The sequence below is a fragment of the Mycobacterium sp. NPDC050551 genome (assembly GCF_040674075.1).
Classification (GTDB): Bacteria; Actinomycetota; Actinomycetes; order Mycobacteriales; family Mycobacteriaceae; genus Mycobacterium.
In genome coordinates this window covers 340,049-520,530 of sequence record NZ_JBFARC010000005.1, presented here as the reverse complement: position 1 = coordinate 520,530, position 180,482 = coordinate 340,049, and the positions used below count along the sequence as shown (strand labels likewise).

Below are 180,482 nucleotides of genomic sequence, written 5' to 3'. Positions count from 1 at the left end.
CGGTGGATGAAGGGTAACCCATGCCCGAAACCCCCATATGGGCTTGTGCCCGACGCGATATGCGATTGCGATGATCGCTTGATAAGTGCACGGCCTCACGCGGGCCGTGCGCAGCGGCGCAGTTCGGCGAGGTAGGCCGAGATCGCGTCGCGGTTACGGGTCAGGTGGTCGATCCGGTCGCCCATCCGGTCGCACTCGCGCTGCAGGACCGCGATGATCTCCGGCGACGCGTCGGCGAAGTGGATGTCGCGCGGTGTCTTCAGGCAGGGCAGCACCTGTCTGATCACCCGGGTCGGCAGGCCGCCGTCGAGCAGGCTGCGGATCTGGGCGATCTGGTCGACGAACTCCTCGCTGTAGTCCCGGTAGCCGTTGGCCGCGCGCTGCGGGATCATCAGGCCCTGCTCCTCGTAGTAGCGCAGCAGCCTGGTGGAGACCCCGCTGCGTTGCGCCAACTCGCCGATCCGCATGTGACACACCTCACTACGTCGCCGATTGACCTTCACATCGATGTCAGGGTTCGACGATACCGCCGTGGACACCCAACTCATCACCTACACACCGATCACCGAACGCCCGGCCATCCGGTGGCCGGACGGCGCCCGGGTGGCGTTCTACGTCGGGCTGAACGTCGAACACTTCGAGGTCGACCGTCCGTCGACCAGCATCCATCCCGACACCGCGGCGCTGACCCCCGATCCGCTGAACTACGGCTGGCGCGACTACGGGTTGCGGGTGGGGATCTGGCGCCTGATCGACATCTTCGACAGGCACGGCATCCGACCGAGTGTCCTGTTGAACTCCGATGTGGCGCAACGCTACCCGCAGGTGATCCGGGCCGGCCTCGACCGGGGGTGGGCATGGCTGGCGCACGGCAGGAACAACTCCACGCTGCAGACCGACCTCGGCGACGACGAGCGCGAGTACCTGCTCGATGTCCTCGACACGATCGAGAAGGCCACCGGCCGGCGCCCTTCCGGCTGGCTCGGACCCGCTCTGACCGAGACCTTCCGCACGCCGGAGCTGCTCGCCGAATTGGGCGTGCGCTACACGTTGGACTGGACGAACGACGACCAGCCTTACCCGTTGCGGATCCCCGGCTTGCATAGCGTGCCGTATTCCGTGGAGCTGAACGACATCCCGCTGTTCGTCGGGAAGAGCCTCCCCGGTGCCCAGTTCGTCCAGATCGTGAAGGATCAGCTCGAACAACTCCACGCCGACGCCGAACACAGCGGCAGGGTGATGGCGCTGGCGCTGCACCCGTTCGTGACGGGCCAGCCGTTCCGGGCCAGATATCTCGACGAGGCACTGCGTTACGTCGTCAACCATCCCGACGTGTGGGTCACCACATCCGATGAGATCTCCGCCCACTACCTGGCGGGCCGGAGTGACTGACATCTCGATTCGGCGACAATTCACCAGGTCGACACCCTGCGCTGGGGTGCGTCGGCGTGCCGAATCACCGGAGATGGGCACAATGGAGGCATGGAGCCACATTCCGCACGGAGCCGCGCTTCGGCGTGGCGTGATCCGTTGTCGGTCGGCTGGTCTGCGCACCGTCAACTGCTGATGCTGCGGTTGCGGTGGCACGAACGCCGGTACGCCACGCCGACCGCAGGCGGCCGCTGGGACATCTGAGCCAGCGGCTGCACACCAACCGACGCCCCTAGCGCGGCGCCATCCCGGCGGCGCGGTAGGCGTCGTCGACGTAGGTCATGTTCTCTACCGCGTCGGCGAGATCGATCGGAAGCGGCGCACCGGTTTCCACGTGCGCGGCGAAGGCCGCCAGCTGGTAGGTGTACGACGGCCGGGTACCCAGCCGTTCGACCGACACGCCCGTAGCGGTGCGCACCGTCACCCGGTCGTCGTCGTGCGGCTTGATGAAGTCGTGCACCATCACCTCGCCCGCGGTGCCCACGATCCGCAGGGTGAACGAATAGTCCTCGGCGACCATCGAATTCGTCGACAGGCCGGTGGCCCCGCCAGGGTAGACGACCTCGACGTCGCAGCGGGCGTCGACCCCCGCAACGCGCTGCTCGGCCCGGGCGCTCACGATCGTGGGGCGGCCGAGCCGGCGCAGCAGGTGCATCCCGTAGCAACCCAGGTCCATCAGCGCGCCGCCCGCCATCGCCTGCGACCAGCGCGGATCGTCGTCGGCGGGTGCGGGCATGGCCATCCGCACCTCGGCGCGGATCAATTCGCCCAGCGTCCCGTCGCCCGCCAGCTGCAGCGCCCGCTGGGTGGCCGGGTGGAAGAGATAGTGGAAGCCCTCCATCACCGTGATCCCTGCGGCGCGTGCGGCATCGGCCACCTGACGCGCCTCGTTGTGGTTGCGGGCGAACGGCTTCTCGGTCAGCACCGGCTTCCCGGCTTCGACGGCCGCCAGATTCCACGGCGCGTGCAGCGCGTTCGCCAGCGGGTTGTAGACGACGTCCACCTCGGGATCGGCGATCACGTCGGCGTACGTGCCTGCCACCCGCTCGATGCCGTGCTTGTCGGCGAACGCCCGCGCGCGATGCGGGTCGCGCGCGGCCACGGCCACCAGCCGGTGGCCCAACTCACGCGCCGGGTCGACGATGGCGAGCTCGGCGATGCGGGAGGCGCCGAGGACACCGATGCGCAGCGTCACACCGTGACCGCGCGGCAGACGTCCTTCAGGAAGTCCACGCTGGCGCGCACGTCGGCAACCGGTCCGGGCCCCGTCGGCTCGCCGTCGAGAATGGTGTCCTGCTCCATCACGAACCAGCCGTCGAAGCCGTTGGCGCGCAAGGTCGTCACGATTGTGGCGATGTCGACGTCGCCGGCGCCCAACGGGGTGTACATGCCCGTCCGCACCGCCTCGGTGTAGGTGAGCTCGCCGGACTGCACCTGCGCCGCGAGCGCGGCGTCGACGTCCTTGAGGTGGGTGTGCGCGATCCGGTCGGGGTGTTCGCGGGCCAGCTGCAGGGGGTCGGTGCCGCCGATCAGCAGGTGCCCGGTGTCCAGGCACAGCGGGATCGCCGAACCCGACAGCACCCGCTCGACATCGGCGCGGGTCTCGACCATCGTGCCGACGTGCGGATGCAGGACCGCGAGCAGCCCGCGCGCAGCCACCACGGCGGCCAGCCGGTCGAGATTGGTCAGCAGCGTGCGCCACTGGTCGTCGTCGAGGACGGGCCGCGAGTCGTAGCCGTCGGCGCCCGTGGCGGCGGCGAGCACCACGACACCGGCGTGCGCGTCCACCAGTGCCTCGAGCGGACCGGCGAGGTCGTGGATCGGGTCCTGATCGGCATCGTGGGCCACCACCGGGACGAAGCCGCCGACGCACTCGAGCGCGTGGTCGCGCAGGGTGGTCTGCAGCGCGGCGGGGTCGGTGGGCAGGAAGCCCTCCGGGCCGAGTTCCGTGGCAGTCAGCCCGACGTCCTGCATCTCGCCCAGCACCCGGTCGGGGTCCAGTTGATGCCCCCAGCCGGGCACCTCACAGACCCCCCACGAGATCGGGGCGCCGGCGATCTTGATCGGATTCGCGTTCATCGGTTGCGGACCTCCTCGATGCGCACCGGCGCGTTCTTGTGCAGGGACTCCGTGGCGGCCTCGGCGAGCCACGCCACCTCGACGGCATCGGCGACGGTCGCGCCCCGGATGGGGCCGCCCCTGGTGACGTCGACGAAGGCCGCCAGCTCGATGCGGAAGGCCTCGGTGAACCGGTCCATGAAGAAATGGTGGGGGGTGCCGTTGGGGAAATCGGTGTGCGGGTCGAGGTTTCGGACGGGCGCCCCGGGGTCCCAGCCGGCGACCACGGTGTCGTCGAAGCCGTGCACCTCCAGGCGGCAGTCGTAGCCGCGGGCGTTGTACCGCGCCGCCGAGACCAGACCCATGGCGCCGCCGTCGAAGGTCACCACCACCGCGGCGGTGTCGACGTCGCCGTATTCGGCGAACAGCGGGTCGCCCTGCCGGGTTCCGGTCGCGTAGACCTCGACCGCTTCCTGACCGGTGACCCAGCGCAGCACGTCGAAGTCGTGCACGGCGCAGTCGCGGAAGATGCCGCCCGAGCCCCTGATGTAGTCCATCGGCGGGGGAGCGGGGTCCATCGTCGTGCTGCGCACGGTGTGCAGGGTCCCGACCGAGCCGTCGTCGACCGCCCGCTTCACGGCGGCGAACGCGGCGTCGAACCGGCGCTGGTAGCCGACCTGCACCGGCACGCCGGAGCGGGCGATCAGCTCCGCGACCCGAGCGCTCTCCGCGGCGGTCGAAGCGATCGGCTTCTCGCAGAACGTGGGGATGCCCCGCTCGACGGCGGCGAGGGTGAGCTCGGCATGGGCGGGTGTGGCGGCGGCGACCACCACGCCGTCGACGCCGGAGGCGAGCAGTTCGGCGACGCTGTCCACGGCCTTGACGCCGTGCTCGGCGGCGACGGCCGCGGCCACGTCGGTGCGCTCGTCGGTGATCACCAGGGCGTCGATTCCCTCCAGCGCGGCGAGCGTTTCGGTGTGGAAGGCGCCGATCCGGCCGAGGCCGATCACTCCGATGGTGGTCATGGGGTTCTCCGTTCGTTGCGGGCATCGAGCACGGTGTCGAGTGCGGTGGCGGGCAGTCCGTCGGCCAGCGCGGCCAGCACGGCGTCGACCTGGCTGGGCGGCGCGAGGCTGCCGAGGGGTTGGTCCTGGTCGAGGTTGGTGGGGAAGGCGTAGCCCTCGGCGGTGGCGTTGACGACGTTGGTCAGCTCCCGCTCGGAGCGGCCCGCGGCCTTCATGGCGAGCAGCGCCGGGTAGACGGCGCGCACCATCGCGGTGCGGTCCAGCGACTCCATCGCACGACCGAACGGCGAGGAGATCTGGAGCAGGTTGGCCATCCTGCGGATGTCGGCCGACGTGTTGGATCCCGCGCCGTGGTACAGCGCCGGGTTGAAGAACACCGCGTCGCCCTTGCGCAGCGGCACCTGCACGTGGTGCGCCGCGAAGTAGTCGACGAACTCGGGCCGGTGGAACGCGACGTAGCCGCCGGCGAACCGCTGCGAGTGCGGCAGCAGCATGGTCGGCCCGCTCTCCAGCGGCATGTCGCAGTGCGCAACCGCACCCTGCAGCGTCAAGGCCGCTGACAGCCGGTGCAGGTGCGCCGGATAGCTGGTCAGTTGGTCGGCGTCGACGAAGCCGAGGTGGAAGTCGCGGTGCGGTACCTGCGCGGCGCCACCGGGATTGACGACGTTCACCTGCGAGGTGACCTGGTAGCGCGGCCCGAGCCAGGCCTGGGACACCAGCGCGAGCGCGTCGGTGGCGTAGTAGTCGGCGAACACCTCCGGCGCGAAGAGGGCCAGCTTCTGCGCGGCGTTCCAGATGCGGTCGTTGGCGCCCGCCTCGCCGAAGTGGTCACCCGCCGCGGCGCCCTCGCTGCGCTGCGCGTCGATCAGCGCGCTGAACGCGGCACTCGCGCGGTCGACCACGTCGGCGGCGAACGCGTCGGTGAACACCACCACGCCGGGCCCGTCGGCCAGGGCGCGGATGAGCTCGGTCTGCAGCGCGCGCCGGTCCGCGCGGGCCGGCGTGTCGGCCGAGTACACCGGCACCCCGGACCGCACGTCGCCGGCCAGCGGATAGTCCGCGGGGTCGGTGCCCCGCGACACCTGCGCGTGGAAGTCGTCGAGGCGACAGTCGGCGTCCTCGATCCAGGCACTGTCGGCGGTGGTCACTGGGGCGGTCATGCCGTTAGTCTTGCGGGGACGCATCCCGCAATCAACACCAGAAACCCCTCAAAAAGACCTCACTGATTTACGCGAGCAGACGCAAAGCGCCGCGCTCAACGGCGTGTCGCGGGCAACATGCGTCTGCTCGCCGGGAGAACGGGACCCAGAGACATGGCGCACCGGTACAAGGTCCGTGAGATCGCCCAGCAGGCCGGGCTGAGCGAAGCGACGGTCGACCGCGTGCTGAACAACCGTCCCGGCGTCAGGGAGAACACCCGCGCCGAGGTCGTGCAGGCGATCGCCGACCTCGACAAGCAGCGGGCGCAGCTGCGGCTCAACGGCAGGCGCTACCTGATCGACGTGGTGATGCAGACCCCCCGGCGGTTCTCCGACGCCTTCCGCACGGCCGTCGAGGCGGAACTGCCGGCCTTCGCGCCCGCGATGGTGCGGGCGCGCTTCCACCTGTGGGAGGCGGGGGAGACCGCCCAGATGGTCGACACCCTGGCCCGCATCCGCGGCAGCCACGGCGTGGTGCTCAAGGCGCAGGACGATCCCGAGGTCGCCGCGGCCGTCGACCGGCTGGTGGACTCGGGCGTTCCGGTGGTCACCTATGCCACCGACGTGCCCGCCAGTGCACGGTCGGGTTACGTGGGCATCGACAACCACGGTGCGGGGGTGACCGCGGCCTACCTGATGGACCAGTGGCTGGGGCCGTCCCGATCCGACGTGCTGATCACGCTGAGCCGCACGGTGTTCCGCGGGGAAGGGGAACGTGAGGTGGGCTTCCGGTCGGGTCTGCGCGGCTCGGGCCGCGGCATCGTCGAGGTCAGCGACAGCGACGGCATCGACGCCACGAACGAGCGGTTGGTGCTCGAGGCGCTCGACCGGAACCCCGCGATCGAAGCCGTGTACTCGGTCGGCGGCGGCAACACCGCCACGGTGGCGGCCTTCGAGAAGGTCGGCAGGCCCTGCCGGGTGTTCGTCGCGCACGACCTCGACGCCGACAACCTGCGGCTGCTGCGGGACGGCCGGATCTCGGTGGTGCTGCACAACGACCTGCGCGCCGACGCGCGGCTGGCGATCCGGTCGATCCTGGCGCAGCGGGGAGCGCTGCCCGCCGAATCCGTGCGACCCACGCCGATCCAGGTCGTCACCCCCTTCAACCTGCCGGTGTGACGATGGAGTCGTCGTCGGGAGGCAATCCCCGATAACATTTCGCGCCACGGCCCCAGATGGCCACACTGTGAACGGGGAGGGGCAGCGGTGCGACAGCTCGTCGGCGGGGTGACCGTGATGGGAAACCTGGCCGTCGACGTGATCAACGGCGCCCCACCGAGCCCGGGAGGCTGTGCGTCCTTTGCGGGCGTGGCACTCGAGGCGATGGCGGGTCCCGGACGGATCATCGGCATGGCCGCCGAGCGCGACCATGCGCTGTTCGATCCGCTGGTCGACCGGTTCGGGGCCGTTCTTCGCATCCTGCCCGGGCAGCGCACCAGCAGCTTCCGGCTCGACTACGTCGACGTCGACCACCGCACGATGACCGTCGAGGCGATCGGACCGGTGTGGGGCGGCGCGGAAGTCGCCGCCGCCGATCCGGACACCACATGGATCCACCTCGCGCCGCTGCTGCGGGGCGACTTCCCCGCCGAGACGCTCGCGCTCCTCGCCGATCGCGGACACCGGATCGTCTACGACGGGCAGGGGCTGGTGCGCGCGGACCGGCTGGGGCCGCTGACTCTGGACCGGCACTTCAGCAGGGAGATGCTGCCGCACCTCGCCGTGCTGAAGCTCGCCGAGGACGAGGCGGTGATCGTCGCGGACGGCGAATTCGACGCCTCGACCGCCGCACAACTGGGAGTGCCCGAGATCCTGGTGACCTTCGGGTCGGAGGGCTGCGACGTCTACACCGAGGGTTCGGTCGTCAGGGTGCCCGCGGCGTGGCAGGTGAGCGGCGTGCAGACCACGGGCGCCGGGGACATGTTCACCGCCTGCTACACCGCGAACCGGTCGGCGGGCGCGGAGCCTCGCGAGGCCGTGGCGCTGGCCAGTGAACTGGTGGCGCGCGAACTCGACAAGCGCAGGCGGAAAGAACCCGTCGGACGGCCCTGACGTGCTGCTGAGCGGCTGCTCAGCAGTGCTAGCCAGGTGCTACCGGTCGGTAACTTTCTCTTAGAAATGACGCCGCCGGAAAACGTGACGAACGACACAGATTGACGGGTGTCAACATGTCATTCACGTCACTGAGCAGCGGATACCGCGGACGTGGTCCGGCGACGCGCGGGCGTGTGTGGTAAAGCCTCGCCTAAGAGAAGTGCAATAATCGGTACTGACAGTGACATCAAACGGCGACGCGCCGCTGCGCGAAGCCGAGGCCTCCGTGGGTTCCGCCCGCCGGCGGGTAGTCATTGACCGCGACTCGATCACAGCACCACGACCCGGGAAAGGCAGGGGGATGGGCTCGAACGGCAACGGAGCTGGTCCGGCAGCCAGTCCAGCACAGCCACGGCAGAAGCTGGAGAAAGTCGTCATCCGATTCGCCGGTGACTCCGGCGACGGCATGCAGTTGACCGGTGACCGGTTCACCTCCGAGGCCGCGTTGTTCGGCAACGACCTTGCGACGCAGCCGAACTACCCCGCCGAGATCCGCGCGCCCCAGGGCACGCTGCCCGGCGTCTCGTCGTTCCAGATCCAGATCGCCGACTACGACATCCTCACCGCGGGTGACCGCCCCGACGTCCTGGTCGCGATGAATCCCGCGGCGCTCAAGGCCAACGTGGGCGACCTCCCGCGCGGTGGCCTGGTGATCGCCAACTCCGACGAGTTCACCAAACGGAACCTGGCCAAGGTCGGCTACGAGGCCAACCCGCTGGAGAACGACGAGCTGTCCGACTACGTCGTGCAGGCCGTCCCGATGACCACCCTGACGCTCGGCGCGGTGGAGGCGATCGGCGCGACCAAGAAGGACGGCCAGCGCGCGAAGAACATGTTCGCCCTCGGCCTGCTGTCCTGGATGTACGGCCGCGAACTGCACCAGAGCGAGGCGTTCATCCGGGAGAAGTTCGGCCGCAAGCCCGACGTCGCCGAGGCCAACGTGCTGGCGCTGAAGGCCGGCTGGAACTTCGGTGAGACCACCGAGGCTTTCGCCACCACCTACGAGGTCTCGCCCGCCAAGCTCAAGTCCGGCGACTACCGGCAGATCTCCGGCAACACCGCGCTCGCCTACGGCATCGTGGCGGCCGGGCAGCTGAGCAACCTGCAGGTGGTGCTCGGCACCTATCCGATCACCCCGGCCTCGGACATCCTGCACGAGCTTTCCAAGCACAAGAACTTCAATGTGCTGACGTTCCAGGCCGAGGACGAGATCGCAGGCATCGGCGCGGCCATCGGCGCCTCCTACGGCGGCGCGCTCGGCGTCACCAGCACCTCCGGCCCGGGCATCTCGCTCAAGTCGGAGGCGATGGGTCTGGCCGTGATGACCGAACTGCCGCTGATCGTGATCGACGTGCAGCGCGGCGGTCCGTCGACCGGTCTGCCGACCAAGACCGAACAGGCCGACCTGCTGCAGGTGCTCTACGGCCGCAACGGTGAGTCACCGGTCGCCGTGCTGGCACCACGCTCGCCGTCGGACTGCTTCGACGTCGCCGTCGAGGCCGTTCGCATCGCGATCGGCTACCACACACCCGTGGTCATCCTGTCCGACGGCGCGATCGCCAACGGCTCGGAGCCGTGGCGGATCCCGGACATCAGCACCTATCCGTCGATCGAGCACACCTTCGCCAAGACCGGTGAGCCGTTCCAGCCGTACGCCCGCGACCCGGAGACCCTGGCCCGCCAGTTCGCGATTCCCGGTACACCCGGTCTGGAGCACCGCATCGGCGGCCTGGAAGCCGCCAACGGTTCGGGCAACATCTCCTACGAACCGAAGAACCACGACCTGATGGTGCGGTTGCGCCAAGCCAAGGTCGACGGCATCGCGGTGCCCGATCTGCAGGTCGACGATCCCAGCGGCGAAGCCGAACTGCTGATGCTCGGATGGGGCAGCTCGTACGGCCCCATCGGCGAGGCGTGCCGGCGGGCGCGCCGCAAGGGCATCAATGTCGCCCAGGCACACATCCGGCACATGAACCCGTTCCCTCCCAATCTCGGTGAGGTGCTGTCTCGCTACCCCAAGGTGGTGCTGCCGGAGATGAACCTTGGCCAGCTCGCGATGCTGCTGCGCGCCAAGTTCCTCATCGACGTGCAGTCGGTGACCAAGGTGGAGGGCATGGCGTTCCTGGCCGACGAGGTCGAGGGCATCATCGACGCCGCCCTGGAGGGCACACTCGCGGAGAAGGAAATCGACAAGGCCAAGTTCGCACGACTGGCCGCGGCCACCATCGAGGGCCCCGGCCAGGACGACGCGGAAACCGATGTGACCGGTGTGGGAGTGAAAGCATGACCGACCTAGTCGGATCCGACCTGAACCTGACCCCGCTGTCCAAGACGGCCCACGTGCCGACGACGGACCAGCCGCAGAAGGGCAAGGACTTCACCAGCGACCAGGAGGTCCGCTGGTGCCCCGGCTGCGGTGACTACGTCATCCTCAACACCATCCGGAACTTCCTGCCCGAACTCGGACTGCGGCGCGAGAACATCGCCTTCGTCAGCGGCATCGGGTGCTCGAGCCGGTTCCCGTACTACCTGGAGACCTACGGCTTCCACTCCATCCACGGCCGGGCCCCGACCATCGCCACAGGCCTGGCGCTGGCCCGCGAGGACCTGTCGGTGTGGGTGGTGACCGGTGACGGCGATGCGCTGTCGATCGGCGGCAACCACCTGATCCACGCGCTGCGCCGCAACATCAACCTGACGATCCTGCTGTTCAACAACCGGATCTACGGTCTGACCAAGGGCCAGTACTCGCCGACCTCCGAGGTCGGCAAGATCACCAAGTCGACGCCGATGGGCTCGCTGGACTACCCGTTCAATCCGGTGTCGCTGGCACTGGGCGCCGAGGCCACGTTCGTCGGCCGGGCGCTCGACTCCGACCGCAAGGGCCTCTCGGAGGTTCTTCGCGGTGCCGCTGCACACCGGGGCGCCGCACTGGTCGAGATCATGCAGGACTGCCCGATTTTCAACGACGGGTCGTTCGACGCACTGCGCAAGGAGGGCGCCGAGGAGCGCCTGATCAACCTGACCCACGGCGAGCCGATCATCTTCGGCGCCGACGGCGAGTACTGCGTGGTCAAGTCCGGGTACGGCCTGGAGGTCGCCAAGACCGCCGACGTGTCCGCCGACGAGATCGTGGTGCACAACGCCCAGATCGACGATCCGGGGTACGCCTTCGCGCTGTCGCGGTTGAGTGAACAGAACCTCGAGCACATGGTGATGGGCATCTTCCGCCAGGTCAGCCGGCCCACGTACGACGACGCCGCGCGCGGGCAGGTCCGTGCGGCGCGCGAGGCGCGGCCGCACGACACGGCAGCACTGCAATCGCTGCTTCGCGGCAAGGACACCTGGACCGTCGACTAACGTCGCAGGGGTGACGTCCCCTGTGCCGCTCGCCGCAGTCGTGCTGGCCGGCGGAGCATCCCGACGGATGGGACGCGACAAGGCGACGCTGGTCGTCGACGGTCCTGCCGGTCCCGCCACCCTGGTCGAGACCGTGGTTGCCGCGGTGAGCGGGCGCTGTTCGCCCGTTCTGGTGATGGCGGCCCCCGGCCAGCGGTTGCCTGCCTTCGACACCGCACCCGAGCCGTCGGTGCTGCGCGACGAGGAACGCGGCATCGGACCGCTTCTGGCCACCGGCCGCGGCCTGCGCGCCGCCGCCGAGGCCGGGCTGGAGTGGGCCTTCGTCTGCGCGGTGGACATGCCGTATCTCTCCGTCGATCTCATCGACGCCCTGGTCGGGCCGGCCGCACGGCTGCGCCCTGACGTCGTGCTGCCCTGGGACGGCCGCGACCACTACCTTGCCGGTGTGTATCGCACCGCACTGCACGAGCGCATCTCCACACTCGTGGCGGCCGGGGAACGCAGCATGCGCGCGCTGATGGATGTCGTGGACACTCAGCGCATCGTCATGCCGGAACAGCGGGCGCTGACCAACGTCAACACCTCGTCCGATCTGGGCAGACTCAGCAGCCGGTGAACTCCAGCAAATTGTCACCGATCGCTTCTTTTCGTCATGCAAAGTCAGCTATTTCGCAGTTGGCGTGAAATGCGCTCAATTGAGCGGCGTTATTCGGTGGCAGCCATTTCATTGGTTCGGCCGTCGAATAACCGGTCCGTCGCGGGGCGGTGCGTCTGACATAGCTGCCCGCCAAGGGTTTTCGTGCGACCGGCGGCTGATGTCGTTGCCGGGAAACCGTTTCCCGATGCGCCTGAGGCGACGGGTGAAAGCGGCCGATGTCGTGACGCGTCGTCGAACCGGCGCTGACCGCTGACGACGGCGGAGCCGGCGCAGTGGACCGAGCGCGGCGCTCCCGAGTGAAGGGATCCGGGCAACGCCGAAAACCGTTGTCTGCCGCGGCTGCTCGGTGGGCCGCCGGCGCCGTGGACCACTGACGACAACGGGGTGGCGTCTCACTGGAGAGCTGACCGTTAGGCGGATATTCCGCTGCACAGCAACGTGTTTCGTGGCATCGAAACGTTCGATACGCGCAGCAGTCGTCAGCGAACCGGAGGCGCAAGGATCACGTGGGATCTGCTGCGCGAGGGCCGTTCCGTACCCGCTGATCTCCACGCACAAACGCCCACGGCCGCCGATTCTGGTGCGATTCGGGTAACCCAGCTCACATTTTGCGCGTGAACTGCCTCACGATCTTTCGCCAGCGTAACGATTTTTCCACGCGCGTCGATACCGCCGCTGACCTGCGCAGAGTTGCGGTGGATCGGCGTCGTGATCTGCCCGTGATCAAACCGGGATCGGCGTCAGCTCGATATGACTTCACCCGAATCGGTTTTGTACGGTTCGACCCGGCTTCGGAATTGGAGCAAATAATTTCAAAACCGAGAACCTGCGTGTGAGCGGGTCCGCGTACGGGTTGAGACACCCCGCGGCCGCCGGGGTCCACCCGGCGGGGCGAGATCGCCGCCCCTGGCGTGCCTGACCGAGACGGCACGCCCCGGCTTCCCAGCCTCTGACGAGGCGACGCGACCCCTGCGGGCCGTCGCCGGCGCGCGCTTGGCGAAAGGATCGAACTTGAAGAACATCCGCAAGACGTTTGGACTGGCCACCATCGCCGGGGCGCTTGCCGTGGCCCCGATGGCGCTGGCGACCGGTACCGCGAATGCGGACAGCGGCGTCAACTGGGACGCCGTTGCCTCCTGCGAGTCCGGCAACAACTGGTCGACGAACACCGGAAACGGCTACTACGGCGGCCTCCAGTTCACCCTGGGCACCTGGAAGGGCAACGGCGGGTCCGGCATGCCGCACCACGCCTCGCGCGAGGAGCAGATCCGCGTGGCCGAGAACGTGCTCAACAGCCAGGGCATCGGCGCATGGCCGGTGTGCGGCGGGCAGGGCTAGAACTTCGCAGCAGACGGTGGCGGTGTCGGGTGTACCCGGCGCCGCCACTTTCTTCTCTCCAGCACCTCTACTGCGTGTCCGCCCCGTAGAGAACTTCGGCCTCTCCTGTAACGCGTGACGCCGGTCACACGAAGGACCGGATAAGTCACGAGGTCGGGGAAGGACCGTTATGACCGTCAACTGCACCAACGGCATCATCGGCACACTGCGGAAGGCCCTGGTCCGGGCCGGCTGGCTCACCGCGATCGCCGCGGCGATCGCCATGGCGCCCACCCTGCTGTCCCCGGCGGCGGCGAACGCCGACTCGCTGAACTGGGACGCGGTCGCCGAGTGTGAGTCGGGGGGCAACTGGTCCACCAACACCGGGAACGGGCACTACGGCGGGCTGCAGTTCAAGCCGTCGACCTGGACCGCGCACGGCGGCAGGGGCAACCCGGCGACCGCTCCGCGCTCCGAGCAGATCCGGGTGGCCGAGCGGGTGCTGGCCAAACAGGGCATCGGCGCCTGGCCCAAGTGCGGTCCCCGTGGCGGTGCGCCGGCGATCTGGAACGTCGGGAGCCCTGCCCCCGCCCCCACCCCCGCCGCAGGCGGCTGCGACGCCATCCGCACCGGCAGTGTCTTCGGCCTGTTCGACCTGCGCCGGATGTGCTCGTCGGTGCTCAGCCCGCTGACGTCGCTGGGCGTGCCACGCTGACCTCGTTGCCCTGCGGGTCCACCAGCTGATCCGGGCCGTCCTCGATCGCACCGGCGGCGAGCAGGTGGCCGGCCCCGATGACCGTCGGCCGCCAGCGGTTCGGCACCACCCGCACGTCGTCCACCCGGACGAACTTCCAGATCAGACCCTCCCAGCCCGCGCAGCCCCGCAGCCAGCGCGGAGTACCGTCCGGCCCGTCGTCCACCCGGGCACCGACCAGCGGTGCCCACCATGCCGCCAGATCCTCGGGCCGGTCGCTGTCGGTGCACACCGCGAACGCCTTCGCGAGCCCGTCGGCGGGCAGCGCCGGATCGGGGAAGGCGCAGAACTCGTTGCCTTCGACGTCGGCGAGCGTGACCCAGTCGGGCGGATGAGCGGAGAGCAGCCTGGCGCCGAGCGCGATCAGACGGTCCGGATCGCCGACGCGGACATCGAGGTGCACCCGGTTCTTCACCGACTTCGGGCACTTCTGCGGGCGGACGTCGAGCAACCGCCGCTGTTCGTGGCCGCCGAGCACACCGACCCAGAACGCCCGCAGCGCGGCCGGGTCTGCTGCGTCGACCGCGAGCGGGCCGAGGACGACGCTCACCGCGGCGGATCGCCGGGCATCGCGAAGGCTTTGCGGGCCGCCACCGACGCCAGGTGCCGGGCCAGCACCGCTTCCGGCACGAACACCGAGGCCCGGCTGGCCGCGGCGCTGAGCAGCGCGGGCCGCAGGTTGACCACGCGACCGATCATGGCCGATTCGCGCACCAGCGCCCGAGTCCGTGGCCGCCGGAATCTCGCGAACTCGGCGAACGCCGTCGGCAGGTCCGTACACCGCTGCACCATCGCGGCCAGCACCGCCGCATCCTCCAGCCCCTGGCAGCCGCCCTGGCCCAGGTGTGGCCGCATCGGATGGGCGGCGTCGCCGACGAGCACCACCGGGCCGCGTGACCACTGCCGCGCGAAGTCCCGGTCGTAGAGGTCGTTGCGCAGCACGTCACCCTCGGCCGTCGCGGCCATCAACGCGGGAATCGGCTCCGCCCACGAGGCGAACCGTCGCCGCAGGTGCTCGAGTTCGCCGCCCGGCGCCGTGCCGCCCTCGGCCGCCCGCTCGGTGGCGAACCAGTAGGTGTGGTCCGGCCCGAGCGGCACATGGCCGACCTCGCGTCCCGCGCCCATCGTCTCGCCCGCGAGATCGGGATCGAGGGTGTGGGCGGCGATGGCCCGCCATGCCGTGTAGCCGGCGTACCGGTGATTCAGCTGCCCGTTCAGGTGGCGCGCCACCATCGATCCGACACCGTCCGCGCCGATCACGGCGTCCACCTCGCGCGCCGTCGCATCCGACAGGGTCACCCGGGCGCCTGCGCCGGTGAGGACCAGGTCGTCGGCCGTCAGCCCGCTCTCGACCGTGCCCGGGCGCAACGCCCCGGCCAGGATCTCGGTGAGCGCGTTGCGCCGGATCACCACAAGGGGCTCGCCCAGCGCCCGCACCATCCGCTCGGCGGTGGGCCGCCGCAGCCAGGACCCGTCCTGCCAGCGCATCGCGCCTGCGGTGACACGCCCGCCCGCGTCGCGGACCGCATCGCCGAGGCCGATCTCGTCGAGCGCCGCCAGCGCGTTGGGCCAGATGCTGATGCCGGCACCGGTGGCGGTGTCGGTCTTCGCCTCGATGATCGCGACGTCGTGTCCGTGCCGCTGCAGGGCCACCGCGGTGGCGAGACCGGCGATGCCGGCACCGACGATCAGTATCCGCTGGGCCATCGGTCGAACGTAGCGTGTGCTACCAACGGGGCATGACTGCCGCTGCCCACCCGACGCCCTTCGCCGACCTCGACGAGTACCTCGCGCTGCCCCGGGTGTCCGGTCTCGCGGTGTCCCCGGACGGCCGCCGGGTGGTCACCACCATCGCCGAACTCGACAAGAGCCGCACCGAGTTCGTCTCTGCCATTTGGGAACTCGATCCGGACGGTGAGCGGCCGGCGAGGCGGCTGACCCGCGGTGCCAAGGGTGAGTCCGCACCGGCGTTCACCGCCGACGGCGATCTGCTGTTCGTGGCTTCGCGTGCGACTCCCGGCGACGACAGCCCGCCTGCGCGCCTGTGGCGGTTGCCCGCGGCGGGCGGCGAGGCGATCGAAGTGCTCGCGCCGGCAGGCGGTGTCGGCGCGGTGCGCAGCGCTCGCGCGGCCGACACCACGATCATCACCGTGCCGCTGCTGGCCGCGGCCGCCGACATCGGCGACGACGCGCGACTGCGGACGCTCCGCAAGGACAACAAGGTGACGGCGGTGCTGCACACCGGCTACCCGGTGCGGCATTGGGATCGCGACCTGGGCCCCGATCACCCCCACCTGCTCGACACCGCCGGGGCCCGCGACCTCACCCCCGAACCCGGTGCGGCGCTGAACGACTCCACGTTCGACGTGAGTGCCGACGGCCGGTTGATCGTGACCACCTGGGACGTGCCGGGGCCCGGCGCAGCGGTGCGCCGCACACTGGTGCGCATCGACGTCGCGACGGGGGAGCGCACGCCGCTCGCCGAGGACGCCGGTGCCGACCTGGACCACCCGGTGATCGCACCCGACGGCTCCGCCGTGGCCTTCACTCGAGAGACCTACTCCACGCCGACGCAGGCCCCACGGATCACGCTGTGCCTGTTGCGATTCGGCGACACGGACTTCGTCGAGCTGACCGCGGACTGGGACCGGTGGCCCTCCTCGGTGACATGGACCGCGGACTCCGCGGCGCTGATCGTCACCGCCGACGACGCAGGCCGGGGACCGGTGTTCCGCGTCGATCCGGTGACCGGTGCCGTCGACCGGATCACCGGCGACGACCACACCTACACCGACGTGCGCACCGCGCCCGGCGGCATCATCTACGCGCTGCGCAGTTCCTACGCCGCGCCGCCGCATCCGGTGCGCATCTCCGCGGATGGCACAGTCACCGCCCTCGCCGCCGTCGACGCGCCCCCGCTGCCCGGCACGCTGACCGAGGTGACGGCCACTGCCGCCGACGGCGCGACCGTCCGGTCCTGGCTGACTCTGCCGGAGACCGCGACCGACGCGGCACCCGCGCCGATGGTGCTGTGGGTGCACGGCGGCCCGCTCGGCAGCTGGAACAGCTGGCACTGGCGGTGGAATCCGTGGCTGCTCGCCGCGCAGGGATACGCGGTGTTGCTGCCCGATCCCGCGCTCTCCACCGGCTACGGCCAGGACTTCGTCCAACGAGGCTGGGGGGCTTGGGGATCCGCTCCGTACACCGACCTGATGGCGGCGACCGACGCGGCGTGCGCCCATCCGCGCGTCGACGGCACCAGGACCGCGGCCATGGGCGGATCGTTCGGCGGCTACATGGCGAACTGGATCGCCGGCCACACCGACCGGTTCGCCGCCGTGGTGACGCACGCCAGCCTGTGGGCGCTCGACCAGTTCGGCCCCACCACCGACGGCGCCTACTGGTGGGCGAGGGAGATGACTGCAGAGATGGCCGCCGCCAACTCGCCGCATCACCACGTCGCCGGCATCCGCACGCCGATGCTGGTGATCCACGGCGACAAGGACTACCGCGTGCCGATCGGGGAGGCGTTGCGGCTGTGGTACGAGCTGCTCACCGAGTCGGCACTGCCGGCCGACGAGCACGGTCAGACGCCGCACCGGTTCCTCTACTTTCCCTCGGAGAACCACTGGGTGCTGCACCCCGCGCACGCCAAGCTCTGGTACCAGGCGGTGCTCGGATTCCTGGATCAGCACAGGCTCGGCCGGAACGTCGAGTGGCCGGAACTGCTCGGGTAGCGTCGGGCACATGAGCCAGGAGCAGCGTCAGTTCGACATCGTCCTGTACGGGGCCACCGGCTTCGCCGGCCGGCTGACCGCCGAGTACCTGGCCCGGGCCGGCGGGGATGCGCGCATCGCGCTGGCGGGTAGGTCGCAGGACAAACTGCTCGCGGTCCGCGACTCGCTCGGCCCGAATGCCGCGGACTGGCCGCTTATCAGCGCGGACGCCTCGCAGCCGTCGACCCTCAACGCGATGGCCGCGCAGACCCGGGTGGTGATCACCACGGTCGGCCCGTACACCCGCTACGGCCTGCCGTTGGTCGCCGCCTGTGCCGCGGCGGGAACCGACTACGCCGACCTGACCGGCGAGACGATGTTCATCCGCGACAGCATCGACCACTACCACAAGCAGGCCGCCGACACCGGTGCGCGCATCGTGCACTCCTGCGGATTCGACTCCGTGCCGTCGGATCTCACGGTCTATGCGTTGTACCGCAAGGCCGCCGAGGACGGTGCAGGCGATCTCGGCGACACCACGCTGGTGGTCCGCTCGTTCGCAGGCGGAGTGTCCGGTGGGACGCTCGCGTCGATGACCGAGGTGATGCGCACGGCGGCCTCCGACCCCGACGCCCGGCGGCAGATGAACGATCCCTACACGCTGACGCCGGACCGCGCCGCCGAACCGGAACTCGGCGCCCAACCCGACCTGCGGTGGCGGCGCGGCGCCGAGATCGCTCCCGAACTCGCAGGCTACTGGACCACGGCGTTCGTGATGGCGGCGGCCAACACCCGTATCGTGCGGCGCAGCAACGCCTTACTGGAATATCCGTACGGCCGCCGGTTCGAGTACGGCGAGGTGATGAGTGTGGGCCGGTCGGTCGCCGCTCCCGCCGCCGCGGCATTGGGTGCGGGCGTCAACGGCGCGGTCTTCGCCCTCGGCACGCGCTTCTTCGACAAGTTGCCGCGCAAGGCCGTCGAGCGTGTCCTGCCCAAGGCGGGCACCGGGCCGAGCGAGAAAGCCCGTGAACAGGGGCACTACACGGTGGAGACCTACACCACGACCACCAGCGGCGCCCGTTACGTGAGCCGGATGTCCCAGCAGGGCGACCCCGGCTACAAGGCGACGTCGGTGCTGCTCGGCGAGTGCGGGCTGGCGCTGGCGTTCGACCGGGACAAGCTGTCCGACCTGCGGGGTGTGCTCACCCCGGCCGCGGCGATGGGCGACGCGCTGCTGGCCAGGTTCCCGGTGGCCGAGGTGTCACTGGAGACCGCGCGGCTCGGCTGACGCGGTCCGGCCGAACGGCCGTCGGACAAGATCAGGTCAACTAGGGTGACCACCACTGGCGCTTCAGCGACGAAGGTGGAGAACATGGCAGGCCTCGACGAACTCTTCGCACAGATCCCGGTTCAGGACATCGCCAGGCAACTGGGTGCCGACCAGGCCGAGGTCGACAACGCGATCCGCACCCTGGTGCCCGCACTCGTCGGCGGTGTCCAGGAGAACGTGCAGGCGGACAGCATCGACTCGAGCGAGCTCGAATCTGCGGTTCACCAGCAGGCCGCCAGTGGACTGCTCGACGGCGGTGTCAGCGTCGACCAGGTCGACAAGAAGGACGGCGACAAGATCGTCGCCAACATCTTCGGCGGCAACGACAGCGGCGCGGTGGCCTCCGCGCTGGGGGGCAAGGGCGCCGGCGGCAGCGAACTGATCAAGCAACTGCTGCCGATCCTCGCCCCGATCGTGCTCGCCTACATCGGCAAGCAGCTCTCCCAGAAGCAGTCCGCCCCCGCGGAGGCGCCGCAGCAGCAGTCATCCGGCGGCGGGCTCGGCGACGTGCTGGGCAGCATCCTCGGCGGCTCCGGTGGCGGCGGCGACAACCCGCTGGGCAGCATCCTCGGCAGCGTGCTCGGCGGCAACCAGGGTGGCGGCAACCAGGGCAACGTCATCGGCGAGATCCTCGGCGGCATGCTGGGCGGCAGGAAATAGGCGGGCCACCGCCTCCTCCGAACTGGCCTCCGCCGCCTGACCAGTTCGGGCCGAACCCGTACGGCGCGCCACAGTATGCACCGCCGGCCGCGCAGCAGTCGATGGTCAGCCGCTTCCTGCGTCGGCCGCCTGGACTGTTGCTCGCCGCGGGCGCAGTGCTGGCCGCAGCCCTGATCTGCTGGTCGAACAGTTCGTTCGGCACCGCGTTCGGCACCGGCTTACTGGGTCTGGCCGTCGGCGCCGTCGTGGTCGCCTGCTGGCTCTTCCGTACCGTCGCCAGTGCGGTCACCGCCAGGCGCCTCTTCGTCCGGGCCCTCGTCGTGCCGTTGATCTTCGGCGCCACCGCGTTGCTCATCGCGGTGGACGCGCCCGCGCGGGTGCGCTTCGCCCAGGCGCGACCCGCCTTCGAACACGCCGTCACCTCGATCGAGGATGGCGCGGATCCGGCGCGGTTCGTGGGCCGGATCGGGACATACCGCATCAGTCAGGTCAGCAGCTACGGCCGTGACGTGTACTTCACCATCCCGGGTGGCTTCCTCGGCACCAACGGACTGGCGTATCTGCCCGAGGGGCCGTCCGAGCCCGAGCACCAGGGTGAGGTGAGCAGCATCGAGACGCAGTTCACAGGCCCGTGGTACAGGTTCAGCCGCACCTGGGACTGACCAGGACCCGCGGGGCCCCCTCGCACGTCGATCCCTAGAATTGTCCGGTGACCGCCACCCCTGACTCCCGAGCCGACGCCCTGCCCAAACAGTGGGACCCGGCTGCGGTGGAGGACGAGCTGTACCGGGGCTGGGTGGAAGCCGGCTACTTCCAGGCCGATCCGTCCAGTGGCAAGCCGCCGTACTCGATCGTGCTCCCTCCGCCGAACGTGACCGGCAGCCTGCACATGGGACACGCGCTGGACCACACGCTGATGGACGCGCTGACCCGGCGCAAGCGCATGCAGGGTCACGAGGTGCTGTGGCTGCCCGGCATGGACCACGCCGGGATCGCCACCCAGAGCGTGGTCGAGAAGCAGCTCGCCGTGGACGGCAAGACCAAAGAGGACTTCGGCCGCGAACTGTTCATCGACAAGGTCTGGGACTGGAAGCGCGAATCGGGCGGCACCATCGGCGGCCAGATGCGCCGCCTCGGTGACGGGGTGGACTGGAGTCGCGACCGTTTCACCATGGACGACGGCCTGTCGCGGGCGGTGCGCACCATCTTCAAGCGGCTCTACGACGCCGGGCTGATCTACCAGGCCGAGCGCCTGGTGAACTGGTCGCCGGTGCTGAAGACCGCCATCAGCGATCTCGAGGTGAAGTACGAGGACGTCGAGGGCGAGCTGGTGTCGTTCCGCTACGGCTCGATGAACGACGACGAACCGCACATCGTGGTGGCCACCACCCGGATGGAGACGATGCTCGGCGACACCGCGATCGCGGTGCACCCCGACGACGACCGGTACCGGCATCTGGTCGGCCAGACGCTGCCACACCCGTTCGTCGACCGGGAGCTGATCGTCGTCGCCGACGAGCACGTCGACCCCGAATTCGGCACCGGCGCAGTGAAGATCACCCCCGCGCACGATCCGAACGACTTCGAGATCGGACTGCGCCACCAGCTTCCGATGCCGACGATCATGGACACCGCGGGCCGGATCGCCGACACCGGAACAGAATTCGACGGCATGGATCGCTTCGAGGCGCGGGTGCGGGTGCGCGAGGTGCTCGCCGCGCAGGGCCGCGTCGTCGCCGAGAAGCGGCCGTACCTGCACAGCGTCGGCCACTCCGAGCGCAGCGGCGAACCGATCGAGCCGCGGTTGAGCCTGCAGTGGTGGGTGAAGGTCGAGTCGCTGGCCAAGGCCGCCGGTGACGCGGTGCGCAACGGCGACACCGTGATCCATCCGCCCAGCCTGGAACCGCGGTGGTTCGACTGGGTGGACAACATGCACGACTGGACCATCTCGCGGCAGCTGTGGTGGGGCCACCGGATCCCCATCTGGCACGGCCCCGACGGCCAGACGGTGTGCGTGGGCCCCGACGAGACCCCGCCGGCCGGCTGGGAACAGGATCCCGACGTCCTCGACACCTGGTTCTCCTCGGCGCTGTGGCCGTTCTCCACGCTCGGGTGGCCGGAGCGCACCGCCGAACTCGCCACCTTCTATCCGACCACCGTGCTGGTCACCGGTTACGACATCCTGTTCTTCTGGGTGGCCCGGATGATGATGTTCGGCACCTTCGTCGCCGACGACCCGGCGATCACCCTCGACGGGCAGCGACCTGCGCCGGTTCCGTTCCGGAATGTGTTCCTGCACGGCCTGATCCGTGACGAACACGGTCGCAAGATGAGCAAGTCCCGCGGCAACGGCATCGATCCGCTGGACTGGGTGGAGACGTTCGGCGCCGACGCGCTGCGCTTCACCCTTGCCCGTGGCGCCAGCCCCGGCGGTGACCTGTCCATCGGTGAGGACCACGCCAGGGCGTCACGCAACTTCGCCACCAAGCTGTTCAACGCGACCCGGTTCGCGCTGATGAACGGGGCCGCCCCGGCCCCGCTGCCCGACACCGCCGCACTGACCGACGCCGACCGCTGGATCCTCGGCCGCCTCGAAGAGGTCCGGGCAGAGGTCGATTCCGCGCTGGACGGCTACGAGTTCAGCAAGGCGTGTGAGTCGCTGTACCACTTCGCCTGGGACGAGTTCTGTGACTGGTACGTGGAGCTGGCGAAAGTGCAACTGGGCGAGGGTGCCTCGCACACCACGGCGGTGCTCGCGGCGGTACTCGACACCCTGCTCAAACTGCTGCACCCGGTGATGCCGTTCGTCACCGAGGTGCTGTGGAAGGCGCTCACGGACGGGGAGTCGCTGGTGATCGCTGACTGGCCGCAGCCGTCCGGCTTCGCCGGCGATGCCGTTGCGGCGCAACGCGTCACCGACATGCAGAAGCTCATCACCGAGGTGCGGCGGTTCCGCAGCGACCAGGGGCTCGGCGACCGGCAGCGGGTTCCCGCCAGGCTGTCCGGCGTGTCCGAAGCGGGCCTGGGCGCGCAGGTGCCCGCGGTGCGGTCGCTGGCGTGGCTGACCGACGCCGACGCCGGATTCGCCGCCTCGGCCGCCGTCGAGGTGCGGCTGTCCGGCGGCACGGTGATCGTCGAACTCGACACCTCGGGCACCGTCGACCTCGACGCCGAACGCAAGCGGCTGCAGAAGGACCTGGCGGCCGCGGAGAAGGAGCTGGCGCAGACCACGGGCAAGCTCGGCAACGACGCCTTCCTGGCCAAGGCGCCCGAAGCCGTGGTCGATAAGATCCGGTCCCGCCAGCAGCTGGCCCGCGAAGAGGTGGAGCGGATCTCGGGTCGTCTGGCTGCGCTGCGATGACGGTCGAGCCGACCCCCGACGAGATCGCCGCCCTGCTGCAGGTGGAGCACCTGCTCGACCAGCGCTGGCCGGAGACCAAGCTCGAGCCGAGCACGGTGCGGATCAACGCGCTGCTCGAACTGCTCGGCTCGCCGCAGCGTGGCTACCCCTCGATCCACATCGCGGGCACCAACGGCAAGACCTCGGTCGCCCGCATGGTCGACGCCCTGCTCACTGCCCTGCACCGGCGGACCGGACGCACCACCAGCCCGCACCTGCAGTCGGCCGTCGAGCGCATCTCGATCGACGGCGCGCCGATCACGCCGGCGCAGTACGTCGCGACCTATCGCGAGATCGAACCGTTCGTCGAGCTCGTCGACCAGCAGTCCGAGGCCGGCGGCGGCCCGAAGATGAGCAAGTTCGAGGTGCTCACCGCGATGGCGTTCGCGGCGTTCGCCGACGCGCCGATCGAGGTGGCCGTGGTGGAGGTCGGCATGGGCGGGCGCTGGGACGCCACCAACGTCGTCACCGCACCCGTCGCCGTCATCACCCCGATCGGCCTCGACCATGCCGATTATCTCGGCGAGACCGTCGCCGAGATCGCCGCCGAGAAGGCCGGCATCATCGTCCGGCAGGAGCAGGACGACCTGGTGCCGACCGACACGGTCGCGGTGATCGCCCGCCAGGCGCCCGAAGCCATGGAGGTGCTGCTGGAGCAGACCGTGCGCGCCGACGCCGCGGTGGCCCGGGAGGACTCCGAGTTCGCGGTGCTCAGCCGCCAGGTCGCCGTCGGCGGGCAGCTGCTGGAACTGCAGGGGCTTGGCGGCCGGTACACCGACATCTTCCTTCCACTGCACGGCGAGCACCAGGCGCACAACGCGGTGCTCGCGCTGGCCGCAGTCGAGGCGTTCTTCGGGGCGGGCGCGTCGCGCCAACTCGACGTCGACGCGGTGCGGGCCGGATTCGCCGCGGTGTCCAGTCCCGGCCGGCTGGAGCGCATGCGCAACGCGCCGACGGTGTTCATCGACGCCGCGCACAACCCGGCCGGTGCGGCGGCGCTGGCGTCGGCGCTGCGCGACGAGTTCGACTTCCGATTCCTGGTCGGCGTGGTGTCGGTGATGGCGGACAAGGCTGTCGACGGCATCCTCGCGGCACTGGAGCCGGCATTCGATCAGATCGTGGTGACGCACAACGGTTCTCCGCGCGCCCTCGAGGTCGACGCGCTGGCCCTGCTGGCGCAGGAGCGGTTCGGCCCGGACCGGGTGCTCACCGCCCCCACCCTGCCCGACGCGATCGAGGCGGCCACCGCACTCGTCGAGGAGGCCGGCCAGGACGCCGAGGGGCTGTCCGGCGCGGGAATGGTGATCACCGGTTCGGTGGTGACCGCGGGAGCGGCCCGCACCCTCTTCGGACGGGACCCGCAGTGAGCGAGCAACCCGTACCGCAGGGGCCCGACCCGTGGCGCAGTTTCCGCGGCGTGATGGCCGGCACGCTGATCCTCGAGGCGATCGTGGTGCTGCTCGCGCTGCCGGTGGTCGCGGTCGGCGAGCCGGGCCTGACGCCGCCGAGCATCGGATACCTCGTCGGCCTTGCGGTGCTGATGGTCCTGCTTGCGGGGCTGCAGGGACGGTCGTGGGCGATCTGGGCGAACCTGGGACTGCAGGTGCCGGTGATCGCCGGGGCGGTGCTGCACGGCGCGATCGGTTTCATCGGGGTGCTGTTCGTCGGGGTGTGGCTGCTGATCCTCTACCTGCGGACCGAGGTGAAGCGGCGGCAGGATCACGGCCTGTTGCCGGGCCAGCAGCCGCAGGCCGAAGAGCCGCAGGGACGCGACTCGGGGGAGGGCGTTCAGCAGTGACCGGTACGCTCTCATTCCGTGACTGAGCGGACCCTGGTACTCATCAAGCCCGACGGTGTGAAGCGTCGCCTGGTCGGAGAGATCCTGAGCAGGATCGAGCGCAAGGGGCTGACCATCGCGGCCCTCGAGCTGAAGAACGTGAGCGAGGAACTCGCCCGCAAGCACTATGCCGAGCACGAGGGCAAGCCGTTCTTCCCGTCGCTGCTGGAGTTCATCACCTCCGGACCGGTGCTTGCCGCCGTCGTCGAGGGACCGCGCGCCGTTGCCGCATTCCGTCAGATCGCCGGCGGAACCGACCCGGTGGAGAAGGCCGTGCCCGGCACGATCCGCGGCGACCTGGCCCTCGTCACCCAGGACAACCTGGTCCACGGCTCGGATTCGCCCGACTCCGCGGTGCGCGAGATCGAGCTCTGGTTCCCGGGCGGCTAGACCGGCCGAATCGCGAGTTTGCGGCGCTTGGTCGGTCGGGCGCCGATGGTGTGGGATACTGGTCTCGGGTGAGCGGCCTTCATCCGAGGCCGGCCCACCCGAATGAAGACTTCGACGAGCGCGACCATCGTCCCGAACGATGTGGCGCAGACCGTCCAGCCGTCATTCAGCCAGGCACCGAGTAGGTCCTGACCTGGGGCCGCCCGGAGCGAGACCACAACAAGTCCGGAGAAGTGACTGCCGGGCACAAGAGCGCAAGCCCTCGCGTGGCCGCGTCGATACGACGCGCCCGGGGGCTCGAGGAGAATACGTGGCCGACAGTGACAACTTTGCAGCCCACAACGAAGAGCTCGCAGCGGCGGAGCCCCCGCCGCCGGCCCAGCCGCAGGACGGCCTTCCCGACCGGTTGAGGGTCCATTCGCTGGCCAGGGTGCTCGGCACCACCAGCAAGCGGGTGCTCGACGCGCTGGCGCAGTTCGACGGACGCACCCGCAGCGCACACTCGACCATCGACAAGAGCGAGGCCGAACGGGTACGCGATGCCCTCGCATCGGCGGAAGCCGCCGGCCCCGCAGAAGTGGCCGCGCCCGAGCAGCCGGCGGATCAGCCCGCCGAGGAGCGGGCCGAACCGGCCACCGAGGAGCGGACCGAATCGGTCGCCGAGGAGCGGGCCGAACCGGCCACCGTCGAGGAACCCGAATCACGGCTGATGCTGGAGACGGCTCCCGCGCCCGCCGCCTACCTTCCGCTGTTCGTCGCGCCGCAGCCGGTCACGGCCGAGGCCCCGGACGACGATGACGACGACGAGGACGAGGACGACGAGCCCGAGACGGCGTCGGATTCCGATGACGACCAGGGCGACCGGCCCGCGGCACGCAGGCGCCGGCGCGGACGCCGTGGCCGTGGCCGCGGCCGGGGCGAGCAGAACGACGACGCCGGTGACTCCGAGGGCGACGATCAGCCGGACAATCAGGACGAATCCGCCGATCAGGACTCCGGGGACGACTCCGACGACGACAACGGCGACGACGACGGCCAGGACTCCGAAGGCGCCACCCGCCGCCGGCGCAGGCGTCGCCGCCGCAAGTCCGGTTCGGGCGACGACGGTGAGTCGGGCTCGCCGGACGACCCGCCGAACACCGTCGTGCACGAACGGCCCCCGCGCGAGAAGTCGTCGAAGAACGCCAAGGACCCCGACGAGATCCAGGGCATCAGTGGGTCGACTCGGCTGGAAGCCAAGCGGCAGCGCCGCCGCGACGGTCGGGACGCGGGCCGTCGCCGGCCGCCGATCCTGTCCGAGGCGGAATTCCTCGCCCGCCGCGAGGCCGTCGAACGCGTGATGGTGGTGCGCGACAGGGTCCGCACCGAACCTCCCCACGAGGGCGCCCGCTACACCCAGATCGCCGTGCTCGAGGACGGTGTCGTCGTCGAGCACTTCGTCACCTCGGCGGCCCAGTCGTCGCTGGTCGGAAACATCTACCTCGGCATCGTGCAGAACGTGCTGCCGTCCATGGAGGCGGCGTTCGTCGACATCGGCCGCGGCCGCAACGGCGTGCTCTACGCCGGTGAGGTGAACTGGGAGGCGGCCGGACTCGGCGGCGCCCAACGCAAGATCGAGCAGGCGCTCAAGCCGGGCGACTACGTCGTGGTCCAGGTCAGCAAGGACCCCGTCGGCCACAAGGGCGCACGGCTGACCACGCAGGTGTCCCTTGCAGGCCGCTACCTGGTGTACGTGCCGGGCGCGTCGTCCACCGGGATCAGCCGCAAGCTGCCCGACACCGAGCGTCAGCGGCTCAAGGAGATCCTGCGCGAGGTGGTGCCGTCGGACGCCGGCGTGATCATCCGCACCGCCTCCGAGGGCGTCAAGGAAGAGGACATCCGCTCCGACGTCAATCGGCTGCAGGAGCGCTGGAACCAGATCGAGGCCAAGTCCACCGAGGTCATCGGCAAGAAGGCGGGCGCCGCGATGGCGCTCTACGAAGAGCCCGACGTGCTGGTCAAGGTCATCCGCGACCTGTTCAACGAGGACTTCTCCAGCCTCATCGTGTCCGGTGACGAGGCCTGGAAGACGATCGACAGTTACGTCAGCGCCGTCGCCCCCGACCTGGTGCCGCGGCTGACCAAGTACGAGCCGGCCGGCTCCGCCGAGGGCGGGACTGCTCCCGACGTGTTCGCCGTGCACCGCATCGACGAACAGCTCGCCAAGGCGATGGACCGCAAGGTGTGGCTGCCCTCGGGCGGCACCCTGGTGATCGACCGCACCGAGGCGATGACCGTCGTCGACGTCAACACCGGCAAGTTCACCGGCTCCGGCGGCAACCTGGAGCAGACGGTCACCCGGAACAACCTCGAGGCCGCCGAGGAGATCGTGCGCCAGCTCCGGCTGCGCGACATCGGCGGCATCATCGTCATCGACTTCATCGACATGGTCCTGGAGAACAACCGCGACCTGGTGCTGCGCCGTCTGACCGAGGCGCTGGCCCGCGACCGCACCCGTCACCAGGTGTCGGAGGTGACTTCCCTCGGGCTGGTTCAGCTGACCCGCAAGAAGTTGGGCACCGGTCTCGTGGAGGCGTTCTCGACGGCGTGCCCGCACTGCGCCGGACGCGGCATCCTGCTGCACGGCGACCCCGTGGACTCCACGTCGTCGGGCGGCGGGCGCAAGTCCGACTCCGGCGGCGGCGGCGGTCAAGCCGGCGGTGGCGGCGGCGGCAGTCGGCGCGGCAAGCGCGGCAAGAAGGCCGCCAAGACCGAGGAGGTCCCGGTCGCCAAGGTGCCGAGCCATCCGGCCGGCGAGCATCCGATGTTCAAGGCGATGGCGGCGGCCAACGGCAAGCCCGAGGACGACGACTCCGACGGCGGCGAGGACGACGAGAACATCGCCGGCGGCGAGCGCTCGGACGACGAGAAGCTGCACGAGGCCGTCGGCGAGGAACTGGCCGACGAGGACTTCGAGGACTCGGATGACGAGGACTCGGACGACGAGGACGATTCGGACGAGGAGGACGAGGACTCGGACGAGGACGAGTCCGACGACGAGATGGAACTCGACGACGACGACGATGAGGACGAGGACGACGACATCGACGTCATCTCCGACGAGGACTCCGACGACGAGGACGATTCGGACGACGACTCCGACGACGACTCCGACGACGATGAGGACGACGACGACCTCGTCGAACCCGAGGTGATCGCCGCCCCGAGCCGGCGGCCACGGCGACGGGCCGCCGCCAGGCCCGCGGGCCCCCCGGCCGCCGACTGACCGGACCGTTGGCGGTTTGACCCTCTACCCGCTGGTCACGTACCCTTGACCAGTTGTCACCAGGCTGCATGTGATCCGGGCCGGTGGCAGCGGGAACAGGTGGTCAACCCACCTGAAGCCCGCACCCCAAGACCCGCGCTCGCGCCCACGGGTAGCGCGCGCCCGCGATACGAAGAGGTAGACCATCGATGGCGAGCTACGCAATCGTCAAGACCGGCGGCAAGCAGTACAAGGTCGCGGTCGGTGACATCGTGAAGGTCGAGAAGCTCGACGCCGACGCGGGTGCTTCGGTCTCGCTGCCCGTCGCGCTGTTCGTGGACGGTGCGAACGTCACCAGCGCTGCCAAGGAGCTGGAGAAGGTCGCCGTCACCGGCGAGGTGCTCGAGCACACCAAGGGTCCCAAGATCCGTATCCACAAGTTCAAGAACAAGACCGGCTACCACAAGCGCCAGGGGCACCGTCAGCAGCTGACCGTGCTCAAGGTCACCGGAATCAAGTAGTAGGGGAGCGAACGGACATGGCACACAAGAAGGGCGCTTCCAGCTCTCGCAACGGTCGCGACTCCAACGCCCAGCGACTGGGCGTGAAGCGGTTCGGCGGCCAGGTCGTCAAGGCCGGCGAGATCATCGTGCGTCAGCGCGGCACCCACTTCCATCCCGGCGTCAACGTCGGCCGTGGTGGTGACGACACGCTGTTCGCCACCGCTCCCGGCGCCGTCGAGTTCGGCACCCGGCGCGGCCGCAAGCTCGTCAACATCGTCCCGGTCGTCCGCCCGGAGGCTTAAGCTTCGCGACGGTGACGCTGCGGTGGACTCGCGAGCGCTTTTCCGCCCCAGCGTTACTTTCGGAGGAGTACTGCAATGCCCCGCTTCGTCGACCGCGTCGTGATCCACGCGACCGCGGGCAACGGCGGTCACGGCTGCGCCTCGGTGCACCGCGAGAAGTTCAAACCCCTCGGCGGTCCCGACGGCGGCAACGGTGGCCGCGGTGGCAGCATCGTGCTGGTCGTCGATCCGCAGGTGCACACGCTGCTGGACTTCCACTTCCATCCGCACGTCGTCGCGCCCTCCGGTAAGCAGGGCGCGGGCAGCAACCGTGACGGCGCCGCGGGCGCAGACCTCGAGGTGCGGGTGCCCGACGGCACCGTCGTGCTGGACGAGCAGGGCCGGGTGCTCGCCGATTTGGTCGGTGCCGGTTCACGATTCGAGGCGGCCGCCGGTGGACGCGGCGGGCTGGGCAACGCGGCGCTCGCATCACGGGCCCGCAAGGCGCCCGGTTTCGCGCTGCTCGGCGAGAAGGGGCAGGTCCGCGACCTCACCCTCGAACTCAAGTCCGTCGCCGACGTCGGGCTGGTGGGCTTCCCCTCTGCCGGCAAATCGTCTCTGGTGTCGGTGATCTCGGCGGCCAAGCCCAAGATCGCCGACTACCCGTTCACCACGCTGGTGCCCAACCTGGGCGTGGTGTCGGCGGGGGACCACACGTTCACGGTGGCCGACGTGCCCGGACTGATCCCCGGCGCGTCCGAGGGCCGTGGCCTCGGCCTGGAGTTCCTGCGCCACATCGAGCGGTGTGCCGTGCTCGTCCACGTCGTCGACTGCGCGACGCTGGAACCGGGCCGCGACCCGGTGTCCGACATCGAGGCGCTGGAGGCCGAACTGGCCGCCTACACCCCGACGCTGCAGGGTGACACCGCGCTGGGCGACCTCGCCGAACGGCCACGCGCGGTGGTGCTCAACAAGATCGACGTGCCGGACGCGCGCGAGCTCGCCGACTTCGTTCGCGACGAGGTCGTCCGCCGCTTCGGCTGGCCGGTATTCGAGATCTCCACCGTGAGCCGGGACGGCCTGCGCCCGCTGACGTTCGCGCTGTGGGAACTGGTCAGCGCCTACCGGCAGGCACAGCCTCCCGTGGTGCCGAGGCGCCCCGTCATCCGTCCCGTCCCGGTCAACGACAGCGGCTTCACCGTGGAGTCCGACGGCCGTGGGGGATTCGTGGTGCGCGGCGCGCGGCCCGAACGCTGGATCGGCCAGACCGACTTCGAGAACGCCGAGGCCGTCGGCTATCTCGGCGACCGGCTCAACCGGCTCGGGGTCGAGGACGAACTGATCAAGCTCGGCGCGAAGCCGGGTTGCGCCGTCACGATCGGCGACGTGACCTTCGACTGGGAGCCGCAGACCCCGGCCGGTATCGACATGCCCCTGTCGGGCCGCGGCACCGACATCCGCCTCGAGCAGACCGACCGCGTCCGGGCCGCCGAGCGCAAGGTCGCCAGGCGGGAGCGCCGCCGCTCCGGCGGTGACGAGTGACCTCCGACGGGGCCGGACACACGGGCTCCGCACACCGGGAGGCCGTCCGCACCGCCCGCAGCATCGTCGTCAAGATCGGCACCACTGCGCTGACCACTCCGGCCGGGGTGTTCGACGCAGGCAGGCTGGCCACGCTGGTCGAGGCGATCGAGGCCCGGATGAAGGCGGGCTCGGACGTGGTGATCGTCTCCTCCGGCGCGATCGCCGCCGGCATCGAACCGCTGCGGTTGTCCCGGCGGCCGGCCGATCTGGCGACCAAACAGGCCGCAGCCAGCGTCGGACAGGTCGCCCTGATCAACGCCTGGAGCACGGCGTTCGCCCGCTACCAGCGCACCGTCGGGCAGGTCCTGCTGACCGCGCACGACATCTCGATGCGGGTGCAGCACACCAACGCCCAGCGCACCCTCGACCGGTTGCGGGCGCTGCACGCGGTGGCGATCGTGAACGAGAACGACACCGTGGCCACCAACGAGATCCGGTTCGGCGACAACGACCGGCTCTCCGCGCTGGTGGCGCACCTGACCGGCGCCGACGCGCTGGTGCTGCTGTCGGACGTCGACGGCCTCTACGATTCTGATCCGCGAAAAGGCAACGCCCAGTTCATCTCCGAGGTGGCGCGTCCCGACGATCTGGACGGCGTGGTCGCCGGCCGTGGCAGTCATCTGGGCACCGGCGGCATGGCGTCGAAGCTGTCGTCGGCGTTGCTCGCCGCCGACGCAGGAGTACCGGTCCTGCTCGCCGCCGCCGCCGACGCGACCGCCGCGCTGGCCGACGCGTCGGTGGGCACCGTCTTCGCGCCACGCGCCGAACGCATGTCGGCACGGCGGTTCTGGGTCCGGTACGCCGCGGAGGCCGCGGGAGCGCTGACGCTGGACGACGGTGCGGTGCGTGCCGTTGTCGGACAACGACGTTCGCTGCTGTCCGCGGGCATCACCGCGGTGGCCGGCCGGTTCTACGGCGGCGACGTCGTCGAATTGCGGGCACAGGACGCCACCATGGTGGCCCGCGGGGTGGTGGCCTACGACCACTCCGAACTCGCCACGATGCTCGGCCGCTCCACCTCCGACCTGCCAGCCGAGATGCGCAGGCCCGCCGTGCACGCCGACGACCTGGTCGCCGTCTAGCGGTTCGCCAGCCGTCCCACGAACCGTTTGATCCGGGTCGCGCGCAGGGCGGCTTCCTCGAGGGGGTCGTCGTCGGACGGCCGGACCCGGATCCCCTTCGCCTCGGCGGTCGCGGTGAGCGACGACCGCACGGCGCCGTCGGCGAGCAGCAGCGTCGCCAGGATGCCCGGCGACAGGGTGCGACGCCGCACCAGCCCGCGATAGTTGATCTCGGCGGGGATCTTCACGTCCACCGAGCGCAGCGTGTCACCGGTCGCGGCGACGATCGCCGTCAGCGCGGCGTCCGAGGCGACGCCCACCACCAGGCTGCGCCCGGGGAAGCGCGGCAGCGGCAGCTTGTTCAGCTGCTTGTCGAGGGCGCCGGAGAACAGGTAGCCGAACAGGCTGACCGTCTCGATGTCGGCGACGTCGGACCACTCGACGTCGTCCCCGTCGAATTCGACGGACTCGGCACTGATGGCCACCCCACCGAAGTGGTTGAGCAGGCGCAGCGGCGCGGCGAGCACATCGGGGGGTCGCAGCACGGCGGTCAGGGTGTCGCCGACGCCGGCGGCCCATCTGCCGTGGACGGGGCCGGGATCGGGACGCCAGCGGTCCAGCACGGAAGTCACCCGGGCAGTCAAGCGGAGGCAGACAGCGCAGGCAACTCGTCGGCCAGCAGTGCCAGCATCGGTGAGCAGCCGTTGTCGAGCTTCACCGTCGCCAGGCCGTCGCCGCGGGTGGGTCCGCGGTTGAGGATCGCGACCGGCATGCCGCGCGCTGAGGCGTGCCGGACGAACCGGTACCCGGAGAACACGGTCAGCGACGATCCGGCCACCAGCAGCACGTCGGCCGCGTCGACCATGGCGTACGCCCGGTCCACCCGCTCCTTCGGCACGCTCTCGCCGAAGTACACGATGTCGGGCTTGAGCATGCCGCCGCAGCGCAGGCAGTCGACGATGCGGAACGACGACGTCTCACCGACGACGGCATCCGCATCCGGGGCGACGGCGATTCCGCCGACCGCCTCCGCCCGCTCCAGGAAGCCCGGATTGGCCGCCTCCAGCAGTTCGCCCAGTGCCGCACGGGACATGGTGTGCCCGCAGTCCAGGCAGACCACCTGCGCGTACGTGCCGTGCAGATCGATGACGTGCCTGCTGCCGGCCTTGGTGTGCAGCAGGTCGACGTTCTGCGTGATCAGTCCGCTGACCACGCCGGCGCGCTCCAGCGCGGCGAGCGCGCGGTGGCCGGCGTTGGGCAGGGTCGCGGCCATGTGCCGCCAGCCCACGTGATTGCGCGCCCAGTAGCGCTGCCGGAACACCGGGTCGCCGGTGAACTGGCGAATCGTCATGGGATTGCTCGGTGGCGAGTCCGGGCCGCGGTAGTCCGGAATGCCGGAGTCGGTCGACATCCCCGCGCCGGTTAGCACCGCGACTCGCCTGCCCCGCAGCAGGGCGACGAGTTCGGGTGATTCCACGTCCACCAGAATAGGCGGAGGCCGGACAACGGCCCCGCGACCGCAGCTCAGGGGCTGTTTCGGCCGGTCACCCCAGGCACTCGGCGGCCGGGATGATCTCGGCGCTCATGTTGTCCTTCATCATCGTCAGCGCCGCGTCGCTGAGTTCGGCGTCGATGTGGGCCACCGCGTCGGGCGGGACGACGACGGGGAAGTGCCGGACGTAGGCGTCGAGTGCGGTGTAGAGGATGCACTGCTCGGTGACCTGCCCGGTGAGGATCAGCCGCTCGGGTTCCAGCTGGTTCAGCAGGTATGCCAGCGAGGTGGCGTAGAAGGCGCTGTGGCGCACCTTCGTCATCACCCGGCAGCCCTGCTGCGGCACTATCGGCTTGACGAGGTCCGGGCGCTCGCCGTCGAGTGCGGACTGCACGATGTCGCTGAACTCCGCGCTGAAGTCGCCGTAGTTGTCGTTGACGTAGATGAGGTCGACGTCGTCGCGTCGGCGGGCCTCGGCGACGAGTGCGGCCAGCGGTTCGATGATCTCTTCGACGTTGGGCGCGAGCTTGTCGGCGTCGGGATGGTCGTAGGTGTTCATCATGTCGATGATCAGCACGGCGGTCTTGCTCATGGTTGCCTGCATACCCCGCCGTCTCAGCGGGCAACATGAGGGCATGGATTTCTTCTCGGCCTACCGGCACGGCTTCGTGCGCGTCGCCGCGTGCACCCACACCACCGCCCTCGCCGACCCTGCGGCCAACGCCGACTCGGTGATCGGGTTGGCGCGCGAGTGTCACGACGAGGGTGTCGGACTGGCGGTGTTCCCCGAGCTCACGCTGACGGGTTACTCCATCGAGGACGTCGTCCTGCAGGACGCGCTGCTCGAGGCGGTCGAGGCCGCACTGCTCGACATCGTGGCCAGGTCGGCGGATCTGCTGCCGGTGCTGGTCGTCGGGGCGCCGCTGCGTCACCGCAATCGGGTGTACAACACCGCGGCCGTCATCCACCGCGGACGAATCCTCGGCGTCGTCCCGAAGTCCTACATCCCCAACTACCGCGAGTTCTACGAGAAGCGTCAGCTCGCTCCCGGCGACGACGAGCGGGGGGAGATCCGCGTGGGCGGCGAGGAGGTGCCGTTCGGCCCGGACCTGCTCTTCGCGGCGGCCGACGTGCCCGCGTTCGTCTTACACGTCGAGATCTGCGAGGACATGTGGGTTCCGGTGCCGCCGAGTGCCGAGGCGGCGCTGGCCGGGGCGACGGTGCTGGCGAATCTGTCGGGCAGTCCCATCACGATCGGCCGCGCAGAGGACCGCAACCTGATGGCACGCTCGGCGTCGTCCCGGTGCCTGGCGGCCTACGTCTACGCGGCGGCCGGCGAGGGCGAGTCGACGACCGATCTGTCCTGGGACGGCCAGACGATGATCTGGGAGAACGGCGTCTGTCTCGCGCAGTCCGAACGGTTCCCCAAGGGGGAGCGCCGTTCGGTGGCCGACGTCGACGTCGAACTGCTCCGCAACGAGCGCGTGCGGATGGGCACGTTCGACGACAACCGCCGCCACCACGGCATCGACGAGGACGTGTTCCGGCGCGTCGAGTTCACCCTGGAGCCGCCGGCCGGCGACATCGGTCTGCGCCGCGAGCTCGAGCGGTTCCCGTTCGTGCCGGTAGACCCGGCCCGGTTGGAGCAGGACTGCTACGAGGCCTACAACATCCAGGTGGCCGGGCTCGAGCAGCGACTGCGGGCGCTGGACTTCCCGAAGATCGTCCTCGGGGTGTCCGGTGGCCTGGACTCCACCCACGCGCTCATCGTGGCGGCGAAGGCGATGGACCGGGAGAACCGTCCGCGCAGCGACATCCTGGCGTTCACCCTGCCCGGCTTCGCGACGGGCGAGCGCACCAAGAGCAACGCCACCCGGTTGGCCGAGGCGCTGGGCGTGACGTTCGAGACCATCGACATCACCTCGACCGCAGAGCTGATGCTGAAGAACATGGACCACCCCTTCTCGCGGGGGGAGAAGGTCTACGACGTCACGTTCGAGAACGTGCAGGCCGGCCTGCGCACCGACTACCTCTTCCGGTTGGCGAACCAGCGCCAAGGAATCGTGCTCGGCACCGGTGACCTCTCGGAACTCGCACTGGGCTGGTCGACCTACGGCGTCGGCGACCAGATGTCGCACTACAACGTCAACGGCGGCGTCCCGAAGACGCTCATCCAGCACCTGATCCGGTGGGTCGCCTCATCGAAGCAGTTCGACGAGGCGGTCAACGAGGTGCTCCTCGACGTGCTGGACACCGAGATCAGCCCGGAGCTGGTACCGGCCGGCGAGGACGAGGAGATCCAGAGCAGCGAGGGCAAGGTGGGACCCTATGTCCTGCAGGATTTCTCGCTCTTCCATGTATTGCGCTACGGGTTCCGTCCGTCGAAGGTCGGTTTCCTGGCCTGGCACGCGTGGCACGACGCCGAGTCCGGCGACTGGCCCTCGGGCTATCCGGACGACAAGCGGCCGGAGTACTCGCTGAAGGACATCCGGCACTGGCTGCAGGTGTTCGCCCAGCGGTTCTACTCGTTCAGCCAGTTCAAGCGGTCGGCCCTGCCGAACGGGCCGAAGGTGTCGGCGGGCGGATCGTTGTCGCCGCGCGGCGACTGGCGAGCTCCGTCGGACATGTCGGCGCGCATCTGGCTCGACGAGATCGAACGGGAGATCCCGGAGAGCTGACCGGCGTCAGAGGCGCCCGTCGATGCGCAGGTCCGGGTGCACCCACTCGGGGGAGCGCCGCTGCTTGAACGCCATGAAGCCCTCGATCGACTCGGGCGCACCGAGGCTGGCCTGCATCCCGATGCGGTCGTAGAGGCCGACATAGGCGTCGATGCTCGACTTGATCGCCGAGCGGGCGCCGGGCGCGGTCCGGCAGCACTGGGCGAGCACCTCACGAGCGGCGTCGTGCAGGTCGTCGTGGGCGACCACCCGGGCCACCATGCCCCAGTCCAGCGCCTCGGCGGCGGACAGCGTGCGGCCGGTGAACATCAGATCGCGGGTGCGGACGGGTCCGATCAGGCGGGCCAGCATGTGGCTGTAGTAGGTGTCGGCGATGCCGCGGTAGAGTTCGGGCACCCGGAACGTCGCCCGCTCGCTCACCACGGCGATGTCCGCGCACAGCGCGATCTGCAGCCCGCCGCCCTGACACAACCCGTTGACCGCGGCCACCACCGGCTTCACCGACTGCCGCAGCGTGTCGAACGGCAGCGCGTCCATGCCGAGCGCGGATCCGAAGGTCAGCCAGTTGTCCTCGCCGCCGCCGCCCATGTCACCGCCGGGGGCGAACACGTCACCGGCGCCGGTGATCAGCAGACCGGCCAGGTCCGGGTCGGCGTCGACGTGCTTGACGGCGTACTTGATGCCGAAGTACATCGCCGGGGTCATCGCGTTGCGCGCCTCGGGTCGGTCCAGCGTGCACACGCCGAACGGGCCCTCCCTGTCGAAGCGCAGGAACTTCGTTCCCAGCCAGTCACCGTCGGGTGGTCGCGGAGCGTCGGTCACGCTGTCTCCCTTGCTGTTCGTCGTCGATGGCATCTGAGCACGGCGCGCAGTCACCCGCACCGGGTACCAGGGTGGCCAGCGCACCTGCCACACACGCGCGGCGCAGCGCCGCCTCGTGACCGCCGAGCCAGTCCGCCGCCAGCACACCGGCGAAGACGTCGCCCGCCCCGGTGGTGTCGACCGCCCGGACGGCCGGCGCGGCGACGTCGAAACGCTCCCCGTCGCCCAGGTAGCTCGCGCCGCGCGCGCCCCGGGTGATCACCAGATGCGGCACCGGCCAGTGCCAGTCGGCCGCTTCCGCCTCGTTGACCACCACCACGTCCGCCAGTTCGGACAGGGCGAGCAGCTCGTGGGCCCTGGCGCCGGCGGGCGAGGCGTTGACGACGACGACCGCGCCGGCGTCGCGGCCCAGCCGCGCAGCGTGGACGGCCGTCGGGACGGGGATCTCCAACTGCAGCAACAGCACCTCACAGGCGGCGATCACGTCGCGCACCGCCGCGGAACCCACGTCGAGCCGGGCATTCGCGCCCGGCGCCACCACGATGCTGTTCTCCGCGGCCGCGTCGACCATGATCACCGCGGAGCCGCTGGGCCCCGGCACGGTGATCACCCCGTCGAGGCCGACTCCGTTGCCGCGCAGATGGCCCCGCAGCGACTGTGCGGCCGCGTCGTCACCGAGTGCGGCGACCAGCGCCACCTCCGCGCCGGCCCGCGCGGCGGCCACCGCCTGGTTGGCGCCCTTGCCGCCCGGCGCGCTCGACGTCGAGGTCGCCAGCACCGTCTGTCCGGGCCGCGGCAACGCGGAGACCCGGTACGTCACGTCGGCATTCACACTGCCGACCACGCAGACCCGCGTCGCCATAGTCTTCCCACGCTAGACCAGCGTCACCGACCGCGGTCCCTGACACGCGTCGAGCGCCGGGCGCAGGTCCGATACGCTGGGCTGATGAGTCTGCAAGCACCGCCGGTTGCCGACTTGCGCCAGCAGGTCCACGATGCCGCCCGACGCGCCAGGGTCGCGGCCCGCGTCCTGGCCACGCTGCCCACCGCGACCAAGGACCGGGCACTGCACGCCGCGGCCGACGCCGTGCTGGCCCGCGTGCACGACATCCTGGCGGCCAACACCGTCGACCTCGACACCGCACGCGCCGCAGGCACCCCGGCCGCGATGCTGGACCGGCTCGCCCTCAACCCTCAGCGGGTGGACGGCATCGCCGCCGGACTGCGTCAGGTGGCCGGTCTGCCCGATCCGGTGGGCGAGGTGCTGCGCGGCAGCACGCTGCCCAACGGCCTGCAGCTGCGTCAGCAGCGGGTGCCGCTCGGTGTCGTCGGCATGGTCTACGAGGGCAGGCCGAACGTCACGGTGGACGCTTTCGGGCTCACACTGAAATCCGGCAACGCCGTACTGCTGCGCGGCAGTTCGTCGGCGGTGCACTCGAACGAGGCACTGGTGGTCGCGCTGCGCGCCGCCCTGGCCGCCGAGGGGTTGCCCGTCGACGCCGTACAGCTGCTGCCGAGTCACGACCGGGCCAGCGTCACCCACCTCATCCAGGCCCGCGGCCTGGTGGACGTGGTGATCCCGCGCGGGGGAGCCGGCCTGATCGACGCGGTGGTGCGCGACGCCCAGGTGCCCACCATCGAGACCGGTGTCGGCAACTGCCACGTGTACGTCCACGAAGCAGCGGATCTCGACGTCGCCGAACGGATCGTGCTCAACGCCAAGACCCGTCGGCCCAGCGTGTGCAACGCCGCCGAGTCCCTGCTGGTCGACGCGTCGATCGCCGATCGGGCGGTGCCCCGCCTCGCCGGCGCGCTGCAGGCCGCCGGGGTGACCGTGCACGCCGACCCCACCGAGGACGAACTGCGGGCCGAATTCCTCTCGCTGGACATCGCCCTGTCGGTGGTCGACGGGCTCGACGCCGCCATCGCACACGTCAACGAATACGGCACCGGCCACACCGAGGCGATCGTCACCACGAATCTGGCTGCCGCGCAGCGCTTCACCGAACAGGTCGACGCGGCGGCCGTGATGGTCAACGCATCCACCTCGTTCACCGACGGTGAGCAGTTCGGGTTCGGCGCCGAGATCGGCATCTCGACCCAGAAGCTGCACGCCCGCGGGCCGATGGGACTGCCCGAACTGACCTCGACCAAATGGATCGTCTGGGGAGACGGTCAGACCCGCCCCGCCTGACTTCACCGTTCCTAGGAGACTCACCCGTGAGCGTTCCCGCACGCCCCGCGCCGCTGTTCGCCGACATCGACGATGTCGCCGCCAAGCTCGCCGAGACCGGCTACCTGCCCGACACCGCAACGGCCACGGCGGTTTTCCTCGCCGACCGGCTGGGCAAGCCGCTCCTGGTGGAAGGGCCCGCAGGCGTCGGCAAGACCGAACTGGCCCGCGCGGTGGCCCAGTGCACCGGCTCGGAACTGGTCCGGCTGCAGTGCTACGAGGGCGTCGACGAGGCCAGGGCGCTGTACGAGTGGAACCACGCCAAGCAGATCCTGCGCATCCAGGCGGGCAACGCGGCCGATGCCGGCGACTGGGACCAGACCAAGATGGACGTCTTCTCTGAGGAGTTCCTGCTGTCCCGGCCGCTGCTGACGGCGATCCGGCGCACCGACCCGACGGTGCTGCTCATCGACGAGACCGACAAGGCCGACATCGAGATCGAGGGTCTGCTGCTCGAGGTGCTCAGCGACTTCGCCGTCACAGTGCCCGAACTCGGGACGATCAAGGCAGAACGCGCACCCTTCGTGGTGCTCACCTCCAACGCCACCCGCGAACTGTCCGAAGCGCTCAAGCGGCGCTGCCTGTTCCTGCACATCGACTTCCCCGACCCGGACCTCGAGCGGCGCATCCTGCTCTCACGGGTGCCCGACCTGCCCGAGCACATCGCGTCGGAACTGGTGCGCATCATCGGGGTGCTGCGCGGCATGCAGCTCAAGAAGGTGCCGTCGGTGGCCGAGACCATCGACTGGGGCCGCACGGTGCTGGCGCTGGGCATGGACACCATCGACGACGCGATGATCGCCGCCACCCTCGGTGTGATCCTCAAACACCAGTCCGACCAGCAGCGCGCCGCAGGAGAGCTGAGGCTCAACTGATGCCGCCACGCCGCGTCCGGCCTCCGCAGCCGCTGGCCCCGCACGGCCTGCCGGGTCACCTGGTCGAGTTCGTCGAAGCGCTTCGCGGCCAAGGCATCTCCGTGGGCCCGTCGGAGACCGTGGACGCCGGCCGGGTGATGACGGTGCTCGGGCTCGGTGACCGGGAGGTGCTGCGTGAAGGCATCGCGTGCGCCGTGCTGCGCAGGCCCGATCACCGCGACACCTACGACGCGATGTTCGACCTGTTCTTCCCCGCCGCGCTCGGCGCGAAGACCGTGCTGGAGGACGAGGACGGCGAGAGCGACGACGAGCAGGGACTGCCGCCCGAGGACATCGAGGCGATGCGCGACGCGTTGGTGAAGATGCTGGCCGACAACCCCGACCTGGCCAACCTCGACGAGCGACTGATCGCGATGATCGCGCAGATCGTCGAGGCCTACGGCCGCTACAACTCCAGCCGCGGACCGTCCTACTCGTCCTACCAGGCGCTCAAGGCGATGAGTCTGGACGACCTGGAGGGCCGGCTGCTCGCCGGACTGCTCGCCCCGTACGGCGACGAGCCGTCACCCACCCAGGAGCAGATCGCCAAGGCGCTTGCCGCGCAGCGAATCTCGCAGCTACGCAAGATGGTGGAGTCGGAGACCAAACGCCGCACCGCCGAACAGCTCGGGCGTGAGCACGTGCAGATGTACGGCGTGCCGCAGCTCGCGGAGAACGTCGAATTCCTGCGCGCCTCCGGCGAACAGCTGCGCCAGATGCGCCGGGTGGTGGCCCCGCTGGCCCGCACCCTCGCGACGCGGCTCGCCGCGCGGCGGCGACGGTCACGCGCGGGTGAGATCGACATGCGCAAGACGCTGCGCAAGTCGATGTCGACCGGCGGGGTGCCGATCGACGTGGTGCTCAAGAAGCCGCACCCGGCCCGACCCGAACTCGTGGTGCTGTGCGACGTGTCGGGCTCGGTGGCCGGGTTCAGCCACTTCACCCTGATGCTGGTGCACGCGCTGCGCCAGCAGTTCTCCCGGGTGCGGGTGTTCGCCTTCATCGACACCACCGACGAGGTCACCACGCTGTTCGGGCCGGACGCCGACCTGGCGGTCGCGGTGCAGCGCATCACCCGCGAGGCCGGCGTCTACACCCGTGACGGCCACTCCGACTACGGCAACGCGTTCGCGTCGTTCCTGCACGGCTTCCCGAACGTGCTGAGCCCGCGCAGTTCGCTGCTCGTGCTCGGCGACGCCCGCAACAACTACCGCAACCCCGAGATCGACCTGCTCACCCAGATGGTGACCGCGAGCAGGCACGCGCACTGGCTCAACCCCGAACCGCGCCACCTGTGGGGCAGCGGCGACTCGGCGGTCCCGCGCTACGAAGAGGTCATCACCATGCACGAGTGCCGGTCGGCCAAACAGCTCGCCGGCGTGATCGACGCCCTGCTGCCCATCTGATCCGCTTCGCTCCTGCCCGCCGGTGACGCTCCCCGGGTCGCTTCGCTCCTGCCCGCCGGTGACGCTCCCGTAAGCTCGCTCTTCGTGGCACCTCGGCGCAGGCTTGGCGTGATGGGCGGGACATTCGATCCCATCCACAACGGCCACCTGATCGCCGGCAGCGAGGTCGCCGACCTGTTCGACCTCGACGAGGTGGTGTTCGTGCCGACCGGCCAGCCCTGGCAGAAGCACGACCGCCAGGTGACGGCCGCCGAGGACCGCTACCTGATGACGGTCATCGCCACCGCCTCGAATCCACGGTTCTCGGTGAGCCGCGTCGACATCGACCGCGGCGGCGCCACCTACACCAAGGACACCCTGCGCGACCTGCGCGCGCAGAACCCCGACGCCGACCTGTACTTCATCACCGGCGCCGACGCGCTGGCCTCCATCCTGTCGTGGCAGAACTGGGAGGAGATGTTCTCGATCGCCCGGTTCGTCGGCGTCAGCAGGCCCGGGTACGAGCTCGACGGCAAGCACATCGCCGCGGCGATGCGTGAGCTGCCCGCCGACGCGCTGACCCTGGTCGAGGTGCCCGCGCTGGCGATCTCTTCCAGTGACTGCCGGCTGCGGGCGCAGGAGGAACGACCGATCTGGTACCTGGTACCCGACGGTGTGGTGCAGTACGTGGCCAAGCGCGGCCTCTACACCGCGCCGGCCGACACAGAGGGAGACAACCGATGAGCGCAACCGACGAGGCGATCGAGATGGCCACCGTCGCGGCGCGGGCGGCCGCCGACAAACTCGCCGACGACGTGGTGGTCATCGACGTGTCGGGCCAGCTCGTCATCACCGACTGCTTCGTCATCGCGTCGGCGTCCAACGAACGCCAGGTCAACGCGATCGTCGACGAAGTCGAGGAGAAGATGCGGCTCGCCGGCCACAAACCGGCCCGGCGGGAAGGCACCCGGGAGGGCCGCTGGACGCTGCTGGACTACGTCGACATCGTCGTGCACATCCAGCACCAGGACGAGCGCAACTTCTACGCGCTCGACCGGCTGTGGCGGGACTGCCCGACGGTGCCGGTCGATCTGGACGGATCGCCGTGACCGTCCGGCGGCTGGTGATGCTGCGGCACGGCCAGACCGAGTACAACGCGGGCAGCCGGATGCAGGGCCAGCTCGACACCGACCTCACCGACCTCGGCCGCGATCAGGCCGTGGCCGCGGCCGAGGTGCTGGCCAAGCGGCAGCCGCTGCTGATCCTGTCCTCGGATCTGCGCCGCGCCCTGGACACCGCGACGGTGCTCGGCGAGCGTTCCGGGGTGCCGGTGGGCATCGATGCGCGGCTGCGCGAAACCCATCTGGGGGACTGGCAGGGCCTGACACACCTCGACGTGGACGCCGCGGCGCCGGGCGCCCGGCTGGCATGGCGCGACGACGCGCGGTGGGCGCCGCACGGCGGCGAGAGCCGCGTCGACGTGGCCGCACGCAGCATGCCGCTGGTCGACGAGATCATCGCCACGCAACCGGCCTGGGGTTCCGACCGCGACGGCGCGGACGCCGACCGGCCGGTGGTGCTGGTCGCGCACGGCGGTCTGATCGCCGCGCTCACCGCGGCGCTGCTGGCGCTGCCCGTCGACAACTGGCCGGTGCTCGGCGGCATGGGCAACGCCAGCTGGGTCCAGCTGTCGGGGCATTCCCGGCCCGACGCGGACGCCGTGCGGTGGCGGCTCGACGTGTGGAACGCCTCGGCGCAGGTGGCCAATGACGTCCTCTGAGCGCAGCGGTCCGCCGGACCGGACGCTGCTCGTGTTCGCCGACTCCCTGGCCTACTACGGTCCGACCGGCGGGTTGCCCGCCGACGACCCCAGGATCTGGCCCAATCTCGTTGCGTCGCAACTGGGTTGGGAGCTCGAGCTGATCGGCCGGATTGGCTGGACGTGTCGCGACGTCTGGTGGGCGGCCACCCAGGACCCGCGGTCGTGGGCGGCGCTGCCACGAGCCGGGGCGGTGATCTTCGCGACCTGCGGCATGGACTCGCTGCCCTCGCCGCTGCCCACGGCACTGCGCGAGCTGATCCGCTACGTCCGGCCGCCGTGGCTGCGGCGCTGGGTGCGTGACGGATACGGCTGGGTGCAGCCCCGGTTCTCCCCGGTGGCCCGCGCCGCGCTGCCCCCGCATCTGAGCGTCGAGTATCTCGAGATGACCCGCGGCGCCATCGACTTCAACCGTCCCGGCATCCCGGTGGTGGCATCGCTGCCGTCGGTGCACATCGCCGACTCCTACGGCCGAGCGCACCACGGCCGGGCAGGCACGGTGCGGGCACTCACCGAGTGGGCGGACGAGCACGATGTCCCGCTGGTCGACCTGAAGGCGGCGGTCGGCGACGAGGTGATGAGCGGTCGCGGCAACCCCGACGGCATCCACTGGAACTTCGAGGCACATCAGGCGGTCGCCGAGCTGATGCTCAAGGCACTGGCCGAAGCCGGTGCCGGCGAACCGGATCCGGCGGGCTGACGATGCCGGTCGTCGTGGTCACCGACTCGTCGTCGCGGCTGGCGCCCGACGACCTCAAGCAGCACGACATCCGGCAGGTGCCGCTGCACGTGCTCGTGGACGGCACCGATCTGCGCGACGGGATCGACCCGGTGCCCTACGACATCCACGACCACGCCCACGTGACGACGGCCGGCGCGACACCTGCCGAGCTGGTCGACACCTACCGGCAGGCCCTGCACGACAGCGGTGGCGACGGCGTTGTGGCCGTCCACATCTCGGCGGCGCTGTCGAGCACGGTCGGCTCCGCGGTGCAGGCGGCGCGGGAATTCGGTCCCGCCGTCCGGGTGGTGAACTCCCGGTCGGCGGCCATGGGCGTCGGGTTCGTCGCCCTCGCGGCGGCCCGGGCGGCGGCCACCGGTGCCGACCTGGACGCGGTCGAGGCGGCGGCCAGGGCGGCGATGCCGCGGGGGCACGCGTTCATCGTCGTGCACCGGCTGGACAACCTGCGGCGCAGCGGCCGGATCGGCACCACCGCATCGTGGCTGGGCACCGCGCTGGCGCTCAAACCACTGCTGTGCCTGGACGTCGACGGCCGCCTGGTGCTGTCCCAGCGGATCCGCACGGTGTCCAAGGCGCACGCGGCGATGGTCGACCAGATCGCCGAGCTGATCGGTGACCGGCGGGCGGCCGTCACCGTGCACCACGTCGACAACCACGACGCCGCGGACCAGATCGGGGCGGCGCTCACCAGTCGGCTGCCCCAGGTCGAGTCCCTGACGGTGACCGACATGGGCGCGGTGCTGTCGATCCACCTCGGCGGCGGCGCCGTCGGCGTGGTCGTCCAGATCAGCGAGTGACTCCCCGAGGAGTCAGAGCTGCGCGCGACCGGTGACCGGTGGTAGGTCCTTGAGCGTCACGATGCCGGGGCGCGCAGCCACCACCGCGGGCACCGCGTTCGTCACCGGCATCGCCGTGTAGATCATCCCCAGCCCCATGAAACCCGGCTCGGTCCAGTCCCTCGGCGGCAGGCAGTGCAGCACGGTGCGCATGTTGGGCAGCCCGAACACCTGGATGACGTGGCCGTGCTCGAGCGGCTTCGGCGGTGTCACATGGGAACCCATGGTCCAGTTGAAGCCGACGCTGACCACGTTGCGGTCGCCCACCCAGCCGCGGTGGTAGCCGTACACCCCGCCGACGGTGCCCGCCGGAATCTGCATGAAGCCCAGATCGCTGTCGCCGGTGGCGGCGGTGAACTCGACGTCGAACGTCATCCGGTCCACGGTCGCGCCGATCGCGTCGGCCATCATCGCCGCCGATTCGGCGAACACCTCGCTCTCGCGGCGCACGCTCTCGGCGAGGCCGGGGGTGCCGGGGTCCTGGCCGAATCCCATCGCGGACTGGGTGCCCGCGGACTCGTAGGTCGAGCAGTCGACGGACTCGGTGATGCGGATCTCGTCGACGCGTTCGCACGACCCGGACAGCACCATGCCGACCATGTTGGTCATGCCGGGGTGTGCGCCGCTGCCGAAGATGGTCGATCCGCCTGTCTCGCAGGCCTTCCGGATGCGGTCCAGATCTTCGGGTGTCTGCTTGCCGCCGGTGATCCACGCCGCGGTCGAGCAGACGTTCACGCCGGACTCGAGCAGCCGGACCAGTTCGTCGACGCTGGGCCACAGCGGGTTGTAACAACACGCGTCGGGCTTCAGCGCGATCAGCGCGTCGATGTCGTCGGTCGCCGTGACGCCGGTCGGCTCCGGCCACCCGGACAGCTCGGCCGCGTCGACACCGACCTTGTCCGCGCCGTGCGCGTACACCCCGACCAGCTCCATGTCGCTGCGTCCGATGATCGCGTGCAGGGAGCGCCGTCCGATGTTGCCCGTCGTCCACTGGATCACGCGCAGTGGCCGGTTCGCCGCCGGTGCGGTCATCTGGTGCCTCCTCGTCGAGTCATGTGTGGGTAGACACTATTCGCCCGGTGTGCACGGTCGGCAGGGAGTTGTCCACAGTCGTGCGTTCATCCCCAGCCACGGCCCGCACGTCGTCGTGGCGGCCGTCGCGGTCGGCTCGCGGACCTACGGTCGGCGCATGCGCACCGAACCGCAGTTCGACAGGTCGGCTCGCCGTCTCGGCACCGAGGTGGACGACGCCGCCTCCGTCGAGGCCGGCGGCGATGCCGACCCGGTAACCGCCGACCGGTCCGACACCGCGCTGTCGCGGTGGCTACCGGATGATCTGTCGGACAACGACTCCCGTGGCGCATCTGCGCGGGGGTGGCTGACGACGGTGCGCGCCGACCCCGGGCGGGCGGGCGTGGCGGCACTGGCTGTGGTTGGGGTGATCGCGGTGCTGGTGACCGTGTTCACCGTGATCCGCGACGAGCCGCCGCCGGTGGCCGCGGCGAAGCTGCCGCCGGTCGAGCCGCTGTCCTCCGCCAGACCGCAGGCACCACCCGTCGCCGACGGGCCGGTGGTGGTCAGCGTCGTCGGCCTCGTGCACAAGCCGGGCCTGGTCACGCTCGCGGCGGGCGCGCGCATCGCCGACGCCCTCGAGGGTGCGGGCGGCGCGATGGACGGCGCGGACCTCGTCGGGCTGAACCTCGCGCGCCGCGTCACCGACGGCGAGCAGATCATCGTCGGCATCGCCGCGCCGCCGGGCCGGCCGACCACGATGGGCAGTTCGGTGAGCGAGCAGACCGGTGCTGCGCCGCCGCCCGCGCCGCCCGGCGATCCGGGATCGGCCCCGACGGAGGCGGTGGACCTGAACACCGCGACGGCCGAACAGCTCGACGCGCTGCCCGGCGTCGGACCGGTGACGGCGGCGGCGATCCTCGCGTGGCGCGACGCCAACGGGAAGTTCACCAGCGTCGACCAGCTCGGCGACGTCGACGGCATCGGTCCGGCACGGCTGGACAAGCTGCGCGACCTGGTCCGGGTGTGACGGCGGGTGGACGGCGACCGCCGCCTCGACCTGCGGCTGGTGCCCGCCGCGGCGACCGGCTGGGCGGTGACCGCGGCCACCACGCTGTGGCACGCCGGGGCGGCGGTGCTGGTGACGCTGATCGCGATCGCCGTCACCGCCGCCGCGGGCTGGTGGGCAGGCGGTCGCGGCGACGTCGGCAGCGCACTGCGGGCGGCGGGCGCCGGTCTGGCGGCGGTGGCCGCGGTCGGGGCCGCGTTCACCGTCGCCGCGGCGGTGCGCACGCACCAGGTCGACAACCACCCCGTCGGTGCGCTGCACGGCCGCTCGGCCACCGTCACGGTCACCCCGTCAGAGAGCCCGCGCTCGCTGGGCGGCGGCCGGCTGATGTTCCGCGGGACGCTGCAGGCGGTCGACGGCCTGCCGTCGTCGGGCCGGGTCGTCGCGTTCGCCTCGGTGTCCGGTTTCGCCGAGCTGACCGCGGGCCGGCCGGCGACGTTCCGTGCGCGCGTCGGTGCACCCGACCGCCGTGACCTCACGGTGGCGGTGCTCTCGGCGACCGGGGAGCCGACGCTCGGCGAGGCCTCGGCCGTGCAGCGGGCCGCGCACGGTGTCCGGACCGGGTTCGCCGACCAGGCGCGGGCGGTGCTGCCGCCGGAGGAGGCGGCGATGCTGCCCGCGCTGGTGCTCGGCGACACCTCGGCGGTGACGGCGTCGACGACGGCGGACTTCCGGGCCGCCGGCCTGACCCATCTGACCGCTGTCTCCGGCGCCAACGTGACGATCGTCTGCGGGGCGGTGCTGTTCAGCGCGGGGGTCCTGGGTCCGCGGACGGCGGTGCTGCTCGCGGCGCTGGTGCTGCTGGCGTTCGTGGTGGTCGTGCAGCCGTCGGCCAGCGTGCTGCGTGCGGCGGTGATGGGGGCGATCACGCTGCTGGCCGTGGTGTCGCACCGGCGACGGCATGCCGTGCCCGCGTTGGCGGGCAGCGTCATCGCGCTCCTCATCGGCGCCCCCGAGCTGGCCGTCGACGTCGGCTTCGCGCTGTCGGTCTCGGCGACCGCCGCGCTCATCGTGCTGGCGCCGCTGTGGTCACGCCGTCTGGTCGCGCGCGGCTGGCCGAAACCGCTGGCCGACGCGACCAGTGTCGCGGTCGCCGCGCAGCTGGTGACCGCGCCCCTGGTGGCGGGCATCTCGGGGACGCTGAGTCTGGTCTCGATCGCTGCGAATCTCGCTGTCGCCGCGGTGATCCCGCCGATCACAGTGCTCGGTACCGCCGCGGCGGCACTGTGTCCGCTGTGGCCGGCGGGCGGGCAGCTGCTGATCCGCTTCACCGGCCCGGAACTGTGGTGGCTGCTGAACGTGGCGCGCTGCGCCGCGGGGGTTCCTGGCGCCGCCGTCACCGTGCCGTCGGGGCTGCCCGGTGTGGTCGCGGTGGCCCTGAGTGGTCTGGCGCTGGTGGTGTGCTGGCGCCTGCGGTGGGTGCGCGTCGCCTGCGCCGGCGCAGCCGTGTGCCTGCTCGCGTGGACGCTGGCGAGCCACGCCGCGGGCGATGTCCGGACGGCGTGAAACGATCGGGGGGTGAGCCAAGAAGTCGGTGGACTGCACCTGGTGCTCGGTGACGAGGAGCTGCTGGTCGAACGCGCGGTCGCGGGTGTGCTGCGGGATGCCCGCAAGCACGCGGGCACCGACGACGTCCCGGTCGACCGGCTGCGGGCGGGCGAGGTCAGCACCAGCGAACTGGCCGAACTGCTCAGCCCGTCGCTGTTCGCCGACACGCGGGTGGTGGTGCTCGAGGCCGCCGCGGAGGCCGGCAAGGAGGCGGTCGCGCTGATCGGCTCGGTGGCCGAGGACCTGCCGCCGGGCACCGTGCTGGTGGTGGTGCACTCAGGTGGCGGACGGGCCAAGGCGCTGGCCGATCAGCTCAAGAAGCTCGGCGCCGAGGTGTATCCGTGCGCCCGCATCACCAAGGCCGCCGAGCGCGCCGACTTCGTCCGCCACGAGTTCCGCACGCTCAAGATCAAGGTGGGCGACGACACGGTCACGGCGATGCTCGACGCGGTCGGCTCCGACATCCGTGAGCTGGCGGCGGCGTGTTCGCAGCTGGTGGCCGACACCGCCGGCGAGGTGGACGCCGTCGCGGTGCGCCGCTACCACTCGGGCAAGGCCGAGGTGAAGGGCTTCGACATCGCCGACAAGGCGGTCACCGGGGACGTCGCCGGGGCGGCCGAAGCGCTGCGGTGGGCGATGCTGCGCGGGGAGCCGCAGGTGGTGCTTGCCGACGCGCTGGCCGAGGCGGTGCATGCGATCGCCCGGGTGGGCCCGCTGACGGGGGACCCGTACCGGCTGGCGGGCGAGCTCGGTATGCCGCCGTGGCGGGTGCAGAAGGCGCAGAAACAGGCCCGGCGATGGTCGCGGGCGTCAGTGGCCGAGGCGATGCGCCTGGTGGCGACGCTCAACGCGGATGTGAAGGGTGCAGCCGCGGACCCCGAGTACGCGCTCGAATCGGCGGTGCGCCGGGTGGCCGAACTGGTGGCCGACTGACCGGAGGCCGGTCGGGCTCAGAGCTTGTTGAGCGCCAGGGCCAGCGCGGACTTCTTGTTGGCGGCCTGGTTCTTGTGGATGACGCCCTTGCTGGCGGCCTGGTCGAGCTTGCGGCTGGTGGTCTGCAGCAACTCGGCGGCCTTGTCCTTCTCGCCGGCGTCGATGGCCTCGCGCAAGCCGCGGACAGCCGTGCGCAGCGAGGACTTCACCGACTGGTTGCGCAGACGGCGGCGCTCGTTGGTGAGGATGCGCTTTTGCTGCGACTTGATGTTGGCCACGCGGTGATTCCTTCGTAAGTCTCGGGTGATTCAGAACAGTTCGACAGAAGTCTCGGCGCCGGCCCGCGTCGGCGGGCAGCGACTGCTCAGGGTACCAGCGGGCGGGTCGATCGACCAAAGTGAGCCGCACTGGCCTGCCGATACGGCCGGGATCATGCAACATGGCGGGGGTGAGCCTCCGCACCCTGCCCACCGAGTCCGCCCGTTCGTCTCGCAGCACCACGCGGGCGGCCAGACGGCACGAAGGAGTCTTCGAGGGTTACAACAAGCTGGGCGGCTACGACCGCGCCTTCGACGAGATGTTCGACAGCCAGGGCAACGTCCGCGGCCCCTACAAGGGCATCTTCGCCGAGTTGGCCCCGGCGGACGCCTCGGAACTCGAGGCCAGGGCCGAGGCCCTCGGGCGCGCGTTCATCGACCAGGGCGTCACCTTCTCCCTCTCGGGCCAGGAGCGGCCGTTCCCGCTCGACCCGGTGCCCCGGGTGATCTCCGCCGCCGAGTGGACGCGGCTCGAGCGCGGCATCACCCAGCGGGTGCGGGCGCTGGAGATGTACCTCGACGACATCTACGGCGAGCAGGAGATCCTGCGCGACGGCGTCATCCCGCGGCGCCTCGTGACGTCGTGCGAGCACTTCCACCGCGAGGCCGTCGGCATCCATCCGCCCAACGGGGTGCGCATCCACGTCGCAGGCATCGACCTGATCCGCGACGCCCAGGGCAATTTCCGCGTGCTCGAGGACAACCTGCGTTCCCCGTCCGGGGTGTCCTACGTGATGGAGAACCGCCGGACGATGGCACGGGTGTTCCCGAACCTGTTCGCCACCAACAGGGTTCGTGCCGTGGGCGACTATTCCGCGCACCTGCTGCGGGCCCTGCGCAACGCCGCGGCCAACAACGTCGCCGATCCGACGGTCGTGGTGCTGACCCCGGGTGTCTACAACTCCGCATACTTCGAACACTCGCTGCTGGCACGGCAGATGGGCGTCGAACTCGTCGAGGGCCGCGACCTGTTCTGCCGTGACAACACCGTCTACATGCGCACCACCGAGGGGGAGCGGCAGGTCGACGTGATCTACCGGCGCATCGACGACGCCTACCTGGATCCGATGCAGTTCCGGCCCGATTCGGTGCTCGGCGTCGCGGGGGTGCTCAACGCCGCGCGGGCGGGCAACGTGGTGATCTCCAGCGCCGTCGGCAACGGGGTGGGCGACGACAAGCTGGTCTACACCTATGTGCCGACGATCATCGAGTACTACCTCGGGGAGAAGCCGCTGCTGGCCAACGTCGACACGTTCCGCTGCTGGCTCGAGGAGGAGCGCGAGGAGGTCCTCGACCGGGTCGACGAACTGGTGATCAAGCCGGTGGAGGGTTCGGGCGGCTACGGCATCGTCTTCGGCCCCGACGCCTCGGAGAAGGAACGGGCCACGATCTGCAAGAAGATCCGCAGCGACCCGCGCGGGTGGATCGCCCAGCCGGTGATGCAGCTGTCGACGGTGCCGACGCAGATCGACAGCAAGCTCGCGCCGCGGCACGTCGACCTGCGGCCGTTCGCGGTCAACGACGGCGACGACGTGTGGGTGCTGCCCGGCGGGCTGACCCGGGTGGCGCTGCCGGAGGGGTCGCTGGTGGTGAACTCCAGCCAGGGCGGCGGCTCGAAGGACACCTGGGTGCTGGCGTCGCGCACGTCGGCCGCCGAGCGCGAACTCGCGGCGGCGGAAGTGGTGCGCTCGCTGCCCGCGGCGGCCAAGGGCCCGAAGACCGAACGCAGCGGCGACAGTCAGACACTCGACCAGCAGCAGCAACAGCAACAGTAGGGGGATAGCGCATGCTCGCGCGAAATGCGGAGTCGCTGTACTGGATCGGACGATACGTCGAGAGGGCCGACGACACCGCGCGCATTCTCGACGTGACCGTGCACCAATTGCTGGAGGACTCGAGCGTCGATCCGGACCGGGCGTCGCGGACCCTGCTGCGGGTGCTCGGCATCGAGGCCCCGAGCACCGCGCTCGACGTCTGGTCGCTCACCGATCTGGTGGCGTTCACCCGCGACACCCGTGGTGAGGGCACCTCCATCGTGGACTCGATCTCGGCGGCGCGGGAGAACGCGCGCGGCGCCCGGGAGGTGACGTCGAGCGAGATCTGGGAATGCCTGAACACCACCTACAACGCACTGCCCGAGCGGGAGCGGGCCGCCAAACGCCTTGGCCCCCATGAGTTCCTCTCGTACGTCGAGGGTCGCGCGGCGATGTTCGCCGGCCTGGCGGACTCGACCCTGTCCCGGGACGACGGGTACCGGTTCATGCTGATGGGCCGCGCGATCGAACGGGTGGACATGACCGTGCGGTTGCTGCTGTCCCGGGTCGGCGACAGTGCCTCGTCGCCGGCCTGGGTGACGTTGCTGCGGTCGGCGGGCGCGCACGACACCTACCTGCGCACCTATCGCGGCGCACTCGACGCGGGCCGTGTCGTCGAGTTCATGCTGCTCGATCGGCTGTTCCCGCGGTCGATCTACTACTCGCTGCGACTGGCCGAGCACAGCCTCGACGAACTGCTGCAGCGGCCGCAGAACCGCGTCGGAGCGACCGCCGAGGCGCAGCGCCTGCTTGGCCGCGCGCGCAGTGAATTGGAGTTCCTGGAGCCGGGCGTGCTGCTGGAGTCGCTCGAGACCCGGTTGGCCGACCTGCAGCAGACCTGCTTCGACGTCGGAGAGGCGTTGGCGCTGCAGTACTTCCATGCGGCACCGTGGGTGGCCTGGACCGACGCCGGCCGCAGCGGCGGCCTGGTGATCGAGGAAGGGGAGATCTGATGTGGCGCATGCGGGTGGTGCACTCGACCGGGTACGCCTACAAGTCGCCGGTGACGGCGTCGTTCAACGAGGCGCGCCTCACGCCACGGTCGGACTCGCGGCAGAACGTCATCCTCAACCGGGTCGAGACCGTGCCTGCCACCCGCCAGTACCGCTACGTCGACTACTGGGGCACCGCGGTGACGTCGTTCGATCTGCACGCCCCGCACACCGAACTGGAGGTCACCGCGTCGTCTGTGGTCGAGACCGACACCGGCGACCAACCCGCCGAGGAGGTGAGCTGGGAGGACCTCAAGACGATCGCGGTGATCGACCGCTTCGACGAGGTGCTCGGGCCCACCGACTACACGCCGGACAGCAGGCGCCTGGCGCGGGTGGGGCAGCGCATCGCGAAGTACCACGACCCGCACGACGCGGTGATCGCCGCGGCGAACTGGGTGCACAGCGAACTCGAGTACGTGCCGGGGACCACCGGGGTGCACTCGTCCGGCCTGGACGCGCATCGCGAAGGCAAGGGCGTGTGCCAGGATTTCGCGCATCTGTCGCTGATCCTGTTGCGCAGCATAGGTATTCCCGCCCGCTACGTGTCGGGCTACCTGCATCCGAACCGTGAGGCCGCGGTCGGCGACACCATCGAAGGGCAGAGTCACGCGTGGATCCAGGCGTGGACCGGCGGCTGGTGGCACTACGACCCGACCAACGACAAAGAGATCAACGAGCAGTACGTCAGCGTGGGTGTCGGCCGCGACTACGCCGACGTCACCCCGCTGAAGGGCATCTACTCCGGTGAGGGCTCCACCGACCTCGACGTCGTCGTGGAGATCACCCGGCTGGCCTGACGCACACGCCGGGGTGCACCTCGACGCGGTGCAGGTCGTCTCCGAGTTCGATCTGCCGGGGGAACACCGACGCGGCCAGCGCCCGCCACTCGTCCTCGGCGCCGGGCGCGATCGCCGGGACGTAGTGGGTGAGCACCAGGATGCCGACACCGGCCCTGGCAGCGGTCGCGGCGGCCTGCTCGACCGACGAGTGGTAGTCGCAGATGTCGCGGAATCGTTGCTGCGGAAGCGATTCGATCAGGTCTTGCCGAATGGCGGTGTGCACCAGCGCGCCTGCGCCTGCGGCAAGCGCGTCGAGGCTGTCGCACGGCACGGTGTCCCCGGCGAGGACCGCCGACGCACCGTGGTGCTCCACGCGGAACCCGATCGTCGGCGTCACCGGGCGGTGATCGGTGGGCGCGGCCACGACGCGCACGCCGTCGCGGTCCCAGACGACGCCGTCGGTGTGCTCGTGCACCTCGACGGCGGGGGGTGCGGTGAGATCCGCGTGGTGGGCGATCCGGTAGCCGATGTCGCGACCGAACGCCTTCAGCGTCAGGTCCACCACCTCGGCCGTCCCCGGCGGCCCGATGATCGTCAGCGGCGCCTGCTCGGTGAACGTGGTGACCCAGCGGGTGATCAGCAGGTCACCCAGGTCGGCGATGTGGTCGCTGTGCAGGTGGGTGAGCAGCAGGGCCGTCAGGCCGGCGGCGCCGACCCCGGCGGCCGCCATCCGCTGCTGCACACCGCGTCCGCAGTCGACGAGCAGTGTCTGGCCGCCGGCGCGCACCAGCGTCGACGGCCCGGCCCGGCGGGGGTCCGGTATCGGGCTGCCGGTTCCCAGCAGGGTGAGCTCGATCATGGCTCATACCTACCGCGTCGGCGGTGCGCCGGTGTGCGGTCTGACGGGATTCCCACCGCCCCGATCGGGGAGGGCGCTACTCGCGGCCCGCGGACACCCAGTTCGGATCGCCGGACCGCTGTCCCACCACCGAGGCTGCTGCGGCGTCGAGTGCCGCGAGCTGATCTGCGGTCAGCGTGACGCCGAGCGAATCGAGGTTCTCGGCGACCCGGGTGGCGCGCCGGGTGCCCGGGATCGGCACCGATGACACGCCGAGGGCCTCGGCGCGCTGGCGCAGCCACGCGAGGGCGACCTGTGCCGGGGTGGCGCCGACCTGGTCGGCCACGGTCGCGACGGTGTCCACCACGGCGAGGTTGGCCTCGAACGCGTCGGCGGCGAATCTCGGCAGACTGCGCCGGAACTCACCGGCCGCCTCGAGGTCGGCGCCCGACCGCACCGAGCCGGCCAGGAACCCCCGGCCCAGCGGCGAGTACGGCACGAATCCCACGCCGAGTTCCACGGCGGCCGGGACGACGTTGCGCTCGACGTCGCGGCTCCAGATCGACCATTCGCTCTGCACCGCTGCGATCGGGTGCACGGCGACCGCGGCGCGCAGCTCGTCGGCCGTCACCTCCGACAGGCCGAGGTGGCGGACCTTGCCTGCGGCGACCAAGTCCGCCATCGCCCCGACGGTGTCCTCGATGGGCACCGACACGTCGCGGCGATGCAGGTAGTACAGGTCGATGACGTCGGTCTGCAGCCGCCGCAGGCTGTCGTCGGCGCTCTGGCGCACGTAGGCGGCGTCGTTGCGGACACCCGGCCGTCCCGCCGACGGCTTCCCCGGTACGCCGGTGATGCCGAACTTGGTGGCCAGCGTGACCTCGTCGCGACGGTCGGCGAGAAGGCGCGCGATCAGGCGTTCGTTGTCCCCGCCGCCGTAGACGTCGGCGGTGTCGATGAACGTCACGCCGAGATCGAGGCAGCGGTGCAGGGTGTCCAGCGATTCGGCGTCGTTGACGGCGCCGTAGACCGGCGTCAGGGCCATCGCCCCGAAGCCCATCGCGCTGACGGTGAGCTGATCGCCCAGGTCGAGTGTCGGTACCGGTGAGGTCATGAAGGGGTCAAGGTGCGGCGCCCGCCGATTCATTCCCGGCCGCCGAAACCCTCCGCAGCGTGCGCCGCCCGCCTAGCCTGATATGACGTAGCTCACAAACGGAGGCTCGCCATGCGGATCGCGGACGTGTTGCGGACGAAAGGGGCGGCGGTCGCCACCATCACGCCGGAGACCTCGGTCAGCGGGCTGCTCACCGAACTGTCGATGCACAACATCGGTGCGATGGTGGTGGTCTCACCCGACGGGCTGGCGGGCATCGTGTCCGAGCGCGACGTCGTGCGCAAGCTGCACGAGATGGGCGCGGACCTGCTGTCGCGGCCGGTGTCGGAGATCATGACGACCGTGGTGGCGACCTGCGACCCCGAGGACACCCTGGACAGCCTCACCGTGCTGATGACCCGCAACCGGGTGCGGCACGTGCCGGTGGTGGTGGACGGACGGCTCGCCGGCATCGTCAGCATCGGTGACGTGGTCAAGACGCGGATGGAAGAATTGGAAGCCGAGCACGAGCAGTTGCAGGCCTACATCACCCAGGGATGACCACTGTGCCGACCGACATCGAGGTGCGGCCGCCGGTGCGCGCCGACATCCGTGCGCTGGCGCGCACGCTGGGCCGGGCGTTCTTCGACGACCCGGTGATGGCGTGGATGGTGCCCGACCCGGCGCGCCGCGCGAAGGGGCTGCCGACGATGTTCGCGGCCATGACCCGTCACCACTTCATGGCCGGTGGCGGCGTCGAGGTCGCCCGGCGTGGCGGGGACATCGGGGCCGCCGCGCTGTGGGATCCACCGGGACGCTGGCAGCACTCGCGCAGCGAGGAGTTCCGGATGATGCCCCGGTTCCTCTGGGCGGCACGCGGCCGCGTCGCCCGCGGGCAGCAGCTGACCGATCTGATGAAGGAGCAGCATCCCGAGGAGCCGCACTGGTACCTGGGGGTCATCGGCAGCGACCCGACGGTGCGCGGCGGCGGTTTCGGTCAGGCCCTGATGCGGTCCCGGCTGGACCGGGTGGACGCCGAACACGCGCCGGCCTACCTGGAGTCGAGCAATCCGGACAACGTGCCGTACTACCAGCGGTTCGGGTTCGACGTCACCGGCGAGATCATCCTCCCGGACGACGGCCCCAGCATGATCCCGATGTGGCGGCCGCCGCGGTAGTCAGCTCCAGGAGTACTCGGCGCGCAACCGCGTGGCGACGATCTCGAACCGGTCCCGGTCCAGCACCGCGCCTTCACGCCGGATGCCCTCCTCGGGCACGTCGAGCACGCGATCGAGCCGCACCCAGCTGGGCCGGCCGTGGTCGTCCCAGCCGCCGCTGCCGATGCCGACCCAGTCCGGGTCGTCGCGGTGGTGGTCCTGGCTGCTCAGCATGAGGCCGAGCAGCGTGCGCCGGTCGCGGCCCACCACCAGCACCGGCCGGTCCTTGCCCCGCGTCGGGTCGTCCTCGTAGACGACCCAGGTCCAGACGATCTCGCCCGGGTCGGCGCGGCCGTCCAGATCGGGGGCGTAGACCAGCTTGCGGGCCCGGTGCGCCGTCGGGACGCTGTTGTCGGTGACGGGCCTGCCGCTGGTGATCGCCGCGGTCGGCTGACCCGCGGCGGCCGCACCGGCCAGCGCGGACAGGCCGGCCTCCAGGCCGACCTTGAGACCCTGCTGGAGGCCCTGCTGCACCGTGCGCGGCTTGTTCTCGGACTGCTGGAGCTGGCGGATGAACTTCGGCGCCTCGTTGAACACGAAGTTCTTTGCGGCGGTCCCCGCGAACCGCTGGAACGACTTCCACTGCGGAGGCATGGAATCGAGCATAAGTGACCGCCGGGAGCTGCGATTGTGTCGCGGCCGCCCGTGGTCGATACCCTTGACGGGCGCACCACGCGTGTCCCACCCAGCCCCACCAGGAGATTCCCATCAGCAGCTTCGCCGACAAGACGTTCACTGCGCCGGCGCAGATTCGGAACTTCTGCATCATCGCCCACATCGACCACGGCAAGTCGACGCTGGCCGACCGGATGCTGGGCATCACCGGTGTGGTCGCCGACCGCGACATGCGCGCGCAGTACCTGGACCGGATGGACATCGAGCGCGAGCGCGGCATCACCATCAAGGCGCAGAACGTGCGGCTGCCGTGGACGGTCGGGGATGAACAGTTCGTATTGCACCTGATCGACACCCCTGGCCACGTCGACTTCACCTACGAGGTGTCCCGGGCGCTGGAGGCCTGCGAGGGCGCGGTGCTGCTGGTGGACGCCGCTCAGGGCATCGAGGCGCAGACGCTGGCGAACCTGTACCTGGCGCTCGACCGCGACCTCACGATCATCCCGGTGCTGAACAAGATCGACCTGCCCGCCGCGGACCCGGACCGCTACGCCGGGGAGATCGCCCACATCATCGGCTGCGAACCCGAGGACGTGCTGCGGGTGTCGGGCAAGACCGGCGTCGGGGTCCGCGAACTGCTCGACGAGGTGGTCCGGCTCATCCCGCCGCCGGTCGGCGACGCCGAGGCGCCCGCCAGGGCGATGATCTTCGACTCGGTCTACGACATCTACCGCGGCGTCGTCACCTACGTGCGTGTGGTGGACGGCAAGCTCAGCCCCCGCGAGAAGATCAAGATGATGTCCACCGGCACCATGCACGAGCTGCTCGAGGTCGGCATCGTCTCGCCGGAGCCGAAGGCCACCGAGGGCCTCGGGGTCGGCGAGGTCGGCTACCTGATCACCGGTGTGAAGGACGTCCGCCAGTCGAAGGTCGGCGACACGGTGACCACCGCGCGCAACGGCGCCACCGAGGCGCTCACCGGCTACCGCGAGCCCCGACCGATGGTGTACTCGGGGCTCTACCCGGTCGACGGCTCGGACTATCCGAACCTGCGCGACGCGCTGGAACGGCTGCAGCTCAACGACGCCGCCCTGGTGTGGGAGCCGGAGACGTCGGTGGCGCTGGGCTTCGGCTTCCGCTGCGGCTTCCTGGGACTGCTGCACATGGAGATCACCCGGGAGCGGCTGGAACGCGAATTCGACCTGGACCTGATTTCCACCTCGCCGAACGTGGTGTACCGCGTCGTCAAGGACGACGGCTCCGAACTCGTGGTGACGAACCCCTCGGACTGGCCGGACGGCAAGGTCGGCGCCGTCTTCGAACCCGTCGTGAAAACGACGATCATCGCCCCCAGCGAGTTCATCGGGACCATCATGGAGCTGTGCCAGTCGCGGCGCGGCGAGCTCGGCGGAATGGATTACCTGTCACCCGAGCGTGTCGAGTTGCGTTACACCATGCCGCTGGGAGAGATCATCTTCGACTTCTTCGACTCCCTGAAGTCGCGCACCCGCGGCTACGCGAGCCTGGACTACGAGGAGGCAGGCGAGCAGGAATCCGATCTGGTGAAGGTCGACATCCTGCTGCAGGGTGAGGCGGTCGACGCGTTCAGCGCCATTGTGCACAAGGACTCGGCGCCGGCATACGGCAACAAGATGACCACCAAGCTCAAGGAACTGATACCCCGTCAGCAGTTCGAGGTGCCGATCCAGGCGGCGATCGGCTCGAGGATCATCGCCCGCGAGAACATCCGGGCGATCCGCAAGGACGTGCTGAGCAAGTGCTACGGCGGCGACATCACCCGTAAGCGCAAGCTGCTGGAGAAGCAGAAGGAGGGCAAGAAGCGGATGAAGACGATCGGGCGGGTCGACGTCCCGCAGGAGGCCTTCGTGGCCGCGCTGTCCGCCGACGCCGCCAGCGACAAGCCGAAGAAGTAGCCGATGCGGGCGGCGGCGGTGGTGGCGGCGGTGACGCTGCTCGCCGGCTGTGCGTCGCCCACGCAGCCATCGGTTCCCGCATCCGCGCCGCCGGCACCACCGACCGCCGCACGCCCGCTCGGCGCGATGCTGCCCACGCAGGAGGAACTCGCTGCGGCGCTGGGCATTCCACCGGCCGGCTTCATGGGTCAGCTGGTCGAGGGCGGCGCCGACATGTTGTTGCGGGGCGTCGACCGGACCGAGGCGACACCGGTCGACTGTGTCAGCCCGACGTACCGGCTGCAGCAGATGGTCTACGCGGAGAGCCCGGTGCGGTCGGTGGCCACCCGGTCGTGGGCCGGCGGAAGCGTCGCCGGGCCGTCGATGTCGGCGTATCTCGGTGTGGTGCAGTTCGACACGGCCGACGAGGCGCAGCGGTTCTTCGCCGCCTCGGCGCAGAAGTGGCGGCACTGCGACGGCCAGACGCTGCTGTTGCAGCAGCCCAACCGGGGCGCCCGTGAGCAGAGCATGATCACCGACGTGGCGGTCGGGGACCGCGTGGTGTCGGCGGTGGTGCTGCACGACGCCGGCGACTCGGACTCGCTCACCCTGCAGCGCGCACTCGGCGTCGCCGGGGACTGTGTCGTCGACGTGGAGATCACCGACCTCGAGGACGCCAAAGCGGCAGGCGCCGACGGGGCGGTGCACGTCGCGGACCTGATGTTGGACAAGATCGCGCGCTGATCGGTCCGTCAGCCGCCGCGCGGGCGCCTTGTCGGTGACAATGTGTCGGTGACGAACGCCGGTGCGCTGCGAATCTGTCTTGTGGTCGCCGGGTTGGGCGTGGCGGCCATGCTCACCGCGTGTCAGGCCACCGTCGCCGGCACGGCGGTGCGGCCGGCGGGCGCCGCCGAACTGCAGGAGGCCGAACTCGACGCCGTGCTGCTGCCCATCGCCGAGCTCAACTCGACGGTCGGCGCCACGGACATGGAGGTCACCAGCGACTCCGAGGAGATGGGTGACCATGTCGACGACGTGTCCGACCCGGACTGCGTCGGGGCCATCTTCTCCGCCGAAGAATCCGTCTACGCCGATTCCGAGTGGACCGCAATGCGCGACCAGGTGGCCGCAGAACCCGGTGACGACAACGAACACTGGGTGCAGCAGACCGCGGTGCTGTTTCCCAGCGACATGCAGGCACAGGACTTCATCGACGAGTCGCGGTCGCTGTGGGACAGCTGCGCCGGTGACGCGATCGCCATCGGCGCCGGCGCCACCACTTACCTGTGGGAGCTACAGGAGGTCCGCGATGCGCAGGGCGTCCTCGCGCAGACCTCAAGTCAGGAGGACTCCGGCGGCTGGTCGTGTCAGCACGCGATCTCGGCGGTGAGCAACGTCGTCGTCGAGACGTGGGCGTGCGGGTACACGATCTCCGACCAGGCCGTCGACGTGGCCACCGCGCTGATGGCCAACGTCGGGGGCTGACCTCAGGCCGTCGACAGCGGCGTCAGCCGCGCGTTGGAGACGAGTTGGCCCCAGGCGTTGAACGCTTCGAGATGCGCTGAGGACTGGCCGGATTCGCCGGCGGACAGGTCGACCAACGCGCCGGCGATGCTGCCGATGCCGATCCCGGTGCGGTTCACCACACTCACCAGTTCGTCGAACGCCGTGCGATGCGAGCAGCCCCGCAGCCCCACCAGGACGCCGACTGCGACGTCGATGACCCGCCGCGACGAATCGGTGTGGATGTCGTATCCCATGTGCGCCTCCTGGTGTGTGAGCACCATGCTGTCCTGCGGTTGCGGTGCCGACAACCAATGGATACACCGTGATCCTGAACATCTGGTGTCCGTTGCACCCGCTCACGCTGCGCGTGTCGCGCTCGCCACGTTCACCTGCTGGTCAACCGCGCCGGGCGGTGGTGGTGCGGTGGAGTCATAGGTGGCGCCGGTGGGGGTGGTGAAGGCGGCGGTGTGGGTGCCGTCGATCTCGGTGGTGGTGACCTGCCAGCCGTCGGCTTCTTTGGTGTAGTTGCAGGCCGCGCATTCGCCGAGGCCGTTGAGTGCGCTGGTGGGTCCGCCGTGGTGGTGGGGCTGGGCGTGGTCGTGGTGGCGGATGGGGGCGTCGCAGTACGGGGTGCGGCAGGTCTGGTCGCGTAGGTCGATGAACGTCGCGAGTGCTTTGGGGAAGCAGCGGGATCGGGACTCCATCGCCACCAGAGCGCCGCTGCGGGGATGAGTGTAGAGCCGGCGCAGGGTGGCCTTGGACCGTTTGTCGGCGACGGCGTCGTGGACCATTCGGCGGGCGACGGGAGCGGGGATCGGTCCGTGGCCCTGCAAGTGCGCGGGTTCGGGGTCGCCGGCGAGCAGGGTCTGGTCGGTGATGACGAGATTGACCGCGACCGGCGCCGCGACGTCGGCGGGGGTGCCGGTGATGCGAGCGACGAGGGTGTCGGCCATGACCTGTCCGCGGGAGCGGTCGTCGAAGGTGGTGTCGGCGGCCCTCTTCAACGCGGCGTAGACGCCGACTCCCTGGGCGACGGGCAGTAGCGCGGTCACATAGGTCATGGTGTCGGGTGCGGGGCGGATGGTCACCGTTCGCTCGCCGACGGCTTTGGCGGCCCGGTCCACGACGGCCTGAGGGTCGAGGCGATAGGCGATCTTCTTGGCCTCGGCGGTGATCCGCTTGTCGCCCTTGCCGGCCAACTGCCGCACGTTCCCACACAGTTCGGCGTCGAGGGCGCCGCGGTCGGCGATGCTCAGGCATGCCGATTCCCGCACGATGAGGGTGGCCCGCCACTCCGAGAGCGCCCCGCACTCCAAAGCTGCGAAGGTGTGCGGCATTTCGTGGACCAGGGCGCGGGCGAATCCGAGGTGGCGGCCACCACGGTGGGGGGAGTCGCGGCGGGCCAGCGCGATCTCGGCGGCCAGCCCGCGGCCCCGCTTGGCGGCGGGCATTCCGGCGGCGGCCTCGGCGGCGCGACGCATCCGGTCCAGTTCGGCGGTGACCCGGGCCTGCTCGGCTGCAGCAGCAGATTTCGCCGTTTCCAGCTCACCGAGACGCGCCCACAACCGGCCCTCCTCGTCGGCCGAAGACGCTGTATCGAACATGTGTTCGACTGTACCGGCGGCCACCGACAAGGCCGGTGGAATGAGGCCCGCTCACATCGGGGCGTTGGCCGGGACGAACACCCCGGAGCTGTCCGCCTCCTCCTCGGCGCGGATGACGTGCACCACCGCGTTGATCAGCGCCAGGTGGGTGAACGCCTGCGGGAAGTTACCCAGGTGGCGGCCGGTCCGCGGCTCGATCTCCTCGGCGTACAGATGCAGCGGACTGGCGAAGGACAGCAGCCGCTCGCACAGGTGCTTGGCCCGGCTCACCTCGCCGATCTCGACCAGCGCCGACACCAGCCAGAACGAGCAGATGGTGAAGGTGCCCTCCTCGCCGGTGAGGCCGTCGTCGGTCTCCTCGACCCGGTACCGCAGCACCAGGCCCTCCTCGGTCAGCTCGTCGGCGATGGCGAGCACCGTCGCGCGCACCCGCGGATCGTCGGGCGGCAGGAACCGCACCAGCGGCGCGAGCAGCAGCGACGCGTCCAGCGCGACGTCGCCGTAGCGCTGGGTGAGCACGCCGCGGTCGTCGACGCCGTGCTTGAGGATGTCGGCCTTGATCTCCTCGGCGATTGTCCGCCACTGCTGGGCGTAGCTCTTCTCGCCCTGCAGTTCGGCCAGTTTGGACCCGCGGTCGAGCGCCACCCAGCACATGATCTTGCTGGAGGTGAAGTGCTGCGGCTCGCCGCGCACCTCCCAGATGCCGCGGTCGGGCTCGCGCCAGTGCTTGATGGCCTCCTCGACCTGATTCTTCAGCACCGGCCACAACGTCGGCGGGATCTGCTCGCGCGACTTGGCGTGCAGGTACACCGAATCGAGCATCGTGCCCCAGATGTCGTGCTGCATCTGGTTGTACGCGCCGTTGCCGATGCGCACCGGCCGCGCGTTGTCATAGCCCGAGAGGTGGTTGAGCTCCTCCTCGACCAGACTGCGCTCGCCGCCGACGGCATACATCACCTGTAGTGGATGGCGTTCACCGTTGTTGGCACCCGACACGTCGGCGATGAACGCGAAGAAGTCGTCGGCCTCGCGGTCCAGCCCCAGCGTGTAGAGCCCCCACAGGGCGAACGTCGAGTCGCGCACCCAGGCGTAGCGGTAATCCCAGTTGCGTTCGCCCTGAGGCGTTTCCGGCAGCGACGTGGTGCTGGCCGCCAGCAGTGCGCCCGTCGGCGAGTACGTCAGCCCCTTCAGGGTCAGCGCGCTGCGCTGCAGGTAGGCCCGCCACGGGTGGTCGGGGAAGTCGCCGATGTTGATCCACTGCCGCCAGGCCTCGCTGGTCTGCCACATCTTGTCGGCGGCTTCTTCGTAGGTCTGCGGCGCGGGGTGCTTCGACCAGCTCAGCGCCACGAAGACGTTGTCGCCCTCCTTGAGCCGTGTCCGGGCGCGGGCTTCGCGGCCCTCGAGGCCGATGCGCAGATTGGTGGTCAGTCGCAGCGTCGGGTGCGAGTCGGGGTTCTTGGTGGCGCGGGCGATCGCCTCGCCGTAGGCCTGCGCCGAATACTCCCAGCTGGCGTTGTTGCGGTGGTAGTCGAACGACGGCTCGCAGTTCATCACCAACTCGACGGTGCCGCTGACACATTTCACGGTGCGCAGCAGGATGTGCTCGGCGTCCCAGTCCATCGGCGTGCGGCGGTGGGTGCGCGACCGCGCATCGATGTCGTGCCACGGGCCCATCACCAGCGTGTCCCGCACGATCACCCAACCGGTGTGCGTCTGCCAGGTGGTCTCCAGGATGAGGCTGCCGGGCAGGTAGCGGCGCGCGGCGGGCACCGAGACGCCGTACGGACCGAGCCGGAAGTGTCCGGCGCCGCGGTCCAGGATCGAACCGAAGACGCTGGGCGAGTCGGGGCGTGGGACGCAGAGCCACTCCACCGAGCCCGCCGAGGAGATCAGGCAGGTGTTCTCGCAGTCGGACAGGAAGGCGTAGTCGGCGATCGGCGGGAACGGGTTCCGCAGCGACCCGCCGCCCGCGTACGGCACCGGCGCGGTCACCGTCAACGGCGACTGGGTGTCGTTTTTCGGCAGGGCCGGGGGCGCGTCGTCAGCCGGCTGGGTGTGCTGCAGAACCATTCGGACATCATCGACCGCCGGGGTGCCCGCCGTCTACTCGTGGCCACGTGAGGACGGCGTTTGCTGTCACCGGCGCCGTCAGCGCCGCGCCCAGGTCGGTGCGTTTTCGGGTAGCGGTCCGATCGCCACCCCGTAGGCGACGGCGCGGCGCAGCGCCGGAAGTCGGTTGGCCATCTTGACCGCCCGGGGTGCCGGGCCGGTCGCATCGCCTGCGACGAACGCCGCCGCGATCGCACGGTCCTGCACCAGTCGCTGCACCCGCTGAATCAACGCGGCAGGCAACCAGCGGCGGGTCTGGACGGCGGCCAGGTGGCGGCGGCGCACTGTGCCGTCGCGCAGAGGGCCGGCCAGGATGCGTGCCGCGGCGACGGCGTCGGCGACGGCCAGGTTGATGCCGACACCGCCGATCGGCGACATCGCGTGCGCTGCGTCACCGATCAGCAGCAGCCCGTCGGTGTACCAGCGTCGCAACCGGTTCAGTTGCACGTCAAGCAGTTTCACGTCGTCGAAGGACTCGACCGACGTCAGCCGGTCGCCGAGCCAGGGCAGCAGGCCGGTCACCTCGCGGCGGAACGCCTCGATCCCCTCGGCGCGCATCCGCTGATCGGCGCCCTTGGGGATGAGATAGGCGATCTGGAAGTAGTCGCCCCGGTCGATCAGCGCGCAGCCGTGGCCGGACCGGAAGATGCCGGTCAGTCCGTGCGGGTCGGTGTCGTAGCGCGGCAGCCGGAACCACCACACGTCCATGGGCGCGCCGAAACTGCGCGTCCGCAGTCCCGACGCGTCGCGCAGTATCGACGCCCGTCCGTCGCAGGCGACGGTGAGCTCGGCCCGCAGCTCACGCACCTCGCCGTCGGCGCCGCGGTACCGCACTCCGGTGACCCGGCCGGTCCCGTCGCGCAACGCGCCCAGCACCTCGCTGCTGCGCAACAGCCGGAACGTCGGTTCGGCAGCCGCGGCCCGGGCCAGCAGTTCGAGGAAGTCCCACTGCGGGACGAGCGCGATGTGCTGGTGCGCCCCGGGCAGACGGTCGAGGCCGACCTCGAGCACCGTGTCCTGGATGGTGACCGTCACCTTGTCGATCAACCGGTGCGGCACCCGGGCGAACTCGCCGGACAGGCCGAGCTCGTCGAGCAGCCGCAGCGTGCTGGCGTGCACCGTGTCGCCGCGGAAGTCGCGCAGGAAATCGGCGTGCTTCTCCAGCACGGTCACCGCGACGCCGCCGCGCGCGAGCAGCAGGCCGAGCATCATGCCGGCGGGCCCGCCGCCGGCGATGACGCACGCCGTGGACTCGACCGGGTCGGACATCGCCACATTGTCCGTCACCGGCGCCCGGGTGCCCAGCACCTGTCGCCTAGTGTTGGATCCATGGCCGCATTCCTGAGCTGGTGGGACGGCGTCGAGCTGTGGCTCTCCGGTCTCGGGTTCGTCTTCCAGACGGTGGTGGTGATGCCGGTGGTGCTGTTGGTGGCCTACGGGGTGGCCGTGGTTCTCGACGGCGGGCTCAATCACGGCACCCGCCTGATCCGCCGGATCCGGCACGAGGAAACGGACCACATGTGAGCGGGTTGCCGAGGTCGCGCGTGACGTTGGTGCTGGTCGTGTTGGTGCTGCTGGTCATCGTCACCTGGTGGTTGACCCGCTGAGCGAGGCGACCTCTCGAGTGGCGGGGGCGTCCCACTCTGTTATTCTTCGCGCCATGCAAGCTGCGTCCGGCACCATCGAGGGGCACATCGTGGCCCTCATTGCCGTGGGTTGCGCAGTTGCTGACATTTTCTGTTGTTGTCGCTGACCTCATTCCGTCCTGCGGTCTGGTGTCGGTAGTCGGCTGACGCCGTCTGGTGACGAGACAACGCCTTTCCGCTGTGGCGGGTACATCCCGTATCCCACCCCCGAAAGGCCATTCATCGTGAACACAGGTTCCCTCGTCAGACGCTGGCGGCAAGCGGCCGTCATCGGCGCCGCCGCGACGCTGCTGGCGGCCTGCGGTGGCGGCTCCAGCGACGTCGCAGGCGAGGGCGGCAGTGACGCCGACACGACGCTCACCCTGGTCGCCTTCGCGGTGCCCGAGCCGGGCTGGTCGAAGGTGGCGCCCGCCTTCGCCGCGACCGAACAGGGCAAGGGAGTCGCGGTCACCGGTTCCTACGGCGCGTCGGGTGATCAGTCCCGCGGCGTCGAGTCCGGCAAACCGGCCGACGTGGTGAACTTCTCCGTCGAGCCGGACATCACCCGCCTGGTCAAGGCCGGCAAGGTGGCCGAGGACTGGAACAGCAACGCGCTGAAGGGGATTCCGTTCGGATCCGTGGTGAGCCTCGCCGTTCGCGAGGGCAACCCGAAGGGCATCCGCGATTGGAACGACCTGCTCAAGCCGGGCGTCGAGGTCATCACGCCCAGCCCGTTGAGCTCCGGTTCGGCGAAGTGGAACCTGCTGGCGCCGTACGCATTCGCGAGCAACGGTGGGCAGAACCCGCAGGCCGGAATCGACTTCGTCGACAAGCTGGTCACCGAGCACGTCAAGTTGCGGCCGGCGTCCGGCCGCGAGGCCACCGACGTGTTCAAGCAGGGCAGCGGTGACGTCCTGCTGGCCTACGAGAACGAGGCGATCAACTTCGGCCTCGAGTACGTGAATCCGCCCCAGACCTTCAAGATCGAGAACCCGGTCGCCGTGGTGAACACCAGCCAGCACCTGGACAAGGCGCGGGACTTCGTGAACTTCCAGTTCACTCCCGAGGCGCAGAAGATCTGGGCCGAGGCCGGCTTCCGGCCCGCCGATCCGAAGGTGCTGGCGGAGTTCACCGAGAAGTTCCCCGCCCCGGCGAAGCTGTGGACGATCGAGAACCTCGGCGGCTGGAAGAAGATCGACTCCGAACTGTTCAACAAGGACAACGGCACCATCACGAAGATCTATCAGAAGGCCACTGGATGACCACCGGGCTCGATCGCAATCCTGAGGCGATCCGGCCCGAGATCTCCGGCGACGGGGATGCCGGTCGCCGCCGCCCCGTGATCGGCGGCTACGGCAGCACCGGCCTGCGGGTGGGCGCAGCGACGCTGTGGTTGTCGCTGATCGTGCTGCTGCCGCTCGGCGCGATCCTGTGGCAGTCCGTGGGTGGCGGTTGGGAGGCGTTCTGGTCGGCGGTCAGCTCGCCCGCCGCCATCGCGTCGTTCCGGGTGACGCTGACGATCTCGATCGGCGTCACCCTGGTCAACGCGGTGTTCGGGCTGCTGGTGGCCTGGGTGCTCACCCGTGACCAGTTTCCCGGCAAGCGGCTGGTCGACGCATTGATCGACCTGCCGTTCGCGTTGCCGACCATCGTCGCGAGTCTGGTGATGCTGGCGCTCTACGGGCCCGCCAGCCCGGTGGACCTGCACCTGCAGCACACCAAGTGGGGTGTCGGCGTCGCGCTGCTGTTCGTCACGCTGCCGTTCGTCGTGCGCTCTGTTCAGCCGGTGCTGCTCGAACTGGACCGCGAGGTGGAGGAGGCGGCCGCGTCGCTTGGCGCCAACAACTACACGATCCTGACCAAGATCATCCTGCCCGCGCTCCTGCCGTCGCTGCTGTCGGGCGCCGGGCTGGCGTTCTCCCGGGCGATCGGTGAGTTCGGATCGGTGGTCCTGATCGGCGGGGCGGTCCCGGGCGAGACGGAAGTGTCGTCGCAGTGGATCCGGACGCTGATCGAGAACGACGACCGCGTCGGCGCCGCGGCGATCTCGATCGTGTTGCTCGCCATCTCGTTCGTCGTGCTCTTCATCCTGCGGGCGATCGGGTCGCGCGCGGCCAAGCGGGAGGCGCTCGCACGATGACCCTGTCCCCATTCGTCACCCGCCTGCTGCGCTTCGTCGCACTGGCCTACCTCACCGTGCTGGTGATCGTCCCGGTCGGGCTGATCCTCTGGCGCACACTCGAACCGGGCATCGGCGAGTTCTTCAGCTCGATCAGCACGCCCGCCGCGGTCTCGGCGCTGCAGTTGTCACTGCTGGTCGTGGCGATCGTGGTCCCGCTCAACGTGCTGTTCGGCGTGCCCACCGCACTGGTGCTGGCGCGCAACAGGTTCCGTGGCAAGAGTGTTCTGCAGGCGATCATCGACCTGCCGTTCGCGGTGTCGCCGGTCGTCGTCGGCGTCGCGCTGATCCTGCTGTGGGGGTCGGCCGGACTGTTCGGATTCGTGGAGAACGACTTCGGGCTGAAGATCATCTTCAGCTTCCCCGGCATCGTGCTGGCGAGCATCTTCGTCACCGTGCCGTTCGTGATCCGTGAGGTGGAGCCGGTGCTGCACGAGATCGGCACCGACCAGGAGGAGGCGTCGGCCACCCTCGGCGCCCAGTGGTGGCAGACCTTCTGGCGCATCACGCTGCCCTCGATCCGGTGGGGCCTCACCTACGGCATCGTGCTGACCATCGCCAGGACGCTCGGCGAATACGGCGCGGTGATCATGGTGTCGTCCAACCTGCCCGGGCAGTCGCAGACCATGACCCTGCTCGTGTCCGACCGGTACTTCCGTAACAACGAGTACGGCGCCTACGCCATCTCGACCCTGTTGATGGGCGTGGCGGTGCTGGTGCTCGTCGCCCAGGTGATCCTCGACGCCCGGCGCGCGCGGGCCGCAAAATAGGTTTCAAGGAGAGCAGACACATGACCAATGCGATCACCATCACCGGAGCCAACAAGCGCTACGGGGACTTCGCCGCCCTGGACAACGTCGACTTCGTGGTGCCCGATGGATCGCTGACCGCGCTGCTCGGCCCGTCGGGGTCGGGCAAGTCGACCCTGCTGCGCGCGATCGCGGGCCTGGACCAGCCCGACTCCGGCACCATCACCATCAAGGGCCGCGACGTCACCAACGTGCCGCCGCAGCGGCGCGGGATCGGCTTCGTGTTCCAGCACTACGCGGCGTTCAAGCACCTCACGGTGCGCGACAACGTCGCATTCGGGCTGCGCATCCGCAAGCGGCCGAAGGCCGAGGTCAAGGAGAAGGTCGACAACCTGCTCGAGGTCGTCGGGCTCGCCGGTTTCCAGACCCGCTATCCCAACCAGCTCTCCGGCGGTCAGCGCCAGCGGATGGCCCTGGCCCGGGCGCTGGCGGTGGACCCTGAGGTGCTGCTGCTCGACGAACCGTTCGGCGCCCTGGACGCCAAGGTCCGCGAAGACCTGCGGGCGTGGCTGCGCCGGCTGCACGACGAGGTGCACGTCACCACGGTGCTCGTCACCCATGACCAGGCCGAGGCGCTCGACGTCGCCGACCGCATCGCTGTGCTCAACAAGGGCCGCATCGAGCAGGTCGGATCGCCGACCGAGGTGTACGACACCCCGGCCAACGCATTCGTGATGTCGTTCCTGGGGGCGGTCTCGTCGCTGAACGGCACCCTGGTCCGGCCGCATGACATCCGAGTGGGGCGCAATCCCGAGATGTCGATCGCCGAGAGCGACTCGGTGAAGTCGACCGGGGTGGTGAAGGCCTTCATCGACCGCGTTGTCGTCCTCGGCTTCGAGGTTCGCCTCGAGCTGACCAACGCGGCTACCAAGGCCCCGTTCACCGCGCAGATCACCCGCGGTGACGCCGAGGCGCTGGGCCTGCGCGAGGGGGACACGGTGTACGTCCGTGCCACCCGCGTGCCGGAGATCCCGGGTGGCGTGGAGCTACCCGAGACCGAAGAGGTGGAACTCGGCGCGACGACGAGCGCCTAGCAGCCCTACGCGGCCAGCGCCGACGAGGTCACCTCGTCGTAGCGGTCCAGCACCGTGGCCGCCACCAGGTTGTGCGACCCGAGCGGCTCGGCCATCGTCATCGACTCGCGCGCGGCGAAGGTCGCCACACGATCGGTGATCCGGCCGGGCGCCAGGAACCACGGCACGATCACCAGCCGGCCGGCTCCGCGCTGACGCAGCGCTGCGGCGGCCTGCGCCGGTGTGTGGTGCGGCACGGTGGCGAACGCCACCTCGGCCCCGGCCCAGCGGGTTCCGACGGACAGGGCCTGCGCCACGGTGGCCGTGCGGGCGTTGGCCGTGGCGCTCGAGGAACCCACCGCGACCACCATCACGCCGATCCGTTCGTCGTCGGGCGACACCCCCGCCTCGGACAGTCGTTGACGTGCCACGGCCAGTAGTGCGGGATCCTCGCCGAGGACGGCGGCCTGCCCGGCCCGGCATCCGGACTCGGCGATCATCGCCGGGATGTCGGTCCTGGCGTGGAACGCGTCGGCGAGCAGGAACGGTACGACGACGCCGTCGGCCGTCTGCCGCAGCACGTCGCCCAGCCGCGGACCGGTGTGGTCGAGGAACGCCGCGCGGATGTCCAGCGATGGCCGCAGGCGCCGGATCCTGCCTGCCACGGCATGGGTCACCTCCGCCGACCGCGGGTCGGCGCTGCCGTGGGCGGTCAGGACGAGAGTCGGCTCGGGCCGCGTCACGACGCGTGCAGCCCGCATTCCGTCTTGGACAGGCCCTGCCAGCGGCCGCTGCGCGGATCGGCGCCCTCGATCGGCTTGGCCGTGCACGGCGCGCATCCGATCGACGGGTAGCCCTCGTAGACGAGCGGATTGACCAGCACGCCGTTGGTGTCGATGTAGGCCTGCATGTCGTCGTCGCTCCAGGCGGCCAGCGGATTGATCTTGACCAACCCGAACGCCTTGTCCCAGCTGATCAGCGGAGCGTTGGCGCGGGTCGGGGCCTCGACCCGGCGGATGCCGGTGACCCACGCCGAGTAGCCGCGCAACGCCTTGCCCAGCGGCTCGACCTTGCGCATCCGGCAGCACTCGTTGGGCTCCCGCTCGAACAGATTCCTGCCGAACAGCTCGTCTTGGCGGGGCACCGAGTTCTCGGGCGTGACGTTGACGACGTTGACGTCGTAGACCGCCTCGACCGCGTCGCGGGTCCCGATCGTCTCGACGAAGTGGTAGCCGGTGTCGAGGAACAGCACGTCGACGCCGGGCCGCACCTTGGCGGCCAGATCGACCAGCACCGCGTCCTGCATGTTGGACGCCACGATGTAGCTGCCGCCGAAGTTCTCGTCGGTCCAGCGGAGCAGGTCGTCTGCGCTCGCGTGGGGTCCGAGTTCGGCCGCACCGCGTTCGGCCAGCGCCTGCAGGCCGGTCTCCGTCATCAGATCGCTCATCGATTTCCTCCGCTCGTCACGCGGGCAGTCACCGCAGATCGGCCTCGTCCGCGCGCAACGCCCACGTAGCGAAACGCTCGCCGTCCTCGCGTTGTTTCACGAAATTGCGCACGACCCGTTCGATGTAGTCGCCGAGCTCGGTCGAGAGCACCTTGTGCTGGCGCAATTTGCGGCCGAAACCGCTGTCCAGGCCCAGGCTGCCGCCGAGGTGCACCTGGAATCCCTCCTCGGGCCCGTTGCCGTCGTCGATCATCTGGCCCTTGAACCCGATGTCGGCGACCTGGATCCTGGCACACGAGTTCGGGCAGCCGTTGATGTTGATCGTCACCGGCACGTCGAGCTGTGCGTTGATGTCGTCCAGCCGCTTCTCCAGCTCGGGCACCAGCACCTGGGAACGGCTGCGGGTCTCGGCGAAGCTCAACTTGCAGTATTCGATGCCGGTGCACGCCATCAGGTTGCGCCGCCAGTGCGACGGTGTGGACGGCAGGCCGAGCGCGTCGAGGCCGGCACGCAACTCGTCCAGCTTGTCGTCCGGCACGTCCAGCACGATCAGCTTCTGGTAGGGCGTGAAGCGGATCCGGTCGCTGCCCACGGCCTCGGCCAGGTCGGCGACCTTGGTCAGGATGGTGCCGGACACGCGACCGGCGATCGGGGCGACGCCGACGGCGTTGAGCCCGTTCTTGAGTTTCTGCACGCCGACGTGGTCGATGGGGCGCGTCACCGGGTCAGGTGCCGGGCCGTCGATCATCTTGCGGCCGAGGTACTCGTCCTCGAGCACCTGGCGGAATTTCTCCACGCCCCAGTCCTTGATCAGGAACTTCAGCCGCGCCTTCGCCCGCAGCCGGCGGTAGCCGTAGTCGCGGAAGACGCTGACCACGCCCTCCCACACGTCGGGCACCTCGTCGAGCGGCACCCACGCGCCGACCCGCTGGCCGAGCATCGGGTTGGTCGACAGGCCGCCACCCACCCAGAGGTCGAACCCGGGACCGTGTTCGGGGTGGTTCACCCCGATGAACGCGACGTCGTTGACCTCGTGCACCACGTCCTGCAGGCCGGAGATCGCGGTCTTGAACTTGCGCGGCAGATTGGAGTACTCGGGCTTGCCGATGTAGCGCTTGACGATCTCGTTCACCGCAGGCGTGCCGTCGATGACCTCGTCCAGGGACTCACCGGCCAGCGGGGATCCCAGCACGACGCGCGGGCAGTCGCCGCACGCCTCGGTGGTCTGCAGGCCGACGGCGTCGAGTCGTCGCCAGATCTCCGGCATGTCCTTGACGTCGATCCAGTGGTACTGGATGTTCTGCCGGTCGGAGATGTCGGCGGTGTCGCGGGCGAACTCCGTCGAGATCGTGCCGAGTGTGCGCAGCGCCGCGGCGGTCAGCGCTCCGCCGTCGCTGCGGACCCGCAGCATGAAGAACTCGTCTTCGAGCATGTCGGTGTTCTCGTCGCCGGTCCAGGTGCCGTCGTAGCCGGGCTTGCGCTGGGTGTAGAGGCCCCACCAGCGGAAGCGGCCGCGGAGATCGCCCTTGTCGATGCTGTCGAAGCCGCCCTGGGCGTAGATGTTCTCGATGCGCGCACGCACGTTGAGCGGGTTGTCGTCCTTCTTGGCCTGCTCGTTGGCGTTGAGAGGTTCGCGGTAGCCGAGTTTCCACTGGCCTTCGCCGCGGGGGCGCTTGGGCGCACGAGCCTTCGGCGGGGTGGGGGTTTCGGTCACGGGCTGTGGCTCCTTCGGGGGAGCCGGCGTACGGAGCGCGCTGATCACCGGTGGCTGTCCGGCGGCGCAGATCCGGCGGCCAGCTGGAAGTTCAGGTGGGCAGGTCTACGGCACTAGGGCAGACAACAAGAGGTACAGACGCGCTTGAAGTCGACATGCCGACGAACCACCAGCGAAACGCGGGGGAACTGGACGGCGGTCACCCCCCGATTGTGCCACGAATGGCCCCGCCCGCCCTAACCGGGCCAGATTTGCGCTCACTGTGAGCAAAAGGGTCCACTACCACCATCTGGGAAAATGGTGCCATGACCGTCCACGCTGCGCCCGCCGGCCGGCCAGTGCTGGCCGCGACACCGGGCAGGCCGTTCGGCATCTACATCCACGTGCCGTTCTGTGCGACCCGCTGCGGGTACTGCGACTTCAACACCTACACACCGTCCGAGCTGGGCGGCGCCAACCCGGACGGCTGGCTGGCGGCGCTGCGGGTCGAGCTGGAGCTGGCGGCCGCCCAGTTGGGCGTCCCGCCCGCGGTGCAGACGGTGTTCGTCGGCGGCGGCACGCCCTCGCTGCTGGGCGGCGACGGCCTCGCGGAGGTGCTCGACGCGGTGCGTGACCGGTTCGACCTCGCGCCGGGGGCCGAGGTCACCACCGAAGCCAACCCGGAGTCGACCTCGCCACGCTTCTTCGACCAATTGCGCGCCGCCGGCTTCACCCGGGTGTCGCTGGGCATGCAGTCCGCGGCGAGGCACGTGCTCGCGGTGCTGGACCGGGTGCACTCGGCCGGCCGCGCGCCCGCGGCGGCGGCCGAGGCGCGAGCGGCGGGCTTCGAGCACGTCAGCATCGACCTCATCTACGGCACGCCGGGGGAGCGCGACGACGACCTGCGCCGGTCGGTGGACACCGCGCTCGAGGCGGGTATCGATCACCTGTCGGCCTACGCGCTGGTGGTGGAGGACGGCACCGCCCTGGCCCGACGGGTGCGCCGCGGTGAGGTCGCCGCTCCCGACGATGACGTGCTGGCCGATCGCTACACACTGCTCGACACGCAGCTGTCCGCGTCGGGGTTGGCCTGGTACGAGGTGTCCAACTGGAGCAGGCCGGGCGCCGAGTGCCGGCACAACCTCGGCTACTGGGACGGCGGCGAGTGGTGGGGCGCCGGGCCTGGCGCGCACGGCTACCTGGGCGCGACGCGGTGGTGGAATGTCAAGCACCCGAACGCCTATGCCGCGAAGCTCGCCGACAACACGCTGCCGGTCGCGGACTTCGAGCTGCTCGACACCGCCGACCGGCACGTCGAGGACGTGATGCTGCGGTTGCGCCTGCGCACCGGCCTGCCCCTGGATGTGCTCAGCGAGGTCGAACGGGAGCGGATGAGCGGGGCGGAGGCCGACGGGCTCGTCGTGCGCGTGGCGGACCGCGCGGTGCTCACCGACCGCGGCAGGCTGCTGGCCGACGCGGTGGTGCGCCACCTTCTCGACTGACGGCCCGGTGAGATCGGCGATGATCCCGAACCGTCACGAAGATGGTTGTCGCTGCAGTACTTTCGGCCTGGTGTCCGACCTGACGAACCGCCAGATCCTGCTGCGCCGCCGCCCGACCGGCCTGATCGGGCCCGCCGACACCGAATTGGTCAGCGCGCCGGCGCCCGAACCGGCCGACGGTGAGGCGCTGCTGCGCAACACCTACATCGGCATCGACGCCGCCGCCCGGACCTGGCTCAACGACCAGCCGGGGTACCTGCCGCCGGTCGGCATCGGCGAGGTGATCCGCGCCGCCGGGATCGGCGAGGTGGTGGCGTCGCGCTGCCCGGCCTATGCCGTCGGCGACGTCGTCACCACGCTGTCGGGGTTCCAGGAGTACGTGATCATCCGCGACGACCTGTTCAGCACGCCGATGCCGGGGGAGAACGACCAGCTGGCGATCATGTCGATCTACGGCCCGACGGGCGCGACGGCCTACTTCGGCATGACCGACATCGGCCGGCCGCAGGCCGGCGAGACGGTGGTGGTGTCGGCGGCGGCCGGCGCCACCGGGTCGGTGGCCGGGCAGATCGCCAGGATCGCCGGCGCCCGGGTGGTCGGCATCGCCGGTGGGCCGCACAAATGCCGGGCGGTGGTCGAGGAGTTCGGTTTCGACGCCTGCATCGACTACAAGAACAGCGACGTCGCCGCCGAACTCAAGGCGCACTGTCCCCGCGGCGTGGACGTCTACTTCGACAACGTGGGCGGGCCGATCCTGGACGCGGTGCTCGGCCGGCTGGCGTCGAGGGCACGCGTCGTGCTGTGCGGTGTCATCTCCAGCTACCTCACCGGCGAACACCCGGGGCCGGCGAACTACGTCAGCCTGCTGTCCAAGACCGCGCTGATGCAGGGGTTCAACGCGCTCGACCAGTGGGGCCGCTTCGACGAGGCCTTCGCGGCGCTGCGGCAGTGGGAGCGCGACGGCCTGCTGGTGCACCGTCAGACCATCTTCGAAGGCGTCGAGTCGTGTGTCGACGCGCTCAACGGGTTGTTCACCGGCGCGAACATCGGCAAGACACTGGTGAAGGTCAGTGAGCCGGCGCGCCAGGCGACGTGATCTGCGCAACACCCGCCGTGCGTTGCAATGGCGCGTGGGCGCCGTAACGCCCGGACAGGCTGGTCAACAGCAGGTGAGAGGGGTTCGGCGGGCTCTCAGGTAGGTGCCTGCCGGGAAATTTCGTGTGCCAATATGTGCGCATGGCTGGCGAGCACTTAGGCAAGGCTAAGCAGACTTCGTTGGTGCCGCGTGCCGAGTCGGGCCGGCACTGACGTGTCGACTGACGAACCCATCGCCGTCATCGGTCTGGGCTGCCGCGTGGCGGGCGACGTCGGCACGGCCGCCGACTTCTGGACTTTCCTGGTCGAGGGCCTCAGCGACGTCCGCGAGGTGCCCGAGCAGCGTTGGGAGCCCTACCTGCGGCGAGACCCGCGCAACGCCGCCGTGCTGCGGGAGACCACCCGGTGGGGCACGTTCCTCGACGACCTGGCCGGGTTCGACGCCGACTTCTTCGGAGTCTCGCCACGGGAGGCCGAGTTGATGGACCCCCAGCAGCGGCTCGCGCTCGAGGTCAGCTGGGAGGCGCTCGAGCACGCCGGGGTGTCGCCGCGGTCGCTCGCCGGCGGTGACACCGCCGTGCTGATGGGCGTCAACTCCGACGACTACGGCAAGCTGCTCATGGAGGACCTGCCCGGCATCGAGGCGTGGACCGGCATCGGCACGTCGCTGTGTGGAATCGCCAACCGGGTGTCACACCTGCTCGACCTGCGTGGGCCGAGCGTCGCGCTGGACGCGGCGTGCGCGGCCTCGCTGGTCGCGGTGCACCAGGCCTGCCAGATGCTCCGGGCGGGCGAGACCTCGCTCGCCCTCGCCGGCGGCGTCAGCGCCCTGATCGGCCCCGGCCTGACCCGGGTCCTCGACGAGGCGGGCGCCACCGCACCCGACGGACGTTGCAAGACCTTCGACGCCGCCGCCGACGGGTACGGCCGTGGCGAGGGCGCCGGGGTCGTGGTGCTCAAACGCCTCGCCGACGCCCGGCGCGACGGAGACCGCGTGCTGGCGGTGATCCGCGGCGGCGCGGTCGCCCAGGACGGCCGCACAGTCGGCATCATGTCGCCCAACGGCGAGGCGCAGGCCGACATGTTCGCCCGCGCCTGCCGGACGTCGGGCATCGCGCCGTCCAGCGTCGGATACGTCGAGGCGCACGGAACCGGCACGCCGACAGGCGATCCCACCGAGGTCGGCGCGCTGGCCACGGTGTACGGTGCAGACAGGCCCGCCGACGACCCGTGTCGCATCGGGTCGGTCAAACCCAACATCGGCCACCTCGAGGGCGGCGCCGGTGTACTCGGCCTGATCAAGACGGTGCTCGCGCTGCATCACGAGGTCATCCCGCCGACGGCCGGACTGCGCCGGCTCACCCCGGCGGTGGACTGGGCCACCAGCGGTCTTCGGGTGCCCACCGAGCCCGAGCCGTGGCCGCGCGGTGAGACGCCGCGCCGCGCCGCGGTGTGCAGCTACGGGTACGGCGGCACGATCGCGCACATCCTGCTCGAGGAGGCGCCGGCGACCGTGCCGGCAGTCGCCGACCAGACACCGGGTGGACCGGTCGTCGTGCCGCTGTCGGCCCGGTCCGGAGTGCGGCTCGAGCGCCAAGCCGAGGCACTCGCCGACCACCTCAGGAGTGTCGAACGACCGCTGCCCGAGGTGGCCGCCACGCTGTGGGCGCGCCGCGCGCACGAACCGGTCAGGGCCGCCGTGATCGCCGAGCAGCACCACGAACTGGTCGCCGGACTCGATGCGCTGGCCCGCGACGACGTCAGCCCCAATCTCGTCACCGGGGTCGTTCCGGCAGGCGAGCCCAGGGATGCGGTGTGGGTGTTCTCCGGGCACGGATCGCACTGGGCGGGCATGGGCCGCGAGCTGATCGCTGCCGACCCGGTGTTCGCCCGCGTCATCGACGAGGTCGACGAGGTGTTCGGCGCCGAGCTGGCCTTCTCGGCGCGGGAGGCGCTCAGTACCGGCGAACTCGGCGGCACCGACCGCGTCCAGGCTCTGACCTTCGCGATGCAGGTCGGTCTGGCGGCGGTGCTGCGCGAGCGGGGTGTCACCCCTGCGGCGGTGATCGGCCACTCGGTCGGCGAGGTCGCCGCGTGCGTGGTCGCGGGGGTGTTCGACCTGCGGCAGGGTGCCGCCGTGGCGTGTTACCGCGCCCGCGGCTTCCGGTCTGTGATGGGTGACGGAGCGATGTCCCTGGTCCGGCTGCCGTTCGGCGACGCCGCGCAGCGCCTCGCCGGGCGCGCCGACGTGGTGGCCGCGATCAGCGCCTCTGCGGAGTCGACGGTCATCTCCGGTGTCGTCGACGCCGTGGACGAGGTGAGCCGGGCGTGGGGCGACGAGGGTGTCGTCGTGCGCCGGGTGAACACCGACGTGGCGTTCCACAGTCCGGCGATGGACGGGCTGACCGGGGAACTCGCGCGGCTGGTCGCCACCTTGGCGCCCGCAGGCCGCGCGGCGCTTCCGCTGTACACCACGGCGCTCGCCGATCCCCGGTCGAGCGCCCCCCGCGACCCGGACTACTGGGTGGCCAATCTGCGCGGACAGGTCCGATTCGCCGAGGCCGTCACGGCTGCGGCCGAGGACGGCCACCGACTGTTCCTCGAGGTGTCCGCGCACCCGGTGGTCTCGCACTCGATCGTCGAGACGCTGCTGCACCTCGGCATCGACGAGCACGCCGTAGTCCCGGTGCTGCGCAGGCAGACCGCCGAGGTGCGGGCCGTCGTCACGGCGGTGGCCGCCCTGCACTGCCACGGCGCGCAGGTGTCGCACGGCGTCGGCGCCGACACCCCGTGGGCGGCCGATCTGCCCGGCACCCAGTGGCGGCACCGGCACTTCTGGCGGGTGCCCACCCCGCCACCCGGCGGCCGCGGCGTGCACGACCCCGCCACCCACACCCTTCTCGGCGGCCGGACCGACGTCGCGGGCGCCGTCGCGACGACGATGTGGCAGACCCGGCTCGACAGCGACAGCAGGCCGTACCCGGGCGACCACCCGGTGCAGGGCACCGAGATCGTGCCTGCGGCGGTGCTGCTCAACACCTTCCTGTCGGCGAGCGGGCACGCCGGTGCGGGCCTGACCGACGTTCGGCTGCGCACGCCGGTCGCGCCGGGCCGGGCCCGCGATCTGCAGGTGGTGCTGCAGGACCGGGCGCTGACCCTGTCCTCCCGGCTGGTGGACGCCGACGGCGGAGGCGGCGAGGCGCAGGACGGCGGCTGGCTCACCCACACCAGCGCCGTGCTGGCCGCCGACGACATCCGTTCTCCGCGGCCACATCTGGATCTGGCTGCCGCCCGGCGCCGTTGCGCAGAACTCCTGCCGCCCCGCCATGTCATCGACACCCTTGCCACGCTCGGCGTGGCCGCGATGGGCTTCGGCTGGGACGTGAAGAACCTGCGTCGCGGCGACGGCGAACTGGTGGCCGTGGTGTCCGCCGAGGCCGACGGTTCAGCGCCGACGTCGTGGGCATCGCTGATGGACGCCGCGACCTCGGCCGCCTCGACGATCTTCGACGGGCCGCCGCGACTGCGGATGCCCTCGCGCATCGAGAGTGTGCGGGTGTACGGCGACGCTCCATCGGCCGCCGCGCTGCTGGTGCGTCGGCGGCCCGGCACCACGACCACCGACGTCGCGATCGCCGACCCGTCGGGGGCGGTGCTGCTGTCCATCACCGGGATGGGGTTCGAGGAGCTCGAGACCTCGGGGTGCGGATGGTCCGGCGACGACGCCTCCCGGATGCTGCACCGGGTGACGTGGCACGAGATGGACTGGCAGCAGGACGATCTGCCCAGCGGCGTGGTCCTGGTCGGGGGAGATGTCGACGGCCTGGACGCCGCGGTGCGTGACCTCACCGCCGCGGGCGTGGCCTACCGCGCCTTCGAGGACCCGGCGGAGCTCGCGGCACTGTCCCCGAGCGCCGACTGGCCCGCGCTGTGGCGGGATCTCGGCCGCACCGCCGTGGTGCTGGTGCTGCCGCGGTCCGACGACGCGCCCGAGGCGTCGGTCGACCTGGTGACCCGGACGTTGACCACCCTGCTGGAGACCGGTGCGACGGCGCGGCTGTGGGTGCTGACCACCGGGGTGCACGAGGGCGGTGACCTCGCCCACGCACCGCTGTGGGGGCTCACCCGGGTGGCCGCGGCCGAACATCCGCAGCTGTGGGGCGGCGTGCTCGACGTCGCCGACGGCCGGTTGCCACTCGGCGCGTTCTCGTTGCCCGGACACGGTGTGGTGGTGGTGCGCGGCGGCTCCGCCCTGGTCGCCCGGCTGGGCCCCAGCGGCACGAGAACGGCTGCGCCGATGGAGTGTTCACCGGCGGGCAGCTACCTGATCACCGGCGGAACCGGCGCCCTGGGGCTGCGGGTGGCACACCGGCTGGCCGACCTGGGTGCCCGGCGGCTGGTGCTGTTGTCACGGTCGGGCCTGCCCGAGCGGTCGGCGTGGGACGACCATGCCGGTTCGGAGGCGGTGCGCGGGGTGCGGGCGCTGGAGGATCGCGGCGTCTCGGTCACCGTCGCCGCCCTCGACGTCGGCGCACCCGGCGCCGCCGACGGGTTGCGCGCCGTGCTGCGCGACCTGCCCCCGGTGCGCGGTGTGGTGCACGGGGCGGGCGTGGAAGCCGGTGCGCTGCTGGCCAACACCACTGCCGAGGACTTCGCGGCGGCGATGCACCCGAAGGTGCACGGCACACTCACCCTGCACGAGGTGTTCCCGCCAGGACAGCTGGACTGGATGGTGCTGTTCTCGTCGTGCGGCTACCTGGCCGGCTTCCCGGGACAGGGTGCCTACGCGTGCGCGAACTCTTTCCTCGACGTGATCGCCCGGCACCGCCGCGGTCTCGGCGACCGCACCACGAGTGTGGCGTGGACGGCGTGGCGTGGCCTCGGGATGGGTTCGGCGTCGGAGTTCGTCGCGGCCCAGCTCGACGCACTGGGTATGGGCACCGTCGGCGCCGACGACGCGATGCGGGCACTCGATCTGGCGATGCGCGACGACGACCCCAACGTCGTTGTGCTGCCCCTCCTTCCGAATGCCTCGGCGGTACCGATGCTGGCCGACGTGGCGCCGTCGGACGTGGCGGTCGACGACGGTCCGGCAGTGGAGCCGATGGCCGCGGGCGGGGTGGATCCCGCGGTGCTGGCACAACGGGTGCTGGCCGCCGTCGCCGCACAGCTCGGGCTGGCCGAGGCCGACGTGAATCCCGACCTGCCGCTGGTCGAGCTCGGCGTCGACTCGATCATGACCGTGCGGTTGCGGCGCCAGCTGGAGAAGCAGACCGGGCTGGTGCTGCCGCCGACGCTGCTGTGGGAGCATCCGACGGCCGCGGCCGTCACGGCCAGGATCGTCGAGATGCTCACCCCCGGCGAGAAGGTCGACGTCTAGCGATTTCGGCGCGGAAACGTTCGGCCCGCGATCGTGAGCGCGCCGAATCACCCGTGGAGGGCGGCGATCACCTTCTTCTTGTCCACCTTGCCGACGGATGTGGCGGGCAGCGACGGCATCGGGAAGAGCGTGTCGGGCCTGGCATGCGCCGACGCGCCGCGCTCGTCGAGGAAGGCGTTGAGTTCGGCGAGTGTCACCGGGGCGCCGGTGAAGACGACTGCAGCGCAGATTTTCTCGCCGAGGTACTCGTCGGGCAGCGCGACGGCCGCCGCCGCGTAGATCGCCGGGTGGGCGAGCAGGTGGTCCTCGAGGTCGGTGGCCGACACCGTCTCGCCGCCGCGGTGGATGACGTCCTTGATGCGGCCCGTCACCTCGATGTTGCCCGCGAGCGGACCATCGGCGAACAGGCGCACCCGGTCGCCGCTGCGGTAGAAGCCGTCCGGGCTGAACGAGCGCGCGTTGGCCTCCTCGGCGCGGTAGTAGCCGTTGATCGTGTACGGCCCGCGCACCAGCAGTTCGCCCTCCTCGCCGGGCGCGACCTCGACGCCGTTCTCGTCGACCACCCGCAGTTCGTCGTGCGGTGACATCGGCCTGCCCTGGGTCTGGGTCACCACGTCGAGGGCATCACCGGGACGGGTGAACTGCAACATGCCCTCGGCCATCCCGAAGATCTGCTGCAGGCCGTCGGTCAGGCCGTCGTAGATGAAGCGGGCCTCCTCCGGCGAGAGGCGGGAACCGCCGACCTGCACGAGGCGCAGCGACGTCGGCAGCACCGGTTCCCATTCGCAGGCCTGGGCCCACAGCTTGGCCAGCGCATTGACCAGTCCCGTGACGGTCACCTGATATCGGTCGATGAGGGCGAACGCCGACTCCGGACTCGGGTCGGCGGTGAACACCGTGGTCGCGCCGACCGTCATCGCGCCGAGCAGTCCTGGGCAGCCGAGCGGGAAGTTGTGGCCGGCGGGCAATGCCACGAGATAGACGTCCTCGGAGGTCATCTGGCACTCGCGGGCCATGCCCACCGCGTTGTAGACGTAGTCGTCGTGGGTCCGTGCGATCAGCTTGGGCAGCCCGGTGGTACCGCCCGAGACCAGCAGCAGCGCCGGTGCGTCCGGATCGAACGGCGCCGAAGATGCTGCGGCGCCGTTGAATCCAGTCAGTTCCGACCACGGCGTGAACGGTCCCGCATCGCCGTCGACCACGATGTGGCGCAGCGCCGGGTGCTGATCCTTCAGTCCGGCCGCGAGCTCGCGGTAGTCGAATCCCTTGACCTCGTCGGCGATCACGAGTGCGACCGCACCGCTGACCGAGGCGAAGTGGCCCATCTCGGCCGCCCGGTGCCCCGGCAGGCACATCACCGGCACGGCGCCGGCCCGCAGCGCCCCGAACAGCGTGACGGCGAACTGGCAGGAGTTGGGGAGTTGCACCAGGATCCGATCACCGGGGACGATCCCCAGCGCGCTCAGCCCGGCGGCCACCCGGTCGGCGACCGCGTCGAGTTCGGCGAAGGTGTAGCCGCCGTCGGCGTCGACGATGGCGAGCTTGTCCGGCCAGGCCGTTGCCGCGTCGCGCAGGATCGAGTCGAGCGGGCGCCCCGTCCACAGCCCGGCCTGCCGGTAGCGCTGCGTGCGCTCGGCCGGAAACGGCACGAAACCCTGCCGGACGTCATCGGTCACGCCGTCGTCGCCGGTGCGGGTGTCACGTGAAAAACCCGTGCTCATAGGTGGAATCCGCCCATCGGGGTAGGTGTGTTCGGTGCACCGAATATAAGGTAGCCTGCTGCGAGTTAGGGCAGCCTGTACTAAATCTCATAGCCACTGGGGAGGCATCACGTGGGTGACGCCGCGACGAGTTCCGCGACCGTTCGCGACGAGGTCGCCGAGCTCCTCGGCATCAGCCCGGACAGCCTCGACCCGCAGGCCGACCTGATCGCCTCCGGTCTGGACTCGATCCGGATGATGTCGCTGTCGGGACGCTGGCGCAAACAGGGCATCGACGTCGGGTTCGCCGCGCTGGCAGCCGATCCCACGGTGCAGGCGTGGTCGGAACTGGTGTCTCGCTTCCGTCCGCGGGCCCAGGCGCAGGCCCGGGTCCAGGCGCGGCGGCCGGCGCCGCCGGTGCAGCCCACCGACCCCGACGAGCCGTTCCCGCTCGCGCCGATCCAGCATGCGATGTGGGTGGGCCGCAACGACGACCAGGTGCTCGGTGGTGTCGCCGGCCACCTCTACGTCGAATTCGACGGGGCCGGAGTCGATCCCGGCCGCCTGCAGGAGGCGGCGAGCAGGCTGGCCCGGCGGCATCCCATGCTGCGCGTCGAGATCCTGCCCGACGGCACCCAGCGCATCAGCGACCGCGACCTGCCGGTCACCGTGCACGATCTGCGCGAGCACGCCGTCGATGCGGCGGAGGCCCGGCTGGAGGAGATCCGCGACGCGAAGTCCCACCAGCTGCTGTTCGGCGAGGTGCTCGAGATCGGCCTGTCGCTGCTGCCCGGCGGGCGCACCCGGCTGCACGTCGACATGGACATGCAGGCAGCCGATGCGGTGAGCTACCGCAATTTCATGGCCGACCTCGCCGCGTTCTACCTCGGCCGCGATCTGCCCGAGCTGCAGTACACCTACCGCGAGTACCGGGCAGCGCTGACGGCGTCGGCGCCTGGGCCCACCGACGAGGACCGCGACTGGTGGGCCGGGCGGATCCCCGATCTGCCCGAACCGCCGACGCTGCCGCTGGTGCCGCGGGCCGAGCAGCGCAACCCGCGGCGCAGCATCCGCAAGTGGCGCATCCTCGACGTCGCGGCGCGCGACGCGCTGTTCGCCGCCGCGCACCGCCGCGGCATCACGCCGGCGATGGCGGTGGGCGCGTCCTACGCCGGGGCGCTGGCGCGGTGGTCGGTCAATCAGCGCTTCCTGCTCAACCTGCCGATGTTCGGGCGCGAACCGTTCCACCCCGACGTCGACAAGCTGGTCGGCGACTTCACCTCGTCGCTCATGCTCGATCTCGACCTGTCCGATGCGGGTACCGCCGGCGCGCGCGCCCGGGTGGTGCAGGAGGCGCTGCACCGCGCCGCCGCCCATTCCAGCTACTCCGGCCTGTCGGTGATCCGCGACCTCACCCGTCACCGCGGCACCCAGACGCTGGTGCCGTTCGTCTACACCAGCGCGCTCGGCCTCGGTGACCTGTTCGCCGGCGACGTCACCGACCAGTTCGGCAGCCCGGTGTGGACGATCTCCCAGGGCCCGCAGGTCTACATCGACGCGCAGGCCACTCCTGTGGCCGAGGGGCTGATGATCAACTGGGACGTCCGGGCCGACGCGTTCCGGCCCGGCGTCGTCGACGCGATGTTCGACCACCACCTCGACGAACTGTGCCGGCTCGCCGCCGACGACGCGGCCTGGGAGGCCGCCGACCCGCCCGCCGTCGCCGCCGAGCAGGCTGCCGTGCGCGCCGCGGTCAACGCGACCACGGCCCCGGCCGGCGGAGACGCACTGCACGACGGCTTCTTCCGCACCGCCGCGGCCACCCCGGATGCGCCCGCGGTGTTCAGCAGTGCCGTCGACCTCACCTACGCGCAGCTGCGAAAACAGGTGCTGGCGGTCACCGCGACTCTTCGCGAGCACGGGGTGGGCGCAGGCGACGTGGTCGCGGTGACGGGACCCAAGACCTACGAGCAGATTCCGGCGCTGCTGGGCATCCACGCGGCGGGCGCGGCGTACCTGCCGATCGGCGCCGACCAGCCCGCCGACCGGGCGGTTCGCATCCTCGACACCGCGGGTGTGGCGCTCGCCCTGGTCTGCGGCACAGAGGCGTCCGAACTGCCGGTGCCCGCCCTGACCGTCGCCGAGGCCGTGCGCCGGGGTGCGGCGCGCGCCGCCGACACCGAACCGGCCCCGTCGGATCCGTCGGCGCTGGCCTACGTGCTGTTCACCTCCGGATCCACCGGAAAGCCGAAGGGCGTCGAGGTGACCCACGACGCCTCGATGAACACCGTCGAGTTCATCACCCGGCACTTCGGGATCGGCCCGGCGGACCGCTGCCTGGCGCTGTCCACACTGGAGTGCGACATCTCCGTGCTCGACGTCTTCGCCACCCTGCGGACCGGTGGCGCCATCGTCGTGGTCGACGAGCGGCACCGGCGCGACCCCGACACCTGGGTGCGGCTGATCGACGAGCACGGCGTCACTGTCCTGCACTTCATGCCCGGATGGCTGGAGATGCTGGTGGAGGTGGTCGCCGGACAGGGTGCGCGGCTGCCCACCGTGCGGGTGGTGCCCACCGGCGGTGACTGGGTGCGCACCGAGATGGTGCGAGCGCTGCGCGCCGCCGCGCCGGGGGTGCGCGTCGCCGGTCTCGGCGGCGCCACCGAGACCGCCACCCACAACACCATCTGCGAGGTCACCGGCGAGGTGCCTGCGCACTGGTCGTCGGTGCCGTTCGGTGTTCCGTTGCCCAACAACGTCGTACGCGTCGTCGACGGGCGGGGCCGGGACTGTCCGGACTGGGTGCCCGGAGAATTCTGGGTCTCCGGGCGTGGCATCGCCCGCGGCTACCGCGGCCGTGACGACCTGACCGCCGAGAAGTTCGTCGAACACGACGGCAGGACCTGGTACCGCACCGGTGACCTGGTGCGCTATCAGTCCGACGGCACGCTCGAGTTCGTCGGCCGTGCCGACCACCGCATCAAGATCAGCGGCTATCGGGTCGAACTCGGCGAGGTCGAGGCGGCGCTGCGGCGGGTGCCGGGGGTCGACGTCGCCGTGGTCACCCCCGTCGCCGCACCGGGCGGCCGCGACGTGCTGGCTGCGTTGGTGCGGGCCGATCACAGCGGGTTGACCGCCGAGGCCGTCACTGACGCGATGGCGGCGCTCGTCCCCGCCCACATGGTGCCGCAGGCGATCGTGATCGCCGACCGCATCCCCTTCACCGGCAACGGCAAGCTGGACCGGGCGGCGATCACCCGCATCCTCGAGAACGTCGACCTGTCCGCCGGGCGGGTTCACCGTCCACCGGCCACCGTCGTGGAGTCGGCGCTCGCCCACATCGTCGGGGTGCTGCTCAACCGCGCACAGGTCGGTGCCGACGACGACTTCTTCGCGCTCGGCGGGGACTCGGTGCTGGCCACCCAGCTGGTCGCCCGGGTGCGGGACTGGCTGGACACCCCGACCGTGATGGTCGCCGACGTCTTCGCCACCCGCACCGTCGCCGCGCTGGCAAAAGTGCTGGCGGCGCGGGAACCGGCAGGTGACCGGCTCGACCAGGTCGCTGAGCTCTACCTCGAGGTCGCCGGGATGGACGGGACCGACGTGGCGACCGCGCTGGATGCCGAGTCGGTGAGCTGACCGGACTGGGCTCGACGCCCCGGCGGCGGCCATAGCCGCAGGTCGGATGCGGTCACGCGGCGGGCTCGGGCGACCGGGGTACCTATTTTCGGGTGGCCGAACATAGGGTAGCCTCAGCAATTTAGGACAGCCTTTGCTAATCCATGGAGGCATTGTGGCTCACGGTATGACGATCACCCGTCCCGGCGATGTGACCGCTGCGGAGATGGCGTCGCTGCACGAACGCGTCCTCGTGGTCGCTGCCTCCGTGCCCGATCGCGAGGCGGTGACCGGCGCGACCGGCGGCACCACCTTCGGGCGACTCTCCGACGAGGTCCGCGCGATCGCCGCCGCACTGTCGGTCGCCGGCGTCGCACCCGGTGACGTGGTCGCGGTCGTCGGCACCGCCTGCGCGGAACAGATCCCGGCGGTGCTCGGAACGCTGGCCGCAGGCGCGATCTACCTGCCGGTGCCCGCCGGACTGCCCGCCGAGGCCGCACTGTCGGCGATGCGCCGCGGCGTGGCGCGGATGGCGCTGGTGTGCGGTGACCTGCCTCCTGCATTCATGCCCGCGCTGACGGTGCGGGAAGCACTGCGCATCGGCGCGGCCGAGGCCGGCTTCGCCGTCGTGTCGCCACGCCCGGCCGAACCCGCCGCGATCCTGCCGAACGCCACCTTCAGCCATGCCGCGCTGCTGCGTGCGATCGGCAGCGCTCCGGCCGATCCGCACGGCCGTCGGACGGTGTCGCCGGGACTGGACTGCGAGGAGTCGGTGCGCGAGGTGTTCGCCGCATTGCTCGCCGGAGTCGGTGTGACCGTCGCCGACCGGGCGGACGCCCGCGCCGCGGTCGATTACCCGCTGACTTTCCTGCCGCCGATCGACGCTTCGGCTCCATGACGGGCGTACGCCAGCAGCAGTTGACGTTCGAACCCTGGGTCAAAAGTTTCCCGGCGGACGGTTCACGAGGTACGACGGTGGTGTTCCCGCATGCGGGCGGAGCGGCAATCGCCTACCGCGGACTCGCCAAAGCGTTGTCGGAAAACGGAATCGACACCTATCTGGTGCAGTACCCGCAGCGCGCAGACCGCCTCACCCATCCGGCGGCGGAGACCATCACCGAGCTCGCGAGCGACCTGTTCCGGGCGGGGGAGTGGCATCGGCTCGGCCCGCTACGGCTGTTCGGCCACTGCATGGGCGCGGTGGTGGCGTTCGAGTTCGCCCGCATCGCCGAGCGCAACGGCGTCGACGTGCGCCAGCTGTGGGTGTCGGCCGGGCAGGCACCGTCGACCGTCGAAGCGTCCGGGCCGATGCCGACCACCGACGACGGCCTGCTGTCCGAACTGGCCGACCTCGGCGGCACCGATCCGCGCCTGCTCGACGACGAGGACTTCGTCGCGCTGCTGCTGCAGGCGATCCGGGCCGACTATCTGGCCTGGAACCGCTACCGCTGCGACGCGGGGGTGACGGTGCGGGCCGACATCAACGCCGTCGGCGGCCGCCGCGACCACCGGATCACCGAGGCCCAGCTGCGCGCCTGGGAGATCCACACCGAGAACTCGTTCACCCTCTCGCTGCTCGACGGCGGCCACTTCTATCTCAACGAGCACACCGATCTGCTCGCCGAACTGATGGGCGCCGATGACCTCTGACGGCGTGGACGGCGCGGACGATCCCGTCGTGATCGTCGGCATGGCGCTCGAGGCTCCCGGCGGCATCGACTCCGCCGACGCCTACTGGTCGCTGCTGTCCGAACAGCGCGAGGCACTCGGCCCGTTCCCGACCGACCGCGGCTGGGACTTGCCCGATCTCTTCGCACGGCGCGACGGCTACAAGGCGATCCATGATCTCGGCGGCTTCCTCACGGACGCAGCGTCATTCGACGCTGAATTCTTCGGGGTCTCGCCGCGGGAGGCCGTCGCGATGGATCCCCAGCAGCGGGTGGCGCTGCGGCTGGCCTGGCGGGCGCTGGAGAACAGCGGCATCAACCCCGACGACCTCGCGGGCCACGACGCCGGTTGCTTCGTCGGCGCATCGGTACTGGACTACGGACCGGACATGACCCGGTTCTCCGAGCACAGCGGCCATCTCATCACCGGCACCTCGCTCGGCGTGATCTCCGGCCGGATCGCCTACACCCTCGACCTCACCGGGCCGGCGCTCACTGTCGACACCTCGTGCTCGTCGGCGCTGGCGGCGTTCCACGTCGCCGTGCAGTCGCTTCGCGCGGGGGACTGCGACCTGGCACTGGCCGGTGGCGTCGCCGTGATGGGATCGCCGGGCTACTTCGTCGAGTTCTCCAAACAGCAAGCACTTTCCGACGACGGGCACTGCCGCCCCTACAGCGCGCACGCGAGCGGCACCGTATGGGCCGAGGGCGCAGCGATGTTCGTGTTGCAGCGCCGGTCGGCCGCCCGTCGTGGCGGTCGGCCGATCCTGGCCGAGGTCCTCGCCAGCTGCCTGAACCAGGACGGCCGCACCACCGGGCTGACGGCGCCGAGCGGTGCCGCGCAGGCACGGTTGTTCAGCCGCGCGCTGACGCACGCCGGCGTGCGCGCCGAGGACATCGGCCTGGTGGAGGGCCACGGCACCGGAACCCGACTCGGCGACCGCACCGAGCTGCGCTCGCTGGCGCGCACCTACGGCGCCACCGAACCCGGCCGGGGACCGCTGCTCGGCTCGGTCAAGTCCAACATCGGCCACGCGCAAGCCGCGGCAGGCGGCCTGGGGCTGGCCAAGGTGCTGCTCGCGGCCGAACGCGCCACCATCCCGCCCACGTTGCACGTCGACCAACCCAGTAGCGAGATCGACTGGGACACGCAGGGTATCCGGCTGGCCGACAAGCTCGGCCCCTGGGGGGCCGTCGACGGGCGGCGGCTGGCCGCGGTGTCGGCATTCGGGATGAGCGGCACCAACACCCACGTCGTCGTGGCGATGCCCGACGCAGGGGCCCGGGTGGCCTGATGCCCGTCATCACCTGGCCGGACGGCCGTGTCCCCGTGCTGCTCAGCGCACATGCGCCCGATCTCGTCGGCGTGGACGCCGCGGCCGTCGCGCGCTACCTGCGAACCCGGCCGGACACCTCGGTCGCCGACGTGGCGGGCCAGTTGCTGCGCACCCGCCGGCTGCGCCGTCACCGCGCGGTGCTGCGGGCCGCCGACCGTGAGGAGCTCCTCGACGGGCTGCACGCCCTCTCGGCCGGTGAGATCCATCCGCTGGTGGCCCGCTCCGCGGAGCACGCGACGCCGCGGCTGGCGTTCGTCTGTCCTGGCCAGGGCAGCCAGTGGCCGGCGATGGGCGCCGACGCCTACCACCGCCTGCCCGCCTACCGCGCCGAGGCCGACAGGTGCGCCGCCGCCTTCACCGCCGCCGGGCTGACCTCGCCGCTGCGCTACCTCACCACCGCCGGTGACCCGGATACGTTCGGCGAGATCGAGATCCAGGGCGCACAGTTCGTCCACGCAGTCGCGCTCGCCGCGGTGTGGCGGGCCTGCGGCGTCGCCGCCGACCTCACCGTCGGCCACAGCCTCGGCGAGATCGCCGCGGCGCACCTCGCCGGCGTCATCACCCTGCCCGAGTCCGTCGCGGTGGTCGGCGCCCGCGCGGCGGTGACCGACCGGATGCGCGGCAGATATGCGGTGGCCGCGCTCGGTCTCACGGCGGCGGTCGCCGAGGAGCTGATCGCGGAAACCCCTGGTTGGCTGGAACTCTCGGTGATCAATGCCGGCGCGTCGGTCGCCGTGTCGGGCGATCGCGACGCCGTCGCCGCCGCTGTCGGCACGGTCTCCGCGCGCGGCGGGTTCGCCCGCGAGATCACCGTCAACTTCCCGGTGCACACCAGCGTGCTCGAGCCGCTGCGCGAGGACTTCACGGCCGCACTGCCGCAGGCCCGGTTCGGCGACGGCCCGATGCAGTTCATCGGCGGAGCCACCGGTGACGTGGTGGCGGCGGGCACGGAATTCGGCGACTACTGGTACGGCAACCTGCGCAACATGGTGCGCTTCGACCGCGCGGTCGAGGCGGCGGTGCGATGTGGTGCGAAGGCATTCGTCGAGCTGTCGGCGCATCCGGCACTGCTGTTCGCGATCGGCGACACCCTCGACACCCTCGGCCTCGCGACGGGGCCCGCCGCCCTCGTCGGCTCCGGGCACCGCGACGCGGATCTGGTCGACCGACTCTCGGCCAACATCGCGGCCGCCGCGGTGACCGACGCCCGCTACCGCTGGGCCGATCTCGTCGGCGACGCCCGGCCGCTGCGCGACTTCCCGAACGCGCCGATGCGCACGACGCACATGTGGGTGGCGCCCGAACGCGCGGCGACCACGGCGGCCGCGACGACCGCGCCGGTGACGATCGCCGCCGAGTTCTGGCGCGAAACGGTCGGTCCCACAACATCGGCCACCGCCCCGCGGACCGTCGCGGTGCTGACACCCGAACCCGGCCACCCGCTGGCCGGCCCGTTGCGCGCGGCGATCGAGGGACACCCCGCGGTGACGGTGGGGCCTGCCGACCGCGCCGAGATGCTCGTCGTCGTCGCCCCCGTCTCCGAGCAGACCGACGCCGCGGCGGCGGCCGGGGAGCTGACCGGACGCGTCGCGGACGGCCTGCTGGACTACGCCGCCGCAGCCGGGCCGCAGTGCCGCGACGTCTGGCTGGTCACCGCGGGCGCCGAACGGGTCATCGCGGACGACCCTTCGCCGCTGCCCGCACCGGCGGCGCTGGCGGCCATGCACCGCAGCATCGGCTTCGAGCACCCCGACCAGACGTTCCGCCACCTCGACCTGCCCGCGGGCGACCTCGACGCCGCGACGGCCACGGCCGTGGCCGAGACGCTGTTCACCGAAGCACCCGAGGCCGCACTCCGGGGCGCCGTGCTGTACCGCCGCGAACTGCCCGCCACGACAACGCATCCGAAGGCATGGCCGCTGGACTCCGGCCTGCTCGACGACGTGGTGATCACCGGCGGCGCCGGCGCGGTCGGCCTGCACTTCGCGCGTTACTTCGCCGAACACGGAGCCCGGCGGATCGTGCTGCTCGGCCGCAGCGGAGCGGACACCGACGTGCTGGCCTCGGTGGCCGGCGACCACGGCACGCAGGTCATCGCGCCGCCCTGTGACATCACCGATCGCGATCAGCTGGCCGCGACCGCCGCCGAGTTCGCGGGCAGCGGAGCCTCGCTGCTGGTGCATGCCGCCGGAGCCGCCGGCTTCGCCACCCGCGACCACATCGACCGGACCGTTCTGGGGCAGGCCTTCGCCGCGAAGGTCTCCGGCATCGCGGCCGTCGGCGAGCTCTGGCCGCTACGACCGAACGCCCGGATCCTGCTGTGCTCGTCGGTGTCCGGGGTGTGGGGCGGGCGGGGACACGCCGCCTACTCCGCGGCCAACCGGATGCTGGACGCGATCGCCGCCCGGCTGCGCGCGTCGGGGCGGTCGTGCGTGTCGGTGCGGTGGGGGTTGTGGGCCGCGGACGGCACGAGTGTCGTCGACGCCGGCGAGACCGCCCGAATCGAGCGTTCCGGACTGCTGCCGATGGCCCCGCGTGCGGCGATCGAGGCGAGCCTGCGGGACCATCACGGCGACCCGCTGATCTACTCCGCCGACGCCGACCGGCTGCGGCTGTTCTTCGCGAGCCAACGTGCGGCTCAACACGTCTCGGGTGCTGACAGCGACGTCGGCGCCACCGATACCCGCGCCGCGGTGCGGGCGGAACTCGCGTCGGTGCTCAGCATGCCCGACGCCACGGCGCTCGACCTCGACGCGTCGTTGTTCGACCTCGGCGTCGACTCGCTGCTGGCCCTCGATCTGCGCAAGCGGATCAAGCACGCCACCGGCCGGTCGGTTCCGCTGGCCCGGTTGCTGGGCGGCATCACCGGCACCGAGCTGATCGCAGACCTCGACCGGGCCGGCGAGCCGGCCGACAGAGCAGAGAAAGTGAACGCTTCTCGTGACTGACACCACTGAGCACACCCGCGTGCCGAACAAGGCGGGCCTCGACGACAACCGGCTGGAACTGCTGCGGCGCAAGCTCGCCGAGCGGGGCCTGCGGTCGGTGCCGGAGGCAGCGACCGGGCCCGCCGACGAACTGTCGGACGGGCAGCGGCGGATGTGGTTCGTGCAGGAGCTGGACCCGGGCGGCGCACTGCTCAACATCTGCCTGTCCTACCGGCTGCGCGGCGACGTCGACCCGGCACGGCTGCACGACGCGATCGATGCCGTCGCCCGCCGCCACAGCGTGCTGCGCACCACCTACCGTGCAGGCGAGAACGGCGAACCCGCACTCGAGGTGCACGACGATTTGCGTCCCGGCTGGGCCGAGCATGACCTGTCGCAGATGTCCGAGCAGGGCAGGCGGCTGCGGCTGGAGGTGCTGGCGCAGCGTGAGTTCGCCGCGCCGTTCGACCTGACCAAGGACGCGCCGTTGCGGATCACGATGGCGCGCACCGGTGCCGACGAGTACGTGCTGCTCTTCGTGGCGCACCACATCGCCTGGGACGACGGCTGCTGGCGCGTCTTCTTCGCCGACCTGACCCGGGCGTACGACGGCGCCGAGCCGGCCGCGGAGCCACGGCCCGCGCGCACCGCGGGACCCGACACCACCGAGGCCGACCTGGCCTACTGGCGCACGGTGATGGCCGCGATGCCCGAACCGCTCGAGTTGCCGGGCCCGACCGGCTCGGTGGTGCCCACCAGCTGGCGCTCTCAGCGCAGCACGCGGCAGCTGTCCGGCGGCGTGGCGGGACGGGTCGCGGAGCTGGCCCGCGAGACCGGCTGCACGCCGTACATGGTGCTACTCGCGGTGTTCGGCGGGCTGATCCACCGCTACACCCATGCCGACGACTTCCTGGTCGCCGCCCCGGTGCTCAACCGTGACGGCGACGCCGACGAGGTGATCGGCTACCACGGCAACACGGTGGTGATGCGGCAGCGGCCGATGCCGGGCATGACGTTTCGCGAACTGCTGGCTCAGACCCGCGACACCGCGCTCGGCGCCTTCGCCCACCAGCGGGTGAATCTGGACCGCGTGGTGCGCGAGCTCAACCCCGACCGGCGATACGGGACGGAACGGATGACCCGGGTCAGCTTCGGATTCCGCGAGCCCGACGGCGGCGGCTTCGCCCCGGACGGCGTGCGCTGCGAGCGTGCCGAGCTGCGCAGCCAGGTGACCCAGCTGCCCCTCGGTTTCATGGTCGAGTTCGGCGCCGACGAGATCCTGGTCGAGGCCGAGCATCTGGTGGAGGTGCTCGACCAGCAGCTCGCCCGCCAGCTGCTCGATAACTTCGCGACGCTGCTCGACAGCGCACTTTCCGACCCCGACCGCCCACTCTCCGACCTCGACCTGCTCGACGCCGCGGGCGCCGGGTGGCTGCGCGAGGTGAGCTACGGCGAGGAGTTCTCGACTCCGCCCGCCACGCTGCCCGCCCTGGTTTCCGACCGGGTGCACCGCGCACCCGACGCGGTCGCGGTGATCTACGAGGGCCGCACCTACAGCTACGGCGAGATCAACACGTCGGCGAACAAGCTGGCGCACTGGCTGATCGAGCAGGGCATCGGCGCCGAGGACCGCGTCGCCGTGCTGCTCGACAAGTCGCCCGAACTGGTGATCACCGCGCTGGGCATCGTCAAGGCGGGTGCGGTGTACCTGCCCGTCGACCCGACCTACCCGCAGGACCGGCTCGACTTCATCCTCGAGGACTCCGAGCCGAGACTCGTGTTGCGCGAGCCGGTCACCGGACTGGAGCGCTACCGCGGCGACGACCCCACCGACGCCGACCGTGTCCGTCCGCTGCAGCCGGACAACACCGCCTACCTGATCTACACGTCGGGCACCACCGGCCGGCCCAAGGGCGTGCCGGTGCCGCACCGGCCGGTCGGCGAGTTCTTCGTCTGGTTCGGCGACGAATACGAGATCGACAATTCCGAGCGGCTGCTGCAGGTCGCCTCGCCGAGCTTCGACGTGTCGATCGGCGAGATCTTCGGCATGTTGATCTGCGGTGCGGGCCTGGTGATCCCGCGGCCGGACGGGCTGCGCGACATCGGCTACCTGACCGACCTGCTGCGCGACGAGGGCATCACCTCGATGCACTTCGTGCCGTCGCTGCTGGGGCTGTTCCTGTCGCTGCCCGGCGTCAACCAGTGGCGCACCCTGCGCCGGGTGCCGATCGGCGGCGAGGCGCTGCCCGGCGAGGTGGCCGACAAGTTCCACGCCACGTTCGACGCGCTGCTGCACAATTTCTACGGGCCCACCGAGACGGTCATCAACGCCACCCGCTACAAGGTGGAGGGCAAGCAGGGCACCCGCATCGTGCCGATCGGCAGGCCCAAGATCAACACGCAGATCCAGCTGCTCGACGACAACCTCAAGCCGGTGCCCGTCGGGGTGATCGGCGAGATCTACATCGGCGGAACGCATGTGGCGCACGGATACCACCGCCGCCCCGGCCTGACCGCCGAGCGGTTCGTCGCCGATCCGTTCACTCCTGGTGCGCGGCTGTACCGCTCCGGTGACCTGGCCCGCCGCAACGCCGACGGCGACGTCGAGTTCGTCGGCCGCGCCGACGAGCAGGTCAAGATCCGCGGATTCCGCATCGAACTCGGCGACGTGGCCGCCGCGATCTCGGTGGACCCGAGCGTCGGGCAGGCCGTCGTGGTGGTCAGCGACCTGCCCCGGCTCGGCAAGAGTCTGGTCGCCTACCTGACGCCCGCCGCGGAGACCGACGGCGTCGACGTCGACCGGGTGCGCGCCCGCGTCGCCGCGGCGCTGCCGGACTACATGACACCCGCGGGATACGTGGTGCTCGACGAGATCCCGATCACCGCGCACGGCAAGATCGACCGCGCCGCGCTGCCCGACCCGGAGATCGTCTCCGAGACCGACTACCGGGAGCCCGCCACCCCCACCGAGCAGCTGCTGGCAGGCCTGTTCGGCGAGCTGCTCGGCCGCGACCGCATCGGCGCCGACGACTCCTTCTTCGACCTCGGCGGGCATTCGCTGCTCGCCACCAAGCTGGTCGCCTCCGTGCGCTCGCAGTTCGGTGTCGAACTCGGGGTGCGGGAGGTTTTCGAACTCGGCAGCGTGGCCGGCCTGGCCGAGCACATCGACGGCATGGCGGGCGCCGCGGCCGACGACGGCAGGCCGCGCCTGGTGGCCACCGGACACGACGGACCGGCGCCGCTGTCGGCGTCGCAGCTGCGCACGTGGTTCACCTACCGTGTCGACGGGCCCAACCCGGTCAACAACATTCCGTTCGCGGCGCGGCTGTCCGGGCCGGTCGACGTCGACGCACTGGTGGCCGCCGTGCGCGACGTCGTCGACCGGCACGACATCCTGCGCACCACCTACCGCGAGATCGACGGCGTGCCGCATCAGGTGATCGACGCGGCGGGGGAGCTGCGGGTCCGCCGCGCCCGCGGTGACGACGACGCCTGGGTGCAGGCCGAACTGGACCGCGAACGCCGCCACATCTTCGACCTCGAGTACGAATGGCCGTTGCGCGCCGCGGTGCTCAGCGCGCCCGGCCAGCACGTGCTGTCGCTGATGGTCCACCACATCGCCGGCGACCACTGGTCGGCCGCGGTGCTGTTCGGCGACGTGGTGGCCGCCTACCTCGCGCGGCGCGGCGGACAGGCGCCGGACTGGGCGCCGCTACCGGTGCAGTACGCCGACTACGCCGCCTGGCAGGGCCAGATTCTGGCCGACGAGAACGGGTCGATGGCCGCACAGCGCGAGTACTGGGTGCGTCAGCTGGCGGGCACGCCCGCCGAATCCGGCCTGCGCCCGGACTTCCCGCGGCCGCGGGTGCTCGGCGGCGACGCCGGCGCGGTGGAGTTCGGCTTCGACGGCGCCACCCGGGACAAGCTGATCACGCTCGCCCGCGAACTCGGGGTCACCGAGTTCATGCTGTTGCAGGCGGCGGTCGCCGTGGCGCTGCACAAGGCGGGCGGCGGCGAGGACATCCCGATCGGCACGCCGGTGGCAGGCCGGTCCGAACCCGAACTCGACCGGCTCGTCGGGTTCTTCATCAACATCCTGGTGCTCCGCAACGACCTTCGCGGCAACCCGACGCTGCGCGATCTGCTGGTGCGCACCCGGGAGATGGCACTGTCGGCGTACGCGCACCAGGACCTGCCGTTCGACCAGGTGGTGAACGCGGTCAGCCCGGTCCGATCGGTGTCGCGCAACCCGCTGTTCGGGGTGGTGGTGCACGTCCGCGAGCAGCTGCCCGACGGGCAGGTCATCGACAGCGGGCCGGACGGTGACACCGCGTTCTCCGCGATCGAGCCCACGTTCGACGTGGCCCATGCCGACCTGTCGCTGAACTTCTTCGTCTCCGAGCAGGGGTGCCGCGGCCACGTCATCTACCGCACCGAGCTGTACGACCCGGCCACCGCGCGCAGGTTCGCATCGTGGCTCGGCCATGTCGTCGACGCGTTCGCCGACCGGCCGGACGAGCGCCTGCGCAGCCTGCAGATCACCGATGAGCAGGAGCGGCAACAACTCTCGCAGTGGGGCGGCGGGCAGCTGGTGGTGCTCGACGACGCGCTGAACCCGGCGCCGATCGGCGTGGTCGGCGACGTGTACCACCGCGGCGGTCCGGTCGCGGTGGGCCAGTGCGACGGCGTCGCGGTCACCGCCGCCCGGTTCGTGGCGGATCACACCGGCGCACAACCCGGTTCGCGGCTGTACCGGTCCGGTGAACGCGGTCGGTGGACCGGTGACGGGCGGCTGGAACTCCTCGGCCGCGCCGGCACCGTCGACGACGCCGTCCCGGCGCACACCGCCGCGGTGGCCGCCGAACCACCCCGCACCGACACTGAGAAGGCGCTCGCGTCGATCATGGCCGAGGTGCTTGGGGCCGACGAGATCCAGCGGGGCGACGACTATTTCGCGCTCGGTGGGGACAGCATCCTCGCGGTGCAGCTGGCGGCTCGGGCCCGCGACGCCGGCCTCGGGCTGACCGCACGCATGGTCTTCGAGTTCCCGACCGTGCACGAGCTCGCCGGCGCGCTCGACGCGGCGGGGGAGGACGTCGAGCGCGGCGACGTCCACCACGAGGCGATGAGCGCGTCGGGGCTGTCGGCCGACGAACTGGCCGACCTCACACTGTCGTGGTCGGCCACCGGGGACGACGCCCGGTGACCGCGACGCTCGAGGACGTCCTCGCGCTCAGCCCGCTGCAGCAGGGGCTGTACTCGCTGACGACGTTGAGCGACAGCGACGACGGCGACACCGGCGAGGGCACCGGGACTGCCGACCCGTACCTGATCGCGATGGCCGCCGACATCACCGGCGACCTCGACGCGACACTGCTGCGCGACTGCGCCACGGCGATGTTCGAACGCCATCCCAACCTGCGGGCGAGCTTCGTCCGCGCCGGCAGCACGTCCCGTGTGGTGCAGGTGGTCCCGAGCCGCGTCGACGTGCCGTGGCGGCATGTCACCGCGTCGCCCCACGAGGTTGAGGCTCTGGAGGCCGATGCCCGCAGGCGCCGGTTCGACCTCGGCCGCGGTCCGGCCATGCGCTTCCTGCTCGTCGAGATGCCCGGTCCGCGTTGGCGTCTGGTGATCGTCGCGCACCACATCGTGATCGACGGCTGGTCGCTGCCGCTGTTCGTCGGCGAGCTCATCGCGCTCTACCGGTCGGGCGGGGACGCCACGGCGCTGCCCGCGCCGCCGCGTCCGTACCGCGACTACATCGGCTGGCTCGCCGGACGCGATCAGGAAGGCAGCCGCCGGCTCTGGCGCGACCACCTCGCCGGGCTGCCCGGGCCGACGCTGCTCACCCCGGCACTCACTGACGGCGAGCCGCCCAGCGGCATGCCGCGGCGCACCGAGGTCCGGCTGGACGCCGCAGCCACCGCCGCGCTGGCCGAGGCCGCACGCACCCGCGGGGTCACCCTCAACACGCTGGTCCAGATGGCCTGGGCGAACATCGTCTCGACGTTCACCGACCGCAGCGACGTGGTGTTCGGGGTGACGGTGTCCGGCAGGCCGGGGGAACTCGCGGGTGTCGAGTCGATGGTGGGACTGTTCGTCAACACCGTTCCGCTGCGGGTGCGGCTCGACCCGGTGCAGCGCGTCGGCGCCCAGTGCGTCGCCCTGCAGCGGGAGGCCGCCGCCCTGCGCGACCACAGCTACCTGGCGCACGCCGAACTGCGGTCGATCGCGGGCATCGGCGAGATGTTCGACACCCTGCTGGTCTACGAGAACTTCCCGCCCGGCGGACTGGTCGGCAGCGGCGAGTTCGAGGCCGCAGGCGCGCGGTTCCGGCCCGCGGCGCTCGAGAGTCTCGCGCACTTCCCGGTCACCGTCGCCGCGCACCTCACCGACGGGGAACTCACCGTGCTCGTCGAAGTGATCGACGGGGCGCTCGGCGCGATGACTCCGGAGAGCCTCGGCAGGCGGGTGCTGGCCACCGCACAGCGGCTCGTCGTCTGCTGGGAGCGGCCGCTGCGCGACGTCGGCGTGCTGATCGAGGGCGAGGCCGCCGCCCAAACGACGCAGGTCGCGCCCGGCGGGGCGGGCGGCGTGCACGTCCGATTCGCCGAAGTCGCCGGGGCGCGGCCCGATTCGGTCGCGGTGACATGGACCGACGGCCGGCTGACCTACGGCGAACTCGACGAGGCCGCCGACCGGCTGGCCGCCGCGCTCGCCGCGCGGGGAGTGCGCACCGAGACACCGGTGGCGATCCTGTTGTCACGCGGACCGGATTACGTGATCGCGATGCTCGGCGTGCTCAAGGCGGGCGGGGTGATCGTGCCGCTCGACCCGGCGATGCCCGCAGGCCGCGTCGACGACATCGTCACCCAGAGCGGCGCCGCGCTCGTCCTCGACGCCGCGCTGCTCGCCGAGTGCACCGCCGAACCGTCCCCCGGTGTCCGGCCGGTGACCGCGCACCGCGGTCAGGCCGCCTACGTCGTGTTCACCTCCGGCACCACCGGGCGGCCCAAAGGCGTGGTCGGCACCCACGACGCGGTGCTCGCCTACACCGAGGACCACGCCCGCAGCGTGCTGCGGCCCGCGGCCGACAGGTTGGGCCGCACCCTCTCGGTGGCGCACGCCTGGTCGTTCACCTTCGACGCGGCCTGGCAGCCGCTGGCGGCCCTGCTCGACGGGCACAGCGTGCACATCGTCGACGACGACGTGCAGCGCGACGCCGAGGCGCTGGTCGCGACGATCGCTCGCTTCGGCATCGACCTGATCGACACCACGCCGTCGATGTTCGCCCAGTTTCGGGCCTTCGGCCTGTTGTCCGCGGTGCCGTTGGGCGTGCTCGCCCTCGGCGGCGAGGCGGTCGGCATCCCGGCGTGGAACCTGATCCGCGACGAGTGCGCCCGCACCGGCATGGCGGCCTTCAACTGCTACGGCCCCACCGAGACCACCGTGGAGGCCGTCGTCGCCGCGATCGCCGACCACGAGTCGCCCACGATCGGTCTGCCCACCGGGCCCACCCGCGCCTACGTGCTGGACTCCTGGCTTCGCCCGCTGCCCGACGGCGCCACCGGCGAGCTGTACCTCGCGGGTGGGCAACTCACCCGCGGTTACCTCGGCCGGATGGGCGAGACGTCGGGCCGGTTCATCGCCGACCCGTTCGTCGCCGGAGAACGGATGTACCGCACCGGTGACGTGGTGCGCCGCTCGACCGACGGGTCGCTGCAGTTCCTCGGCCGCTCCGACGCCCAGGTCAAGATCCGCGGGTTCCGCGTCGAACCCGCCGAGATCGCGGCGGTGCTGCACGGCCACCCCGCGGTGCGGCACGCCCACGTGGCGGTGCGACACCACCGCAGCGGGCCGCGGCTGACCGCGTACGTGTCCGCCTACCCGGAGCCCCCCGTCCCCGAACTGCGGGCGATGCTGACCAAACGTTTACCGCGCTACATGGTTCCGCACCGCATCGTGCTGATCGACGAGCTGCCGCTGACGCCACACGGCAAGGTCGACGAGCCCGCGCTGGCCGCTCTCGCACAGGAACCCGAGGACGAGGTCGCCACGCCCGAGACCGCGACGGAGATCGCGCTGGCCGAGGTGCTGGCCGACATCCTGCAGACCGGACGGCAGGTCGACGTCACCGCCGACCTGCTGCAGCTGGGCCTCGACAGCATCGTCGCGTTGTCGGTCGTGCAGGCCGCCCGGCGGCGCGGTGTCGCGTTGCGGGCGCGGCTGATGCTCGAATGCGGCACCATCCGCGAGCTCGCCGCCGCGGTGGACGGCGAATCGGCCGGCGCCGACCGGGGTGACGACGAGGGAGACGGCCCGATCCCGGCGCTGGCCAACGTGCACTGGCTCTACGAGCACGGCGACCCACGGCGGCTGGCGCAGACCGAGGCCATCCGGCTGCCCGACGGCATCACCGTCGACCATCTGCACACCCTGCTGCGCACCGTCGTCGACGGCCACGAGATGCTGCGCTGCCGGCTCGACCGCGACACCATGACCTTCGTGCCGGGCGCGGTCGAGGACTTCCTCACCGAGGTGTCGGTGAGCGGCCCGCTCGTCGACGCCGTCGCCGAACACACCCGCACCTCGGTCGAGCGGCTCGACCCGTCACGCGGCGCACTGCTGTCCGCGGTGTGGTTGCGCGACAATGCTTCTGCGGCCAGCGTGCTGGTGCTGTCGGCACATGTGCTGGCGATGGACCCGGCGTCGTGGCGCATAGTCGTCGGGGAACTGGACGCGGGCTGGCATGCGCTGTCCGAGGGCAGGCAACCGACGCCTGCGCTCGAGCACACCGGCTACCGGCGGTGGTCGCGACTGCTGCACGAGCGGGCACACCGGCTCGACACCTGCGACTTCTGGGAGGCGCAACTCGCCGGCGCGGACCCCGATCTCGGTGCGCGGCGGGTCGATCCGCGCACCGACCGCGCCCGCGACCTCACGGTGAGCGTCTGCGTCACCGACGCCCACGACACCACACGGCTGCTCTCGGCCGACCGGCCGATGGCCCACCTGCTGGCGGCCGCGGCGGCGGACACCGTGACCCGGTGGCGCCGTCACCGCGGGCAGGACACGCCGCCGCCGCTGTTGGCGCTGGAGTCCTTCGGCCGGGTCGACGCGGTCGTCGACGGCGGCGCGGGCGATGTGGACACCGGCGAGACGGTCGGGCTGATGTCGGCCATCTATCCCTTGCGGATCGGCGCCGACGTCGCGGCGGACCTGGCGGCCGTTCCCGGTGACGGCATCGACTACGCGCTGCTGCGTTACCTGCGGGCCGACACCGCACCGCGACTGCGGGCCCACCGCGAACCCCAGTTACTGCTGAACTACCTGGGCCGCGCGGAACTCGGAGCGGTGACCGGCGACATGCAACCCGACCGCACACTCACCGCCGGGGCGTCGCAGCTGCCGGAGCCCGACCTCGCCGTCCGGTACGAGCTGACACTCAACGCGGTGGTGTTCTCTGATGGCGCGGCCCCCGTGCTGGCAACGCAGTGGCGCACGCTGCCGGACATCTTGGACCCCGGCGATGTCGAAGTGCTGCAAGGGTTCTGGCAAGAGGCGCTGAGAAAGGTATGCGAGGAATGACCGCATGAGCCGCACACTGGCGGTGATCGGCGCGGGCGCCAAGGGCGTCGCGGTGGCCGCCAAGGCTGCCGAACTGCGCGACATGGGCGTCGACGTGCCGGGCGTGGTGGCGATCGAGCGCACCGCGGTGGCCGCCAACTGGCAGGCCAGCGGGGGATGGACCGACGGCCAGCATCGGCTGGGCACCAGCCCGGAGAAGGACGTCGGGTTCCCCTACCGGTCCTCGCTGGTGCCGCGCCGCAACGCCGAACTCGACGTCAGGATGATGCGCCACAGCTGGCAGTCCTACCTGGTGTCGACCGGTCAGTTCGCCGAGTGGATCGACCGCGGCCGGCCGGCGCCGACGCACCGCAGGTGGAGCCAGTACCTGCGCTGGGTGGCCGACAACGTCGGGATGAGCGTGGTCAACGGCGAGGTCACCGGTATCACCGTGGACGCGGGCGCCGACACCGCGCGGTGGGTGTTGGAGACCCGCGAGACGGCGGTGGAGGCCGACGCGCTGATGATCACCGGTCCCGGGCAGGCCGAGCGCTCGATCCTGCCGGGCAACCCGCGGGTGCTCTCGATCGCCCAGTTCTGGCACCGCGCCGCAGCACACGAGTTGATCGCGGCCGAACGCGTCGCCGTGATCGGTGGTGGCGAGACGGCCGCCACGATGCTCAACGAGCTCTTCCGGCACCGGGTTTCGACGATCACGGTGATCTCACCGCAGGTCACCCTGTTCACTCGGGGCGAGGGCTTCTTCGAGAACACGCTGTACTCCGACCCCACCCACTGGGCCGGACTGACGCTGGGTGAGCGCCGCGACGCGATGCTGCGCACCGACCGCGGCGTGTTCTCGGCGCGGGTGCAGGAGGCACTGCTCGCCGACGACCGCATTCGTCATCTGCGCGGCCGGGTGGCCCACGCGGTGGCCCGCGACGACCGGATCCGGCTGACCCTGCAGACCGACCGGGTCGGTGAGCGGCTCGAGACGGTGCACGGCTTCGACCTGGTGATCGACGGGTCGGGCGCCGATGCGCTGTGGTTCGTGCCGCTGTTCCGCCAGGAGGCGCTGGACCTGCTGGAGCTGGGGCTGGGCGGTCCACTCACCGGCGAGGCGCTGCAGGAGTCGATCGGTGACGACCTGTCGGTGGACCATCTCGCGCCCAAGTTGTTCCTGCCCGGCCTGGCCGGGCTGACCCAGGGACCGGGCTTCCCCAACCTCAGCTGCCTCGGGCTGTTGTCCGACCGCGTTCTGGGCGCCGGATTCGAACCGTCCACGCAACGATCGATCAGGAGAAGCGATGAGCACCAACCCCTTCGATGACGACAGCGGCCAGTTCTTCGTGCTGGTCAACGACGAGGACCAGCACAGTCTGTGGCCCGCGTTCGCCGGGGTGCCCGCGGGGTGGCGGGTGGTGTTCGGCGAGAGCACCCGCGCCGACTGCCTGGCCTACGTGGAGGAGAACTGGGCGGACCTGCGGCCGAGGAGCCTGCGCGAGGCGATGGCGGCCGCGGGCGGCTAGTCCGGCCTGCCGTCCCGCTGCATCCGGCGGGCGTATTCGGTTGGCGTGCAACCGGTGTGCCGGGCGAAGGCGGTGCTGAACGCGGTGGGGGACTGGTAGCCGACGCGCTGGGCGATCTGGGCCGTGGACAGCCGTCCGGACCGCAGCAGTTCCCTGGCCGTGGCCAGCCGCCACTGCAGCACGTACTGCATCGGCGGCATCCCCACGATGTCGGCGAATCGCTGCGCGAACACCGCGCGGGACACCGATGCGGCGCGCGCGAGGTGCTGCACCGTCCAGCCACGAGCGAGGTCGGCGTGCAGCTGCGTCAGAGCGGGCGCCAGTACGGAGTCGGACAGTCCCGCGATCAGCCCGCGCTGCTCCCCGTCGACGGGCGTCGGGGCGATCCGGATCGCCTCCATCAGCAGCACCTCGACGAGCCGCTGCAGAATCGTCTCGCGGCAGGGACTTTCGCCGTCGGCCTCCTCGGCGATCAGCTCGACGATCCGGCTGAGCCGCGCCGAGCCGGGTTCGTCGCGGCGCACCAGGACGGCAGGCGGCAACAGCGGCACCAGCAGTGGCCCGTTGGTGGGATCGACGCGGAAGTACCCGCCGAGCATGCGCATCGTCACCGGCTCCGATGCGCCGCCGTGGCGGGTGCGGCGGCCGTGATCGAGTGGAGTGGGGACGGGTTCGACGCCGCGGCTCGCGCTCAGGGTGAAGCCCGGCGTCTCCGGAAGCAGCAGGAAATCGCCGTCGTGCAGGTCGATGGCGTCGAGACCGTCGGCTTCCAGCACGCACGTTCCCTGCAGCATCACGCAGAACGCAGGGTCGCCGTAGCGGGGCTTGCGGACGCCCCAGCTGCCTGCGCCGTCGATGACCTTCGACAGCACTGCCTCCGGTCGGAGCAGGGCGAGCAGTTCCTCGACCGGTCCCGGGGCGGTGCCCGCGGTGTCGGGTGTGCCCACCCCCAGACGCTAAACCCCCGCGGTCGATTCGGCGAGCGCCACCGCGTCCGCGCCCGCCGGGTACCTGAGCCGCTCGGAGGTGTCGGTGGCGGCGAACAGTACGACCTCTGCGACGTCTTCCGGGGTGGTCGTGGCTTCTGCCGCGCCGAACGAGGCCATGATCGGTGCGGCGAACGGCTCGTAGGCCGGCGGGATGACCCCGTCCATCCGGTGCATGCCGTTGGCGGTGAAGCTGGTCGAGGGTCCGTAGCCCGGCTCGACCAGCTTGGCCCGCACGCCGAAGAACCCGAGTTCGAGCGCCAGCGATGCGGTGAACCCCTCGACGGCCATCTTGCTGGCGGTGTACACCGCGGCAAGCGGCATCGCGGCCAGTGTCACGCTGGAGGTGACGTTCACGATCGCGCCCGACCCCCGGGTGCGCATCTGTGGCACGACGGCCTGCGTCATCGCCATCACGCCGAAGGTGTTGGTCTCGAACAACTCCCGGGTGGTCTGCATCGGCGTGGCCTCGAACGCGCCGACGGCGCCGATGCCCGCGTTGTTGACCAGGACGTCGATCGGGCCGCTGCCGGCCACGGCGGCGGCGATGCTCTCCGCCGACGTCACGTCGAGCGCCGTCACCCGCAGCCGCTCCGATCGGGGCAGCACGTCGGTGCGCGGGGTGCGCATGGTGGCGATGACGTCGAAACCCTCGTCGAGGAACCGGCGGGCGGTCGCCAGACCGTAGCCGGAGGAGCAGCCGGTGATCAGCACTGTGGTCATGCACCGAAACGTAGGGTCGGCCGCGGTGCCGGACAAGGCGTCATCGTCCGGGATCGCTTCGCGTTCGTCTGGCCGGTGCGGCCGCGCCTAACCCTGCTGGGCGGCCAGCGGGACGTCCATGTCGAACAGGCGGGCATGCAGCACGATCCGGTTCCGCAGCGCCGCACGCACCGCGCGGTGCAGGCCGTCCTCCAGGTAGACGACCCCGCGCCAGCGGACGGCGTGCGGGAAGAGATCGCCGTAGAACGTCGAGTCCTCCGACAGCAGCCGGTCGAGCGCCAGCACGGTGGTGGTGGTCACCAGCTCGTCGAGGCGCAGTTGCCGCGGCGGGATGCGCGACCAGTCGCGGTAGCTCAACCCGTGGTCGGGATACGGCTTGCCCTCGCGGACACCCTTGAAGATCATCGGCGCGCCTTCGGCACTCGGTCCCCCGTGCTTTTCAACCCCGGTTCGCCAGGTTAGCCGAGCCTGACGCGACCCGTCGCGGGGCTGATCAGCCGCTCGCGCGGAGGTCGCGGCGCCGGTCACCGTAAAATGGTGTCAAACTCGAGTGGCAGGGGCAGGTGAACACATGGGAAGTGCCGACGATCGTCGGTTCGAGGTACTGCAGGCCATCGTCGCCGACTTCGTGACCACCAAGGAGCCGATCGGCTCCAAGACGCTCGTCGAGCGGCACAACCTGGGCGTGTCGAGCGCCACCGTGCGCAATGACATGGCTGTGCTCGAGGCCGAGGGGTACATCACCCAGCCGCACACCAGCTCGGGCCGGGTGCCCACCGAGAAGGGCTACCGCGAGTTCGTCGACCGGCTCGACGAGGTCAAGCCGCTGTCGTCCTCGGAACGGCGGGCCATCCTGACGTTCCTGGAGAACGGCGTCGACCTCGACGACGTGCTGCGCCGCGCGGTGCGGCTGCTGGCACAGCTCACCCGGCAGGTCGCGGTGGTGCAGTACCCGACGCTGACCACCTCCACGGTGCGCCACCTCGAGGTGGTGGCGCTGACCCCGGCGCGGCTGCTGCTGGTGGTGATCACCGACACCGGGCGGGTCGACCAGCGCATCGTCGAACTCGGCGACGCGATCGACGACCACCAGCTCTCCAAGCTGCGCGAACTGCTCGGCCAGGCGCTCGAGGGCAAGCCGCTCTCGGCGGCGACCGTGGCGGTCTCCGATCTGGCCGCGCACCTCGACGGTTCCGGGGGGCTGTCCGACGCGGTCGGCCGGTCCGCCACCGTGCTGGTGGAGACGCTGGTCGAGCACAGGGAGGAACGGCTGCTGCTCGGCGGTACCGCCAACCTCACCCGCAACACCGCCGACTTCGGCGGTTCGTTGCGCTCCGTGCTCGAGGCGCTCGAAGAGCAGGTGGTGGTGTTGCGGTTGCTGGCCGTGCAGCAGGAGGCAGGCAAGGTGACCGTGCGCATCGGCCACGAGACCGAGGCCGAGCAGATGGCGGGCACGTCGGTGGTCAGCACGGCGTACGGCAGTTCGGGCAAGGTGTACGGCGGCATGGGTGTGCTGGGGCCCACACGAATGGACTATCCGGGAACTATCGCTAATGTCGCTGCGGTTGCTCTCTACATCGGCGAAGTCTTAGGCAGCCGCTGAGCCCGGACGGGCCGGCGACAGGACAGAACAGGCGAAGCGTGGCACGCGATTATTACGGCTTGCTCGGAGTCAGCAAGGGCGCGAGTGAATCGGAGATCAAGCGCGCCTACCGCAGGCTCGCGCGCGAACTGCACCCCGATGTCAATCCCGACGAGGCCGCCCAGGCGCGGTTCAAGGAGATCAGCGTCGCCTACGAGGTGCTCTCCGATCCCGAGAAGCGGCGCATCGTGGACCTCGGCGGTGATCCGCTGGAGACCGCGGGCGGCGGCGCCAACGGCGGATTCGGCGGCGGGTTCGGCGGCCTCGGCGACGTGTTCGAGGCGTTCTTCGGCGGCGGCGGCGGATCGCGCGGCCCGGTCGGGCGGGTCCGGCCCGGATCGGATTCGCTGCTGCGGATGCGGCTCGACCTGACCGAGTGCGCCACCGGCGTGACCAAGCAGGTCACGGTCGACACCGCGGTGCTCTGCGACCTCTGCAAGGGCAAGGGCACGCACGGCAACTCCACCCCGGTGGCCTGTGACACCTGCGGCGGCCGCGGCGAGGTGCAGACCGTGCAGCGCTCGCTGCTCGGCCAGGTGATGACGTCCCGGCCGTGCCCGGTGTGCGCAGGCGTGGGTGAGGTCATCCCCGACCCGTGTCACCGCTGCGGCGGCGACGGCCGGGTACGCGCCCGCCGCGACATCAGCGTGAAGATCCCCGCGGGCGTCGGCGACGGCATGCGGGTGCGGCTGGCCGCCCAGGGCGAGGTCGGACCCGGCGGGGGGCCGGCCGGCGACCTCTACGTCGAGGTACACGAGAAGCCACACGACGTGTTCGTCCGCGACGGCGACGACCTGCGCTGCTTCGTCTCCGTGCCGATGATCGACGCCGCACTCGGCACCGCCGTGACCGTCGACGCCATTCTCGACGGCCCGACCGAGATCACGATCCCGGCAGGCACCCAGCCCGGGGCGGTGGTCACCCTGCGCGGCCACGGCATGCCCCATCTGCGCTCGGGAGTGCGTGGCGATCTGCACGCCCACATCGACGTGGTGGTGCCGACCCGGCTGGACACCCAGGACACCGAGCTGCTCCGCCAGCTCAAGGAGCACCGCGTCCGCGACGCCGCCGAGGTCCGCTCGACCCAGTCGCCTGCGGCATCGGGCGGGTTGTTCAGCCGCCTGCGCGAGACGTTCAGCGGCCGCTGAGCCGCCCATTCGCCCTCGATGACCGACGCGCTGTTCTACGTCGACGCGGTCCCCGCCGAGGGGCTGCCGGTGATTGTGGACGGCGACGAGGGCTTCCACGCCGCCAACGTGCGGCGGATCAGGGTCGGTGAGCGGCTCGACCTGGGCGACGGCGCGGGCGTCGTCGCGCACTGTGAGGTCACCGAGACCGGCAAGGGCCGCCTCACCGCGCGGGTGCTGCAGCGCCGCGCCGTGGCGCCCGCCGCACCGTCGGTCACCGTGGTGCAGGCCATTCCGAAGTCCGAGCGCTCGGAGCTGGCCGTCGAACTGGCCACCGAGGCCGGAGCGGACGCGGTGGTGGCCTGGCAGGCGGCGCGTTGCGTGGCGCGCTGGGAATCCGCGGCGAAGGTGGACAAGGGTCTGCGGCGCTGGGGAGCCGTGGCGCGGGCGGCCTCTCGACAGTCCCGCCGCGCGTTCATCCCGGCCGTCACCGGGGTGCTGTCGACGGCCGACCTGGTGAGCCGGCTGCGCGCCGATGCGGCGGTCACCGCACTGATACTGCATGAGTCGGCGAGCCGGCCGATCACCGAAGTCGCCGTGGCGCAGGCAGTTTCACTGATGCTGATCATCGGCCCGGAGGGCGGCATCACCGACGACGAGGTGAGCGCGCTCACCGGCGCGGGCGCGCAGGCCGTGCGGCTGGGCCCGTCGGTGCTGCGGACGTCAACGGCGGCCGCCGTCGCGCTCGGCGCCCTGGGTGCGCTCACGCAGCGCTGGCAGTAGTGCCGCCGCTGCGAGCAGCTGCCAGGCGATGATGGTGTACACGCTGACCCGCTCCCAGACCGGACCCGGCAGCCGGTCGGTGACCACCCACATCGCGGCGCAGACCAATCCGGTGACGCCGAGTCCCACCGACGCCCACCGGACGGCGGCGGGGCGCAGCATGCGGGCGGCGGCCAGAGCGGTCAGGTTGCCGCCGGCGATCGCCAGCACCGCTCCGACGACGTGCCAGGGTCCCGCGCCGCTGTGCACCGTCGCGACGAGCACGTTCCCCGCGGCGTTCGCCGCCGCACAGGCCAGCACCGGCGCGGGCCGGGGCGGTCGAACGGCCCGAACCGCCAGCACGGCGCCGAGCAGGAACATCGCCCCCTGCAGGCAGAACCCGGCATTCATCAGGACCGCCGAGGGGGACTGCGGTGTGCCGAGGTCGCTGATCGCGTCGTGCACGTAGCTGTAGCCGGGGTAGTGCACGGCGGCGATGGTCTCGGCGAGCAGATAGCCGACCGCGCCGGCAGTCCAGCAGGCGGCCGCGGCGGTACCCGTGCTTCGGTTATGCATTGGGGTCCGTCGGTACCCGGCGGTAGACTGGGCTGTCAAGAGCGCCCGTAGAGCAACCAGGAAGCAGGCAGAAAAACCCACGTGACGCCACGCGAGACGAACGCTGGCCCGGCACCGGCCGCACCGGTGCGCAGCAGCATCGATGTTCCGCACGACCTCGTCATGGGACTGCTCGGTTCCGCCGACGAGAACCTGCGCGCACTCGAAGAACTCCTCACCGCCGACATCCACGTCCGCGGCAACTCCCTCACCATGACCGGAGAGCCGGCCGACGTGGCCCTCGCCGAGCGGGTGGTCTCCGAACTGCTGGCCATCGCAGGCAGCGGTCAGCGGCTCACGCCCGACGCCATCCGGCACAGCGTGGCGATGCTCACCGGCACCGGCAACGAGTCACCGGCCGAGGTGCTGACGCTGGACATCCTGTCGCGGCGCGGCAAGACCATCCGGCCCAAGACGCTGAACCAGAAGCGCTATGTCGACGCCATCGACGCGCACACCATCGTCTTCGGCATCGGGCCGGCGGGCACCGGCAAGACCTACCTGGCGATGGCCAAGGCCGTCAACGCGCTGCAGTCCAAACAGGTCAGCCGGATCATCCTGACCCGCCCTGCGGTGGAGGCAGGTGAGCGTCTCGGCTTCCTGCCCGGCACGCTGAGCGAGAAGATCGACCCGTACCTGCGGCCGCTGTACGACGCGCTGCACGACATGATGGACCCCGAGCTGATCCCGAAGCTGATGAGTGCGGGCGTCATCGAGGTCGCGCCGCTGGCGTACATGCGTGGTAGAACGCTTAATAATGCATTCATCATCCTCGACGAGGCGCAGAACACCACGGCCGAGCAGATGAAGATGTTCCTGACCCGGCTGGGCTTCGGCGCCCAGATGGTGGTCACCGGCGACATCACCCAGATGGACCTGCCCGGCGGCGCCACATCCGGCCTGCAGGCAGCGGCCAGGATCCTGAACAACATCGACGACATCCACTTCGCGGAGCTCACCAGCGCCGACGTCGTGCGGCACCGGTTGGTCTCCGACATCGTCGACGCCTACGCCAGATCCGAGGAGTCCGCGTTGATGAACCGGGCGGAGCGGCGCGCATCCAGCGGCCGCTCCAGGCGGTAGCCGCCGTGAGTATCGAGGTGTCCAACGAGTCGGGCATCGACGTCGCCGAAGAGGAACTGATCAGCGTCGCGAAATTCGTCATCGGGGAGATGAAGGTGCACCCCGCTGCCGAGCTGTCGATGGTGTTGCTGGACACCTCGGCGATGGCCGACCTGCACATGCGCTGGATGGATCTGCCCGGCCCGACCGACGTGATGAGCTTCCCGATGGACGAGCTCGAACCGGGCGGCAGGCCCGACGCGCCCGATCCCGGCCCGGCCATGCTCGGCGACATCGTGCTGTGCCCCGAGTTCGCCGCCAAACAGGCTGAGGCTGCCGGACATTCGCTCGGTCACGAGTTGGCGCTGCTGACGGTGCACGGGGTCCTGCACCTGCTGGGGTACGACCACGCCGAACCGGACGAGGAGAAAGAGATGTTCGCCCTGCAGGGCCGACTGCTCGAGGGGTGGGTGGCCGATCAGGTCGAGGCGTACCACCAGGACCGGCAGACCCAGAAGGACCGTCGGTTGATCGACGAGTCCCGATATTTCGACCATCCCTGACGGCGGCGGACACCCATGACCGGTATACCCCAGCTGATCGGTGCCATCGTCCTGGTCGTCCTGGGCGGGGCCTTCGCGGCCATTGACGCGGCATTGAGCACGGTGTCGATGGCCCGTGTCGAAGAGCTGATGCGCGACGAGCGTCCGGGTTCGGTGCGGCTGGCCAAGGTGATGACCGAGCGGCCGCGCTACATCAACCTGATCGTGCTGCTGCGGATCGCCTGCGAGATCAGCGCGACCGTGCTGCTGGTCGCCTACCTCGACGGCCACCTCGGGGTGAGCTGGGGCCTGTTCGCCGCGGCGGCGATCATGGTCGTGGTCAGCTTCGTGGCCGTCGGCGTCGGCCCGCGCACGCTCGGCAGGCAGCACGCGTACCAGATCGCCCTGTTCAGCGCGATACCGATGCAGGCGCTGTCGATCCTGCTCACCCCGATCAGCCGGCTGCTGGTGCTGATCGGCAACGCCCTGACCCCCGGCCGCGGCTTCCGCAACGGCCCGTTCGCCTCGGAGATCGAGCTGCGCGAGGTCGTCGACCTTGCCCAGCAGAGCGGCGTCGTCGCCGACGACGAGCGCCGGATGATCCAGTCGGTCTTCGAACTCGGCGACACCGCGGCGCGCGAGGTGATGGTGCCGCGCACCGAGATGGTGTGGATCGAGCGTGACAAATCGGCCGGGCAGGCGACGTCGCTCGCAGTGCGCAGCGGGCATTCGCGGATCCCGGTGATCGGCGAGAACGTCGACGACATCATCGGCGTCGTCTACCTCAAAGACCTTGTGCAGCAGACCTACACGTCAGTCACCGGTGGCCGCGACACGTCGGTCACCGAGGTGATGCGCCCTGCGGTGTTCGTGCCGGACTCCAAGCCGCTCGACGAGTTGCTGCGGGAGATGCAGCGCGACCGCAACCACATGGCGCTGCTGGTCGACGAATACGGCGCGATCGCCGGACTGGTGACCATCGAGGACGTGCTCGAGGAGATCGTCGGCGAGATCGCCGACGAGTACGACACAGACGAGGTCGCACCCGTCGAAGAGCTGGGGGAGAGGCACTTCCGGGTGTCGGCCCGACTGCCGATCGAGGACCTCGGCGAGCTCTACGACATGCAGTTCGACGACGATCTCGACGTCGACACCGTCGGCGGTCTGGTGGCGTTCGAGCTCGGCCGGGTGCCGCTGCCCGGCGCCGAGGTCACCTGGGACGGCCTGCGACTGCGGGCCGAGGGGGGCCCGGACCACCGCGGCCGGGTGCGGGTCGGCACCGTGCTGGTGAGCCCCGAGCCCGCCGCCGACGAGGACGAGGAGAGCGAATGAGCGGTCTGGACGCCGAGGACGCCAAGCTGGTGGTGCTCGCCCGCGGGGCGATGGGTCGCGCGGAGGCGGCGAGCGGAGCCGCGGTGCGCGACGCCGACGGCCGCACCTACGCGGGCGCGCCGGTCGGTCTGACCGCGCTGCAGCTGACCGCCCTGCAGGCCGCGGTGGCGGCAGCGGTGTCCAGTGGTGCAACGGGTCTCGAGGCGGCCGTGCTCGTCGGCGGGGCGGCCGACGACGCAGGGGTCGCCGCGGTGCGCGAGTTGTCGCCGGGCGCCGCGGTCATCGTCACCGACCGGGCGGGATCGGTCACCGGGTGAGCGAATTCCATTCGGGCTTCGTGTGTTTCGTCGGAAGGCCGAACACCGGCAAGTCCACGTTGACGAATGCGCTGGTGGGCACGAAAGTGGCGATTACCTCGAATCGGCCGCAGACCACGCGGCACACCATCCGGGGCATCGTGCACCGCACCGACTTCCAGATCATCCTCGTCGACACCCCGGGCCTGCACCGGCCGCGCACGCTGCTGGGGCAGCGGCTCAACGAGCTGGTGAAGAATACGTACTCCGAGGTCGACGTGATCGGGCTGTGCATCCCCGCCGACGAGGCGATCGGGCCCGGTGACCGGTGGATTCTCGAGCAGATCAAGGCGGTGGCGCCGAGGACCACGCTGGTCGCGATCGTCACCAAGATCGACAAGGTGTCCAAGGAGAAGGTCGCCGCGCAGCTGATGGCGGTCAGCGAGCTGGTGGGTCCCGACACCGAGATCGTGCCGGTGTCGGCCACCGCCGACGAGCAGCTCGACGTGCTCATCGACGTGTTCGCCGCCAAGCTGCCGCCGGGCCCGGCGTTCTATCCCGACGGCGAGCTGACCGACGAGCCCGAGGAGACGCTGATGGCCGAGCTGATCCGCGAGGCCGCCCTCGAAGGGGTGCGCGACGAGCTACCGCACTCCCTGGCCGTGGTGATCGAGGAGATCAACCCGCGCGAGGATCGGGATGACCTCATCGACGTGCACGCGATCCTCTACGTCGAGCGTGACAGCCAGAAGGGCATCGTGATCGGCAAGGGCGGTGCCAGACTCCGCGAGGTCGGCACCGCTGCCCGCTTGCAGATCGAGAAGCTCCTCGGCACCAAGGTGTACCTGGAGCTGCGGGTCAAGATCGCCAAGAACTGGCAGCGCGATCCGAAACAATTGGGCCGCTTGGGTTTCTAGCGGATCACCGGGGCGCGTCCCACCACCGCGGCGGCTGCCGCCTGCCCCAACCGTTGATCGCCTCCAGTTCGGCGGCCAACGAGACCAACAGCGGTTCACTCGCTTCGGGACCCATGAGCTGAACGCCGATCGGCAGCCCTTCGGAGGTGAACCCGGCGGGCACGCTGATTGACGGCCACCCCAGCAGGTTCCACGGCCACGTCACCGGGCAGGCCTTGATCATCGTGCGGTCGGTCGACAGCCCGCCGCGCCGGTCGAAGTCGTGCACCGGCGGCGCAGGCAGGGCGGTGGTCGGCGCGAGTACCACGTCGGCGATGTTGAAGATCCACCCGATCCGCCGCCTCGCCGCGGCCTCCCGGGCCCGCGCCTTGCGCAGGACATGCTCCGACAAGAGCCGGCCGGTGCGCAGATTGGCCTTGGTGCGCTTGTCCAGTTCGACGCCGGGACCGAGCCGCTCGGCCCAGTCCAGAAGTCCGGAGGTGCTGCGCGACAGGAAGTTCCATGACATGCCGACGGTGTAGTCGGGGTCCGCGGCCTTCACGACGTGACCCAGCTGTTCGAGCTGGCCGGCCATGCGCTGCATCGCGTCTCGGATCTCCGGGTCCAGTTTGGCCCGGAACACCGTGAACGGGAACTTCGTCGACATCGCGATCCGCAGCGGGCCGGGAGCCCGTCCGACATAGTCCGACACCCGGACCGGTTCCGGTCGGTGCAGGTCGCCCGGCGCGTTGCCCGACGCCGCGTCGAGGACCAGTGCGGCATCGGTGACGGTGCGCGCGAGCACGCCGTTGACCGTGATTCCGTTGAACGCCTCGGGCAGCGGCCAGGTGGAGATCCGGCCCCGCTGCGGCTTGATGCCGACCAGGTGACACCACGCCGCCGGGATCCGCACGCTGCCCGCGCCGTCGGAACCGATCGCCGCGGTCACCAGTCCGGCGGCCACCGCGGCGGCGCTGCCGCCCGACGAGCCGCCGGGGGTGTGGTCGCGCGACCACGGATTGCGGGTGTGGCCGAAAGCCGGCCCGCTGGTGAAGGGCCACTGGCCGAGCTCGCAGGTGTTGGTCTTGCCGACGATGACCGCGCCGGCGGCCCGCAGTCTGCGCACCACCTCGGCATCCTCACGCGCCGGGCGCACGGTGCCGTCGGCGCCGAAGCGGGTGGGCACCCCGGCGATGTCCACGTCGTCCTTGACCGCGATCGGGATGCCGAGCAGCGGCTGCTGCGCGCCTGCGGCCCGCTGGCGGTCGGCCCGGACGGCGTCGGCGCGGGCCTGGTCGGCCAGCACCACCCGGAAGGCGTTGAGTGTCGGCTGGCTGGCCTCGATCGCGGCCAGCGAGCGGTCGACCAGCTCGACCGAGCTGACCGCACCGCTGGCCAGTTGGTAGAGCTGGTCGGTGAGGGTGGGGAAGGCGGTGCGGGGTGCGCGGGAGGATGGCGAGTCGAGCATCACCGCCGAGCCTATCGGCGTGCTTACCGGTCCTTGTCGTGGCGTGGTGGAAGACTGTTGCGATGCGGCTGTACCGGGACCGCGCTGTCGTGCTGCGCCAACACAAGCTGGGCGAAGCCGACCGCATCGTCACCTTGCTCACCCGCGACCACGGGCTGGTCCGCGCGGTGGCCAAGGGCGTGCGGCGTACCCGCAGCAAGTTCGGCGCCCGGCTGGAGCCGTTCGCGTACATCGACGTTCAACTCCACCCGGGCCGCAACCTCGACATCGTCACCCAGGTGCAGGCCATCGACGCGTTCGCCAGCGACATCGTCAGCGACTACGGCCGCTACACCTGCGCCTGCGCGGTGCTCGAGACCGCGCAGCGGCTGGCAGGCGAGGAACATGCACCGGTGCCCGCGCTGCACCGGCTGACCGTCGGGGCGCTGCGGGCAGTCGCCGAGGGCAGCCGCCCACGGGAGCTGGTGCTCGACGCCTACCTGCTGCGTGCCATGGGAATCGCCGGGTGGGCGCCGGCGCTCACCGAGTGTGCCCGGTGCGCAACCCCGGGTCCGCACCGGGCGTTCCACGTCGCCGCGGGCGGCAGCGTGTGCGTGCACTGCAGGCCGTCGGGGTCGGTGACGCCGCCGCAGGGGGTGGTGGACCTGATGGCCGCGCTGCACGACGGCGACTGGGATGCGGCCGAGGCGTCGACGTCGTCGCACCGCAGCCAGGCCAGTGGACTGGTCGCGGCACATCTGCAGTGGCACCTGGAGCGACAGTTGCAGACGTTGCCGCTGGTCGAGCGTTTCTATCGGATGGATCGCACGGTCGCCGACCACCGCATGGCGCGGTTGGGGCAGGATGTCCACCGTGGCGACGAACCAGGCGAACAGCTTGCCGCAGGCGGCTGAGCGCAAGAAGAGGGCGCGGAAAGGCGAATTCCCGCAACTCGGCCCGGCGCCTGAGGACTATCCCACGTTTCCCGACAAGTCGACGTGGCCGGTGGTGTTCCCCGAATTGCCGCCGAAGACCAACGGCCCGTTCTGCCGCCCGCCGCAGCACACCAGCAAGGCAGCCGCGCCGAAGATCCCCGCCGACCAGGTGCCCCAGCACGTCGCCGTGGTGATGGACGGCAACGGCCGCTGGGCCACGCAGCGCGGACTGCACCGCACCGAGGGCCACAAGATGGGCGAAGCGGTGCTGATCGACATCACCTGCGGGGCGATCGAGATCGGCGTCAAGCACCTGACGGTGTACGCCTTCTCCACCGAGAACTGGAAGCGCAGCACCGAGGAGGTGCGCTTCCTGATGGGGTTCAACCGCGAGGTGGTGCGCCGCCGCCGGGAGAACCTCAACGACATGGGCGTGCGGATGCGCTGGGTGGGGTCCCGCCCGCGCATGTGGCGCAGCGTGAGCAAGGAATTCGACATCGCGGAGGAGATGACGGTCGACAACGACGTCATCACGATCAACTACTGCGTGAACTACGGCGGTCGCACCGAGATCGTCGAGGCCGCGCGGCAGCTCGCGCAGGAGGCCGCTGACGGCAAGGTCAAGCCCGGCCGCATCACCGAGGCGGCGTTCGCGAAGCATCTGCACCGGCCCGACATCCCGGACGTGGACCTGTTCATCCGCACGTCGGGGGAGCAGCGTGCGAGCAACTTCCTGCTGTGGCAGTCCGCCTACGCGGAGTACGTCTTCCAGGACAAGCTCTGGCCGGACTACGACCGCCGCGACCTGTGGGCGGCGTGCGAGGAGTACGTCAGCCGCAACCGTCGCTTCGGCAGAGCGTGACCGCACCCGACCTGCCGCAGCGGCTGGCGTCGGCGCTCACCGAGGCACTGCCGGTGGTGCAGGAATCCGACGGCGCGATCACGGTGCACTACGACGAGACGTTCGCGTCGCTGCGGGTGGTCTCCGTCGCCGAGGGCTTGGACCTGGTGGCGCTGACCCAGATGCTGGTGTGGGACCAGCCGCTGGACGCGAAACTGCGGGCGAAGGTCGCCGAGCACGCACACGGCACGCTGCTGGGGACGGTGTCACTGGCGGCCAAGAGCGGCGAGGCCGCGGTGGCCGCGTCGGCGAAGCGGAATTCGAAGAAGACCGCGGACGTGCTGCTGCGCTACAACTTTCCGGGTAACGGGCTGTCCGACGAGGCGCTGCGCACGCTGATCATGATGGTGCTGGCTGCCGGCGCCGACGTGCGCCGCGCGCTACTCGGCTGACGAGGCGCAGGCGCCGCACACCCCGAAGATCTCGATGGTGTGGCTGACGTCGGAGAAGCCGTGCCTGCGGGCGATGTCCGCGGCCCACGTCTCCACCGACCGGCCCTGGATCTCGACGGTCGCCCCGCACGTCCGGCACACCAGATGGTGGTGGTGGTGTTCGGAGCAGCGCCGGTACACCGACTCGCCGGTGTCGGTGCGCAGGGTGTCCACGACGCCCGCGGCGGACATCGCCTGCAGTGTGCGGTAGACCGTCGTGAGGCCGATGCCCTCGCCGCGGCGGCGCAGCTCGTCGTGCAATTCCTGGGCTGACCGGAAGTCGTCGAGCTCGCCGAGCAGTTCGGTGATCGCCGCACGCTGCCGGGTGGCCCGCACGCCGGTGCCGGTCATCGCGGATCCTCGGCGGCGTGCGCGACGGCGTCGACCACGATGTGGGCGAGGTGGTGGTCGACGAGGCGGTACAGCACCTCGCGTCCGGACCGCTCGCTGGCCACCACGCCGGATTGCTTGAGGATCCGCAGGTGCTGGCTCACCAGTGGCTGCGGCACGCCGAGCGCGTCGACCAGCTCGTGCACGCAACGCTGGGACTGCTGCAGCTGCAGGACGATCGCGATACGGACCGGTGCGGCCAGCGCGCGCAACAGCTCGCCCGCGGTCTCGAGCACCTCACGTGCGGGCAGCTCGGGCATCGGTGCGATGCCGTGCTGGTGGCCGTGGTCGGCGAGTCCGCCGCCGTCGTCCGCGCCCCCGTCGGCAATAGTGGGAATGGTTTTCATTATGACCGGTAACAATACATGCAGGGATACGCATGTCAATCGGTCCGCCGGGTGTCGCTACGCTGATGCACCGTGGCATCCATCATCGACACCGTTGCGAACCTCGCGAAACGCCGTGGCCTGGTCTATCAGTCGGGTGAGATCTACGGCGGCACGAAGTCGGCGTGGGACTACGGGCCACTGGGAGTGGAGCTCAAGGAGAACATCAAGCGGCAGTGGTGGCGGTCGGTGGTCACCGGCCGCGATGACGTCGTCGGGCTGGACAGCGCGATCATCCTGCCCCGCGAGGTGTGGGTGGCCTCGGGCCACGTCGAGGTGTTCAACGATCCGCTCGTGGAGTGCATGAACTGCCACAAGCGGCACCGGCAGGACCACCTGCAGGAGGCGTACGCCCTGAAGAAGGGGCTCGACGACCCTGATGCCGTGCCGATGACCGAGATCGTCTGCCCGGACTGCGGCACCAAGGGTCAGTGGACCGAGCCGCGCGACTTCAACATGATGCTCAAGACCTACCTCGGCCCGATCGAGACCGAGGAGGGCATGCACTACCTGCGGCCCGAAACCGCCCAGGGCATCTTCGTGAACTTCGCCAACGTGGTGACCACGTCACGGCGCAAACCGCCGTTCGGCATCGGCCAGATCGGCAAGAGTTTCCGCAACGAGATCACCCCGGGCAACTTCATCTTCCGCACACGGGAGTTCGAGCAGATGGAGATGGAGTTCTTCGTCGAGCCGTCCACGGCGCCCGAGTGGCACCAGTATTGGATCGACACCCGGCTTCAGTGGTACGTCGACCTCGGCATCGACCGCGACAACCTGCGGCTCTACGAGCATCCCCAGGACAAGCTGTCGCACTACTCCGACCGCACGGTCGACATCGAGTACAAGTTCGGCTTCGCGGGCAACCCGTGGGGTGAGCTCGAGGGCGTGGCCAACCGCACCGACTTCGACTTGTCCACGCACGCCAAGCATTCCGGTGTCGACCTGTCGTATTACGACCAGGCCACCGAGACCCGCTACACGCCGTATGTCATCGAGCCCGCGGCCGGCCTGACCCGGTCGCTGATGGCGTTCCTGGTCGACGCCTACACCGAGGACGAGGCGCCCAACGCCAAGGGCGGCGTCGACAAGCGCACCGTGCTCAAGCTGGACCCGCGCCTGGCGCCGGTCAAGGCCGCGGTGCTGCCGCTGTCCCGGCATGCCGACCTGTCGCCGAAGGCCCGCGACCTGGCCGCCGAGCTGCGCAAGTCGTGGAACGTCGAGTTCGACGACGCCGGGGCGATCGGGCGCCGTTACCGCCGCCAGGACGAGATCGGCACGCCGTTCTGCGTCACGGTCGACTTCGATTCGCTCGAGGACCAGTCGGCGACCATCCGTGAGCGCGACGCGATGACGCAGGACCGCGTCGCGCTGTCGGAGGTCTCGGACTACCTGGCCGTCCGCCTCAAGGGCGCCTGACGTTCCCTCCCGCTCGCGCCAGGAACCGGGGCCTAGAAGCGGCCGCCGCCACCGCTGTAGCTGCGGCCCGACGACCGTGACGAGCCGCCGAACGACGTCGACCGCCCCATTCCGCGGCCGCCGCCGTACCCGCCGTTCCAGCCGCTCGTGCCGAAGCCTCCGCTGAACCCGCCGCGCAGCACGTTGCCGATGATGATGCCGCCGATCACCGCGCCGAGGTCGGACCCGCCGCCGGGATGGTGTGAGGTGAAGTTCTGCTGCGCGGCGTAGACGTCGTCGTTGGCCAGCGTCTGCGCCTGAGCGGCCAGCATCGACGCGCCGTTGGCGTGTGCGAGGGCCTCGTTCACGTCGGCGCCGCGTTTGGCCTGGGCGGCCTCGAGCTGGCGGTTCGCTTCGGCCAGGCGGGTGCGCGCCTCCGGGCCGATGCTGCCGCGGCGGGTATCGATGAAGTCCGACACCGCCCGGATCCGCGACTGCGCGGTCACCACTGCCTGGTCCAGCGCGCGGATCATCCGTTCCACGGCTTCGCGCTGCTCGTGCACGCTGGCCAGCAACTGGTCGAGTTCGGCGTCGGCCTTGGTCAGCGTCGTGAAGGTGCCCAGAGGATCCGTCGAGCCGCCGGCTTCGGCGGCCCGCACCGCGTCGTTGGCCTTCTTGAGCGCGGCGGTGAGTTCGGCGGCCTGCGGGGTGTCCGGCTTCTGCAGCAGGCTGCCGGCGTGTGCGATGCCGGCGCGCAGGTCGGTGATCGCCGCGGGCAGGCTAGCCACCGCCCGGTTGATGTCGCCCGAGGCGCTGTCGAGCGCGTCGAACAGCATCCGGGCCTGGGCCAGCGCCGACTCGGCCGCACGCACGGCGTCCACCAGGCCGATCTGGTCGCCTGCGGGCCGCGCCACCAGCGCCCGCGCCGAGGTGATGTGGCGATCGGCGAATGCGAGTCGCTCCTTGGCCGCGTCGATGTTCCCGGCGACCGAAGACAGTGCGGCGGGGTCGAACTGGGCACGCAGGCCGGCGAGGGTCTGCTCGGCGGGCGCGATCCGGGCGGTCAGGTCGACCATCTGCTGGGTCAGCGTGTCGAGCCGATCGGGCGCGTTGATCACCAGGTCACGCAGCTGCTCGAACGCCTCGCTCTGGGCGTCGAGTTCGCGATCGGCGGTGGCCGCGGACACGATCACCCGGGTCAGCAGGTCGCGACGCTGCAGTGGCGCTTCCGGAATCGCGTCGTCGAGCGTCTGTCGCACGGAGAAGGCCTGCGCCAGCGCTGCTTTGGCCGTCGCCACGGCACGTACGAATGGTTCGGTGCGCTGCGGGCCGAACTCCGCGACCGCCATCTCCAGTTCACCGTCGCTGGTGCGTACCGCGTTGTCCACGTCGACCACGATCGCCTTGGACAGGTCGTCGAGCGCGTCGATGGGCACGCCGGCCAGCGCTCGAGGATCGGTCGGGTCGACCCGCTTGGCGGCCTCGAATTCGGCGACGCGGCGTTTGCGACGGCGTCGGCGCGTCGACCACCACAGCAGCAGCCCCGCGACGGCGACCACCGCCAGCACGGCCACGATGCTCAGCGGCGACACGTGCAGCGGCTGCGGCGCGTCGACGTCGAGGCCCTCGGCAGCGGCGACAGCGGCGCCCGCCCAGTCCTGGCGGCGCAGCATCGGCTCGATCTCGTTGCGCTGCAGCCGATCGGCGTCGGACTGGCCGATCACGGTGGTCGGCACACGGAATGCGAAGGCGCGTTCGACGACCGCGATGGCCAGCAGCGCGTCGTGGTCGCCGAAATCGCTGACGCGTGTCGTCGTGTCGGCCCAGCCGACCGCATCCTGGCCGAACCGCTCGACGTAGACCACCCACAACCGGGTGCCGCGGGTGTCGTAGAGGCGGTCGACGGCCGCCTGCACCTCGGCGCGCTGAACCCTGTCGAGCGCGCCGGCGTTGTCGGTGATGTAGTCGGGGACCCGGAACGGTGGTTCGGCGGCGGCGTTCGGGACGATGAGGACGCCGACCGTGAGGACGGCGCACACCACGCTGAGCAGGCGGGCGAGACGCATGGTGGTCAATGTAGTGACTCGCCGGGCGAATCAGCGCCCACGCCGCGGAATGCCCGGATCGACCGACGCAATGACGATGGCGTGCGGTAACCGACCATTCCCGCGATCTGACTGGAACTCAGCGACGTGGTTCGACGCAAGTGCTCAGCGCGTTCCACTCGCAGCCTCTGGATCAGCGCGTACGGCGTGAGGCCGAGTTGGTCGTGGACGCGGCGTTCCAGGGTGCGTCGCGACGTGCCGATGGCGTGCGCCGCGTCGGGCACGCTGATGTCGCGGTCGAGGTTGGTCCTGATCCAGGCCTCGAAGTCGATGACCAGCTGATCGCTCGTCTCGAGATACGTGCGGGCGGTGTCGACGCTGCGGGCCGGCCGCTGATCGATCAGCAGCAGCGCCGCCGTCGCGTCGGCGAGCTGAGGGCTGGCCGACGCGACGATGTGCATCGCGAGATCGATGTGAGCGAACGCCGCGCCCGCAGTGGTGATCACGCCGTCGGCGACCACCATGCGCGTCATGTCGAGGGTGACCCGGGGGTAGCGCCGGGTGAACTCGTCGACCAGCCACCAACTGGTGGTCGCCAGTCTGGCGTCGAGTACGCCCGCGTCGGCCAGGACGAAGGTGCCGGTGCACGCGGCGGCCAGCCGCCGGCCCGCGCGTGTCCAGTCCAGCACGGTGCGCCGAACTGCCCGCACATCCTCGCGCAGGAGGGCGTCGACGATCCCGTTGGCCGAATTCACGGCCAGGGCGGGGACCACGAGGAGGTCGACGGAATCCAGCCGTGGATCGTCGAGGGTGATGTCGATCGGCACCGTCAAACCGCCCGCCGTCCGGACCGGTTCGTCGTCCACGCCGACGGTCGACACGGCTATCCGCGGAACGTCGCGGCCCAATTGGGCGGCGGCCGTGTTGGCGCCGCGCAGCACGTCCAGCAGCGTCACCAGTCCCGAGTCCCAACAGGCGGACACGGCCACGACCCCGACATGCATGTCGCAAATGGTATCCCTGCTGTCGCATTTGTGGTCATCGGCGGGCTTAGCGTCACCACATGACCAACGCATTGATCGGTACGCTCGACCGCCACTACGACCGACTGGGGCTGGTGCGCAACAGGATCGACCCATGGGAGGACGGTCTGCGAACCGCTGCCGCGGACGGCACCTTCGAGTGGTGGTACTTCGATGCGCACCTCGAGGACGGGTCGACGGTGACCGTGGAGTTCCACACCAAGCCGCCGTACGTGTCTCCCAAGGCGCCGCTGACCCCGTTCGTGTTGCTCACGCTGACCGACCCGCACGGCGTCAGGACCGACTGGACATACGTCGGCGAACCCGCGGACTTCACCGCGGCCGAGGACGACTGCAACGTCCGGATCGGGCGGAACGTATTCCGGCGCGACGCGGCGGGATACGTGATCCACGTGGAGATCGGCGACATGACCGCTGATTTCACGCTGTCACCGGAGGTGCCGCCATGGCGGCCCGAGACCGGTCACGTCTTCTTCGGCGAGCAGGAGCAGCACCACATCGCGTGGCTTCCGATGTGCGCCCGCGGTGCGGCCGATGCGGTCATCTCGATCGGCGGGCAGACACGTCGGGCCTCGGGGACCGGGTATCACGACCACAACTGGGGCAACGTCGCACCGCGCAAGGTGCTCGACCACTGGTACTGGGGCCGGGCGCGGGCCGGCGACTACACCGTCGTCACGCTGAACTTCGTCAGCCGCGACACCTACGACCACGCCCGGCTGCCTGCGGTCATGGTCGCCAAGGGCGGTGAGATCCTGGCCTCGGCCGTGGGTGCGGATCGCGTTGCGTTCTCGGGCACCGACACGGTCGAACACGAGACCGGAGTCCCGGTGGCCAGGCGACTCGAATACCGGCTCGCCGAAGGCGACGCGCGGTTCGGTGTGACGTTCGAACACCGCCGTGACGCCTTCACGCTCGATCTGGGTGCCGCGGGCGCCTACCTGCGTTTCACGGGCGACGTCACCGTGGAGCACGGCACCCCGACTCGATCGGCGACGGTACACGGTCAAACGCTCTGGGAGCTGCTCTATTTCGGCGAGCGCCGCCGTGCGGCGCCGCTGCCCAGTGTCGGTCGGCTGATCGGCCACCAGGCGTGACGGCATGTCCCGCCGGACGACCCTGGCACACTGAGCGTCGGTGGATGCATATCGGGAGACCTATGACTCGTTCGACCGCGAGCGGTTGGTGGTCGAGGACCCCAAGGGTGCCGGGTTGCCGGGCGCCGACACCGAACACCGCACCGACTTCGCCCGCGACCGCGCGCGGGTGCTGCACTGCGCAGCACTGCGCCGGCTCGCCGACAAGACCCAGGTGGTCGGACCGCGGGAGGGGGAGACGCCGCGCACCCGGTTGACCCACTCGCTGGAGGTGGCGCAGATCGGCCGCGGGATGGCCGTCGGGCTGGGCTGCGATCCCGACCTGGTCGACCTGGCGGGCCTCGCCCACGACATCGGCCATCCGCCCTACGGGCACAACGGCGAACGGGCGCTCGACGAGATCGTCACGGCCTTCGGCGGATTCGAGGGCAACGCCCAGAACTTCCGGATCCTGACCCGGCTCGAACCGAAAGTGCTTGACGCCCAGGGGCGCGGTGCAGGGCTGAACCTGACCAGGGCGGCGCTCGACGCGGTGACGAAGTACCCGTGGCAGCGCACCGGGGAACGGCGCAAGTTCGGGTTCTACGACGACGACCTCGCCGCAGCGCACTGGGTACGCAGCGGGGCGCCGGCCGACCGGCCGTGCCTGGAGGCGCAGCTGATGGATTGGGCCGACGACGTCGCCTACTCGGTGCACGATGTCGAGGACGGCGTGATCTCCGGACGCATCGACCTGCGGGTGCTGGCCGACGCCGACGCGGCGGCGGTACTGGCCCGGTTGGGCGCCGAGTCCTTCCCCACGCTGGCTACCGACGATCTGCTGGCCGCCGCCGATCGGCTCTCGCAGGTGCCCGTGGTGGCCGGCGTCGGCAAGTACGACGGCACCCTGGCCGCCTCGGTCGCACTCAAGCGCATGACCAGTGAACTCGTCGGCCGCTTCGCCAACGCCGCCATCACCGAGACCCGCGGTATGGCCGGGCCGGGCCCGCTGCGCCGGTTCGACACCGATCTGACGGTGCCGGTTCTGGTGCGCGCCGAGGTCGCGGTGCTCAAGATGCTGGCGTTGCACTTCATCATGTCCGACCACGGGCATCTGCGGATCCAGGCCGACCAGCGGACCCGCATCAGGGAGGTGGCGCTGACGCTGTGGGCGCAGGCCCCGGGCAGTCTCGATCCGCAGTTCGCCGCCGAGTTCGACGCGGCGTCCGACGACGGCGCCCGGCTGCGGGTGGTGGTCGACCAGATCGCCTCCTACACCGAGGGCCGGCTGGAACGAGTGCACGAAGCGCGCTCGCCCAGGCCGTTGTGACCGACCTCTAGACTGAATCGGTGGCCGGGCGGATACCAGATCGCGACATCGCGGCCATTCGTGAACGTGTGAGCATCGAGGATGTCGTCGGCGATTACGTGCAATTGCGCCGCGCCGGCGCCGACTCGCTCAAGGGCCTGTGCCCGTTCCACGACGAGAAGTCACCGTCGTTCCACGTCCGGCCCAATCACGGGCACTTCCACTGCTTCGGCTGCGGGGAGGGCGGCGACGTCTTCACGTTCCTGCAGAAGATCGAGCACGTCAGCTTCGTCGAGTCGGTCGAACTGCTGGCCGACCGCGTGGGCTACACCGTCACCTACACCGGCGGGTCCACCACGAACGTGCAGCGCGACCGGGGCAGCCGCAGCCGGCTGCTGGCCGCCAACGCCGCCGCCGCCGAGTTCTACGCCGAGGCGCTGCAGTCCGACGAGGCCGCCCCGGCGCGGCAATACCTGGTCGAGCGCAACTTCGACGCCGCGGCGGCCGCGCACTTCGGGTGCGGTTTCGCCCCGTCGGGCTGGGACAAGCTCACCAAACACCTGCTGCGCAAAGGATTCGAGTTCAAGGAACTCGAGGCGGCCGGGCTGTCCCGGGAGGGTAAGCGCGGGCCGATGGACCGCTTCCACCGCAGGCTGCTGTGGCCGATCCGGGCACCCGGCGGGGAGGTGATCGGGTTCGGCGCCCGCCGCATCTTCGCCGACGACCCGATGGAGGCCAAGTACGTCAACACCCCCGAGACCGTGCTGTACAAGAAGTCGGCGGTGCTGTTCGGGCTCGATCTCGCCAAGCGCGACATCGCCAAGTCGCACCGTGCGGTGGTGGTCGAGGGCTACACGGACGTGATGGCCATGCACCTGTCGCACGAGACCACCGCCGTGGCGTCGTGCGGCACCGCCTTCGGTGACGGGCACCTCGCGCTGCTGCGCCGGCTGATGATGGACGACAACTGGTACCGCGGTGAATTGATCTTCGTGTTCGACGGCGACGCCGCAGGCCAGGCCGCGGCCCTCAAGGCGTTCGACGGCGACCAGCAGGTGGCCGGAAAGTCGTTCGTGGCCATCGCTTCCGACGGAATGGACCCCTGCGACCTGCGGCTGAAGTACGGCGAGAACGCGCTGCGCGACCTGGTGGCCCGGCGCATCCCGATGTTCGAGTTCGCGGTCCGCAGCCTCATCCCGGACGGGGAGACGCTCGACAACGACCCGCAGGCGCAGGTGGACGCGCTGCGCCGGTGTGTGCCGCTGGTGGCCCGCATCCGCGACTACGCCCTGCGGGACGAGTACGCGCGCCGGCTGGCCGGCTGGACCGGGTGGAGCGACGAGGCGCAGGTGCTCAGCCGCGTCCGCGAGGAGGCGCAGAAGCGCGGCCTGCCCGACAAGGGCAGGCGGCGCGCCGCGGAGTCGGCGTCGGCGAGAGCCGCACGGCCCGCTCCCGACGCGCCTGCCCGCCCCGATCCGGCCGACCCGACGCTGTGGCCGCAGCGCGAGGCGCTCAAGTCGGCCATGCAGTACCCGGCGCTGGCCGGGCCGGTGTTCGACGCGTTGACCGTCGACAGCTTCACCCATCCCGGGTACGCGGCGGTCCGTGCGGCCATCGCCGCGGCAGGCGGCACCTCGGCCGGCCTGTCCGGCGCGCAGTGGATCGAGGCGGTGCGCGAGCAGACGGCGTCACCGGCCGCGGCCAACCTCGTCAACGAACTCGGGGCCGACGCCTTCAAGGTGGAGGACGAGGAGAAGCTGCCCCGCTACATCGGCGGAGTGCTGGCCCGCCTGCAGGAGGTGTGGGTCGGCAGGCAGATCGCCGAGGTGAAGTCGAAGCTGCAGCGGATGTCGCCGGTCGAGCACAGCGACGACTACCACGCACTGTTCGGGGATCTGGTGGCGATGGAGGCCTACCGCCGCAGCCTGCTCGAACAGGCCAGCGGTGACGACCTCACTGCGTGATCGCCGTCGGCAGGATATGGTGAACCCGCTGTTCGACCATGTCCGAGGAAGGCAAGCCGTGACCAGGATCTCCATGCAGGCCCGACGCTCGATCGCCGCCGGTGCCTTCGCCGTGGCCGCAGTCGCCGCACCGTTCGCCGCGTCGGCGCTGAGCGCGGCTCCGGCTCAGGATCTCGCCGGCCCGGCCTGCCTGGCCTGGTTCGGCAACAAGGAGGACGGCAACTGCCTGTCCTACGCCAACGGGAACGGCATCACGGTCGGCACGCCCGAGGTCGCGTTCGGCGAGAACGGGCTGGGAATCTCCACCGGACCGCTGCTGCCCGGCCGGACGATCTCCCAGGGCGTCAACTAGCGCGTTCTGCGCTGCTGCTCCGGCGATTGCGGCGTGAGCACATCTGTCTCCGAGTCGATCGGGGTCAACGTCACCATCTGTGGATCGGGAGACACCCGGTCGGCCACCTTGCGCCGTCCGGCGTCGATCACGGCCTTGGCGGCCGGGCTTGCGGTCACCGCACGATAGGTCCCGGAGATCTGCTCGTAGCGGCGACGGCCGGCCTTCGAACCCAACACGTAACCCACCGCCAGTACGGCGACATACCCGATCACTAAGCCCCTCCCACAAGACGGTTCGTTGGTTCCATCCTGCCTCAAGTCGCCCACTACGCGCTGACCCGGGAGCGCATTGGCGGCGTGCTCGGTGCGTACGCTAGAGTCATCCCTCGATCCGCGGACACCGATCGCGGACGGGCAGTCCCCTGTAGCTCAATTGGCAGAGCATTCGGCTGTTAACCGAAGGGTTGCTGGTTCGAGTCCAGCCGGGGGAGCCACATCTTCCACTGTCGCGCAGCTCAGATGCGACGGCTTCAGCCACACCGGCACATTGAAGGTCGCTGCGGCTGTGCTGGCAGACCCCTGTCATGGCGGGGCCCGCCAGCCCGGGCGTGCATAGGCTCTTTTCACACACATCAGTCGATGGGGCGTTACCGACCAAGGTCTTGCAACGGCGCCGATCCTGCGTCCACCGCTGAACTCATCGATGCTCGAGGAGAGGACGCGACATGCCGTTCAAGATCCGATTCACAGCCGCACTGGTGGGGGCGGCGGCGTTGTTGGGCGCCGTCGGTGTCGATGTCGCGCAGGCGGGCACGTACCCGAAGAACGGCTCGTATCACGTCGGCGGCGAGGGAGCCACGGTCGAACCGTCGGCCGACCCCACATCACTGGAGACCGCGTCGTTCGCACCCAATATGGACAGCGTGCCGCAGTTCTGCACCATCCCGTGGAGCACCGGCGGCTGCGGGTGACAGCCGACGGCGCCCCGGGGCGACACCTCAGGTACGGGCGGCGAGAAGCTTGTCCAGCTTGCCGAGTTGGGCCTTATAGCCCCACTTCATGCCGAAGGCCGCCATCTTGGCCTTGGGGCCGATCTGGGTGATCGTGACGTGCAGTCGCACGGTGGTCGTCCCGTCGTGCTCCTGCAGGGTGATGTCATTGGTGTGGTGGATCGTCGAGGTGTCCTCCTCGCCCTCGGTCCACGACCTGGCGTCGTAGGACAGCGCCGACGGCTCCTCGATGCGGGTGAACGTGCCCGTCATGGGCCAGCGGGTGCCCTGGTACTTACCCATCGCCTCGTTGGCCTCCATCACGACGTGGATGCGGCCGCCGATCCGCAGATCCATCTCGCACTCGGGTACGAAAGTCTTCTCGGGGCCCCACCACTGCCGCAGCATGTCCGGACGCGTCCATGCGTCCCACACCACGCCGATGGGCGCGCGGTAGTCGCGTTCGAGGTCGAGTTCCTTCGTCTTCTTCAACAGGCCGAACATCGTGATCCTTTCGTCAGTCCCCTTGCGGGTCGTCGTCGGTGAGGGATTCGAGAAACCGGCCCAACGAGTCGAGCCGGATGTTCCACAGGCGTTCGAACGACTCGACCCAGCGGCCGATCTCGGCGAACGGCTCCGCCTCGAGGCGGTAGATGCGTTGCCGGGCAAGCGATTCTCCGGCGACGATCCCCGATTCACCCAGTACCCGCAGGTGCTTGCTGACCTGAGGCTGACGGATGTCGAGCGTCTCGGCGATCTGACCGACCGACAGAGGGCCGGAACGCAACAACTCGACGATCCGCAGCCTGCTGGGTTCGGCAAGGGCCCCGAAGATCGTCGCCTGCACACGGCCAATGTAGGGCTTTGACATATTCCTGTCAAGGAATACGTCTATGCACGCCAGGGGAATCGGCGTGTGTGGCTCACAAGCGCGGAGCTAAGGGATTCCGGGGCCCGTCGGCTTCCTGCCCTGCTGCTGGCGCGCGGCCTGGGCCAGGGCGTTGACGAGCGGATTCGCCGCGAGTATCTGGCGGCGTTCCTCGTCGGACATCTCGTAGAACGCCCACACGCCCCACGCCGCGGGACGCACGTACAGCGTCACCGTCCTGCGCTGCGTCTGCTGGAACACCGCGGGCACCGGGACGACGCGATCCAGGACGGCGGCGCTGGCCATCTCCTCGGCGAGCTTGTCCCGGTCGGCCGACTCGTCGAGCTCGTAGATCAACGACTGGCCGCCGGCCTTGGGCGGGCCTTGCAGCGCGAGGAACCACGCCATCGGGTACTCCTTCTCGATCGAGGAAGTTCGTCAGACGCAGCGTAGGAGATCGAACTTCTAGGCGGGCCCGGCCGTCATCAGCTCCTCGGGATCCATCATCGCCGCGTAACGCAGTTGCTCGGGGATCCCGAAGCCGTCCACCAGCGTCTCGGCGTAGGGCCGCAGCGTGCGGCACCGTTCGTTGATCCCGCGGGTGACCGCCTTGGCGCGTTCGGTCGACAGGAAGCGGTGCTCGATGAACCACGCTTTGTCGTCCTCGATGACCGACAGCGCGTAGAGGTCGCAGACCATCCCCAGGATGCGGCGCGCCTCCTCGTCCTCGCACCCGTCGATGCCGGCGACGAACGCCTCAAGCACGATGCGGTCGATGTGGGCCTGGGCGGTGTGCAGCACATGGTCCTGCACCGAGTTGAACGCGTCGAACGCCGACATCTCCTTCGACTTCGACTGCAGCCTGCGGGCCACCGACGACAGCAGGTACTCCTCGCGGTCCTCGAACATCTGCACCTGGGTGCCGCGGTTGAACAGGCTGCCCTCTTCCTCGTTGTCCTGGCGGGTGTCGAGGATGGTCTGCATGATCGTCTCGGCCGCTGTCCGTTTCATCACGCGGGTGCCGACGGTGTTGGCGGCGAAGCGCACCCATCCGACCGGGCTCATGCTCTTCACGTCGTCGGCGTAGGCGGTCAGGAGTTCCTTGGCCACCAGCTGCGTCAGTACGTGGTTGTCACCCTCGAACGTGGTGAACACGTCGATGTCACCGCGCAACCCGATGAGCCGGTTCTCCGCGAGGTATCCGGCGCCGCCGCAGGCTTCCCGGGCCTCCTGGATGGCCCGGCTGGCGTGCCAGGTGTTCGATGCCTTCAGGCCGGCGGCCCGGGCCTCGAGCTCACGCTGCTCCTCGGCGTCGGGGTTGTCCGAGCTCTGCAGCTCGTGGCACTTGGCGACCAGCTCGTTCTGCGCGAACTGCAGCGCGTACGACCTCGCGATCAGCGGGAACAACCGGCGCTGGTGCACCAGGTAGTCCATGATGAGCACCTCGCTGTCGTCGCCCGGCGCCTCGAACTGCCTGCGCTGCAACGCGTACCGGGTCGCGATGTCGAGTGCCACCCGCGCGGCCGCGGCGCCGCTGCCACCCACCGTCACCCGCCCGCGGATCAGCGTGCCGAGCATCGTGAAGAAGCGCCGGTTGGGGTTGTCGATCGGCGACGTGTACGTGCCGTCCTCACTGACGTCGCCGTACTGGTTGAGCAGGTTCACCCGCGGCACGCGGACGTTGTCGAACACGATCCGGCCGTTGTCGACACCGGGCAGCCCGCCCTTGTAGTCGCAGTCCGACGTGGTCACTCCGGGCAGGTCGTTGCCGTCCTCGTCGCGGATCGGAACCAGCACGCAGTGCACGCCGTGGTTGACCGGCTCGCCGTTCTCGTGGGTGATCAGCTGAGCGAAAACCGCTGCCATCCGCGCGGTTTGAGCCGCACCGCCGATGTAGTCCTTGCGCGCCGTCGGGGTGGGGGAGTTGACCACGAACTCACCGGTGGCGGCGTCGTAGGTGGCGGTGGTCTCGAGTGACTGGACGTCGCTGCCGTGCCCGGTCTCGGTCATCGCGAAGCAGCCGAGCAGTTCGCAGGAGATGATCTTGGGCACGTACTCCTCGTGGTGCCGTTCGGTGCCGAGGTTCTCCACGGCGCCGCCGAACAGGCCCCACTGCACACCGGCCTTCACCATGAGTGACAGATCCGACATCGCCAGCATCTCGATCTGGGTGATGGCGGCGCCCACGTCACCGTTGCCGCCGTGCTCCTTCTTGAACCCGTCCTCGGCCGCGCCCTTCGCGGCCATGATCCGCAGCTGCTCGGCCACCTTGGTGCGAGCGATCACGGTGTTGGGCGTGTAGTGCGGTTTGAAGATCTCCGTGGAGAGCTCCTCGCGCATCTGGTTCTTGACGTCGCGCCAGCGGCCGTCGAGCGAGTTGCGTAAATGATCCGCAGTGGTGGTCATACCTGACGGTAACCCGTGGTCCGCGCGGGGAAACTGTGATGTGCGAAACCCAGGCTTACCTTGCTGGATACCGGCCACGGGCCGGGGTTGAATCGTGGCATGACCCAGCCTCAGTCGGCGTCACCCGGACCCGCACCATGGCGGCCGCACGAGTTCGACCACCGGCACGGCGACGTCAGCGGCGGCTGGCTGCGGGCCGCCACGTTCGGCGCGATGGACGGCCTGGTCAGCAACACGGCTTTGATCGCGGGCGTCGGTGCCGCCGCGCATGCGCCCGCCGTGGTGCTCAGTGGAATGGCGGGCCTGGTCGCCGGCGCGTTCTCGATGGCGCTGGGCGAATACACCTCGGTGCGGACGGCCAACGAGCAGATCGAGGCCGAGGTGCGGGTGGAGAAGCGGGCGTTCCGCAGGCACCCCCAGGCCGAGCGGGCCGAGCTGACCGACATGCTGGTGACCATGGGGATGACGCCGCAGACGGCTGCCGCCGCGTCGGAGGAGATCCACCGCGACGAGAACCGGGCAATCAACTTCCACCTGGTGCAGGAACTCGGCGTCGACCCGCAGGAGAAGCCGTCACCCTATGTGGCCGCCCTGTCGTCGTTCTTCATGTTCGCCATCGGCGCGGTGGTACCACTGATCCCGTTCCTGTTGGGCTTCGAATCACTCTGGGCGGGACTGGCTCTGGGCGGCGTGGGGCTGTTCCTGGCCGGCGGCGCGGCCGCCCGGTTCACCGGCAAGCCGTTCTGGTTCGCCTCATCGCGGCAGTTCGTGCTGGGCGCGGTGGCGATCGCGGCCACCTATGCCGTCGGCTCGCTCATCGGCACGGTGGTCTGACCGTCGATGCCGCTCCGCCTCGCCGTTTCCTGCATGCTGCTGCTGCTCAGCGGGTGCAGCGCTGCCCAGGCACCTGGCGCGCCGACTGGCTGGACCTACCTCGGCGGGTCGGAGGTGCGATCGGGGTTCCCGTTCGAAGGGACCGTCGTCGGCGGACTCTCCGGCATCACCTACGACCCCGGCCGTGAGGCCTACTACGTCATCAGCGACGACCGCTCGGCGAAGAGTCCGGCCAGGTTCTACACGGTGCGGATACCATTCGCCGACAACAGGTTCGACGAAGTGCAGTGGGTGTCGTCCACCGTCCTCAGGAATGTCGACGGAGAACCGTACGCCCCGCTCGACGCCGACGCGCGACCGCCGGTGATCCCGCCCGACCCCGAGGGCATCGCCTTCGACGCACGGCATCAGCAGCTGTTCTGGTCCAGTGAGGGCGCCCGCGACGTCGAGAATGCCGAGCGGCCACTGCTGTTGGACCCCTGGGTACGGGTGGCCGGTCTCGACGGCGGCTACCGCGGGCGCTACCCGTTGCCGCCCGGGCTGGCGATGTCGGCGCAGCCGTCGGGTGCGCGTGCCAACGCGGCGCTGGAGGGTCTGACACTCACCCCGGATGGCACGGCACTGTTCGCCGCCATGGAGGGGCCCACCTTCGCCGACGGCGAACCGCCCACCGGGTCGCACGGGGCGCTCACCCGAATCACCCGCTACGACACCGCAACCGGCGAGCCGGCCGCGCAGTACGCCTATCCGGTCGACCCGGTCACCGCGGGCGGTGACGGCGACAACGGCCTGTCCGACCTCGTCGCCCTCGACGGCGACACGTTCCTCGTGGTGGAGCGCGGCTACGGCGACAGGGTTTCCGCGCGCATCTACCGGGCGAGCACCGCAGGCGCCGACGACGTCATCGGAAGGTCCTCGCTGGGCGCGGGCCCGCCGGTCGCCGCGATGAGGAAGGAACTCGTCGTCGACCTCACGGCGGTTCCGGGCATCGGGCACCTCGACAATGTCGAGGGAATGACGCTGGGGCCGAAGCTGTCCGACGGCCGCCAGAGCGTGGTGCTGGTCACCGACGACAATTTCTCGCCACGTCAGGTGACGCAGTTCCACGTCTTCGCGATGTGATTCTCAGCTGTCGCTGCCGACCGTGACCGCGGTGGCCTCGGTGAGGTCGTCCCGTTCGTCGTCGCTGTCGAGGTTCGGCAGATGGCGGCGCGTCGCCGCGAGCACGCCGGCCGCGACCAGCACCGCACCCGCGCCCACCCAGAACGGAAGGTGCACGCTCACCTGTTCGCCGAGCACACCGGCCAGCCAGGGCGCCACCGCCGCGCCGCCGAACCGCATGAAGCTGTAGGCCGCCGAGGCGACGCCGCGCTCCACCGGAGCCGCCTTCATCACGGTCTCGGTGATCAAGGTGTTGTTCACACCGATGAACAGGCCCGCCACCACCACGCACGTCGCGAGCACCGCCTTGGAGTCGGTGCCGACGGCCATCACGGCCAGGGTCGCCGTCATCGCCAGCAGGTTGACGATCAGCACCGGCAGGGTCCCGAACCGGTGCTGCAGCCGCGGTGCGACCACCACCGATGTGAAGGCGAGTGCCAATCCCCAGCCGAAGAAGATCAGCCCGATCCCGTGGGCGTCCATGTCCAGTGGGAACGGTGTGAACGCCAGCAGGGTGAAGAAGCCGAAGTTGTACAGCAGTGCGGTGACCGACACCCCGAGCAGGCCGCGGTGTCGCAGCGCCCGGAACGGGTCGGCCAGCGTGGTGGCGTGGGCGGCCCGCGGTGTCGCGGGCAGCAGGATCGCGGTGACCACCAGCGCCACGGTCATCAGCGCCGAGACCCCGAAGAACGGTCCGCGCCAGGAGATCGACCCGAGCACGCCGCCGACCAGCGGCCCGACCGCAATGCCGAGGCCCAGCGCCGCCTCGTAGAGGATGATCGCCTGCGCGACCGATCCGCGGGCCGAGTTGACGATGGTGGCCAGGGCGGTAGCGATGAACAGCGCGTTGCCCAGCCCCCACAGCGCCCGCCACCCGACGATGCCCGCCACGGTGTCGGACAGCCCGGCCAACCCGGCGCCGGCGATGATGATCACCAATCCGATCAGGAGCGTGCGCTTGGGGCCGATGCGGCTCGACACCACTCCGGTGACGAGCATCGCCACCCCCATCACCGCCATGTAGCTGGTGAACAGCAGCGACACCTGCGACGGCGAGGCGTCGAGGTTGTCGGCGATCGGTTTGAGGATCGGGTCGACGAGGCCGATGCCCATGAACGCGACGACGGACGCGAAGGCGACGGCCCAGACGGGCTTGGGTTGGCGCCACATGCGGCGGCTTCCTCCTGGAGTCGGTTAGTCGGTGGTCTTCCTGGTGGGCGCCGCCGCGTCGGCGAGCAGGCGGCGCAGCACGACGACGGCGTCGGCGAGTGTCTGGCGGTCCGCCTCGTCGAGCCGTTCGAGATACGGGTCGAAGGCGGCGCCGCGGTCGGCGCGCACCTGTTTGAGGGCCTGCACGCCGGCCGGGGTGATGCGGATCAGCACCGCGCGCGCATCGCCGGGGTCGACGGTCCTCGACACCAGGCCGGCGTCCTCGAGGCGGCGCACCTGCGTCGTCATCGTGGGCTGTGAGCAGTGGTCGAGCGCGGCGAGATCGGAGATGCGGGCCTCGCCCTGGTCCTCGATGGTGGACAGCAGCCGGCCCTGCGCGACGGGCAACGGCAGCCGCACCCGCTGGGTGGCGAGCCGGTTGATCCGGGCGACGACCGACAGCAGATCGGAACCCAGCGTCGGTCCGGTCGACTCGTGCGCGGGGCCGGTCTGCTCGCGGTCGGCGCCGACATCCTCGGTGGCGGGAGGCGGGGTCATGCGGTCCATAATACATAGATTCACTATGTAGGCGTGGGATGTGCCGCGACCTGCCGGGGAAGGGCCGCGCGAGCCTGACTGGCAGAATCGTGCAATGACCGCGACCCAGCCGCCGAGGCAGCCTCGACGCGCAGGATCGCTCCAGCCCGGAGATCTCGCCCAGGCCGCCGTGATGGCGGCGCTGTGTGCGGCCACTGCCATCATCGCGGTCGTGGTGCCCTTCGCCGCGGCGCTGTCGCTGCTCGGCAGCGTGCCGATGGGCGTGCTCGCCTACCGCTACCGGCTGCGGGTGCTGGTGACGGCCACCGTCGCCGGCGGGCTGATCGCCTTCTTGATCGCCGGGATGGGCGGGATGATGACCGTCGTCGACTGCGCCTACATCGGCGGCTTGACCGGGATCATCAAACGCCGCGGCCGCGGCACTCCGACGGTGATCGTCGCCGGACTCGCCGCGGGCGCCGCATTCGGGGCCGCATCCGTCCTGGCCCTGACAGTGCTGTCCCGGCTGCGCAATCTGATCTTCGACACGATGACCGCCAACATCAACGGTCTGGCCGCGATCATCGCGCGGATCCCCGACTTCTGGGGGCTGGTGCCCGAGACGCAGCCGGCGGCCGACGCGCTCAAGAGCGGGTTCGCGACGGCGCTGCGGTACTGGCAGTTCCTGATCGGCGGCTTCGGAGTGCTCAGCATCCTGTTCGTCACACTGGTCGGCTGGTGGGCGCTGTCCAAGGTGATCGACCGCCTGATGGGCGTCCCGGACGTGCACAAGCTCGAGGCGGGTGGTGAGGGTGGACCGGTCGCCCCGGTGCCGGCCCGGCTGACCGACGTGCGCTTCCGTTACCCCGGCGCCGACCACGACGCGCTCGGTCCGGTGTCCCTGACGGTCGAGCCCGGCGAGCACCTGGCGATCACCGGGGCCAACGGCTCGGGCAAGACCACGTTGATGCTCGTGCTGGCCGGCCGCGATCCGACCGGCGGCACCGTCGACCGCCCGGGGGCTGTCGGACTCGGGCGGCCGGGCGGGACCGCGGTGATCATGCAGCATCCGGAGAGCCAGATCCTCGGCACCCGGGTGGCCGACGACGTGGTGTTCGGGTTGCCGCCCGGAACGACCCCCGACGTCGAGCGGCTGCTCGCGGAGGTCGGGCTCGACGGCCTCGCCGAGCGCGACACCGGCGGCCTGTCAGGTGGCGAACTGCAGCGGTTGGCCGTCGCGGCGGCCCTGGCCCGCGAGCCGAGGCTGCTCATCGCCGACGAGGTCACCAGCATGGTGGACCAGCAGGGCCGAGAGTCGCTGCTGGCGGTGCTGTCCGGTCTCACCGGGCGCCACGAGATGTCGCTGGTGCACATCACGCACTACAACGACGAGGCCGATTCGGCCGATCGCGTCGTGAACCTCACCGGCAACGGCGGGGACGCGGACAACATGCCGATGGTGGAGACCGCAGAGGCTCCGCCGCCGTCGGCCGACACCGGCCACCGCGACGGCGCACCCGTGCTCGAGCTGATCGACGTCGGGCACGAGTACGGCAGCGGAACGCCATGGGCGTCCACGGCATTGCGCGACGTCAACGTCGTCGTGCACGAGGGCGACGGCGTGCTCATCCACGGATTGAACGGCTCGGGCAAGTCCACCCTGGCCTGGATCATGGCCGGGCTGACAGTGCCGACCACCGGCCAGGCGCTGCTGGACGGCGAGCCGGTCTCCGACCACGTCGGCGCGGTGGCGTTCTCGTTCCAGGCCGCCCGGTTGCAGTTGCTGCGCAGCCGCGTCGATGCCGAAATCGCCTCGGCGGCAGGGTTTTCCCCGCGCGATCACGATCGGGTGCGCAAGGCGCTTGCCGCCGTCGGGCTCGACGCCGCGCTGGCCACCCGGCGGATCGACCAGCTCAGCGGCGGCCAGGCCCGACGGGTGGTGCTCGCCGGCCTGCTGGCCCGGTCACCGCGCGCGCTCATCCTCGACGAGCCACTGGCCGGGCTGGACGCCGCCAGTGCCCGGGGACTGCTGAGGTTGCTGGTCGACCTGCGCCGCAACAACGGCCTGACCGTGGTGGTGATCTCGCACGACTTCTCCGGACTCGAGGAGCTGTGCCCGCGCACCCTCAACCTGCAGGGCGGCGCACTGGCGCCCGCGCCGACGACCGCAGGCGGTGTGTCGTGACCGCACCGAATCGCAAGCAGCGCCGACCGGTGGTTCTGCTCCGTCCCGTACCCGGTACTTCGGTCATCCACGACATGTGGGCGGGCACCAAGCTGCTCGTGGTGGCCGCCATCGGGTTGCTGCTGACCTTCTATCCGGGGTGGGCGCCGATCGCCGCGGTCGGCGTACTCGTCGTCGCAGGCGCGAAACTCGCACGCGTTCCCCGCGGGGCGCTGCCGTCCGTTCCGTACTGGCTCTGGATCCTGTTGTTCTTCGGCGGGCTGACCGCCACCTTCGCCGGCGGCAGCCCGGTGATCGAGATCGGCGCGATGGACGTCGGACTCGGCGGGCTGTTCAACTTCCTTCGCATCACCGCGCTGTCGATCGTGCTGCTCGGGCTCGGGGCGATGGTGTCGTGGACCACCAACGTCGCCGACATCGCGCCCGCAGTCGCGACGCTCGGCAGGCCGCTGCGGGCGCTGCGGGTGCCCGTCGATGACTGGGCGGTCGCGATCGCCATGTCGCTGCGGGCTTTTCCGATGCTGATCGACGAGTTCCGCATCCTGTACGCGGCGCGCCGGCTGCGGCCCCGCCAGCAGCTGCCGACCCGGCGGGCACGCAGGCGGCGGTGGCTCATCGAGGTGATCGACCTGCTGGCGGCCACCATCACCGTCGCGCTGCGGCGTGCCGACGAGATGGGCGACGCCATCACCGCCCGCGGCGGGGCGGGACAGATCTCGGCGGCGCCCTCGCGGCCCGCCCGCCGTGACGCGATCGCCTTCGCGGTGGTGTTCGTGGTGTGCGGTGCGGCGCTCGCCCTCGAACTCACGGTGCTCGGCAGCAGCAGTTACAAGGCGTCGTAACCGGTTCAGACCTCATCGCGGGTGCGCGCCTCGACCTGTGCGTGGACGGGGGCTGCGGCGACCATCGTGAAAGGTAGGGCGAGCGGGTAATCGGGCTCGAGGGAATGGATTTCGGTCCGCCGGATGATGGTCGCCAGAGCCAGGGTGGCCTCCAGCATGGCGAAGTGGTCGCCGATGCAGGTGCGAGGCCCTGCACTGAAGGGGATGTACTGCCAGCGGTCGCGGCCCTTGCTGTTCTGTGGGGTGAACCGGTCTGGGTCGAACCGGAGGGGGTCATCCCACAGCGCGGGGTCGCGGTGCAGCGCATACACGCCCACTGCGCACACGGTGCCCGCTTTCACGAGGTGGCCAGCCACCTCGATGTCGTGAGTGATCAGTCGGGGAATCGAGGGGCCCGGCGGGCACAGGCGCAGCGACTCGTGCAGCACGCGCACCGTGAATGCAAGGCGGGGAACATCATCGGCGGTGAGTTCCCGGGCACCGATCGCGTCGGCCTCGGCGCGCACCTTGTCCTGCATGTCGGGATGACGGCCCAGCGACCACAGTGCATAGCTCAGTGTCGTGGCCGTGGTGTCGTGTCCGGCGACCATGAAAACGACGAGTTCGTCGCAGATCTCGTCGTCGGTCAGCGCGCGACCCGTGATCGGGTCGACGGCTGCGATCATGGCCCGCACCAGTGGGGCGTCGCGAGTGGCGTCGTCGCGGCAAGCCTGCAGGGTTTCGGCGGCCACCCGGCGCAATGTGGCGGCCGCAGCGCGGGCTCGGCGGCGAGCGGGGGTGGGCAGCCAGCGGGGTGGTTTGACCGGGGTGGTCAACCGTGCGGTGACGTAGCCCAGCGCAGTCCGCAGGGGTTCGGCGATCGCGTCGATACGCGCGTCGAGATCGATGCCGAGTATCGAGCGGCCGAGTGCGCGCAGCGTGAGTCGGCGGCACTCGGCGTCGAGGTCGACCATCATCGCGTCGCCCCAGCTCGCGGCGATCGCTTCGGCGGCCTGGGTCATGTGCCCGCCGAACGCGCGGACGTTGTGTTTCGTGAACAACGGCTGCAGGGCGCGTCGACGGGGGAGCCAGCGGTCGTGCGTCATCGTGAACAGGCTGGCACCGAGGATTTGGCGTACCTCCTCGTGGGCGGGAGCGCGCTCGGCAGAGCTGCCAGTGTGGCCGAGAATGTCGCGTGCCGCTCCGGGAGAGGTGGCGATCACGAACTCCGGCGACACCCACTTGGGGGCAAGTTTCAATCGCGTCACGTGTCCGCCGGCATCGCGGAGGACTTCTTGGCCGGTGTGAAACGCCTTGATCGCCTTGAGCTGCTCCCGGTAGGGCAACGGGTTCCTCGGCGCCGGCGCAAGCTCGGCAAAGTCAGGGGGTGTGCTCGCCTCGATCATGAGAATCTCCTCGTCCGGTTGAACTGAGGTTCCGTCACCGGGCCGCTGACAGCATCGGCCAACGCGCGTAGATCTCGTCGGGCCGGCGGCGAAATCTACGCGCCTATGCGGATGTTTGCCGCCTGTGAATGACCGATGCTGACTACCATGAGCGAGATTTCCCCACGGGTGGAGATGCCGGCGCTGAGGTGGAGCGATGATGGCGTGAGCGGACATGTTCCTACCGGTACGGTCACGCTGCTGCTCGCTGATGCCGAGGGGTCGACCCGGTTGTGGGAAACAGCGCCGGAAAAGATGACCGCCGCCTTCGCCAACCTCGATCGCACACTTGCCGAACTGGTTTCGGCCCATCACGGCGTGCGACCGGTCGAGCAGGGCGAAGGTGACAGCTTCGTGGTCGCTTTCACCCGGGCCAGCGACGCGGTGGCATGCGCGCTGGCGTTGCAGCGAGCGCCGTTGGCACCGATCCGACTTCGGATCGGCATCCACACCGGCGAGGTGCGGCTGCGTGACGAGGACAATTACATCGGCCCTGCCATCAATCGCACCGCCCGCATCCGTGACCTGGGGTACGGCGGTCAAACTCTGTTGTCCGGAACGACCAGTGACCTGGTGGCCGACCTGTTGCCCGACGGCGCGTGGCTCTTTGACCTGGGCACCCATCCGCTGCGGGACCTGCCACGCCCCGAGCGCATCGTGCAGCTCCGCCATCCGGACCTGCACAACGAGTTCCCGCCGCTGCGGGTGCATGATGTCGTTGCCAACCCACGCCTTCCGCTTCGGCTCACCCGCTTCATCGGACGCGTCGGCGCGATTAACCAGATAGCTGAGTTGTTGAGCGTCAACCGGTTGGTCACCCTCGTCGGCGCCGGCGGCGTCGGCAAGACACGCCTCGCGGTGCAGGTCGCCGCTGCCGTCGCCGGTCGATATCCAGACGGTGTCTGGTACGTCGACCTCGCACCGATCTCCGACTCCGCGCTGGTGCCCGTGACGGCGGCGCGCGCGTTGGGCCTGCCGGACCAACCCGGCCGATCACCGATGGAATCGATGACCTGGTTCATCGGTACGCGACGGATGATGGTGGTGCTGGACAACTGCGAGCACGTGCTCGACGCCTGCGCAGCGTTGAGCGTCGGCGTGTTGGGTGCATGTCCCGGCCTGACACTGTTGGCCACCAGTCGGGAGCCCATCGGGGTGGACGGTGAGCAGATCTGGCGGGTGCCATCTCTGTCTCTGGCTGACGAGGCCGTCGAGTTGTTCACCGATCGTGCCCGACGGGCACGACCCGACTTCACGGTCACTGCTGCCGACGAGGCCGCGGTGACGGAGATCTGCCAACGGCTCGATGGCATGCCGCTGGCGATCGAACTCGCCGCGGCGCGGGTGCGAACCCTCTCACTGGTCGAGATCGTCGACACTCTCTACGACCGTTTCCGCCTGCTCACCGGGGGATCGCGCACCGCGGTGCGGCGCCAACAGACCCTGCGGGCTTCGGTCGACTGGTCGCACGCGCTGTTGACCGAACCCGAACGCGTGGTGTTCCGCCGCCTGGCGGTGTTCATGGGCAGTTTCGACCTGATCGCCGCCGAGGCGGTGGCGGGTGACACCGAGGTGGAGCGGCACCAGGTGCTCGATCTGCTCTCTCTGCTGGTCGACAAATCCCTGTTGGTGTCCGAAGGCGCCCGCGGTCCGACCCGGTACCGGCTGTTGGAAACGGTTCGCCAATATTCGCAGGAAAAGCTCGGGGAGTCCGGCGAAGCCGACGCTGTCCGATGCCGTCACCGTGACCACTACACAGCGATGGCGGCCCGGCTGGACAATCCGGCGCACGCCGATGACGGGCGGACCGTCGAGCAGATCGAACGCGAAATCGACAACCTGCGGGCTGCTTTCGCCTGGAGTCGAGAGGGCGCTGACATCACGCTCGCATTGCAACTCGCCTCGTCGCTGCAACCGCTTTGGCTCACTCGGGGGCGCCTCCGAGAAGGACTGGCCTGGCTCAAGGCCGCCCTCGCCGGCGAGGGTGCGCAGGACTCCCCGGTACCGCCCGCAGTACGCGCTCGGGCACTCGCCGACAAAGCCTGGCTCGATGCCACAGTGATCTCCACCGACAGCACCGATGGGGCTGAAGAAGCGCTGGCGATCGCACGCGAACTCGACGACCCGGCCCTGCTGTCGCGCGCCCTGGTCGCATGCGGAGCGGCCAACGGCTACAACCCGGAGGTGGCGCCGCCGTACTTCGTTGAGGCGCTCGAGCTGGCTCGAACTCTGGGCGACAGCTGGACAGTGAGTCTGATCCTCGGCTGGCAGGCGGTCGGGGCTGTCGCCGCCGGCAACCCGGTAGGCGCGCGAGCGGCCGCTGAAGAAGGACGCGAACTCGCCGATGCCGTCGGCGACCCCTTCACCTCACGGCTGTGTCGTTGGTCGCTCGGAGTGGCGGACATGGCTGAAGGAAATCTCGCCGCAGCAGCAGCTCAGTTGCGTGATCTGGCGGCAGAGGCCGATGCGGCTCACGACCTGCTGTTCGTCGTCAGCTGTCTGTACGTTCGGGGCCAGGCGTTGGCGTATCAGGGAGACACCGACGCGGCGCGGGCCGCGGCCACCGCGGCCGTCCAGGCCGCTGCACAACTCGGAGGGTGGCACGAGGGTCTGAGCTATCTGTCTCTGGGTATCGCGGCGCTGGCAGACGGTGATGTGGCGGGGGCGACTGATGCACTCACGAGCGGGTGGGACCGCATCCGTGTTCAGCCCGAAACCGCAGGGCTCAACCGTGTGTGGATGAGCCAGGCCGCACTGGCGCGCGGTGATGTCGACGTGGCCCGATCGTGGGCTGAGGACGCCGTCGCGGCGACGACGGGTCTGCAGCTGTCGGCGGCTCTGACGATTCGAGCTCGCGTGGCGTTCGCCGACGGCGACTCACGTGGCGCCGAGCGGGACGCACACGACGCCCTCGCGTGTGCGGCCGACATCAAGGCATTGCTGCTGGTGCCCGACATCCTGGACTGTCTTGCTCGCCTGGCCGCGGAAGCCACCAGTCACTCGGAAGCGGCCCGGCTCTTCGGCGCAGCAGAGGCCGTCCGCTCACGCACCGGCGAGGTCCGGTTCAAGATCTACCAGGCCGACTATGAAGCGTGCGTGGCCGGGCTCCGAGACGTGATGGGCGAAGCGGCTTTTGACGCGGCCTGGACGCAGGGAGCGGCGTTGTCCACCGAGGAGGCGGTCGCTTACGCGCAACGCGGCCGAGGCAGCCGGAAACGCGCGGCAACCGGCTGGGAGGCTTTGACGCCGACGGAGCGCGACGTGGTCGGCCTCGTCATCGAGGGGCTCGGGAACAAAGAGGCGGCCGCGAAACTCTTCATCTCTCCCCGCACCGTGCAGACCCACCTCACGCACGCCTATGCCAAGCTCGGCGTGACCTCTCGCATGCAGCTTGCGCAGGAAGCCGCTCGCCGACGGCGCCAACTGGACGCAGAAGCGCCCCGGCAGTAACTCGGGTCGGAACGCCGAAGTCTCAGCGACGGGCGGCGGCGTTGGCCGCGGCCTGGGCGTCGGCCAGGCTGTGCGCGACGTCGGCGCGACCCAGGAACATCTCGTCGAAGTAGGGCTTGATCGCCTGGTAGCCGGCAGCGAAACCCTCGCCGCCGGGGGCCGGGATCCGCGGGCCGCGCAGCACCCGGAAGAACGGCGAGACGTCGACTCCGCGGGAGCGCCAGTGGTTGAAGTAGACCGGTTGGGCGGCCAGCACGGCGGGTATCGCCGCACCCTGCGCGCCGAGGAACTCGTTGCCTGCCTTGCTGCCCATCCAGGCCAGCACCTGCCGCACCGCGTCCGGGTGCTCGGTTGCCGAATTGCCCGCTGCCGCAATCCCGTTGGTCACGCTGACGCGGCCCTTCGGACCGTCGGGAAGCATCACCACGCCCCAGGGGAAGCGGGCCTGCTCGGCGATGGCGGCCAGGTTGTAGGTGCCGGACTGGAACATCGCCATCCTGCCCTGCAGGAACTGGTTGCGGGAGAAGTCTCCGTTGTCGTTGGTGTCCGACGCGGGCGGCGCGACGTGGTCGTCGTTGATCAGGCCGACCAGATACTCGAAGGCCTGCACGGCCTGCGGGTTGTAGAACGCGAAGCGGTCACCGACGGTGAAGACGCCGCCGGCCGAGCCGATGTAGTTCAGGTAGATGCCCTGCAGGTCGTTGGCGGCGTTGTAACCCCACTGCCGGATGCGGCCCGGGTCGAAACCCGGTGTGCCCGCACGACGGCCGCGATCGTCGACGGTCAGCCTGCTCAGCAGCGCACGTAGCGTGTCGTCGGGGCCGGGGGACCAGCGCATGGTCACCAGTTCGGTCAGTTCGACGCCCGCGGCGGCGACGAGATCGGCGTTGAAGTACACGGCGATGCCGCCGTCGGTGAGTTGCGGCACCGCCCATAGAGTGTCACCGCGGGTGAACTGGTTGACCACCGACGGTTCCCACGCCCGAATGGCTCCGGGGCCCAACGTCTCCGCGATGTCGAGGAGCCGGCCGTTGTCGGCGTACTCGGCGAAGTACGCGTTGGACAGCCAGAAGACGTCGGCGGCGCCGCCGCCCGCCACGTCGGTGCGCAAGGTGTCGAAGTACGTCGAGTACGCCACCACGTCGACCCGCACGTCGATGTCGGGATGTTCGCGGCCGAACTCGGCAAAGGATTCCCGGTAGGCCGCGGCCACCCGGTCGTCCCACACCCGCACCGTGACCACCGTGCGGCCGTCGGTGCCGGTGGTGCGGCCCAGCAGCATCGCGGCCACCAGGAGCAGCGCCATCACCGCCGCCAGTCCGCCGAACGCGAGCGTGGAGGTGCGCGGCCTCACTTGATCCCCGTCACCACGAGCGAGCGGGTGATGTGCCGCGACAGCGCGACGAAGAGCACGATCAGCGGAACGATCGCGATGGTCGTCGCCGCCATCACCAGCGTCCACTGCGCGTCGTAGCGGGTCTGCAGCGCGGCGGTCGCCACGGTGATCACCCGCCACCGCTCGCCGCTGGTGATCACCAGTGGCCACAGGAAGTTGTTCCACTGCGACACCACGGTGATCAACCCGAGCGTCACCAGGATCGGCCGGCTGGCGGGCAGCACCACGTGCGTGATGATGTCGAGTGTGTGGGCGCCGTCCAGTCGTGCGGCGTTGATCAGGTCGGCCGGGATGGCGCGGAAGTGCTCGCGCAGCAGGAAGATCGCATACGGCGAGCCGAACATGAACGGCAGCACCAGCGCCCAGAACGTGTTGCGCAGGCCCGCTTCGGCCATCATCAGGTAGAGCGGCACCACTGTGACGGTCGCCGGCACCATCAGCGTCGCGACGTACAACCAGAACAGCGCGTCACGGCCCGGGAAGTCCAACCGCGCGAAGGCGTACGCGGCCAGCACCGAGAAGGTGAGCTGACCGAGCAGGATCACCGCGGTCGTCAATGCGGTCACCACGACGGCGCGACCGAATCCCGCGTCGCCCAGACCCAGATAGTTCTGCAGCGTCGGCGGTGCGGGCAGCGACAGCGGCGAGTCGGTGTTGAACTGCTGTGCCGAGGTCAGCGACGTCATCAGACCCAGCCCGAACGGCGTGAGGGTGATCAGGGCGCCGAGGATCAGGGCGGGGTAGATCACCACCGCCGAGGCGGCGCGGCTAGGCGATGTCATAGGTGATCCGTCGTCGGAAGTACTGCTGCTGGAGCAGGGTCACGCCGATCAGCACCACGAACAGCACCACGGCCATCACAGCGGCGCGCCCGACCGCCGCGGCGCCGAACGCCTCGGCATAGATCCGGTGCGCCACCAGGTCGGTGCGGCCCTGCGGGCCGCCCCCGGTGAGCGCATAAACGGTGTCGAATACCTGTGCAGCGCTGATGATCCCGGTGACCAGCACGAAGAACGTGGTCGGCCGGAGCATCGGCAGGGTGATGTGGCGGAAGCGCTGCCAGCCACCGGCGCCGTCGGTGCGGGCAGCGTTGTGCACGTCGGCGGGGATGTTCGAGATGCCGGCGAGGAAGAACAGCGTCACGTATCCGACGTTCGTCCACACCGTCACCGCCGACACCACCGGCAGCGCCAGGCCCGGATCGGTCAGCCATTCGATGTTGCGGCCCACCGCGGTGCTCAGCGCGCCGTCGGTCGGCGCCAGGATCCAGCGCCAGAGCACGGCGATCGCCAGCGGCGAACAAATCCACGGCAGCACGTACAGCGTGCGGAAGAAACCGGTGCCGGGCAGGCCGCGGGACAGCACCGCGGCGGCGAGCAGGCCCAGCAGGGTCTGCGCGGGCACCACGATCGCGATGAACAGCACGGTGACCACCAGCGACGTGGCGAACGAGGCATCGGTCAGCACCAAGGCCCAATTGCCCAGTCCGACAAACTCGATCGGACCGAGCAGATCCCACCGGTACAGGCTCAGCCACAGCACCACCAGCATGGGCAGCAGCAGGAACACGACCACGCCGAACAGGCTGGGCGCCAGCAGGGCGTAGCCCAGCGCGGCCGCCTGCACCCGCCGGATCAGCATCCCGGGTCGCTCCGCTCCTGCCCGCCGGATCCCCATCGGGTCATTAAAGCGGTCCGGCCTGGCCGCCACTACGGTAGATGCCGTGACAGCGTCCCGACACGTCGATGCCGACTTCCTGTCGCTGCCCCGCCATCAGCTCGCCGATGCCGCCCTGTCGGCGGCGCGGGCGGCCGGGGCCGACCACGCCGACCTGCGAATACACCGCATCACCACCGAACTGGTGCAACTGCGCGACGGCGAACTGGAGTCGGCGGTCGTGGACCGGGAGATCGGCCTGGCGGTGCGGGTGATCGTCGACGGCACGTGGGGATTCGCCTCGCACGCCGAACTCGACCCCGCGGTCGCGGCCGACACGGCGCGCCGGGCCGTCGCGGTCGCGCGCACGCTGGCGCCCCTGAACGCCGACCGCGTCGAGCTGGCCGCCGAACCGGTGTACCGCGACGCCAGCTGGGTGTCGGACTACCGCATCGATCCCTTCGCGGTGCCGCTGGCCGACAAGATCGGCGTGCTCGACGAGTATTCGGGCCGGCTGCTGGCCGCCGACGGCGTAGATCACGTGTCGGCGCACCTGTACGCCGCCAAGGAACAGACCTTCTACGCCGACACGTACGGGTCGTCGATCACCCAGCAGCGGGTGCGGGTGCAGTCGGCGCTGGACGCGGTGACCGTCGACGCGTCGGCAGGCGGCTTCGACACCATGCGCACCCTGGCCCCGCCGACCGGGCGCGGCTGGGAGGCGGTCGCCGGTGACGACGTCTGGGACTGGACCGGTGAGCTCGCTCAGCTGCCCTCGCTGCTGGCCGAGAAGGCGAAGGCGCCGAGCGTCACGGCTGGGCCGACCGATCTGGTGATCGACCCGAGCAACCTGTGGCTGACCATCCACGAGTCGATCGGCCACGCCACCGAGTACGACCGGGCGATCGGGTACGAAGCGGCTTACGCGGGCACGTCGTTCGCGACGCCCGACAAGCTGGGCGTCATGCGCTACGGATCCCCGGTGATGAACGTGACCGCCGACCGCACCGTCGCCCACGGACTGGCCACCATCGGCTACGACGACGAGGGCGTGCAGGCGCAGAGGTGGGACCTGGTTCGTGACGGCATCTTCGTCGGATACCAGCTGGATCGGGTGTTCGCCCCGCGGCTGGGGGTGGAGCGCTCGAACGGATGCTCGTACGCGGATTCGCCGCATCACGTGCCGATCCAGCGGATGGCCAACGTCTCGCTGCAGCCGGCGGCCGAGGATGTCAGCACCGAAGATCTCATCGGCCGGGTGACCGACGGCATCTACATCGTCGGTGACAAGAGCTGGTCGATCGACATGCAGCGATACAACTTCCAGTTCACCGGGCAGCGGTTCTTCCGCATCCGCGACGGCCGCCTGGACGGCCAGCTGCGCGATGTCGCCTACCAGTCGACGACCACCGACTTCTGGGGCGCGCTCGAAGCCGTCGGCGGTCCGTCGACATGGCGGCTCGGCGGGGCGTTCAACTGTGGCAAGGCACAGCCCGGACAGGTCGCCGCCGTCAGTCACGGTTGCCCGTCGGCGCTGTTCCGGGGAATCAATGTGCTGAACACCCGGGCCGAGGCCGGCCGATGAGCGCAGCGAAGACGCCGATCGGAGTGCGCCGATGATCAGTCCGCAGCAGGTGGTCGAGACGGTGCTGGCGGTCGCGGCGCAGCGCGGCCGGGCCGACGAGACGATGGTGCTGGTGACCGACCGGTCCGACACCGCGCTGCGGTGGGCGGGCAACTCGATGACCACCAACGGGGACACCACCAGCCGCCGTATCACTGTCATCTCGATTGTCCGACAGGGCAACCGGGCACACGTCGGATCGGTGAGCTCCAGTGAGGTGGACCCGGAGGCGATCGCGGCGCTGGTGGCCGCCTCACAGGACGCCGCGGCGTCGGCGCCCGAGGCCCGCGACAGCGCGCCACTGCTGCCCGGAGGCGATCAGCCGGGGGACTGGGACACGCCGGTCTTGGCAACGGGTGCCGAGGTTTTCGCCGGGGTGGCAGGCACGCTGGCGCGCGGGTTCCGGGGCGCCGATCAGCTCTACGGCTATGCCCGCCACATCGTGGAGACCTCATTCGTCGCGACGTCGTCGGGACTGCGCAGGCGCTACACGCAGCCGACGGGTTCGGTGGAGATCAACGCCAAACGCGGTGGCGCCAGCGCCTGGGCGGGGGTGGGCACACCCGACTTCGTCAATGTCGCAACGGATTCCCTGCTCGAGGAGGTGGATCTGCGGTTGGGGTGGGCCGACCGCACCCTCGAACTGCCCGCCGGGCGGTACGAGACGCTCATGCCGCCGTCGACCGTCGCCGACATGATGATCTACCTGGGCTGGACGATGGACGGGCGCGGCGCGCAAGAGGGGCGCACCGCGCTGTCGGCGCCCGGCGGTGGGACCCGGTTGGGGGAGAGGCTCACTGATCTGCCGCTGACGCTGTACTCGGATCCCGCCGCGCCGGGCCTGGCGTGCACACCGTTTGTGGCGGTCGGCAGTTCCTCGGAGCGGATGTCGGTCTTCGACAACGGGATGGACATCGACCGGGTGGACTGGATCCGCGACGGAACGGTCAGCACGCTCGCCTACCCGCGAGCGGCGGCCGCCGAGTTCGGCGCCCCGGTCGCCGTGCCTGCCGGCAATCTGCTGATGACCGGTGGCGACACCGACCTCGCCGACATGATCGCCGGCACCGAGCGCGGGCTGCTGCTCACCACGCTGTGGTACATGCGCGAGGTGGATCCCACCGTGCTGCTGCTGACCGGCCTCACCCGCGACGGGGTGTACCTGATCGAAGACGGCGAGGTGACCGCGGCGGTCAACAACTTCCGCTTCAACGAGAGCCCGCTGGATCTGCTGCGGCGGGCCACCCAGGCCGGCGTCAGCGAGGTGACGCTGCCACGTGAATGGGGCGACTGGGCGACCAGGGCGGCGATGCCGACCCTGCGAATTCCCGACTTCCACATGTCGTCGGTCAGTCAGGCGCAATAATTCGACGATGCAGGACGGTGAGCTCTTCGGGCTGTTGGGTCGCCTGGTCGGTCTTTCGTCCGGAGATCTGCGTCTCGACGCGGTGATCCGGCTGACGTGCGGCCGCACGCTCAAGCTCAAACCGCTGCCATGTCAAGTCGATCTGTTCGACGGCAAGTCCGACTGCGAATCGGTGGTGTCGGCGTTCGCGGAGCAGTTCGCGACTGACGTGTCGGGGATCGGCGACGGTCAGCGCAAGATGCTGCTGTCGGCGGCGGGGGATCGCGCCCTGCGCATCGTGGCCGCGACGTTCATCGCCGACTTCGTGCCCCGGGTGTGGGCCGGTTTCGAGGCGCTGGGCATGGGCAGACCCGGCAACGGTCCCGAGGTGGACTGGGACCCCGGCACCGACCCGGCGCAGGTGCTGCTCGGCGACTTCGTGCCCGCGGTGGCGCGGTTGCGCAAGCTCGACCCGGTGACGACCGAGGTCGTGCGGTTGCGCGGAGCGACGCAGCACAACTGCCGGCTGTGCCAGTCGTTGCGCGAGGAGAAGGCGCTCGACGCGGGCGGGTCCGAAGAACTGTACGGCGACATCGAGCGTTACGAGTCGTCGACACTGCTCACCGACCGGCACAAGGCGGCGCTGCGCTATGTCGACGCGCTGCTGTGGACGCCGTCGGACATCGATGCACGGGTGTCCCGTGGGGTGCGCAAGTGCTTCTCCGAGGCGGAGGCGGCCGAGCTCACGCTCGACGTGATGCGCAACGCGGCCAACAAGATCGCCGTCGCGCTGGGTGCCGATGCAGCTCGCGTCGAATCCGGTACGGAGCGGTATCTGGTCGACGAAGATGGGCAGACGGTGTTCGCCTGAAGGCCGGAACCGGGAGAGTGGTCACATGAGTTCGGAACACGCGACAGAACAGGTGGCGCTGGAGCAGATCCAGGAGGGTGACACGATCCTGGACTCGAACTCCGGCAACTGGATCACCATCGTCAGCACGGACAGTGGCACGACGAATGTTCCCCACCCTGGTGATGCGGACACGGTCGAGGACTATCGCATCTACCACGGCGACCACGGCGAGGTGATCGATTCCCGGACGCTGGAGGGTCTGGTCAGCCGCCAGGTGAGGGAGTGATCGGGCGCTAGGAAGCGGGATACCACCGCGTCGCCCGCGATGGGTGCAGGCGCTACTGTCGAGGTCGTCGTGCGACGGGGGCGGTAGCTCAGTCGGTTAGAGCCGCGGACTCATAATCCGTAGGTCGCGGGTTCGAGCCCCGCCCGCCCCACAAGTTCTATGCATCAGGTCGCTGGTGTCACTTCTCGGCCGGCACGGCACGACCTTGTTTCGAGATCCGGGTGTACGTCGCACTGGACCGGATGAGGACCCGATTCTCGGCGTCGAACACCGCGCACTCCGCACTGAGAAGAGTGCGTCCCTTGTGGACCATCTCGGCTTCCGCGCGCAGCGGACCTCCGTGCGGCTGCCGGTAGTAACGGACGTGCATGTCCGTCGTCACGGTGAACTCGGACGAATAGTCGTAGCACCCGACGAGGCACGTCGCGCAGGCGACATCCGCGAGCGTGGCGAGCATTCCACCGTGCACGCTGCCTTCGAAGAATCCGCGCACGTCCTCGCTCAGCGGCATGGACACGATGGCGAGGCCCGGTTTGTGCTCGACGACGGCCATTCCCAACCGCTTGTGCACGGGAGACCGGTGCAGTTGTTCGTCATCGAACGCGATCATGGGGTCACTTCCGCACTGCGAGGGTGTTCAGATCGACCTGGCCGAAGAGCGGCGAGATGCCGACGTTCGTCACGTTCTCGCCCACGACCTCCGGGTCGTTCGACAGCAGCGTCGGCAGCAGTGGCCACGCCGTCGTCTGGATTTCATCGGCGATGTCGACGAACCTCCTCGCCGTCGCACCCGAATCTTCGGTCGACGACTTCAGCTCCTGCAACTGACCGGACAACCGGGGATCGAAGTACTTCGCCGGATTGCTCGACCCCCACGTGGTTCCGTCGTCGTTGGGGCCCATCAGTGGCAGGACCGCCGAAGCCGCCGTCGGCCAGTCCAGACACCACCCTCCTGCAGGGTCGATGTCCCAACCCCTGGCGCCCTCGACGAGAGCGGAAAGATCCTCCTCGGGGTGTGCATCGACGACGACGTCGAGGCCGGCCGCCTCGAGGTTGGCCCGAATCTGGGCGATCTCCTTCTCATGAGCAGCGCCCGGCGAATCGCTGACGGCCATGTGCAGCGGTGCCACCGACTTGCCTTCGAGCAGCGCCTTGGCCCCGTCGGGGTCGCCGCCGGGCTTCAGTGCCAGGTTCGATGCGACATAACCGGGAACGTCCGGCGGGATCACCGAGTCGACGATCGAGCCGTAGACGTCGCCGCCGTAGAAGGATTGGATGCTCTGCCGGTCGATGGCCAGTGCGATGGCGTGCCGGACCTCGGGGTCCGTGACCGTCTGGGTGTTCATCACGAGGTAGTCGACACACAAACCGGGCCCGTTGATGAACCGCGGCTCGATCTCGGCTTCCTGTGCTTTCGCAAAGTTGCTCACGGCCAGTATGCCGTCCAGCGGGACCGCGAAGGCGTCGTCACCCTCGCTCTTGATGAGACGCTCGCCGGCCGCGGCTCCGTCGGCGTTCAGCTCGAATTCAAAGCGATCGGGATGCGCGGGTCGGTTGGGATCGTTCGTCGACGACCATTGCTCGTTGCGCACCAACGTGAGTGACGTGCCGCGTGTGTAGGTGTCGATCTTGTACGGCCCGGTTGCGACGGGACGGTCGCCGTATGCCTGCCTCGTGTCCTTGTCCGCGGGCACCGGTGCCGTGTAGGGCAGGGACATGATCCAGTCCGCGTCGGTCTGCGACCCTCGGAAGTGAAATATCAGCGTCCGGTCATCGGGCGTCTCGACCGATGTGAGGTCTTTCGCCCCGGTGGCATAGGGACTTTCGAAACCCGTGTCGTTCTCCAGGAGGTCGGGCATCCATGTCGCCCCGAGAGGAAACACGCCTCTGTCGAAGGAGCGCATCACACCGTACTTGATGTCCTGCGCGGTGATCGGCCGGCCGTCCTCGTACACCAGGCCCGCCCGCAACCGGTACGTCCAGGTCCGCCCGTCGTCACTCGGCGTGCCGAGCGCTTCGGCCAGATCGGGCTGAATCGACGGCTCCTCGCCCGGGGTGTCCTTGATGAACGTCAACGTCCGGTAGATGAGCCGCCCCACCTCACTGGAGTTGGTGCGGTAGTTGTTGGCTGGATCCAGCGAATCGAAATCTTGGGCCTGCAGAACGTAGACCGTTCCTCCCTCGGCGGTCACGCCGCGGTCCTTGATGCGGAGTACCGAGGATCGTGTCTCGGCGCCGCGGTCGTCGGATTCACCTGCGAGAGAATCGTTCGGCGAGCATCCGGCCGCCGTCAGAGCTGCGACGGCGAGGGCGACAGCCGTATTGGTCCACCGATCTCTCATGTGCGCAGACCCCCAGAATCGGTGACGCCGGCAGCAAATGACGGCGGCTACCCGGACTCAACCACACCGATGTTCCGAAAGGCCGAGAACTGCAGTTCTGTGTGCAGCGTTCTGGAGGGCGAACCGGGTCGGCGTCGTCCACTACACCGGAGTGAACTCCAGGTGCACTTCCTTGAGTCGCCGGAACAAGAAGGTGCGGTCCCACTGCAGCCGGCGGTCACCGGCCGGACCGTGGTGGGCTTCGGAGAGCCGGATGTCGGCCATCCGGTCGAGGATCCGCGCCAGGCTCACCCGTACTTCGGCGCGTGCGATCGGGGCTCCGGGGCAGGTGTGCACACCTCGGCCGAATGCGATGTGGTGCAATATGTTCGGGCGGTCGAGGCGGAACTCGTCGGGCTGGTCGAACCGCTGTGGATCGCGATTAGCCGCACCGTTCATCACAAGGACGCTGGTACCGGCGGGCACGTCGACGTCGCCGATCCTGGTGGGGCGCCGCGCCATGCGGAAATTGGACTTGATCGGGCTCTCGAAGCGAAGCATCTCCTCGATGAAGGGCGAGATCTTCGAGTGGTCCGCACGCAGCTGCTCCTGCAGGTCCGGTCGTTCCGCCAGCATCAGCACCGCAAGGCTGAGCAGGTCGATCGTCGTGCCGTGGCCGGCGGCGTACATGAAGGTGGCAACGCGGGCCACGTCGATCGCGTCGGGCGTCGTGCCGTCCGGATACTTCGCCAGGGCAAGCTCGGTGAGGACATCTTCGCGGGGCTCGCGCCGCCGAGCCTCGACGTACTCGACGAACCACTCCTCTTTCACGCCGACGAAACCGCTGCGTTCGCCTTCGAGTCTGCTGGCCCTCGCAGCGCGGCGGAATCGCTCACGGTCGGCCTCGGGAACACCGAGCAGGTCGGTGATCGCGTCCAGGGTGAACGGGAAGTTGTAGTCGAGGACGATCTCGCACCTGCCGTCCGCGGCGAACGTGTCGATCTGCTCGTCGGCGAGACGCCACAGGAAGTCCTCGTTGTTCTTCAGCCGCTTGGGCGTGAACAACCGGCTCAACAACGAACGGTGCGCAGTGTGCCGGGGCGGATCGAAGGTGATGAAGTAATCGCCGAACGTGATCCGCCCGCGGTGCTTCTCGATCACCTCCGAGATGTCGTCACTGTGGGGGTCGACCGGAATCCCCGACCACGGGCCGCTGACGATGTTGCAGACCGACATGACCTTCTCGGTGTCGCGCTGCACCGCGACGGCCTCGTCGTACCCCGACACCATCACCACGCCGTGCGCCGGCTCGCGCCACACCGGGCACTGACGGATCGCGTCGTAATACTTGTACGGGTCGTCGACGACCGATTTGTCGGTGAAGAAGTCGAGTTTCTCGGGTCCGCTCATTTCGCCTCCCACGAGTGGCAATCCAGAGACACCGCGCTGACCGGGGACATCGCTGCCGATACGCAGCTCATTCGGGATCGGCTACACAGCATGGAACTTCCCTGGTCCCCGTGCGTTTGCTCTCGTTACAGGCTGCTCGCGTTTCGCGGTTCCAGCAGGGCGGCCTCGTTCACCTCGGCGTACAGGTCGTTGGTGCGCTCCTGTTCTGCCGCAAGCTTTTCGAGGGCTGTGACTGCGCGCCTTAGCAGTTCGTAGGATTCCTCGACTGAAACCTTCCAGTCGTTGATGCTCGGTATCAACCCCATCTGGATTTCCCTCCATTGCAACACGAGACATCGCGCTGTCATCGACCAGCGTTTGCTGACACTGTACGCCCGCAACCGGTACTTGACCCCGGCTTGCGACGAGCACGCGCGGGGCTCTTCGCCAATTCAAACGATATGCCGGGGAACCCCCGGGTTCCGCCCTCCACGGTGTCCTGAATTCACGTCGTTACATCGCGCTCGGCGTAGCCGTAGACGCCGCATGCGGTCAGGAGCGCTCCGGTGAGCAGCAGGAGGGCGCTGCCCTCCCATTGGGGCGGTGCCGCGGGTACAGCGCCGAGGTGGGCCCACGGCGACAGGTTGGCAACCCAGGCAGGTGCGTTCAGCGCCGGCACCACCGCATTCACCAGGAATCCGCCGACGATGGGCACTGCGCCGATCGCGCCGGTGGCGGTCGGCCGCCAGCCCGCTCCCACCGCGGCGGCGCCCACGGCGAGTAAAGCCACGGGGAGGGGGTTCATTGCACCGGCAAGTGAATCGGCGAAATGCAACGGGGCGCCGGTGATCTTGGCGCCGCTCCACATGGCGACCGCGGCCGAGCCGTGCAGGGCGACGACCCCGGCCGCGGTGACCGCGATTTCAGCGGATACCAGCCGAACGCGAGAGATCGGCTGGGCGAGGAGCAGGGTCCATCGCCCCGCCTTCTCGTCGGCGATCATCGTCGCCAGGCGCAGCGCGGCGTAGAGGCCGGTGGGGACGGGGAGCAGGCTGAACAACGGAGCAATGAAGGCATTCACCGAGTCGAGGCCGGTCACTCCCGCGGCCGCGGCGAGCTCTTCGAACCGTGGATTCGTCTGGAAGTACTGCAGAACCGAGGCGAGCATCGCGCCCGCCATGAGGAATGCCGCTGTGATGCCCGCCGCCCAGCCGAGCGTCGTCCGCGCGGTGCGGCGGAGCGCGAATCCGTGGACGCTGTGCAGCAACCGGGTTCGCGCAGGGCGGTCGCCCGATGCCGGCACGATGCCTGCGCCCAGGTCGCGGCGGCGCGCCGCGACGACGGCCGCACCCGCCAGCACGATCGGGAACGTGCCCGACACGGCCAGCGGAACGATGCGGTTCGCGGCGAACGGCGCCGAGCGTGCCGCCAAGCCGAACGGTGTCAGCCAGGCCAACCATCCCAGTCGAGGTGAGCTGTCGGCGATCATCCGCAGCGCCAGGCCTGCTCCCAGAGCCCCGACCGTCAGCCCTGTGGCTGCCGATCGACTCGGCATCACCTGTGCGGCGAGCACACCTGTGGCCGCAGAAGTCAGAGCGGTGCAGGCGATCCCGGCGCCGTGGACCAGCGCTCCGACCGGGTCGGTACGGCCCGCCAGGAGGCCCGCCGTGACGGCCCCACCGATCATCGTCGAGGATCCGGCGAGAGCGATCAGGTGACGGATGACCACGTCGGCCACCCCCAGCCGTCCACCGAGAAGCAGATTCCACCGACCCGCATCCTCTTCGCCGCGGGTGACGCGGGTGGCGGCGAGCCCGCCCCAGGCGCTCGCCAGCGCCAGGGCAGCGGTGCCGGTGCGCCACACGGTGAAGCCGCCGGGGTCGTCGAGTGCGACCGGAGGGCCCAGCAGGACTCGTTCGATGGGGTTCCCGGCGAGGTCATGGAAGCCCGCGTCGTCCAGCGACCTGCGGATTGCCTCGTACTGGCCGGCGAAGAGCGCCGACACAGCTCCGCAGGTCACGGCGGCGGCGGCGGCGCTGCGCCGAAGCCTGCGCGCCGCGAGCCTGCGCACAGCGCGCCCCGGTGCGGGGTCAGGCACGACCGCGGTCATCGCCGAGCCTCGCCGTAGTACTCGAGAAAGATCTCCTCGAGCGTCGGTTCGCGCACCGCGAGCGTGGTGACGTCCGCCGTGGCCAGCGCTCGAAGCGCGGCCGCCGGTGGCCCGGTGAGGCTGAACCGCATGCGGTCGCCGTCGAGCGCCTCGACGCTCGACACCCCCGTGGTGTCCCCGAGGGACGGTGGTGCGCCGCGGTAGGACACCTCGACCACCGTCCGGCGCAACCGGCGCAGGTCCGCGATGCTGTCGATCTCGACGAGTCGCCCGGCGCGCAGGATTGCCACCCGGTCGCACAGGGTTTCCACCTCGGCGAGCTGGTGGGAGCTGAGGAACACCGTCTGGCCGCGGTCGCGTGCTGCTGCGACACAGTCGCGAAACACCCGTTCCATCAACGGATCCAATCCGCTCGTCGGCTCGTCGAGCACCAGGAGCGGAGCCCGCGTCGCGAAGGCGGCGACGAGAGCCACCTTCTGCCGGTTGCCGGTCGAGTAGGTTCTGGCCGGCTTGTCGAGGCGGAGATCGAAACGATCGACCAACTCGTCGCGGTAGGCGACGTCGACACCTGCGCCCACATGGCCGAGCAACTCGAGGATCTCGGCTCCCGTCAACTCCGGCCACAGCGCGACATCAGCGGGCACGTACGCGAGGTGACGATGGGACCGACGGACGTCCTCGGCGGGGCAACCGAATATCGCGGCACGTCCCTCGGTCGGGCGTATCAACCCGAGAAGCATGCGGATCGTCGTCGACTTGCCTGCTCCGTTGGGCCCCAGGAATCCGAACACCTCGCCCGGTGTGACGGTCAGATTGAGGTCCGCGACCGCCGCGACACTGCCGAACCGTTTGGTCAGGCCGTCGGCACGGATGGCAGGGCCGTCGACAGTGCGCGCCGGAGACTCCACGTCTGAAGGGTAAGTCACCACGCTGTGGCGGCCGGTGATCTCCCGATATCCGTCCGCCATTGCTGAGTGGCAGGGTCGAAGGCCGGGCAGTTGTTCGCTGGTGTAACTAACCGGGACGTCGCCTCGGCGTCGCCGAGTGGTCACCTCCACAGCGGTAACCGGCGGCACAGGCCGATATTTACTTGCTGTTTCATGCAAACCACCCGTGGCGCCGCGGTCGGTGTACGAGGTACTGAACTAGGTCAGCAGTCGCACCGCAAAACTTTGCCAAAGCCGGGCCCGTCGCGTCCAACAGCAGTACGGTTTCGGGAAGCGATCCGACTCGTGTCCACGCGAGAGGCGGACCGAGTCGGGCTCCTGGCCGGTAGTCCCGATGGAGTGGGGGGGCGCATGGAACTCGACGACCGGGCACTTCCGCTGACGCGGGGCCAGCTGGACATCTGGCTTGCGCAGAAGACGGGTGGCTTCGGTGCGAAGTGGCAGCTGGGCGAGCTCCTGCGCATCGATGGCGACATCGATCCAGGCCTCCTTCAACGGGCGATCGTCCAGGCGGTGCGCGAGGCCGAGCCGCTTCGAGCCGCCTTCTTCGAGGTGGACGGCGAGGTCTTCCAGAGAGCAGTCGACTACCCGGACGTGCCCCTTGCCCGCTACGACCTGATCGGTTCGCCGGACCCTGAGCAGGAAGTCCACCGGACGATCTCGGCGATCCAGCGCACGTTGATGCCACTGGACGGCCCGCTGTTCAGCTGGGCCCTGTTGCAGACACGGGTGGACGAGTACTACCTCTTCGTGTGTTGCCACCACATCGTGATCGACGGGGTAGGTATCCCACTCGTGTGTCACCGGATGGCGGAGATCTACTGCGCCATCGCCGCGAACGCGCCGGTACCCGATGCCTTCTTCGGATCGCTGCGGGATCTCATCGACTGCGAACTGACCTACGAATCCTCGACCGATTACCTCGACGATTCGGCGTATTGGACGCAGAACCTCCCGCCGGAGAGCGAACCGCGCTACCGATTGGCCGATGCCGTCGTCGACGACCACGACGAAGAGTCGCGCGCACCGGTTCGGCTCGACCCCGCCGCCGTGGCGGGGCTCCGGGCGCTGTACCGGAGCCTCGGGGTGCGTCGGTCGTCGGTGATCACGGCGGCGTGCGCGCTCCTGGTGCGTGCGTACGACACCGAGAGCCCGGAGGTGGTTCTCGATTTTCCGGTGAGCAGGCGTGTGCGACCGGAGATCCAACTGGTGCCCGGCATGGTGTCGGGATTCGTGCCGCTGGTGCTCAAGGCCTCACCGGAACTGTCCGTCTCCGATTTCTGTCTGCGGGTGGACACGCAGATGAAGGACGCGCTGGAACATCAGCGATTCCCGGTCCACTCGATCGACTACAAGGCGACTCTCCGTGGCTCGGGACAGGCCTCGAACCGTGTGGTCATCAACTTCATCCCGGCCACACATACCGGCTATCTCGCCGATGCCGCGGCGACCGGAACGCTCACCCACGCCGGTCCCGTCGAATTCGCACTGGTCTTCTTCAGGGACGGCGACGATCTCTTCCTCAGCACGGCGGGTCCCGGACAGTTCTTCGCGAACAGCGATGTCCGCGATCTCGCCGCGCGCTTGGAGCGGGCGCTACTGGCGATGGCCGAGGACCCGGCCCGGTTGCTCTCGTCGGTGGATCTGCTCGACGAGCCTGCGCGTGTCCACCTGGACGAGGCCGGCCACCGCGCGGCGCTGACCCGGCCGGCGGTCCCGCCGGTCTCCATCCCGGCTTTGTTCGCCGAGTGGGTGGCCCGCACCCCGGACGCGGTGGCGGTGAGTTCCGGGGGTCGGTCGACGACCTACCGCGAGCTCGACGAGGCGTCGAATCGACTGGCGCACTTGCTCATCGGTCAGGACGTGGGACCGGGTCACTGTGTCGCGCTACTGGTCGAGCGTTCGGCGGCCGCGGTCACCGCGATCCTGGCGATACTCAAGACGGGCGCGGCCTATCTTCCGATCGACCCCTCGGTGCCGAAGGCCCGTATCAAGTTCGTCATCGCCGACGCCGCGCCGACGGCCGCGGTGACCACGGCGGAGTCGGCCGGCCTGCTGAGCGGGTGCGAAGTCCCGGTGATCGATGTGGGCGATCCCCGCGTCCAGTCTCAACCCGGCACCGCATTGCCGGCACCCGCGGGCGACGACGTCGCGTACATGATCTACACCTCGGGCACCACCGGCACCCCCAAGGGCGTCGCGGTCACTCACCGGGGTGTCACCCGGTTGCTCGCATCGCTGGACGCCGGGTTGCCCTCGGCGGGGGTGTGGTCGCTGTGCCACTCGCTGGCCTTCGACGTGTCGGTGTGGGAGATCTTCGGTGCGCTGCTGCGCGGCGGGCGGCTGGTGGTGGTGCCCGAAGCGGTGGTCATCTCGCCGCCGGACCTGCACGACGTCCTGGTCGCCGAACAGGTGACCGTGCTGACCCAGACGCCGTCGGCGGTGGCGATGCTCCCGGATCACGGCCTCGAGTCGACGGCGGTGGTGATGGCCGGTGAGGCGTGCCCGGCCGAAGTGGTGGAACGGTGGGCGCCCGGACGGGTGATGATCAACGCCTACGGTCCGACCGAGACGACGATGTGCGTCGCGATCAGCGCGCCGTTGACCGCGGGCGTCGATGTGGTGCCGATCGGCTCGCCGGTGCCCGGGGCGGCGTTGTTCGTGCTGGACGGCTGGTTGCGTCCGGTCCCGGTCGGTGTGGTCGGTGAGTTGTACGTGGCCGGTGACGGGTTGGCGTGTGGGTACGTCCGACGCGGCGGACTGACCGGGACGCGCTTCGTGGCATGCCCGTTCGGCGAGCCCGGAATGAGGATGTATCGCACCGGTGATCTGGTGCGGTGGGGCGCCGACGGGCAGCTGCAGTACCTCGGGCGTGCTGACGAGCAGGTCAAGATCCGCGGGTACCGCATCGAGCTCGGCGAGATCCAGGCCGCGCTGGCCGGGCTGGGCGGGGTCGACCGGGCGGTGGTGATCGCCCGCGAGGACCGGCCAGGAGACAAGCGCCTCGTGGGCTATGTGACCGGCACGGCGGAGCCCGCCGAGATACGCACGCAGCTCGGCGAGCTGCTGCCGGCCTACCTCGTCCCCGCAGCGGTCGTCGTGTTGCCCTCGCTGCCCTTGACGTCCAACGGCAAGTTGGACACCCGCGCCCTGCCGGCGCCGGAATCCCAGGAGGTCGACGGTTACCGGGCGCCGGGCACCGCCGTCGAGGAGATCGTGGCCGGCATCTATGCCGACGTGCTGGGCTTGGACCGCGTCGGCGTCGACGACTCGTTCTTCGACCTGGGTGGCGATTCGCTGTTGGCGATGCGCCTGTCCGCGGCGATCAACACCGCACTGGATGCCGATCTGTCGGTACCCACCGTGTTCGACGCGCCCACAGTCGCCGAGTTGGTGCGCCGTATCGGTGTGGGTTCGCGTCGGCTTGCGCCCCTGGTGCCCGTGCCGCGGCCCGACGTCGTGCCGCTGTCCTACGCCCAGCAGCGGTTGTGGTTCATCGACCAGCTGCAGGGCCCTTCTCCGGTCTACAACCTCGCCGCCGCGCTGCGGTTGCGTGGGCTCCTCGACGCCGAGGAGTTGCGCGGCGCGCTCGCCGATGTGGTCGACCGCCATGAGAGCCTGCGCACGCTGCTCGCCGCGCCGGGGGGAACCCCCCAGCAACTGGTGGTCCCTTCCGAACGCGCCGACTTCGGTTGGGATGTCGTCGACGCCACCGGCTGGTCGCCGGCCCGCCTCGACGAGGCCATCGGCGGGGCAGTGCGTCACAGCTTCGAACTGGCCTCTGAAATTCCCTTGCGGGCAACGCTGTTCCGGCTCGGCCTCGATGAACACGTCCTGGTGGCGGTGGTTCACCACGTCGCCGCCGACGGCTGGTCGATCGCTCCGCTGATCAGGGATCTGGGCGTCGCGTACGCCGGCCGGTACTCCAGGCGCGCGCCCCGCTGGGAGCCCCTGCCGGTGCAGTACGTCGACTACACGCTGTGGCAGCGCGCGCAGCTGGGTGATCTCGACGACGATGACAGCCCGATCGCCGCCCAGCTGACCTATTGGGAGCAGGAACTGGCCGGCCTGCCCGAACGCCTCGAGCTGCCCACCGATCGGCCCTACCCGCCGGTGGCAGGTCAGCGGGGGGCCAGCGTGGTCGTCGACTGGCCGGCCGAGTTGCAGCAGCAGGTCGCGCGGGCGGCGCGCGAGCACAAGGCGACGAGTTTCATGATGGTCCAGGCCGCGCTGGCGGTGCTGCTGTCGAAGCTCAGCGCCAGCCCCGAGGTGGCCATCGGTTTCCCGATCGCCGGGCGGCGCGATCCCGCCCTGGACGAGCTGGTGGGCTTCTTCATCAACACCCTGGTACTGCGTGTCGACGTGTCGGGGGATCCCACCACCGGTGAACTGCTGGGCCAGGTGCGCCGACGCAGCGTGGCTGCATACGAGCACCAGGACGTGCCCTTCGAGGTGCTCGTGGAGCGCCTCAACCCGACGAGGTCATTGGCTCACCATCCGCTGATCCAGGTCTTGGTGGGCTGGCAGTTCGCCGGCAACAGCGATCCTGCGGCAGGCCTGGAACTGGAAGGCCTGCAGGTCGCGTCGCTTCCGGTCGACACGAACACCGCACGCATGGATCTCGGCTTCTCACTGGCCGAGCGCTTCGACGAGGTCGGTGAGCCCGCCGGAATCGGCGGGACGGTCGAGTTCCGCACCGATGTGTTCGACGAGCAGAGCATCCACACGTTGATCGACCGCCTGCAGCGCGTCCTGCTGGCGATGACCGCCGACTCGACACGGCGGGTCTCGTCGATCGACGTGCTCGACGCGGTCGAGCATGCCCGGCTGGACGACGTCGGTAACCGCGCGGTGCTGACCAGATCGGCGACCGAGGCGTCCATCCCGGTGCTGTTCACCGAGCAGGTGATCCGCGCACCGCGCGCGGTGGCCGTGACGTTCGAGGACCGGTCGATCACCTACCTCGAATTGGATCAGGCGGCGAATCGATTGGCGCACCTGCTGGCCGATCACGGGGTAGGGCCCGGACACTGTGTGGCGCTGCTCTTTCCGCGTTCGGCCGAGGCGATCGTCGCGATCCTGGCGGTCCTCAAGGCCGGCGCCGCGTACCTCCCGATCGATCCGGCGCTGCCTGCCGCGCGGATCGAGTTCATGGTGGGCGACGCCGCTCCGATCGCCGCGATCACCACGTCCGGGCTGGCTTCCCGGTTGGACGGCTGCGATGTCGCGGTGATCGATGTCGACGACCCTCGCATCGACGGCCAACCCGATTCCGCTCCGCCAGCGCCGGCGCCGGATGACCTGGCGCACATCATCTACACCTCGGGCACCACCGGTGTGCCCAAGGGTGTCACGGTGACCCACCACAACGTCGCCCAGCTGTTCGACGGGCTGGACATCGGTGTGGAGCTGGTGCCCCAGCAGGTGTGGACGCAGTTCCATTCCTACGCCTTCGATTTCTCGGTGTGGGAGATCTGGGGTGCGTTGTTGTTCGGCGGGCGGCTGGTGGTGGTGCCCGACTCGGTCGCGCGCTCCCCGGAGGACTTCCATGCCTTGCTGGTGACCGAGCGTGTCACCGTGCTGACGCAGACGCCGTCCGCGGTGGGGGTGCTTTCGCCGCAGGGCCTGGAGTCGGCCGCGCTGGTGATCGGAGCGGAGCCCTGTCCGGCCGAGCTGGTGGACCGCTGGGCTCCCGGTCGGGTGATGGTCAACGTGTACGGCCCGACCGAGACGACGATGTGGGCATCTGCGAGCGCGCCGCTGGCAGCGGGATCCGGCGCGCCGCCCATCGGTTCGCCGATTGCGTGGGCGGCGTTCTTCGTGCTGGACGAGTGGTTGCGGCCGGTGCCCGAGGGCGTGGTCGGGGAGCTGTATCTGGCTGGTCGCGGGGTGGGTGTCGGATATGTGCGCCGGCCCGGGCTGACCGCGTCGCGTTTCATGGCGTGCCCGTTCGGCGAGCCCGGTAGGAGGATGTACCGCACCGGGGATCTCGTGTGCTGGGGTCCGGACGGGCAGCTGCGGTATCTGGGCCGCGCCGACGAGCAGGTCAAGATCCGCGGATACCGCATCGAGCTCGGTGAGATCCAGGCCGCGCTGATGGAGTTGGACGGCGTCGCCCAGGCGGCGGTGATCGCCCGCGAGGACCGTCCCGGCGACCGGCGTCTGGTCGGTTATGTCACCGAAACCACCGCCGGCACGCTGGATCCCGCCCAGACGCGCAGCGCACTGGTGGAGCGGCTACCGGCTTACATGGTGCCTGCGGCGGTGATGGTGCTGACCGCCCTGCCCGTGACGGTCAACGGCAAGCTGGACACCCGCGCCCTGCCTCCGCCCGAATACGCGGCAGGCGATCAGCACCGCGCCCCGGCCAGCGCGGTCGAGGAGATCCTGGCGGGGATCTACGCCCAGGTGCTCGGGCTGGAGCGCGTCGGAGTCGACGAGTCGTTCTTCGATCTGGGCGGCGACAGCATCCTGTCGATGCAGGTGGTGTTGCTGGCACGGGCGGCCGGACTGGAGTGCAGGCCGCGCGACGTCTTCGTCGAGCAGACGGTCGCGAGGCTGGCCCGGGTGGCCGAGGTGGCAGACGGCGGCGCCGGCGTGCTCGACGACGGCGTAGGGCCGATTGCGGCGACGCCGATCATGCGGTGGCTGGCCGGTGTGGACGGCCCGGTCGACGAGTTCAACCAGACGGTGGTGGTGCAGGCACCGGCCGGAGTCGGCGAGGCCGACGTCGTGGTGGTGTTGCAGGCCCTGCTGGATCGCCATGCGATGTTGCGGCTGCGCGTCGACAGCGATCAGGGCGACGACGGCACCTGCGGCTGGGCGCTGACGGTGCCCGAGGCGGGGTCGGTGGATGCCGCCGCGTGCCTGCAATCGGTGGATGTGCTGTCCGATGAAGCGCTGGTGGCTGCGCGGTCGCGGTTGAACCTCTCCGCCGGGGCGATGGTGAGCGCGCTGTGGGTCACCTCGACGCACCAGTTGGCGTTGATCATCCACCATCTGGCCGTCGACGGGGTGTCGTGGCGAATCCTGCTGCAGGACATCAACATCGCCTGGGCCCAGCACCGCAGCGGCCAGCCGGTCGCCCTGCCGGCGCCGGGGACGTCGTTCGCGCGGTGGTCGTCGATGCTGGTCGACTACGCGCATTCACCAGAGGTGGTCGCACAGGCCGGAACGTGGAAGCAGGTGGCGGCGGCGCCGAATCCGCTGCCACCGGTGCAGCCGGCGGTGGACACCTATGCCAGCGCCGGGCAGTTGTCGGCGTCACTTGACGGCGACCTCACCCGGATGCTGCTGGGGGAGGTGCCTGCGGCGTTCCACGCCGGGGTGCAGGACATCCTGCTGATCGCGTACGGGCTGGCGGTGGCGGAGTTCCTCGGCGGCACCGACGCGCCGATCGGCATCGACGTCGAGGGCCACGGGCGGCACGAGGAGCTCGCCGCCGATGTGGACCTGTCGCGCACGGTGGGCTGGTTCACCGCCAAGTACCCGGTGGCGCTCGATGTCGGTGACGTGTCCTGGGCGCAGGTGGTCGCCGGTGATGCGGCGCTGGGCGCGGTGATCAAGGACGCCAAGGAACAGCTGCGCGCCCTGCCCGACCCGCTCACCTACGGTCTGCTGCGCTACGTGAACCCCGAGGTGGACCTGCCCGCGTCCGACCCGTCGATCGGGTTCAACTATCTCGGGCGGCTGGGTGCCGCGGCACAGGACTCGGCCGCCGACGAGGTGTGGCTGATCGGCCCGGACGGCGTGTCTCTGACCGGAGCCGCGGCGGCAGTGCCCGTGCCCCTGATGCACTCCGTCGAACTCAACGCCGGCACGATCGACACCGACACCGGCCCGCTCCTGCATGCCAATTGGACGTGGGCGCCCTCGGTGACCGACGGCGAGCAGATCGGCCGGCTGAGCCGGCTGTGGTTCGACGCCCTTGCCGGGATCTGCGCCCACGTACGAGGCGGCGGCGGCGGGTTGACGCCGTCCGACATCGCGCCGGCCCAGCTCGGCCAACACCAGATCGACGAGCTCCACCAGCGCTACGACCTCGTCGACGTGCTGCCGTTGACCCCGCTGCAGGAGGGGCTGCTCTTCCACGCCAGCACCGCGCAGGTGAGCGCCGACGTCTACGCGGTGCAACTCGAGATCGCGATCAGCGGCGCCCTGGACGCCCGCCGGCTCCGCGACGCGGTCGACACCGTCGTCAAGCGACATCCGAACCTGGCAGCCCGATTCCACGTGCAGTTCGAGCAGCCGGTGCAGGTCATTCCCGCCGATCCCGTAGCAGTCTGGCGGTACGACGACCTCCCATCCGGCGAGCAGGTCCGACAGGTGCCCGGCGAGGAACGCCTCGCGGTCTGTGATCTGTTCGGGCAGGCGGTGTTCCGGGCCGCGCTGCTGCGCACCGGTGACGACGAGCACCGGTTCGTGCTGACCTTCCACCACATCGTGATGGACGGCTGGTCACTGCCGATCCTGCTGAGCGAGATCTTCGCCGCCTACTACGGACAGCGCCTGCCGACGCCCGCGCCGTACCGCAAGTTCGTGACCTGGCTGGCCGGTCGAGATCGCGGCGCCGCCGAGGCGGCGTGGCGGGAGGTGCTCACCGGATTCGACACCCCCACACTGGTCGGCCGGCCCGACCGGACCGGGCGCCAGGGCGTGGTGTCGTCGGTGTTGCCCGCGCAGACCACGCGGGCGCTCGGTGAGCTTGCGCGTTCGCACCACACCACCGTCAACACGGTGCTGCAGGCCGGGTGGGCGCAGCTCCTGATGTGGCTGACCGGTCGGCACGACGTCGCCTTCGGCGCGGTGGTGTCGGGCAGGTCGGCCGAGGTGGCCGGCGTGGAGTCGATGGTGGGGCTGCTGATCAACACGGTGCCGGTGCGCGCGACCATCACGGCGGCGACCACCACCGCCGACCTGCTGGAGCAGTTGCAGCGTGTCAGCAACGCCACCCTGGAGCACCAGCACCTCCCGCTCAGCGAGATCCACCGCATCACTGGTCAGGACCAACTGTTCGACACCGTGCTCGTCTACGAGAACTATCCGGTCGACACCGCCGCGGTGTCCGGCCTCGACGGGTTGACCATCACCGAGGTCGTCGGCCACGAATCGACGCACTATCCACTGACGATGGCGGCCCGGCCCGGTGACGAGGTGGAACTCCGCGTCGAGTTCGACAGCGACGTGTTCGACGTGGACGGCATCCATTCGCTGATCGGGCGATTGGAGCGGCTGTTGGTGGCGATGGCCGCCGACCCCGACCGGGCGTTGTCATCGGTGGATGTGCTCGACCCCGCCGAGCATGCCCGGCTGGACGAGATCGGCAACCGCGCCGTGCTGGAAAGGCCTGCGCCTGCGCCGGTGTCGATTCCGGCGGTGTTCGCCGCGCAGGTGGCCCGCATCCCGGATGCGGTGGCGGTGACCTTCGAGGGCCGGTCGACGACGTACCGCGAGCTCGACGACGCGGCGAATCGGCTGGCACACCAGCTCAGCGGTCGGGGCGTCGGGCAGGGCGCGTGTGTGGCGCTGCTGCTGCCCCGTTCGGCTCAGGCCGTGGTGGCGATGCTCGCGGTGCTGAAGACGGGTGCGGCGTATCTGCCTGTCGACCCGGCATTGCCGAAGGACCGGATCATGTTCATGGTCGGCGACGCCGGGCCGGCGGCGGCGATCACCAACGCCGCCCTGCGTTCGCGGTTGGACGACTGCGACGTGCAGGTCGTCGACCTCGATGCCGCCGTCGTCAACGGCCGATCCGCCACAGCGCCACCGCCGCCCGCGCCCGATGACGTCGCCTACCTGATCTACACGTCCGGCACGTCGGGTGTGCCCAAGGGTGTGGCCATCACCCACCACAACGTGACTCAGTTGCTGGTGTCGACGGACACTGGCCCGTCGGCGGAACGGGTGTGGGCACAGTGGCATTCGTTGGCCTTCGACGCCTCGGTCGAGGAGATCTGGGGCGCGCTGCTGAACGGTGGGCGGCTGGTGGTGGTGCCCGATTCGGTGGCCGGCTCCCCGGAGGACTTCCACTCCCTGATCGTCGCCGAGCGGGTCACCTTCCTGAGTCAGACCCCGTCTGCGGTGGCGGCGCTGTCACCGGAGGGTCTGGAATCGGTGGCGTTGCTCGTTGCCGGGGAGGCGTGCCCGGGCGAGGTGGTGGACCGGTGGGCACCCGGGCGGGTGATGGTCAATGCCTACGGCCCGACCGAGACCACGGTGTGTGCGTCCAGGACTGCGCCGTTGGCGGCGGGGTCGGGGGCGCCGCCGATCGGTGCGCCGGTGCCGACCGCGGCGTTGTTCGTGCTGGACGGCTGGTTGCGCCCGGTTCCAGTGGGTGTGGTCGGCGAGTTGTACGTGGCCGGAGCCGGGGTGGGTGTCGGGTATCGGCGCCGCGCCGGATTGACTTCGGCACGGTTCGTGGCGTGCCCGTTCGGTGGGCCGGGAACGAGGATGTACCGCACCGGTGACCTGGTGCGCTGGGGTGCCGACGGGCAGCTGCGCTATGTGGGCCGCGCTGATGAGCAGGTGAAGATCCGCGGGTACCGCATCGAGCTCGGCGAGATCCAGGCGGCGCTGGCCGGGCTGGACGGGGTGGAGCAGGCGGTCCTGATCGCCAGGGAGGACCGCCCCGGCGACAAGCGCCTGGTCGGCTACGTCACCGAAACAGCCACCGGTGCCGTCGATCCCACGCGGGCTCGCGTCGCGGTGGCCGAACGGATCCCGGCCTACATGGTGCCGTCCGCGGTGGTGGTCCTGAAGGCACTGCCACGGACACCCAACGGCAAGTTGGACACCCGCGCCCTGCCTGCACCCGAGTACACCGCGAGTGAGTACCGTTCCCCGGCCGACGCGGTCGAGGAGATCCTGACCGAGATCTACGCGCAGGTGCTGGGGGTGACGCGGGTCGGGGTCGACGACTCCTTCTTCGACCTGGGCGGGGATTCGTTGTCGGCGATGCGGGTGGTCGCGGCGATCAACACCTCACTCGATGCCGGCCTTGCTGTGCGCGCGGTGTTCGACGCGCCCACGGTCGCCCAGCTCGCGCCGCGTATCAGTGAGGCATCGGGCCGGCGTGAGCCGTTGGTGGTGGTGGATCGGCCTGCGGTGGTGCCGTTGTCGTTCGCCCAGCAGCGGTTGTGGTTCCTCGACCAGTTGCACGGGCCGTCGCCGGTGTACAACATGGTGGCGGCGCTACGGCTCAGTGGCCGTCTGGATGTCGAGGCGTTGAGGGCAGCGCTGGCCGATGTGGTCGAGCGCCAGGAGAGCCTGCGTACGCTCTTCACCGCGCCCGGCGGAGTGCCCCAGCAGCTCGTGGTGCCGCCCGAACAGGCCGACTTCGGTTGGCGCGTGGTCGATGCCACCGGCTGGCGGGCGGCGCGGCTGGACGACGCTGTCAGCGCCTCGGTGCGCCACAGTTTCGATCTGTCGTCCGAGATCCCCCTGCGGGCAACGTTGTTCCGTATCACCGACGACGAGCACGTACTCGTCACCGTGGTGCACCACATCGCCGCCGACGGTTGGTCGATGTCGCCGCTGATGACCGACCTGGGGACGGCCTATGCCGGCCGGTGCGCCGGACGTGCCCCCGATCGGACGCCGTTGGCGGTGCAGTACGTCGATTACACGCTGTGGCAGCGTGCGCAACTGGGTGATCTGGCCGACCCCGACAGCCGCATCGCCGCCCAGGTGGCCTACTGGGAGCACGAGCTGGCCGGGCTGCCCGAGCGGTTGCAGTTGCCCACCGATCGGCCCTATCCGCCGGTGCCCGATCAGCGCGGCGCCACCGTGGCGATCGACTGGCCGGCGCAGTTGCAGCAGCAGGTGCGTGAAGTCGCGCGCGAGCACAACGCCACCAGTTTCATGGTCGTCCAGGCCGCGCTGGCGGTGCTGCTGGCCAAGATCAGCTCGAGCGCCGATGTGGCCGTGGGCTTCGCGGTCGCCGGGCGCGGCGACCCGGCGCTCGACGAGGTGGTCGGATTCTTCGCCAACACCCTGGTGTTGCGCACGGATCTGGCCGATGATCCCACCGCGGCCGAGTTGCTGGCCCAGGTGCGCAAGCGCGGCCTGGCCGCCTACGAGCACGCAGACGTGCCCTTCGAAGTGCTGGTCGACCGCCTCAACCCGAACCGCAGCCTGACCCATCACCCGCTGTTCCAGGTGGCGTTGGCCTGGCAGAACAACGAGCCCACGAGCCCGGTGCTGGGTGATCTGCAGGCCACGCCTCTGCCGGTGGACACCCGCACCGCCCGAATGGATCTCACCTTCTCCCTGGCCGAACGGTTCACCGACACCGGTGAGCCCGCCGGGCTGGGTGGGGTGGTGGAGTTCCGGACCGACGTGTTCGACGAGGCGAGCATCGAGGTGTTGATCGGGCGGTTACAGCGGGTGGTGGTGGCGATGACCACCGACCCGGGCCTGCGGTTCTCGGCGTTGGACCTGCTCGACGACGGTGAGCGTGCCCGACTCGCCGAGATCGGCAACCACGCGGTGCTCGCCGAGCCGGGATTCGCGCCGCTGTCGATTCCTGCGTTGTTCGCCGAACACGTCGCGCGCACGCCGGATGCGGTGGCCCTCACCTTCGATGGCCGGTCCACGACCTACCGCGAATTGGACGAGGCGTCGAACCGGATGGCGCACCTGCTGGCCGCCCATGGGGCGCGGCCGGGCGGGAATGTGGCGCTGCTGTTGGAGCGTTCGGCCGATGCGGTCGTCGCGATCATGGCGGTGCTCAAGACCGGAGCGGCCTATCTGCCGATCGACCCGATGGTCCCCGCGGCCCGGCTGCAGTTCGTGATCGCCGATGCTGAACCGGTGGTGGTGGTCACCACCGCGGCGCTGCGTGCGCGGCTCGACGGGATCGCCGTCGTGGTGGTCGATGTCGACGGACCCGTCGCTGAGCCCGGCCCGGGCGCGGTTCTGCGGGCGCCGCATCCCGACGATGTGGCTTATCTGATCTACACCTCGGGCACGACCGGTGTGCCCAAGGGTGTGGCGATCACTCATCACAATGTGACCCGGTTGTTGGCGTCGTTGGATGCGGGGCTACCCGATCCGGGTGTGTGGCCGCTGTGTCATTCGTTGGCTTTCGACGTGTCGGTGTGGGAGATCTTCGGTGCGCTGTTGCGGGGCGGGCGGTTGGTGGTCATCCCCGACGCGCTGGCGGGCTCGCCGGAGGACTTCCACGAGGTGCTGGTCGATGAGCAGGTCAGTGTGCTGACCCAGACGCCGTCGGCGGTGGCGATGCTGCCGCAGGAGGGTTTGGAGTCGGCGGCGTTGGTGGTCGTGGGTGAGGCCTGCTCGGCCGAGGTGGTCGATCAGTGGGCGCCGGGTCGGGTGATGATCAACGCTTACGGTCCTACCGAGACCACGATGTGTGTGGCGATCAGCGCGCCACTCACCACGGAATCCGGTGTGGTGCCGATTGGTTCGCCGGTTCCCGGTGCGGCGTTGTTCGTGCTCGACCAGTGGCTGCATCCGGTTCCGGTCGGGGTGGTCGGCGAACTGTACGTCGGGGGTGCCGGTCTGGCCCACGGTTACGTGGGTCGGGTCGGGCTGACCGGATCGCGCTTCGTGGCATGTCCGTTCGGTCAGCCCGGGATGAGGATGTACCGCACCGGGGACCTGGTGCGATGGGGCCCGGACGCGCAGCTGCAATACCTCGGCCGCGCCGACGAGCAGGTCAAGATCCGCGGCTACCGCATCGAACTCGGCGAGATCCAGGCCGCACTGACCCGGCTGGACGGAGTTGAGCAGGCGGCGGTGATCGCCCGCGAGGACCGCCCCGGCGACAAGCGACTCGTCGGCTACGTCACCGAAACACGCTTCGGAGCGGTCGATCCTGCCCGGGTACGCGGCGCGTTGGCCGACCGGTTGCCCCCATACATGATTCCGGCGGCGGTCGTTGTCGTGGAAGCCTTGCCGCTGACGCCCAACGGCAAGCTGGACACCCGCGCGCTGCCCGCACCGGAGTACACCGCGGGGGAGTATCACGCCCCGGCCACCGTGGTCGAGGAGATCCTCGCCGACATCTATGCCCAGGTGCTGGGCCTCGAGCGGGTCGGGGTGGACGACTCGTTCTTCGATCTCGGCGGGGACAGCATCTCCTCGATGCAGGTGGTGGCCCGGGCCCGCGCCGCCGGACTGGAGTGCCGACCGCGCGACATCTTCGTCGAGCAGACGGTTGCGAGGCTGGCCCGGGTGGCGTTGGTGGCCGACGCCGGCGCCGGCGTGGTCGACGAAGGCATCGGGCCGGTGGTCGCCACCCCGATCATGCGATGGCTGGCGGGCGTGGACGGCCCTGTCGACGAGTTCAATCAGACTGTGCTGCTGCAAGTCCCGGCCGAGGTGTCCGAGGCCGATGTGGTGGTGGTGCTGCAGGCCCTGCTGGATCAGCATGCGATGTTGCGGCTGCGTGCCGACAGCGATCAGGACGGGGACGGCGCCGGTGGGTGGTCGCTGACGGTGCCCGACGTCGGCACGGTCGACGCACGCGCGTGCCTGCAGACCGTCGAGGTGCTCGATGACGCGGCGCTGGTGACCGCGCGGTCGCGGTTGAACCCGGCGGCCGGAGCGATGCTGAGCGCGGTGTGGGCTCCGTCGGCGCATCAGGTCGCCCTGGTCGTCCACCACCTGGCTATCGATGGGGTGTCGTGGCGAATCGTGTTGGAGGACCTCAACATCGCCTGGGCCCAGCATCGCACCGGCCAGCCGATCGCCCTTCCGGCGCCCGGGACGTCGTTCGCCCGGTGGGCGTCGCTGCTGGCCGAGCACGCCCGAGATCCGGAGGTGGTGGCGCAGGCGGAGGCGTGGCGGCAGGTCGCGGCGGCCCCGTCCGCACTTCCGGCGCCCCGACCAGAGCAGGACACGTACGCCAGTGCCGGACAACTCTCGGTGTCGATGGACGCCGAAACCACCCGGGTGCTGCTGGGGGAGGTGCCCGCGGCTTTCCACGCCGGGATACACGAGGTCCTGCTGATCGCGTTCGGACTCGCGGTGGCCGAGTTCCTGGGCACCGGGGCCGCGCCCGTCGGAATCGACGTGGAGGGACACGGACGCCAGGAGGACTTCGCCTCCGGCGTGGACCTGTCCCGCACGGTGGGCTGGTTCACCGCCAAGTACCCGGTCGCGTTGACCGTGAGCGGACTGTCCTGGGCGCAGGTGGTTGCGGGTGAGGCTGCGCTGGGCGCGGCGATCAAGGACGCCAAGGAACAGCTGCGCACCCTGCCCGATCCCGTGACCTACGGACTGCTGCGTTACCTGAACGCCGATGTGGACCTGGCCGAGTCGGACCCGTCGATCGGGTTCAACTATCTGGGCCGAGTGGGCGCCATGGGGCAGGCCGACGCGTTCGGCGACGTATGGCGGATGAGTGAAGAGGGCGTGTCGCTCGCCGCCGCCGCCACCGCGGTGCCGATGCCCCTGGCGCACACCGTGGCGCTCAACGCCGGCACCGTCGACACCGACACCGGCCCACAGCTGCACGCGAATTGGACGTGGGCGGCCTCAGTGCTGACCCACGAGCAGGTCAGCCGGCTGAGCAGGCTGTGGTTCGACGCCCTTGCCGGCATCTGTGCGCACGTACGAAGCGGCGGGGGCGGGCTGACGCCCTCCGACATCGCCGTCGGACTCAGCCAGCAGCAGATCGACGAGCTACAGGGGCAATATGCGGATCGCTGACATTCTGCCGTTGACCCCGCTGCAGGAGGGGCTGCTCTTCCACGCCAGCACCGCACAGGGCGGCGACGACGTCTACGCGGTGCAGCTGGCCTTCACCGTGACCGGCCCGCTCGACCCGGACAGGCTGCGCGACGCGGTGCACACGGTGGTCGCCCGGCACCCTCACCTGGTGGCTCGATTTCCCGAGCAGTCCGGCCAGCCGGTGCAGATCATCCCCGCTGACCCCGCGCCCGGGTGGCGCTATGTCGAGCTGCAGGACGGCGGCGACGATGTCGACGAGCAGATCCAGCGGGTGTGCGCCGAGGACCGTTCCGCGGTGTGCGACCTGGCGGGCGGGCCGGCATTCCGGGTGGCGTTGATCCGCATCGCAGATGACCGGCACCGGGTCGTGCTGACCAATCACCACATCGTGATGGACGGCTGGTCGCTGCCGATCCTGCTGGGGGAGATCTTCGCCAGCTACTACGGTCACCGGCTGCCGGCCGCGGTGTCGTACCGCAGGTATGTCACCTGGTTCGCGAGTCGCGATCGTCCTACGGCGCAACGGGTCTGGCGTGATGTTCTGGCCGGTTTGGACGGCCCCACACTGGTCGGGCCGGCCCAGCGGCTGGGCCTGGGCGCGCGGGGTGTCGAGTCGTTCCGGGTGCCCGCGCAGACCACGCGGGCGCTCAGCGAATTGGCGCGCTCCCGGCACACCACCGTCAACACGGTGCTGCAGGGCGCGTGGGCACAGCTGCTGGTGTGGCTGACCGGTCAGCGGGACGTCACCTTCGGCACCACGGTCTCGGCGAGGCCGGCCGACGTGGCGGGCGCGGAGTCGATGGTCGGTCTGCTGATCAACACGGTGCCGGTGCGGGCGAGCATTGCGCCGGCCACCACCAGCGCAGACCTGCTGGACCAGCTGCAGAGCTATCACAACGACACCCTGGACCACCAGCATCTGGCGCTGAACGAGATCCATCGCGCCGCCGGCCACGATCAGCTGTTCGACACGCTGTTCGGCTACGAGAACTACCCGCTCGACACCGCCGCGCTGTCCAGCTCGAACGGTCTGGTGATCACGGAATCCACTGGGCGCGAATACAATCACTACCCGCTGACGGTGCAGGCCCAGCCGGGTCCCGAACTCGGCCTTCGCGTCGAGTACGACACCGAGGTATTCGATGCCGCCGGCGTCGAGGCGCTCGTCACGCGGTTGCAACGGGTGTTGGTGGCGATGACCGACGACCCGAGCCGGCGGGTCTCGTCGATGGATCTGCTGGGCGAGGGCGAGCGTGCCCGGATGGATCGCATCGGCAACCGCGCGGTGTTGTCCCGGGTCGCGACCTCGATGTCGATTCCGGAGTTGTTCTCCGCGCAGGTGACCCGCACACCGAACGCGGTGGCGGTGACCTTCGAGAGCCGATCGCTGACCTACCTCGAACTGGACGAAGCGGCGAATCGATTGGCGCACCATCTGGCCCACCGCGGGGTGGGCCCCGGTGCGTGTGTGGCGCTGCTGCTGGATCGATCAGCCGAGGCCGTCGTGTCGATGCTGGCGATACTGAAATCCGGGGCGGCCTATCTGGCGATCGACCCGGCATTGCCATCGGCCCGGATCGACTTCATGCTCGCCGACGCCGAGCCCGTCGCCGCGGTCACCACCGCCGCTCGGGCCGGCCGGCTGGCTGGTTTCGACATGGTGATCGTCGACGTCGACGATCCCGCCGTCGACACCCAGCCGAGCACGGCGCCACCGGCGCCGGACCCCGAGGACATCGCCTATCTCATCTACACCTCGGGCACGACCGGTACCCCGAAGGGGGTGGCGATCTCGCACCGTAACCTGGCCCACCTGGCGGACTCGACACCCGAAGGCCTTCCGGCGGAACAGGTGTGGACGCAGTGCCACTCGTACGCCTTCGATTTCTCCGTGTGGGAGATCTGGGCTGCGTTGCTGGGTGGCGGGCGGCTGGTGGTGGTGCCCGAGTCGGTGACGGCCTCACCGGAAGACTTCCACGACCTGCTGGTCGGCGAACGCGTCAGCGTCCTCACTCAGACCCCCTCTGCGGTGGCGGCCTTGTCGCCGGAGGGTCTGGAGTCGGTGGCGCTGCTGCTCGGCGGGGAGGCCTGTCCGGGCGAGGTGGTGGACCGGTGGGCACCGGGGCGGATGATGGTCAACGCCTACGGCCCGACCGAGATCACGGTCTATGCGGCGATCAGCGCGCCTCTGACGCCGGGCACGGGGGCGCCGCCGATCGGTGCGCCGGTGCCGACCGCGGCGTTGTTCGTGCTCGACGGCTGGTTGCGCCCGGTTCCGGTGGGTGTGGTCGGTGAGCTGTATGTGGCCGGTGCCGGGGTGGGCGTCGGCTACCTGGGCCGGTCCGGCCTCAGTTCGGCACGGTTCGTGGCGTGCCCGTTCGGCGGGCCCGGAACGAGGATGTACCGCACCGGAGATCTGGTGCGCTGGCGCGCCGACGGCCAACTGGACTATCTGGGCCGCGCCGACGAGCAGGTCAAGGTCCGGGGGTACCGCATCGAACTCGGCGAGATCCAGACCGCCGTGGCCGGACTGGACGGGGTGCAGCAGGCGGTGGTGATTGCCCGCGAGGACCGCCCCGGCGACAAGCGACTGGTGGCCTATGTGACCGGCAACGCGGAGCCGAGCGCGCTGCGGACAGCGCTGGCCGAGAGGTTGCCGCCCTACATGGTGCCGGCCGCGATCGTGGTCCTGGAGACACTGCCGGTGACGGTGAACGGCAAACTCGACCTCCGCGCACTCCCGGCACCCGAGTACATCGCGGGCGATCTGTACCGCGCCCCGACGAACGCGGTCGAAGAGATTCTGGCAGGCATCTACGCCCAGATGCTCGGGCTCCACCGGGTGGGGGTCGACGACTCCTTCTTCGACCTGGGCGGCGACTCGCTGTCGGCGATGCGGGTGATCGCCGCGATCAACAAGGGCCTGAACGCCGGCCTCTCGGTGCGCGCCATCTTCGAGGCGCCCACCGTGTCCCGGTTGGCGCCGCGTATCGGTGAGGAGTCGGGCCGGCGTGAGCCGTTGGTCGCGGCGGATCGGCCTGCGGTGGTGCCGTTGTCGTTCGCCCAGCAGCGGTTGTGGTTCCTCGATCAGCTGCACGGGCCGTCGCCGGTGTACAACATGGCGACCGCATTGCAGCTGAGTGGACCTCTGGATGGCGAGGCGTTGAGGGCAGCGCTTGCCGATGTGGTGGCGCGCCAGGAGAGCCTGCGCACGCTGTTCGCCGCGCCCGAGGGAATACCCCAGCAGCTCGTGGTGCCGCCCGAACAGGCCGACTTCGGTTGGCGTGTGGTCGATGCCGCCGGCTGGCCGGCAGCGCGGCTGGACGAGGCCGTCGACGCCGCCATCCGCCACAGTTTCGATCTGGCAGCCGAGATACCGTTGCGGGCAACACTTTTCCGACTCGCCGACGATCGTCATGTACTGGCGGCCGTGGTGCACCACATCGCCGCCGACGGCTCGTCGATCACCCCGCTGATCAGGGACCTGGCTGCGGCTTACCTCAGCCGGTGCGCCGGACGTGCCCCCGGTTGGTCGCCGTTGGCGGTGCAGTACGTCGATTACACGCTGTGGCAGCGTGCGCAGCTGGGCGATCTGGCTGACACTGACAGCCGGATATCCGCGCAGCTGTCCTACTGGGAGAAGGAGCTGGCCGGGCTGCCCGAGCGGCTTCAGTTGCCCACCGATCGGCCCTACCCGCCGGCGGCAGATCAGCGCGGCGCCACCGTGACGATCGACTGGTCCGCAGAACTGCAGCAGCAGATTGCGCGGCTCGCGCGCGAGCACAACGCGACGACCTTCATGGTCATCCAGGCCGCGCTGGCGGTGCTGCTGGCCAAGGCCAGCGCCAGCACCGATGTGGCCGTGGGCTTCGCGGTCGCCGGGCGCAGCGACCCGGCGCTGGACGAGGTGGTGGGATTCTTCGTCAACACCCTGGTGCTGCGCACGGATCTGGCCGGTGATCCCACCGCGGCCGAGCTGCTGGCCCAGGTGCGCAAGCGCGGCCTGGCCGCTTACGAGCACCAGGACGTGCCCTTCGAGGTGCTCGTCGACCGGCTTCACCCGACCCGGAGCATGGCCCACCATCCACTGGTGCAGGTGGCATTGACGTGGCAGGACACCGGGGCCGCCGAGCTGGCCATGGGTGATGTGCAGGTCACCCCGCTCCCGGTGGAAACCCGCACGGCGCGCATGGATCTGATGTTCTCGCTCGGTGAGCGGTGGACCTCGGAGGGCCAGGCCGCGGGGATCGGCGGCGCGGTGGAGTTCCGCACCGACGTGTTCGACGCGGGCACCATCGAGGCGTTGATCGGGCGGCTGCAGAGGGTGTTGGTGGCGATCACCGCGGACCCGAAACGGCGGCTGTCCGCGGTGGATCTGCTCGACGAGGGTGAGCACGCCCAACTCGACGGACTCGGCAATCGCGCGATTCTGGCCCAGCCCGCAGGGCGGGTGTCGATTCCGGTGTTGTTCGCCGAACACGTGACCCAGACGCCGGATGCCGTGGCGCTGGTGTACCAGGACACGTCGATGACCTACCGGCAGCTCGACGAGGCCGCCAACCGATGGGCGCACCTGCTGGCTGCGCGTGGTGTGGGCCCGGGACAGTGCGTGGCGCTGCTGTTGGAGCGTTCGGCCGATGCGGTCGTCGCGATCATGGCGGTGCTCAAGACCGGAGCCGCCTATCTGGCGCTCGACGCGGTCATACCGGAGGAACGCCTGCGCTTCATCGTGGCCGATGCTGGGCCGGTGGTGGTGGTCACCACCGCGGCGCTGCGTGCGCGGCTCGACGGGATCGCCGTCGTGGTGGTCGATGTCGACGGACCCGTCGCCGAGGCCGGCCCGGGCGCGGTTCTGCGGGCGCCGCATCCCGACGATGTGGCTTATCTGATCTACACCTCGGGCACGACCGGTGTGCCCAAGGGTGTGGCGATCACTCATCACAATGTGACCCGGTTGTTGGCGTCGTTGGATGCGGGGCTGCCCGATCCGGGTGTGTGGCCGCTGTGTCATTCGTTGGCTTTCGACGTGTCGGTGTGGGAGATCTTCGGTGCGCTGTTGCGGGGTGGGCGGTTGGTGGTCATCCCCGACGCGCTGGCGGGCTCGCCGGAGGACTTCCACGAGGTGCTGGTCGATGAGCGGGTCAGTGTGCTGACCCAGACGCCGTCGGCGGTGGCGATGCTGCCGCAGGAGGGTTTGGAGTCGGCGGCGTTGGTGGTCGTGGGTGAGGCCTGCCCGGCCGAGGTGGTCGATCAGTGGGCGCCGGGTCGGGTGATGATCAACGCTTACGGTCCTACCGAGACCACCATGTGTGTGGCCATCAGCGCGCCACTCACCACGGAATCCGGTGTGGTGCCGATTGGTTCGCCGGTTCCCGGTGCGGCGTTGTTCGTGCTCGACCAGTGGCTGCATCCGGTTCCGGTCGGGGTGGTCGGCGAACTGTACGTCGCAGGCCATGGCGTGGGCGTCGGCTACACGAGCCGGGCCGGATTGACCGGATCACGCTTCGTGGCATGCCCGTTCGGAGAGTCGGGCGCGAGGATGTACCGCACCGGGGACTTGGTCTGCTGGGGCGGCGACGGGCAGCTGCAATATCTGGGCCGCGCCGACGAGCAGGTCAAGATCCGCGGCTACCGCATCGAACTCGGCGAGATCCAGGCCGCACTCACCCGGCTCGACGGGGTGGAGCAGGCGGCGGTGATCGCCCGCGAGGACCGCCCCGGCGACAAGCGACTGGTCGGCTACGTCACCGGCGACGTGGATCCGACGGCTGCGCGCAGCGCGTTGGCGCAGCGACTGCCCGGCTACATGGTTCCGGCGGCGGTGGTGGTTCTGCAGGCGCTGCCCCTGACCGCCAACGGCAAGTTGGACACCCGCGCCCTGCCCGCGCCCGAGTACACCTCCGCCGGATACCGGGCACCGGGCAACGCCGTCGAGGAGATCCTCGCCGACATCTATGCCCAGGTGCTCGGCCTCGACCGGGTCGGAGTGGACGAGTCGTTCTTCGATCTCGGCGGGGACAGCATCCTGTCGATGCAGGTGGTGGCCCGGGCGCGCGCCGCCGGGGTGGTGTGCAAGCCGCGCGACATCTTCGTCGAGCAGACCGTGGCCGGCGTCGCTCGAGTCGCCCGGAGCACCGACGGTTCCGCCGGCGTGGTCGACGAGGGCATCGGACCGGTGGTCGCCACCCCGATCATGCGATGGCTGGCCGGCGTGGACGGGCCGACCGACGAGTTCAACCAGACGATGGTGCTGCAGGCACCGGCCGGAGTCGGCGAGGCCGACGTGGTGGCGGTGCTACAGGCCCTGCTGGATCGTCATGGCGTGCTGCGCCTGCGCGTCGACAGCGATCTGGACGGCGCCGGTGGCTGGTCGCTGACAGTGCCCGACGTCGGCGCGGTGGATGCCGGCGCGTGCCTGCAATCGGTGGACGTGTTGTCCGGTGAGGCGCTGATCGCCGCGCGGTCCCGGCTGGACCCGGCCGCCGGGGCGATGCTGAGCGCGCTGTGGGTGGCCCCGACGGGTCAGTTGGCGTTGATCATCCACCATCTGGCCGTCGACGCCGTGTCGTGGCAGATCCTGGTAGAGGACCTCAACATCGCCTGGGCCCAGCATCACAGCGGCCAGCCGATCGCCCTGCCGGAGGGCGGAACGTCGTTCGCCCGGTGGGCGTCACTGCTGGCCGAGCACGCCCGAGATCCGAGGGCGGTGCAACACGTCGACACATGGACGCGGGTGACGGCGGCCCCGCCCGCGTTGCCGCCGGTGCAGTCGGCGGTGGACACCTATGCCAGCGCCGGGCAGTTGTCGGTCTCGTTGGACGGCGAGCTGACTCGGATGCTGCTGGGGGAGGTGCCTGCCGCGTTCCATGCCGGCGTGCACGAGGTCCTGTTGATCGCGTTCGGGCTGGCGTGGGCGGAGTTCCTGGACAACGGCGGTGCGCCGATCGGCATCGACGTCGAAGGCCACGGCAGGGCCGAGGACCTCGCGGCCGATGTCGACTTGTCGCGCACGGTGGGCTGGTTCACCGCCAAGTACCCGGTGACGCTCGATGTCGGTGACGTGTCCTGGGCGCAGGTGGTCGCCGGTGATGCGGCGCTGGGCGCGGTGATCAAAGACGCCAAGGAGCAGCTGCGCGCCCTGCCCGACCCGCTGAGCTACGGTCTGCTGCGCTACCTGAACCCCGATGTGCAGTTGAGTGAGACCGACCCGTCGATCGGCTTCAACTATCTCGGCCGGCTGGGCGGCCCGGGGCAGGCTGCCGCCGCTGACGAGCTGTGGCAGATCAGCCAGGAAGGCCTGTCACACATCGCCGCCGCAACCGCGGTGCCGATGCCGCTGGCGCACGCCCTGGCGCTCAACGCCGGCACCGTGGACACCGGCACCGGCCCACAGCTGCACGCCAATTGGACGTGGGCGCCCTCGGTGACCGACCGCGATCAGATCAGTCGGCTGAGCCGACTGTTCTTCGACGCCCTCGCGGGCATCTGCGCCCATGTGCGAGGCGGCGGCGGCGGGCTGACGCCGTCGGACATCGCGCCTGCCCGCCTCGGTCAACACCAGATCGATGAGCTCCACCAGCGTTACGACCTCGTCGACGTGCTGCCGCTGACGCCCCTGCAGGAGGGACTGCTCTTCCTCGCCAGCGCCGCACAGGCGAGCGACGATGTCTACGCGGTGCAGCTCGCCTTCACCCTGACCGGCCCGCTCGACCGAAACGGCCTGCGCGATGCGGTGCACACGGTGATCACCCGCCATCCCCACCTGGTGGCCCACTTCTGCCCACAGTTCGACGAACCGGTGCAGATCATCCCGGCGGATCCCGCGCCCGGGTGGCGTCATGTCGAACTGCCCGCCGGTGTCGACGTCGACGAGCAGATCGACCGGTTGTGCGCCGAAGAACGTGCTGCGGTCTGTGATCTGGCCGCAGGACCGGCATTCCGGGTGGCGTTGATCCACATCGCAGACGACCGGCACCGGTTCGTGCTGACCAATCACCACATCGTGATGGACGGCTGGTCACTGCCGATCCTGCTGAGCGAGATCTTCGCCGCCTACTACGGACACCGCCTGCCTGCGGCGGTCCCGTACCGCAGGCTCGCC

General features: G+C 70.1%; 137 protein-coding genes, 2 tRNA genes and 3 pseudogenes (1 of these 142 cut by a window edge). 90 read left to right on the top strand and 52 right to left on the bottom strand.

The window, feature by feature from the left end; genetic code table 11:
* Nucleotides 1-95 precede the first annotated feature (95 nt).
* Nucleotides 96-467, bottom strand: coding sequence for a MerR family transcriptional regulator (locus tag AB0K11_RS22190; protein WP_364981804.1), 372 nt, complete (start codon nucleotides 465-467; stop codon nucleotides 96-98).
* Nucleotides 468-531: 64 nt separating this feature from the next.
* Between AB0K11_RS22190 and AB0K11_RS22185 the strand changes: the two genes are divergently transcribed.
* Together AB0K11_RS22185 and AB0K11_RS22180 are read left to right on the top strand one after the other, a co-directional pair.
* Nucleotides 532-1,392 (top strand): polysaccharide deacetylase family protein, encoded by an 861-nt coding sequence (locus tag AB0K11_RS22185; protein WP_364981801.1) that lies wholly within the window; start codon nucleotides 532-534, stop codon nucleotides 1,390-1,392.
* A gap of 90 nt (nucleotides 1,393-1,482) precedes the next feature.
* Nucleotides 1,483-1,635, top strand: a complete 153-nt coding sequence (locus AB0K11_RS22180; RefSeq protein WP_364981798.1) for a hypothetical protein — start codon at nucleotides 1,483-1,485, stop codon at nucleotides 1,633-1,635.
* Between the two features lie 28 nt (nucleotides 1,636-1,663).
* Here AB0K11_RS22180 and AB0K11_RS22175 read toward each other — a convergent pair whose 3' ends face one another.
* Genes AB0K11_RS22175 through AB0K11_RS22160 form a run of 4 tightly spaced genes read right to left on the bottom strand, consistent with a single transcriptional unit; the run spans nucleotide 1,664 to nucleotide 5,674 of the window.
* Nucleotides 1,664-2,626, bottom strand: coding sequence for a Gfo/Idh/MocA family oxidoreductase (locus AB0K11_RS22175; RefSeq protein ID WP_364981796.1), 963 nt, complete (start codon nucleotides 2,624-2,626; stop codon nucleotides 1,664-1,666).
* Nucleotides 2,623-3,510: a sugar phosphate isomerase/epimerase gene (locus tag AB0K11_RS22170; protein WP_364981794.1), complete on the bottom strand. Its 888-nt coding sequence runs from the start codon at nucleotides 3,508-3,510 to the stop codon at nucleotides 2,623-2,625. The genes AB0K11_RS22175 and AB0K11_RS22170 overlap by 4 nt, the downstream gene beginning before the upstream one ends.
* Nucleotides 3,507-4,514, bottom strand: coding sequence for a Gfo/Idh/MocA family oxidoreductase (locus AB0K11_RS22165; RefSeq protein WP_364981792.1), 1,008 nt, complete (start codon nucleotides 4,512-4,514; stop codon nucleotides 3,507-3,509). The genes AB0K11_RS22170 and AB0K11_RS22165 overlap by 4 nt, the downstream gene beginning before the upstream one ends.
* Nucleotides 4,511-5,674 (bottom strand): phytanoyl-CoA dioxygenase family protein, encoded by a 1,164-nt coding sequence (locus tag AB0K11_RS22160; protein ID WP_364981789.1) that lies wholly within the window; start codon nucleotides 5,672-5,674, stop codon nucleotides 4,511-4,513. Before AB0K11_RS22160 ends, AB0K11_RS22165 begins: the two co-directional genes overlap by 4 nt.
* A 153-nt stretch (nucleotides 5,675-5,827) precedes the next feature.
* On the opposite strand from AB0K11_RS22160, the gene AB0K11_RS22155 reads away from it, so the two are divergent.
* From AB0K11_RS22155 to AB0K11_RS22125, 7 genes and pseudogenes are all read left to right on the top strand, one after another.
* Nucleotides 5,828-6,832: a LacI family DNA-binding transcriptional regulator gene (locus AB0K11_RS22155; protein ID WP_364981786.1), complete on the top strand. Its 1,005-nt coding sequence runs from the start codon at nucleotides 5,828-5,830 to the stop codon at nucleotides 6,830-6,832.
* A gap of 108 nt (nucleotides 6,833-6,940) precedes the next feature.
* The gene (locus AB0K11_RS22150; RefSeq protein ID WP_364981909.1) at nucleotides 6,941-7,765 is read left to right on the top strand and encodes a PfkB family carbohydrate kinase; all 825 of its coding nucleotides are present in this window, start codon (nucleotides 6,941-6,943) and stop codon (nucleotides 7,763-7,765) included.
* Nucleotides 7,766-8,108: 343 nt separating this feature from the next.
* The gene (locus tag AB0K11_RS22145; RefSeq protein WP_364981783.1) at nucleotides 8,109-10,094 is read left to right on the top strand and encodes a 2-oxoacid:acceptor oxidoreductase subunit alpha; all 1,986 of its coding nucleotides are present in this window, start codon (nucleotides 8,109-8,111) and stop codon (nucleotides 10,092-10,094) included.
* Nucleotides 10,091-11,167 carry a 2-oxoacid:ferredoxin oxidoreductase subunit beta gene (locus AB0K11_RS22140; RefSeq protein WP_364981780.1) on the top strand — a complete coding sequence of 359 codons (1,077 nt, stop codon included), beginning with the start codon at nucleotides 10,091-10,093 and terminating at the stop codon, nucleotides 11,165-11,167. Before AB0K11_RS22145 ends, AB0K11_RS22140 begins: the two co-directional genes overlap by 4 nt.
* A gap of 10 nt (nucleotides 11,168-11,177) precedes the next feature.
* Complete coding sequence (gene mobA, locus AB0K11_RS22135; RefSeq protein ID WP_364981777.1) at nucleotides 11,178-11,783, top strand: molybdenum cofactor guanylyltransferase; 606 nt, start codon at nucleotides 11,178-11,180, stop codon at nucleotides 11,781-11,783.
* 1,155 nt (nucleotides 11,784-12,938) lie between these two features.
* Nucleotides 12,939-13,163, top strand: a pseudogene (locus AB0K11_RS22130) (transglycosylase family protein); the annotation flags it as partial.
* Nucleotides 13,164-13,332: 169 nt separating this feature from the next.
* Nucleotides 13,333-13,857 carry a transglycosylase family protein gene (locus AB0K11_RS22125; RefSeq protein WP_364981774.1) on the top strand — a complete coding sequence of 175 codons (525 nt, stop codon included), beginning with the start codon at nucleotides 13,333-13,335 and terminating at the stop codon, nucleotides 13,855-13,857.
* Here the strand turns inward: AB0K11_RS22125 and AB0K11_RS22120 are convergent.
* Nucleotides 13,823-14,446 carry a VOC family protein gene (locus AB0K11_RS22120; RefSeq protein ID WP_364981771.1) on the bottom strand — a complete coding sequence of 208 codons (624 nt, stop codon included), beginning with the start codon at nucleotides 14,444-14,446 and terminating at the stop codon, nucleotides 13,823-13,825. The two genes, AB0K11_RS22125 and AB0K11_RS22120, sit on opposite strands and share 35 nt — an antisense overlap.
* On the bottom strand, nucleotides 14,443-15,603 hold the full coding sequence (locus AB0K11_RS22115) for an FAD-dependent oxidoreductase (RefSeq protein WP_364981768.1): 1,161 nt from the start codon (nucleotides 15,601-15,603) through the stop codon (nucleotides 14,443-14,445). The genes AB0K11_RS22120 and AB0K11_RS22115 overlap by 4 nt, the downstream gene beginning before the upstream one ends.
* A gap of 32 nt (nucleotides 15,604-15,635) precedes the next feature.
* Here AB0K11_RS22115 and AB0K11_RS22110 point away from each other — a divergent pair, with 32 nt between their 5' ends.
* The 13 genes from AB0K11_RS22110 (at nucleotide 15,636) to proB (ending at nucleotide 31,923) form a co-directional block, all read left to right on the top strand.
* Complete coding sequence (locus AB0K11_RS22110) at nucleotides 15,636-17,633, top strand: S9 family peptidase (protein WP_364981765.1); 1,998 nt, start codon at nucleotides 15,636-15,638, stop codon at nucleotides 17,631-17,633.
* 10 nt (nucleotides 17,634-17,643) lie between these two features.
* Entirely contained in the window at nucleotides 17,644-18,900 is a 1,257-nt protein-coding gene (locus AB0K11_RS22105) for a saccharopine dehydrogenase NADP-binding domain-containing protein (RefSeq protein WP_364981762.1), read from the top strand.
* Between the two features lie 84 nt (nucleotides 18,901-18,984).
* A complete protein-coding gene (locus AB0K11_RS22100) occupies nucleotides 18,985-19,602 on the top strand; it encodes a DUF937 domain-containing protein (RefSeq protein ID WP_364981759.1) in 618 nt (205 codons plus the stop codon).
* A 101-nt stretch (nucleotides 19,603-19,703) separates the two neighbouring features.
* Nucleotides 19,704-20,264: a hypothetical protein gene (locus AB0K11_RS22095; protein WP_364981756.1), complete on the top strand. Its 561-nt coding sequence runs from the start codon at nucleotides 19,704-19,706 to the stop codon at nucleotides 20,262-20,264.
* 47 nt (nucleotides 20,265-20,311) lie between these two features.
* Nucleotides 20,312-22,963 carry a valine--tRNA ligase gene (locus AB0K11_RS22090; RefSeq protein WP_364981753.1) on the top strand — a complete coding sequence of 884 codons (2,652 nt, stop codon included), beginning with the start codon at nucleotides 20,312-20,314 and terminating at the stop codon, nucleotides 22,961-22,963.
* On the top strand, nucleotides 22,960-24,369 hold the full coding sequence (locus AB0K11_RS22085; RefSeq protein ID WP_364981750.1) for a folylpolyglutamate synthase/dihydrofolate synthase family protein: 1,410 nt from the start codon (nucleotides 22,960-22,962) through the stop codon (nucleotides 24,367-24,369). Before AB0K11_RS22090 ends, AB0K11_RS22085 begins: the two co-directional genes overlap by 4 nt.
* 53 nt (nucleotides 24,370-24,422) lie before the next feature.
* On the top strand, nucleotides 24,423-24,800 hold the full coding sequence (locus tag AB0K11_RS22080) for a DUF4233 domain-containing protein (protein WP_364981906.1): 378 nt from the start codon (nucleotides 24,423-24,425) through the stop codon (nucleotides 24,798-24,800).
* 18 nt (nucleotides 24,801-24,818) lie between these two features.
* Nucleotides 24,819-25,229 (top strand): nucleoside-diphosphate kinase, encoded by a 411-nt coding sequence (gene ndk / locus AB0K11_RS22075; protein ID WP_364981747.1) that lies wholly within the window; start codon nucleotides 24,819-24,821, stop codon nucleotides 25,227-25,229.
* Between the two features lie 310 nt (nucleotides 25,230-25,539).
* The gene (locus AB0K11_RS22070; RefSeq protein WP_364981744.1) at nucleotides 25,540-28,494 is read left to right on the top strand and encodes a translation initiation factor IF-2 N-terminal domain-containing protein; all 2,955 of its coding nucleotides are present in this window, start codon (nucleotides 25,540-25,542) and stop codon (nucleotides 28,492-28,494) included.
* Between the two features lie 188 nt (nucleotides 28,495-28,682).
* Nucleotides 28,683-28,994: a 50S ribosomal protein L21 gene (gene rplU / locus AB0K11_RS22065; protein ID WP_364981741.1), complete on the top strand. Its 312-nt coding sequence runs from the start codon at nucleotides 28,683-28,685 to the stop codon at nucleotides 28,992-28,994.
* Nucleotides 28,995-29,011: 17 nt separating this feature from the next.
* The gene (rpmA, locus tag AB0K11_RS22060; RefSeq protein ID WP_364981739.1) at nucleotides 29,012-29,278 is read left to right on the top strand and encodes a 50S ribosomal protein L27; all 267 of its coding nucleotides are present in this window, start codon (nucleotides 29,012-29,014) and stop codon (nucleotides 29,276-29,278) included.
* 75 nt (nucleotides 29,279-29,353) lie between these two features.
* Nucleotides 29,354-30,799, top strand: coding sequence for a GTPase ObgE (obgE, locus tag AB0K11_RS22055; RefSeq protein ID WP_364981736.1), 1,446 nt, complete (start codon nucleotides 29,354-29,356; stop codon nucleotides 30,797-30,799).
* A complete protein-coding gene (gene proB, locus AB0K11_RS22050; RefSeq protein WP_364981733.1) occupies nucleotides 30,796-31,923 on the top strand; it encodes a glutamate 5-kinase in 1,128 nt (375 codons plus the stop codon). The genes obgE and proB overlap by 4 nt, the downstream gene beginning before the upstream one ends.
* Here the strand turns inward: proB and AB0K11_RS22045 are convergent.
* From AB0K11_RS22045 to AB0K11_RS22035, 3 genes are all read right to left on the bottom strand, one after another.
* Entirely contained in the window at nucleotides 31,920-32,534 is a 615-nt protein-coding gene (locus AB0K11_RS22045) for a hypothetical protein (protein WP_364981730.1), read from the bottom strand. The two genes, proB and AB0K11_RS22045, sit on opposite strands and share 4 nt — an antisense overlap.
* A gap of 8 nt (nucleotides 32,535-32,542) precedes the next feature.
* Entirely contained in the window at nucleotides 32,543-33,379 is an 837-nt protein-coding gene (locus AB0K11_RS22040) for an NAD-dependent protein deacetylase (protein WP_364981727.1), read from the bottom strand.
* Nucleotides 33,380-33,446: 67 nt separating this feature from the next.
* A complete protein-coding gene (locus tag AB0K11_RS22035; RefSeq protein WP_364981724.1) occupies nucleotides 33,447-33,986 on the bottom strand; it encodes an isochorismatase family cysteine hydrolase in 540 nt (179 codons plus the stop codon).
* 43 nt (nucleotides 33,987-34,029) lie between these two features.
* On the opposite strand from AB0K11_RS22035, the gene AB0K11_RS22030 reads away from it, so the two are divergent.
* Entirely contained in the window at nucleotides 34,030-36,072 is a 2,043-nt protein-coding gene (locus AB0K11_RS22030) for an NAD(+) synthase (protein WP_364981721.1), read from the top strand.
* A 6-nt stretch (nucleotides 36,073-36,078) separates the two neighbouring features.
* Here AB0K11_RS22030 and AB0K11_RS22025 read toward each other — a convergent pair whose 3' ends face one another.
* Both AB0K11_RS22025 and AB0K11_RS22020 read right to left on the bottom strand, forming a co-directional pair.
* Nucleotides 36,079-36,927: an enoyl-CoA hydratase/isomerase family protein gene (locus AB0K11_RS22025; protein WP_364981718.1), complete on the bottom strand. Its 849-nt coding sequence runs from the start codon at nucleotides 36,925-36,927 to the stop codon at nucleotides 36,079-36,081.
* Nucleotides 36,863-37,756: a ribokinase gene (locus AB0K11_RS22020; RefSeq protein ID WP_364981714.1), complete on the bottom strand. Its 894-nt coding sequence runs from the start codon at nucleotides 37,754-37,756 to the stop codon at nucleotides 36,863-36,865. The genes AB0K11_RS22025 and AB0K11_RS22020 overlap by 65 nt, the downstream gene beginning before the upstream one ends.
* 84 nt (nucleotides 37,757-37,840) lie before the next feature.
* On the opposite strand from AB0K11_RS22020, the gene AB0K11_RS22015 reads away from it, so the two are divergent.
* From AB0K11_RS22015 to AB0K11_RS21980, 8 genes are all read left to right on the top strand, one after another.
* Nucleotides 37,841-39,088, top strand: coding sequence for a glutamate-5-semialdehyde dehydrogenase (locus AB0K11_RS22015; RefSeq protein WP_364981711.1), 1,248 nt, complete (start codon nucleotides 37,841-37,843; stop codon nucleotides 39,086-39,088).
* 26 nt (nucleotides 39,089-39,114) lie between these two features.
* On the top strand, nucleotides 39,115-40,002 hold the full coding sequence (locus AB0K11_RS22010; RefSeq protein ID WP_264015382.1) for a MoxR family ATPase: 888 nt from the start codon (nucleotides 39,115-39,117) through the stop codon (nucleotides 40,000-40,002).
* Nucleotides 40,002-41,447 (top strand): VWA domain-containing protein, encoded by a 1,446-nt coding sequence (locus AB0K11_RS22005; RefSeq protein WP_364981707.1) that lies wholly within the window; start codon nucleotides 40,002-40,004, stop codon nucleotides 41,445-41,447. Before AB0K11_RS22010 ends, AB0K11_RS22005 begins: the two co-directional genes overlap by 1 nt.
* Nucleotides 41,448-41,531: 84 nt before the next feature.
* Nucleotides 41,532-42,170: a nicotinate-nucleotide adenylyltransferase gene (gene nadD, locus AB0K11_RS22000; protein WP_364981704.1), complete on the top strand. Its 639-nt coding sequence runs from the start codon at nucleotides 41,532-41,534 to the stop codon at nucleotides 42,168-42,170.
* On the top strand, nucleotides 42,167-42,535 hold the full coding sequence (rsfS, locus tag AB0K11_RS21995; RefSeq protein WP_264015379.1) for a ribosome silencing factor: 369 nt from the start codon (nucleotides 42,167-42,169) through the stop codon (nucleotides 42,533-42,535). The genes nadD and rsfS overlap by 4 nt, the downstream gene beginning before the upstream one ends.
* On the top strand, nucleotides 42,532-43,206 hold the full coding sequence (gene gpgP / locus AB0K11_RS21990) for a glucosyl-3-phosphoglycerate phosphatase (RefSeq protein ID WP_364981700.1): 675 nt from the start codon (nucleotides 42,532-42,534) through the stop codon (nucleotides 43,204-43,206). The genes rsfS and gpgP overlap by 4 nt, the downstream gene beginning before the upstream one ends.
* A complete protein-coding gene (gene octT, locus AB0K11_RS21985) occupies nucleotides 43,193-43,945 on the top strand; it encodes a diglucosylglycerate octanoyltransferase (RefSeq protein ID WP_364981697.1) in 753 nt (250 codons plus the stop codon). The genes gpgP and octT overlap by 14 nt, the downstream gene beginning before the upstream one ends.
* A 2-nt stretch (nucleotides 43,946-43,947) precedes the next feature.
* Nucleotides 43,948-44,784, top strand: a complete 837-nt coding sequence (locus tag AB0K11_RS21980; RefSeq protein ID WP_364981694.1) for a DegV family protein — start codon at nucleotides 43,948-43,950, stop codon at nucleotides 44,782-44,784.
* A gap of 12 nt (nucleotides 44,785-44,796) precedes the next feature.
* Here the strand turns inward: AB0K11_RS21980 and AB0K11_RS21975 are convergent, their stop codons facing one another.
* Nucleotides 44,797-45,855: a dihydrodipicolinate reductase gene (locus AB0K11_RS21975; protein ID WP_364981691.1), complete on the bottom strand. Its 1,059-nt coding sequence runs from the start codon at nucleotides 45,853-45,855 to the stop codon at nucleotides 44,797-44,799.
* Nucleotides 45,856-46,012: 157 nt separating this feature from the next.
* On the opposite strand from AB0K11_RS21975, the gene AB0K11_RS21970 reads away from it, so the two are divergent.
* The 3 genes from AB0K11_RS21970 to holA are packed head-to-tail and all read left to right on the top strand — an operon-like array spanning nucleotide 46,013 to nucleotide 49,384.
* On the top strand, nucleotides 46,013-46,864 hold the full coding sequence (locus AB0K11_RS21970) for a ComEA family DNA-binding protein (RefSeq protein ID WP_364981688.1): 852 nt from the start codon (nucleotides 46,013-46,015) through the stop codon (nucleotides 46,862-46,864).
* Nucleotides 46,865-46,870: 6 nt separating this feature from the next.
* Nucleotides 46,871-48,409 carry a ComEC/Rec2 family competence protein gene (locus tag AB0K11_RS21965; RefSeq protein ID WP_364981685.1) on the top strand — a complete coding sequence of 513 codons (1,539 nt, stop codon included), beginning with the start codon at nucleotides 46,871-46,873 and terminating at the stop codon, nucleotides 48,407-48,409.
* Between the two features lie 12 nt (nucleotides 48,410-48,421).
* Nucleotides 48,422-49,384 carry a DNA polymerase III subunit delta gene (holA, locus tag AB0K11_RS21960; protein WP_364981682.1) on the top strand — a complete coding sequence of 321 codons (963 nt, stop codon included), beginning with the start codon at nucleotides 48,422-48,424 and terminating at the stop codon, nucleotides 49,382-49,384.
* 17 nt (nucleotides 49,385-49,401) lie between these two features.
* On the opposite strand, the gene rpsT is transcribed toward holA, so the two are convergent.
* Nucleotides 49,402-49,662 (bottom strand): 30S ribosomal protein S20, encoded by a 261-nt coding sequence (gene rpsT / locus AB0K11_RS21955; RefSeq protein WP_364981679.1) that lies wholly within the window; start codon nucleotides 49,660-49,662, stop codon nucleotides 49,402-49,404.
* A 299-nt stretch (nucleotides 49,663-49,961) separates the two neighbouring features.
* Here rpsT and AB0K11_RS21950 point away from each other — a divergent pair, with 299 nt between their 5' ends.
* From AB0K11_RS21950 to AB0K11_RS21940, 3 genes are read left to right on the top strand one after another with little or no spacing between them, the layout of a single operon-like run.
* Complete coding sequence (locus AB0K11_RS21950) at nucleotides 49,962-51,476, top strand: circularly permuted type 2 ATP-grasp protein (protein WP_364981903.1); 1,515 nt, start codon at nucleotides 49,962-49,964, stop codon at nucleotides 51,474-51,476.
* A gap of 11 nt (nucleotides 51,477-51,487) precedes the next feature.
* The gene (locus AB0K11_RS21945) at nucleotides 51,488-52,468 is read left to right on the top strand and encodes an alpha-E domain-containing protein (protein WP_364981676.1); all 981 of its coding nucleotides are present in this window, start codon (nucleotides 51,488-51,490) and stop codon (nucleotides 52,466-52,468) included.
* Entirely contained in the window at nucleotides 52,468-53,307 is an 840-nt protein-coding gene (locus tag AB0K11_RS21940; protein WP_364981673.1) for a transglutaminase family protein, read from the top strand. Before AB0K11_RS21945 ends, AB0K11_RS21940 begins: the two co-directional genes overlap by 1 nt.
* On the opposite strand, the gene AB0K11_RS21935 is transcribed toward AB0K11_RS21940, so the two are convergent.
* Both AB0K11_RS21935 and AB0K11_RS21930 read right to left on the bottom strand, forming a co-directional pair.
* Nucleotides 53,291-54,148 carry a ribonuclease Z gene (locus AB0K11_RS21935; RefSeq protein WP_364981670.1) on the bottom strand — a complete coding sequence of 286 codons (858 nt, stop codon included), beginning with the start codon at nucleotides 54,146-54,148 and terminating at the stop codon, nucleotides 53,291-53,293. The genes AB0K11_RS21940 and AB0K11_RS21935 overlap by 17 nt on opposite strands.
* Before the next feature lie 76 nt (nucleotides 54,149-54,224).
* Nucleotides 54,225-55,241, bottom strand: coding sequence for an aldo/keto reductase (locus AB0K11_RS21930; RefSeq protein ID WP_364981667.1), 1,017 nt, complete (start codon nucleotides 55,239-55,241; stop codon nucleotides 54,225-54,227).
* Between the two features lie 111 nt (nucleotides 55,242-55,352).
* On the opposite strand from AB0K11_RS21930, the gene AB0K11_RS21925 reads away from it, so the two are divergent.
* Both AB0K11_RS21925 and AB0K11_RS21920 read left to right on the top strand, forming a co-directional pair.
* The gene (locus AB0K11_RS21925; RefSeq protein WP_364981664.1) at nucleotides 55,353-55,781 is read left to right on the top strand and encodes a CBS domain-containing protein; all 429 of its coding nucleotides are present in this window, start codon (nucleotides 55,353-55,355) and stop codon (nucleotides 55,779-55,781) included.
* A complete protein-coding gene (locus tag AB0K11_RS21920; protein ID WP_364981661.1) occupies nucleotides 55,778-56,398 on the top strand; it encodes a GNAT family N-acetyltransferase in 621 nt (206 codons plus the stop codon). Before AB0K11_RS21925 ends, AB0K11_RS21920 begins: the two co-directional genes overlap by 4 nt.
* Here the strand turns inward: AB0K11_RS21920 and AB0K11_RS21915 are convergent, their stop codons facing one another.
* The gene (locus tag AB0K11_RS21915) at nucleotides 56,399-57,031 is read right to left on the bottom strand and encodes a type II toxin-antitoxin system PemK/MazF family toxin (protein ID WP_364981658.1); all 633 of its coding nucleotides are present in this window, start codon (nucleotides 57,029-57,031) and stop codon (nucleotides 56,399-56,401) included.
* Nucleotides 57,032-57,064: 33 nt separating this feature from the next.
* Between AB0K11_RS21915 and lepA the strand changes: the two are divergent.
* The 3 genes and pseudogenes from lepA (at nucleotide 57,065) to AB0K11_RS21900 (ending at nucleotide 60,450) form a co-directional block, all read left to right on the top strand.
* Nucleotides 57,065-58,986, top strand: a pseudogene (gene lepA, locus AB0K11_RS21910) (translation elongation factor 4).
* 3 nt (nucleotides 58,987-58,989) lie between these two features.
* The gene (locus AB0K11_RS21905; RefSeq protein WP_364981655.1) at nucleotides 58,990-59,709 is read left to right on the top strand and encodes a sensor domain-containing protein; all 720 of its coding nucleotides are present in this window, start codon (nucleotides 58,990-58,992) and stop codon (nucleotides 59,707-59,709) included.
* Nucleotides 59,710-59,757: 48 nt separating this feature from the next.
* Nucleotides 59,758-60,450, top strand: coding sequence for a sensor domain-containing protein (locus tag AB0K11_RS21900; protein WP_364981652.1), 693 nt, complete (start codon nucleotides 59,758-59,760; stop codon nucleotides 60,448-60,450).
* Between the two features lie 2 nt (nucleotides 60,451-60,452).
* Here AB0K11_RS21900 and AB0K11_RS21895 read toward each other — a convergent pair whose 3' ends face one another.
* The 4 genes from AB0K11_RS21895 to AB0K11_RS21880 all read right to left on the bottom strand — a co-directional run bounded on the left by AB0K11_RS21895 (nucleotide 60,453) and on the right by AB0K11_RS21880 (nucleotide 65,453).
* The gene (locus AB0K11_RS21895; protein ID WP_364981649.1) at nucleotides 60,453-60,752 is read right to left on the bottom strand and encodes an ANTAR domain-containing protein; all 300 of its coding nucleotides are present in this window, start codon (nucleotides 60,750-60,752) and stop codon (nucleotides 60,453-60,455) included.
* 75 nt (nucleotides 60,753-60,827) lie between these two features.
* Nucleotides 60,828-62,075, bottom strand: a complete 1,248-nt coding sequence (locus AB0K11_RS21890) for a DUF222 domain-containing protein (RefSeq protein ID WP_364981647.1) — start codon at nucleotides 62,073-62,075, stop codon at nucleotides 60,828-60,830.
* A gap of 51 nt (nucleotides 62,076-62,126) precedes the next feature.
* A complete protein-coding gene (locus AB0K11_RS21885) occupies nucleotides 62,127-64,145 on the bottom strand; it encodes a glycoside hydrolase family 15 protein (RefSeq protein WP_364981644.1) in 2,019 nt (672 codons plus the stop codon).
* 78 nt (nucleotides 64,146-64,223) lie between these two features.
* On the bottom strand, nucleotides 64,224-65,453 hold the full coding sequence (locus AB0K11_RS21880) for an FAD-dependent oxidoreductase (protein ID WP_364981641.1): 1,230 nt from the start codon (nucleotides 65,451-65,453) through the stop codon (nucleotides 64,224-64,226).
* 60 nt (nucleotides 65,454-65,513) lie between these two features.
* Between AB0K11_RS21880 and AB0K11_RS21875 the strand changes: the two genes are divergently transcribed.
* The 5 genes from AB0K11_RS21875 to AB0K11_RS21855 all read left to right on the top strand — a co-directional run bounded on the left by AB0K11_RS21875 (nucleotide 65,514) and on the right by AB0K11_RS21855 (nucleotide 69,831).
* Entirely contained in the window at nucleotides 65,514-65,708 is a 195-nt protein-coding gene (locus tag AB0K11_RS21875) for a hypothetical protein (RefSeq protein WP_364981638.1), read from the top strand.
* 346 nt (nucleotides 65,709-66,054) lie between these two features.
* Nucleotides 66,055-67,071 carry a sulfate ABC transporter substrate-binding protein gene (locus AB0K11_RS21870; RefSeq protein ID WP_364981635.1) on the top strand — a complete coding sequence of 339 codons (1,017 nt, stop codon included), beginning with the start codon at nucleotides 66,055-66,057 and terminating at the stop codon, nucleotides 67,069-67,071.
* Nucleotides 67,068-67,949, top strand: coding sequence for a sulfate ABC transporter permease subunit CysT (gene cysT, locus AB0K11_RS21865; protein WP_364981632.1), 882 nt, complete (start codon nucleotides 67,068-67,070; stop codon nucleotides 67,947-67,949). Before AB0K11_RS21870 ends, cysT begins: the two co-directional genes overlap by 4 nt.
* The gene (cysW, locus tag AB0K11_RS21860; RefSeq protein WP_364981629.1) at nucleotides 67,946-68,758 is read left to right on the top strand and encodes a sulfate ABC transporter permease subunit CysW; all 813 of its coding nucleotides are present in this window, start codon (nucleotides 67,946-67,948) and stop codon (nucleotides 68,756-68,758) included. Before cysT ends, cysW begins: the two co-directional genes overlap by 4 nt.
* Before the next feature lie 20 nt (nucleotides 68,759-68,778).
* On the top strand, nucleotides 68,779-69,831 hold the full coding sequence (locus AB0K11_RS21855) for a TOBE-like domain-containing protein (RefSeq protein WP_364981626.1): 1,053 nt from the start codon (nucleotides 68,779-68,781) through the stop codon (nucleotides 69,829-69,831).
* Nucleotides 69,832-69,836: 5 nt separating this feature from the next.
* Here AB0K11_RS21855 and AB0K11_RS21850 read toward each other — a convergent pair whose 3' ends face one another.
* From AB0K11_RS21850 to AB0K11_RS21835, 4 genes are all read right to left on the bottom strand, one after another.
* Nucleotides 69,837-70,571 carry a sirohydrochlorin chelatase gene (locus AB0K11_RS21850; protein WP_364981623.1) on the bottom strand — a complete coding sequence of 245 codons (735 nt, stop codon included), beginning with the start codon at nucleotides 70,569-70,571 and terminating at the stop codon, nucleotides 69,837-69,839.
* The gene (locus tag AB0K11_RS21845) at nucleotides 70,550-71,257 is read right to left on the bottom strand and encodes a phosphoadenylyl-sulfate reductase (protein ID WP_364981620.1); all 708 of its coding nucleotides are present in this window, start codon (nucleotides 71,255-71,257) and stop codon (nucleotides 70,550-70,552) included. The genes AB0K11_RS21850 and AB0K11_RS21845 overlap by 22 nt, the downstream gene beginning before the upstream one ends.
* 28 nt (nucleotides 71,258-71,285) lie before the next feature.
* Complete coding sequence (locus AB0K11_RS21840) at nucleotides 71,286-72,971, bottom strand: nitrite/sulfite reductase (protein WP_364981617.1); 1,686 nt, start codon at nucleotides 72,969-72,971, stop codon at nucleotides 71,286-71,288.
* Nucleotides 72,972-73,084: 113 nt separating this feature from the next.
* Nucleotides 73,085-73,141 carry a hypothetical protein gene (locus AB0K11_RS21835; protein ID WP_364981900.1) on the bottom strand — a complete coding sequence of 19 codons (57 nt, stop codon included), beginning with the start codon at nucleotides 73,139-73,141 and terminating at the stop codon, nucleotides 73,085-73,087.
* Between the two features lie 135 nt (nucleotides 73,142-73,276).
* Between AB0K11_RS21835 and hemW the strand changes: the two genes are divergently transcribed.
* From hemW to AB0K11_RS21820, 3 genes are all read left to right on the top strand, one after another.
* The gene (gene hemW, locus AB0K11_RS21830; RefSeq protein WP_364981614.1) at nucleotides 73,277-74,452 is read left to right on the top strand and encodes a radical SAM family heme chaperone HemW; all 1,176 of its coding nucleotides are present in this window, start codon (nucleotides 73,277-73,279) and stop codon (nucleotides 74,450-74,452) included.
* 70 nt (nucleotides 74,453-74,522) lie between these two features.
* Nucleotides 74,523-75,548 carry an NADP-dependent oxidoreductase gene (locus AB0K11_RS21825; protein WP_364981611.1) on the top strand — a complete coding sequence of 342 codons (1,026 nt, stop codon included), beginning with the start codon at nucleotides 74,523-74,525 and terminating at the stop codon, nucleotides 75,546-75,548.
* 213 nt (nucleotides 75,549-75,761) lie between these two features.
* Nucleotides 75,762-80,927, top strand: a complete 5,166-nt coding sequence (locus AB0K11_RS21820; RefSeq protein ID WP_364981608.1) for a beta-ketoacyl synthase N-terminal-like domain-containing protein — start codon at nucleotides 75,762-75,764, stop codon at nucleotides 80,925-80,927.
* Between the two features lie 47 nt (nucleotides 80,928-80,974).
* On the opposite strand, the gene AB0K11_RS21815 is transcribed toward AB0K11_RS21820, so the two are convergent.
* Nucleotides 80,975-82,648 carry an AMP-binding protein gene (locus AB0K11_RS21815; protein ID WP_364981605.1) on the bottom strand — a complete coding sequence of 558 codons (1,674 nt, stop codon included), beginning with the start codon at nucleotides 82,646-82,648 and terminating at the stop codon, nucleotides 80,975-80,977.
* Between the two features lie 111 nt (nucleotides 82,649-82,759).
* Here AB0K11_RS21815 and AB0K11_RS21810 point away from each other — a divergent pair, with 111 nt between their 5' ends.
* From AB0K11_RS21810 to AB0K11_RS21770, 9 genes are all read left to right on the top strand, one after another.
* Nucleotides 82,760-86,266, top strand: a complete 3,507-nt coding sequence (locus tag AB0K11_RS21810) for an amino acid adenylation domain-containing protein (protein WP_364981602.1) — start codon at nucleotides 82,760-82,762, stop codon at nucleotides 86,264-86,266.
* A gap of 166 nt (nucleotides 86,267-86,432) precedes the next feature.
* A complete protein-coding gene (locus tag AB0K11_RS21805) occupies nucleotides 86,433-87,143 on the top strand; it encodes an AMP-binding protein (protein ID WP_364981599.1) in 711 nt (236 codons plus the stop codon).
* Nucleotides 87,140-87,895 (top strand): thioesterase domain-containing protein, encoded by a 756-nt coding sequence (locus tag AB0K11_RS21800; protein WP_364981596.1) that lies wholly within the window; start codon nucleotides 87,140-87,142, stop codon nucleotides 87,893-87,895. The genes AB0K11_RS21805 and AB0K11_RS21800 overlap by 4 nt, the downstream gene beginning before the upstream one ends.
* The gene (locus AB0K11_RS21795; RefSeq protein ID WP_364981593.1) at nucleotides 87,885-89,207 is read left to right on the top strand and encodes a polyketide synthase; all 1,323 of its coding nucleotides are present in this window, start codon (nucleotides 87,885-87,887) and stop codon (nucleotides 89,205-89,207) included. Before AB0K11_RS21800 ends, AB0K11_RS21795 begins: the two co-directional genes overlap by 11 nt.
* Nucleotides 89,207-92,197, top strand: coding sequence for a mycobactin polyketide synthase MbtD (mbtD, locus tag AB0K11_RS21790; RefSeq protein ID WP_364981590.1), 2,991 nt, complete (start codon nucleotides 89,207-89,209; stop codon nucleotides 92,195-92,197). Before AB0K11_RS21795 ends, mbtD begins: the two co-directional genes overlap by 1 nt.
* Nucleotides 92,190-97,382: an amino acid adenylation domain-containing protein gene (locus AB0K11_RS21785; RefSeq protein ID WP_364981586.1), complete on the top strand. Its 5,193-nt coding sequence runs from the start codon at nucleotides 92,190-92,192 to the stop codon at nucleotides 97,380-97,382. The genes mbtD and AB0K11_RS21785 overlap by 8 nt, the downstream gene beginning before the upstream one ends.
* Complete coding sequence (locus AB0K11_RS21780) at nucleotides 97,379-101,764, top strand: amino acid adenylation domain-containing protein (protein WP_364981583.1); 4,386 nt, start codon at nucleotides 97,379-97,381, stop codon at nucleotides 101,762-101,764. Before AB0K11_RS21785 ends, AB0K11_RS21780 begins: the two co-directional genes overlap by 4 nt.
* 4 nt (nucleotides 101,765-101,768) lie before the next feature.
* Nucleotides 101,769-103,073, top strand: a complete 1,305-nt coding sequence (mbtG, locus tag AB0K11_RS21775) for an NADPH-dependent L-lysine N(6)-monooxygenase MbtG (RefSeq protein WP_364981580.1) — start codon at nucleotides 101,769-101,771, stop codon at nucleotides 103,071-103,073.
* Nucleotides 103,051-103,272, top strand: coding sequence for an MbtH family protein (locus AB0K11_RS21770; protein WP_269893304.1), 222 nt, complete (start codon nucleotides 103,051-103,053; stop codon nucleotides 103,270-103,272). The genes mbtG and AB0K11_RS21770 overlap by 23 nt, the downstream gene beginning before the upstream one ends.
* On the opposite strand, the gene AB0K11_RS21765 is transcribed toward AB0K11_RS21770, so the two are convergent.
* The 3 genes from AB0K11_RS21765 to AB0K11_RS21755 form a co-directional block, all read right to left on the bottom strand.
* On the bottom strand, nucleotides 103,269-104,219 hold the full coding sequence (locus AB0K11_RS21765; RefSeq protein WP_364981576.1) for an AraC family transcriptional regulator: 951 nt from the start codon (nucleotides 104,217-104,219) through the stop codon (nucleotides 103,269-103,271). The genes AB0K11_RS21770 and AB0K11_RS21765 overlap by 4 nt on opposite strands.
* Before the next feature lie 9 nt (nucleotides 104,220-104,228).
* Nucleotides 104,229-104,981 carry an SDR family oxidoreductase gene (locus AB0K11_RS21760; protein WP_364981573.1) on the bottom strand — a complete coding sequence of 251 codons (753 nt, stop codon included), beginning with the start codon at nucleotides 104,979-104,981 and terminating at the stop codon, nucleotides 104,229-104,231.
* Between the two features lie 87 nt (nucleotides 104,982-105,068).
* Entirely contained in the window at nucleotides 105,069-105,386 is a 318-nt protein-coding gene (locus AB0K11_RS21755; RefSeq protein ID WP_264011527.1) for a type II toxin-antitoxin system VapB family antitoxin, read from the bottom strand.
* Between the two features lie 166 nt (nucleotides 105,387-105,552).
* Between AB0K11_RS21755 and hrcA the strand changes: the two genes are divergently transcribed.
* From hrcA to AB0K11_RS21740, 3 genes are read left to right on the top strand one after another with little or no spacing between them, the layout of a single operon-like run.
* Nucleotides 105,553-106,584, top strand: coding sequence for a heat-inducible transcriptional repressor HrcA (gene hrcA / locus AB0K11_RS21750; protein ID WP_264011528.1), 1,032 nt, complete (start codon nucleotides 105,553-105,555; stop codon nucleotides 106,582-106,584).
* Nucleotides 106,585-106,622: 38 nt separating this feature from the next.
* The gene (dnaJ, locus tag AB0K11_RS21745) at nucleotides 106,623-107,771 is read left to right on the top strand and encodes a molecular chaperone DnaJ (protein WP_364981569.1); all 1,149 of its coding nucleotides are present in this window, start codon (nucleotides 106,623-106,625) and stop codon (nucleotides 107,769-107,771) included.
* An 18-nt stretch (nucleotides 107,772-107,789) separates the two neighbouring features.
* The gene (locus AB0K11_RS21740; protein ID WP_364981566.1) at nucleotides 107,790-108,533 is read left to right on the top strand and encodes a 16S rRNA (uracil(1498)-N(3))-methyltransferase; all 744 of its coding nucleotides are present in this window, start codon (nucleotides 107,790-107,792) and stop codon (nucleotides 108,531-108,533) included.
* On the opposite strand, the gene AB0K11_RS21735 is transcribed toward AB0K11_RS21740, so the two are convergent.
* Nucleotides 108,474-109,088 carry a DUF998 domain-containing protein gene (locus AB0K11_RS21735; RefSeq protein WP_364981563.1) on the bottom strand — a complete coding sequence of 205 codons (615 nt, stop codon included), beginning with the start codon at nucleotides 109,086-109,088 and terminating at the stop codon, nucleotides 108,474-108,476. The two genes, AB0K11_RS21740 and AB0K11_RS21735, sit on opposite strands and share 60 nt — an antisense overlap.
* Before the next feature lie 81 nt (nucleotides 109,089-109,169).
* On the opposite strand from AB0K11_RS21735, the gene AB0K11_RS21730 reads away from it, so the two are divergent.
* The 5 genes from AB0K11_RS21730 to era are packed head-to-tail and all read left to right on the top strand — an operon-like array spanning nucleotide 109,170 to nucleotide 113,276.
* The gene (locus AB0K11_RS21730) at nucleotides 109,170-110,210 is read left to right on the top strand and encodes a PhoH family protein (RefSeq protein WP_364981560.1); all 1,041 of its coding nucleotides are present in this window, start codon (nucleotides 109,170-109,172) and stop codon (nucleotides 110,208-110,210) included.
* A gap of 5 nt (nucleotides 110,211-110,215) precedes the next feature.
* A complete protein-coding gene (gene ybeY / locus AB0K11_RS21725; protein WP_364981557.1) occupies nucleotides 110,216-110,752 on the top strand; it encodes an rRNA maturation RNase YbeY in 537 nt (178 codons plus the stop codon).
* A gap of 15 nt (nucleotides 110,753-110,767) precedes the next feature.
* Nucleotides 110,768-112,063, top strand: coding sequence for a hemolysin family protein (locus AB0K11_RS21720; protein WP_364981554.1), 1,296 nt, complete (start codon nucleotides 110,768-110,770; stop codon nucleotides 112,061-112,063).
* Nucleotides 112,060-112,380 (top strand): cytidine deaminase, encoded by a 321-nt coding sequence (locus tag AB0K11_RS21715; protein WP_364981552.1) that lies wholly within the window; start codon nucleotides 112,060-112,062, stop codon nucleotides 112,378-112,380. Before AB0K11_RS21720 ends, AB0K11_RS21715 begins: the two co-directional genes overlap by 4 nt.
* Nucleotides 112,377-113,276, top strand: coding sequence for a GTPase Era (gene era / locus AB0K11_RS21710; protein WP_364981549.1), 900 nt, complete (start codon nucleotides 112,377-112,379; stop codon nucleotides 113,274-113,276). The genes AB0K11_RS21715 and era overlap by 4 nt, the downstream gene beginning before the upstream one ends.
* A 4-nt stretch (nucleotides 113,277-113,280) precedes the next feature.
* On the opposite strand, the gene AB0K11_RS21705 is transcribed toward era, so the two are convergent.
* The gene (locus AB0K11_RS21705; protein WP_364981546.1) at nucleotides 113,281-114,723 is read right to left on the bottom strand and encodes an amidase; all 1,443 of its coding nucleotides are present in this window, start codon (nucleotides 114,721-114,723) and stop codon (nucleotides 113,281-113,283) included.
* Between the two features lie 62 nt (nucleotides 114,724-114,785).
* On the opposite strand from AB0K11_RS21705, the gene recO reads away from it, so the two are divergent.
* The 3 genes from recO to AB0K11_RS21690 are packed head-to-tail and all read left to right on the top strand — an operon-like array spanning nucleotide 114,786 to nucleotide 116,930.
* Complete coding sequence (recO, locus tag AB0K11_RS21700; protein WP_364981543.1) at nucleotides 114,786-115,616, top strand: DNA repair protein RecO; 831 nt, start codon at nucleotides 114,786-114,788, stop codon at nucleotides 115,614-115,616.
* Nucleotides 115,600-116,499 carry a decaprenyl diphosphate synthase gene (locus AB0K11_RS21695; RefSeq protein ID WP_364981897.1) on the top strand — a complete coding sequence of 300 codons (900 nt, stop codon included), beginning with the start codon at nucleotides 115,600-115,602 and terminating at the stop codon, nucleotides 116,497-116,499. Before recO ends, AB0K11_RS21695 begins: the two co-directional genes overlap by 17 nt.
* On the top strand, nucleotides 116,496-116,930 hold the full coding sequence (locus tag AB0K11_RS21690; protein WP_364981541.1) for a hypothetical protein: 435 nt from the start codon (nucleotides 116,496-116,498) through the stop codon (nucleotides 116,928-116,930). Before AB0K11_RS21695 ends, AB0K11_RS21690 begins: the two co-directional genes overlap by 4 nt.
* On the opposite strand, the gene AB0K11_RS21685 is transcribed toward AB0K11_RS21690, so the two are convergent.
* Nucleotides 116,919-117,320: a Fur family transcriptional regulator gene (locus tag AB0K11_RS21685; RefSeq protein WP_364981538.1), complete on the bottom strand. Its 402-nt coding sequence runs from the start codon at nucleotides 117,318-117,320 to the stop codon at nucleotides 116,919-116,921. The genes AB0K11_RS21690 and AB0K11_RS21685 overlap by 12 nt on opposite strands.
* A complete protein-coding gene (locus AB0K11_RS21680; protein WP_264012738.1) occupies nucleotides 117,317-117,619 on the bottom strand; it encodes a metalloregulator ArsR/SmtB family transcription factor in 303 nt (100 codons plus the stop codon). The genes AB0K11_RS21685 and AB0K11_RS21680 overlap by 4 nt, the downstream gene beginning before the upstream one ends.
* A 159-nt stretch (nucleotides 117,620-117,778) precedes the next feature.
* On the opposite strand from AB0K11_RS21680, the gene AB0K11_RS21675 reads away from it, so the two are divergent.
* Entirely contained in the window at nucleotides 117,779-119,164 is a 1,386-nt protein-coding gene (locus tag AB0K11_RS21675; RefSeq protein WP_364981535.1) for a glycine--tRNA ligase, read from the top strand.
* A gap of 32 nt (nucleotides 119,165-119,196) precedes the next feature.
* Here AB0K11_RS21675 and AB0K11_RS21670 read toward each other — a convergent pair whose 3' ends face one another.
* Nucleotides 119,197-121,209 carry a TPM domain-containing protein gene (locus AB0K11_RS21670; protein ID WP_364981532.1) on the bottom strand — a complete coding sequence of 671 codons (2,013 nt, stop codon included), beginning with the start codon at nucleotides 121,207-121,209 and terminating at the stop codon, nucleotides 119,197-119,199.
* A 5-nt stretch (nucleotides 121,210-121,214) separates the two neighbouring features.
* On the bottom strand, nucleotides 121,215-122,192 hold the full coding sequence (locus tag AB0K11_RS21665) for a helix-turn-helix domain-containing protein (RefSeq protein ID WP_364981530.1): 978 nt from the start codon (nucleotides 122,190-122,192) through the stop codon (nucleotides 121,215-121,217).
* Between the two features lie 59 nt (nucleotides 122,193-122,251).
* Here AB0K11_RS21665 and AB0K11_RS21660 point away from each other — a divergent pair, with 59 nt between their 5' ends.
* The 4 genes from AB0K11_RS21660 to AB0K11_RS21645 all read left to right on the top strand — a co-directional run bounded on the left by AB0K11_RS21660 (nucleotide 122,252) and on the right by AB0K11_RS21645 (nucleotide 126,932).
* Entirely contained in the window at nucleotides 122,252-123,328 is a 1,077-nt protein-coding gene (locus tag AB0K11_RS21660; RefSeq protein WP_364981527.1) for a hypothetical protein, read from the top strand.
* A 40-nt stretch (nucleotides 123,329-123,368) separates the two neighbouring features.
* Complete coding sequence (locus AB0K11_RS21655) at nucleotides 123,369-124,637, top strand: deoxyguanosinetriphosphate triphosphohydrolase (RefSeq protein ID WP_364981525.1); 1,269 nt, start codon at nucleotides 123,369-123,371, stop codon at nucleotides 124,635-124,637.
* 20 nt (nucleotides 124,638-124,657) lie between these two features.
* The gene (dnaG, locus tag AB0K11_RS21650) at nucleotides 124,658-126,580 is read left to right on the top strand and encodes a DNA primase (RefSeq protein WP_364981522.1); all 1,923 of its coding nucleotides are present in this window, start codon (nucleotides 124,658-124,660) and stop codon (nucleotides 126,578-126,580) included.
* A gap of 73 nt (nucleotides 126,581-126,653) precedes the next feature.
* Nucleotides 126,654-126,932, top strand: a complete 279-nt coding sequence (locus tag AB0K11_RS21645; RefSeq protein ID WP_364981894.1) for a hypothetical protein — start codon at nucleotides 126,654-126,656, stop codon at nucleotides 126,930-126,932.
* Here the strand turns inward: AB0K11_RS21645 and AB0K11_RS21640 are convergent.
* A complete protein-coding gene (locus AB0K11_RS21640; RefSeq protein WP_364981519.1) occupies nucleotides 126,929-127,186 on the bottom strand; it encodes a hypothetical protein in 258 nt (85 codons plus the stop codon). The two genes, AB0K11_RS21645 and AB0K11_RS21640, sit on opposite strands and share 4 nt — an antisense overlap.
* A 145-nt stretch (nucleotides 127,187-127,331) precedes the next feature.
* On the opposite strand from AB0K11_RS21640, the gene AB0K11_RS21635 reads away from it, so the two are divergent.
* Nucleotides 127,332-127,407 (top strand) — tRNA-Asn (locus AB0K11_RS21635).
* Nucleotides 127,408-127,638: 231 nt separating this feature from the next.
* On the top strand, nucleotides 127,639-127,884 hold the full coding sequence (locus tag AB0K11_RS21630; protein ID WP_364981516.1) for a hypothetical protein: 246 nt from the start codon (nucleotides 127,639-127,641) through the stop codon (nucleotides 127,882-127,884).
* A 27-nt stretch (nucleotides 127,885-127,911) separates the two neighbouring features.
* On the opposite strand, the gene AB0K11_RS21625 is transcribed toward AB0K11_RS21630, so the two are convergent.
* From AB0K11_RS21625 to AB0K11_RS21610, 4 genes are all read right to left on the bottom strand, one after another.
* The gene (locus tag AB0K11_RS21625) at nucleotides 127,912-128,406 is read right to left on the bottom strand and encodes an SRPBCC domain-containing protein (protein ID WP_364981513.1); all 495 of its coding nucleotides are present in this window, start codon (nucleotides 128,404-128,406) and stop codon (nucleotides 127,912-127,914) included.
* 13 nt (nucleotides 128,407-128,419) lie between these two features.
* Entirely contained in the window at nucleotides 128,420-128,749 is a 330-nt protein-coding gene (locus AB0K11_RS21620) for a metalloregulator ArsR/SmtB family transcription factor (protein WP_364981510.1), read from the bottom strand.
* Between the two features lie 90 nt (nucleotides 128,750-128,839).
* Nucleotides 128,840-129,178 (bottom strand): hypothetical protein, encoded by a 339-nt coding sequence (locus tag AB0K11_RS21615; protein WP_364981507.1) that lies wholly within the window; start codon nucleotides 129,176-129,178, stop codon nucleotides 128,840-128,842.
* A gap of 57 nt (nucleotides 129,179-129,235) precedes the next feature.
* Nucleotides 129,236-131,176 carry an acyl-CoA dehydrogenase gene (locus tag AB0K11_RS21610; RefSeq protein WP_364981504.1) on the bottom strand — a complete coding sequence of 647 codons (1,941 nt, stop codon included), beginning with the start codon at nucleotides 131,174-131,176 and terminating at the stop codon, nucleotides 129,236-129,238.
* Nucleotides 131,177-131,275: 99 nt separating this feature from the next.
* Here AB0K11_RS21610 and AB0K11_RS21605 point away from each other — a divergent pair, with 99 nt between their 5' ends.
* Both AB0K11_RS21605 and AB0K11_RS21600 read left to right on the top strand, forming a co-directional pair.
* On the top strand, nucleotides 131,276-132,010 hold the full coding sequence (locus tag AB0K11_RS21605; RefSeq protein WP_364981501.1) for a VIT1/CCC1 transporter family protein: 735 nt from the start codon (nucleotides 131,276-131,278) through the stop codon (nucleotides 132,008-132,010).
* A gap of 6 nt (nucleotides 132,011-132,016) precedes the next feature.
* Entirely contained in the window at nucleotides 132,017-133,132 is a 1,116-nt protein-coding gene (locus tag AB0K11_RS21600) for an esterase-like activity of phytase family protein (protein WP_364981499.1), read from the top strand.
* A gap of 3 nt (nucleotides 133,133-133,135) precedes the next feature.
* On the opposite strand, the gene AB0K11_RS21595 is transcribed toward AB0K11_RS21600, so the two are convergent.
* Nucleotides 133,136-134,341, bottom strand: coding sequence for an MFS transporter (locus AB0K11_RS21595; protein ID WP_364981496.1), 1,206 nt, complete (start codon nucleotides 134,339-134,341; stop codon nucleotides 133,136-133,138).
* 24 nt (nucleotides 134,342-134,365) lie between these two features.
* Nucleotides 134,366-134,878 carry a MarR family transcriptional regulator gene (locus tag AB0K11_RS21590; protein ID WP_364981493.1) on the bottom strand — a complete coding sequence of 171 codons (513 nt, stop codon included), beginning with the start codon at nucleotides 134,876-134,878 and terminating at the stop codon, nucleotides 134,366-134,368.
* Between the two features lie 94 nt (nucleotides 134,879-134,972).
* Here AB0K11_RS21590 and AB0K11_RS21585 point away from each other — a divergent pair, with 94 nt between their 5' ends.
* Both AB0K11_RS21585 and AB0K11_RS21580 read left to right on the top strand, forming a co-directional pair.
* On the top strand, nucleotides 134,973-137,042 hold the full coding sequence (locus AB0K11_RS21585; protein ID WP_364981490.1) for an ATP-binding cassette domain-containing protein: 2,070 nt from the start codon (nucleotides 134,973-134,975) through the stop codon (nucleotides 137,040-137,042).
* The gene (locus AB0K11_RS21580) at nucleotides 137,039-137,884 is read left to right on the top strand and encodes an energy-coupling factor transporter transmembrane protein EcfT (RefSeq protein ID WP_364981487.1); all 846 of its coding nucleotides are present in this window, start codon (nucleotides 137,039-137,041) and stop codon (nucleotides 137,882-137,884) included. The genes AB0K11_RS21585 and AB0K11_RS21580 overlap by 4 nt, the downstream gene beginning before the upstream one ends.
* Nucleotides 137,885-137,889: 5 nt before the next feature.
* On the opposite strand, the gene AB0K11_RS21575 is transcribed toward AB0K11_RS21580, so the two are convergent.
* The gene (locus AB0K11_RS21575; protein ID WP_364981484.1) at nucleotides 137,890-139,269 is read right to left on the bottom strand and encodes a cytochrome P450; all 1,380 of its coding nucleotides are present in this window, start codon (nucleotides 139,267-139,269) and stop codon (nucleotides 137,890-137,892) included.
* A 147-nt stretch (nucleotides 139,270-139,416) separates the two neighbouring features.
* Between AB0K11_RS21575 and AB0K11_RS21570 the strand changes: the two genes are divergently transcribed.
* On the top strand, nucleotides 139,417-142,758 hold the full coding sequence (locus tag AB0K11_RS21570; protein WP_364981481.1) for a LuxR family transcriptional regulator: 3,342 nt from the start codon (nucleotides 139,417-139,419) through the stop codon (nucleotides 142,756-142,758).
* Nucleotides 142,759-142,780: 22 nt separating this feature from the next.
* Here the strand turns inward: AB0K11_RS21570 and AB0K11_RS21565 are convergent, their stop codons facing one another.
* From AB0K11_RS21565 to AB0K11_RS21555, 3 genes are read right to left on the bottom strand one after another with little or no spacing between them, the layout of a single operon-like run.
* Nucleotides 142,781-144,064 carry a sugar ABC transporter substrate-binding protein gene (locus tag AB0K11_RS21565; RefSeq protein WP_364981891.1) on the bottom strand — a complete coding sequence of 428 codons (1,284 nt, stop codon included), beginning with the start codon at nucleotides 144,062-144,064 and terminating at the stop codon, nucleotides 142,781-142,783.
* A gap of 44 nt (nucleotides 144,065-144,108) precedes the next feature.
* A complete protein-coding gene (locus AB0K11_RS21560) occupies nucleotides 144,109-144,936 on the bottom strand; it encodes a carbohydrate ABC transporter permease (RefSeq protein WP_364981478.1) in 828 nt (275 codons plus the stop codon).
* The gene (locus tag AB0K11_RS21555; RefSeq protein WP_364981888.1) at nucleotides 144,923-145,795 is read right to left on the bottom strand and encodes a sugar ABC transporter permease; all 873 of its coding nucleotides are present in this window, start codon (nucleotides 145,793-145,795) and stop codon (nucleotides 144,923-144,925) included. Before AB0K11_RS21555 ends, AB0K11_RS21560 begins: the two co-directional genes overlap by 14 nt.
* Before the next feature lie 82 nt (nucleotides 145,796-145,877).
* Between AB0K11_RS21555 and AB0K11_RS21550 the strand changes: the two genes are divergently transcribed.
* From AB0K11_RS21550 to AB0K11_RS21530, 5 genes are all read left to right on the top strand, one after another.
* On the top strand, nucleotides 145,878-147,395 hold the full coding sequence (locus AB0K11_RS21550) for a TldD/PmbA family protein (RefSeq protein WP_364981475.1): 1,518 nt from the start codon (nucleotides 145,878-145,880) through the stop codon (nucleotides 147,393-147,395).
* Between the two features lie 31 nt (nucleotides 147,396-147,426).
* On the top strand, nucleotides 147,427-148,800 hold the full coding sequence (locus tag AB0K11_RS21545; protein ID WP_364981472.1) for a TldD/PmbA family protein: 1,374 nt from the start codon (nucleotides 147,427-147,429) through the stop codon (nucleotides 148,798-148,800).
* Nucleotides 148,801-148,807: 7 nt separating this feature from the next.
* Entirely contained in the window at nucleotides 148,808-149,650 is an 843-nt protein-coding gene (locus tag AB0K11_RS21540; RefSeq protein ID WP_364981469.1) for a carboxymuconolactone decarboxylase family protein, read from the top strand.
* A 25-nt stretch (nucleotides 149,651-149,675) separates the two neighbouring features.
* Nucleotides 149,676-149,918 (top strand): hypothetical protein, encoded by a 243-nt coding sequence (locus tag AB0K11_RS21535; RefSeq protein WP_364981466.1) that lies wholly within the window; start codon nucleotides 149,676-149,678, stop codon nucleotides 149,916-149,918.
* 77 nt (nucleotides 149,919-149,995) lie between these two features.
* Nucleotides 149,996-150,069: transfer RNA gene (locus AB0K11_RS21530), tRNA-Ile, on the top strand.
* Between the two features lie 27 nt (nucleotides 150,070-150,096).
* Here AB0K11_RS21530 and AB0K11_RS21525 read toward each other — a convergent pair.
* From AB0K11_RS21525 to AB0K11_RS21500, 6 genes are all read right to left on the bottom strand, one after another.
* A complete protein-coding gene (locus tag AB0K11_RS21525; RefSeq protein WP_364981463.1) occupies nucleotides 150,097-150,528 on the bottom strand; it encodes a PaaI family thioesterase in 432 nt (143 codons plus the stop codon).
* Nucleotides 150,529-150,532: 4 nt separating this feature from the next.
* Entirely contained in the window at nucleotides 150,533-152,110 is a 1,578-nt protein-coding gene (locus tag AB0K11_RS21520; RefSeq protein WP_364981460.1) for an ABC transporter substrate-binding protein, read from the bottom strand.
* 291 nt (nucleotides 152,111-152,401) lie between these two features.
* Nucleotides 152,402-153,649, bottom strand: coding sequence for a cytochrome P450 (locus AB0K11_RS21515; protein WP_364981457.1), 1,248 nt, complete (start codon nucleotides 153,647-153,649; stop codon nucleotides 152,402-152,404).
* A gap of 125 nt (nucleotides 153,650-153,774) precedes the next feature.
* On the bottom strand, nucleotides 153,775-153,954 hold the full coding sequence (locus tag AB0K11_RS21510; protein WP_364981454.1) for a hypothetical protein: 180 nt from the start codon (nucleotides 153,952-153,954) through the stop codon (nucleotides 153,775-153,777).
* A gap of 179 nt (nucleotides 153,955-154,133) precedes the next feature.
* The gene (locus tag AB0K11_RS21505) at nucleotides 154,134-155,738 is read right to left on the bottom strand and encodes an ABC transporter (RefSeq protein WP_364981451.1); all 1,605 of its coding nucleotides are present in this window, start codon (nucleotides 155,736-155,738) and stop codon (nucleotides 154,134-154,136) included.
* Nucleotides 155,735-156,646 (bottom strand): ABC transporter ATP-binding protein, encoded by a 912-nt coding sequence (locus AB0K11_RS21500; protein ID WP_364981448.1) that lies wholly within the window; start codon nucleotides 156,644-156,646, stop codon nucleotides 155,735-155,737. Before AB0K11_RS21500 ends, AB0K11_RS21505 begins: the two co-directional genes overlap by 4 nt.
* Before the next feature lie 390 nt (nucleotides 156,647-157,036).
* Between AB0K11_RS21500 and AB0K11_RS21495 the strand changes: the two genes are divergently transcribed.
* The 3 genes and pseudogenes from AB0K11_RS21495 to AB0K11_RS21485 all read left to right on the top strand — a co-directional run.
* Complete coding sequence (locus AB0K11_RS21495) at nucleotides 157,037-172,360, top strand: amino acid adenylation domain-containing protein (RefSeq protein WP_364981445.1); 15,324 nt, start codon at nucleotides 157,037-157,039, stop codon at nucleotides 172,358-172,360.
* Nucleotides 172,347-175,304: pseudogene (locus tag AB0K11_RS21490) on the top strand (amino acid adenylation domain-containing protein); the annotation flags it as partial. The gene AB0K11_RS21495 and the pseudogene AB0K11_RS21490, both read left to right, overlap by 14 nt.
* Nucleotides 175,281-180,482 carry the 5' portion of an amino acid adenylation domain-containing protein gene (locus AB0K11_RS21485; RefSeq protein ID WP_364981885.1) on the top strand. It continues 3,885 nt past the right edge of the window, so only the first 5,202 of its 9,087 coding nucleotides appear in the window; the start codon lies at nucleotides 175,281-175,283; its stop codon lies off the right edge, out of view. The pseudogene AB0K11_RS21490 and the gene AB0K11_RS21485, both read left to right, overlap by 24 nt.

Bases quoted from the DNA above. Each gene is read 5' to 3' on its own strand.
- AB0K11_RS22190 (WP_364981804.1), bottom strand. From the start codon at position 467: ATGCGGATCGGCGAGTTGGCGCAACGCAGCGGGGTCTCCACCAGGCTG.
- AB0K11_RS22180 (WP_364981798.1), top strand. From the start codon at position 1,483: ATGGAGCCACATTCCGCACGGAGCCGCGCTTCGGCGTGGCGTGATCCG.
- AB0K11_RS22170 (WP_364981794.1), bottom strand. From the start codon at position 3,510: ATGAACGCGAATCCGATCAAGATCGCCGGCGCCCCGATCTCGTGGGGG.
- AB0K11_RS22165 (WP_364981792.1), bottom strand. From the start codon at position 4,514: ATGACCACCATCGGAGTGATCGGCCTCGGCCGGATCGGCGCCTTCCAC.
- AB0K11_RS22160 (WP_364981789.1), bottom strand. From the start codon at position 5,674: ATGACCGCCCCAGTGACCACCGCCGACAGTGCCTGGATCGAGGACGCC.
- AB0K11_RS22155 (WP_364981786.1), top strand. From the start codon at position 5,828: ATGGCGCACCGGTACAAGGTCCGTGAGATCGCCCAGCAGGCCGGGCTG.
- AB0K11_RS22145 (WP_364981783.1), top strand. From the start codon at position 8,109: ATGGGCTCGAACGGCAACGGAGCTGGTCCGGCAGCCAGTCCAGCACAG.
- AB0K11_RS22140 (WP_364981780.1), top strand. From the start codon at position 10,091: ATGACCGACCTAGTCGGATCCGACCTGAACCTGACCCCGCTGTCCAAG.
- AB0K11_RS22125 (WP_364981774.1), top strand. From the start codon at position 13,333: ATGACCGTCAACTGCACCAACGGCATCATCGGCACACTGCGGAAGGCC.
- AB0K11_RS22115 (WP_364981768.1), bottom strand. From the start codon at position 15,603: ATGGCCCAGCGGATACTGATCGTCGGTGCCGGCATCGCCGGTCTCGCC.
- AB0K11_RS22110 (WP_364981765.1), top strand. From the start codon at position 15,636: ATGACTGCCGCTGCCCACCCGACGCCCTTCGCCGACCTCGACGAGTAC.
- AB0K11_RS22105 (WP_364981762.1), top strand. From the start codon at position 17,644: ATGAGCCAGGAGCAGCGTCAGTTCGACATCGTCCTGTACGGGGCCACC.
- AB0K11_RS22100 (WP_364981759.1), top strand. From the start codon at position 18,985: ATGGCAGGCCTCGACGAACTCTTCGCACAGATCCCGGTTCAGGACATC.
- AB0K11_RS22095 (WP_364981756.1), top strand. From the start codon at position 19,704: ATGGTCAGCCGCTTCCTGCGTCGGCCGCCTGGACTGTTGCTCGCCGCG.
- AB0K11_RS22085 (WP_364981750.1), top strand. From the start codon at position 22,960: ATGACGGTCGAGCCGACCCCCGACGAGATCGCCGCCCTGCTGCAGGTG.
- AB0K11_RS22080 (WP_364981906.1), top strand. From the start codon at position 24,423: ATGGCCGGCACGCTGATCCTCGAGGCGATCGTGGTGCTGCTCGCGCTG.
- rplU (WP_364981741.1), top strand. From the start codon at position 28,683: ATGGCGAGCTACGCAATCGTCAAGACCGGCGGCAAGCAGTACAAGGTC.
- rpmA (WP_364981739.1), top strand. From the start codon at position 29,012: ATGGCACACAAGAAGGGCGCTTCCAGCTCTCGCAACGGTCGCGACTCC.
- obgE (WP_364981736.1), top strand. From the start codon at position 29,354: ATGCCCCGCTTCGTCGACCGCGTCGTGATCCACGCGACCGCGGGCAAC.
- AB0K11_RS22035 (WP_364981724.1), bottom strand. From the start codon at position 33,986: ATGAGCAAGACCGCCGTGCTGATCATCGACATGATGAACACCTACGAC.
- AB0K11_RS22030 (WP_364981721.1), top strand. From the start codon at position 34,030: ATGGATTTCTTCTCGGCCTACCGGCACGGCTTCGTGCGCGTCGCCGCG.
- AB0K11_RS22025 (WP_364981718.1), bottom strand. From the start codon at position 36,927: ATGCCATCGACGACGAACAGCAAGGGAGACAGCGTGACCGACGCTCCG.
- AB0K11_RS22020 (WP_364981714.1), bottom strand. From the start codon at position 37,756: ATGGCGACGCGGGTCTGCGTGGTCGGCAGTGTGAATGCCGACGTGACG.
- AB0K11_RS22015 (WP_364981711.1), top strand. From the start codon at position 37,841: ATGAGTCTGCAAGCACCGCCGGTTGCCGACTTGCGCCAGCAGGTCCAC.
- AB0K11_RS22005 (WP_364981707.1), top strand. From the start codon at position 40,002: ATGCCGCCACGCCGCGTCCGGCCTCCGCAGCCGCTGGCCCCGCACGGC.
- rsfS (WP_264015379.1), top strand. From the start codon at position 42,167: ATGAGCGCAACCGACGAGGCGATCGAGATGGCCACCGTCGCGGCGCGG.
- octT (WP_364981697.1), top strand. From the start codon at position 43,193: ATGACGTCCTCTGAGCGCAGCGGTCCGCCGGACCGGACGCTGCTCGTG.
- AB0K11_RS21980 (WP_364981694.1), top strand. From the start codon at position 43,948: ATGCCGGTCGTCGTGGTCACCGACTCGTCGTCGCGGCTGGCGCCCGAC.
- AB0K11_RS21975 (WP_364981691.1), bottom strand. From the start codon at position 45,855: ATGACCGCACCGGCGGCGAACCGGCCACTGCGCGTGATCCAGTGGACG.
- AB0K11_RS21970 (WP_364981688.1), top strand. From the start codon at position 46,013: ATGCGCACCGAACCGCAGTTCGACAGGTCGGCTCGCCGTCTCGGCACC.
- AB0K11_RS21950 (WP_364981903.1), top strand. From the start codon at position 49,962: ATGTTCGACAGCCAGGGCAACGTCCGCGGCCCCTACAAGGGCATCTTC.
- AB0K11_RS21945 (WP_364981676.1), top strand. From the start codon at position 51,488: ATGCTCGCGCGAAATGCGGAGTCGCTGTACTGGATCGGACGATACGTC.
- AB0K11_RS21940 (WP_364981673.1), top strand. From the start codon at position 52,468: ATGTGGCGCATGCGGGTGGTGCACTCGACCGGGTACGCCTACAAGTCG.
- AB0K11_RS21935 (WP_364981670.1), bottom strand. From the start codon at position 54,148: ATGATCGAGCTCACCCTGCTGGGAACCGGCAGCCCGATACCGGACCCC.
- AB0K11_RS21930 (WP_364981667.1), bottom strand. From the start codon at position 55,241: ATGACCTCACCGGTACCGACACTCGACCTGGGCGATCAGCTCACCGTC.
- AB0K11_RS21925 (WP_364981664.1), top strand. From the start codon at position 55,353: ATGCGGATCGCGGACGTGTTGCGGACGAAAGGGGCGGCGGTCGCCACC.
- AB0K11_RS21920 (WP_364981661.1), top strand. From the start codon at position 55,778: ATGACCACTGTGCCGACCGACATCGAGGTGCGGCCGCCGGTGCGCGCC.
- AB0K11_RS21915 (WP_364981658.1), bottom strand. From the start codon at position 57,031: ATGCCTCCGCAGTGGAAGTCGTTCCAGCGGTTCGCGGGGACCGCCGCA.
- AB0K11_RS21905 (WP_364981655.1), top strand. From the start codon at position 58,990: ATGCGGGCGGCGGCGGTGGTGGCGGCGGTGACGCTGCTCGCCGGCTGT.
- AB0K11_RS21895 (WP_364981649.1), bottom strand. From the start codon at position 60,752: ATGGTGCTCACACACCAGGAGGCGCACATGGGATACGACATCCACACC.
- AB0K11_RS21890 (WP_364981647.1), bottom strand. From the start codon at position 62,075: ATGTTCGATACAGCGTCTTCGGCCGACGAGGAGGGCCGGTTGTGGGCG.
- AB0K11_RS21885 (WP_364981644.1), bottom strand. From the start codon at position 64,145: ATGGTTCTGCAGCACACCCAGCCGGCTGACGACGCGCCCCCGGCCCTG.
- AB0K11_RS21880 (WP_364981641.1), bottom strand. From the start codon at position 65,453: ATGTCCGACCCGGTCGAGTCCACGGCGTGCGTCATCGCCGGCGGCGGG.
- AB0K11_RS21875 (WP_364981638.1), top strand. From the start codon at position 65,514: ATGGCCGCATTCCTGAGCTGGTGGGACGGCGTCGAGCTGTGGCTCTCC.
- cysT (WP_364981632.1), top strand. From the start codon at position 67,068: ATGACCACCGGGCTCGATCGCAATCCTGAGGCGATCCGGCCCGAGATC.
- cysW (WP_364981629.1), top strand. From the start codon at position 67,946: ATGACCCTGTCCCCATTCGTCACCCGCCTGCTGCGCTTCGTCGCACTG.
- AB0K11_RS21855 (WP_364981626.1), top strand. From the start codon at position 68,779: ATGACCAATGCGATCACCATCACCGGAGCCAACAAGCGCTACGGGGAC.
- AB0K11_RS21850 (WP_364981623.1), bottom strand. From the start codon at position 70,571: ATGCGGGCTGCACGCGTCGTGACGCGGCCCGAGCCGACTCTCGTCCTG.
- AB0K11_RS21845 (WP_364981620.1), bottom strand. From the start codon at position 71,257: ATGAGCGATCTGATGACGGAGACCGGCCTGCAGGCGCTGGCCGAACGC.
- hemW (WP_364981614.1), top strand. From the start codon at position 73,277: ATGACCGTCCACGCTGCGCCCGCCGGCCGGCCAGTGCTGGCCGCGACA.
- AB0K11_RS21815 (WP_364981605.1), bottom strand. From the start codon at position 82,648: ATGAGCACGGGTTTTTCACGTGACACCCGCACCGGCGACGACGGCGTG.
- AB0K11_RS21805 (WP_364981599.1), top strand. From the start codon at position 86,433: ATGACGATCACCCGTCCCGGCGATGTGACCGCTGCGGAGATGGCGTCG.
- AB0K11_RS21800 (WP_364981596.1), top strand. From the start codon at position 87,140: ATGACGGGCGTACGCCAGCAGCAGTTGACGTTCGAACCCTGGGTCAAA.
- AB0K11_RS21795 (WP_364981593.1), top strand. From the start codon at position 87,885: ATGACCTCTGACGGCGTGGACGGCGCGGACGATCCCGTCGTGATCGTC.
- mbtD (WP_364981590.1), top strand. From the start codon at position 89,207: ATGCCCGTCATCACCTGGCCGGACGGCCGTGTCCCCGTGCTGCTCAGC.
- mbtG (WP_364981580.1), top strand. From the start codon at position 101,769: ATGAGCCGCACACTGGCGGTGATCGGCGCGGGCGCCAAGGGCGTCGCG.
- AB0K11_RS21770 (WP_269893304.1), top strand. From the start codon at position 103,051: ATGAGCACCAACCCCTTCGATGACGACAGCGGCCAGTTCTTCGTGCTG.
- AB0K11_RS21760 (WP_364981573.1), bottom strand. From the start codon at position 104,981: ATGACCACAGTGCTGATCACCGGCTGCTCCTCCGGCTACGGTCTGGCG.
- AB0K11_RS21755 (WP_264011527.1), bottom strand. From the start codon at position 105,386: ATGATCTTCAAGGGTGTCCGCGAGGGCAAGCCGTATCCCGACCACGGG.
- hrcA (WP_264011528.1), top strand. From the start codon at position 105,553: ATGGGAAGTGCCGACGATCGTCGGTTCGAGGTACTGCAGGCCATCGTC.
- AB0K11_RS21740 (WP_364981566.1), top strand. From the start codon at position 107,790: ATGACCGACGCGCTGTTCTACGTCGACGCGGTCCCCGCCGAGGGGCTG.
- AB0K11_RS21735 (WP_364981563.1), bottom strand. From the start codon at position 109,088: ATGCATAACCGAAGCACGGGTACCGCCGCGGCCGCCTGCTGGACTGCC.
- AB0K11_RS21720 (WP_364981554.1), top strand. From the start codon at position 110,768: ATGACCGGTATACCCCAGCTGATCGGTGCCATCGTCCTGGTCGTCCTG.
- AB0K11_RS21715 (WP_364981552.1), top strand. From the start codon at position 112,060: ATGAGCGGTCTGGACGCCGAGGACGCCAAGCTGGTGGTGCTCGCCCGC.
- AB0K11_RS21705 (WP_364981546.1), bottom strand. From the start codon at position 114,723: ATGCTCGACTCGCCATCCTCCCGCGCACCCCGCACCGCCTTCCCCACC.
- recO (WP_364981543.1), top strand. From the start codon at position 114,786: ATGCGGCTGTACCGGGACCGCGCTGTCGTGCTGCGCCAACACAAGCTG.
- AB0K11_RS21685 (WP_364981538.1), bottom strand. From the start codon at position 117,320: ATGACCGGCACCGGCGTGCGGGCCACCCGGCAGCGTGCGGCGATCACC.
- AB0K11_RS21680 (WP_264012738.1), bottom strand. From the start codon at position 117,619: ATGCCCGAGCTGCCCGCACGTGAGGTGCTCGAGACCGCGGGCGAGCTG.
- AB0K11_RS21670 (WP_364981532.1), bottom strand. From the start codon at position 121,209: ATGCGTCTCGCCCGCCTGCTCAGCGTGGTGTGCGCCGTCCTCACGGTC.
- AB0K11_RS21665 (WP_364981530.1), bottom strand. From the start codon at position 122,192: ATGCATGTCGGGGTCGTGGCCGTGTCCGCCTGTTGGGACTCGGGACTG.
- AB0K11_RS21660 (WP_364981527.1), top strand. From the start codon at position 122,252: ATGACCAACGCATTGATCGGTACGCTCGACCGCCACTACGACCGACTG.
- AB0K11_RS21645 (WP_364981894.1), top strand. From the start codon at position 126,654: ATGCAGGCCCGACGCTCGATCGCCGCCGGTGCCTTCGCCGTGGCCGCA.
- AB0K11_RS21630 (WP_364981516.1), top strand. From the start codon at position 127,639: ATGCCGTTCAAGATCCGATTCACAGCCGCACTGGTGGGGGCGGCGGCG.
- AB0K11_RS21625 (WP_364981513.1), bottom strand. From the start codon at position 128,406: ATGTTCGGCCTGTTGAAGAAGACGAAGGAACTCGACCTCGAACGCGAC.
- AB0K11_RS21615 (WP_364981507.1), bottom strand. From the start codon at position 129,178: ATGGCGTGGTTCCTCGCGCTGCAAGGCCCGCCCAAGGCCGGCGGCCAG.
- AB0K11_RS21610 (WP_364981504.1), bottom strand. From the start codon at position 131,176: ATGACCACCACTGCGGATCATTTACGCAACTCGCTCGACGGCCGCTGG.
- AB0K11_RS21605 (WP_364981501.1), top strand. From the start codon at position 131,276: ATGACCCAGCCTCAGTCGGCGTCACCCGGACCCGCACCATGGCGGCCG.
- AB0K11_RS21600 (WP_364981499.1), top strand. From the start codon at position 132,017: ATGCCGCTCCGCCTCGCCGTTTCCTGCATGCTGCTGCTGCTCAGCGGG.
- AB0K11_RS21595 (WP_364981496.1), bottom strand. From the start codon at position 134,341: ATGTGGCGCCAACCCAAGCCCGTCTGGGCCGTCGCCTTCGCGTCCGTC.
- AB0K11_RS21590 (WP_364981493.1), bottom strand. From the start codon at position 134,878: ATGACCCCGCCTCCCGCCACCGAGGATGTCGGCGCCGACCGCGAGCAG.
- AB0K11_RS21585 (WP_364981490.1), top strand. From the start codon at position 134,973: ATGACCGCGACCCAGCCGCCGAGGCAGCCTCGACGCGCAGGATCGCTC.
- AB0K11_RS21575 (WP_364981484.1), bottom strand. From the start codon at position 139,269: ATGATCGAGGCGAGCACACCCCCTGACTTTGCCGAGCTTGCGCCGGCG.
- AB0K11_RS21570 (WP_364981481.1), top strand. From the start codon at position 139,417: ATGAGCGAGATTTCCCCACGGGTGGAGATGCCGGCGCTGAGGTGGAGC.
- AB0K11_RS21565 (WP_364981891.1), bottom strand. From the start codon at position 144,064: ATGGCGCTGCTCCTGGTGGCCGCGATGCTGCTGGGCCGCACCACCGGC.
- AB0K11_RS21560 (WP_364981478.1), bottom strand. From the start codon at position 144,936: ATGACATCGCCTAGCCGCGCCGCCTCGGCGGTGGTGATCTACCCCGCC.
- AB0K11_RS21555 (WP_364981888.1), bottom strand. From the start codon at position 145,795: ATGCTGATCCGGCGGGTGCAGGCGGCCGCGCTGGGCTACGCCCTGCTG.
- AB0K11_RS21545 (WP_364981472.1), top strand. From the start codon at position 147,427: ATGATCAGTCCGCAGCAGGTGGTCGAGACGGTGCTGGCGGTCGCGGCG.
- AB0K11_RS21540 (WP_364981469.1), top strand. From the start codon at position 148,808: ATGCAGGACGGTGAGCTCTTCGGGCTGTTGGGTCGCCTGGTCGGTCTT.
- AB0K11_RS21535 (WP_364981466.1), top strand. From the start codon at position 149,676: ATGAGTTCGGAACACGCGACAGAACAGGTGGCGCTGGAGCAGATCCAG.
- AB0K11_RS21525 (WP_364981463.1), bottom strand. From the start codon at position 150,528: ATGATCGCGTTCGATGACGAACAACTGCACCGGTCTCCCGTGCACAAG.
- AB0K11_RS21515 (WP_364981457.1), bottom strand. From the start codon at position 153,649: ATGAGCGGACCCGAGAAACTCGACTTCTTCACCGACAAATCGGTCGTC.
- AB0K11_RS21510 (WP_364981454.1), bottom strand. From the start codon at position 153,954: ATGGGGTTGATACCGAGCATCAACGACTGGAAGGTTTCAGTCGAGGAA.
- AB0K11_RS21505 (WP_364981451.1), bottom strand. From the start codon at position 155,738: ATGACCGCGGTCGTGCCTGACCCCGCACCGGGGCGCGCTGTGCGCAGG.
- AB0K11_RS21495 (WP_364981445.1), top strand. From the start codon at position 157,037: ATGGAACTCGACGACCGGGCACTTCCGCTGACGCGGGGCCAGCTGGAC.